General features: G+C 54.0%; 213 protein-coding genes, 3 tRNA genes, 2 rRNA genes and 7 pseudogenes (1 of these 225 cut by a window edge). 100 read left to right on the top strand and 125 right to left on the bottom strand.

Going from position 1 to position 229,693, the window contains the following annotated elements; all coding sequences use genetic code 11:
* Both AC22LX_RS14305 and AC22LX_RS14300 read right to left on the bottom strand, forming a co-directional pair.
* Positions 1–1,387, bottom strand: the 5' portion of a protein-coding gene (locus AC22LX_RS14305; protein ID WP_047050757.1) for a SmdA family multidrug ABC transporter permease/ATP-binding protein. It extends 383 nt beyond the left edge of the window; 1,387 of the gene's 1,770 nt are visible here — the first part of the coding sequence; it begins with the start codon at positions 1,385–1,387; its stop codon lies beyond the left edge, outside the window.
* A gap of 43 nt (positions 1,388–1,430) precedes the next feature.
* Positions 1,431–1,889 carry an Lrp/AsnC family transcriptional regulator gene (locus AC22LX_RS14300; RefSeq protein ID WP_487334038.1) on the bottom strand — a complete coding sequence of 153 codons (459 nt, stop codon included), beginning with the start codon at positions 1,887–1,889 and terminating at the stop codon, positions 1,431–1,433.
* A gap of 115 nt (positions 1,890–2,004) precedes the next feature.
* On the opposite strand from AC22LX_RS14300, the gene AC22LX_RS14295 reads away from it, so the two are divergent.
* Positions 2,005–3,057, top strand: coding sequence for a PLP-dependent cysteine synthase family protein (locus AC22LX_RS14295; RefSeq protein ID WP_045393582.1), 1,053 nt, complete (start codon positions 2,005–2,007; stop codon positions 3,055–3,057).
* A 44-nt stretch (positions 3,058–3,101) separates the two neighbouring features.
* On the opposite strand, the gene cof is transcribed toward AC22LX_RS14295, so the two are convergent.
* A complete protein-coding gene (gene cof, locus AC22LX_RS14290; RefSeq protein ID WP_047047021.1) occupies positions 3,102–3,920 on the bottom strand; it encodes an HMP-PP phosphatase in 819 nt (272 codons plus the stop codon).
* Positions 3,921–4,027: 107 nt separating this feature from the next.
* Here cof and AC22LX_RS14285 point away from each other — a divergent pair, with 107 nt between their 5' ends.
* Entirely contained in the window at positions 4,028–5,728 is a 1,701-nt protein-coding gene (locus AC22LX_RS14285) for an SgrR family transcriptional regulator (RefSeq protein ID WP_487334037.1), read from the top strand.
* 66 nt (positions 5,729–5,794) lie between these two features.
* Entirely contained in the window at positions 5,795–6,505 is a 711-nt protein-coding gene (gene queC, locus AC22LX_RS14280; RefSeq protein ID WP_045393589.1) for a 7-cyano-7-deazaguanine synthase QueC, read from the top strand.
* An 896-nt stretch (positions 6,506–7,401) separates the two neighbouring features.
* On the opposite strand, the gene AC22LX_RS14275 is transcribed toward queC, so the two are convergent.
* From AC22LX_RS14275 to bolA, 9 genes are all read right to left on the bottom strand, one after another.
* Complete coding sequence (locus AC22LX_RS14275; RefSeq protein WP_020079469.1) at positions 7,402–7,803, bottom strand: YbgC/FadM family acyl-CoA thioesterase; 402 nt, start codon at positions 7,801–7,803, stop codon at positions 7,402–7,404.
* Between the two features lie 110 nt (positions 7,804–7,913).
* Positions 7,914–8,279: a helix-hairpin-helix domain-containing protein gene (locus AC22LX_RS14270; protein WP_487334036.1), complete on the bottom strand. Its 366-nt coding sequence runs from the start codon at positions 8,277–8,279 to the stop codon at positions 7,914–7,916.
* Between the two features lie 148 nt (positions 8,280–8,427).
* Positions 8,428–10,302: a peptidylprolyl isomerase gene (gene ppiD / locus AC22LX_RS14265; protein WP_045390838.1), complete on the bottom strand. Its 1,875-nt coding sequence runs from the start codon at positions 10,300–10,302 to the stop codon at positions 8,428–8,430.
* A gap of 214 nt (positions 10,303–10,516) precedes the next feature.
* Positions 10,517–10,789 carry a nucleoid-associated protein HU-beta gene (gene hupB / locus AC22LX_RS14260; RefSeq protein ID WP_002444653.1) on the bottom strand — a complete coding sequence of 91 codons (273 nt, stop codon included), beginning with the start codon at positions 10,787–10,789 and terminating at the stop codon, positions 10,517–10,519.
* Positions 10,790–10,995: 206 nt separating this feature from the next.
* Positions 10,996–13,350, bottom strand: a complete 2,355-nt coding sequence (gene lon / locus AC22LX_RS14255) for an endopeptidase La (RefSeq protein ID WP_015367948.1) — start codon at positions 13,348–13,350, stop codon at positions 10,996–10,998.
* A 183-nt stretch (positions 13,351–13,533) separates the two neighbouring features.
* A complete protein-coding gene (clpX, locus tag AC22LX_RS14250) occupies positions 13,534–14,808 on the bottom strand; it encodes an ATP-dependent protease ATP-binding subunit ClpX (RefSeq protein WP_015704591.1) in 1,275 nt (424 codons plus the stop codon).
* Between the two features lie 134 nt (positions 14,809–14,942).
* A complete protein-coding gene (gene clpP / locus AC22LX_RS14245) occupies positions 14,943–15,566 on the bottom strand; it encodes an ATP-dependent Clp endopeptidase proteolytic subunit ClpP (RefSeq protein ID WP_003021624.1) in 624 nt (207 codons plus the stop codon).
* 312 nt (positions 15,567–15,878) lie between these two features.
* Positions 15,879–17,177: a trigger factor gene (gene tig, locus AC22LX_RS14240; protein WP_487334035.1), complete on the bottom strand. Its 1,299-nt coding sequence runs from the start codon at positions 17,175–17,177 to the stop codon at positions 15,879–15,881.
* 345 nt (positions 17,178–17,522) lie between these two features.
* On the bottom strand, positions 17,523–17,840 hold the full coding sequence (gene bolA, locus AC22LX_RS14235) for a transcriptional regulator BolA (RefSeq protein WP_015367954.1): 318 nt from the start codon (positions 17,838–17,840) through the stop codon (positions 17,523–17,525).
* Positions 17,841–18,221: 381 nt separating this feature from the next.
* Here bolA and AC22LX_RS14230 point away from each other — a divergent pair, with 381 nt between their 5' ends.
* The 10 genes from AC22LX_RS14230 (at position 18,222) to AC22LX_RS14185 (ending at position 28,321) form a co-directional block, all read left to right on the top strand.
* Entirely contained in the window at positions 18,222–18,800 is a 579-nt protein-coding gene (locus AC22LX_RS14230) for a lipoprotein (protein WP_045390841.1), read from the top strand.
* A gap of 44 nt (positions 18,801–18,844) precedes the next feature.
* Entirely contained in the window at positions 18,845–20,320 is a 1,476-nt protein-coding gene (gene ampG / locus AC22LX_RS14225; protein ID WP_045390843.1) for a muropeptide MFS transporter AmpG, read from the top strand.
* A 480-nt stretch (positions 20,321–20,800) separates the two neighbouring features.
* On the top strand, positions 20,801–21,745 hold the full coding sequence (gene cyoA / locus AC22LX_RS14220) for a cytochrome o ubiquinol oxidase subunit II (protein WP_015704588.1): 945 nt from the start codon (positions 20,801–20,803) through the stop codon (positions 21,743–21,745).
* A 19-nt stretch (positions 21,746–21,764) separates the two neighbouring features.
* Complete coding sequence (gene cyoB / locus AC22LX_RS14215; RefSeq protein WP_015704587.1) at positions 21,765–23,756, top strand: cytochrome o ubiquinol oxidase subunit I; 1,992 nt, start codon at positions 21,765–21,767, stop codon at positions 23,754–23,756.
* Positions 23,746–24,357 carry a cytochrome o ubiquinol oxidase subunit III gene (locus AC22LX_RS14210; protein WP_015704586.1) on the top strand — a complete coding sequence of 204 codons (612 nt, stop codon included), beginning with the start codon at positions 23,746–23,748 and terminating at the stop codon, positions 24,355–24,357. The genes cyoB and AC22LX_RS14210 overlap by 11 nt, the downstream gene beginning before the upstream one ends.
* Positions 24,357–24,686, top strand: coding sequence for a cytochrome o ubiquinol oxidase subunit IV (locus tag AC22LX_RS14205; RefSeq protein ID WP_015704585.1), 330 nt, complete (start codon positions 24,357–24,359; stop codon positions 24,684–24,686). The genes AC22LX_RS14210 and AC22LX_RS14205 overlap by 1 nt, the downstream gene beginning before the upstream one ends.
* Before the next feature lie 11 nt (positions 24,687–24,697).
* Complete coding sequence (gene cyoE / locus AC22LX_RS14200; protein ID WP_045390845.1) at positions 24,698–25,585, top strand: heme o synthase; 888 nt, start codon at positions 24,698–24,700, stop codon at positions 25,583–25,585.
* Between the two features lie 239 nt (positions 25,586–25,824).
* Positions 25,825–26,157, top strand: coding sequence for a hypothetical protein (locus tag AC22LX_RS14195; protein WP_045390848.1), 333 nt, complete (start codon positions 25,825–25,827; stop codon positions 26,155–26,157).
* Between the two features lie 201 nt (positions 26,158–26,358).
* A complete protein-coding gene (locus AC22LX_RS14190) occupies positions 26,359–27,726 on the top strand; it encodes an MFS transporter (protein ID WP_487334034.1) in 1,368 nt (455 codons plus the stop codon).
* 268 nt (positions 27,727–27,994) lie between these two features.
* On the top strand, positions 27,995–28,321 hold the full coding sequence (locus AC22LX_RS14185; protein ID WP_047044462.1) for a hypothetical protein: 327 nt from the start codon (positions 27,995–27,997) through the stop codon (positions 28,319–28,321).
* 46 nt (positions 28,322–28,367) lie between these two features.
* On the opposite strand, the gene AC22LX_RS14180 is transcribed toward AC22LX_RS14185, so the two are convergent.
* From AC22LX_RS14180 to AC22LX_RS14095, 18 genes are all read right to left on the bottom strand, one after another.
* Complete coding sequence (locus tag AC22LX_RS14180) at positions 28,368–29,354, bottom strand: hypothetical protein (protein ID WP_487334033.1); 987 nt, start codon at positions 29,352–29,354, stop codon at positions 28,368–28,370.
* Positions 29,355–29,364: 10 nt separating this feature from the next.
* Positions 29,365–30,294, bottom strand: coding sequence for an ACP S-malonyltransferase (locus AC22LX_RS14175; protein ID WP_487334032.1), 930 nt, complete (start codon positions 30,292–30,294; stop codon positions 29,365–29,367).
* A gap of 13 nt (positions 30,295–30,307) precedes the next feature.
* Complete coding sequence (locus tag AC22LX_RS14170) at positions 30,308–31,639, bottom strand: hypothetical protein (protein ID WP_487334095.1); 1,332 nt, start codon at positions 31,637–31,639, stop codon at positions 30,308–30,310.
* A gap of 53 nt (positions 31,640–31,692) precedes the next feature.
* A complete protein-coding gene (locus tag AC22LX_RS14165; RefSeq protein ID WP_047078654.1) occupies positions 31,693–32,481 on the bottom strand; it encodes an outer membrane lipoprotein-sorting protein in 789 nt (262 codons plus the stop codon).
* 8 nt (positions 32,482–32,489) lie between these two features.
* Positions 32,490–33,800 carry an ABC transporter permease gene (locus tag AC22LX_RS14160; protein WP_045390866.1) on the bottom strand — a complete coding sequence of 437 codons (1,311 nt, stop codon included), beginning with the start codon at positions 33,798–33,800 and terminating at the stop codon, positions 32,490–32,492.
* A complete protein-coding gene (locus tag AC22LX_RS14155; protein WP_045390869.1) occupies positions 33,801–34,451 on the bottom strand; it encodes a hypothetical protein in 651 nt (216 codons plus the stop codon).
* Complete coding sequence (locus AC22LX_RS14150) at positions 34,426–35,142, bottom strand: ABC transporter ATP-binding protein (protein WP_063416609.1); 717 nt, start codon at positions 35,140–35,142, stop codon at positions 34,426–34,428. Before AC22LX_RS14150 ends, AC22LX_RS14155 begins: the two co-directional genes overlap by 26 nt.
* Positions 35,143–35,150: 8 nt before the next feature.
* The gene (locus AC22LX_RS14145) at positions 35,151–36,116 is read right to left on the bottom strand and encodes an ATP-binding protein (protein ID WP_074165883.1); all 966 of its coding nucleotides are present in this window, start codon (positions 36,114–36,116) and stop codon (positions 35,151–35,153) included.
* 1 nt (position 36,117) lies between these two features.
* Positions 36,118–37,338 (bottom strand): beta-ketoacyl synthase N-terminal-like domain-containing protein, encoded by a 1,221-nt coding sequence (locus AC22LX_RS14140; RefSeq protein ID WP_487334031.1) that lies wholly within the window; start codon positions 37,336–37,338, stop codon positions 36,118–36,120.
* Positions 37,339–37,342: 4 nt separating this feature from the next.
* A complete protein-coding gene (locus AC22LX_RS14135; protein ID WP_487334030.1) occupies positions 37,343–39,901 on the bottom strand; it encodes a beta-ketoacyl synthase N-terminal-like domain-containing protein in 2,559 nt (852 codons plus the stop codon).
* Between the two features lie 71 nt (positions 39,902–39,972).
* Positions 39,973–41,142: an aminomethyl transferase family protein gene (locus AC22LX_RS14130; protein WP_045390878.1), complete on the bottom strand. Its 1,170-nt coding sequence runs from the start codon at positions 41,140–41,142 to the stop codon at positions 39,973–39,975.
* Positions 41,143–41,171: 29 nt separating this feature from the next.
* The gene (locus AC22LX_RS14125; protein ID WP_045390881.1) at positions 41,172–41,453 is read right to left on the bottom strand and encodes a phosphopantetheine-binding protein; all 282 of its coding nucleotides are present in this window, start codon (positions 41,451–41,453) and stop codon (positions 41,172–41,174) included.
* A gap of 18 nt (positions 41,454–41,471) precedes the next feature.
* Positions 41,472–42,020, bottom strand: a complete 549-nt coding sequence (locus AC22LX_RS14120) for a hotdog family protein (protein WP_045390884.1) — start codon at positions 42,018–42,020, stop codon at positions 41,472–41,474.
* A gap of 3 nt (positions 42,021–42,023) precedes the next feature.
* Positions 42,024–42,779, bottom strand: coding sequence for an SDR family oxidoreductase (locus tag AC22LX_RS14115; protein ID WP_487334029.1), 756 nt, complete (start codon positions 42,777–42,779; stop codon positions 42,024–42,026).
* Positions 42,780–42,796: 17 nt separating this feature from the next.
* Positions 42,797–43,165 (bottom strand): holo-ACP synthase, encoded by a 369-nt coding sequence (acpS, locus tag AC22LX_RS14110; RefSeq protein WP_045390890.1) that lies wholly within the window; start codon positions 43,163–43,165, stop codon positions 42,797–42,799.
* An 18-nt stretch (positions 43,166–43,183) separates the two neighbouring features.
* Positions 43,184–44,830 carry a ShlB/FhaC/HecB family hemolysin secretion/activation protein gene (locus tag AC22LX_RS14105; RefSeq protein ID WP_045390892.1) on the bottom strand — a complete coding sequence of 549 codons (1,647 nt, stop codon included), beginning with the start codon at positions 44,828–44,830 and terminating at the stop codon, positions 43,184–43,186.
* Positions 44,831–44,888: 58 nt separating this feature from the next.
* A complete protein-coding gene (locus AC22LX_RS14100) occupies positions 44,889–47,549 on the bottom strand; it encodes a two-partner secretion domain-containing protein (protein WP_045390895.1) in 2,661 nt (886 codons plus the stop codon).
* 775 nt (positions 47,550–48,324) lie between these two features.
* Positions 48,325–48,816: a YajQ family cyclic di-GMP-binding protein gene (locus tag AC22LX_RS14095; protein WP_045390897.1), complete on the bottom strand. Its 492-nt coding sequence runs from the start codon at positions 48,814–48,816 to the stop codon at positions 48,325–48,327.
* Between the two features lie 137 nt (positions 48,817–48,953).
* On the opposite strand from AC22LX_RS14095, the gene panE reads away from it, so the two are divergent.
* From panE to AC22LX_RS14080, 3 genes are read left to right on the top strand one after another with little or no spacing between them, the layout of a single operon-like run.
* A complete protein-coding gene (gene panE, locus AC22LX_RS14090) occupies positions 48,954–49,865 on the top strand; it encodes a 2-dehydropantoate 2-reductase (RefSeq protein ID WP_049059416.1) in 912 nt (303 codons plus the stop codon).
* Entirely contained in the window at positions 49,828–50,421 is a 594-nt protein-coding gene (gene yajL / locus AC22LX_RS14085) for a protein deglycase YajL (protein ID WP_045390902.1), read from the top strand. Before panE ends, yajL begins: the two co-directional genes overlap by 38 nt.
* A 51-nt stretch (positions 50,422–50,472) precedes the next feature.
* Positions 50,473–50,949 carry an SRPBCC family protein gene (locus AC22LX_RS14080; RefSeq protein ID WP_020079493.1) on the top strand — a complete coding sequence of 159 codons (477 nt, stop codon included), beginning with the start codon at positions 50,473–50,475 and terminating at the stop codon, positions 50,947–50,949.
* A gap of 67 nt (positions 50,950–51,016) precedes the next feature.
* Here the strand turns inward: AC22LX_RS14080 and thiI are convergent, their stop codons facing one another.
* Positions 51,017–52,465 (bottom strand): tRNA uracil 4-sulfurtransferase ThiI, encoded by a 1,449-nt coding sequence (gene thiI / locus AC22LX_RS14075; protein ID WP_045390904.1) that lies wholly within the window; start codon positions 52,463–52,465, stop codon positions 51,017–51,019.
* A gap of 234 nt (positions 52,466–52,699) precedes the next feature.
* Between thiI and xseB the strand changes: the two genes are divergently transcribed.
* The 4 genes from xseB to AC22LX_RS14055 are packed head-to-tail and all read left to right on the top strand — an operon-like array spanning position 52,700 to position 56,757.
* On the top strand, positions 52,700–52,942 hold the full coding sequence (gene xseB / locus AC22LX_RS14070) for an exodeoxyribonuclease VII small subunit (protein ID WP_045390907.1): 243 nt from the start codon (positions 52,700–52,702) through the stop codon (positions 52,940–52,942).
* The gene (ispA, locus tag AC22LX_RS14065; RefSeq protein ID WP_045390909.1) at positions 52,943–53,842 is read left to right on the top strand and encodes a (2E,6E)-farnesyl diphosphate synthase; all 900 of its coding nucleotides are present in this window, start codon (positions 52,943–52,945) and stop codon (positions 53,840–53,842) included.
* Between the two features lie 18 nt (positions 53,843–53,860).
* Positions 53,861–55,723: a 1-deoxy-D-xylulose-5-phosphate synthase gene (dxs, locus tag AC22LX_RS14060; RefSeq protein ID WP_045390912.1), complete on the top strand. Its 1,863-nt coding sequence runs from the start codon at positions 53,861–53,863 to the stop codon at positions 55,721–55,723.
* A 59-nt stretch (positions 55,724–55,782) separates the two neighbouring features.
* A complete protein-coding gene (locus AC22LX_RS14055) occupies positions 55,783–56,757 on the top strand; it encodes an aldo/keto reductase (protein ID WP_045381017.1) in 975 nt (324 codons plus the stop codon).
* A gap of 38 nt (positions 56,758–56,795) precedes the next feature.
* Here the strand turns inward: AC22LX_RS14055 and pgpA are convergent, their stop codons facing one another.
* The 6 genes from pgpA to nrdR form a co-directional block, all read right to left on the bottom strand.
* The gene (gene pgpA, locus AC22LX_RS14050) at positions 56,796–57,308 is read right to left on the bottom strand and encodes a phosphatidylglycerophosphatase A (RefSeq protein ID WP_264673708.1); all 513 of its coding nucleotides are present in this window, start codon (positions 57,306–57,308) and stop codon (positions 56,796–56,798) included.
* On the bottom strand, positions 57,289–58,266 hold the full coding sequence (gene thiL / locus AC22LX_RS14045; protein WP_045390918.1) for a thiamine-phosphate kinase: 978 nt from the start codon (positions 58,264–58,266) through the stop codon (positions 57,289–57,291). Before thiL ends, pgpA begins: the two co-directional genes overlap by 20 nt.
* 73 nt (positions 58,267–58,339) lie before the next feature.
* Positions 58,340–58,759, bottom strand: coding sequence for a transcription antitermination factor NusB (gene nusB / locus AC22LX_RS14040; RefSeq protein ID WP_015367993.1), 420 nt, complete (start codon positions 58,757–58,759; stop codon positions 58,340–58,342).
* 20 nt (positions 58,760–58,779) lie between these two features.
* Positions 58,780–59,250, bottom strand: a complete 471-nt coding sequence (gene ribH, locus AC22LX_RS14035; RefSeq protein WP_001021161.1) for a 6,7-dimethyl-8-ribityllumazine synthase — start codon at positions 59,248–59,250, stop codon at positions 58,780–58,782.
* Between the two features lie 86 nt (positions 59,251–59,336).
* Complete coding sequence (ribD, locus tag AC22LX_RS14030) at positions 59,337–60,440, bottom strand: bifunctional diaminohydroxyphosphoribosylaminopyrimidine deaminase/5-amino-6-(5-phosphoribosylamino)uracil reductase RibD (protein ID WP_045390921.1); 1,104 nt, start codon at positions 60,438–60,440, stop codon at positions 59,337–59,339.
* Between the two features lie 3 nt (positions 60,441–60,443).
* On the bottom strand, positions 60,444–60,893 hold the full coding sequence (gene nrdR / locus AC22LX_RS14025) for a transcriptional regulator NrdR (RefSeq protein WP_002890417.1): 450 nt from the start codon (positions 60,891–60,893) through the stop codon (positions 60,444–60,446).
* 147 nt (positions 60,894–61,040) lie between these two features.
* Here nrdR and AC22LX_RS14020 point away from each other — a divergent pair, with 147 nt between their 5' ends.
* Complete coding sequence (locus AC22LX_RS14020) at positions 61,041–61,580, top strand: SadB/YajI family lipoprotein (protein WP_045390924.1); 540 nt, start codon at positions 61,041–61,043, stop codon at positions 61,578–61,580.
* Positions 61,581–61,880: 300 nt separating this feature from the next.
* On the top strand, positions 61,881–62,765 hold the full coding sequence (locus AC22LX_RS14015; RefSeq protein WP_015367996.1) for a nucleoside-specific channel-forming protein Tsx: 885 nt from the start codon (positions 61,881–61,883) through the stop codon (positions 62,763–62,765).
* 56 nt (positions 62,766–62,821) lie between these two features.
* On the opposite strand, the gene AC22LX_RS14010 is transcribed toward AC22LX_RS14015, so the two are convergent.
* The 7 genes from AC22LX_RS14010 to queA form a co-directional block, all read right to left on the bottom strand.
* Positions 62,822–63,511 carry a helix-turn-helix transcriptional regulator gene (locus tag AC22LX_RS14010; RefSeq protein ID WP_047078662.1) on the bottom strand — a complete coding sequence of 230 codons (690 nt, stop codon included), beginning with the start codon at positions 63,509–63,511 and terminating at the stop codon, positions 62,822–62,824.
* A gap of 24 nt (positions 63,512–63,535) precedes the next feature.
* Entirely contained in the window at positions 63,536–63,901 is a 366-nt protein-coding gene (locus AC22LX_RS14005) for a VOC family protein (RefSeq protein ID WP_047044525.1), read from the bottom strand.
* A gap of 495 nt (positions 63,902–64,396) precedes the next feature.
* Positions 64,397–65,368 carry a protein translocase subunit SecF gene (secF, locus tag AC22LX_RS14000; RefSeq protein ID WP_015367999.1) on the bottom strand — a complete coding sequence of 324 codons (972 nt, stop codon included), beginning with the start codon at positions 65,366–65,368 and terminating at the stop codon, positions 64,397–64,399.
* 10 nt (positions 65,369–65,378) lie between these two features.
* The gene (gene secD, locus AC22LX_RS13995; protein ID WP_015704558.1) at positions 65,379–67,226 is read right to left on the bottom strand and encodes a protein translocase subunit SecD; all 1,848 of its coding nucleotides are present in this window, start codon (positions 67,224–67,226) and stop codon (positions 65,379–65,381) included.
* A gap of 26 nt (positions 67,227–67,252) precedes the next feature.
* Positions 67,253–67,585, bottom strand: a complete 333-nt coding sequence (yajC, locus tag AC22LX_RS13990) for a preprotein translocase subunit YajC (RefSeq protein WP_003859109.1) — start codon at positions 67,583–67,585, stop codon at positions 67,253–67,255.
* Between the two features lie 22 nt (positions 67,586–67,607).
* Positions 67,608–68,735 (bottom strand): tRNA guanosine(34) transglycosylase Tgt, encoded by a 1,128-nt coding sequence (gene tgt, locus AC22LX_RS13985; RefSeq protein WP_015368001.1) that lies wholly within the window; start codon positions 68,733–68,735, stop codon positions 67,608–67,610.
* Between the two features lie 108 nt (positions 68,736–68,843).
* On the bottom strand, positions 68,844–69,908 hold the full coding sequence (queA, locus tag AC22LX_RS13980) for a tRNA preQ1(34) S-adenosylmethionine ribosyltransferase-isomerase QueA (protein WP_487334028.1): 1,065 nt from the start codon (positions 69,906–69,908) through the stop codon (positions 68,844–68,846).
* Between the two features lie 150 nt (positions 69,909–70,058).
* On the opposite strand from queA, the gene acpH reads away from it, so the two are divergent.
* Together acpH and AC22LX_RS13970 are read left to right on the top strand one after the other, a co-directional pair.
* Complete coding sequence (acpH, locus tag AC22LX_RS13975) at positions 70,059–70,640, top strand: ACP phosphodiesterase (protein ID WP_045390931.1); 582 nt, start codon at positions 70,059–70,061, stop codon at positions 70,638–70,640.
* Between the two features lie 169 nt (positions 70,641–70,809).
* Entirely contained in the window at positions 70,810–71,412 is a 603-nt protein-coding gene (locus AC22LX_RS13970) for a peroxiredoxin (protein WP_015368004.1), read from the top strand.
* A 102-nt stretch (positions 71,413–71,514) separates the two neighbouring features.
* Here AC22LX_RS13970 and AC22LX_RS13965 read toward each other — a convergent pair whose 3' ends face one another.
* The 3 genes from AC22LX_RS13965 to AC22LX_RS13955 all read right to left on the bottom strand — a co-directional run bounded on the left by AC22LX_RS13965 (position 71,515) and on the right by AC22LX_RS13955 (position 74,779).
* Complete coding sequence (locus tag AC22LX_RS13965) at positions 71,515–73,383, bottom strand: amidohydrolase (RefSeq protein ID WP_047044530.1); 1,869 nt, start codon at positions 73,381–73,383, stop codon at positions 71,515–71,517.
* Between the two features lie 25 nt (positions 73,384–73,408).
* On the bottom strand, positions 73,409–73,954 hold the full coding sequence (locus AC22LX_RS13960; protein ID WP_045390938.1) for an antibiotic biosynthesis monooxygenase: 546 nt from the start codon (positions 73,952–73,954) through the stop codon (positions 73,409–73,411).
* 183 nt (positions 73,955–74,137) lie between these two features.
* Positions 74,138–74,779 (bottom strand): hydrolase, encoded by a 642-nt coding sequence (locus tag AC22LX_RS13955; RefSeq protein ID WP_045390940.1) that lies wholly within the window; start codon positions 74,777–74,779, stop codon positions 74,138–74,140.
* A 277-nt stretch (positions 74,780–75,056) separates the two neighbouring features.
* On the opposite strand from AC22LX_RS13955, the gene AC22LX_RS13950 reads away from it, so the two are divergent.
* Positions 75,057–75,959, top strand: a complete 903-nt coding sequence (locus AC22LX_RS13950; protein WP_045390943.1) for a LysR family transcriptional regulator — start codon at positions 75,057–75,059, stop codon at positions 75,957–75,959.
* On the opposite strand, the gene malZ is transcribed toward AC22LX_RS13950, so the two are convergent.
* The 5 genes from malZ to phoB all read right to left on the bottom strand — a co-directional run bounded on the left by malZ (position 75,956) and on the right by phoB (position 83,156).
* Positions 75,956–77,773 (bottom strand): maltodextrin glucosidase, encoded by a 1,818-nt coding sequence (malZ, locus tag AC22LX_RS13945; RefSeq protein ID WP_047044533.1) that lies wholly within the window; start codon positions 77,771–77,773, stop codon positions 75,956–75,958. The two genes, AC22LX_RS13950 and malZ, sit on opposite strands and share 4 nt — an antisense overlap.
* Positions 77,774–77,920: 147 nt before the next feature.
* Complete coding sequence (gene proY / locus AC22LX_RS13940) at positions 77,921–79,294, bottom strand: proline-specific permease ProY (protein WP_045390949.1); 1,374 nt, start codon at positions 79,292–79,294, stop codon at positions 77,921–77,923.
* Between the two features lie 123 nt (positions 79,295–79,417).
* Positions 79,418–80,737, bottom strand: coding sequence for a branched-chain amino acid transporter carrier protein BrnQ (gene brnQ / locus AC22LX_RS13935; RefSeq protein WP_015368011.1), 1,320 nt, complete (start codon positions 80,735–80,737; stop codon positions 79,418–79,420).
* 412 nt (positions 80,738–81,149) lie between these two features.
* Entirely contained in the window at positions 81,150–82,445 is a 1,296-nt protein-coding gene (gene phoR, locus AC22LX_RS13930; RefSeq protein ID WP_045390952.1) for a phosphate regulon sensor histidine kinase PhoR, read from the bottom strand.
* Positions 82,446–82,466: 21 nt separating this feature from the next.
* Positions 82,467–83,156, bottom strand: a complete 690-nt coding sequence (gene phoB / locus AC22LX_RS13925) for a phosphate response regulator transcription factor PhoB (protein WP_004099401.1) — start codon at positions 83,154–83,156, stop codon at positions 82,467–82,469.
* A 219-nt stretch (positions 83,157–83,375) separates the two neighbouring features.
* On the opposite strand from phoB, the gene sbcD reads away from it, so the two are divergent.
* Together sbcD and sbcC are read left to right on the top strand one after the other, a co-directional pair.
* A complete protein-coding gene (sbcD, locus tag AC22LX_RS13920; protein WP_047050741.1) occupies positions 83,376–84,578 on the top strand; it encodes an exonuclease subunit SbcD in 1,203 nt (400 codons plus the stop codon).
* A complete protein-coding gene (sbcC, locus tag AC22LX_RS13915; protein ID WP_213292738.1) occupies positions 84,575–87,709 on the top strand; it encodes an exonuclease subunit SbcC in 3,135 nt (1,044 codons plus the stop codon). Before sbcD ends, sbcC begins: the two co-directional genes overlap by 4 nt.
* 51 nt (positions 87,710–87,760) lie before the next feature.
* On the opposite strand, the gene mak is transcribed toward sbcC, so the two are convergent.
* The gene (gene mak, locus AC22LX_RS13910; RefSeq protein WP_213292739.1) at positions 87,761–88,666 is read right to left on the bottom strand and encodes a fructokinase; all 906 of its coding nucleotides are present in this window, start codon (positions 88,664–88,666) and stop codon (positions 87,761–87,763) included.
* Between the two features lie 91 nt (positions 88,667–88,757).
* Here mak and rdgC point away from each other — a divergent pair, with 91 nt between their 5' ends.
* The gene (gene rdgC / locus AC22LX_RS13905) at positions 88,758–89,669 is read left to right on the top strand and encodes a recombination-associated protein RdgC (protein ID WP_049061870.1); all 912 of its coding nucleotides are present in this window, start codon (positions 88,758–88,760) and stop codon (positions 89,667–89,669) included.
* Between the two features lie 54 nt (positions 89,670–89,723).
* Here the strand turns inward: rdgC and ppnP are convergent, their stop codons facing one another.
* The 4 genes from ppnP to aroL all read right to left on the bottom strand — a co-directional run bounded on the left by ppnP (position 89,724) and on the right by aroL (position 91,812).
* Positions 89,724–90,008, bottom strand: a complete 285-nt coding sequence (gene ppnP, locus AC22LX_RS13900; RefSeq protein ID WP_015368017.1) for a pyrimidine/purine nucleoside phosphorylase — start codon at positions 90,006–90,008, stop codon at positions 89,724–89,726.
* An 87-nt stretch (positions 90,009–90,095) separates the two neighbouring features.
* Positions 90,096–90,773 carry an AroM family protein gene (locus AC22LX_RS13895; RefSeq protein ID WP_015704547.1) on the bottom strand — a complete coding sequence of 226 codons (678 nt, stop codon included), beginning with the start codon at positions 90,771–90,773 and terminating at the stop codon, positions 90,096–90,098.
* Between the two features lie 251 nt (positions 90,774–91,024).
* Positions 91,025–91,216 (bottom strand): YaiA family protein, encoded by a 192-nt coding sequence (locus tag AC22LX_RS13890; protein ID WP_015368019.1) that lies wholly within the window; start codon positions 91,214–91,216, stop codon positions 91,025–91,027.
* A 71-nt stretch (positions 91,217–91,287) separates the two neighbouring features.
* Positions 91,288–91,812 (bottom strand): shikimate kinase AroL, encoded by a 525-nt coding sequence (gene aroL / locus AC22LX_RS13885; RefSeq protein WP_032707531.1) that lies wholly within the window; start codon positions 91,810–91,812, stop codon positions 91,288–91,290.
* A gap of 334 nt (positions 91,813–92,146) precedes the next feature.
* Between aroL and AC22LX_RS13880 the strand changes: the two genes are divergently transcribed.
* Positions 92,147–92,854 carry a DUF2076 domain-containing protein gene (locus AC22LX_RS13880; RefSeq protein WP_063447732.1) on the top strand — a complete coding sequence of 236 codons (708 nt, stop codon included), beginning with the start codon at positions 92,147–92,149 and terminating at the stop codon, positions 92,852–92,854.
* Here AC22LX_RS13880 and AC22LX_RS13875 read toward each other — a convergent pair.
* Positions 92,851–93,309 (bottom strand): YaiI/YqxD family protein, encoded by a 459-nt coding sequence (locus tag AC22LX_RS13875; protein WP_015368022.1) that lies wholly within the window; start codon positions 93,307–93,309, stop codon positions 92,851–92,853. The genes AC22LX_RS13880 and AC22LX_RS13875 overlap by 4 nt on opposite strands.
* Before the next feature lie 115 nt (positions 93,310–93,424).
* On the opposite strand from AC22LX_RS13875, the gene proC reads away from it, so the two are divergent.
* Positions 93,425–94,234 carry a pyrroline-5-carboxylate reductase gene (gene proC / locus AC22LX_RS13870; protein WP_063447731.1) on the top strand — a complete coding sequence of 270 codons (810 nt, stop codon included), beginning with the start codon at positions 93,425–93,427 and terminating at the stop codon, positions 94,232–94,234.
* Positions 94,235–94,283: 49 nt separating this feature from the next.
* Here the strand turns inward: proC and AC22LX_RS13865 are convergent, their stop codons facing one another.
* The 4 genes from AC22LX_RS13865 to AC22LX_RS13850 all read right to left on the bottom strand — a co-directional run bounded on the left by AC22LX_RS13865 (position 94,284) and on the right by AC22LX_RS13850 (position 97,973).
* A complete protein-coding gene (locus AC22LX_RS13865; RefSeq protein WP_047078668.1) occupies positions 94,284–94,595 on the bottom strand; it encodes a PsiF family protein in 312 nt (103 codons plus the stop codon).
* A gap of 91 nt (positions 94,596–94,686) precedes the next feature.
* Positions 94,687–96,102: an alkaline phosphatase gene (gene phoA / locus AC22LX_RS13860; protein ID WP_015368025.1), complete on the bottom strand. Its 1,416-nt coding sequence runs from the start codon at positions 96,100–96,102 to the stop codon at positions 94,687–94,689.
* 100 nt (positions 96,103–96,202) lie between these two features.
* A complete protein-coding gene (gene iraP / locus AC22LX_RS13855; RefSeq protein WP_045390972.1) occupies positions 96,203–96,463 on the bottom strand; it encodes an anti-adapter protein IraP in 261 nt (86 codons plus the stop codon).
* Between the two features lie 310 nt (positions 96,464–96,773).
* Positions 96,774–97,973, bottom strand: a complete 1,200-nt coding sequence (locus AC22LX_RS13850) for a multidrug efflux MFS transporter (protein ID WP_045390975.1) — start codon at positions 97,971–97,973, stop codon at positions 96,774–96,776.
* A gap of 302 nt (positions 97,974–98,275) precedes the next feature.
* Here AC22LX_RS13850 and ddlA point away from each other — a divergent pair, with 302 nt between their 5' ends.
* Positions 98,276–99,373 carry a D-alanine--D-alanine ligase gene (ddlA, locus tag AC22LX_RS13845; RefSeq protein ID WP_045390977.1) on the top strand — a complete coding sequence of 366 codons (1,098 nt, stop codon included), beginning with the start codon at positions 98,276–98,278 and terminating at the stop codon, positions 99,371–99,373.
* A 512-nt stretch (positions 99,374–99,885) separates the two neighbouring features.
* Here ddlA and AC22LX_RS13840 read toward each other — a convergent pair.
* On the bottom strand, positions 99,886–100,089 hold the full coding sequence (locus tag AC22LX_RS13840; RefSeq protein WP_045390980.1) for a DUF2754 family protein: 204 nt from the start codon (positions 100,087–100,089) through the stop codon (positions 99,886–99,888).
* Positions 100,090–100,332: 243 nt separating this feature from the next.
* On the opposite strand from AC22LX_RS13840, the gene AC22LX_RS13835 reads away from it, so the two are divergent.
* Positions 100,333–100,638, top strand: a complete 306-nt coding sequence (locus AC22LX_RS13835) for a DUF2755 family protein (protein ID WP_015704540.1) — start codon at positions 100,333–100,335, stop codon at positions 100,636–100,638.
* On the opposite strand, the gene AC22LX_RS13830 is transcribed toward AC22LX_RS13835, so the two are convergent.
* The 3 genes from AC22LX_RS13830 to AC22LX_RS13820 all read right to left on the bottom strand — a co-directional run bounded on the left by AC22LX_RS13830 (position 100,635) and on the right by AC22LX_RS13820 (position 103,610).
* The gene (locus tag AC22LX_RS13830; RefSeq protein ID WP_045390983.1) at positions 100,635–101,738 is read right to left on the bottom strand and encodes a DUF1615 domain-containing protein; all 1,104 of its coding nucleotides are present in this window, start codon (positions 101,736–101,738) and stop codon (positions 100,635–100,637) included. The genes AC22LX_RS13835 and AC22LX_RS13830 overlap by 4 nt on opposite strands.
* A gap of 22 nt (positions 101,739–101,760) precedes the next feature.
* Positions 101,761–102,981 carry a peptide antibiotic transporter SbmA gene (sbmA, locus tag AC22LX_RS13825; RefSeq protein ID WP_045390986.1) on the bottom strand — a complete coding sequence of 407 codons (1,221 nt, stop codon included), beginning with the start codon at positions 102,979–102,981 and terminating at the stop codon, positions 101,761–101,763.
* Between the two features lie 116 nt (positions 102,982–103,097).
* A complete protein-coding gene (locus tag AC22LX_RS13820; protein WP_163310962.1) occupies positions 103,098–103,610 on the bottom strand; it encodes an isochorismatase family protein in 513 nt (170 codons plus the stop codon).
* 221 nt (positions 103,611–103,831) lie between these two features.
* Between AC22LX_RS13820 and ampH the strand changes: the two genes are divergently transcribed.
* The 4 genes from ampH to olsF all read left to right on the top strand — a co-directional run bounded on the left by ampH (position 103,832) and on the right by olsF (position 108,754).
* Complete coding sequence (gene ampH / locus AC22LX_RS13815) at positions 103,832–104,992, top strand: D-alanyl-D-alanine-carboxypeptidase/endopeptidase AmpH (RefSeq protein ID WP_020079517.1); 1,161 nt, start codon at positions 103,832–103,834, stop codon at positions 104,990–104,992.
* A gap of 107 nt (positions 104,993–105,099) precedes the next feature.
* On the top strand, positions 105,100–106,074 hold the full coding sequence (gene hemB, locus AC22LX_RS13810; protein ID WP_015368036.1) for a porphobilinogen synthase: 975 nt from the start codon (positions 105,100–105,102) through the stop codon (positions 106,072–106,074).
* A gap of 189 nt (positions 106,075–106,263) precedes the next feature.
* Positions 106,264–106,755, top strand: a complete 492-nt coding sequence (locus AC22LX_RS13805) for an REP-associated tyrosine transposase (RefSeq protein ID WP_074165841.1) — start codon at positions 106,264–106,266, stop codon at positions 106,753–106,755.
* Between the two features lie 298 nt (positions 106,756–107,053).
* Positions 107,054–108,754, top strand: a complete 1,701-nt coding sequence (gene olsF / locus AC22LX_RS13800; protein WP_163310959.1) for a bifunctional ornithine lipid synthase OlsF — start codon at positions 107,054–107,056, stop codon at positions 108,752–108,754.
* A 4-nt stretch (positions 108,755–108,758) separates the two neighbouring features.
* On the opposite strand, the gene tauD is transcribed toward olsF, so the two are convergent.
* From tauD to AC22LX_RS13765, 7 genes are all read right to left on the bottom strand, one after another.
* Positions 108,759–109,610 carry a taurine dioxygenase gene (gene tauD / locus AC22LX_RS13795; protein ID WP_047078672.1) on the bottom strand — a complete coding sequence of 284 codons (852 nt, stop codon included), beginning with the start codon at positions 109,608–109,610 and terminating at the stop codon, positions 108,759–108,761.
* The gene (tauC, locus tag AC22LX_RS13790; protein WP_045390998.1) at positions 109,607–110,434 is read right to left on the bottom strand and encodes a taurine ABC transporter permease TauC; all 828 of its coding nucleotides are present in this window, start codon (positions 110,432–110,434) and stop codon (positions 109,607–109,609) included. Before tauC ends, tauD begins: the two co-directional genes overlap by 4 nt.
* Entirely contained in the window at positions 110,431–111,198 is a 768-nt protein-coding gene (gene tauB, locus AC22LX_RS13785) for a taurine ABC transporter ATP-binding subunit (RefSeq protein ID WP_045380937.1), read from the bottom strand. The genes tauC and tauB overlap by 4 nt, the downstream gene beginning before the upstream one ends.
* A gap of 12 nt (positions 111,199–111,210) precedes the next feature.
* Positions 111,211–112,173 (bottom strand): taurine ABC transporter substrate-binding protein, encoded by a 963-nt coding sequence (gene tauA / locus AC22LX_RS13780; protein ID WP_015368105.1) that lies wholly within the window; start codon positions 112,171–112,173, stop codon positions 111,211–111,213.
* A gap of 256 nt (positions 112,174–112,429) precedes the next feature.
* Complete coding sequence (gene mmuM, locus AC22LX_RS13775; RefSeq protein WP_213292741.1) at positions 112,430–113,362, bottom strand: homocysteine S-methyltransferase; 933 nt, start codon at positions 113,360–113,362, stop codon at positions 112,430–112,432.
* Positions 113,349–114,758, bottom strand: a complete 1,410-nt coding sequence (mmuP, locus tag AC22LX_RS13770) for an S-methylmethionine permease (RefSeq protein WP_045391004.1) — start codon at positions 114,756–114,758, stop codon at positions 113,349–113,351. Before mmuP ends, mmuM begins: the two co-directional genes overlap by 14 nt.
* Before the next feature lie 230 nt (positions 114,759–114,988).
* The gene (locus AC22LX_RS13765; RefSeq protein WP_015368101.1) at positions 114,989–115,165 is read right to left on the bottom strand and encodes a hypothetical protein; all 177 of its coding nucleotides are present in this window, start codon (positions 115,163–115,165) and stop codon (positions 114,989–114,991) included.
* 280 nt (positions 115,166–115,445) lie between these two features.
* Between AC22LX_RS13765 and AC22LX_RS13760 the strand changes: the two genes are divergently transcribed.
* From AC22LX_RS13760 to AC22LX_RS13745, 4 genes are read left to right on the top strand one after another with little or no spacing between them, the layout of a single operon-like run.
* Entirely contained in the window at positions 115,446–116,255 is an 810-nt protein-coding gene (locus AC22LX_RS13760) for an ABC transporter substrate-binding protein (protein ID WP_370429554.1), read from the top strand.
* A gap of 5 nt (positions 116,256–116,260) precedes the next feature.
* Entirely contained in the window at positions 116,261–117,079 is an 819-nt protein-coding gene (locus AC22LX_RS13755; protein ID WP_487334027.1) for an amino acid ABC transporter ATP-binding protein, read from the top strand.
* Complete coding sequence (locus AC22LX_RS13750) at positions 117,076–117,828, top strand: amino acid ABC transporter permease (protein ID WP_487334026.1); 753 nt, start codon at positions 117,076–117,078, stop codon at positions 117,826–117,828. Before AC22LX_RS13755 ends, AC22LX_RS13750 begins: the two co-directional genes overlap by 4 nt.
* Entirely contained in the window at positions 117,818–118,522 is a 705-nt protein-coding gene (locus AC22LX_RS13745) for an amino acid ABC transporter permease (protein WP_045391012.1), read from the top strand. Before AC22LX_RS13750 ends, AC22LX_RS13745 begins: the two co-directional genes overlap by 11 nt.
* Here AC22LX_RS13745 and AC22LX_RS13740 read toward each other — a convergent pair.
* Entirely contained in the window at positions 118,482–119,390 is a 909-nt protein-coding gene (locus AC22LX_RS13740; RefSeq protein ID WP_487334025.1) for a LysR substrate-binding domain-containing protein, read from the bottom strand. The genes AC22LX_RS13745 and AC22LX_RS13740 overlap by 41 nt on opposite strands.
* A gap of 134 nt (positions 119,391–119,524) precedes the next feature.
* Between AC22LX_RS13740 and AC22LX_RS13735 the strand changes: the two genes are divergently transcribed.
* Together AC22LX_RS13735 and AC22LX_RS13730 are read left to right on the top strand one after the other, a co-directional pair.
* On the top strand, positions 119,525–120,718 hold the full coding sequence (locus tag AC22LX_RS13735; RefSeq protein ID WP_045391018.1) for an MFS transporter: 1,194 nt from the start codon (positions 119,525–119,527) through the stop codon (positions 120,716–120,718).
* An 11-nt stretch (positions 120,719–120,729) separates the two neighbouring features.
* Positions 120,730–121,911: an amidohydrolase gene (locus AC22LX_RS13730; protein WP_487334024.1), complete on the top strand. Its 1,182-nt coding sequence runs from the start codon at positions 120,730–120,732 to the stop codon at positions 121,909–121,911.
* Positions 121,912–121,928: 17 nt separating this feature from the next.
* Here the strand turns inward: AC22LX_RS13730 and AC22LX_RS13725 are convergent, their stop codons facing one another.
* The 6 genes from AC22LX_RS13725 to ecpR are packed head-to-tail and all read right to left on the bottom strand — an operon-like array spanning position 121,929 to position 128,696.
* A complete protein-coding gene (locus AC22LX_RS13725) occupies positions 121,929–122,624 on the bottom strand; it encodes a fimbrial biogenesis chaperone (RefSeq protein ID WP_015704522.1) in 696 nt (231 codons plus the stop codon).
* The gene (ecpD, locus tag AC22LX_RS13720) at positions 122,593–124,185 is read right to left on the bottom strand and encodes a fimbrial adhesin EcpD (RefSeq protein WP_223683745.1); all 1,593 of its coding nucleotides are present in this window, start codon (positions 124,183–124,185) and stop codon (positions 122,593–122,595) included. Before ecpD ends, AC22LX_RS13725 begins: the two co-directional genes overlap by 32 nt.
* Before the next feature lie 43 nt (positions 124,186–124,228).
* Positions 124,229–126,754 (bottom strand): fimbrial biogenesis outer membrane usher protein, encoded by a 2,526-nt coding sequence (locus tag AC22LX_RS13715; protein ID WP_045391026.1) that lies wholly within the window; start codon positions 126,752–126,754, stop codon positions 124,229–124,231.
* A 25-nt stretch (positions 126,755–126,779) separates the two neighbouring features.
* Positions 126,780–127,448, bottom strand: a complete 669-nt coding sequence (locus AC22LX_RS13710) for an EcpB family pilus assembly chaperone (RefSeq protein ID WP_015368090.1) — start codon at positions 127,446–127,448, stop codon at positions 126,780–126,782.
* Positions 127,449–127,505: 57 nt separating this feature from the next.
* Positions 127,506–128,093: a common pilus major fimbrillin subunit EcpA gene (gene ecpA / locus AC22LX_RS13705; protein WP_045391030.1), complete on the bottom strand. Its 588-nt coding sequence runs from the start codon at positions 128,091–128,093 to the stop codon at positions 127,506–127,508.
* Between the two features lie 60 nt (positions 128,094–128,153).
* Positions 128,154–128,696 carry an ECP biosynthesis operon DNA-binding transcriptional regulator EcpR gene (ecpR, locus tag AC22LX_RS13700; protein WP_045380896.1) on the bottom strand — a complete coding sequence of 181 codons (543 nt, stop codon included), beginning with the start codon at positions 128,694–128,696 and terminating at the stop codon, positions 128,154–128,156.
* A gap of 804 nt (positions 128,697–129,500) precedes the next feature.
* Between ecpR and phnC the strand changes: the two genes are divergently transcribed.
* The 4 genes from phnC (at position 129,501) to phnE (AC22LX_RS13680) (ending at position 133,140) form a co-directional block, all read left to right on the top strand.
* Complete coding sequence (gene phnC, locus AC22LX_RS13695; protein ID WP_045391032.1) at positions 129,501–130,343, top strand: phosphonate ABC transporter ATP-binding protein; 843 nt, start codon at positions 129,501–129,503, stop codon at positions 130,341–130,343.
* A gap of 32 nt (positions 130,344–130,375) precedes the next feature.
* Positions 130,376–131,317 carry a phosphonate ABC transporter substrate-binding protein gene (gene phnD, locus AC22LX_RS13690; protein WP_015368085.1) on the top strand — a complete coding sequence of 314 codons (942 nt, stop codon included), beginning with the start codon at positions 130,376–130,378 and terminating at the stop codon, positions 131,315–131,317.
* 69 nt (positions 131,318–131,386) lie between these two features.
* Positions 131,387–132,259, top strand: coding sequence for a phosphonate ABC transporter, permease protein PhnE (phnE, locus tag AC22LX_RS13685; protein ID WP_045391034.1), 873 nt, complete (start codon positions 131,387–131,389; stop codon positions 132,257–132,259).
* On the top strand, positions 132,256–133,140 hold the full coding sequence (gene phnE / locus AC22LX_RS13680; protein WP_045391036.1) for a phosphonate ABC transporter, permease protein PhnE: 885 nt from the start codon (positions 132,256–132,258) through the stop codon (positions 133,138–133,140). Before phnE (AC22LX_RS13685) ends, phnE (AC22LX_RS13680) begins: the two co-directional genes overlap by 4 nt.
* Before the next feature lie 58 nt (positions 133,141–133,198).
* Here the strand turns inward: phnE (AC22LX_RS13680) and AC22LX_RS13675 are convergent, their stop codons facing one another.
* On the bottom strand, positions 133,199–133,864 hold the full coding sequence (locus AC22LX_RS13675) for an HAD family hydrolase (RefSeq protein WP_045391038.1): 666 nt from the start codon (positions 133,862–133,864) through the stop codon (positions 133,199–133,201).
* Between the two features lie 81 nt (positions 133,865–133,945).
* A complete protein-coding gene (locus tag AC22LX_RS13670) occupies positions 133,946–134,743 on the bottom strand; it encodes a sulfite exporter TauE/SafE family protein (protein ID WP_045391041.1) in 798 nt (265 codons plus the stop codon).
* 101 nt (positions 134,744–134,844) lie between these two features.
* Between AC22LX_RS13670 and AC22LX_RS13665 the strand changes: the two genes are divergently transcribed.
* A complete protein-coding gene (locus tag AC22LX_RS13665; RefSeq protein ID WP_063447283.1) occupies positions 134,845–135,642 on the top strand; it encodes an AraC family transcriptional regulator in 798 nt (265 codons plus the stop codon).
* Positions 135,643–135,868: 226 nt separating this feature from the next.
* On the top strand, positions 135,869–136,435 hold the full coding sequence (locus AC22LX_RS13660) for a C40 family peptidase (RefSeq protein WP_032707509.1): 567 nt from the start codon (positions 135,869–135,871) through the stop codon (positions 136,433–136,435).
* Between the two features lie 64 nt (positions 136,436–136,499).
* On the opposite strand, the gene phoE is transcribed toward AC22LX_RS13660, so the two are convergent.
* Positions 136,500–137,552 carry a phosphoporin PhoE gene (gene phoE / locus AC22LX_RS13655; RefSeq protein ID WP_487334023.1) on the bottom strand — a complete coding sequence of 351 codons (1,053 nt, stop codon included), beginning with the start codon at positions 137,550–137,552 and terminating at the stop codon, positions 136,500–136,502.
* A gap of 289 nt (positions 137,553–137,841) precedes the next feature.
* Here phoE and proB point away from each other — a divergent pair, with 289 nt between their 5' ends.
* The 8 genes from proB to AC22LX_RS13615 all read left to right on the top strand — a co-directional run bounded on the left by proB (position 137,842) and on the right by AC22LX_RS13615 (position 144,320).
* Positions 137,842–138,945, top strand: coding sequence for a glutamate 5-kinase (gene proB / locus AC22LX_RS13650; protein WP_015368077.1), 1,104 nt, complete (start codon positions 137,842–137,844; stop codon positions 138,943–138,945).
* Between the two features lie 10 nt (positions 138,946–138,955).
* On the top strand, positions 138,956–140,209 hold the full coding sequence (gene proA / locus AC22LX_RS13645; RefSeq protein WP_047046033.1) for a glutamate-5-semialdehyde dehydrogenase: 1,254 nt from the start codon (positions 138,956–138,958) through the stop codon (positions 140,207–140,209).
* Positions 140,210–140,323: 114 nt separating this feature from the next.
* Positions 140,324–140,399, top strand: a tRNA-Thr gene (locus AC22LX_RS13640).
* Positions 140,400–141,158: 759 nt separating this feature from the next.
* Positions 141,159–141,623, top strand: coding sequence for an STM2901 family protein (locus AC22LX_RS13635; protein ID WP_015704509.1), 465 nt, complete (start codon positions 141,159–141,161; stop codon positions 141,621–141,623).
* Entirely contained in the window at positions 141,617–141,943 is a 327-nt protein-coding gene (locus tag AC22LX_RS13630) for a DUF1493 family protein (RefSeq protein ID WP_032712695.1), read from the top strand. The genes AC22LX_RS13635 and AC22LX_RS13630 overlap by 7 nt, the downstream gene beginning before the upstream one ends.
* A 238-nt stretch (positions 141,944–142,181) precedes the next feature.
* A protein-coding gene (locus AC22LX_RS13625; protein ID WP_487334022.1) for an IS3 family transposase occupies positions 142,182–143,281 on the top strand; the annotation gives its coding sequence in 2 pieces (ribosomal slippage) (positions 142,182–142,437 and positions 142,437–143,281; 1,101 coding nt in all).
* Positions 143,282–143,565: 284 nt separating this feature from the next.
* Positions 143,566–144,003: an STM2901 family protein gene (locus AC22LX_RS13620; RefSeq protein WP_032712692.1), complete on the top strand. Its 438-nt coding sequence runs from the start codon at positions 143,566–143,568 to the stop codon at positions 144,001–144,003.
* 2 nt (positions 144,004–144,005) lie between these two features.
* A complete protein-coding gene (locus AC22LX_RS13615; RefSeq protein WP_032712691.1) occupies positions 144,006–144,320 on the top strand; it encodes a DUF1493 family protein in 315 nt (104 codons plus the stop codon).
* A 108-nt stretch (positions 144,321–144,428) separates the two neighbouring features.
* On the opposite strand, the gene AC22LX_RS13610 is transcribed toward AC22LX_RS13615, so the two are convergent.
* Positions 144,429–145,067: an ECs1377 family protein gene (locus AC22LX_RS13610; protein ID WP_047046043.1), complete on the bottom strand. Its 639-nt coding sequence runs from the start codon at positions 145,065–145,067 to the stop codon at positions 144,429–144,431.
* Positions 145,068–145,347: 280 nt separating this feature from the next.
* Between AC22LX_RS13610 and AC22LX_RS13605 the strand changes: the two genes are divergently transcribed.
* Both AC22LX_RS13605 and AC22LX_RS13600 read left to right on the top strand, forming a co-directional pair.
* On the top strand, positions 145,348–145,794 hold the full coding sequence (locus AC22LX_RS13605) for an STM2901 family protein (protein ID WP_045391052.1): 447 nt from the start codon (positions 145,348–145,350) through the stop codon (positions 145,792–145,794).
* Positions 145,788–146,138 carry a DUF1493 family protein gene (locus tag AC22LX_RS13600; RefSeq protein ID WP_045391055.1) on the top strand — a complete coding sequence of 117 codons (351 nt, stop codon included), beginning with the start codon at positions 145,788–145,790 and terminating at the stop codon, positions 146,136–146,138. Before AC22LX_RS13605 ends, AC22LX_RS13600 begins: the two co-directional genes overlap by 7 nt.
* Before the next feature lie 160 nt (positions 146,139–146,298).
* Here the strand turns inward: AC22LX_RS13600 and ampC-Kaer are convergent, their stop codons facing one another.
* Positions 146,299–147,444 carry an AmpC-Kaer family extended-spectrum class C beta-lactamase gene (ampC-Kaer, locus tag AC22LX_RS13595; protein WP_213292744.1) on the bottom strand — a complete coding sequence of 382 codons (1,146 nt, stop codon included), beginning with the start codon at positions 147,442–147,444 and terminating at the stop codon, positions 146,299–146,301.
* Between the two features lie 142 nt (positions 147,445–147,586).
* Here ampC-Kaer and ampR point away from each other — a divergent pair, with 142 nt between their 5' ends.
* The 12 genes from ampR (at position 147,587) to csiR (ending at position 162,150) form a co-directional block, all read left to right on the top strand.
* Positions 147,587–148,477 carry a LysR family transcriptional regulator AmpR gene (gene ampR / locus AC22LX_RS13590; protein WP_045391061.1) on the top strand — a complete coding sequence of 297 codons (891 nt, stop codon included), beginning with the start codon at positions 147,587–147,589 and terminating at the stop codon, positions 148,475–148,477.
* 446 nt (positions 148,478–148,923) lie between these two features.
* Positions 148,924–149,451, top strand: a complete 528-nt coding sequence (locus AC22LX_RS13585; RefSeq protein WP_045391064.1) for a fimbrial protein — start codon at positions 148,924–148,926, stop codon at positions 149,449–149,451.
* A 69-nt stretch (positions 149,452–149,520) separates the two neighbouring features.
* Positions 149,521–150,204: a fimbrial biogenesis chaperone gene (locus AC22LX_RS13580; protein ID WP_045391067.1), complete on the top strand. Its 684-nt coding sequence runs from the start codon at positions 149,521–149,523 to the stop codon at positions 150,202–150,204.
* 90 nt (positions 150,205–150,294) lie between these two features.
* Positions 150,295–152,820: a fimbria/pilus outer membrane usher protein gene (locus AC22LX_RS13575; protein ID WP_049059518.1), complete on the top strand. Its 2,526-nt coding sequence runs from the start codon at positions 150,295–150,297 to the stop codon at positions 152,818–152,820.
* Positions 152,821–152,839: 19 nt separating this feature from the next.
* Complete coding sequence (locus AC22LX_RS13570) at positions 152,840–153,880, top strand: fimbrial protein (protein WP_015368067.1); 1,041 nt, start codon at positions 152,840–152,842, stop codon at positions 153,878–153,880.
* Positions 153,881–153,889: 9 nt separating this feature from the next.
* Positions 153,890–154,594 carry an EAL domain-containing protein gene (locus tag AC22LX_RS13565; protein WP_045391073.1) on the top strand — a complete coding sequence of 235 codons (705 nt, stop codon included), beginning with the start codon at positions 153,890–153,892 and terminating at the stop codon, positions 154,592–154,594.
* A gap of 261 nt (positions 154,595–154,855) precedes the next feature.
* Positions 154,856–155,833 (top strand): glutarate dioxygenase GlaH, encoded by a 978-nt coding sequence (gene glaH / locus AC22LX_RS13560; RefSeq protein ID WP_487334021.1) that lies wholly within the window; start codon positions 154,856–154,858, stop codon positions 155,831–155,833.
* 27 nt (positions 155,834–155,860) lie between these two features.
* Positions 155,861–157,129, top strand: a complete 1,269-nt coding sequence (gene lhgO / locus AC22LX_RS13555; protein WP_047078695.1) for an L-2-hydroxyglutarate oxidase — start codon at positions 155,861–155,863, stop codon at positions 157,127–157,129.
* A 22-nt stretch (positions 157,130–157,151) separates the two neighbouring features.
* On the top strand, positions 157,152–158,600 hold the full coding sequence (gene gabD / locus AC22LX_RS13550; protein ID WP_015368063.1) for an NADP-dependent succinate-semialdehyde dehydrogenase: 1,449 nt from the start codon (positions 157,152–157,154) through the stop codon (positions 158,598–158,600).
* Between the two features lie 14 nt (positions 158,601–158,614).
* Positions 158,615–159,898: a 4-aminobutyrate--2-oxoglutarate transaminase gene (gene gabT, locus AC22LX_RS13545; protein ID WP_045391082.1), complete on the top strand. Its 1,284-nt coding sequence runs from the start codon at positions 158,615–158,617 to the stop codon at positions 159,896–159,898.
* Between the two features lie 113 nt (positions 159,899–160,011).
* Entirely contained in the window at positions 160,012–161,412 is a 1,401-nt protein-coding gene (gabP, locus tag AC22LX_RS13540; protein ID WP_045391085.1) for a GABA permease, read from the top strand.
* 45 nt (positions 161,413–161,457) lie between these two features.
* Positions 161,458–162,150 carry a DNA-binding transcriptional regulator CsiR gene (gene csiR / locus AC22LX_RS13535; protein ID WP_396279892.1) on the top strand — a complete coding sequence of 231 codons (693 nt, stop codon included), beginning with the start codon at positions 161,458–161,460 and terminating at the stop codon, positions 162,148–162,150.
* 1 nt (position 162,151) lies between these two features.
* On the opposite strand, the gene AC22LX_RS13530 is transcribed toward csiR, so the two are convergent.
* On the bottom strand, positions 162,152–162,520 hold the full coding sequence (locus tag AC22LX_RS13530) for a hypothetical protein (RefSeq protein ID WP_047046065.1): 369 nt from the start codon (positions 162,518–162,520) through the stop codon (positions 162,152–162,154).
* 109 nt (positions 162,521–162,629) lie between these two features.
* Positions 162,630–163,523 (bottom strand): LysR substrate-binding domain-containing protein, encoded by an 894-nt coding sequence (locus AC22LX_RS13525; protein WP_047046068.1) that lies wholly within the window; start codon positions 163,521–163,523, stop codon positions 162,630–162,632.
* A 150-nt stretch (positions 163,524–163,673) separates the two neighbouring features.
* Here AC22LX_RS13525 and AC22LX_RS13520 point away from each other — a divergent pair, with 150 nt between their 5' ends.
* The 16 genes from AC22LX_RS13520 (at position 163,674) to AC22LX_RS13445 (ending at position 180,323) form a co-directional block, all read left to right on the top strand.
* Positions 163,674–164,684, top strand: a complete 1,011-nt coding sequence (locus tag AC22LX_RS13520; RefSeq protein ID WP_045391096.1) for an aldo/keto reductase — start codon at positions 163,674–163,676, stop codon at positions 164,682–164,684.
* Between the two features lie 44 nt (positions 164,685–164,728).
* Positions 164,729–165,526 carry an SDR family NAD(P)-dependent oxidoreductase gene (locus AC22LX_RS13515; RefSeq protein ID WP_047046073.1) on the top strand — a complete coding sequence of 266 codons (798 nt, stop codon included), beginning with the start codon at positions 164,729–164,731 and terminating at the stop codon, positions 165,524–165,526.
* Positions 165,527–165,558: 32 nt separating this feature from the next.
* Positions 165,559–165,975, top strand: coding sequence for an SRPBCC family protein (locus tag AC22LX_RS13510; protein WP_045391102.1), 417 nt, complete (start codon positions 165,559–165,561; stop codon positions 165,973–165,975).
* A gap of 157 nt (positions 165,976–166,132) precedes the next feature.
* Positions 166,133–166,345: a YdgH/BhsA/McbA family protein gene (locus AC22LX_RS13505; protein ID WP_045391105.1), complete on the top strand. Its 213-nt coding sequence runs from the start codon at positions 166,133–166,135 to the stop codon at positions 166,343–166,345.
* 371 nt (positions 166,346–166,716) lie between these two features.
* Entirely contained in the window at positions 166,717–168,120 is a 1,404-nt protein-coding gene (locus AC22LX_RS13500; protein ID WP_487334020.1) for an undecaprenyl-phosphate glucose phosphotransferase, read from the top strand.
* Entirely contained in the window at positions 168,110–169,396 is a 1,287-nt protein-coding gene (locus tag AC22LX_RS13495; protein ID WP_045391110.1) for an outer membrane beta-barrel protein, read from the top strand. The genes AC22LX_RS13500 and AC22LX_RS13495 overlap by 11 nt, the downstream gene beginning before the upstream one ends.
* Positions 169,393–169,947 carry a polysaccharide biosynthesis/export family protein gene (locus AC22LX_RS13490; RefSeq protein ID WP_020079549.1) on the top strand — a complete coding sequence of 185 codons (555 nt, stop codon included), beginning with the start codon at positions 169,393–169,395 and terminating at the stop codon, positions 169,945–169,947. Before AC22LX_RS13495 ends, AC22LX_RS13490 begins: the two co-directional genes overlap by 4 nt.
* Before the next feature lies 1 nt (position 169,948).
* The gene (locus AC22LX_RS13485; RefSeq protein WP_063447303.1) at positions 169,949–172,036 is read left to right on the top strand and encodes a GumC family protein; all 2,088 of its coding nucleotides are present in this window, start codon (positions 169,949–169,951) and stop codon (positions 172,034–172,036) included.
* A gap of 5 nt (positions 172,037–172,041) precedes the next feature.
* Positions 172,042–173,259 (top strand): lipopolysaccharide biosynthesis protein, encoded by a 1,218-nt coding sequence (locus AC22LX_RS13480; RefSeq protein ID WP_045391116.1) that lies wholly within the window; start codon positions 172,042–172,044, stop codon positions 173,257–173,259.
* Complete coding sequence (locus tag AC22LX_RS13475) at positions 173,250–174,632, top strand: hypothetical protein (RefSeq protein ID WP_045391119.1); 1,383 nt, start codon at positions 173,250–173,252, stop codon at positions 174,630–174,632. The genes AC22LX_RS13480 and AC22LX_RS13475 overlap by 10 nt, the downstream gene beginning before the upstream one ends.
* Positions 174,625–175,650 carry a glycosyltransferase family 2 protein gene (locus AC22LX_RS13470; protein ID WP_045391122.1) on the top strand — a complete coding sequence of 342 codons (1,026 nt, stop codon included), beginning with the start codon at positions 174,625–174,627 and terminating at the stop codon, positions 175,648–175,650. Before AC22LX_RS13475 ends, AC22LX_RS13470 begins: the two co-directional genes overlap by 8 nt.
* Positions 175,631–176,845, top strand: a complete 1,215-nt coding sequence (locus AC22LX_RS13465) for a glycosyltransferase family 4 protein (RefSeq protein ID WP_045391124.1) — start codon at positions 175,631–175,633, stop codon at positions 176,843–176,845. The genes AC22LX_RS13470 and AC22LX_RS13465 overlap by 20 nt, the downstream gene beginning before the upstream one ends.
* The gene (locus tag AC22LX_RS13460) at positions 176,842–177,942 is read left to right on the top strand and encodes a glycosyltransferase family 4 protein (RefSeq protein WP_045391127.1); all 1,101 of its coding nucleotides are present in this window, start codon (positions 176,842–176,844) and stop codon (positions 177,940–177,942) included. The genes AC22LX_RS13465 and AC22LX_RS13460 overlap by 4 nt, the downstream gene beginning before the upstream one ends.
* 11 nt (positions 177,943–177,953) lie before the next feature.
* Positions 177,954–178,367 (top strand): hypothetical protein, encoded by a 414-nt coding sequence (locus tag AC22LX_RS13455; RefSeq protein WP_015704480.1) that lies wholly within the window; start codon positions 177,954–177,956, stop codon positions 178,365–178,367.
* A gap of 7 nt (positions 178,368–178,374) precedes the next feature.
* Positions 178,375–179,790 carry a DUF4832 domain-containing protein gene (locus AC22LX_RS13450; RefSeq protein WP_045391129.1) on the top strand — a complete coding sequence of 472 codons (1,416 nt, stop codon included), beginning with the start codon at positions 178,375–178,377 and terminating at the stop codon, positions 179,788–179,790.
* 11 nt (positions 179,791–179,801) lie between these two features.
* Positions 179,802–180,323, top strand: coding sequence for a serine acetyltransferase (locus tag AC22LX_RS13445; protein ID WP_045391132.1), 522 nt, complete (start codon positions 179,802–179,804; stop codon positions 180,321–180,323).
* An 87-nt stretch (positions 180,324–180,410) separates the two neighbouring features.
* Here AC22LX_RS13445 and crl read toward each other — a convergent pair whose 3' ends face one another.
* The 3 genes from crl to gpt form a co-directional block, all read right to left on the bottom strand.
* A complete protein-coding gene (gene crl, locus AC22LX_RS13440; RefSeq protein ID WP_045380819.1) occupies positions 180,411–180,809 on the bottom strand; it encodes a sigma factor-binding protein Crl in 399 nt (132 codons plus the stop codon).
* A 57-nt stretch (positions 180,810–180,866) separates the two neighbouring features.
* A complete protein-coding gene (frsA, locus tag AC22LX_RS13435) occupies positions 180,867–182,111 on the bottom strand; it encodes an esterase FrsA (RefSeq protein ID WP_045391134.1) in 1,245 nt (414 codons plus the stop codon).
* Between the two features lie 107 nt (positions 182,112–182,218).
* A complete protein-coding gene (gene gpt / locus AC22LX_RS13430) occupies positions 182,219–182,677 on the bottom strand; it encodes a xanthine phosphoribosyltransferase (RefSeq protein WP_002889733.1) in 459 nt (152 codons plus the stop codon).
* 257 nt (positions 182,678–182,934) lie between these two features.
* Here gpt and pepD point away from each other — a divergent pair, with 257 nt between their 5' ends.
* On the top strand, positions 182,935–184,392 hold the full coding sequence (gene pepD, locus AC22LX_RS13425; protein WP_015368040.1) for a cytosol nonspecific dipeptidase: 1,458 nt from the start codon (positions 182,935–182,937) through the stop codon (positions 184,390–184,392).
* 303 nt (positions 184,393–184,695) lie between these two features.
* On the opposite strand, the gene AC22LX_RS13420 is transcribed toward pepD, so the two are convergent.
* Together AC22LX_RS13420 and dinB are read right to left on the bottom strand one after the other, a co-directional pair.
* The gene (locus tag AC22LX_RS13420; RefSeq protein WP_045391137.1) at positions 184,696–185,157 is read right to left on the bottom strand and encodes a GNAT family N-acetyltransferase; all 462 of its coding nucleotides are present in this window, start codon (positions 185,155–185,157) and stop codon (positions 184,696–184,698) included.
* 2 nt (positions 185,158–185,159) lie between these two features.
* Positions 185,160–186,215 (bottom strand): DNA polymerase IV, encoded by a 1,056-nt coding sequence (gene dinB / locus AC22LX_RS13415; protein ID WP_015704475.1) that lies wholly within the window; start codon positions 186,213–186,215, stop codon positions 185,160–185,162.
* Positions 186,216–186,373: 158 nt separating this feature from the next.
* On the opposite strand from dinB, the gene AC22LX_RS13410 reads away from it, so the two are divergent.
* The gene (locus AC22LX_RS13410) at positions 186,374–187,234 is read left to right on the top strand and encodes a glycerophosphodiester phosphodiesterase family protein (RefSeq protein WP_487334019.1); all 861 of its coding nucleotides are present in this window, start codon (positions 186,374–186,376) and stop codon (positions 187,232–187,234) included.
* 55 nt (positions 187,235–187,289) lie between these two features.
* On the opposite strand, the gene nqrM is transcribed toward AC22LX_RS13410, so the two are convergent.
* Genes nqrM through AC22LX_RS13375 form a run of 7 tightly spaced genes read right to left on the bottom strand, consistent with a single transcriptional unit; the run spans position 187,290 to position 193,353 of the window.
* A complete protein-coding gene (nqrM, locus tag AC22LX_RS13405) occupies positions 187,290–187,505 on the bottom strand; it encodes a (Na+)-NQR maturation NqrM (protein ID WP_015368113.1) in 216 nt (71 codons plus the stop codon).
* Positions 187,506–187,507: 2 nt separating this feature from the next.
* The gene (gene nqrF, locus AC22LX_RS13400) at positions 187,508–188,731 is read right to left on the bottom strand and encodes an NADH:ubiquinone reductase (Na(+)-transporting) subunit F (RefSeq protein WP_015368114.1); all 1,224 of its coding nucleotides are present in this window, start codon (positions 188,729–188,731) and stop codon (positions 187,508–187,510) included.
* Between the two features lie 12 nt (positions 188,732–188,743).
* The gene (gene nqrE / locus AC22LX_RS13395) at positions 188,744–189,340 is read right to left on the bottom strand and encodes an NADH:ubiquinone reductase (Na(+)-transporting) subunit E (RefSeq protein ID WP_015368115.1); all 597 of its coding nucleotides are present in this window, start codon (positions 189,338–189,340) and stop codon (positions 188,744–188,746) included.
* A gap of 6 nt (positions 189,341–189,346) precedes the next feature.
* The gene (locus AC22LX_RS13390) at positions 189,347–189,985 is read right to left on the bottom strand and encodes an NADH:ubiquinone reductase (Na(+)-transporting) subunit D (protein ID WP_002889716.1); all 639 of its coding nucleotides are present in this window, start codon (positions 189,983–189,985) and stop codon (positions 189,347–189,349) included.
* Entirely contained in the window at positions 189,978–190,772 is a 795-nt protein-coding gene (locus tag AC22LX_RS13385) for a Na(+)-translocating NADH-quinone reductase subunit C (RefSeq protein ID WP_015704472.1), read from the bottom strand. Before AC22LX_RS13385 ends, AC22LX_RS13390 begins: the two co-directional genes overlap by 8 nt.
* Complete coding sequence (locus tag AC22LX_RS13380) at positions 190,765–192,003, bottom strand: NADH:ubiquinone reductase (Na(+)-transporting) subunit B (RefSeq protein ID WP_487334018.1); 1,239 nt, start codon at positions 192,001–192,003, stop codon at positions 190,765–190,767. The genes AC22LX_RS13385 and AC22LX_RS13380 overlap by 8 nt, the downstream gene beginning before the upstream one ends.
* 3 nt (positions 192,004–192,006) lie before the next feature.
* Positions 192,007–193,353, bottom strand: a complete 1,347-nt coding sequence (locus AC22LX_RS13375; RefSeq protein ID WP_487334017.1) for a Na(+)-translocating NADH-quinone reductase subunit A — start codon at positions 193,351–193,353, stop codon at positions 192,007–192,009.
* Between the two features lie 409 nt (positions 193,354–193,762).
* Here AC22LX_RS13375 and dpaA point away from each other — a divergent pair, with 409 nt between their 5' ends.
* On the top strand, positions 193,763–194,503 hold the full coding sequence (gene dpaA / locus AC22LX_RS13370) for a peptidoglycan meso-diaminopimelic acid protein amidase (RefSeq protein WP_015704469.1): 741 nt from the start codon (positions 193,763–193,765) through the stop codon (positions 194,501–194,503).
* Here dpaA and AC22LX_RS13365 read toward each other — a convergent pair.
* Together AC22LX_RS13365 and lpcA are read right to left on the bottom strand one after the other, a co-directional pair.
* On the bottom strand, positions 194,474–195,241 hold the full coding sequence (locus AC22LX_RS13365) for a class II glutamine amidotransferase (protein WP_015368120.1): 768 nt from the start codon (positions 195,239–195,241) through the stop codon (positions 194,474–194,476). The two genes, dpaA and AC22LX_RS13365, sit on opposite strands and share 30 nt — an antisense overlap.
* A 209-nt stretch (positions 195,242–195,450) precedes the next feature.
* On the bottom strand, positions 195,451–196,032 hold the full coding sequence (gene lpcA, locus AC22LX_RS13360; protein WP_004099149.1) for a D-sedoheptulose 7-phosphate isomerase: 582 nt from the start codon (positions 196,030–196,032) through the stop codon (positions 195,451–195,453).
* Between the two features lie 240 nt (positions 196,033–196,272).
* On the opposite strand from lpcA, the gene fadE reads away from it, so the two are divergent.
* Together fadE and AC22LX_RS13350 are read left to right on the top strand one after the other, a co-directional pair.
* Positions 196,273–198,717: an acyl-CoA dehydrogenase FadE gene (gene fadE / locus AC22LX_RS13355; RefSeq protein WP_045391151.1), complete on the top strand. Its 2,445-nt coding sequence runs from the start codon at positions 196,273–196,275 to the stop codon at positions 198,715–198,717.
* 169 nt (positions 198,718–198,886) lie between these two features.
* The gene (locus AC22LX_RS13350) at positions 198,887–199,657 is read left to right on the top strand and encodes an amidohydrolase (RefSeq protein ID WP_045391172.1); all 771 of its coding nucleotides are present in this window, start codon (positions 198,887–198,889) and stop codon (positions 199,655–199,657) included.
* A 30-nt stretch (positions 199,658–199,687) separates the two neighbouring features.
* Here AC22LX_RS13350 and eamB read toward each other — a convergent pair whose 3' ends face one another.
* Positions 199,688–200,278 (bottom strand): cysteine/O-acetylserine transporter, encoded by a 591-nt coding sequence (eamB, locus tag AC22LX_RS13345; RefSeq protein ID WP_045391154.1) that lies wholly within the window; start codon positions 200,276–200,278, stop codon positions 199,688–199,690.
* Between the two features lie 103 nt (positions 200,279–200,381).
* Between eamB and AC22LX_RS13340 the strand changes: the two genes are divergently transcribed.
* Both AC22LX_RS13340 and AC22LX_RS13335 read left to right on the top strand, forming a co-directional pair.
* Positions 200,382–201,308 (top strand): LysR family transcriptional regulator, encoded by a 927-nt coding sequence (locus tag AC22LX_RS13340; RefSeq protein WP_045391175.1) that lies wholly within the window; start codon positions 200,382–200,384, stop codon positions 201,306–201,308.
* Positions 201,309–201,531: 223 nt separating this feature from the next.
* Positions 201,532–202,038 (top strand): SymE family type I addiction module toxin, encoded by a 507-nt coding sequence (locus AC22LX_RS13335; protein ID WP_487334016.1) that lies wholly within the window; start codon positions 201,532–201,534, stop codon positions 202,036–202,038.
* Here AC22LX_RS13335 and AC22LX_RS13330 read toward each other — a convergent pair.
* From AC22LX_RS13330 to AC22LX_RS13320, 3 genes and pseudogenes are all read right to left on the bottom strand, one after another.
* The gene (locus AC22LX_RS13330) at positions 202,019–202,246 is read right to left on the bottom strand and encodes a hypothetical protein (RefSeq protein ID WP_045391157.1); all 228 of its coding nucleotides are present in this window, start codon (positions 202,244–202,246) and stop codon (positions 202,019–202,021) included. The genes AC22LX_RS13335 and AC22LX_RS13330 overlap by 20 nt on opposite strands.
* Positions 202,243–202,896 (bottom strand): TNT domain-containing protein, encoded by a 654-nt coding sequence (locus AC22LX_RS13325; protein WP_369075378.1) that lies wholly within the window; start codon positions 202,894–202,896, stop codon positions 202,243–202,245. The genes AC22LX_RS13330 and AC22LX_RS13325 overlap by 4 nt, the downstream gene beginning before the upstream one ends.
* A gap of 120 nt (positions 202,897–203,016) precedes the next feature.
* Positions 203,017–204,015 (bottom strand): annotated as a pseudogene (locus tag AC22LX_RS13320) (VENN motif pre-toxin domain-containing protein); the annotation flags it as partial.
* Between the two features lie 216 nt (positions 204,016–204,231).
* Here AC22LX_RS13320 and AC22LX_RS13315 point away from each other — a divergent pair.
* Positions 204,232–204,318, top strand: a complete 87-nt coding sequence (locus tag AC22LX_RS13315) for a SymE family type I addiction module toxin (RefSeq protein ID WP_072048054.1) — start codon at positions 204,232–204,234, stop codon at positions 204,316–204,318.
* Between the two features lie 53 nt (positions 204,319–204,371).
* On the opposite strand, the gene AC22LX_RS13310 is transcribed toward AC22LX_RS13315, so the two are convergent.
* Together AC22LX_RS13310 and AC22LX_RS13305 are read right to left on the bottom strand one after the other, a co-directional pair.
* The gene (locus AC22LX_RS13310; protein ID WP_045398312.1) at positions 204,372–204,623 is read right to left on the bottom strand and encodes a MafI family immunity protein; all 252 of its coding nucleotides are present in this window, start codon (positions 204,621–204,623) and stop codon (positions 204,372–204,374) included.
* A 16-nt stretch (positions 204,624–204,639) separates the two neighbouring features.
* A complete protein-coding gene (locus AC22LX_RS13305) occupies positions 204,640–204,942 on the bottom strand; it encodes an EndoU domain-containing protein (RefSeq protein ID WP_289578295.1) in 303 nt (100 codons plus the stop codon).
* On the opposite strand from AC22LX_RS13305, the pseudogene AC22LX_RS13300 reads away from it, so the two are divergent.
* A pseudogene (locus tag AC22LX_RS13300) lies at positions 204,939–205,196 on the top strand (SymE family type I addiction module toxin); the annotation flags it as partial. The gene AC22LX_RS13305 and the pseudogene AC22LX_RS13300 sit on opposite strands and share 4 nt — an antisense overlap.
* Positions 205,197–205,261: 65 nt before the next feature.
* On the opposite strand, the gene AC22LX_RS13295 reads toward AC22LX_RS13300, so the two are convergent.
* Entirely contained in the window at positions 205,262–205,657 is a 396-nt protein-coding gene (locus AC22LX_RS13295) for a hypothetical protein (protein ID WP_072251447.1), read from the bottom strand.
* 839 nt (positions 205,658–206,496) lie between these two features.
* A pseudogene (locus AC22LX_RS13290) lies at positions 206,497–206,667 on the bottom strand (VENN motif pre-toxin domain-containing protein); the annotation flags it as partial.
* A 256-nt stretch (positions 206,668–206,923) separates the two neighbouring features.
* Here AC22LX_RS13290 and AC22LX_RS13285 point away from each other — a divergent pair.
* Positions 206,924–207,052 (top strand): hypothetical protein, encoded by a 129-nt coding sequence (locus tag AC22LX_RS13285; RefSeq protein ID WP_263303199.1) that lies wholly within the window; start codon positions 206,924–206,926, stop codon positions 207,050–207,052.
* A 101-nt stretch (positions 207,053–207,153) separates the two neighbouring features.
* On the opposite strand, the gene cdiI is transcribed toward AC22LX_RS13285, so the two are convergent.
* The 8 genes and pseudogenes from cdiI to dnaQ all read right to left on the bottom strand — a co-directional run bounded on the left by cdiI (position 207,154) and on the right by dnaQ (position 220,648).
* Positions 207,154–207,504 (bottom strand): ribonuclease toxin immunity protein CdiI, encoded by a 351-nt coding sequence (gene cdiI, locus AC22LX_RS13280; protein WP_045398321.1) that lies wholly within the window; start codon positions 207,502–207,504, stop codon positions 207,154–207,156.
* Positions 207,501–207,872 (bottom strand): annotated as a pseudogene (locus AC22LX_RS13275) (CdiA family toxin C-terminal domain-containing protein); the annotation flags it as partial. The pseudogene AC22LX_RS13275 and the gene cdiI, both read right to left, overlap by 4 nt.
* Positions 207,873–208,274: 402 nt before the next feature.
* Positions 208,275–211,466, bottom strand: a pseudogene (locus tag AC22LX_RS13270) (hemagglutinin repeat-containing protein); the annotation flags it as partial.
* 42 nt (positions 211,467–211,508) lie between these two features.
* A pseudogene (locus tag AC22LX_RS13265) lies at positions 211,509–211,640 on the bottom strand (hemagglutinin repeat-containing protein); the annotation flags it as partial.
* A gap of 1,683 nt (positions 211,641–213,323) precedes the next feature.
* Positions 213,324–217,556 (bottom strand): annotated as a pseudogene (locus tag AC22LX_RS13260) (two-partner secretion domain-containing protein); the annotation flags it as partial.
* 12 nt (positions 217,557–217,568) lie between these two features.
* Positions 217,569–219,230, bottom strand: a complete 1,662-nt coding sequence (locus AC22LX_RS13255; protein WP_045397901.1) for a ShlB/FhaC/HecB family hemolysin secretion/activation protein — start codon at positions 219,228–219,230, stop codon at positions 217,569–217,571.
* Positions 219,231–219,706: 476 nt separating this feature from the next.
* Positions 219,707–219,783, bottom strand: a tRNA-Asp gene (locus AC22LX_RS13250).
* 133 nt (positions 219,784–219,916) lie between these two features.
* A complete protein-coding gene (gene dnaQ / locus AC22LX_RS13245) occupies positions 219,917–220,648 on the bottom strand; it encodes a DNA polymerase III subunit epsilon (protein WP_015368125.1) in 732 nt (243 codons plus the stop codon).
* 64 nt (positions 220,649–220,712) lie between these two features.
* Here dnaQ and rnhA point away from each other — a divergent pair, with 64 nt between their 5' ends.
* Positions 220,713–221,180, top strand: coding sequence for a ribonuclease HI (gene rnhA, locus AC22LX_RS13240; RefSeq protein ID WP_015368126.1), 468 nt, complete (start codon positions 220,713–220,715; stop codon positions 221,178–221,180).
* Here rnhA and AC22LX_RS13235 read toward each other — a convergent pair.
* A complete protein-coding gene (locus AC22LX_RS13235; protein WP_045397913.1) occupies positions 221,177–221,899 on the bottom strand; it encodes a class I SAM-dependent methyltransferase in 723 nt (240 codons plus the stop codon). The two genes, rnhA and AC22LX_RS13235, sit on opposite strands and share 4 nt — an antisense overlap.
* A gap of 33 nt (positions 221,900–221,932) precedes the next feature.
* Between AC22LX_RS13235 and gloB the strand changes: the two genes are divergently transcribed.
* Both gloB and mltD read left to right on the top strand, forming a co-directional pair.
* Positions 221,933–222,688 (top strand): hydroxyacylglutathione hydrolase, encoded by a 756-nt coding sequence (gene gloB, locus AC22LX_RS13230; RefSeq protein ID WP_045397916.1) that lies wholly within the window; start codon positions 221,933–221,935, stop codon positions 222,686–222,688.
* Between the two features lie 71 nt (positions 222,689–222,759).
* The gene (mltD, locus tag AC22LX_RS13225) at positions 222,760–224,127 is read left to right on the top strand and encodes a murein transglycosylase D (protein WP_045397918.1); all 1,368 of its coding nucleotides are present in this window, start codon (positions 222,760–222,762) and stop codon (positions 224,125–224,127) included.
* A 54-nt stretch (positions 224,128–224,181) separates the two neighbouring features.
* Here the strand turns inward: mltD and AC22LX_RS13220 are convergent, their stop codons facing one another.
* From AC22LX_RS13220 to AC22LX_RS13210, 3 genes are all read right to left on the bottom strand, one after another.
* The gene (locus tag AC22LX_RS13220) at positions 224,182–224,952 is read right to left on the bottom strand and encodes a class I SAM-dependent methyltransferase (RefSeq protein WP_045397920.1); all 771 of its coding nucleotides are present in this window, start codon (positions 224,950–224,952) and stop codon (positions 224,182–224,184) included.
* Positions 224,953–225,038: 86 nt separating this feature from the next.
* Positions 225,039–225,836 carry an endonuclease/exonuclease/phosphatase family protein gene (locus tag AC22LX_RS13215; RefSeq protein WP_015704463.1) on the bottom strand — a complete coding sequence of 266 codons (798 nt, stop codon included), beginning with the start codon at positions 225,834–225,836 and terminating at the stop codon, positions 225,039–225,041.
* A 103-nt stretch (positions 225,837–225,939) separates the two neighbouring features.
* Complete coding sequence (locus tag AC22LX_RS13210; protein ID WP_045397923.1) at positions 225,940–227,130, bottom strand: MFS transporter; 1,191 nt, start codon at positions 227,128–227,130, stop codon at positions 225,940–225,942.
* Between the two features lie 104 nt (positions 227,131–227,234).
* Here AC22LX_RS13210 and yafC point away from each other — a divergent pair, with 104 nt between their 5' ends.
* Complete coding sequence (yafC, locus tag AC22LX_RS13205; RefSeq protein ID WP_047047173.1) at positions 227,235–228,137, top strand: DNA-binding transcriptional regulator YafC; 903 nt, start codon at positions 227,235–227,237, stop codon at positions 228,135–228,137.
* Between the two features lie 49 nt (positions 228,138–228,186).
* Here yafC and dkgB read toward each other — a convergent pair whose 3' ends face one another.
* The 4 genes from dkgB to AC22LX_RS13185 all read right to left on the bottom strand — a co-directional run.
* Positions 228,187–228,990: a 2,5-didehydrogluconate reductase DkgB gene (dkgB, locus tag AC22LX_RS13200; protein WP_049061038.1), complete on the bottom strand. Its 804-nt coding sequence runs from the start codon at positions 228,988–228,990 to the stop codon at positions 228,187–228,189.
* A gap of 167 nt (positions 228,991–229,157) precedes the next feature.
* Positions 229,158–229,234, bottom strand: a tRNA-Asp gene (locus AC22LX_RS13195).
* A gap of 56 nt (positions 229,235–229,290) precedes the next feature.
* Positions 229,291–229,406, bottom strand: a 5S ribosomal RNA gene (gene rrf, locus AC22LX_RS13190).
* A 189-nt stretch (positions 229,407–229,595) separates the two neighbouring features.
* Positions 229,596–229,693, bottom strand: a 23S ribosomal RNA gene (locus AC22LX_RS13185); the annotation flags it as partial.

Raw genomic sequence — 229,693 nt, 5'->3', positions numbered from 1 at the left:
CATAGCCCTGCGGCAGGCGCAGAATATCATCATGCACGCTGGCCAGCCGCGCGACGCGCTCGATTTGCTCCCGGCTCGCGTCCGGTTTACCCAACGCAATGTTATTCGCTACGGTATCGGAGAACAGGAATGGGGTTTGATTGACCACCGCCAGTCGCCCTCGCCAGCTATCAAGCTGCAGGCGGGTCAGCGGAATATCATGGAAACGGATATCCCCCTCGGTGACATCAAAATGGCGCTGGATAAGGGAAAGAATGGTGCTTTTCCCGGCTCCCGTCGGACCGCAGATACCGAGCATCTGCCCCGGCCGCAGAGTGAAGTTAACCTTCTCCAGCGACGGTTTCGCCGCCTGCGGATAGATAAATTCACGCACCGCCACGTTAAGCGAACCGCGCCCCTCCGGCACCGTTTCGGTGCCATCGTTGACTACCGGCGCTTCTTCCAGCATCGAACGAATACGTCCGTAGGCGGCGCTACCGCGCTCAACGATATTAAACATCCACGCCAGCGCCAGCATTGGCCAAATCATCAGGCCAAGGTACATGACAAAACTGGTTAACTGGCCAAGGGTCAGCTCGCCCTGCAACACCAGCCAACTGCCGCCGCCGATTGCCAGCAGGTTGGCCGCGCCAATGGCAATATAAATTGTCGGGTCGAAGCGGGCATCAATACGCGCGACCCGCATGTTCTTCGCCCCGGTATCCGCCGCATCGGCGGCAAACTGCGCCGACTGACGATCCTCAAGGCCGAACGCTTTAATCATACGTATGCTGGTCAGGCTTTCCTGCGTGCGATCGTTAAGGCTGGAAAAAGCCGCCTGCGCCACACGAAAGCGCTCATGCAGGGCATCGCCATTACGCTTGATAGCCAGCGCCATAAACGGCATCGGCACCAGCGCCAGTAGCGTTAGCTGCCAGCTGATTTGCGTCGACATCACAATCAGCACCGCGCAACCCATCACCAGTGAGTCCACCAGCGTCAGAACCCCCTCGCCGGCGGCGAAGACGACGCGGTCAACATCGTTGGTCGCGCGGGCAATAAGATCGCCGGTACGGTGACGCAGATAGAAGGCCGGATGCTGGCGGCTGAGCTGACGATAGAAGTCTTCACGCAGTTCAACGGCCAGTTGATAAGAGGCGCCGAATAGCAGCACGCGCCAGACATATCGCAGCAGATAAATCATCACCGCGATAACGACCAGCGCGCCGATCCACATCCACACCTGCTCTGCGGTGTAATGTTCTTTAGTCACGCCGTCGACCACAATCCCCACTACTTTCGGCGGGATTAGCTGGAGTATGGCAATAACGGCAAGCAGAGCGACGGCGCCGAGATAGCGGCGCCACTCCCGGCGAAAGTACCAGCTAAGTTGAGCAAATAATCGCAAACGGTAAAATCCTGAATGTATAATTCGTGGCGGCAAAAAGCCGTTAATCAATAGGCAAGGCCGTGGTGTATTTTATCTGTTCCATGGCAAAACTCGAAGTGACATCCGACAGCCCCGGCACGCTGTTCACCAGACGTTTATAAAAGTCGTCATAGCGCTTCATATCCGCGACCTGCACCCGTAGCAGGTAATCGTACTCGCCAGCCATACGCCAGAAACCCAGCACTTCCGCCATTTGCGACACTTCGCTAACAAAGCGGCAGTACCAGTCACTGCTGTGATACTGGGTTTTTATCAAAACGAAGGCGGTTAGTCCGAGCCCCAGCTTTTCCGCATCCAGAATGGCCACGCGCTCGCGCAAGATACCTTCGTCCTCAAGGCGCTTGAGCCGTTTCCAGCAGGGCGTGGTGGTCAGATTAACGGCATCCGCCAGCGCCTGCAAAGAGAGGGTGCAGTCAGTTTGCAGTAACGACAGCAGCTTACGGTCAATTTTATCTAGCATAAGGCCACCAGAGAGAATAATTTACTCCCGTAATTGTAATTGAAAGGCCAAATAGCAACAATTTTTCCCGCACAATCCGCTAAGCTGGGCACAAAATGACAAACAGGAATCCGAGATGAACAGCGCCTGGGTAAAACATGCCATTAGTGAAATTAACGCCGACTACCAGCGTTCCGCCGATACACACCTGATCCGCCTGACGCTGCCTGGTTTTCCGGGTATCCCTATTTATCTGAAAGATGAAAGTACGCATCCAACCGGTAGCCTCAAGCATCGTCTGGCGCGTTCGCTGTTTCTCTACGGACTGTGCAACGGATGGATCAAAGAAGGCACTACGATTATCGAATCGTCTTCGGGTTCGACGGCGGTCTCAGAAGCCTATTTCGCTCGCCTGCTGGGCCTGCCGTTTATTGCCGTGATGCCCTCCTGCACCGCGAAACGTAAAATCGAACAGATTGAATTTTATGGCGGACGCTGTCATTTCGTCGACAACGCCTGCGAAATTTACGCCGCTTCTGAAATGCTGGCGCGCGAGTTGAATGGCCACTATATGGATCAGTTCACTTTCGCCGAGCGCGCCACCGACTGGCGCGGCAATAACAATATTGCCGACAGCATTTTCCGCCAGATGACCCACGAGCCGCACCCGCAGCCGTCGTGGATCGTCATGAGCGCCGGTACCGGCGGGACTTCTGCGACCATTGGCCGCTATATTCGCTGTCAGGGCTACGAGACGCAACTGATGGTGGTCGACCCGCAGAATTCGGTGTTCCTCGATTACTGGCAGAGCCGCGACGCCAGCCTGCGTAGCCCGGTCGGTAGCAAAATTGAAGGTATTGGCCGCCCGCGCGTCGAACCCTCGTTTATTCCCGACGTCGTCGATGAAATGTTGCGCGTGCCGGATGCCGCCAGCGTCGCCACCGCCCTGTGGCTGGAAACCCAGCTTGGAAGAAAAGTCGGCGCCTCCACCGGCACCAATATGTGGGGCGTACTGCAGCTGGCCGCACGGATGCGCGATGAAGGACGTACGGGCTCTATCGTCACCCTGTTGTGCGACAGCGGCGAACGTTACCTCGAAAGCTATTACAACCCGCAGTGGGTCGCGGCGAATATCGGCGATATTACCCCGTGGCAGACGCAGATTATGCAACTGAGCGGCGCGCAATAAAAAAAGCCGGATAGAACGCTATCCGGCTTGCTGGTAGGGTCTCTCTATTCGGGGGAATAAGGAAGATCAGGATTATCCAGCCAATGTGTTAAAAAGTGGGAAACCGCCTGATGACGGCAGTCGCCGATGATCGGTAGATGCGGCAGTTCAGCTTTGAGCTGCGGCATCGCGTTACCCATAATGAATCCTCGCCCTACGCTACCAAGCATCTCGCGATCGTTCATGGCATCGCCAAATGCCATGCAGTCCTGCAACGAGAAACCTAAGTGCTGGCTCAGCACCGCCAGCGCCGTGCCTTTATTACAGCCGACCGGCAGTACCTCCAGACAATCCATCGCCGAAAAGCAAATAAACGCGCGAGCGCCTAACGCTTCATTTAGCTGGATCCGCAGACGGCGCAGATCGTCATGATCGCCGCAGAAACAGATCTTGGTGACGTGGTGCGCCGGCATCCGTTTCGGATCGCGCAGTTGATAATGAAAGCCGCTGAAGGCGTGAGCTCGGAGCAGTTCCGGCCTTGCCTGGCCGGTAAACCAGCCGCCGTCGTTAAAAACGTGCATGCTGGCCTGAGTATCCCACACGCTATGCAGCACCTCTTCCGCCACTTCAGGGTTCAAATCCTGACGGTACAGCTCGTCGCCTTCCAGTGAATGGATGCGCGTACCGTTGCCGGTAATCAGAAAAGCATCAAGGGAAAACTCGCCGATCAGATGGCGCATTTCCAGAGCATGGCGACCGGTGGCGAAAGTCAGGGCGATATCGCGTTCACGCAACCGTCTCAGCGCCGTGAGGGTCAGTTCTCCGAGACGATGGTCCGGCATCAGCAGGGTGCCGTCCATATCAAATGCCGCCAGTTTTGCCATGGTATTTTCCCCGATGTGTGATGGGTTTCGCTTGTGTTGCAGTATCGCCTGAGATATACGGAAGTAATAGTGAATAGATATTTTTTATTGTTCCGGGTTTTCCGCAAATGAGATTATTAAACCGTTTAAATCAGTACCAGCGGCTATGGCAGCCGTCGTCCGGCGCGCCGCAGCAGGTGACCGTCGGCGAACTGGCGGAGCGCTGTTTTTGTAGCGAGCGCCATATCCGTACGCTGTTACGCCAGGCCCAGGAGGCCGGTTGGTTAAGCTGGCAGGCCAGCTCCGGGCGCGGCAAGCGCGGAATGCTCTGTTTTCACAAAACTCCGGAAAGCCTGCGTAACGAGATGATGGAACAGGCGCTGAATAAGGGTCAGCAGCAAAACGCGCTGGAGCTGGCGCAGCTGGCGCCGGTTGAGCTGAAAGCGTTGTTGCACCCCTTCCTCGGCGGCCTGTGGCAAAACAATACCCCGACGCTGCGTATCCCTTATTATCGGCCGCTGGAACCGCTGCGCCCCGGTTTTCTTCCCGGTCGTGCGGAACAACATTTGGCCGGGCAGATCTATTCCGGCCTGACGCGTTTCGACGATAGCGATAATACGCCGGTGGGCGATCTGGCGCACCACTGGCAGGTATCACCCGATGGATTACGGTGGCACTTTTATATCCGCTCGACCCTGTGCTGGCATAACGGCGATACCGTGGAAACCTCACAGCTGCGGCAAAGACTACTGTTGCTACTGGAACTGCCGGCTCTCCGCACCCTTTTTGCCAGCATTAGCCGCATCGATGTCACCCACGCCCAGTGTTTGACGATTACGCTGCATCGCCCGGACTACTGGCTACCGTTCCGTTTAGCCAGCTATTGCAGCGTGCTGGCGCATCCTGACGATCCGGCAATCGGCAGCGGCCCGTTCCGATTGAAACTTTTTGGCCCGGATCTGGTTCGTCTGGAAAACCATCCCCGCTACCATTTACAGCATCCGCTGATCCAGGCGGTAGAATACTGGATCACGCCGCAGCTATTCGAAAGCGATCTCGGCACCAGCTGTCGCCATCCGGTACAGATCACCATCGGCGATCCTGAGGAGCTCAATAATCTGCGCCAGGTGAGCAATAGCATCAGCCTCGGTTTCTGCTATTTGACCCTGCGTCAGAGTCCACGTCTCAGTAAAGCGCAGGCCCAGCGGCTGATTTCGATTATCCACCGCTCGTCGTTGCTGGAAACGCTACCGCTGGACGAAGATCTGATCACGCCGAGCCATGAGGTACTGCCCGGCTGGTCCATTCCTCAGGGCCCGGAAAACCATGAGGTGCCGCTGCCTCGCCAGCTTACCCTGCTCTATCATTTGCCGGTCGAATTACACACTATGGCTGAGCAGCTGAAACGGCGCCTCGCCTCTCTCGGCTGCGAACTGACGCTCATTTTTCACGACGCCAAAAATTGGGACGGCTGCCGATATCTGGCACAGGCCGATATGATGATGGGCGATCGCCTGATTGGCGAAGCGCCGGAATATACCCTTGAACAGTGGCTACGCTGCGACACGCTATGGCCTAATTTGCTGACCGGGGCGCAATATGCGCATCTGCAGGCAACATTAGATGCCGTGCAGGCGCAGCCCGAAGCGCGTAGCCGCAACGATGCCCTGCGCAACGTCTTCAATACGCTGATGGATGACGCCATCATGACGCCGTTATTCAAATACAATTACCGCATCAGCGCACCGCCGGGTGTTAACGGCCTGCGCCTCAATGCCCGAGGCTGGTTCGACTTCGCCAGCGCCTGGCTACCGGCATCATCGGCGTGAGAGAGCTGGTCGCCGCGAGCGTCTGACGGTACCATATCGCTCTCACTTATTTAGTCAGGAATTGCTATGAAACGCGCCGTAGTGGTCTTCAGCGGAGGACAAGACTCAACAACCTGCCTGGTGCAGGCACTGGAACAGTATGACGAAGTGCATTGCGTCACTTTTGATTATGGCCAACGCCACCGCGCCGAGATTGACGTGGCTCGCGAGCTGGCGCTAAAACTGGGCGCGGTGGCGCATAAAGTGTTGGACGTTACGCTGCTTAACGAACTGGCGGTGAGCAGCCTGACGCGCGATAGCATTCCGGTACCGGATTACGAGCCGGATGCCGATGGTATTCCGAATACCTTCGTTCCAGGTCGCAATATTCTGTTTTTAACCCTGACGGCGATCTACGCCTATCAGGTTAAGGCTGAAGCAATTATTACCGGCGTTTGCGAGACCGACTTCTCCGGTTACCCGGACTGCCGCGACGAATTTGTTAAAGCGCTGCACCACGCGGTTAGCCTTGGCATGGCAAAAGATATACGTTTTGAGACGCCGCTGATGTGGCTCAACAAAGCCGAAACCTGGGCGCTGGCCGATTATTGGGGCCAGTTGGATCTGGTTCGCCGCGAAACGCTCACCTGCTATAACGGCATCAAGGGCGACGGCTGCGGCCAGTGTGCGGCCTGCAACCTGCGCGCCAACGGCCTGAATCAGTATCTGGGCAATAAGGCCGGCGTGATGGCGATCATGAAGCAAAAAACCGGTCTGGGCCAGGGGCACGAAGCTTAAATTGACCTCCCCGGTGGCGCTTCGCTTACCTGGGCTACGGATTCACCGCATTCCACCAGCCGGTAGCCGGACAAGGCGCGTCAGGCGCCGCCTCCGGGAATCGATTGGCACGAAGCCTGAGTTCAACCTCCCCGGTGGCGCTTCGCTTACCGGGGCTACGGATTCACAACATCCCACCAGCCGGTAGCCCGGAAAAGGCGCGTCAGGCGCCGCCTCCCGGAATCGATTGGCACGAAGCTTAAGTTCAACCTCCCCGGTGGCGCTTCGCTTACCGGGGCTACGAATTCACAACATCCCACCAGCCGGTAGCCGGACAAGGCGCGTCAGGCGCCGCCTCCGGGAAACAATTGGCACGAAGCCTGAGTTCAACCTCCCCGGAGGCGCTTCGCTTACCGGGGCTACGGATTCACCGCATTCCACCAGCCGGTAGCCCGGAAAAGACGCATCAGGCGCCGCCTCCGGGAATCGATTAGCACGAAGCCTGAGTTCAACCTCCCCGGTGACGCTTCGCTTACCGGGGCTACGGATTCACAATATCCCACCAGCCGGTAGCCCGGAAAAGGCGCGTCAGGCGCCGCCTCCCGGAATCGATTGGCACGAAGCCTGAGTTCAACCTCCCCGGTGGCGCTTCGCTTACCGGGGCTACGGGTTCACCGCGTCCCACCAGCCGGTAGCCGGACAAGGCGCGTCAGGCGCCGCCTCCGGGAATCGATTGGCACGAAGCCTGAGTTCAACCTCCCCGGTGGCGCTTCGCTTACCGGGGCTACGGATTCACCGCATTCCACCAGCCGGTAGCCGGACAAGGCGCGTCAGGCGCCGCCTCCGGGAATCGATTAGCACGAAGCCTGAGTTCAACCTCACCTACAGGTTCACCGCTCTCCGCGGTCCGGCTGTTGTTAGCGTAAATTCATCTGGTCGAGCTTTTCGCGCAACTCCCCTTCCAGCGGCTGCGCCTTCTGCGTTTTCAGATCAATGCAAACAAAGGTAATCAGCGCATCGGCCACCACTTCACCGTTAGGATTAAGGGTCACCACCTGACTTAAGGTGCCGCTTTTACCGTTCAACTGCTCCAGCTTACTGGTCACGGTAAGTACATCCCCGAGTACCGCCGGGCGGCGATAATTGATATTGATATTGACCACGACAAAAGCGATGTTATGGCTGGTCATCCAGTGAAACGCCGGGCTACTCTCCAGCCCATCCCAGCGCGCCTCTTCGAGAAACTCCAGATAACGAGCATTGTTAACGTGCTGGTAAACGTCCAGATGATAACCGCGAACTTTAATTTGAGTCTGCATAGCGCACATGCCTTACTATTATTGTTGTTAATCAGGTAAGAGGTCACACCAGATGGCGTAACCTCTTTAGCATGGCAAAGATTTACCACTGTGCAAACCAGCGGGTGAAATTAGAGCGTCAGATGTGACAGATTTCTCTCTACCAGCGAACTGCCCATCCCCGGAACCTGTTTAAGATCGTCGAGAGTCTTAAACGGCCCATACTCTTCGCGGTAGCTGACGATTGCCTGCGCTTTCTTGAGCCCAACGCCGTTCATGGCCTGTGCTAGCTCCTCCGCGCTGGCATTATTGATGCTGACCCGCGCGCCGACGTTATCAGTCGTTTTTCCTTCCTCCGGCATTTTCGTCTGCGGCGCCTGAATAGTCTCTTTTGCCGATACCGCCTTGCCGCTCGCCGATGCCGCCAGCGCCCCCTGAGAACCCGCCGTACAAGCCAGCAACACGGCGACAATAACCATTTTCATTCCTCTGTTCATGCTGTTATCTCCTTGTTTGTAGACAGCAAGGTCACGATAGCGGCTGCGAAAACGGAGTACAAAAGGCAGATTGCGGAAATGGAAAAGGCCGCGAAAGCGGCCTTTGAATATTGCATCGCGTTACCTCGTTTTGCGAGGCGGCGCGAAATTATTGCTGCTGGTCGACGAGGTCGCCAAGCTTGATTTTGGCGTCTTTACGCAGGTTGCTCATCAGCGCTTCGAATGCGATTTGCGCATTATTCTGGGTAATACCCTGCACCATCGCTTTCTTCTGCTCTTCCGGCATAGAACCCGCTTTCACTTCATCAAGCGCCAACAATACTACGTTGCCTTTGGCATCGTTGCCCACGCCGTAGCTCGCTTTATCTTTCTGCGGCAGCGGCAGGGAGAAGGCTGCCTGGCTCAGCGGATCCTGGCCGGTACGGGACAGCGTCTGCGCCGCGCCGAAGCTCAGGCCGGCGGCTTTCATCGCTTCATCGCCTTTGCCCGCTTTCAGGTCGGCCAACAGTTTATCGGCATCCAGTTTCGCCTGCTGTTCCGCTTTGTTGCGCTTCACGATATCCGTCACCTGCGCTTTCACTTCCGCCAGCGGTTTAACGCTTTCCGCTTTGTGCTCGCTAATACGCAGGACAAAGGCGCGATCGCCGTCAACGGTAATGATGTCGGAGTTATTACCCGGCGCGCCGTTTTCACCCACCAGACCGCCATTAAAGATAGCATCGGCAACCGGCTTGAAGTTCAGCTCTTCCGGTAAGTTGTTACGACCGAACCAGCCGGTCTCAACCACTTTCAGGCCGGCGACCTGCGCGGCCCCCGCCAGGGATTCGTTATCATTGCTGGCCGCGTCGCTGACCTTCTGCTGTAGCGCGTAGTAAGCATCCAGCGCTTTTTCCTGTTTCACTTTTGCCGCGATGTCGTTACGCACGTCGGCCAGCGGTTTGACCTGCGCCGGCTGAACATCGTCCAGGCGCGCCACCAGGAAGCCTACGGAAGATTTGATCACCCCGGAAAGCTGGCCTTTGTCTTTCAGGCCGGCATCTTTCAGCTCAGGCACGGTGGAAGCCTCTTCCATCCAGCCCATATCGCCGCCGTTACGCGCGGAGATGATGTCGGTGGATTTCTCTTTTGCCAGCGTGGCGAAGTCGGCGCCTTTTTGCAGTTCGGCCAGTACCGCTTTCGCATCAGCTTCAGTTTTAGTCTGAATCACGCTGTAGCGATTACGCTGCGGCTGAGTGAACTGATCTTTATGCTGGTCGTACCATGACTGAATTTCTTCGTCAGAGGCGTTTTCCTGCATGCTGGCGGCATCCATCTTGATGTAGCTCACGCGGAACTGCTCCGGCGCCATAAAACGGGCCTGGTTCTGCTGCCAGAAGGCGTTAATCTCTTCATCGCTAACGGTCTGTTTCGCCGCCAGAGCGTTAACATCGATAGTTGCTTCACGAACCACGCGCTGCTGGGAGACCAGCGCCGCCAGTTGATCGGACTCGCCCGGCAACATGAAATCGGTACCGGCTACCGCGTTGATCAGCTGCTGAGTGGTCAGCTGGTTACGCAGCGCTTGCGCGTATTGATCGGTGGTCATGCCCATTTGATTCACGATACCGGTGAAACGTTCGTTATCAAACTTGCCGTTCGACTGGAAGGCCTGGGTCTGGAAGATGGCCTGTTTCACCTGGTCGTCGCTGATGCTAAGGCCCAGTTGACGAGCATACTGGTCCAGCAGCGATTCGTCGATCAGGCGGTTCAACACCTGCTGACGCATGGTCTTCATGTAGTTTTCGTTGGCCGCCAGTTCGGAGAACTGATCGCCTAGCTGCTGCTGCATGCGGTTACGCTCGCTGGCAACGGCATTTTCAAACTGCGCGCGGCCAATCTCCTGACCATTCACTTTTGCGGCATAGTTGTTGCCGCCGCCAATCAGGTAACCACTCACCCCGGTCAAAATGAACGAGACGATAATGATACCGAAAATAATCTTGAGCACGACGCTGTTGGCGGCCGTGCGTAGGTTGTCCATCATGGTGTAACAACGCTCCGCTGTAGATGACTTTTGCTCGCGCAGCATAGCACGTGATGGCTGCCGCGCGTGAGGACGTATTTTGACAAGAAAACGGGGCAATTGTCAGCCCACAAGTGCGCATAAACACACATAAAGTCGCGTTCTGGACAAATAAAAAAGGCACATCTCGCGATGCGCCCTTGTACTTCGTCACATTCCCTGACGGGAGAGCCGATTAGTTTACCGCGTCTTTCAGCGCTTTACCTGCACGGAAGCCCGGTACTTTAGCGGCAGCAATGGTAATTTCTTTACCTGTTTGTGGGTTGCGACCAGTACGGGCAGCACGCTCTTTAACAGCAAAAGTACCGAACCCTACCAGCGCAACATCATCCCCAGCTTGCAGAGATTCAGTAACAGAAGCGATCAAAGCATCTAACGCACGTCCAGCTGCAGCTTTAGAAATGTCCGCACCCGCAGCAATTTTGTCAATCAGTTGAGATTTATTCACTGTTCTCTTCCTCTCTTTATAATTTATATCGCACCAGAATCCTTCATGGCGCGACCGCGCAGCAGTTATATCAGGACTGTCATGCCCTTACAACAGAGTTGTCGATGACCCCTGCCAGCGATCTAAGTTAGCTACACAAAAAAAGGCTGGCAAGTACGAATTTACTTACCAGCCCCACTTTTCTTAACGCTATTTGCGCGATATCACTATTTTGCGCTTACAACCTGCATGCCAAATGGTTCATTTTGCAGAGCAAGTGTCAGAACTTCCTCGATTCGCTGTACCGGATGGATATCCAAATCGGCGATAACGTTTTCCGGAATTTCTTCAAGGTCACGCTTGTTTTCGTAAGGAATCAGAACAGTCTTAATGCCCCCACGATGCGCCGCCAGCAGTTTTTCCTTCAGACCGCCGATCGGCAGCACCTGGCCGCGCAGGGTGATTTCCCCTGTCATCGCCACATCGGCGCGTACCGGGTTACCGGTTAGACAGGAAACCAACGCGGTGCACATCGCCGTACCGGCGCTCGGACCATCTTTTGGCGTTGCCCCTTCCGGCACGTGCACGTGAATATCGCGTTTTTCGTAGAAGTCCGGATTGATACCGAGCTTCTCAGCACGCGCGCGCACCACGGTCAGCGCAGCCTGAATCGACTCCTGCATGACTTCGCCAAGTGAACCGGTATAGGTTAACTTACCTTTGCCCGGAACGCAGGCGGTTTCGATGGTCAGCAGATCGCCGCCCACTTCCGTCCACGCCAGACCGGTCACCTGACCTACGCGGTTTTCACTATCCGCACGGCCATAGTCAAAGCGCTGCACGCCAAGATAATCATGCAGATTTTCACCGTTAATCTCGATGTGTTTCAGCGATTTATCCAGCAACAGCTGTTTAACGGCCTTACGACACAGTTTGGAGATTTCACGCTCCAGGCTACGAACGCCCGCTTCACGGGTGTAGTAACGAATAATGCCGATAATGGCGCTATCGTCGACCGTCAGCTCGCCTTTTTTCAGCGCGTTGCGTTCGATCTGCTTCGGCAGCAGGTGGCGCTTAGCAATGTTCAGTTTTTCATCTTCGGTATAACCGGAGAGACGAATGACTTCCATACGGTCCAACAGCGGAGCCGGAATATTCATGGAGTTGGAGGTCGCCACGAACATGACGTCGCTGAGATCGTAGTCCACTTCCAGATAGTGGTCGTTAAAGGCCACGTTCTGTTCCGGGTCCAGTACTTCCAGCAACGCTGAGGCCGGATCGCCGCGCATGTCGGAGGACATTTTGTCGATCTCATCCAGCAGGAACAGCGGGTTTTTCACCCCGACTTTCGCCATTTTCTGGATCAGCTTACCCGGCATGGAGCCAATATAGGTACGGCGGTGACCACGAATTTCCGCTTCATCACGCACGCCGCCCAACGCCATGCGCACGTACTTACGCCCGGTGGCTTTGGCAATAGATTGACCCAGCGAGGTTTTACCTACCCCCGGCGGTCCAACCAGGCACAGGATCGGCCCTTTCAGCTTGTTAACGCGACTCTGCACCGCAAGATACTCAAGGATGCGGTCCTTGACTCGTTCCAGACCATAGTGGTCGGTATCGAGGATCTCCTGCGCCTGACGCAGATCTTTTTTGACCTTGCTGCGAGCATTCCACGGCACCTGCACCATCCAGTCGATGTAGCCGCGCACGACGGTGGCTTCCGCCGACATCGGGGACATCATCTTCAGCTTTTGCAGTTCCGCTTCGGTTTTTTCTTTCGCCTCTTTCGGCATCTTCGCCGCGTCGATCTTACGCTTCAGCGCTTCGTTTTCGTCCGGGGCGTCATCCATCTCGCCGAGCTCTTTCTGGATGGCTTTCATTTGCTCATTCAGATAATACTCACGCTGAGATTTTTCCATCTGCTTTTTCACGCGGTTGCGAATGCGTTTCTCAACCTGCAGCAGATCGATTTCAGATTCCATCATCGCCATCAGATATTCCAGACGTTCGTTCACGTCGGACATCTCCAGCACGGACTGTTTGTCCGCCAGCTTAAGCGGCATATGCGCAGCGATGGTATCCGCCAGACGTGCGGGATCGTCGATGCTATTCAGCGACGTCAGCACTTCCGGTGGGATTTTTTTGTTCAGCTTGATGTAGCCTTCAAACTGGCTGATAGCCGTACGCACCAGCACTTCCTGCTCACGCTCTTCAATGACCGGAGAAGCAAGGTACTCTGCTTTGGCGGAGAAGTGTTCGCCGTTATCGGACAGCGCAGTAATACGCGCACGCTGCAAGCCTTCCACCAGCACTTTCACGGTGCCATCAGGCAGCTTCAGCATTTGCAAAATTGACGCCACGGTCCCGACGGTGAAAAGATCGTTTACACCCGGCTCATCCGTCGACGCTTCTTTCTGTGCGACCAGCATGATTTTTTTATCATGGTCCATGGCCGCTTCCAGACAACGGATAGATTTTTCCCGCCCTACAAACAGGGGTATGACCATGTGCGGATAAACCACCACATCGCGCAACGGCAATACGGGGATTTCAATGCGTTCAGAACGCTCAGGATTCATAGAGCTCTCTCTTAGTTTAAAGTCCGCCAGGTAGCCGACGACACCTTCATTAACGCGTCGCCGTTAATATGTAATCCAGTATATGGGGATGTATTCCATACATTCAACGGCGGGAACACAGGAAAAATAAAAGGGGGGATAAAATCCCCCCTTTTTGCTTAACTGCTTGTGTCGATTGGCGAATTATTCGCCAGATGCCTGCTGCGCTTCCGGCTTGCCGTAGATCAGCAGCGGTTTGCTCTGACCTTCGATTACCGACTCGTCAATCACCACTTTTTCGACATCTTCCATGGACGGCAGATCGTACATGGTGTCGAGCAGCGCGGCTTCAACGATTGAACGCAGGCCACGGGCGCCGGTTTTACGCGCCATCGCTTTCTTCGCGATCGCATCCAACGCTTCATCACGGAACTCCAGCTCCGCGCCTTCGAGGCCAAACAGCGCCTGATACTGCTTAGTCAGGGCGTTTTTCGGCTCTTTCAGGATCTGAATCAGCGCTTCTTCACTCAGTTCATTCAGCGTCGCAACAACCGGCAGACGGCCGATAAATTCCGGGATCAGACCAAACTTGATCAGATCTTCCGGCTCGACCTGCGCCAGCAGTTCACCTTCGCTGGCTTTGTCAGATTTCGCTTTAACCGTCGCGCCAAAACCAATGCCGGAGCCGGTTTCTACGCGGTGGGAAATCACTTTGTCCAGGCCGGCGAACGCGCCACCGCAGATAAACAGAATCTTGGAGGTATCAACCTGCAGGAACTCCTGCTGCGGATGTTTACGTCCGCCCTGCGGCGGAACAGCGGCTACGGTGCCTTCGATAAGCTTCAACAGCGCCTGCTGAACGCCTTCGCCGGACACGTCGCGGGTAATCGACGGGTTATCCGATTTACGGGAAATTTTGTCGATTTCATCGATGTACACGATGCCGCGCTGCGCTTTCTGCACATCGTAATCGCATTTCTGCAGCAGCTTCTGAATGATGTTTTCTACGTCTTCACCCACGTAACCCGCTTCGGTCAGGGTGGTGGCATCGGCCATGGTAAACGGAACATCCAACAGACGCGCCAGCGTTTCCGCCAACAGCGTTTTACCGGAACCGGTCGGCCCGATCAGCAGAATGTTGCTTTTACCCAGTTCTACGCCGTTGCTGGTATCGCCGTTACGCAGACGTTTGTAGTGGTTGTATACCGCCACTGCCAGCACTTTTTTCGCCTGTTCCTGGCCGATAACATAATCGTCCAGATGATGGCGAATTTCGTGCGGCGTCGGCAGCGCGCTGCGCTCACGATGCGGAGCGACTTCTTTAATCTCTTCGCGAATGATGTCGTTACATAAATCAACGCATTCGTCGCAGATATACACGGACGGCCCGGCGATCAGCTTACGCACTTCATGCTGGCTTTTGCCGCAAAAAGAGCAGTACAACAGTTTGCCCGAACCATCTTTGCGTTTATCTGTCATGAGTCCAAACCTCTTCTTAAGTTCTTTGTGCCGCAGATGACGACGCAAATGCCATTCTCAGGCGCAAGTCGCGGTGACGCGTTGTGCCGCCCAGTTGTTAAAACAAGTATAGCGGCACCCTTACGCCACGGGCATCAATTACGATGGGTCAAGATGGAATCTACCAGTCCGTATTCCACCGCTTCCGACGCCGACAGGAAGCGATCGCGCTCGGTATCACGCTCGATCTGCTCAAGGGATTGACCCGTGTGATGCGCCATCAGTTCATTCATGCGCCCTTTCACTTTCAGAATTTCACGGGCGTGGATTTCGATGTCCGTCGCCTGACCCTGATAGCCGCCCAGCGGCTGGTGAATCATCACGCGGGAGTTCGGCAGGCAGAAACGCTTGCCTTTCGCCCCAGCGGTCAGCAGGAAGGCCCCCATCGAAGCCGCCTGCCCCATACAGATAGTGCTGACATCCGGCTTGATGAACTGCATGGTGTCGTAAATTGACATCCCGGCGGTGATCACGCCGCCCGGAGAGTTAATGTACAGGTAAATATCTTTTTCTGGATTTTCCGCTTCCAGAAACAGCATCTGCGCCACGATCAGATTAGCCATGTGGTCTTCCACCTGGCCGGTCAGGAAGATAACGCGTTCCTTGAGCAGACGGGAATAGATATCAAAAGAACGTTCACCGCGTGAGGTCTGTTCAATGACCATCGGCACCAGGGCCATATGGGGTGCAAAGTTATCTCGTTCGCCACTGTATGACATTTCCGTCTCCTGGATTAATTTTGAAAAAACCTGCTGCACTGATTGTAACCTTATGGACGGATTATCAGCCAGAGTTTCTATCCGCAGGGCACTGATACGTTGAGCTGGTCATTATTTCTGACGCTGCGGATGCAGATACGTCACCCGGTTATGGGGATGGCGCAGCCATAATTCAAGCATAACAACCTTTTGGAGTAACGCTATCACTGAAAATGTGTTTTAGCACTCATCCTAAGCCTATCATTGCAATAAAAAAAACCCGCCGCCTTTCGGCAACGGGCTTTTGCGCGAACTTTAAACAGCCGGACGAAATTACGCCTGCTGGTTCATCAGTTCGTTGAAGGAAGTGGCTTTTTCAGACACTTTAGCTTTCGCCAGCACGGCTTCAACAGCCTGCTCTTCCAGCGCCACGTTGCGCATGTTGTCCATCAGCTCTTTGTTCTTGCTGTAGAACTCAACCACTTCTGACGGATCTTCGTACGCGGAAGCCATCTCTTCGATCAGGCCTTTCACGCGCTCTTCGTCAGCTTTCAGCTCGTTGGTGCGAATCACTTCGCCCAGCAGCAGGCCAACAACTACGCGGCGTTTAGCCTGCTCTTCGAACAGTTCGCGAGGCAGTTCCAGAGCCTGTTTCTCGTTACCGCCGAAACGCTGAGCGGCCTGACGACGCAGTACGTCGATTTCGCTGTCGATCAGGGCAGCAGGAACGTCGATGTCGTTCGCTTTCACCAGGCCTTCGATAGCCTGAGATTTCACGCGGTTACGCACGGCGCCTTTCAGCTCGCGTTCCATGTTTTTACGCACTTCCGCGCGCAGACCTTCTACGGAACCATCTTCAACGCCGAAACGTTTGATGAATTCTGCAGTCAGTTCAGGCAGTTCGCGTTCTTCAACTTTTTTCAGGTTGATAACGAACTTAGCGGCTTTACCTTTCAGGTTTTCAGCGTGGTACTCTTCCGGGAAGGTCACGTCGATGGTGAATTCTTCGCCAGCTTTGTGGCCTTTGATACCGTCTTCGAAGCCCGGGATCATACGGCCCTGGCCCATCGCCAGTACGAAGTCAGACGCTTTACCGCCTTCGAACTCTTCGCCGTCTACGGAACCGGTGAAGTCGATGGTAACGCGATCTTCAGCGTCAACGGTGCCTTCTTTTTCTTTCCAGTTCGCCTGCTGCTTACGCAGGGTGTCGAGCATGCCGTCAACGTCAGCGTCGGTAACTTCAACAACCGGTTTTTCAACTTCGATTGCGTCCAGACCTTTCAGCTCAACTTCCGGATACACTTCGAACTCTACCGCGTAGGTGAAGTCTTCGCCCAGCTTGTATTCGCCCGGAACGTAGTTCGGCGCGCCAGCCGGATTAATTTTCTCTTTGATGATCGCGTCAACGAAATGACGGCTCATCAGGTCGCCCAGCACGTCCTGGCGAACGGAAGCGCCATAACGCTGAGCAACAACATTCATCGGCACTTTGCCTTTACGGAAGCCGTCAATGCGAACTTTTTTCGCTACGTTGACCAGCTCGCTTTTGACAGCATTCTCGATGCTGTCAGCGGCGATAGTAATCGTTACACGGCGCCCAAGGCCCTGAGTGGTTTCAACTGAAACTTGCATCTTGTTACCTCAAAAAAATCACAGTGCTCGGTCAACTCTGGAAGCGCGTGTAGGTGGCTTCGCAGAACCGGGATGCCCTCTTCAAATCAGAAACACATTCCCTGTCGTCAGAATCATCCCGAAGACATTCATATATAAGACGCGGCATTATAGCGGCATCACTTTTGTGAGTCGAGAACGGTTGTCGCCTACTGCTGCGGCGTTTTTCACATTTCCCGCTCAAATTTGTCTGCAAAAGCGCGAACTTTGCGCATTTTCCAGGCAAAAGAAAACGGCCCGCAGGCCGTTTTTGCTAAATCTTCACGCAACATACTGGAAAAGCGCCAGCGGTTGCAAATGTGATTTTTACGCGATGCTCCCCGCTCCGCGGCATGGCGGAGAGGCAAAGACGGTATCCTGTAGCCCTTCCCACTCTTTAATCGTGTAAGTATGCAGCGCCAGGGCGTGCACGGTGCTTGACAGCTCCTCGGTCAACGTACCGTAAATCATACGATGACGATTAAGGAAACGTTCGCCGGTGAAGCGGTCGCTCACCAACACCACTTTAAAATGACTTTCAGAGCCCGCAGGGACGTTGTGCCGATAGCTTTCATCCACGACTTCCAGATACATCGGGTCGAACGCTGCTCTTAGTTTTGCTTCGATCTGCTCACGTATCATCATGAATTTTCTCCTCCGACAACGCTGAGATGCCGCCTTTCCCTTTAAATGTTAGCCGCTTTTACCGCTTCCATTGGCAGAAAACAACAAAAAATTAGCATTCCTCTGATATTTTCACGCAAAAGTATCAGGTTTACTAATGATGAATGCTAAATCTCCCGGCCAAATCGCCACCGGAAATGGGACGAGGTCATAAAACGCACAACACGATGATTTTCCACTCGTAGCCACTTCCCCTCACCGTTGGCGATGTTATGATGGCGGGAATTTTCCTTAAACACCCTAACTACTTCGAGTTGCAGAAAAAAGCGCCCGCGATTCCCCGTAGCGCCTGAAACCTGAATTATGACGGGTATAACAACACCGTGCGTTGAGACCCTGAACATGCTGAAGAAAATTCTATTCCCGTTGGTCGCGATGTTTGTACTCGCAGGATGCGCCACCCCGCCGACGACCATTGAAGTATCGCCGAAAATCACCCTGCCGCAGCAGGATCCGAGCCTGATGGGAGTTACCGTCAGCATCAATGGCGCAGACCAGCGTACCGATCAGGCGCTGGCGAAAGTCACCCGCAACAACCAGTTGGTCACCCTGACCGCCTCTCGCGATCTGCGCTTCCTGCTGCAGGAAGTGCTTGAGAAGCAGATGACCGCGCGTGGCTACATGATTGGTCCGAATGGCGCCGTCGATCTGCAGATCATTGTTAACAAACTGTATGCTGACGTCTCGCAAGGCAACGTGCGTTACAACATCGCCACTAAAGCGGATATCGCCATCATCGCCACCGCCGCTAATGGCAACAAGATGACCAAAAACTACCGCTCCAGCTACTCCGTTGAGGGCGCTTTCCAGGCTTCCAACGAGAACATTGCAAACGCGGTTAATAGCGTGCTGACCGATACCATCGCCGATATGGCGCAGGACACCAGCATTCACGACTTCATCAAGCAAAACGCTCGTTAATAAAATAGCAGGCCCGGTATCAGGCCGGGTCTGCTCTATATGCCATGTCCAATCACTATTTGCGTATTTTTCAGCAGCCCAAATCAGCTATTTTGCTGATCCTTGGCTTTGCTTCTGGTTTACCTCTCGCGCTGACCTCCGGCACGCTGCAAGCGTGGATGACCGTCGAAAATATCGATTTAAAAACTATCGGCTTCTTCTCTCTCGTCGGACAGGCATACGTATTTAAATTTTTGTGGTCGCCATTAATGGACCGCTACACGCCGCCGTTTTTAGGCCGTCGCCGTGGCTGGCTGCTGACGACGCAGATAGCGCTACTCGTCGCCATCGCCGCGATGGGCTTTCTTGAACCCGCAACGCAGTTGCGCTGGATGGCGGCGTTGGCTGTGGTTATCGCTTTTTGCTCCGCCTCGCAGGATATCGTCTTTGATGCCTGGAAAACCGACGTCCTCCCGGCGGAAGAGCGCGGCGCCGGTGCGGCCATCAGCGTGCTCGGCTATCGCCTGGGGATGCTGGTATCCGGAGGGTTAGCGCTCTGGCTGGCCGACCGTTGGCTGGGCTGGCAAGGTATGTACTGGCTGATGGCCGCGTTACTTATTCCATGCATTATCGCCACGCTGTTGGCGCCGGAGCCCAGCGACGTCATTCCGGTGCCCAAATCTCTTGAGCAGGCCGTCGCCGCGCCGCTGCGCGATTTCTTCGGTCGCAACAACGCCTGGCTTATCCTGCTGTTAATTGTCCTTTATAAGCTCGGTGATGCCTTCGCCATGAGCCTGACCACCACTTTCCTTATACGCGGCGTCGGTTTTGATGCCGGCGAAGTCGGAATGGTGAATAAAACGTTGGGTCTGTTCGCCACCATCGTCGGCGCACTCTACGGCGGCGTACTGATGCAGCGCCTGACGCTGTTCCGCGCCCTGCTGATCTTTGGCCTGCTGCAGGGGGCCTCCAACGCCGGATACTGGATCCTCTCGGTAACCGATAAACATCTTTATTCGATGGCGGCGGCGGTATTTTTTGAAAACCTGTGCGGCGGGATGGGCACCGCGGCATTTGTCGCGCTGTTAATGACGCTATGCAACAAGTCGTTTTCCGCCACTCAGTTCGCGCTGCTGTCGGCACTGTCGGCGGTGGGTCGCGTTTACGTTGGCCCGATTGCCGGCTGGTTTGTTGAAGCGAACGGCTGGCCGACGTTTTATCTTTTCTCCGTCGTAGCCGCCGTGCCGGGGATTTTGCTCCTGCTCTTGTGTCGGCGTACGCTGGAATATACGCAGCGAACGGAAAGCTTCTTGCCGCGCACGCAGTACCCGCAGACTTATGCTCTGGCGCTGGTTATCCTGGCGGTAGGTTGTTTGATGCTGGCGATATGGCTGCTGCTGTTGGCGATGAACGCGCTGGATTACACCTCTTTTTCCTTCCTGCCAGGCCTGCTGGAAGTCGCCGCATTGACCGCTATCGGTGGTATTTTGCTCGGCGCGATTCTGGACTATATGGCGCTACGCAAAACGCAGCTGATTTAATTTTCGCCAAACCGTTAATAGCCGTTTTAATTACCTGAGGTAATTATAACGGCTTATTAGCGATTTTATTTTTCCTGAGAACTGATTTGTTGTTTTGTGCGTTTTAGATTTCTGGAAATTATTGACAATTTTTACGCGATTCTTTAATTAATTTAACCGATTCAGCAGCGTTACTTTATTTTAACGTTTTCTTTATGTCTTTTATTTGATAATTAATTGTTAATTATTTGTGTTATTTTTACGATGTTTATATCCGTATCCCCATAAGCATTCCCTTTCTTATCCCTTTCGTTATAGATCCAGCGTAAATCAGGCTTTGCAAGCAATTACGTCACATTCCGTAACATATGTGACAATCCAAGCAGAACCCGCTAACACAGAACTGACACAGATCCAATCGTGTTTACAGTAATGCAACCTTACCGTAAAATGCCCGTACACTTTAAACGCCACCAGATCCCGTGGAATTGAGGTCGTTCAATGAGACTCAGGAAATACAATAAAAGTTTGGGATGGATGTCATTAATCGCAGGTACTGTATTACTCAGTGGTTGTGATTCTGCGCTCCTCGACCCAAAAGGACAGATTGGACTGGAGCAACGCTCTTTGATTCTGACGGCATTCGGCCTGATGATGATTGTCGTTATTCCCGCCGTCTTAATGGCAGTAGGATTTGCCTGGAAGTATCGCGCGAGCAATAAAGATGCGAAGTATAGCCCGAACTGGTCACACTCCAACAAAGTTGAAGCTGTGGTCTGGACGGTTCCTATTCTGATCATCCTGTTCCTGGCCGTTCTGACCTGGAAAACCACTCACGCTCTGGAGCCAAGCAAACCGCTTGTCCACGACGAGAAAGCAATCACCATCGAAGTTGTATCGATGGACTGGAAATGGTTCTTTATTTACCCGGAACAGGGTATCGCTACCGTCAACGAAATCGCCTTCCCGGCGAACGTACCGGTACACTTTAAAGTCACTTCCAACTCCGTGATGAACTCGTTCTTTATTCCGCGCTTAGGTAGCCAGATTTATGCAATGGCCGGTATGCAGACTCAACTGCACCTCATTGCTGATGAAGCAGGCACTTATGACGGTATCTCCGCAAGCTATAGTGGCCCGGGCTTCTCTGGTATGAAGTTCAAGGCTATCGCCACCCCGGATCGTGCAACCTTCGATCAGTGGGTAGCAAAAGCGAAACAGTCCCCGAACTCCATGGACTCCATGGCTGCATTCGACAAAGTGGCTGTGCCTAGCGAAAACAACAAAGTGGAATACTTCTCTAATGTGAAACCGGATTTGTTCAAAGATGTTGTTAACAAATTCATGTCTCACGAGAGCATGAACATGTCTAAACCTGAAGGCGAGCACGCTGCGCACGAAGGGATGGAAGGTATGGACATGAGCCACGCGGAAACCGCTCACTAAGGGGCCGAGGAAGAAAACGATGTTCGGAAAACTTACACTGGATGCAGTGCCCTACCACGAACCAATTATCGTGGTAACGGTTGCTGCAATCATCGTCGGGGGACTGGCGATACTGGCAGCGATCACTTACTTCGGTAAGTGGTCCTACCTATGGAATGAGTGGCTGACGTCCGTCGACCACAAACGTCTCGGTATCATGTACGTTATCGTGGCAATCGTCATGCTGCTGCGTGGCTTTGCTGACGCCGTTATGATGCGTAGCCAGCAGGTGCTGGCCTCTGCCGGGGAAGCAGGATTCCTGCCGCCTCATCACTACGATCAGATCTTTACCGCCCACGGCGTTATCATGATCTTCTTCGTGGCAATGCCGTTTGTTATCGGCCTGATGAACCTGGTGGTTCCGCTTCAGCTCGGCGCACGCGACGTTGCGTTCCCGTTCCTCAACAACCTGAGCTTCTGGTTCACCGTTGTGGGCGTAATTCTGGTTAACCTGTCTCTGGGCGTCGGTGAGTTCGCACAGACCGGTTGGCTGGCGTATCCGCCGCTTTCGGGAATTGAATACAGTCCTGGCGTAGGGGTCGATTACTGGATTTGGGCGCTGCAGCTCTCCGGTATCGGTACTACCCTGACCGGTATCAACTTCTTTGTGACCATTATCAAGATGCGTGCCCCTGGCATGACCATGTTCAAGATGCCGGTATTCTCCTGGGCATCTCTGTGCGCCAACATCCTGATTATCGCCTCCTTCCCAATTCTGACCGTCACCGTCGCGCTGCTGACCCTGGACCGCTACCTGGGCACCCATTTCTTTACCAACGATATGGGTGGCAACATGATGATGTACATCAACCTGATTTGGGCCTGGGGTCACCCGGAAGTGTACATTCTGGTTCTGCCGGTATTCGGGGTCTTCTCCGAAGTGGCAGCGACCTTCTCGCGTAAACGTCTGTTTGGTTACACCTCGCTGGTGTGGGCAACCGTCTGTATTACCGTTCTGTCGTTCATCGTTTGGCTGCACCACTTCTTCACCATGGGTGCCGGCGCGAACGTAAACGCCTTCTTCGGTATTACCACCATGATTATCGCAATCCCGACCGGGGTTAAGATCTTCAACTGGCTGTTCACCATGTACCAGGGCCGCATCGTCTTCAACTCGGCGATGATGTGGACTATCGGCTTCATCGTTACCTTCTCCGTTGGTGGGATGACCGGTGTTCTGCTGGCGGTACCGGGCGCGGACTTCGTACTGCACAACAGTCTGTTCCTGATTGCGCACTTCCATAACGTCATCATCGGCGGTGTGGTATTCGGTTGCTTCGCAGGTCTGACCTACTGGTGGCCGAAAGCCTTTGGTTTCACCCTGAACGAAACCTGGGGTAAACGCGCATTCTGGTTCTGGATCATCGGCTTCTTCGTGGCATTTATGCCGCTGTACGTGCTGGGCTTCATGGGTATGACCCGTCGTCTGAGCCAGGACATCGACCCGCAGTTCCACTCCATGCTGGTTGTTGCAGCATGCGGCGCGGCGCTGATCGCTTGCGGTATCCTGTGCCAGCTGATTCAGTTCTACGTTTCTATCCGCGATCGCGATCAGAACCGTGACCTGACCGGCGACCCATGGGGCGGCCGTACTCTGGAGTGGGCAACCTCTTCTCCACCGCCGTTCTATAACTTCGCAGTCGTTCCTAACGTTCACGAACGTGACGCGTTCTGGGAAATGAAAGAAAAAGGCGAAGCGTACAAGCAACCTGCGCATTATGAAGAAATTCATATGCCGAAAAACAGCGGCGCGGGCATCATCATTGCTGCATTCGCAACGGTGTTTGGCTTCGCGATGATCTGGCATATCTGGTGGATGGCGATTGTTGGTTTCGCCGGCATCGTTGTGACCTGGATTATCAAGAGCTTTGACGAGGACGTGGATTACTACGTACCGGTTGCGGAAGTCGAAAAACTGGAAAATCAGCATTTCGATGAGATTAACAAAGCAGGGCTGAAAAATGGCAACTGATACTCTTGCGCATAATGCCCACGCGCATGAACACGGGCACCATGATACAGGACCGATGAAAGTCTTCGGTTTCTGGATCTACCTGATGAGCGACTGCATTATCTTCGCTACGCTGTTCGCAACCTATGCCGTTCTGGTGAACGGCACGGCTGGCGGCCCGGCGGGTAAAGATATTTTTGAACTGCCGTTCGTTCTGGTTGAAACCGCACTGCTGTTATTCAGCTCCATCACCTATGGCATGGCGGCTATCGCCATGTACAAAAACAACAAGAGCCAGGTCGTTTCCTGGCTTGCCCTCACCTTCCTCTTCGGTGCAGGGTTCGTTGGGATGGAAATCTATGAATTCCATCACCTGATTGTTGAAGGGATGGGTCCGGACCGTAGCGGCTTCCTGTCAGCGTTCTTCGCGCTGGTCGGTACCCACGGTCTGCACGTCACCTCCGGTCTGCTGTGGATGGCGGTGCTGATGGTTCAGGTATCCCGTCGCGGCCTGACCAGCACTAACCGTACCCGTATTATGTGCCTGAGTCTGTTCTGGCACTTCCTGGACGTGGTGTGGATCTGCGTGTTCTCTGTTGTTTATCTGATGGGGGCGATGTAATGAGTCATTCTACCGATCATAGCGGCGCTTCTCACGGCAGCGTGAAGAGCTACATGACAGGATTCATCCTGTCGATCATTCTGACGGCAATCCCGTTTGCAATGGTTATGAGTGGCTCCGCCTCGCATGCAGCGATTCTGGGAACCATCCTGGTCACGGCTGTGGTGCAGATTCTGGTACACCTGGTGTACTTCCTGCACATGAACAGTAAATCTGACGAAGGTTGGAACCTGACCGCGTTTATCTTCACCGTAATCATCATTGCTATCGTAGTTGTCGGCTCCATCTGGATTATGTGGAACCTCAACTACAACATGATGATGCACTAAGAGCGGCGAGTATGTTTAAGCAATACCTGCAAGTAACGAAACCAGGCATCATTTTTGGCAACCTGATCTCCGTGATCGGCGGTTTCCTGCTGGCCTCCAAAGGCCACATCGACTATCCGCTGTTCGTCTGGACGCTCCTCGGAGTATCCCTGGTGGTCGCCTCGGGTTGTGTTTTCAACAACTACATCGACCGTGATATCGATCGTAAGATGGAACGGACGAAAAACCGGGTGCTGGTCAAAGGGCTGATCTCGCCAGAATCATCGCTGGTATACGCCACCTTGCTGGGTATTGCTGGCTTCATGCTGCTGTGGTTCGGCGCCAACCCGTTGGCTTGCTGGCTGGGCGTGATGGGGTTCGTGGTTTATGTCGGCGTCTACAGCCTGTACATGAAACGCCACTCCGTCTACGGCACGCTGATTGGCTCTCTCTCCGGCGCTGCGCCGCCGGTGATTGGCTACTGCGCGGTTACCGGTGATTTTGACAGCGGCGCGGCGATTCTACTGGCGATCTTTAGCCTGTGGCAGATGCCTCACTCCTACGCCATCGCGATCTTCCGTTTTAAGGATTATCAGGCGGCGAATATTCCGGTTCTGCCGGTGGTGAAAGGTATCTCCGTCGCAAAAAATCATATCACGCTGTACATCGTGGCCTTTGCCGTGGCAACGCTGATGCTTTCTCTGGGGGGCTATGCCGGATACAAATATCTGGTCGTAGCTGCCGCAGTCAGCGTCTGGTGGCTTGGCATGGCATTACGTGGGTATAAAGTGGCGGATGATAAAGTCTGGGCACGTAAGCTGTTCGTCTTTTCCATCGTCGCCATCACTGCCCTGTCGGTGATGATGTCTGTCGATTTCATGGTCCCGGATTCACATAATCTGCTGGCTTACGTCAGATAAGATTACGCTTTATATGAAATGATAAAAGCCTCCGCAAGCGGGGGCTTTTTTATCTAGAGAAATTGCCCTCTCCCCTCCCCTTTTGCTTCATTTTCTTCACCTATTACGCTGTTAAAAATTGAGAAAAAAATGAGCATCGCTAACCGCCGCCTATCTCGCTCCATCACTGAAGTTAGTGCTAGCCTTATCTCGTAGGCAAACGCCTACATAAAACATGGATTTAACTGCAAGGAATAACAATGAAAGAATTAACATTCAACGAAATGGAATCTGTCTCAGGTGGTTTCAACCTGGTAAGCGCCGCAACTGGTTTCGCCAGCTTTGTCGCTAATTCCGCGGCAGGGTTTACCTCATTTGCGCTGACCTCCGGTCTGGCGTTTGCCTCTTTCGTCGGCGATAGCGCGATTGAATTTGGCAAGTTCCTTCTTGGGCAGACAAACTGGGAAAGCGTAGTCAGCACCGGTCAGGAAAACTGGGCAAACTTCGTTTCCACTGCTGGAAGCAGCTGGAACACTTTCGTGAATAACGCCGCAACCGACTGGAATAGCTTCCTGGATCAGGCTGCATCCTAATCGGTATAATGATCAGGGCAGATTTCATTTCTGCCCTTTCCTTTGTTTTTAATCTTTTATTTCGCTCTGCCCCCTTTTAGCCTCTGGTTCTCATCCCTTCTTCTATTACGCAACACAGTCGTAATATCTGCTAAACAAACATTTATTTACGCGTCCTTATCCCCCCACTACACTAGTCACAGTTTTTATATTGAGGTGGTAATGAACGATAACAAAATGACGCCAGGAGAACTGCGCGCAACCTGGGGTTTAGGGACCGTATTCTCACTGCGCATGCTCGGCATGTTTATGGTCCTGCCTGTTTTGACCACATATGGCATGGCGCTGCAGGGGGCTAGTGAAGCGCTGATTGGTTTAGCTATTGGCATTTACGGGCTCGCCCAGGCCGTCTTCCAGATCCCGTTTGGCCTCCTGTCTGACCGCATTGGCCGTAAACCGTTAATTATTGGTGGTTTGCTGATATTTGTTATCGGCAGCATCATCGCCGCGCTGACCAATTCCATCTGGGGCATTATTCTTGGCCGCGCGCTGCAGGGCTCTGGCGCTATCGCCGCCGCCGTCATGGCACTACTTTCTGATTTAACCCGCGAACAGAACCGTACCAAAGCCATGGCCTTCATTGGCGTCAGTTTTGGCGTGACCTTTGCTATCGCTATGGTGCTCGGCCCTATTGTCACTCACCAGTTAGGGTTGCATGCGCTATTCTGGATGATCGCTATTCTGGCCAGCCTCGGTATTTTGCTGACTCTATGGGTAGTACCAAATAGCCACAATCATGTACTGAACCGTGAATCTGGCATGGTAAAGGGCTGCTTCAGCAAAGTGCTTGCTGAACCTAAACTCCTCAAGCTGAACTTCGGCATTATGTGTCTGCACATCATGCTAATGTCGACTTTTGTTGCGCTGCCAGGACAACTGGAGGCCGCGGGTTTCCCGGCCGCCGAGCACTGGAAAATTTACCTGGTGACCATGGTCATTTCCTTTGTCGCCGTGGTGCCATTCATCATCTATGCGGAAGTGAAGCGCAAGATGAAACGTGTGTTTCTGTTCTGCGTCGCTCTTCTACTGATAGCTGAAATCGTGCTCTGGGGAGCAGGTGGCTATTTCTGGGAACTGGTCGTGGGTGTGCAGCTGTTCTTCCTCGCCTTTAACCTGCTGGAGGCATTGTTGCCTTCATTAATTAGCAAGGAATCACCAGCAGGTTATAAAGGCACGGCAATGGGTATTTACTCTACCAGCCAGTTTATCGGCGTGGCCATCGGTGGCGCCCTCGGCGGCTGGGTCGATGGTTTCTTTGATTCACAAACGGTGTTCCTGCTTGGGGCCCTGCTAGCAATGTTATGGCTGCTGGTTGCCAGTACGATGAGCGAACCACCTTACGTGAGCAGTCTCCGAGTTGAGATCCCGGACGAAGTCATCATTAATGATGAACTACAGCGCCGTCTGTTGTCGAAACCTGGCGTTGAACAGGTCATGATTGTCGCTGAAGAACGTTCAGCCTACATAAAAATTGACAGCAAAGTGACCAACCGCTTCGAGGTTGAACAGGCTATTATCGCAACTTCGTAATCGCCCCCCCCCCCATTTCTATGCTCTAAACAATGAGTTGAACGCGCGGCAACACAGAAGATACCTTCGGGTATCTTCTCTTATCAAACATGAATTGACGTAATAAGCCCCCGTACTTTTCTAATTCTGTTTTGTGAAGTTTAATTCACATTAAAACTAATAGATCATTTAAATATTCACTATTATATAAAAAACCCTCTGATTAGTATATTGCCCGGTGTGCATAGGCACATCATTAACAATTCATTAATCTAGGATGGAATTAAAAATGAAAGAATTAACCGCAAACGAAATGGAATATGTCTCTGGTGCAGGCATTATCGACCTACCTTGCGCTTTGGTTGATTTCACCGTTCAATCAGCGCTGGGCCTGGTAGCAGCAGGTATTAACGCAGGTATGATTCTGGCCTCCTCCGCTCTGGAAACCACTATTGATCTGGTTTCTAATATTCTTGGCGGTTCGCCATCTAGCCTGGGAAGCATTATAACTGACCATATCAACTCCCTGCTGTATGCTGAATCAGGGGTTTGGTCAAACTTTGTTTATAATGCTGCTACTGACTGGGGTGGTGTTGTTGAGGCCCTGCAGAGCTAAATAGCATATGGCCAGTCAGTTTTCTGACTGGCCATATTTTCTGATGTTATTTATTATTTTCGCCACATCTGAGATACATATCACATGCCGTCATGTAATCATCATGCCAGCGCCAGTAAACATGTAAATAAAAGTATCCCATCGCCGGTATCATGCATAAAATAAAATAGACATAAAAATATATTTCCCACCCTAATAATTTCAGCAACAGGCTAAAAATTACGATCCATAACAGTTGAAGAATAAATAAAATAACTAACCGCAACCACAGCGATTTCCTATACATTACGGTAAATGGGATAGTTTTAGCCAGGTTCACATCAAACTCTTTCTGAAAAAGCCGTCCTAAAAAAGTATAACGCCTGGATGGGTGAGCAAAAATCAAATTAACTGCCAGTATCGCTGAACAAAGAATCAGCATAGCAACTATCAACTTTGCAGAAAAAAAACCATTGGATAAGGAAAAATCTTCATCCGCGACTAAGGGGCTGATAACCAGAAAACTGGTCATAAAAGTTACGGTAACATTTAAGCAAGCATAATGATGGAGATTACGGTATCTAAGCGTATACGCAGTTGCCCGCTGTAACTGTTTGACGTAACAATTCCTGGCGAACCAGCACATCATATAGACCATTATCGGCACAAAGATGACAATACAGACCATCGCGAGAATGCTTGAAAAGAAGAGTAGAAATCCCTTCACAACCAGATAGCACCCCAGTAAACAGCAAGCTGTAGCAACAAGCGGATGCCATAGTATGGCCTCACATTGCGAATACTTTTTTCCCTGAAACCAAGAAAAGTTGATATTTTTTATCGCATATTTGTAAGCCCAATACGCTTTAAGTTCATAAACAAAGCTAAACATAGTTAACGAAAAAATGGCGCTGACAGGGAATGCATCTTCCACGGTCAAAAGATACCCTCTGTTTTTCACGTAGAATGCAATCAGCATCGTACAAATAAAGTACAAATAGGGTAAAAGCGAACGATCCTGTCGACGAATAAAAGTTAAATAATCCGGAATCATGCTAGCCTCGTTACGCCACCAATATTTTTCGACAATGAATGAAATACTCTGCCGAGAAATCATCGAAATCATTTAGTAATTGTCCAAGATACGCTTTATTGCTGATTTCAACGAACCTGACGACGGGAGTGTGTTGTAAAAAAGCAGTCATAGATGCTGTCCATTGTACGGTATGGGTCAAATGCAACGATAAGTTGTTTTTAATTATCTCAGGGTCACCTTCTTCGCGCCCGGTAACATTCATTAGTACAGGATAATTTGGCCGTACCATTTCCACCACCTCCAGGGCATCTCGCATAAGCTGAACTCCATCAGCCATTAGTGGCGTGTGCCAGGCACCGCTAACGCCCAACTTTACCGTTTCCAGGCCAGCTCCCATAAGTACCCCGGCGAATTCGCTTAAATCTGGCAGCGTTCCGCCAACCACCTGCTGATAGGGACTATTATCACAACTCACCACAACCGGACTTCCGGAATCGTTAATCAACTGGCTTATCGTTTGATAATCGGCACCTCTCACCGCTAGCATTGCGCCTTTACGAATATGACTTAAATCATCCATGATAGTTGAGCGCGCTGATATTAGTTTGAACACATTCTCCAGCGTTAAAGCACCGGCCGCGTAGAGTGCGCTATATTCACCAACACTATGCCCACATGAACCCACGATGTGAGCGTCAGAGAATTGCTCAGCATAAAGACTATAGAGCGTAACGTTGATAGCCGTCACCGCTGCCTGCTGTGTCGTCGTTTTCACCAGACGATTCATTGGCCCTTTCAAACATAACCGACGAAGATCCAACCCTGTTACATCACTAGCGCAATCCCAGATTTGTCTGGTGGTTGCGTTAAGATCCCATAAATCTGCTCCCATTCCAATTACAGGATTTCCCTGACCGGCGAAAATAAGCACCAATGGTTGCTCTGATAACTTAGTCATAGACAATATATCCTTATAAATAGTATTTAAATCCAACATAAATTCCGAGGGTCTCGCCAAAAAGTGCAAACTCAGAATCACGATGACCTAATGCACTATAAAACCCCGAATAAATCTCTACCCGTTCGCCCAACCCTTTTACCGGCTTGATATAATGAGTGCCAATTAATGCACTACCATCAACTAAGTTCATCACCAGATAGGGCTGAAAAGTTGAATGATCTGTATTCTGTAAACTTAGCCACGAATTAATATAATGTCGTCCTTGTAACATCCCTTTATTTCCTGTATTACTTATTTCTGACCCCATCAGATACTTATAATCATCAAATATTTTATCTAAACTGGATAAGCCAGTTTTATTACTTAATAGTTTAATAAAGTCGGTCTGCTCTCGCCATGCCGCTTTTGAGTATCCTTCACTCTGATAATAGTATTCGATACCTAATACACTAAAAAGGTCAGTGGTATACTGGCCGCCAACGGCTAATTCATAATTTTTTTTATCATCCTGAGCATAAAGCAATGAAGGATAGTTCCCAGATAATACTGCATCTCGTTTTTCACGGGAAAAATGCCGCCACTGTTGATTTTTGTGTAAAGCCGCCTCTACGTTGACAACAAACTGAGGAGTTATATTGTAGCTATCCGCGAGGGCCAACGATGGAGAATCGCCAAGCATCACATCTGCTGCCAGTCGATGATTAGCAAGTCGATAATCGGAGTAACTTAATAAATAATACTCACTGCTGTTGCCCCGTTGATTGGCCGTCCAGTTGCTGGATGACTCATAATATTCATCAATACTCGCCAATTTGGGTATGATGGTAAACGAGAATGCATAATCGCGGAACTCTTCTGAGATCCGCCCTCCCCAAAACGGCTCATTATAGGTGGAGTTAAATCCAGGGTCGAATATTCTGGTAGGTTTAAATCCGGCATAATAAGTCGTCAACAATGCTGCAGGCGATCTTAAATGAAAAGCGCCGGAATGCGGTCTAAGTTTTCCTCCTTCGAGACTGACGTTTTCAGATAATGTTGCGTTCAGCTTTAGCCTATCGATTAATATTTTAGAGCGACTATCATCTTCTTCGAAAAGCCCCACCTCGTTCATCGGATGATATCCAAAGCCATATAATGAAAAATCCACAGCCAACACATCATCAATAATATCGCAAGAGCTAGAGACGTTAAGTGAAATATTATTATAGGCGTTATCAGTGGTATACGGGTTAGATCCACTGATACGCCATAGAGACTCATTTTTATGTGTAAAGGATGTTTGCCCCATCAAAATCAATTGACCATTTTGTTGTATTTCATCCGCGGTAAGACAATCTGCCATCCCCAACAACGGTATTAATGTTAGAATTGATAGTAATACAGCCCGAAGCAATTTCACTTTGCTTCCCTCTGAATGAACTCCTTCGTGAAGTGAAATTCTGGTAAGGACTCAAGGCGAACATTACTATACTTCATGACAGAATAGCCCTTTTCATACCGAGTATTCTGCACAATAATTTCTGTTGGCCGGTACATTCCCAATACCATTTGATAGTTTTTATACAAAACACTCTTGAGTAATTGATTATCAAGTGAGTAATATGATGCCTTAAATGGTCGATACTCGGCGTTTTTTTCTACCAGGTAAATCACTTTTGGATAAGTAACGGCCTCAGATTTACGAATAAGAGACAACCGATAGCAGATTTTATCACCACAAGGCTCCTCACCCTCCAGCGTCGAATCATAGGCATATTCGAAGTTCGTTACGATAACATCACCATTAGAGATCTGGCCTATTAAGCGTTGTGAACGCGAAATGGGAACTGGCCTTCGAAGCTCAGGCGTATAAAACCATAAATCATACCAATCAGATAACATGACTTTACCTTTATCTCGCGGAGGATAAGTAAAGCGTATCAATGAACGAGCGTCAGCTTTAATACCGTTTTTCGGCTTAATAAATCGCATTGAAATATCAAGAGATTGTTTATTTTCAGGTTCATCCACTCCCTCTTTAAACTCCAACACGGTCACTTCATAGCGGAAAGGTTCATTTGGTGAACGAACTTCATCCGCCCTGCGAATAATCTCCAGAGCCTGCTGATCAATTTTTGTCGCTTGCACTGCAGCTGAATGCAGTAATACTGCCAAATATAATAAATACCACATGCCAATTCTCATACTGCCCTCTATGAAGATTTAAATGCATCTGTAATATTAAGCCGCGATGCACGATATGCAGGAATGATAGAAGCCAGGGCTGACGTTAAAATTGGCAACATCAAGGTAAACCAAATTAACTCTGCGTCATTGCTTTTAATAAATGCAGTATATCCAACTGACTGCCCTGGAGAAGGAGGCATTGCAATGCCGGAAATATTAATAATCGCAGCAATGGTATAACCAAAAGCAAGGCTACCGATTGCCCCCAAAATGCCTATATATATACCTTCCAACCAGAATAAAAGCGTAACACGACTGGACTGTAAACCGATGGCTCGTAGTGTCGTGATCTCTTTAGTCCGCTCAACGATATTCATGGTCATTGAATTACCGATCATAAATATCACAATAAGTGCTACTATGACTTTAATAAAAAAATAGATACCCGAAAGCATGCCTTCAACTTGCTGGTAAAAAATAGAGCTTTCCTTCCAGTCCTTAACGATAAGGGGTAAATTCTGTTGAGCGATAAACTCTCTCATTTTAATAACAAATGGCGCTACATCATCATGTTTTAATAAGATAACTATTTTACTGACGCCATTCGTACCCATGATTCGCTGAGCGGTATCAAGAGGTATCTTTAGTGCAACATCATCATAATCCTTAATTCCCGACTCAAAGATGCCACGGAGTTTGACTGATATAGCGCCCTGTCCTCCTGCCACATTTACCGCCAGGATATCGAGCCAGTCACCATAGTGGCTATCAAGTGTTTTGGCCAAACCGCTTCCGATGGTAATTTCATTATGTTTTACGCGAGATAAATCGCTTCCAAAGACTATCTTATCAAATGCTCCTAGCTTCAGAGATGGTAATGGTTCAATGCCTTGCGCCGAAAAATAATTTGACGTTTCGCTTTCGTAGTGAGATATAATCCCACTAAACTCTAGCTGACCTGAAATTGTCGAAATTGCATTAGAAAAATAGGCATTTTGTAATATATTATGTTTTAGTGAAATGTAGTCAGAAATAAGGCTTTTATTCTTATTAGCCGTTTCAAAGTAGGATTTATTATAAATTTGCACATGGCCAACATTAGTTCGTATCGTCTGCTCCTTGAGTATCCAAAAAGAGTATTTGATAAAACCGCCATATAGAAATATAGCGCCACCACCTAAAACAATTGCAAAAATAGTAGAAAGGGTTCTACGCTGATGCCGTAGCAAATTAAGGAATGAAAATTTAGCATCACCATAGTTGAAGATGATATTATAAACTACAAATAGCAATAACAACGCCACAATACCATTAATGAATATCACATCCCTTGACATTTAATCACCTTTAATAACCGGAACAACAACCTGCACGACTTCAGCCATTTCCCACGCTGGCGGATTGTTATTTGCATAATCGATTTTAAGGTTTTGCCCTACGCTTCTCAGATACTGAAGGAATTGTTCTTCTTGTGGTTTGCTATGGCACTGATGGAGAGCTCGTAAACGCATCTCGTTAATCTTCCGAACAATCTCGACGCTGAATTTATCTCTATTCCTCATCAGCAAGTCGGTATCTTCAATCGTAATCACGCACCGCCCCAAATTACCCGGAAGCCAGGCATCAACACGCGCACGCAAATATCTGATTAGCAAATTATCTTCATTGACATCTACCGACTCATCCATATAGAAGAATCCTGTCTTTGCATATTCAGAGGCGTGAATCAGATCATTAACACTCAGGTAATAAGCTGCTTGCCGCAGCATCCCCCATGAATAAAAGATCAGCACGCCAACGTTATTAGTGCGTTCATATTCTTTAAGTAAATTTGCTGTGACCGATGCTAATGCTTTTGGCTCACCTGGTAACCCATCCTGTAAAACACGATCCGAAACAGGTGTGGGTATCGATTCAGCGAATGCTGAAAATATAACCGTGGTTAAACACAGAAGCAAAACTCTACAAAGATTGCTTCGCTGAATCATATATTATTGCTCCATCTTTAATTTCCACTCTCCGACGAGCTCGCTCTTGTAGTTGAGTCGAATGAGTGGAGATAATAAACGTCGTCTCTGTGCGCCGATTAATGTCAAGCAGCAGGTCAAGAATCGCTTCTCCAGTGGCCAGATCCAAATTTCCGGTCGGTTCGTCGGCAACAACGACTTCAGGACTATGCGCTAACGCCCTTGCTATCGCGACCCGCTGTTGTTGTCCGCCTGATAATTGGCCTGGCTTTCGCCCAACTAAGTGGGCTAAGCCCACACTATCGAGGAAATGTAGACTCCGTGCTTTCGCCTCTTTTGCATTGAAATGCCCATTTAGCATCAGGGGATAAAAAACATTATCAAAAACACTTAGTACCGGGACTAAATTGAAAAACTGAAAAATAAACCCTAAATGATGACTACGAAGTCGCGCCAAATTCTTTTCAGACAGCGCATTTAGATTTTTGCCAAGAAAAAAAACATTACCTGCCGTTGGTTTATCAATACCTGAAAGTATATTAAGCAAGGTACTCTTACCGCTTCCCGAAGGGCCACATAATGCTACGAACTCACCTCTTACAATATCCAGATTAATATCATTCAGTGCAATAGTAATGTTATCCTGAGGACCATAAGATTTATGTATACCGTACAGAGATATATCAGGTAATTCTGTTATATTGCTGCGCATAGGGCCTTCTATTCGTACCAGGTATCAAAATAAGCATAGCCACCGACTGCCCCAGGGATAACGGTTCGAAGACAGCCATTATGCAAAGCGTGGTGTGCAATGTATTGCCAGCTCAAAGCAGGGGTCATGCAGCCGCTACAACCATAACGAGTAATGAGATCGACTCCTTTGTTAGAAGGTGGTATTAATTTATTGATACCACCGGCATAGGCAACCAAGTCAATATCATTATTTTTTTCTGATTGTGATACAAACAAGCGGTCTACACCATTAGATATATATGGACCACAGTTCACTCTCATATGACTTTCTCTTCTACTGAATATAAAGCAGCCCACTCTTTCAATTGACACATTCACGCCAGGAACATGCTTATGATGTTTTTTCCTTTCGCCTTGGCTAAGGCTTTCTGCGGTAAAAGCCAACAACGGCACCGCACGGTAACCTCCGCAGATAACGACAAAATCAAATACATCCCAAGCAAGATAATCCTGTGTCAATGCCATTGCCTGAAATAGAGCATAGTTTTCACCTCGTATTTTACAGGTCACGTTGTTGATAGAAAATTTCTTAATCAAATTCTTAGGTAAAGTATCAATAGTGGATAAGTTAAGGCTACTTATATTGTATTCAAAAACGCCTGACTCCCCCCATGAATCAATATAGATAAAGGCGGTTCGTGATTTCAGGAGTAGCATCCGTTCTTTTGCTGATAAGCTATGTAGAGCATCGTCCGACACTCTTTCCATGGCATTAATATAGGGTATATGATCTGGTCGCCTTGTGATTTCACGATTATATATTTCGGCACGTGTGCCAAAGCGTTTAAATCGCCAACCATTCGCTCCCGTTGCCTTGAGCGCGGTATTGAATGAATGCGACTCCCATACATTTAACCAGTTTGGATAATATAAATTAAACGGTTCTTCAGGTTCAAGAAATGAATATGAAGACAAATACATCTTACTATTCATATCAACCACAACTCTTATTCAAATTTGTCATTAATAACGCAACAACTGAACCATCGACGCCTAACCCGGTCTTCAGAAGATGGTTTTTTTCATGTTTCCTCACACCTCCTTCTACGGAGATATGGCAAGCGACATCATCTATGATTTCGTCATTGATAACAGGAAAAATCAATTCATTCGTGAGCAGTAAATGATAGCCAATAATTAGGTCTATCACCCCAGATCCCGTTGCGGTATAACCAACTTGTCCTTTATAGGCCAATACGGGAAGCGGGGTTTCACCAGCAAACATAGCGATCGCTTTTGCTTCAACTTTATCACTGGATGAGGTTCCATTACCGTGAGGGATGAATCCACAAAGGTCCTCTTTTCTCACCCCAGCATCATTTAATAATGAATGAATCAACTTCAAAATGCTGGTGCTTTGCCAGGATGCATCATTACTTCGACTAGCATTAATTTGCTTATATGCCGAAGTAATACATACTCCCGGACTTTTTCCGCGCATCATTCGGTGTTGTTGACTTTCCAGTAACATAACGCTATAGCCTTCGGCAAAATGCACACCATTGCTGTTTACCCCGAAGGGCTGGACAATTTTACTGTCCAACATTCCCTGGCTTGCAAGGAATACAAGATCCTGATATTTAATTTTTGAAATATTAATAACAAGCCCGAGGTCAATACCTCCACTCTCTATTGCCCTGGTAACCAAATGAATAGCCGTCAATGATGAGTTACTTGTACAGTTCATATTTGGCGGCAAATATTGCAACTCATACTTTAGCCCCAGCGTATAAGAAAAATTATCCTGCGACATATTTTTTACAGAAAGATTTTTAATTGAAGATGTTACCGAAACATCTTCCATATCATTGTAATTATAAAAATTCCTGTAATCCATAACATCAACACGAGGGCCTATTCCGGTAATATATACTCTAACTCTGTTGCCTTTCAGGCTGTCATTACTAAGACCAGCCTGTAGTAAGGCGTCATCAATGAGTTTGTACACCAGTTCAAAAGCGCTATCGTTTTCTCGTTGTAGTTTCGCAATGAATATATTCTCTGCAAATCCACATTCTCTAGCCTGGTTATCTGATATAAACCATGGCGACAAATGTACCCGTTTTCCTTGCTGCAGATTTCGAATTAACAGCGAACTATTCTCAGCATATGGCAAGGATACACTGAAGCCAGAAATAATAGCTCTCCCGCTCACCTTGTTATCCTTTAATCACGATAGCGTAATAATTCCCGCCTTCTGTAGCGCCAATTAAAAGAGCGTATTTGATAGCTATTTCTCGTGTTTTCTTTACAAAGTTAATTCTTGCGTCGGCAAAGTTTTGTGTATATGGAATAGCAGGAACCGATTGTCTTTGAATACAATCAAGAATCACCGCCAGGTTTAAAAGCCCTGCAGACGAAGCAACAAAGCCAAAAAATGCGTTATAATTCACCACTGGAACATGTGGATTATGGCTATGGAATGAATCATAGATTGCATTAATTTCTATGATTGAGCTAACTTCGCTGCCACTACTAGTTCCACACACTAAATCAATCTCTTTTGCGGTAATACCCGCATCGGCAAGCGCGCGAGCGATCGCCAGCGACATTGCGGTAGATTTTTCCTCAATCTGCGTCGCATCAAAGTAGGAATTACTGCATGACTTACCATAACCTGCAATTTCTCCCAATATTTCAGCGCCACGGGTAGCTGCTGCACGCGCGTCTTCCAATAACAGCATACAGGCCCCTTCACCAGGAACATATCCATGTTCCTCTTTGGCATATATCTGATAATCAGCGACATTTGACGTCATATGAATCTTGTTGGTCACCGCATCCATATACAGGGACATCGATGGAAAATATTCATCAGCCCCACCAACAATGACCTGTGGCTGTAGTTGCTGGCGAACAATTTCATAGCCATAAGTCAATGCGCCAAGCGCGGCGTTTTCACCGGTCGCTAACGTAGTCGTATATCCCTTTATACCTTCCGAAATCCCACAAAATGTCGTCATCGAGTTCATCAGCGAACCAGGAAACTCTGAAGTACGTACTTTGCGCGGATCGGGCTTTAAACTTTGTAAATACTTGTAGGTAGTTTCTTGCGGTCCACGGGCCATCCCCAGAACCATGCCCAGCTCCTCTCCATCACGTTTAATCTTGCGTTTCGCCCTATTCAGGGCTTCTGAAAGTGCAATCAGCGCAAACGTACCGCCGCGCGTTGCTTTGCGTGGGTCATAGCGGCGTAAATGTTTACGTGGTTCGAGGCCTTTCATCTGGTAAGTTTTAAAGTGCTTTTCTGACTCCGGCTGTCGGTAGGCCGCTTCTCGATATTCTTCGCCAAATATTTCCGCAAACTGATTAGTTTTTTCTACAACATCCAACAGCGCTTTAGCCTCTTCAAGCGTATCATCAGGAAATACTACGCCGCTCAACTCCAGCGACCTGGCATCTTCATGGATATAGCGAAGAATTTCATTAAGCGTATGTCCAATAGCCGATACGGCACCTATCCCAGTTATAACAACACGTTTGGCATCATAGGCGGTAAGAGGAACTGAACATGGTTTGGTACTGACAATCATGCAGCAATTATTACCGCCGAATGCGTAGTTATTCTTCATAAAGATATTGATATCTTTGTTTCGAAACTCATTCGCCACGTAGTCCAGATCGCAGTTAGGGCGCGGCTGCGAAAAATTCAACGTTGGCAGAACATGCTTCTGCGGAAGGGTAACTAAACAAGCGATGAGCTCGACAATACCGGCGGCGCCAATATTGTGGCCAAAATACGATTTAGTAGAACTGATCAATATATTTTCGGCGCCAGAGAAAACTTTCTTCATCGCCAGAGTTTCTATTTGGTCATTAGCCTGCGTTCCCGTACCATGCGCATTAACGTAATCAATTTGCTCAGGTTTGATACCTGCATTCGCCATGGCTTTCTGCATGACCTGCACTGCGCCGCTAGCGCGCGGGTCGGGCCCCGTTTCATGGTATGCATCACACGAGGTGGCGTACGAGAGAATTTCGCCGAGAATCGTCGCACCACGCGCGACCGCATGCTCATACTCTTCCAGGACTATTGCCCCTGCGCCTTCGCCAATAGACATACCTGAATGCCCCGAAAATGGCGAACACGATTGCGGGTGCATAACGTTCAGGGCATAAAAACCGGCAAAGGTGGGTAAATAAATAGGTTCTGTTCCAATAGCCAGCATAGCCTTGCTTTTGCCGTTTTGGATGTAATCAAAAGCCATGCCGACGGCGTTCGGGCTTGCCGTACAAGCCGTTGCAACGAGTTCCACGCCTCCTTTCAGGCCTAATAACGTAGATGCGCTGGAACAACACGATGAAAAGCTGCCTGAAAAAAGAGCCTTCCGTAACGAAAAGTCCTGAATATGCTGCTCAAATAACGGAAGGAATGCTTCAGTGCCTGCAGAAGAAACGCCTACAATCAGCCCCATCTGTTCCAGGCACTCCCGATGGGTCGCCAATTCTGCCTGCTCTAGTGCTTCCTTACCAACTTTGTAGGCCCAAAGTGCAGCATTATCTAGCGATGAGACAACCTCTTTCGATAATTCGGGACAATGAATTTGATGCAGCATTTCAGCCGCACGGGCGTTTGCAAACCATTTAGAGAAACGCGCACTATCAGCGATGCCATTTTTTTTCTCCAGCAGCGCTTGCCTGAAGTCTGCGATGTTGTCAGCCAGAGACGACAAAATCCCCATACCGGTAATAACCACTCTTTTTCTACTAGTTTTCATAATATTATGCTTTATCCCGATTGTTATTTTCTACCGACCGATGCTGGATATAATATTGTCATCGCTAAACGTTATACCGTGGCAAACGCGCTCTTTGCTTTCGAAGCATCAACAAAGCTATGCGTTGTGGGATTAACCAACAAACTCAAGTTATAAATAAAGGGTAAGTTCTGTGTTTTCGCAGCGATTTCACCATTTGCGGTTTTAAGGCTAAAACCTGAAATATCGGCTAACGCATAACATTCATCAATAAGGGCCAACGCAATCCATGCTTGCCTGGCCGGCGAATATGTTGCATTAATAATAACCCCTACCTGTTGTCCATTAACCATCACAAGATCATCTGAATCGATCTGACAACACTCATCGCATGGAGAGATCCCAATAAGCTTACGTTGTGCGCCATTTCGCGATAACTCCACGACTGCACTCTTACCAATAAAGTCCTCTTTATCATACTGGATAGCCCACTGCATTTGCAGTTCCACCGGGTTTGTAGAATAGCGAGGGTAAATACTTTCATCCCATCCTGTATTTTCAATTCTCACCAGACGTTGATATTCTAAGCCACCGGTTTTCAGCGAATACCTGGCGCCTATTTCTTGTAACTTCATCCACATGGTGACAAGCGTTGCTTGTGCACCAATCAATTGATATGCGAATTCGCCATGTTTCCCACAACGAAAAACCATAAGTCCATCATTGGTATTCATATATTCATAGTAAGGTAGGCCAATGATATCAAAACCATAAACCTCTGCCATTACTTCCCAGGCATAAGGCCCTTCCAGCATAATGACGCCCCAGTCATCCTCTCCCATCGATTTTATTTCTGGAATCTCCTGAATATCTAAATCATCCGCCTTAACAAGGATTTCATTCAGGACATTTATCACTTCTTGTGCAGTCAGATTCTCGGATAGAATATAATAGCCTTCAGCGGCGCACAGAACATAAGCATCACCGCGAATAGTTCCATCAGCGTTAAGCAGCAAAGAGTAAATACCCTGCTCATCACGGATGATCGATACATCAGCAGAGACCAAATAGTTTACAAGCGCCCATGCATCCTCCCCCATCACACTGGTAATGGACATATGAGAATAATCTATCAGCAAGACATTTTCACGCACAGCTTTATACTCTTCATAAATATCATGATATGAAGAAGGTACGCATTGGTGATTATAGATACCCATAACCGCATTGTTGTTAAAATGGAGATCAGAAAGTAACTTCATAAAATACCCTTCAATATAACCTTATCAATTCAGGATGTTTTTTTCTTTAGAATGAAAGATGCCAGATTATTTATGCTGCGCATATAGGCTGGATCATCGCCTTCTGAGACCTGGATGTTGAAGGTTTTATCAAGCATAACGATAATCTCCGTTGCATCGACAGAGTCAAGTTTCAAGCCATTGCCAAACAAGGGCGTATCATCATCTATTTGATGAGCCTCACGCTGGACATTCAGGCGTTGAATAATTTCGTTTTTAATCGTAATGATTATTTTTTTTCTTTCATCAATTTCATCATGGATGTTTGTCACACCGGACTCCTTGGATAATTAAATGATTTCTCTAAAGTTAATAATGACGCCCTGGCTAATAATTTTCTTGCCAACATTAGCTGTAACTAAATAATGTTTAAACCCACTATCGTCAGAAAATGAGAGCTTGCTTACCACTTCAATCGTATCTCCCGGGTAAGCCGTTTCTTTAAATTTCAAATTCTGTGATGCTAACACTCCACGCACCGCAGCACGCCTTGTATGTATTATGCTCAACATATCCGGATGCTTGATATAAGCATGGATATCACGCAATGACCTAAGTTCTTTACCCGAGTGTTGTTGATAAATATCACAGATATCAGTGAGAAAAGAATAATACTCGCTTGCCTGGCCAAATATCTCAGAAATGATCGCTCCTGGCATAATGGGATCTTCCGGAAAATGTCCAAGCAGATAAGGATCATTATAAGTTACATGTTTTATAACTTTGATGAAGCCATTCTCTCCGTATTTAAAATCGACTATTTTATCTACCATGAGTAAAGGTTGACGCCAGCCGCCCATAGCAAGAAAAATTTTTGGTGGTATTGAATACTTAGACATATATCACCGCATTACCATGCCACCATCGACGACGATGGTTTGCCCTATGATATAGCTAGATGCTGAAGAACTTAAATAAACAATAACGTTGGCCACCTCGTCACATTTTCCGAGTCGTTTTAATGGAATTGAGTTAGTCACTTCACGAACAACTGTACGTGGAACCTTCTTCGCCATTTTAGATTCAATCATCCCCGGCGCGACCGCATTAACGCGTACTCCCCGCGGCGCCAGCTCAGCGGCAAGTGTCCTGGTAAAACTTAATATTGCACCTTTTGATGCGCTATAGTTTGCCTGACCAACGCTTGGTACAAGAGCAGCCACCGATGCGACATTAATAACAACTGGATTTTCCGCTGAACGTAATAGCATTAATGCTTCCTTCGTTAACCGGAACAGGCTAAGTAAATTAATGCTAATGACAGAATAAAAATCATCAAAGGTCATTGATGCAAAGAGGCTATCCTTAACAATACCCGTATTATTCACCAGCACGTCCAGTCTTCCGGCTTCGACAGTCAAGCGCTCACACAACGCAGTCACTTCTTTCTGGCTTGTGAGATCACATGGCAAAATATTAAGTAAGTTGCCATTAGCATTGTTTCCTTTCAGAGCAATCAAAGGCTCGACATTTGATTTATACAACGCATATACCGTGCATTTTTGCTCAAGAAATTTCTCGCAAATTGCAAGACCTATGTCGCCGCTGGCACCAGTAATCAGCACCTTTTTATTTACAAGATCGCTATACTTATACATTTTACATGATGCCTTTATTAATAGATTATGGTTGCGGCTATCGCATATGTCCGGCAGTGTGAAATACTCAATGATATATTCATAATTTGTTGATTATTTAGAATCTCCTTAACACTCCCTGACAATATGAATTCAGGTTTTCCATGTTCATCATGAACGACCTCAATGTCATGGAAACGGATCCCGTGACTAAATCCATACCCTATGGCTTTTACCAGGGACTCCTTAGCAGCCCAAAATCCTGATGCCCTCTCATAATTAGGGAAAGGAAAATCAATATCTTTGATCTCATTATCCGTAAATACTCGATGAAGAAACCCTGACTTATCATTGGCAATGGCTTTTTCTATTCTTGCCACTTCAACAATATCTGTACCAATACGCATTGCACATCCCCCAATGAATTAAATCTGGTACGCAAAGTTGAAATTTAATTTATATTCATCGACATCCAAATTATTAGGATAGATAAAAGGGGCTGATACCGAAGCATCATATTCCAGAGCTCTGACAGCCCCTTTGACACCTAAAATACCACCCATTATTTTTTTGCCACTAAGGTTCTGTGAAGGTAACTTACCAATTATTTGACCGTAATCTGCACCGATATAGGGTATGAGACCTTTATAACCCGTCACTGCATTTAGCGTGTTCTGTAAAAAGAAACCTTTATTGCCATAGATCCCATCACTATTTTGAAAACCACGCACACTCCAACGATCGCCTATCGTGAACTGATCCTGTAACGTCAAATTATCCGGTGAATACTGGGCGCCAAAATTAAGTTCATAATAGGCGTTAACTGGCAACATTGTTAACCATTTCACGTAATTCACATTAAGGTTCACAATTTGACTTTCTTTACTAACAGTGCCAGTGCGCATATCAGGTGTATCGGTACCGCCAAACGCCTTGGTAAACCGCTGCCAGGTTACCGTGGAGTCCAGTGCTGCCCCGGTAAAGTTTCTCTTATAATTTACGCCTAACCGTACATTACCCATATCACGCTTTTGCAATACCAGTTCTGTCCCACCCAATGTGTAGTCATACTTACGTCTGATCAGTTCAGCGCTTGCAGACAATTTTGAGTTCACATTGCGGTATAGCATTCTATTGCCTTTAAGACTGAAGTATTCTGTCTTGCCAATATAGTCAAAAGTATATGCACCAATATCGATGCCTTGATGGGATTTACTTTTACTATAATAGAGACTAAGATCATAATAACCGAATGGCACACTATAATAAGTACTCACGTTCTTATAGCCACCCGTTTGGCTACCTGTCCCTGCAAGATAAAAAAAGTCACTCAAGCCTGTGACATTATATAAATAACTTGTTCCACCGATAAGTTCACTACCAGTACTCTGATCGCCGAAGTTATTATAGGAAGCCCTTAAGCTCCATTTTTTTTTGCGCTGCGTATTTATTACTACTTTGCTCGAACCATTTTCGGAACCTGGCAGAATGTTGATCTTTACATCCACCTCAGGGGTTCTCTGTATGTTTTCCAGGCCTTGTTCTAGATCTCGGATGTTCAGAATATCGCCATCTGAAAAAGGTAAAATCCACTTGCTTATATCATTTCCAGCAACAACGATCTCTGAAATTCTTCCAGGCACTACTGTCAGTTTTAATTTTTTCGTTGATAAATCCTGAGTTGGAATTTCAACTCTGGTAGTAATATACCCTGCGTTTATATAATAATCCTGGAACAGCACCGCAGCCTTTTTGAGCCCATTCATTCCGAGACATTGACCAACTACCTGATTTTTTATTTTCTTTAATTCATTATTATCTAAAAAATCATCACTAAGAATCAATTCATTGATCTGAAAACAAGGTGTTTCTTGCGGGAATGTGCTATCAGTATGTTTCTTTGTTGTGGCATCAGAATATACATCTTTCTGCTCTATTTTTCTGTCTTGTAAGGACGCATTATCGTTACTTTGCTGTTCTTTTATAAGACGACCTAACTGAACATCAGCAGCAGCCACAGGAAGCGCAACCAAAAAAAGAGAAGTAATAATTAATGTATGTCGAATATCCATTTCATATCCTGATAATGTGAAAGCAGTAATCCCTTACTGCTTTCACCTGCTACCTGATTTATTTACCGACCACGGTACCAAAAATGTTTACAATATTAGCAGTAGTCTGAAATCCTTGCGCACCACCTAATACAGCCCAAAAACCAGTATTGACTATTTTCTTGGCATTAATAACAGCTTTACCATTGGTATATAGATTACCGTAATTGTAAATGTTATTACTTGCCGTGACGTTCAATTCGCTGTCAGCAACTAAATTAGCCCAGTTAGAGATATTTTTGGCGGTGACGTTAGTTGTTTTGGCCGAAATGTTCGCGCCAAGATTATTGGTCAGGTCATTTGCTGTAGAAATATTAAGCGTATTTCCAGCAGCAATATCACTGTTATTAGTAATGGTTTTCCCCGTCAGGTTCAAATCACCATCAGCACTAAATGCATGGTTATTAGTCAGATAACCAGAAGCATTTACCGTCATATTACCTTTGGCGTTCACCCAGCCGGTATTATTATAATCTCCATTAATATTAATCAATACATCACTATCAGAAGAGATGATACCGGTAGCCGTGTTTTTTGCGATAGAGCCACTTGCTTTGGACGATAATCCACTGGCATCAATCTTCATGTTGCCTGAACTGTAGATTGTTGCATAATCAGCGGCAATTCTCTTCGCTGCAATCGTCATTTTCCCGGAATTCGCAACAATCTGCCCTTTGTTACTGGCAAGATCGCCAGTCAGGTTAATATTTACATCACCGGTTTGCGCAATGATACGACCGGATTCGTTATTCAGGCTTTTCGCCGTAATATCAACACCCTCACCACCAATTAAACCACCTTGTTGGTTTCCATAACCGAAATATTGACCAACATAGAAACCGAACTTGTCGCTATCGGTGCTGGTGATTTTGCCTGCCGCATTAAGCGCTAGTTTTTGATCAGCAACCATCATAGTATATTTAGCATCGATATCAGCTCCGGAATCGATACTGATATTTTTAGCTTTAATGACTGAACTGTCTGTGCTCACGGTGTTGGCTTTGATAGTAACATCACCGTTTACTGAAGTTATCACCCCCAAGCGGCTGTAGTAATTATCGAGATCGATATTTACACCATCTCCTCCGTTAATACCGGATTGGCTGGTATTGATGTCGCGACCAGTAATTGAAACAGTCTTACTGCTTTCAATTTTACCCATATAGTTATCAATATCACTGGTGGTTTGGATGCTCACATCACCATCTGAGGCAATTTCGCCAGCCCAGTTGAATAAGTAGTCAGCAGCAATCTCGATGCCATTACCTGAGACGATACCCAAGGATTCACCGCCCGTGGTATCGGCCGATTTGTTGTCGTTGTTTTTAACTGCTTTCGTTGTCGTTAATTTTACAGCACCAGCGCTGGAACGGATCAAACCAGTTACGTTTTCAATGTTTCCAGTACTTTCAACTTCGACATTGCCCGTTGAATCAATAGTGCCACCATTATTGGTTAACGATGTATTTTTCAGGCCAACATAGCCAGCATGAATCTGACCGTTGTTATTATTAAAATCACCTGATTCTATTGCAACGACACCCGCCTCAATACCCGCCGTTTTAGCTTTTCCGGTATTGGTAAAAGTATTACCACTGGTATTGACAGCCAGCGTTTGTCCGGCAGCCAGTTTACCATTACTATTATCGAATTTACCGCTGGTAATATAGTTATTCGTGGTTGCTAAAATATTGCCACCGTTGATATTACTAACATTATTACCCGAAGTATCAATAGCGATCATTTTATCGCTATTGATTTTCCCTGCGCTATTTTCTAAAACACCGTTGGTGTTCAGGGTGATATCGCCACTAGACTGGATAGCTGCATTTTTATTAACTAACTTCCCATTGCTGGTAAGCTTTATACCGCTATCGCCGCCTGCAATCGTTCCCTGGTTTCGCACACCAACCCCAGTTTCAGTACTGACGAGGTTAATCTTATTCGCGTACATTCCGCCTAACTTAGATACATCCACGCCATAGCTGCTAGCATTGCCAGTAGCAGTCACGGTACCCGTCACCACCCCCTCAGTATTAAGGGCATTATTGCCAGCGACGACATTAAGTTCACTCGCAGAAAGAGCGCCATTCACCACGATACTGCGCGCGAGGATTTCGGTCGGCGAGTCGCTCTGAAATCCACTTACCGTAATCGTTCCGCCATTAACCGAATAGCCATTTAGCAGCCCATCATCACCGATCTTTGGCGTGCCAGTCGTCAATGTCCCTTTTTCAGCGTTGATGAACCCGCCTCCCTGAGTCGTAATGCCATTAGGGTTGGCAATGATTAAGTGAGCGGAATCACCAGCAACTTCCATCATGCCATTAATGGTACTGGCATTTGTTGAAGTTACTTCGTTAAGAATAACCATTGCGCTGCCATCCGTAAGGTTCGGGTTGGCCGCAATCTGCCCTGCCAGCACGGACTGTGCTGCGCTTGTCGCGTTATTAAAAATAACGCCCTCGGCACCAACATTCAGCGTGTCATATACGTTATGCGAAAGGCCATTGCTGTTCGCTTTGGCGATATTAACAACCGGCACGCCATTGGAAGCTTCAGTAACGCTGCCATTTTTAATAGAAATTTCCGCCTGCGCCATTACGGGCATCAGTAGTAATAATGACGCTGCAATCGGGTTTAATTTCACTGACCTTTTTTTGTTTTCGTGGTATTTCATATGAACCTTTCTAAGATAGTATTGATTGAGTGCAGCCAGAAGGAATAATCTGCGCTAATGCAGCAATATTCACCCTGACTATTTTAAGTACGCATCATGCATACAAAATCCCTGTGAAAAGCACGTAAACTCATCAAATGTTATATGCAGTTCTATTCAATAAATTATTTTTAAATATATTAAAAATGTATTTTTGCGCTCGCCTACGCCGAATGCATATACCTACATGGAACAAAGAAAATTGATTCAATTCATACAAAATATGAGACATCCCCTGTCCACGCATCGAGCGTAACGACTCGTTTCAACGCTGTTAGTTCATCAGTTCTCATCTCGCCTGCTAAACCAATTCAAAATTTTTTTAGCGATGCGTAATAAATAATGGCACACACAACGCCGTATCCTTACTCCGTTACAGTTTCACCGATTAAAATAATGAACAAAAAGTGAATTCGTTCCGTGCATAATCAACTTTCCTTATTTCATGATTGAGATCAACGCTGTATGCCCCTCTTCTTCTGGGGTTTATTCACTCTCATGTTTTATCATGTAAGTATGAATTCATCGTTTTGAGGTTCAATTTGAGAAATTAATTAGCAAAACTAACCTGGCGTTGGTCATGAAAAAATATGCTGAATACTTTGTTGAAGGATTACAAAGCAGGACGGAAGGGATCAGTAATGAAATCTAGATTTGCCGGAGAGCGGCTTAAGCCTTCTCCGGCATCGACATCAGCGCAATGCCCGAATGGCGTTGCGCCATCGGGCTTTGCGTGTTAATCGCGGAAGTTTTTGAACTGGAATGGCTGGCCAAGATCGCCACTACGCACCAACGCCATTACCGACTGCAAATCGTCACGGGATTTACCTGTGACACGAATTTCTTCGCCCTGAATCTGCGTTTGTACTTTTAGCTTGCTGTCTTTAATCAATTTAACGATTTTCTTCTGTATTGCGCTCTCAATACCCTGTTTCAGCTTAGCTTCGACAAACCAGGTTTTTCCGCTATGTACAAAGGTTTCTGGTACGTCGAGCGAACTTCCCTCAATGCCGCGCTTGAGCAGCTTCGCGCGTAAAATATCTAATAATTGATTGACCTGGAAATCAGACTCACTCAGCACCTTGATGGTTTTACTGGTTTCATTCAGCTCAAAGGTGGCTTCAACATTACGAAAATCAAATCGTGACTCGACTTCGCGGCTTGCGTTTTCGACCGCATTACGCGCTTCCTGAAGATCGACTTCAGAGACAATATCGAAAGATGGCATCTTTTCCTCTCCTTCCGTTTCTTTTGCGTTGCATAATACCCACAACGCGGCATAACTCAACTTGTTATCCCGGAAGCTTAGCTGATAACGCTATACTTTAGCTACAAGCGCCTGGGAGTCGCAGGTGAGGAGGAATAATGAAAGTAACCGTACTGGGATGCGGTGCACTGGGACAACTGTGGTTAACCGCGCTGTGTAAAAACGGACATGAGGTCCAGGGCTGGTTACGCGTCCCGCAACCATTTTGTAGCGTTAATCTCATTGAGACTGACGGTAGCACCTTTAACGAATCAATGACTGCTAACGATCCTGATTTTCTCGCCTCCAGCGATTTGCTACTGGTGACGTTAAAAGCATGGCAGGTTTCGCAGGCGGTGAAAAATCTGGCCGCTATATTACCGGCTTCGGCGCCTATTTTGCTTATTCATAACGGCATGGGCACCCTGAATGAATTAAAAAACATTAAGCAACCACTGCTGCTGGCGTCCACCACCCACGCCGCCCGACGCGATGGCAATGTCATCATTCACGTCGCACAGGGAACCACTCATATCGGCCCTGCTAAAAGCTATAGCGAAGATTACAGCGGCCTCGCCGACATCCTACAAAACGTACTGCCGGATGTCGCCTGGCACGACAATATCCACCCGGCGTTGTGGAGTAAGCTGGCCGTCAACTGCGTGATTAACCCCCTGACCGCGCTGAAAGATTGCAGAAATGGCGATCTGCGTGATTTTCCGCATGAAATCAATGTTATCTGTCAGGAAGTCGCCGCAGTAATGCAACGTGAAGGCATTCATACATCGGCAGAAAACCTGTTATTGTATGTGAATCAGGTCATTGAAAGTACTGCAGATAATATTTCATCGATGTTGCAGGACATCCGCGCGCAGCGGCATACGGAAATCGACTATATCACCGGTTTTCTGCTTAATCGCGCCCGGGCCCACGGTCTGTCAGTGCCGGAAAATGCCCGTTTATTTGAACAGGTAAAGCGAAAGGAGAATATTTATGAGCGCGTCGGCACTGATTTGCCTCGCCCCTGGTAGCGAAGAGACCGAAGCGGTCACCACTATCGATTTATTAGCGCGCGGCGGTGTGAAAGTGACCACCGCCAGCGTCGCCAGTGATGGCAATCTAACGATTGTCTGCTCAAGAGGCGTGAAGCTCCTCGCGGATGCGCCGCTGGTCGAAGTCGCCGATGGCGATTTTGATATCATCGTTTTGCCTGGCGGAATTAAAGGCGCCGAGTGCTTCCGCGACAGCCCTTTGCTGGTAGAAACCGTAAGACAATTTCATTTATCCGGGCGCATCGTGGCGGCAATCTGTGCCGCGCCAGCGACCGTTCTGGTGCCACATAATCTGTTCCCTATCGGCAACATGACCGGTTTCCCGGCGTTAAAAGAGCATATCCCCGCCGAACAGTGGCAGGATAAACGCGTCGTCTGGGATCCCAGGGTTAATTTGTTGACCAGCCAGGGGCCTGGAACATCTATTGATTTCGCCCTCAAAATGATTGACCTGCTGGTCGGGCGCGAAAAAGCGTATGAAGTGGCTTCGCAGTTGGTCATGGCTGCTGGCATCTATAATTACTACGAATCCTGATAGCCGGTCCGCGCAGCGGACTGGCCCCCCTGTATCTTGAGGAGCCGTAGCATGTCCCGTAGCGCAACCGATTCTCGTGACCTCGTCATTAGCCGCTGGCTCAGCGCGCCCACTTCAGCTCTCTGGCGCGCGTGGTCCGATCCGGCATTACTCAAAACCTGGTGGTGCCCTAAGCCGTGGTATACCGACGTTCTGGCCTTTGATTTGCGTCCAGGTGGGGCTTTTCACACCGTGATGCACGGCCCTGACGGTGAACGTAGCGATAACCCCGGCTGCTTTCTTGAAGTCATTCCGCAGCAAAAATTAGTCATGACCTCAATGCTAACCGAGAACTTTCGGCCGGCCGTTACCCCTTTTGCTATGACGGCTATTATTACCTTTGCGGATGAAAACGACGGCTGTCGCTATACGGCTACGGTACTGCATGCAGATGATGAAACCCGCGAGCAGCATGAAAAAATGGGATTTTTTGAGGGATGGAATATCGTTATCGATCAGTTGAATGCGCTGGCGATGACGCTACGCTGATACGCCAGCCAATAGATGTAAAAAAGCCTTCCCTAAGGGAAGGCTTTTCATAAGTAGTACAGGCGAATTACGGACGATACACTTTCACGTTAGTAAAGCCCTGCTCGCGCAGGTATAGCGCCTGCAGACGGCTCATCACGCCGCGCTCACACCACAACAGCCAGGTTTTGCTTTGATCGAGGTTGCCAAATTGGGTGCTCAGTTTATAGAACGGCAGCGAAACAACATCGACGCCTTCCACTTTTAATGGCTTGTCATCCTGCTCATCGATAGAACGAATATCGAGAATCACGTCATTGGCGCTGAAGCCGCTGACGGTTTCCACTTCCACCACGTCCTGCTGCGTTTGCTGGGCGATATCGCGAATATCGATGTTATTCGCTTGCTCAACCACTTTATCCAGAATGCTGAAGTCGAAGTTCTCTTCTTCCGCTTCGATCTTCGCTTTCACCGCTTTTACGGTTGGGCTCTTCGAGATAACGCCGCAGTATTCCGGCATGGTGCGGGCAAAATCTTCCGTGCCGATTTCACGCGCAAGATTGATGATGTGTTCTTTATCATGCGAAATCAGCGGACGCAGGATCAGCGTGTCGGAGACATTATCGATAAGACGCAGGTTGGTCAGCGTCTGGCTGGAGACCTGGCCCAGTGCTTCGCCGGTCACCAGCGCCTGCACGCCATAACGCTCAGCGACTTTCGATGCCGCACGCACCATCATACGTTTGAGCACCACCCCCATCTGACCATCATCGACTTTTTCAAGAATTTCGCCAACGACCGGCTCAAAATTGATTGCCACGAAGCGAACGCGATGGGAGCTGCCGAAGCGGTTCCACAGATAGTGCGCCACCTGACGAACGCCAATTTCATGCGCGGCGCCGCCGAGGTTGAAGAAGCAGTAGTGTACGCGGCAGCCGCGGCGCATCAGCATATAGCTTGAAACCCCGGAGTCGAAACCGCCGGAGATGAGCGACAGCACATCTTCCTGAGTACCAATGGGGAAGCCGCCAATACCTTCATAGCGCCCTTTCACCAGCAACAGGCGATCGTTTTCGATCTCGAGGTTAACCGTCACGTCCGGGTCGGTGAGCTTCACGCGCGCCGATTCGATATGCTGGTTCAGGCCGCCGCCAACGTAGCGCTCAACCTCAATTGAGGTGAATTCATGTTTACCACGGCGCTTCACACGCACGCAGAAGCTTTTGCCTTCGAGCTGCTCGCGCCACAGCGGTAATGTCTGCTCAAAAATATTGTGCAGCGAGGTGAAAGGTACATCTTCCACTTCCAGAATATGGTGAATGCCCGGGATACGGGTCAGCGCGTCGCGAATAGCCGGACGCTGATTTTCGTCTTTCGCGCGAACTTCGATATGATCCCAATGACGAACGACGGCGAGCGTCTCATCATAGTTTTTGAGAACGTTACGAATGTTCCCGGTTAAAATTTTAATAAAGCGCAACCGCACAGATTGGCTTTTGATGGTGATTTCCGGGAACAATTTAATGATAAACTTCATGGCGACAATAGTTCGTTGGCAAGCCCGACGGGGCTTTAAGCAAAAAAGTTGTACAGGCGCAATACAGCGTCTGCATCCAGGGCGCGGAGTATACCATCATTGTTCGCTTTTCGCCTGGCATTGCGCATTTTCGCAAAAATGTATCCGTAGGGTGAATGCCGCGAGTTTGCTTAACCGCCCGACTCCGTTACCATACTGATAGCCATCGAGACATAACAAGAGTCTATATTCACTATGCCAAAGAAAAATGAGGCCCCGGCCAGCTTTGAGAGCGCTTTAGGCGAACTCGAGCAGATCGTTAATCGTCTGGAAAGCGGCGCACTACCGCTGGAAGAAGCGCTCAGCGAATTTGAACGCGGGGTGCAGCTCGCACGCCAGGGCCAGACGAAACTGCAACAGGCCGAGCAGCGTGTCCAAATCCTGCTGGCCGATAGCGAAGATGCGCCGTTGACTCCCTTTACGCCGGACGCTGAATAAATGGACTTCCCGCAACAATTACAGGCCTGTGTCACCCAGGCCAATGACGCGCTGCGCCGTTTTATCTCCCCGCAGCCGTTTCAGAACACTCCGCTGGTTGAAGCCATGCACTATGGCGCATTATTAGGCGGTAAACGGCTGCGCCCTTTCCTGGTTTACGCCACCGGCGAGATGTTCGGCGTTAGCCGTTCCACGCTGGATGCCCCAGCCGCCGCCGTCGAATGCATTCATGCCTACTCGCTGATGCATGACGATCTGCCGGCGATGGACGACGACGATCTGCGCCGCGGTCAACCCACGTGCCACATCAAGTTTGGCGAAGCGAACGCTATTCTTGCCGGTGACGCCCTGCAAACGCTGGCATTTTCTATACTGAGTGATACGCCGATGCCGGAAGTGCCGGATCGCGACCGTCTGGCGATGGTTTCCGAACTGGCCCAGGCCAGCGGCGTCGCCGGAATGTGCGGCGGTCAGGCGCTGGATCTCGAGGCGGAAGGCAAACAGGTCGATCTGCAGACGCTGGAGCGAATTCACCGTCACAAGACCGGAGCGCTTATCCGCGCGGCGGTTCGTCTTGGCGCGCTGAGCGCCGGCGAGCGTGGCCGTCAGGCGCTGCCGGCGCTCGATCGCTTTGCGGAGAATATCGGTCTCGCCTTCCAGGTGCAGGATGACATTCTTGATGTGGTAGGTGATACTGCGACTCTTGGCAAACGTCAGGGTGCCGACCAACAGTTAGGCAAAAGTACCTATCCGGCGCTTTTGGGTCTTGAGCAAGCCCAGCAGAAAGCACGCGATCTGGTTGCCGATGCCCGCCAGGCGCTAGATGAACTGGCTGTGCAATCGCTGGATACCACGGCACTGGAAGCGCTCGCGAATTACATTATTCAGCGCGATAAATAAACAATAAATGAGTCTCTGATGAGTTTTGATATTGCCAAATACCCAACCCTGGCGCTGGTAGATTCCACCCAGGAGTTGCGCCTGCTGCCAAAAGATAGCCTGCCTAAGCTCTGCGATGAGCTGCGCCGCTATCTTCTGGACAGCGTGAGCCGCTCAAGCGGCCATTTTGCCTCTGGCCTTGGCACGGTTGAACTGACCGTGGCGCTGCACTATGTCTACAATACGCCGTTCGACCGCTTAATCTGGGACGTCGGTCATCAGGCCTACCCGCACAAAATTCTCACCGGTCGTCGCGACAAAATCGGCACTATCCGGCAGAAAGGCGGGCTGCATCCGTTCCCATGGCGCGGCGAAAGCGAATATGACGTACTGAGCGTCGGTCACTCCTCCACCTCTATCTCCGCCGGGATCGGCGTCGCTATTGCCGCCGAAAAAGAAGGCAAACAGCGACGTACCGTTTGCGTCATTGGCGATGGCGCTATCACCGCCGGGATGGCATTTGAGGCGATGAACCACGCGGGCGATATCAAACCAGACATGCTGGTCGTGCTGAACGACAATGAAATGTCGATCTCAGAGAATGTCGGCGCGTTGAACAACCATCTGGCGCAGTTGCTCTCCGGCAAGCTGTATTCCTCGCTGCGTGAAGGTGGCAAAAAAGTCTTCTCCGGCGTACCGCCGATTAAAGAACTGCTTAAACGTACCGAAGAGCATATTAAAGGTATGGTGGTGCCCGGCACGCTGTTCGAAGAGATGGGCTTTAACTACATCGGCCCGGTAGATGGCCACGATGTGCTGGGTCTGGTTAATACGCTGAAGAATATGCGCGACCTGAAAGGACCGCAGTTCCTGCACATCATGACCAAAAAAGGCCGCGGATATGAACCGGCCGAAAAAGACCCCATCACCTTCCATGCGGTACCAAAATTCGATCACACCAGCGGCGTGCTGCCAAAAAGCAGCGGCGGCCTGCCAACATATTCTAAAGTCTTTGGCGACTGGCTGTGCGAAACCGCGGCGAAGGATGACAAACTGATGGCCGTCACTCCGGCGATGCGTGAAGGTTCGGGCATGGTCGAGTTCTCGAAGAAATTCCCCGATCAATATTTTGATGTCGCCATTGCCGAACAGCACGCAGTCACCTTTGCCGCCGGGATGGCGATTGGCGGCTATAAGCCGATCGTGGCGATCTACTCAACCTTCCTGCAGCGCGCTTACGATCAGGTGATCCATGACGTCGCCATTCAAAAGCTGCCGGTGCTGTTTGCAATCGATCGTGCGGGCATCGTCGGCGCCGACGGTCAGACACACCAGGGAGCGTTCGATCTCTCCTTCCTGCGCTGCATTCCGGAAATGGTGATCATGACCCCGAGCGACGAAAATGAATGTCGCCAGATGCTCTACACCGGTTATCACTATAACGACGGTCCTAGCGCGGTACGCTATCCGCGCGGTACCGGAACCGGCGCCGCGCTTGAGCCGCTGGCGTCGCTGCCGATCGGAAAAGGTGTGGTGAAACGTAACGGCCAGAAGCTGGCAATCCTTAACTTCGGGACATTATTGCCGGAAGCCGCGCAGGTTGCGGAAAAACTCAATGCGACGCTGGTCGATATGCGTTTTGTGAAACCGCTTGATGACGCGCTAATCCTGCAGCTTGCCGCCGAGCACGATGTGCTGGTCACCCTTGAAGAGAACGCCATCATGGGCGGTGCAGGCAGCGGCGTAAACGAGCTTTTGATGGCCCACCGTCGCCCGGTACCGGTGCTGAACATCGGCCTGCCGGACTTCTTTATCCCACAGGGGACTCAGGAAGAAGTTCGCGCCGATCTCGGCCTTGATGCCGCCGGTATCGAAGCCAAAATCCGCGACTGGTTGGCATAATTGCCCATACCGCTCCTGCTATGCTTAAAGGATACCTTTTAAAGTAGCAGGAGCGTCTTATGCACTACATCCCTCTTGGCGATACCCATCTTCGCGTTTCCCGACTCTGTCTCGGCTGTATGACCTTTGGCGAACCTGACCGCGGCAATCACGCCTGGACGCTCCCTGAAGAGAGCAGCCGTCCGCTGATTAAACGTGCGCTGGAAGGCGGAATTAACTTCTTTGATACCTCGAACAACTATTCCGATGGCAGCAGCGAAGAGATACTTGGCCGCGCGCTGCGGGAGTACGCTCGTCGCGATTCGGTGATCGTCGCCACCAAAGTTTATCACCAGGTCGGCGATCTGCCGCAGGGACTATCACGCGCGCAAATCATGCGCTCCATTGACGATAGCCTGCGCCGTCTGGGAATGGACTATGTCGACCTGTTGCAGATCCACCGCTGGGATTACGCCACGCCCATCGAAGAGACGCTGGAGGCGCTCAGCGATGTCGTACGCGCCGGGAAAGCGCGCTATATCGGCGCATCATCAATGCATGCCCGCCAGTTCGCCCAGGCGCTCGCCCTGCAGGAACAGAACAATTGGGCGCGCTTCGTCACCATGCAGGATCACTACAACCTGATTTATCGCGAAGAAGAAAACGAGATGCTGCCGCTATGCCAGCGCAAAGGTATTGCGGTCATGCCGTGGAGCCCGTTGGCGCGCGGCCGACTAACACGACCATGGGGAGAAACGACCGCACGCCTCGTCTCCGATGAGTTCGGTAAATCGCTGTATAGCGCCACCGACGCCAATGATGAGCAGATAGCACAGAAGCTGGAGGAAGTGGCTGAGGAGTTAGACGCCAACCGCGCACAGGTGGCGCTGGCCTGGCTATTAAGCAAGCCCGGCGTGGCAGCGCCGATTATTGGCGCCTCGCGGCAGGAACAGTTGGATGAGCTCCTTCATGCCGTCGATTTAACCCTGACGCCAGAACAGATCGACAAGCTGGAGGCGCCCTATCGGCCCCATCCAATCGTCGGCTTCAAATAACGCCGCAATTTAGACCCCGGCCGCGCCGGGGTGCAGATTTAGAATAGACCTATCGGCCAGTGGTGGCCAATCAGATACAGTACGCCGGCGGAGATCACCCCGGCGACAATATCGTCGACCATAATCCCCATTCCGCCATGAATATTGCGATCGAACCAGCGGATTGGCCATGGCTTCCACATATCGAAGATACGGAAAATAACGAAGCCGGCGGCCACCCACTGCCAGTCCATCGTCGGTAGCGCCATCAGGGTGATCCACATCCCGACAAACTCATCCCAAACGATGCTGCCGTGATCATGGGTGCCCATATCTTTAGCCGTACGGTGGCAAAGATAGACGCCAATACAGATGCTCATCATCACCACCAGCGAATAGAGCTGCCAGGGAAGAAAGGTCATCAGATACCAGAACGGAATCGCCGCCAGCGACCCCATGGTTCCCGGAACCACCGGGCTCAGCCCGCTACCGAACCCGGTCGCCAGCAGGTGCCAGGGATTGCGCATATTGAGGCGGCTTTTCGCCTCGTCTCTACTGCGTGCCAAAATGATCGTACCCCTTTAAATCCAATTTAATCGGCTTACCCTCACGGATAAACTGCAGTCCATCTGCTTCCGCCACGATCTGGCCGATACAGGTAAAACGCGCGCCTAGCTGACCAATCGCGACATCGAGCGCCCCGCGGTTCAGCTCAGGTACGGTAAAGCACAGCTCATAATCTTCGCCGCCGGCGAGCGCCCAGCGCAGCGCCTGCTCAGGATCGACCTGGCGCAGCATAGCATCGGAGTACGGCATCGCATCGAGATCGATACGCGCGCCGCAGGCGCTGGCCTTCAGGATATGACCAAGGTCTGAGATCAGACCGTCGGAAAGATCGATCGCTGAATTGGCCAGGTCGCGCAGCGCCTGCCCCTGCAGCACGCGGGGCATCGGACGCAAATGGCGCGCCAGCAGGTAATCGGCATCCGCTGGCGAATCAACCGTTAACCGGTCCTGTAAAAGCGCCAGCCCGGCGGCGCTGTCGCCCGGCGTGCCGGTGACATAAATCCAGTCGCCAGGCTTGGCTCCGGAACGCTTCATCGCGCGCCCCGGCGGCACAAAGCCGTGGATACCCAGCGTCATCGACAGCGGCCCTCGGGTGGTGTCGCCGCCGATTAGCTGCATATCATAATAGTTAAGCTGGACAAACAGACTGTCGCTAAAGGCTTCAAGCCACGCTTCGTCTGCTTCCGGCAAGGTGAGCGCCAGCGTTAACCACGCCGGTTCCGCGCCCATCGCCGCCAAATCGCTCAGGTTCACCGCCAGCGCTTTATACGCCAGGTCGGCAGGGTCGATGTCGGCTAAAAAGTGGTTGCCCGCCACCAGGGTGTCGGTGCTGATTGCCAGCGTTTTTTTCTCGGGGATATTCAGGAGCGCGCAGTCATCGCCGATGCCGGTTTCAACATCAAGGCGGGCGCTTTTAACGCGATCAAAATAACGGGCAATCAGGGAAAATTCGCCGCATGCCATACGTTATGCCTCAGCAAAGAAAAGAATAAGGCCGGGTTCGCAGGATCAGATCCTGCAAAGCCCGGCCTGCAGTTTACTTTTTGCGGGGACGGATTACCGGGGCCGCTTTATCCAGCACGCCGTTGACAAACTTGTGGCTATCTTCAGCGCCGAAGGTTTTCGCCAGCTCGATAGCTTCGTTGATAGCCACTTTGTACGGCACGTCATCACGCTTCGACAGCTCAAACAGCGCGATACGCAGTACCGCTTTTTCTACCTGACCCAGCTCTTCCAGCTGGCGCGACAGGTATGGCTTCATCAGACCGTCGAGATACGCGCTGTTAGTCGCCACTCCGGACAGCAGTTCGCGGAAATACAGAACGTCGACATCTTTTACATCCTGTTCCGCCAGGAACTGGTATTCAACATCAGCGATGTCGTTCTGGGACAACTGCCAGGAGTAGAGCGCCTGGACGGCACACTCACGGGCGCGGCGACGAGCAGCAGGTTTCACGGAATTCCCCTTACAAAAAATCAGGCCTTGATGGCTTTCAATACGTTAATCATTTCCAGCGCGGTCAGCGCGGCTTCTGCGCCTTTGTTACCGGCTTTGGTGCCAGCGCGTTCGATGGCTTGTTCAATACTTTCAGTAGTCAGAACACCGAAGGCTACCGGGATTTCACTGTCCTGAGCGACGTGCGCCAGGCCATTGCTTGCACCGCCAGCCACATATTCAAAGTGGGCGGTACCGCCGCGAATCACCGTACCCAGCGCGATCACCGCGTCATATTTACCGGTTTTTGCCAGTGCGCCAGCCGCCAGCGGCAGCTCATACGCGCCTGGAACCCAAACAACGGTGATGTTTTCATCTTTTACCTGACCAATGCGCTTGAGGGCGTCAATCGCGCCTTCCAGCAGGCTGTCATTGATAAAGTTGTTGAAACGCGCAATGGTGATGGCGACGCGAGCGTCCGGGGTAGCAACGTTAGCTTCAATAATGTTCATACTCTTCCTTCGGGTTCATGTGCCCCGCAAGGGGGGCGGATTTTATCATAATATTCTGGGCGCTGCTTCCTAATATTAGGAATACATCACGCAGTCGTTAAATGCAGGCAGACATCGGGGCCGACCTGACGTATCTCGTTGAATTTGAAATGGGGGGCCTGGCTCAGTTTCTCAAGCCCCGGCAGCGCGCATAAACCGCGCGCGTCACTGCCTAACAGTTTAGGCGCAATATAGACGATAAGCTCATCCACCAGCCCGGCCTGTAGCAAAGCGCCGGCCAGCGTCGGCCCCGCTTCCACCCAAATACTGTTCACCTGCTGTTTACCGAGCTGCATCATTAGCAGCACGAGGTCGAGATGGCCGTTATGCTCCGGCACCAGTAGGGTACGCACGTTGTCAGGCCAGGCACGTTCATCGGCATGGGTGCGGGCGAAGAGAGTTTCACCTTGCTGCTGAACAATTCGATGCTCCGGCGTGACGCGGTTTTGGCTATCGATGACGATACGCAGCGGCTGTCGCAGGTTCTCCTGCGGATAGAGCGCCTGCGTATCGGCGCTCAGCTCCTGCCAGCGCACGGTCAGCGCCGGATCGTCCGCCAGCACCGTCGCGCTGCTGGTGAGAATAGCGTGGCTCTGCGCGCGCAGGCGCTGTACGTCGCGTCGCGCCTGCGGCGAGGTGATCCACTGGCTTTCGCCGCTGGCCATCGCCGTACGGCCATCGAGCGAAGCGCCCATCTTCAGCTGGATCCACGGAAAACCGGTACGCATGCGCTTCAGAAAACCTTTATTCAGCGCTTCCGCTTCATTCATCATCAGCCCATGGCTGACGTCAATGCCTGCCTGCTGCAGGCGATACAGGCCGCGACCGGCCACCTGTGGATTCGGGTCCTGCATTGCCGCTACCACGCGCGCCACGCCCGCGGCGATCAGCGCGTCGCAGCACGGCGGCGTGCGGCCATGGTGGCTGCAGGGCTCCAGGGTGACGTAGGCGGTCGCGCCTTTGGCTTTCTCGCCGGCCATGCGCAGCGCGTGCACTTCCGCGTGCGGCTCGCCGGCCCGATAATGGAAGCCCTCGCCGACGATCTCGCCGTCTTTTACAATCACGCAGCCGACGTTGGGATTAGGATGGGTAGTAAAGCGTCCGCGCGCGGCAAGCTTCAGCGCTCGCGCCATGTACATTTCGTCCTGCATGGCTTAGTCCTGTAAACGGGCGATTTCTTCGCCGAACTCTTTAATATCTTCGAAACTGCGATAGACGGAAGCGAAGCGAATATAGGCGACCTTGTCGAGCTTCTTCAGCTGTTCCATCACCAGATTACCGATCATTTTACTCGCGACTTCACGCTCGCCGGTGCCGCGCAGATGGGTTTTAATATGATTTACCGCCATTTCGACGTCATCGGCGCTGACCGGGCGCTTTTCCAGCGCTTTCAACATCCCGCTACGCAGCTTGTCTTCGTTAAAAGGTTCGCGCACGTCGTTGCTTTTTACCACCCGCGGCATCACCAGTTCCGCCACTTCAAAAGTGGTAAAGCGTTCATTGCAGACCAGGCACTGCCGACGACGACGCACGGAGGAGCCTTCGCCGACCAGGCGAGAATCGATGACTTTGGTATCCACGGCGAAACAGAAAGGGCAATGCATGGCGCGTCCTGACAGGTAGTTAATCTGAAGGGTAGTTTACCCTGAAGTCAGCGGACTACAAAGAAAGAGCTTTTGAGACAAAGGATCTATGGTAGGCCAATTCAGTTTAGCTACCATTAATCATCCTCTGTAAACGGAATCCTGACCATGACAAGACGTTACCTACAACTGGCTATCATCGGCAGCCTGTTCACCCTTACCGCCTGCGCCCAGCAAAGCGAAGTTCGTCAGATGAACGAGAGCGTCAGTACGCTGAGCAAAGAAATGACCCAGCTGAATCAGCAAACAATAAAAATCACCCAGCAAAACGCACTGAATGCTAAATCAACCCGCGGCGTTTATCTGCTGCCGGAGGCCAAAACCCCGGCGCGGCTGGAGAGCCAGATCGGCACCCTGCGTATGTCAGTGGGTAGCATTACGCCAGATGGCGACGGTTCGCGCCTGACCTTACGCATCCAGGGCGAGTCTAACGATCCGCTCCCGGCCTTTACCGCAACCGTCGCTTCCGGACAGATTACCGGCACTACCCACAGCTATCAGGAAGTCAACGTCCGGGATCAATTGATTAGCGCCCCGGCCAGCATCCTGGCGCCCAGCGATGTCGATATCCCGCTGCGCCTGAATGTGACGCCTGATAAAGTCGGCTTTATTCGTATCCACGATATCCAACCCGCCAGCGCGCAGTAAGCGCTCACGCCGGGCAAAACGGCCCGGCGACCCGCTTTCATCACTCGATATTATCCATTTACAACTTTTCATAAGAGTTCATTAGAAATCGTTCCTGATGGCGATTTTCAGTAGCATTTTGTCAAGAAATGCATAGAATCGTGAACGCAATCGATTACGCATGTTCTGGTTATGTGAAACAACACGTATTTTTGTGAGCAATGATTTCTATAATAGACCCCCACAGAAAGACGAAATATTTAGCAACGCTTCGGCAATTTTCTTAACGCCTTTTGGCTTAATTTAAACAGTGGCATCAACATGAAAAAAACATTACTGGCAGCGAGCGCTGTTGTGGCGCTTTCCGCTTCTTTCACCGCTGGCGCGGCAGAAACTGAAAAACCGCAGTACCTGTCTGATTGGTGGCACCAGAGTGTGAACGTGGTCGGCAGCTACCACACCCGTTTTGGACCGCAGATCCGTAACGATACCTATCTGGAATACGAAGCGTTTGCTAAAAAAGATTGGTTTGATTTCTACGGCTATATTGATGCCCCGGTCTTCTTCGGCGGCAACAGCACGGCGAAAGGTATCTGGAACAAAGGCTCCCCGCTGTTTATGGAGATCGAACCGCGTTTCTCTATCGACAAGCTGACTAACACCGATCTGAGCTTCGGGCCGTTCAAAGAGTGGTACTTCGCGAACAACTATATCTACGATATGGGCCGTAACGACTCCCAGGAGCAGAGCACCTGGTACATGGGTCTGGGTACCGACATCGATACCGGTCTGCCGATGAGCCTGTCGCTGAACATCTATGCCAAATACCAGTGGCAGAACTACGGCGCCTCCAACGAAAACGAGTGGGACGGCTACCGCTTCAAGGTGAAATACTTCGTTCCGCTGACCGACCTGTGGGGCGGTTCGCTGAGCTATATCGGCTTCACCAACTTCGACTGGGGTTCTGACCTCGGCGACGATAACTTCTACGATATGAACGGTAAGCACGCGCGTACCAGCAACTCTATTGCGTCCAGCCATATTCTGGCGCTGAACTACGCGCACTGGCACTACTCTATCGTCGCGCGTTACTTCCATAACGGCGGCCAGTGGGCTGATGATGCCAAGCTGAACTTCGGCGATGGCGACTTCAGCGTTCGCTCTACCGGCTGGGGTGGTTACTTCGTTGTCGGTTACAACTTCTAATTGCTAATACAGCAAGACAGCGCCCGGGACGCGTTTTACGCCAACCGGGCGTTTTTTTATCGCTCCTCACATCTCACCTTACGTAAGAAATCGCTTAATGAACGGTCGGCGCACTCGCTGAAACGACGCTCGGTCGCCCTTACCTCCAGACAACGATCGAGACGAAAGTTACGATAATCACTGCGCAGTTCGCACCAGGCCACCAGCAGCCAGCGCTCCCCCCAGAAAAACAGCCCCAGCGGCAACACTTCACGTCGCGTCACCTGACCGGATTCATCCTGATAGTGAAGCTGTAATACCTGCTGATTGGATACGGCCTGATGGATAACGTCAAAGTGGGTTTTAGCATAGCGATGCGCGCCAAGATCAGGGGCAAACAGCCGGGTCTGCTCCGCTTTGCGCCGCCTCTCCTCCGGCAAAATCGCCAGCATTTTTTCCTGGGCTGACTCCAGCGACTGCGAAAGCGCATCGCCGCCCCAGGTTTTTAACAGTCGAATCGCCGCAATGAGCGCTTCGGATTCTTTAGCGGTCAACATGAGTGGCGGCAGGTCGTAGCCCGCCAGCAGACGATAACCGCTCCCTGCCTCCCCCTCAACCGGGACACCGGAGAGCGAAAGGTCGCGAATATCGCGATAGACGGTACGCTCCGACACGCCCAACCGTTCAGCCAGCAACGCCGCGGTAGTTAGCCGCCTGCCGCGCAGGATCTGTACTATCTGAAATAAACGGTCGGCGCGTCGGGTCATTTCTCGTTTCGCTAAATAGTGAGGTTAAGCCGGTTGATGCAAGCCTACGCGGTTGCCTTCGCTGTCGGTAAACAGGGCGATGGCGCCAATATCATTCGGCAGCGTCAACGGGCCAAATACACACGCCCCACCCGCCGAGGCGACGCGATCCAGCGTGGCGGCAAGGTTGTCGGTGTGCAGATAAATAATAGCGCCCTGCGGCGATGGCGCGATCCCGTCAAATTTAGCCAACGCGCCGCCGGGGGCCGGGTCCTGATGCGGGAAGACGGCCAGGTCCGCGCAATCCATGGTTTCACGCCGTAGCGTCACCTGCATTACCGGCTCATAAAACGCGACGGCGCGATCCATGTCAGCGACCGGAATTTCAAACCAGTTAATCACGTTGTTCATACTTCCTCCAGCTCGTTAGTGAGTTCAGAAGCAGTGTACGAGAGGGCTCCTGACAGCATACTGTCAGCAGTGTGCTAAGCGGTTTTCAGAATTTGGCATATCAGGTTGTGGGTATACTCAACCTGCGCAGATATCCCTGTTTGAAAGGTTATTGCAAGCGCAGCGCCGCCGGGCAATATCCGCGGATAAGGAGCCGCTTTTGCGCCGGATGGCGGCTGCGCCTTATCCGGCCTACGGCCTGTGCGGCCTGCCGTTAATTTATTCACCATGCGGGCTGAGGGCCGTGATTTGCAGAGATAAATGTTGCAGGTAGCGAGCTGCCTGGCGAAGGTTTACTAAGTTTGTTTTATGCTGAAGATGAAGGTAGAGGCGAGGTTTTCTGGAGAAATGAGGGCTAAAGAGGCGATTTTTCCGCACTTGTAGCCGAGGCCGGATAATTTTGGCAAAAAAATCCCGGCCACAAGGCCGGGATTGCTTTATATCAACTGAACCGGATTACGGCAGAATAGACGGCTGATCCGCCCCTTCTTTTTCGACCTTCTGCTGGATCAGATGCTCGCGCTTCATGCCCAGCTTCAACGCCAGCGCGGACGCGACGTAGATAGAAGAAGCCGTACCGATGGATACACCAATCAGCATGGTCAGCGAGAAGCCTTCCAGAATCGGGCCGCCGAAGAGGAACAGCATCAGGATCACCATCAGGGTGGTACCGGAGGTGATCAAGGTACGGTGCAGCGTCTGGGTTAACGACACGTTAAAGATTTCGTACGGCGTACCGCGACGGATCTTACGGAAGTTTTCACGGATACGGTCCGAAACCACGATACTATCGTTCAACGAGTAACCGATGACCGACATCAACGATGCGACGATGGTCAGGTCAATCTCGATGTGGAACAACGACAGCACGCCCATGGTAATCACCACGTCGTGCGCCAGTGCGATAACCACCCCTGCCGCCAGTCGCCATTCAAAGCGGAAGCCGACATAGATAAGGATACACACCAGCGCCGCAATCAGCGCCAGAGCGCCGGTTTGCGCAAGGTCCGCGCCCACGCTCGGGCCAACGAACTCAATTCGTTTCACCGTCGCGCTTTGGCTGGTCGATTCGTTAATCACGTTAACGACTTTACTGCCCAGCTCCTGGCTGCCGTTGGCATCGTGTACCGGCGGCATACGCACCATGATGTCGCGGCTGCTGCCGAAGTTCTGCAGCTGCGGCTCTTCAAAGCCCGCTTTCTGCAGCGAATCGCGCAGCTGGTCCATATCAACCGGTTTTTCGAGGGTAATTTCAATCACCGTACCGCCGGTGAAATCGAGACCCCAGTTAAACCCGCGGACGCCGATGATGGCGATCGACACAATCAGCAGAAAACCTGAAATGCCGAAGGCCCAGTAGTCCCAGCGCATAAAGTCCCAGACTTTACGGCCGTGGTTCAATTGTTCAACAGTATATTCCTGTGCCACAACGCACTCCTCAGATAGACAGCTTTTTCACGCGCTTGCCGCCGTACAGCAGGTTCACGATGGCACGGGTGCCGACGATAGCGGTAAACATTGAGGTCGCGATACCGATACCGGTAGTAATCGCAAACCCTTTAATGGCACCGGTACCGACCGCGTACAGGATGATAACCTTAATCAGCGTCGTCACGTTGGCGTCAAAGATGGAGCTAAATGCGCCCTTATAACCTTCGTCAATCGCCTGCTGAACGGTACGTCCGTTGCTCAGCTCTTCTTTGATACGCTCGTTAATCAGTACGTTAGCATCGACCGCCACCGCAAGGGTTAAGACGATACCCGCGATCCCCGGCATGGTCAGCGTCGCCCCAGGAATCAGGGACATAATGCCGACAATCAGCACCAGGTTAGCAATCAGCGCAGAGGTCGCAATCAGACCGAACTTCTTATAGAAGAAGATCATGAACAGGATAGAGACCACCAGACCGGCCAGACATGCTTCCAGGCCCTGCTTGATGTTCTGCATACCCAGAGTTGGGCCGATAGTACGCTCTTCAACGATCTGAATCGGCGCAATCAGGGCGCCCGCACGCAGCAGCAGAGAAAGCTGACGCGCTTCGGTCGGGTTGCTGATACCGGTGATACGGAAGCTATTGCCAAGGCGAGACTGGATGTTGGCGATGTTAATCACCTCTTCCTCTTTCGCAAGGATAGCGCGACCGTTGGCATCTTTCTTACCGCTGTCTTTGTACTCCACGAACAGGGTCGCCATCGGTTTACCGATGTTGTCCTTGGTGAAGTTAGACATAATGTTGCCACCTGCGCTATCGAGCGAGATGTTAACCTGCGGCTGGTTGTACTCGTCCATGCTGGAAGTGGAGTCGGTGATATGGTCGCCGGTCAGGATCACGCGCTTATACAGCACCACCGGACGGCCTTCACGGGTGTCTTTCACTTCCGAATCGCCCGGTACGCGGCCAGAAGCGGCTGCGGACTGATCGACGTTGGTGTTCACCAGACGGAATTCCAGCGTCGCGGTCGCGCCAAGGATTTCCTTCGCACGCGCGGTATCCTGGATACCCGGCAGTTCAACCACGATACGGTCGGAACCCTGACGCTGAACCAGCGGTTCGGCCACGCCGAGCTGGTTTACGCGGTTACGCAGAATGTTGATGTTCTGCTGAACGGCGTATTCACGGGCTTCTTTCAGACGTTCGTCGGTCATCACCGCTTTCAGCGCATTGTTACCCTGGCTTGAAATAACCAGATCGCGATGGCGCGGGCTGAGATAAGAGATAGCCTGATCGCGCGCCGCGCTGTCGCGGAAGACGATGCTCAGACCGTAGTTGTCTTCCTTACGCACGGTAGAGTAAGGAATGCCTTTGTCACGCAGCTCGCTGCGCAGGCTATCGATGTTTTGTTCCTGCAGTTTGCCTAATGCGGTGTCCATGTCCACTTCCATCAGGAAGTGCACGCCGCCGCGCAGGTCAAGACCCAGCTTCATCGGCTCGGCATACATCGCCGCCAGCCAGCGCGGGGTCGCCGGAGCAAGGTTTAGCGCCACGACGTATTTGTCACCCAGCAGATTTACCAGCGCTTCGCGCGCTCGCAGCTGAGTATCGGTGGTGTCGAAGCGCGCAAGAATTGCGCCCTCTTCCAGTGCCACAGACTTCGCGGTGATTTTTTCTTCTTGTAAAGTTTTCTGGACCTGGATCAGCGTTTGCTCACTGGCGGCGACGCCGCGCGCGCCAGTGATTTGAACAGCCGGATCCTCACCATACAGGTTGGGAAGCGCGTAAATCAGGCCGACGATAATCACGACGACCAGCATAACGTACTTCCACAAAGGATAACGGTTTAACACGGCAGTTCCCTTAGGGAAAATGGTAATTACAGCGCCTTCATGGTGCCTTTCGGCAGAACGGCAGCTACGAAGTCACGTTTGATAACCACTTCGGTGGTATCGTTCAGCGCGATAGCGATGTAGCCGTTTTCCGCGACTTTAGTCACGCGACCAACCAGACCGCCGTTAGTCAGGACTTCATCACCTTTGGCGATGGAGTTCATCAGATTCTTGTGCTCTTTAGTACGTTTCTGCTGTGGGCGCAGGATCATGAAGTAAAAAATCAGACCGAACACCACCAGCATCAGAATCAGAGACATTGGGCTGCCCTGCGCCGGCGCGCCGGTTGCTGCTACCGCATCAGAAATAAAAAAGCTCATTGAAATTCCCTCATTATTAAAATTAATCAACGTTCAAAGGAGGAACGGAACGCCCCTGACGTTGGTAAAAATCGGTCACGAAGCTCTCTAATTTACCCTCTTCGATAGCCTTGCGTAAACCAGCCATTAAACGCTGATAGTAGCGCAGGTTATGAATGGTATTGAGGCGCGCACCCAATATTTCGTTGCAACGATCAAGATGATGCAAGTAAGCACGTGAATAATTGCGACACGTATAGCAATCGCACTCGGCATCCAGCGGCGATGTATCGCTTTTATGCTTCGCGTTGCGGATTTTCACTACGCCATCGGTCACGAACAGATGGCCGTTACGCGCGTTGCGCGTCGGCATAACGCAGTCAAACATATCGATGCCGCGACGTACCCCTTCCACCAGGTCTTCCGGTTTCCCGACGCCCATCAGGTATCGCGGTTTATCTGCCGGGATCTGCGGGCAAACGTGCTCCAGGATACGGTGCATGTCTTCCTTCGGCTCGCCGACAGCCAAACCGCCGACAGCGTAGCCATCAAAGCCAATCTCTACCAGACCTTTCACCGAGATATCTCGTAAATCTTCGTAAACGCTGCCCTGAATGATGCCAAAGAGCGCGTTTTTGTTGCCGAGGCCATCGAAACGGTCGCGGCTGCGCTTGGCCCAGCGCAGAGACATTTCCATCGAACGCTTAGCGTAATCCCAGTCCGCCGGGTACGGCGTACATTCGTCGAAGATCATCACGATATCGGAACCGAGATCGTACTGAATCTCCATCGATTTTTCCGGATCGAGGAAAATCGGATCGCCGTTGATCGGATTGCGGAAATGCACGCCCTGTTCGGTGATCTTACGGATATCGCCAAGGCTGAAGACCTGGAAGCCGCCGGAATCGGTGAGGATCGGCCCTTTCCACTGCATGAAATCATGCAGGTCGCCGTGCAGCTTCATGATTTCCTGGCCCGGGCGCAGCCACAGGTGGAAGGTGTTGCCGAGGATGATTTGCGCGCCGGTGGCTTCAACTTCTTCCGGCGTCATCCCTTTGACGGTGCCGTAGGTGCCAACGGGCATGAAGGCTGGCGTTTCAACCACACCGCGATCAAACACCAAACGGCCGCGACGCGCGCGGCCATCGGTGGTATCAAGTTCAAATTTCATCATTGCTCCTGCGTCAGAAAAACAGTCCGACGTTTAAATACTCGCCACGGAATGATTCCGTGGCTAAAAAATGCGTCAAGGCGTCAGAAAGCCGGCGTGCCGGCCTTTTTAGGGACGCTCAGAAATAGCCTGCGGATTGTACGTGATAAACATCGCGTCCCCGTAGCTAAAAAAGCGATATTTTTGTTCTACCGCAGCCTTATAGGCGTTCATGGTGTGCTGATAGCCAGCGAAAGCGGAGACCAGCATAATCAGTGTGGATTCAGGGAGATGGAAGTTAGTCACCAGCGCATCGATGACTTTGTACTGATATCCCGGATAGATAAAGATCTGCGTATCGGCAAAGAACGGCTCAATCAGGCCATTTTTAGCCGCCTGCGCCGCGCTTTCCAGCGAACGCACGGAAGTGGTGCCGACGGCGATGACGCGGTTGCCGCGCGCTTTCGCCGCCAGAACCGCATCGACCACATCCTGCGGCACTTCCGCATACTCAGAGTGCATGATGTGCTCTTCGATGCTGTCAACGCGCACCGGCTGGAAGGTCCCCGCGCCAACGTGCAGTGTCACAAACGCCATCTCGATGCCTTTCGCGCGCAGTTTTTCCAGCAGCGGATCGTCAAAATGCAGGCCGGCGGTCGGCGCGGCGACCGCGCCCGGCTTGGTGCCGTATACCGTCTGGTACAGCTCGCGATCGGCGTCTTCGTCCGGGCGGTCGATATACGGCGGCAGCGGCATATGACCGATGCTGTTCAGGATATCGAGCACCGGGCGCTCATCGTTGAATTCAACTTCAAACAGCGCGCCGTGGCGCGCCAGCATCGTGGCGTTAATGCTCTCGTCATCGCCTAACAGCAGCTCCGCCCCCGGCTTCGGCGCTTTAGAGGCGCGAATATGTGCCAGAATACGTTTATCGTCCAGCATGCGCTCGACCAGCACTTCAATCTTGCCGCCGCTGGCTTTACGGCCAAACAGACGCGCCGGGATCACCCGGGTATTGTTAAAGACCAGCAAATCGCCAGGGTTGAGCTTATCGAGCAGATCGGTGAAAGTACCGTGCGTCAGCGCGCCCGTCGGCCCGTCCAGCGACAGCAAGCGGCAGCCACTGCGCTCCGGCTGCGGATAGTGAGCAATCAGGGATTCAGGTAATTCAAAGGAAAAATCGGTAACGCGCATGACGATGACTCAGACTAAATAAAGAGGCGGGTAGTCTAGTGCCGGGCGGGTCTTCCTGCAACCGTTACCCTATTCAACGCTGGATATAATAGCGGAATACCATGATTAACCAGCAAGAACGCCATGACCCTGTGAAGGATTGAAGTTGATATGAATTTTCTCGCGCATTTACACCTCGCCCATCTTGCGGATAGCTCGCTGCCGGGCAACCTGCTGGCCGATTTTGTCCGCGGTAACCCGCAGGGCGAGTATCCTGAGGATGTGGTTGACGGCATTTATATGCATCGGCGTATAGATGTAATGACCGACAATCTGGCGGAAGTTAAAACGGCGCGCGAATGGTTTCGCCCCGAGACCCGCCGGGTCGCGCCGATTTCCCTCGACGTGATGTGGGACCATTTCCTGTCGCATCACTGGGCGCAGCTGTCGCCGGATCTGCCGCTAAACGAGTTCGTGCGCTACGCCCACGCGCAGGTGGCGCAAATTCTGCCGGATTCGCCGCCGCGCTTTGTTAATCTCAACGAATATATGTGGTCCGAACGCTGGCTGGAACGTTATCAGGATATGGAATTCATTCAGCGCGTCCTGAACGGTATGGCCAGCCGCCGCCCGCGCCTCGATGCGCTGCGTGATTCATGGTACGACCTTGATAACCACTATGGGCAACTGGAACAGCAATTCTGGCGTTTTTATCCGCGAATGATGGACCAGGCGAAAAAGAGAACGCTGTAAAACCTTGCGCTTTCTCACAAAACGATTATTCTGAAAGCGCTATTGAATAATTATCAATAGGTAAAATCTATCTCATCGATTGTCAGCGCCGCATTGAGTTCCTGCCCGCCTCTGCCTATACTGGCCCGCGTTGCGTTCCAATTAACCTTAGTAATAACAGGAGAATCATATGGTTCTGGTTACTCGTCAGGCTCCGGACTTTACCGCTGCAGCAGTATTAGGTAACGGCGAAATCGTTGAGAAATTCAACTTCAAACAGCACACCAACGGTAAAGCTACCGTCCTGTTCTTCTGGCCAATGGACTTCACTTTCGTTTGCCCGTCTGAACTGATCGCTTTCGACAAGCGCTATGAAGAATTCCAGAAACGCGGCGTAGAAGTGGTTGGCGTTTCCTTTGACTCCGAGTTCGTTCACAACGCATGGCGTAACACTCCGGTAGACCAGGGCGGTATCGGCCCGGTTAAATACGCGATGGTTGCCGACATCAAACGTGAAATTCAGAAAGCATACGGCATCGAGCATCCGGACGAAGGCGTTGCGCTGCGCGGTTCCTTCCTGATCGACGCTAACGGCATCGTTCGCCACCAGGTTGTTAACGACCTGCCGCTGGGCCGTAACATCGACGAAATGCTGCGTATGGTTGACGCGCTGCAGTTCCACGAAGAGCACGGTGAAGTTTGCCCGGCTCAGTGGGAAAAAGGAAAAGAAGGTATGGCCGCTTCTCCGGAAGGCGTAGCTAAATACCTGACCGAGAACGTATCCAGCCTGTAATCGGCTAGACGTTTCCATAAAAAGGCTCGCAAATGCGAGCCTTTTTTGTGCCTGTTATATTCGCTGTACGCCCGGTAAGCGCAGTGCCACCGGGCAAAAGTATCAGAACGCGAAGCAAGAACAGCCTAATACGCCCCAGAAAGCCTGCTCATCCGCCACCGGAATCGACGACTTGCGCGCAATATCATGCTGATGTCCATGCACGCCGCAGCTGCCGCAGCACTGGTGCATCTGCACCACCGCGCCAATCTTCGCGGCCGCAGGCGGCGCCGAGCGATAATGCCCTGGCACTTTTACCACCGGCGACCACTCCGGCAATACCGGAATTGGCGGCGGCGCCAGCGGCGAGAAATGGCCGGCCGCGTACACCACCTTGCCATCAACGATGGTCAATACCGACTCAATACCTTTGATTTCCTCTTCCGCAACGCTGAAGTAGTCTTTTGACAGCACCACCAGGTCAGCCAGTTGCCCTTTCTCAATGCGTCCTTTTTTACCCTGCTCGCTGGAGAACCACGCGCTACCGGCGGTCCATAGCTCAAGGGCGACGTCGCGCGGCAGACGGTTGTTATCATCGTACATCGCCATGCCGCCGACGGTACGCCCGGAAACCAGCCAGTACAGCGCGGTCCATGGGTTATAACTGGCGACGCGGGTCGCATCGGTACCCAGCCCTACCGGTACGTCCAGTTCCAGCATTTTCGCCACCGGCGGCGTATGTTTCACCGCCTCTTTGCCGTAGCGGTCGACAAAATACTCGCCCTGGAAGGCCATCCGGTGCTGCACCGCGATACCGCCGCCTAACGCCTTCACGCGTTCAATATTACGTTCGGTGATGGTCTCGGCGTGGTCGAAGAACCAGTGCAGTCCGTTAAATGGAATATCGCGGTTCACCTTCTCGAACACATCCAGCATTCGGCTAATCGACTCATCGTAGGTGGCATGCAGACGGAACGGCCAGCGATGTTCCACCAGATGACGAACCACCCGCTCCAGCTCATCCTCCATGCCTTGCGGCAGATCCGGCCGCGGCTGCAGGAAATCTTCAAAATCCGCCGCCGAGAAGACCAGCATTTCACCAGCGCCGTTGGCACGATAGAAATCGGTGCCCTGCCCCGGCTTCAGCATATCGGTCCAGCGCTCGAAATCGTCCAGCTCCTGCTTCGGCCGCTGGGTAAAGAGGTTGTAGGCGATACGAACGGTCATCTGCTCTTTGGCGTGCAGTTGCTCGATAATTTCGTAATCTTCCGGGTAGTTCTGGAAACCACCGCCGGCATCGATGGCGCTGGTTAATCCTAAACGGTTCAGTTCGCGCATAAACTGGCGCGTTGAGTTGACCTGCAGATCCAGCGGCAGCTTCGGTCCTTTGGCCAGCGTGGCATACAGGATCATGGCATTAGGTTTGGCGATCAGCATCCCGGTCGGGTTGCCGTTGTTATCGCGAACGATCTCGCCGCCCGCCGGGTCCGGCGTCTCTTTGGTATAGCCAACGGCTTTCAGCGCCGCGCGGTTAAGCAGCGCGCGATCGTACAGATGCAGCACGAATACCGGGGTATCAGGCGCCGCTTCATTCAGCTCTTCCAGCGTCGGCATGCGGCGTTCGGCAAACTGGAATTCGCTCCAGCCGCCGACTACCCTCACCCACTGCGGCGACGGCGTGCGATCGGCCTGATCTTTTAGCATACGCAGCGCATCCGCCAGCGATGGCACGCCTTCCCAGCGCAGCTCGAGGTTATAGTTCAGGCCGCCGCGAATCAGATGCAGGTGGGAGTCGTTAAGACCCGGGATCACCGTATGGCCTTTAAGATCGACAATTTGCGTCCCCTCGGCGGCGAACGTCATTATTCGATCGTGGCTTCCGGTCGCGAGAATTTTTCCCTCGGCGATGGCCACGGCTTCCGCCAGTGGGTTCGCGCGATCGAGCGTATGAATCTGACCGTGGGTCAGAATCAGTGTGGCAGTTTGCGACATAACACACTCCTTTAAGCTGGTTGAGCTAGTTTTTTTTCAACCAGCCGGCAAAAAGACGGGTCACGATTGGCATCCACAGCCAGACCACCAACGCGACCACCAGGGCATCGTTAATCAGATGCAGTAACAAGCTTCCCCGTAACTCCGGTAGCGCCATGCCGGTCAACCACGGCACCAGGTTGGTACTCGGGAAGATGACCAGCAGGGTTATCAGAAACTGTTTCCAGCGCAGCGGCTGGCGAATGTTGGCAGCAGGCGGGGTAAACCAGAACGCCGGTTCGGTGCGGATTTCGGTACGATCGCCATCGTTGAGATACGGCGCGATTTCCGCGACTAATTCACGACGGGTTTCCGACTGCGTCCAGGCGTAGAGATGTTCAATGGTGTCGAAGCGAATAATCACGCTCCAGAGATTTTGCCCGGCTGCCGGACGGATCACGTTGGCGCCGAGATGGCCGGGAAACTCCGCCGCAACCGGCATGATTTTCCCCAACCATGCTTCATACCGCTGGCCGTTTTGCGGATCGAGATGATGGCTGATGACCAGCGTCACTGATTTCTGTTGCGCCATTAAGTATTCCTTGCTTCAGGGAATGGCGGGATTTCCCCCGCCATCAGCCATAAATGACAATACACAAAATCATTCATGCCGCATTGAGGCGGCAAGATTGCCCTTCCCCGGGAGCTGACATCAGTCAGTGACCGGGGCGGGCAAACGAAGCCAACAAAGAGGCAGCTTGCAGGGTGAAGTGTTTTAGGCTTTACGTTCCGGCGCGCCGTGCACCATGGTATAAGCATAATCCACGCCCATACCGTAGGCGCCGCTATGTTCGCGAACCAGATCCATCACCGCGTCGTAAGTCTCTTTACGTGACCAGTCGCGCTGGTACTCCAGCAGAACCTGCTGCCAGGTCACCGGCACGGCGCCGGCCTGCACCATACGGTCGATGGCGCGCTCGTGAGCGTCAACGGAGGTACCACCGGAGGTATCGGTTACCACGTACACTTCATAACCTGCTTCCAGCGCCATCAGCGCCGGGAAAGTCAGGCACACTTCGGTCCACAGCGCGGAAATAATCAGTTTTTTACGTCCAGTGGCTTTTACCGCATTAACAAAACCGGCGTCTTCCCAGGAGTTCATAGAAGTACGTTCAATCGGTTTCACTTCAGGATGAACCGCCAGCAGTTCTGGCCAGATATAGCCGCTGAAGCTTTTGGTTTCGACAGAGGTATAAATAACCGGAACGTTAAAAATCTTACCCGCTTTGGCCAACGCGACGGTGTTATTTTTCAGCGTCTGGCGATCGATATTGGCCACACCAAAAGCCATTTGCGGCTGGTGGTCAATAAAAATAAGGGTGGAATTAGACGGATCAATCAGTTCACGAATAGACATAACACATCCTATTAATCAATTAGTTAGGAAGATAATACACTGCCGTTGTGCTGTGCTGATTGTGGCCAATAACGCATGATGAGTATAGTCAGTAATTTCTAACGAGTTATTAAAGAATTCTTTCCGTTTTAATTCACTTGAGTAAAAATAATGGCCGTTTGAATATTTAAATAAAGCTAATCAAAAAATTACGGGAAACTGTTCTAATTTATTCACTGGAATTGAACATGGCCCTTCGGTAAAACAACGTTATTATTAGACTGACGGATCGAAACTAATGCGTTTAAACCTTGATGTACTTTTGATTCTTGATGCTCTGGATAGACATGGCTCGTTCGCGCTGGCGGCCGAGTCGCTATTTAAAACCCCCGCCGCGCTGAGCTACATGATCCAAAAACTGGAAAGCGATCTAAACATCAGTCTGCTGGATCGTTCCGGACACCGGGCGAAATTTACCGATACCGGTAAAATGATGCTGGAAAAGGGGCGCCTGCTGCTCAATGCCGCCAACGATCTGGAAAAACAGGCGCAGCTGCTGAGTTCCGGCTGGGAGCGGGATCTGGCGATTGCGCTGGACGACTCTTTTCCTTTCCAGGCCCTATTGCCGCTGATTGAAAAGTTTTACGCGCAATATCCGCAAACCCGCCTCAACTTTACCCACCATACCCTGGCAGGCTCGTGGGAAGAGCTGACTCACAACGGCGCGGATATTATTCTTGGGGCGATTAACGAACCGCCGACTTCAGCGGAATGGTCGTGGAAAATGCTCGGCGCGATGGACAACGTGTTCGTTGTCGCGCCCGGCCACCCGCTGGCGGAAACGACCCAACCGCTGACCAACAAACAGCTTAGCCTGCATCGCGCGGTGGTTATTAGCGATAGCGCCCGCTACTGTCATCCATTGAACAGCAACCTGCTCGATGAGCAGGAGCAAATCCGGGTCGATGATTTCGCCACCAAAGTCGCGCTCCTGCGCGCCGGTTTGGGGTGCGGATTCCTGCCCCGCCACATCGCCCGCCCGTGGCTGGAGAGCGGTGAGTTGCTGGAGAAACCGGTGATTTCGAGCCGTGAGAAAGATATTACCTATATGGCCTGGCGTAGCGGCAATAACGGTCTGGCTCAGCGCTGGTGGCGAGAAGCTATTCTCGAAGACAGCTGTCTGAGCCAGCTCTACCGTTAACGGCTACACCAGACGCTAGCGGAAATCGCGGGCAGACTCAGCACATCATCGTGCATGTCGCCCGCGCCTTCTTTACGCTGCCACGTTTTCCCCTCCAGCAACGGCGATGCGTCGATTACCACCTCGCAGGCGTGACCGCGGTTTATCGCCACCAGCACCCGCTGCTGTTTATAAACGCGAACAAAGACCACCACGTTATCTTCCGCATAGATGACCTGGCAGCCGCCGTAGCGCAGCGCCTGATGCCCCTTACGCAAGGTGGTCATACGTTTATATAACGCCAACAAGGTTTCATCCTGCAGTGCCGGATCCCATGGGAAGGGTTTACGGCAGAAGGGATCGTTGTTGCCATCGACGCCGACTTCATCACCATAGTAAATACACGGAACGCCCGGCCAGCAGAACAGCCAGACCACCGCCAGCGGCAGTCGCGCCACATCTTTACCCAGCAAGGATTTGAAACGCGCGGTATCGTGGCTATCCAGTTGGTTAAACATCCGCAATTGCTGCTGATGCGACAGTCCGGCGCGATAGTTGTCCATCCACGCCATACAGGTCTGCGCATCGATGTGCTGCGGATCGTAGGAGATATCGGTATTAGCGAGGAACCCCCACAGCGGGAAGGTAAAACCGCGATAGTTCATCGCCGCATCTTCGGCATCAGCCTGCAGCCACTGGCGCGCATCGCCGAAATGTTCGCCGAATACAAAAGCCTCCGCCTGCTCCCGCTTCGCCGCCTGGGTGATACCGGCAATATGGCGCAGGTTGTTGCGCGCGCCGCCATCTTCGCCCAGCATATGCACCACGTCCAGCCGCCAGCCGTCCATACTCCACGGCGCTTTTAACCAGTGGCGCACCACGCTGTCTTCGCCAGCATAGATTTCATTAACCAGGCTCGATGAACGGTAGTCAAGTTTTGGCAGACTGGCGTAACCCAGCCAGTTATGCGCTACCCCGTCCGGGGAAAAATTAAACCACTCACGCCACGGTGAATCCGGCCGATGGCAGGCGCCGTTACTCGTCTGCTGGTGGCGATCGAACCACGGGTGCGAGTCACCGGTATGGTTAAACACGCCGTCGAGGATCAGCCGCATCCCTTCACGCTGCGTATTGTGGCGCAGGCGCAGCAGCGCGGCATCGCCACCGAACTGCGGATCGACACGGCGGTAATCAGCGGTATCGTATTTATGTACGCTGGGCGCGACGAATACTGGGTTGAGATACAGCGCGGTCACGCCAAGCTGCTTCAGATAAGGAAGCTTCTCGCTAATACCGTCGAGATCGCCGCCATAAAAGGTCGAACCGCCCGCCTCGCCGGTTAACGGCTCATCCCACGCTTTTAGCACAATATCCTGGCCGGCCGCATGGTGGTAATAAACCTGGTCCTGCCCGGCTTCTCGCGCCTCGCTACGGGCGAAACGGTCGGGGAAAATTTGATAAAAGACCTGATCGGCGACCCACTGCGGGCCGCTATCCGGCACATCAACCGCAAACTGCTCCAGCCGTGCGGGCGGAAAACGCTGAAAACCCTGCGGCGTAAACCACAGCTGACGGTCCGCCCACAGCAGCTTAAAGCTATAGCGGCGGCGCGGCTGGCCGTTCGTCAGGTTGATCTCCCCACGCCAGGCGACGACATCGGCGTGTGGGGATTGGCGCAGGCGCTGCATGGGCAACGACAGCTCTTCATTGTCTTCTTCCGCGCGCAGCGTAATGCGCTGCGGCATTGTTTCGCCGCTTAGCCACAATGTGATAACGAGTCGTTCCTGCTGCTCTTTAATAAAAGGAGCAACCGGCAGGTGCCAGGCCTTCAACATCATCATTCCTCTTTTTGCGTAATGGCCACACCTTGCCACAGAGAACCGGCGTATAACTCATCATCAATAGAATAATTGGGGGAGGAGAAAGGAGGAGGATGTGATTTTTCCGGGCCGCGGCAAAGCCGGACCCGGAAGAGCGGAGAATTACTGCGCCTGGGCTAACTGACGGTCGCGGCGGGTCTTAATTTTCCAGCCAACGAGCAGCAGCGCGATCCACGCAAAGCCGACGTACAGCGATATGCGGGTATCCGGATGGTAGCCGATAAGCGCGATGATAAAGACCAGGAACAGCAGGCCGACCACGGTGGTGGCCACGCCGCCCGGCACTTTAAACTTCAGCGCCTTAACCTCTTCCGGCGACAGGCGACGACGGAAAGCGATTTGCGACAGCAGGATCATAATCCACACCCACACCGTGGCGAAGGTCGCCAGCGAGGCAATCACCAGGAAGACGTTTTCCGGCATGATGTAGTTGAGATAGACCGCAAACAGCAGCGCCACGGTCATCACCAGCACCGTCACCCATGGCGTACCGCGACGCGACGTTTTGGCGAATACCTTCGGCGCGCTCCCCTGTTCGGCCATTCCGTGCAGCATACGACCAACGCCGAATACGTCGCTGTTAATCGCCGACAACGAGGCGGTTAACACCACGAAGTTCAGGATGCCGGCGGCAAAGGTAATTCCCATATGCTGGAAGGTCAACACGAACGGGCTGCCGTTAGTCCCCACCAGGTTCCAGGGATAGATAGACATAATGACGAACAGCGTCCCCACGTAGAACACCAGGATACGCATCGGCACCGAATTAATCGCCCGCGGAATGGATTTTTCCGGATCCTTCGCTTCACCGGCGGTGATACCGATAATCTCAATTCCTCCGTAGGCGAACATCACCATCTGCAGCGACATCACCATCCCCAGCCAGCCGTTACTGAAGAAGCCGCCGTTACTCCATAAGTTATGAATCCCGGTGGGCTGACCGCCGTTGCCAATACCCCAGATGATGATGCCGAAACCGGCGAGGATCATGATGATAATCGTGGCGACTTTAAAGAATGAGAACCAGAACTCCAGTTCGCCGAACACCTTCACGCTCATCAGATTGACGGCGCAGATAATCAGCACCACGCTCAGTACCCATATCCAGTGCGGCACCGTCGGGAACCAGACGCCCATATAGATACCGAAGGCGGTCACGTCGGCAATCGCGACGATCAGGATTTCAAAACAATAGGTCCAGCCGGTGATATAGCCGGCCAGCCCGCCGAGGTTCTCCTGCGCATAACGCGAGAAAGAGCTGGCGGAAGGGTTATGCACCGACATTTCGCCCAGCGCGCGCATGATGATATACGCCGCCACGCCGCCGATAATGTATGCCAACAATACGCTCGGCCCCGCCATTTTAATGGCGTCAGCCGAACCATAGAACAGGCCGGTACCAATAGCGGAACCAAGGGCCATAAAGCGAATGTGCCGGGTACTTAGCCCGCGCTTAAGCTTGTTACTACTTTCCATCGTGTTCCATGCCGTTTTTCTCGTTTGTGCTTTGCGGGGGCAAAACGCAAAAGGGAATGACCAAAAAAACAAAAAACCACGGGACCTTAAGTCCCGTGGTTAAACACCTGCGTAAAGCGTCGGTTAGTGGGCTTTTGAGACCACCGGGCTACCCGCTGCGCGATCGATGATCGCGGCCAGCACAGCCATCACCGCGGTTGGCAGCAACCATGCCAGACCTTGCGCTGCCAGCGGCAGGCTCGCGGTCCATTGCGGCAGGATATCTGCGAACGCCGATGCTTTAACACCGTCAATGATACCAAACATCAGGCTGATAAACATTGCCGGCGCGATAACGCGGGAGGAATTATGCCACCAACCGCGGGTAAAGCTTAATACCACCAGTGCGATACACGGCGGATAAATAGCGGTTAACACCGGAATCGAGATCTGAATCAGATGGCTGAGCCCCAGGTTAGAAACCGCCATGGAGAACAGGCCGAGAATAAACACCAGCGAACGATACGACAGCGGCAGATACTGCGCGAAGAACTCAGCGCAGGCGCAGGTCAGGCCAACCGCGGTGACCAGACAGGCGATAAATATCAATGCCGCCAGCAGGAAGCTGCCCGCGCCGCCGAAGGTATGCTGCACGTAGGAGTGCAGAATAGCCGCGCCGTTTGCCGACTGATCGACCAGCGTCGCGCTATCGGAACCCAGGCGGAACAGCGCCAGGTACAGCAGCGTCAGGCCCACGCCGGCCATCAGACCAGCCCAGACGGTGTAGCGAGTCAGCAATCGGGCTTCGCTAACGCCGCGGGAACGCGCGGCATTGACGATAACGATACCGAAGACCATCGCCCCCAGCGTGTCCATGGTCAGATAGCCATTGACGAAACCATTAGAGAACGGCGCGGTACGATAGGCTTCCATCGCGTCGCTAATCGGGCCAGCCGGCCAGATAACCGCGGCCACCGCGAGCACGACCAGGGCGATAATTTTCAGCGGCGCCAGGAAATTGCCGACGGTATCCAGCAGTTTGCCCGGATAGAGGGAAACCAGAATCACCAGCGCGAAATAGATAACGCTATAGATAAGCAGCGGCAGCGCGCCGTCGCCGGTCAGCGGAGCAATCCCCACTTCAAATGAAACGGTGGCGGTACGCGGGGTCGCGAACAGCGGCCCAACCGCCAGGTAGCACACCACGGCCAGCAGAATGCCCGCAACTTTGCCGATTGGCGAGCTCAGACGCTCAACGCCGCCGCCGACTTTCGCCAGCGCGACTACCGTTAGCACCGGCAAACCCACGGCGGTAATCAGGAAGCCAATGGCTGCGGTCCAGACGTGTTCGCCGGCCTGTAAGCCAACCATCGGAGGGAAGATAATGTTGCCTGCGCCAACGAACAGCGCGAAGGTCATAAAGCCCAGCGCGATGATGTCGCGAGATTTTAACTGATGGGTCATAAATTCATTACTGCCTGTGGATGTGGTGTTGTAAAAACGGAAAAATACCGTGCCTTCCTTTCGGGATGATACAGCGGCCATTGCCTGTAAACTCAGCGAGATATGCTCTCGAAGCGGCGTGGAAAAGAATTGTTTTTTGAATTACCACGCAAAAGCAGTCTTACCGGGACTGCATAGGGGGCAATTTAAACGCTTATAACGTTTTAAAGCAAGGTGGGATCGTAAAACCAGATGATTATGCTAACTATGATTTTGAACCTGGATTAATTGACCATAACGACGCAAAACGCGTGGCTAATCATGCGAACAATAAATAACCAGGCGTTCGTTTAATACGCAACGTAAAGTTGACTGCAAATGAAAATGACCAGCCGAAGCTGGTCATTGGCAAGGAAAGCTGACAAACGCCGCGTCAGGCGACATTTTTGGCAATTAAACGTTCCGGCAGCAGGAAGCTAAAGCGCGTTCCCTTCCCGACCGTACTTTCGATTTCCAGGCGGCTTTCGTGATGGCTGACCGCGTGTTTCACGATAGCCAGCCCTAAACCGCTGCCGCCGGTTTGCCGGGAGCGCGCCTTGTCGACGCGGTAGAACCGCTCGGTTAGCCGGGGTAGATGCTCAGGCGCAATGCCCGGGCCGTTATCCTCAACGCTAAACAGCGCGCCGTGCGGCGCCCGCTGCCAGACGACGCGGATCTCGGTTCCCGCTGGCGTATGGTTTACGGCGTTGTACACCAGATTGGAAATCGCGCTGCGCAACTGCTCTTCGTTACCCATCACCTGGAGCGTTTCGTCGACGCTAAAGTGCAACTGATGCTTACCCTGGCTTAGCGTTTGCGCCTCGCGCTCAACCACCCGCAGCATCATCGGGACGTCGATTTTATCGTTCATCGCCAGCACCGGCGCGGCTTCAATACGCGAGAGCGTCAGCAACTGCTTCACCAACCCTTCCATCCGCTGCGTTTGCTCACGCATGGTATGCAGGGCTTTTTCCCGCGTCGGCCCTTCCAGCACCTGCTCCTGCATCATCTCGAGATAACCCTGCAGTACGGTGAGCGGCGTGCGCAGCTCGTGGCTGACGTTGGCGAAAAAGTTACGCCGCGCGCCTTCCAACTGGTGCATTTGCGTGACATCGCGCGCCACCATCAACCACTGTTTATCGCTATAAGGCATCACGCGAATTTCCAGATGACGGGCGTTATTGAGCACCAGATTAAGGGGCTTGGTGAAATCACGGTTTTTCAGATAGTTAGCAAACTCTGGGTAGCGCAGCAGGTTGAGGATATTCTGCCCGCTATCGTCCGGCCAGCGTAGATTAAGGATTTGTTGCGCCAGGCCATTACACCAGAAGATGGCGCCCTCTTCGGTGGTCAGCACCACCGCATCGGGTAAGGATTCCGCCCCGCTGCGAAAGCGCTTGATAAGGCTTCCCAGCTCGCGGCGACGTTTTTTATTACGCATCTGCATTTGATGCAGACCATACAGCAGCGGTTCCCAACTGCCGCTTCCCGGCGGCGGCGTCATACTGCGATCGACCCACAACCACCATGACAGACGTAACAAATTCCAGAAATGCCAAATAAGCAACCCGGTCACCGCCGCCAGTAAAAACCACGGCAGATGACCGAAAAACGCCCCGAGGATCAGGGCCGGGATACAACATAAGAAAAGCTCAAGCGCCAGCCTTTTCCATGACAGCCGTTCCAGCACGGGTCACACTCCTGTCAAAATTCAGAAACGGGCGGAGAAACGATATCCCGTGCCGCGAACCGTCTGTACCATTCGGTCATGGCCGCTATGTTCCAGCGCTTTGCGCAGGCGGCGAATATGCACATCCACCGTCCGGTCTTCAACGTAAACGTTGGTTCCCCAAACGTGATTCAGCAGCTGTTCACGGCTGTATACGCGTTCCGGGTGGGTCATAAAGAAGTGTAATAATTTAAACTCGGTCGGCCCCATATCCAGCGGATTTTCACCGGTCATGACGCGATGCGAGGAAGGATCCAGGCTCAGCCCCTGCATCTCAATCACCTCTTCAACCGCCATTGGCGAAATACGCCGCATCACCGCCTTAATTCGCGCCACCAGCTCCTTCGGCGAAAACGGCTTGGTAATATAATCATCCGCGCCGGTTTCCAGACCGCGAACGCGATCTTCTTCTTCGCCGCGCGCCGTCAGCATCACCACCGGAATATCGCGGGTCATCGCTTCGCGCTTAAGCTGTTTAATAAACTGTAGCCCCGATCCGCCCGGCAACATCCAGTCGAGGAGAATCAAATCGGGCCAGGGTTCATTGAGTTGATTCACCGCACTGTCAAAATCTTCCGCCTCAACGGGCTGAAAGCCGTTTTGCTCCAGAACAAAGCAGACCATTTCGCGGATTGGAGCTTCATCTTCAACGACCAGAATTCTTCTCGCCATTATTTACCCTGTGTTTTTTAGCCATCAGTATAGAAGTGCGCGGCCATTATGCGTCAGATTTGTGACAGATTTATGAAAAAATGACCGTCTGATGAATGCGGATTTTGAATGATGACACGCACTTAACGCATCCTGTCTCGCCGTAATAGGGCAAAAGGAATACGGGCGGCAGGATCAACGTTATAATGGCCGCCTGGCTTTTATCGCAACGGAATTTTTATGCGCATCCTTCATACCTCCGACTGGCACCTCGGCCAGAACTTCTACAGCAAAAGCCGCGCGGACGAACACGCCGCCTTTCTCGACTGGCTGCTGGAACGCGCGCAGGAATACGAGGTGGATGCCATTATCGTCGCCGGCGATATTTTTGATACCGGCTCTCCGCCGAGCTACGCCCGCGAACTGTATAACCGTTTTGTCGTTCAGCTGCAGCAAACCGGCTGCCAGTTGGTGGTGCTGGCGGGCAACCACGATTCGGTGGCGACGTTAAACGAGTCGCGCGAAATACTCGCCTTCCTGAAAACCACCGTGGTCGCCAACGCCGGCCACGCGCCCTTTATCTTGCCGCGGCGCGACGGCGCGCCCGGCGCGGTCTTCTGCCCGGTGCCGTTTTTGCGCCCGCGCGAACTGGTGGTCAGCCAGGCTGGCCACTCCAGCGGCGAAAAACAGCAGCAGTTGCTCACCGCCATCAGCGACTACTATCAGCAGCAATATCAGCAGGCCTGCGATCTGCGCGGCGAACGGGCACTACCGATTATTGCCAGCGGCCACCTCACCACCGTCGGCGCCAGCAAAAGCGACGCGGTCCGTGAAATCTATATCGGTACCCTCGACGCCTTCCCGGCCAACCGCTTTCCGCCCGCCGATTACATCGCGCTCGGCCATATTCATCGCGCCCAGTTGGTTGGCGGCTGCGAGCATATTCGCTACAGCGGTTCGCCGCTGCCGCTGAGTTTTGATGAAACCGGAAAAAACAAAAGCGTTAATCTGGTCTCATTCAGGGAGGGCAAGCTCAGCGAGGTGACGCCGCTGCCGGTGCCGATCACCCAGCCGCTGGCGGTACTGAAAGGCGATTTCGCCAGCATCACCGAACAGCTTCAGCAGTGGCAGGATAGCGCGCAGCAGCCGCCGGTCTGGCTGGATATCGAAATCACCAGCGATGAATATCTGCACGATATCCAAAGAAAAATTCAGCAGCAGACCGAATCGCTGCCGGTGGAAGTGCTGCTGGTGCGCCGCAGTCGCGCCCAGCGTGAACGCATTCTGGCCGGCGTTCAGCGAGAAACGCTGAGCGAACTGCAGGTGGAAGAGGTGTTTGCCCGCCGCCTGGCGCTGGAAACTCTTGATGCTCCACAGCAACTGCGGCTGGAGCAACTGTTTACGGAAACGCTGCATAGCCTGAACGGTGAGGAACACCTGTGAGAATCCTGAGCCTACGTCTGAAAAACCTTAACTCGCTGAAAGGCGAATGGAAAATCGACTTTACCGCTGAACCATTCGCCAGCAATGGGTTATTCGCGATTACCGGGCCGACCGGCGCCGGGAAAACCACCCTGTTAGATGCCATCTGTCTCGCGCTGTACCACGAAACGCCGCGCCTGAGCAGCGTATCGCAATCGCAAAACGATCTGATGACCCGCGACACCGCCGAGTGCCTGGCGGAAGTTGAATTTGAGGTCCGGGGCACCGCCTATCGCGCCTTCTGGAGCCAGAACCGCGCCCGCAACCAGCCGGATGGCAATCTACAGGCGCCGCGCGTTGAGCTGGCGCGCTGCGACGACGGTAAAATTCTTGCCGACAAGGTCAAAGACAAACTGGAGCTGACGGCATCAATTACCGGCCTCGACTATGGGCGCTTTACCCGTTCAATGCTGCTTTCGCAGGGACAATTCGCCGCTTTCCTCAATGCCAAACCGAAAGAGCGCGCCGAGCTGCTGGAAGAGCTGACCGGGACTGAAATTTACGGGCAAATTTCCGCGCAGGTCTTTGAAAAACATAAACTCGCCCGCATTGAGCTGGAAAAGCTGCAGGCGCAGGCCTCCGGCGTCGTACTGTTAAATGATGAGCAGCAGCAGGCGTTACAGCAAAGTTTGCAAGTACTTACTGCTGAAGAACAGCAGCAGCTTGCCGAACAGACCCGCCAGCAAAATGCCCTACAGTGGCTACGCCGCCGTCAGGAGCTAAACGCGGAAGCCACCCAGGCGCAGGCCGCTTTACAGCAGGCGTTACTGGCGCAGGAAGCCGCCGCGCCGCAGCTGGCGGCGCTACAAACCGCGCAGCCGGCAGAGCAACTGCGACCATTATGGTCGCGGCTGCAGGAACACAGTACCGCGCTGGCGCAAACCCGCCGTCAGGTTGAGGAAGTAAATACTCGCTTACAGGACAGCCTGCGCCGTCGCGCCGGGATCCGCCTGGCAGCCCAACAACGTCTGGCTCAACTAGAATCCAGCCAGCAATCGTTGCATGAGTGGCTTAAAGCGCACGAGCGATTCCTGCAGTGGAGTACGGCGCTGGCAGGCTGGAAAGCCACCTTCCAGCAGCTTAACCGCGACGCTCAGCAAGAGTTGACGCTACAGCAGCGCCTGCAGGATGCCAGCCGTAAGCTCGGCGAATTGCCGGCCACCGCGCTAACCCTCGACGCGCAGCAGGTCAGCCGCGAGCTGGCACAGCATGCCGCCGCCCGCCCGCTGCGCCAGCAGCTCTCAACCCTCCATCGCCAGCTGCAGCCGCTGTTCCTGCGTCTGCAGCAGCTACAGAGCGCGGAAAACGCCTCACAGCAGGAAAAAGAGAAGCTTGAAGCCGCGCTACAACAGCGCCGCCAGGCGTGGAAGGAAAAAAATCAACAGCTCAGCGATGTAAAAGCCATCTGCGAACTGGAAGCGCGTATCGCCGGGCTGGAAGCCGAGCGCGCCCGCCTGCAGCCAGGCGCGCCTTGTCCACTGTGCGGTTCCGAACATCATCCGGCGGTGGCGGAATACCAGGCGCTGGTGCCCGGCATCAACCAAACCCGCCGCGACGCGCTGGATCGGGAAGTGCGACAGCTGGCGGAAGAAGGCGCGCAGCTGCGCGGCCAGCTTGAAGCGTTGCTTAAACAACAGCAAAAAGACGCTGACGAGAAAACATCGCTTCTGCAGCAGGAGCAAGCGCTCACCTCTCAATGGCAAGCCACCCTCGCGGAATTAGCGATCGCGCTAACGCCGCAGGATGATATTGCCGGCTGGCTTGATAGCCAACAGCAGCATGAACAGCAGCTGTATCAGCATCAACAACGACTGGCCTGGCAGGCGCAACAGCAGGAGAGCCAGCAGCAGCTCCAGCAGTTACAGCAGGATCTCGAACAGCGCCGTCGCGCGCTGCAGGCGGAACTGGAGGTTTATTCCCTGGCGCTTCCGCCTGCCGCGGAGGCTAACGACTGGCTGGCCCAGCGCGAAGCCGAGACCCACAGCTGGCAGGCGAAACAAAATGAAGCCGCCGCGCTGCAGGAGCAACGCCAGCAGCTAACGCCGCTGCTTGAGACGCTGCCCGAGTCAACGGAAACCGTCGTTCCCGCGCCGCTGGAGGGCTGGCGGCAGGTGCATGATGATTGCCTGGCGCTACAGAGCCAGTGGCAAACGCTGGGCCAGCAGGAAAGCCAGCAGCAGGCGCAGGTGAAGGAAAGCGAAAAGCAGTTTACCGCCGCGCTGGCCGCCAGCCCGTTTGCCGACCAAACGGCCTTTCTTGCCGCTTTGCTTGACGAGGCTAGCCGCCAGCGGCTGGAACAACTCAAGCAGACGCTGGAAAAAGAAGTTCAGCAGAACCAAACGCTGGCCCTGCGGGCGCAGGCGTCGCTTGAACGCCATCAGCAACAGCCGCCCGGCGATATTGATATCAACCAGCCGCTGGAGCAGCGAGAGAATAGGCTGGAGCAACTGGCGCGCCAGTTGCGGGAAAACAGCGCCCGTCAGGGTGAGATCCGCCAGCAGTTGAAGCAAAACAGCGATAACCAACAGCGCCAGCAATCATTACGCCAGCAGATGGAACAAGCAGCGCAGCAGGTCGAAGACTGGGCCTGGCTGAATGCGCTCATTGGTTCAAAAGAGGGCGATAAGTTCCGTAAATTCGCCCAGGGGCTGACGCTGGATAATCTGGTGTGGCTGGCTAACCAGCAGCTCAACCGCCTGCATGGTCGCTACTTGCTGCAACGCAAAGCCAGCGAGGCGCTGGAGCTGGAAGTGGTGGACACCTGGCAGGCCGACGCGGTGCGCGATACCCGCACGCTTTCCGGCGGCGAAAGCTTCCTTGTGAGCCTCGCGCTGGCGCTGGCGCTATCTGACCTGGTGAGCCATAAGACGCGAATTGATTCGCTCTTCCTTGATGAAGGATTCGGCACCCTGGATAGCGAAACGCTGGATACCGCGCTGGATGCGCTCGACGCGCTTAACGCCAGCGGCAAAGTTATTGGCGTGATTAGCCACGTCGAGGCGATGAAAGAACGCATCCCGGTGCAGATTAAAGTGAAAAAGATAAACGGTCTGGGATACAGCCGGTTGGAGAAAGCGTTTGCGGTGGAGTGAAGTCTTCTCCTCACCCTAACCCTCTCCCCACAGGGGGGAGAGGGAATGAGATTATAGCGGCCACAGCCATGCCGCGCCGCGTACGCCGCTGGAATCGCCATGCATCGCCTGGCGAATCGGCGTCTCGCATTCTCCGCCGAATACCCACTGTTTCATCAGCCCCGGAACCGTTTGATACAGACGTTCGACGTTGCTCATCCCGCCGCCTAACACAATGACATCCGGATCGAGGATATTCACCACGTGCGCCAGCGATTTCGCCAGCCGCTGCTCGTAGCGGCGCAGCGCCAGTTCGGCCTTTTCGTCACCTTCCCCCACCAGGCGCATAATCTCGCTGCCGGTTAACGGTTTTCCGCTTAGCCGCTGAAAGTCGGTGGCGAAACCGGTGCCGGAAATAAAGGTTTCAATACACCCCTGCTTGCCGCAATAACAAGGCACTTGCTGACGATAGCGCAGCTCATCTTCATCCATCCACGGCAGCGGGTTGTGTCCCCATTCGCCGGCTGTACCATTGCCGCCGATATGCGCGCGCCCGTTCAACGCCACTCCCGCGCCGCAGCCGGTACCGATAATGACCGCAAACACGGTTTGCGCCCCCGCGGCCGCGCCATCGACCGCTTCCGAAACCGCCAGGCAGTTAGCATCGTTGGCAAGCCGGACCTCACGATTGAGGCGCAGGCTGAGGTCTTTATCGAAGGGCTGGCCGTTCAGCCAGGTCGAGTTGGCGTTTTTCACCACCCCACTATATGGCGAAATCGAGCCGGGGATGCCCATACCGACGGTGCCGCGCTGCCCGGTCGCCTGCTCGGCCATCTCCACCAGCGAGGCAATGGTCTCGATGGTCTGGCGATAATCCTCCCGCGGGGTTGGCAAGCGGTGGCGAAATAACTGCTGGCCCTGCTCACTCAGGGCGATGACTTCTGTTTTTGTTCCACCTAAATCAATACCAATACGCACAGTCTGCTCCTCACCCCGATTAACAATGCAAGCATAGCGACAATTCGCTATCATGCCCGCCTGATTTAACGACAAAGCCGTGGAAATTATCATGCTGTGGTTCAAAAATTTAATGGTTTACCGTCTGAGCCGCGATATCGAATTGCGCGCCGAAGAGATGGAAAAACAGCTGGCCGAGCTGACATTTACCCCTTGTGGCAGCCAGGATATGGCGAAAACCGGTTGGGTATCGCCGATGGGATCGCACAGCGACGCGCTGACGCATACGGCAAACGGCCAGATCGTTATCTGCGCCCGTAAAGAAGAAAAGATCCTGCCGTCGCCGGTGATCAAACAGGCGCTGGAAGCGAAGATCCTCAAGCTCGAAGCCGATCAGGGCCGCAAGCTGAAGAAAACGGAAAAAGATTCGCTGAAAGATGAAGTGCTGCACTCGCTGCTGCCGCGCGCCTTTAGCCGCTTCAGCCAGACGATGATGTGGATCGATACCGTCAATGGCCTGATCATGGTGGACTGCGCCAGCGCGAAGAAAGCGGAAGATACGCTGGCGCTGCTGCGTAAAACGCTGGGCTCGCTGCCGGTGGTGCCGCTGACGCTGGAAAATCCGATCGAGCTGACGCTGACCGAATGGGTGCGCTCCGGTAGCGTGGCTCAGGGCTTCCAGCTGCTTGACGAAGCTGAATTGAAAGCGATGCTGGAAGATGGCGGCGTGATCCGCGCGAAGAAACAGGATCTGGTGAGCGATGAGATCGCCGTACATATCGAAGCGGGTAAAGTGGTCACCAAACTGGCGCTCGACTGGCAGCAGCGTATCCAGTTTATGATCTGCGACGACGCATCGATCAAACGTCTGAAGTTCTGCGACGAATTACGTGACCAGAATGAAGATATTGACCGCGAAGATTTTGCGCAGCGTTTTGACGCCGACTTTATCTTAATGACCGGCGAGCTGGCGGCATTGATCCAAAACCTGGTAGAAGGCCTCGGCGGCGAAGCTCAGCGCTAAGGCATCACCTTCCTGCCGGGCCCGGAAAGTGGACGCGGCAGGAAGGCGCTTAAATTACAGATAACGGCACAGGTAGGAAGTCGGTTCTGCCACCTGCAGGTGGAATTCGCTATTACCCGGCACGTTAAACACTTCACCTGCCGCGTACACCTTCCATTCCGTTTCCCCCGGTAACAGCACGTTCAACGCGCCGCTGACCACGGTCATCTCTTCCGGCTGGGCGGTGCCAAAGGCGTATTCACCCTCTGCCATCACCCCAACGCTGGCGCGGCCGGTACTGCTGCTGGTGAAGCCGATAGATTTCACTTTCCCTGAAAAATACTCATTGCTTTGAAGCATAAACAAGACCTTATCATCGTTGGTTGAAGCTTCAATATAGGGGGCGCTCCTTGCCCCTGTCACGCAAAATTAATCGATAACGTCAGGTTAAACTAATAGTTCTGCCGCCAGTCGCGAAACCAGCACATTTGACAATAATACCGGGACATCCAGCGCCTTTTGTAATACGTCGCGGTGATGCTGATGATAGCCAAGACAGTCGAGCACCAGTACATCCGCCCCCTGTTCGACTAAACCTCTTCCTGCATCCAGCAGATCGCTGTCGCTGCCGCCCATCGGGTTCGCCAGCGCATAGTAAGGCGTATTTTCTAAAGTGAGCCACTTTTGCCGCTGCAGGGGCAGGACTTCTTCAACGGGTACAATCACACCCACCTGATGGCCATCGACGATCGATGCCACCAGCGGCGGAATAATCCGTTCAGGCTCAAGAAGGATAGCGTTGTGCGTCGCAAGGCCGCTCAACTGTTCGGAACTGAGAAGAAGAATGACATCATATTCCTGCCGATCCAGCATCTCGATAACGCAGCGCAGATCGCGCTCCACCTTTTGGCGGGAGACTTCCACCAGTTGGTTGTCATTGAGTAAGGTCAGCAGCCCCTGGTCACCGGATTCCACGGCATAATCTTCCATAACGTCTTCACGCGTCATTTTACCTAACAGGCTAATATGGGTGATCTGCTCTTCCCTGATATGTTCGGTTAACAGCGGCAAAACTTCCGCCACCGGCGCCACGCCAATGGTCAAAATTGCCATCGTTGCACTCATATCATGTACCTTTTCACTACCACTGCTTCAATACAGGCTTTTCACACACGACATCCGCCCCCCTGGTGAGTAAAAATCAACCGTCGAGAAGCGTAGCAGCTCAGCGGCGCTGCGGAATGTAAAGATTCCAGAAGCTTCAGAGTCGCTCCTGAAAAATCCGTGTGTTAGGTATTCATTAGTACCATTGATGAATTAAAAATGTGAGCTGGGCCCGGTATTGCCATCTTCATGGCACAAACCGGGCCGGGGGATTATGTTTTTTCGGGATCTTCGTAGCGCCGTTTAGCGTCTAACGCTTCCTGCTCGGAGGGATGTTCGCTGATCAGCGAATCGGGTGTAGGGTAATCCGCACGCAGCTGATACCAGGTGACCGTCTGACCCGCGGCGCCTTTTTCGACGGCGACAACGCGTGCTTGTCTCGGATAAGGGGGTCTGTTTGGCATTGTTCTTCCTTTTTCGGCTGTCAGAACAATTAAGTATAGGCTCCGCTTTCCCCCCTGACCCAGGTAAAATCCTAACTTACCGTCACATCGCACAGCATGGTCATAATCTGTTCAACCACCGCGTCCGGCGTCGCGGTGGCGTCTACGGTATGATGGGCGGTTTCGCGGTACAGGGCTTCCCGCTGCGCCAACACTTCGCCGACTTCCTCGCGGACGGGCTTACCGGTCAGCGTTGGACGCTGTTCCGCCTGCGGGTATGCTTCCAGACGCTCAATTAAGGCGTTAACAGAAGCCTGCAGATAAATCACGATGCCGTTTTCACGCATAAACAGACGATTGCGTTCAGCGAGAATAATTCCTCCGCCGGTCGCAATAACCGTATCCGGCAGCGTAACGGCCTTCAGCGACAGCGTCTCCAGTTCACGAAAGCGTTCCCAGCCCTCTTTCTGCACGATTTCCGCTACCGTGCGTTTCTCATGCGCCTGCAAACGATGATCGGTATCGGAAAACTGGAAATGCAGCGCGCGCGCCAGGGCATGGCCGATCGTCGTTTTACCGCAGCCTCGCGGCCCGATGAGAAAAATTGGTTGTGTCATTACCGAAGACCCCCTGGTTCCGCGTGTCGCGGAGAAATAAAGGCGAAAAGTACGCCATGATACCTGCAAATGCCTGCCACGATAACCGTAAAATAATCGTTACATTTTTTAGGGAACCCTATTTACCACAGAGTTTGAATGGATTCCGCATGTAAACTTATCATTGCATTTAGTGTTATGCCAGCTTTACTTAAAGGCGAAGGATTATTTTTTATCCATTCTTTGCCGTAAACGGTAACACATTTCTGCACAGCTTTACGCTGCAACATATTTACAACACCGCCCGACCGTCGCACTCTGACGGTAAATGACCCGTGTGACAGAGGAATGTATCATGCAATCTGAAGAACAACGCCTTATTGATGGCCTGTTTTCCCGTTTAAAAGAGGCCGAGACGCACAGCGCATCGCGCGACGCCAGCGCCGAGGAGCGGATTGCCCAGCACGTAACCCAGCAGCCGGCGGCCCCGTACTATATGGCGCAAACTATCCTGATTCAGGAAGCGGCTATCAAACAACTTAACGACCGCATTCAGGCGCTGGAGGCTCAGGTTAGCCAGCTGCAGGCGGCAAAACCGAGCAGCGGCGGGTTCCTGTCGGGCCTGTTCGGCGGCGGCCAGTCCCGCGGCTCCGATCCGATTCCTGGGGCCGAGCAATATGGCCGCCCGCAGGCCAATAACGCGCAACCGCAGTATGCGCCGCAGCAAAACTATGCCCCGCAGGCGGCAGGCCGCAGCGGCGGCGGCTTTATGGCGGGCGCGCTACAAACCGCGGCCGGGGTGGCAGGCGGCGTAGTGTTGGGCAATATGCTGACCAATATGTTTAGTGGTTCACACCCGCAGGAGATTGTGAACATCATCGATGAACAGCAGCCGCAGCAGCAACAAGACGTCAGCCCGGCGCTGGATAATAACGCCCCCGAGGATCCGTTCCGCCAGCAGGACGATCCTTTCCTGGCGGACAACAACACCCTTGACTCCGATTTCGACGCCGGCTTCGGCAATGACGATGATTTCGGTAGCGATGACGACAGCTGGGTTTAATCCTGCTGACGTTTAACCGCAAGCAGCCACTTCTCCAGCTCGGCGGCGAATAACTGCCGATCGCGCTGCGATAAACTATCCGGGCCGCCGGTCTGTACGCCGCTGGCCCGCATCGTCTCCATAAAATCACGCATCGTCAGGCGCTCGCGAATGGTCGCCTCACTGTAGCGCTCGCCGCGCGGATTCAGCGCCGCCCCTCCTTTCGCCAGCACTTCCGCCGCCAGCGGGATGTCAGCGGTGATCACCAAATCGCCCGGTTCACAGAGACGGACAATCTCGTTATCGGCAACATCAAAACCCTGCGCCACCCTTAGCGCGCGGACGTAGCGCGACGGTGGAACCCGCAGCGACTGGTTGGCGACCAGCGTCAGCGGCGTCTGCGTGCGTTCGGCGGCGCGGAACAAAATTTCTTTAATGACATTCGGACACGCGTCCGCATCTACCCAAATCGCCATTTCGGCTCCTGTCGTCGGCAAAGGTTGCGACATTGTCGCCTGCTTTTCTCCCCCAGAAAAGCGCCAGGATGATAAGCTAGTGGGATCGTAACGAAAAATGCAGAGGGGAAAGGTAATGGATAAGAAAATTGGCTTTATCGGCTGCGGTAACATGGGTAAAGCCATTCTCGGCGGCCTGATCGCCAGCGGACAAGTGCAACCGGCGCAAATCTGGGTCTATACCCCATCGCCGGACAAAGTTGCCGCCCTGCATGACCAGTACGGTATTAATGCGGCGGAAAGCGCGCAGGAAGTCGCTCAGGTCGCCGATATCGTCTTCGGCGCGGTGAAGCCGGGGATCATGACCAAGGTATTAAGCGATATCGCTTCCAGTCTGAACAAAGATTCGCTGGTGGTCTCGATAGCCGCAGGCGTCACGCTGGATCAGCTGGCGCGCGCGCTGGGCCACGATCGCAAAATTATTCGCGCCATGCCGAACACGCCGTCGCTGGTGAACGCCGGGATGACCTCCGTGACGCCAAACGCGCTGGTCAGCGCGGAAGAGATCGCCGAGGTATTAACCATTTTCCGCTGCTTCGGCCTGGCGGAAACCATCGCCGAACCGATGATTCACCCGGTGGTTGGCGTCAGCGGTTCCGCGCCGGCTTACGTCTTTATGTTTATCGAAGCCATGGCCGATGCCGCCGTTCTCGGCGGTATGCCGCGCGCGCAGGCCTACAAATTCGCCGCGCAGGCGGTCATGGGGTCAGCGAAGATGGTACTGGAAAGCGGCGAACATCCGGGCGCGCTGAAAGATATGGTCTGCTCGCCGGGCGGCACCACCATTGAAGCGGTTCGCGTACTGGAAGAAAAAGGTTTCCGTTCAGCCGTTATCGAAGCAATGGCGAAGTGTATGGAAAAATCAGAGCAACTGAGCCGTTCCTGATAATCCTCAAAGAGACTACGGGTGAGGCGCCACCGCCCCACCCGTCATCTTATTTCTTCAGGCAGGTACTCATAAACTTATTACGATCGTCACCCTTCAGCGATTTCGACGACGCTTCTTTGCTACAAGCGCTCATCTTCTGCTGTTGAGGCGTCAGCGTCTTGCCGGCCGCTGGCGCATCTTTCTTCAGGCAATTGCTCATAAAGGCTTTACGTTCATCCCCCTTCAGCGACTTTGACGCCGCTTCGGTATTACATACGCTCATTTTCTGCTGCTGAGGCGTTAACGTTTTATCTGCGGCACTTACCGCGGCAACAAAGACCAAACCAAAAAGTAGGGTTACCAGAAATGTTATTTTCATCACACCATCCCTCTGTTAGTGGATCTCTGTAAGTCTGGTCGCTATCAGCAAAAAAACCAGCCGGTAACGTAAATTCGTTACCGGCCGCGGGTTATTTCAGACCCAGCGCGTCTTTCATGGTGTAAAACAGATCGGTCTGGTCGGTAAGACCCACGACGTTGCCCGCATGCGGGCCGTAGGCGGCAATACGCAGTTGGGTGCCGGTGTGTTCCATCGACTCTTCTTCAGAGTTGCCATAGCTCATCACCATTACCGCCCCATCTTTGGTCGTCAGCGCCTGGGTCAGGCCCGGCGCTTTCGTGTCGGCCGGGATAATCTGGCTGGAGTGGGCGTGATCGGCGGTGACGATCACCAGGGTATTACCCTCTTTTTTGGCAAATTCCAGCGCTTTCTGTACCGCTTCATCGAGGTCGACGGTTTCGCCAATCTGGCCGCAAGGGTTTGCCGCGTGGTCCTGTTTATCGATAGACGCCCCCTCAACCTGCAGGAAGAAACCTTTCTCGTTGCGGCTCAGGAGATCAATCGCTTTTTCGGTCATCTGCGCCAGCGTCGGTACGGAAGCATCGCGTTTCGGGTTTGGGGTACAGGTTACCGGCGGTTTGTCGATATTGCCGTGATAAGAGGCTTTCGGGCCTTCCCACCGCACCGGCATATTGCCGTCGGAGAACAGACCGAGCAACGGTTTACCCTGATTTGCTTCGCTGATAGCGGCGAGAGAAGCGGCGTCGGTCACAATCTGATAGCCGCGAGCGACCGCCTGCTCATGCAGGGTTTTCCCCTGCCACTCCCCTGCGGTCGCCGTTTCAGCAAAGGTCTTCGCCCCGCCGCCTAAAGAGACATCCGGACGGGCATTCAGCAGTTGTTCGGTGATAGAGCCCTTGCCGCCTTTTTCCAGCGCGTTGCTGGCGCATTTTTCGCTGGTCACGCTGGGACCATAGCATTTACGCGAGGTCACATGGGCCACCTGCGCCGCCGGCGTCGCATCCTGCAGCTCAGCCGTCGAGACATTGCCGGTGGCAAGACCCGCGGCTTTCGCCAGCTCAAGGATGGTCTGATGATCTTTTTCGTGGATATCAACGCCCAGCGCGCCGTTATAGCTTTTCACGCCGGTGGTCCACGCGGTTGCCGAAGCGGCGGAATCCGTCACGTAATCCGGTTTGCCGGTTTTTTTATCCAGAGAATAATGAGTGTACTGGCCCGTCAGCGGCAGGGCATCAATACCTTTAAAGAAACCGCCGGCGCCTTCGGCATAATTTCGAGCGGCGGTAATTTCTGAATCGCCCATGCCATCGCCAATGAGCAAAATAATATTTTTCGCCGGCTTATTGATTAAAGAAGCGCGCAGCGCTTCGGTCTGATCGCCCGTTAAACGGCGCGCGCCGCCTGGGGTCGTGATATCGCCCTGGGCCGCGCGATTTTCCAGCACCGGCGAAGAAGTTGTTTGTGCATGAATAACCGGGGGAGCCAGCAGCGGTAACAGGGCAATAAAGAGGGCAGATAATTTCACTTTGTCGTCTCCATGTAAAAAATACTTAAAAAACAAAACGAGGGAGACTTTATAAAAGTGGTGTGACAGAAAAATGACAGCATCCTTACTGGTCACATGATTAGTTACGAGGATGCCGGAGCAGCTTTTTTATATATTGCTGCAGAAGGTGGGTGTCACGGTCGTCCACCAGCGGTCCGGGCTTTACCTGCTCCATGGCGGTTTCGATATCCTGAATCAAACGTTGCTGCGCATCCTCAGCCATATGGCGCAGCAGCGCGGTGACGACAATTTCCAGCGCCTCAACCTGTACCGTCAGCTCTTTCGCCTCTTCTTCTTTTTGCGCCAGATTGACCAACAGCTCAGCAATGAGATTTTTCATTACGCATTATCCTTAAGCAACATCCATAATGGCCTAGTTATGTCATACATTGGCATATCGATACCAGAATTATTTTGAAATAATAGGGTTATTCCTGCAATAATATTCAGCGAAACGTTTTTATTACCGCCAGGCAACAAAGGGAAAGCCCCTATCATTAATAGCAAAAAGATAATTCTATAACCAAATTTAATAGTAAATAATAAAATGGAATATGTGTCGCACTATTTAAGGATAACTAAAGGTAATGGTTAATAGCTATATCAGCTGATTAATATAAGGCGCCCTTATGAGCGCCCAATATTTTTATTTAAACGGCCGCGCGGCGGCTACGGCGTAACATAATCGCCAGTTGCCAGATATTAATCAGGACAATCAACGCAGTGGCAATAAACACCCAGCGGAACCCCGCCATTGCCGAGACCGAAGCGCCAATGAGCGGCCCGGCGACATTACCCAGATACATAAATGACTGGTTATAACCGAAAATACGCCCGGTGACGTTATCGCTGCAGTATTTCAAGAGCAGCGTCTGAACCGCCGGTAACATCGCGCCGTCGGCAAAGCCCAGCAGGAAGCGCAATACCCCGAGCTGGAGCGGCGAGGTCACGAACGACATCGCAAAGAACATCACCACCGCGCAGCATAACGTCGCCAGCAAAATGCGCGACGTCCCGATGCGATCGCCGAGTTTTCCCAGGCGAGGCGCGGAAATCAATGCCGAAATCCCCGGTACGGCGGCAATCATCCCCGCCAGAAACGCGATATTGTTGCTGTCCGGCGCCATCGACTTGATAAATAATGCCAGAATCGGCCCGATAGAGCCGTTACACAACTGGATAACCAGGGTGGTGAAAAACAGGCTAATCACCAGCCCCGGATGGGTCAATGAAGCAAAGACCGCTTTGCCGCTCAGGCGTTCAGCTTTGCTCACTTGCGGCCGGGCGCCCTCTTTAATCAGAAACAACGTCACGAGGAAACTGACCGTCAGTAAAATCGCGGTAATGAAAAACACCGCCCGCAGGCCGACGTGGTCAGCAAGAAAACCGCCGAGCAGCGGGCCGCCGATCACGCCGCTTATCTGCGCCGTCGACAGCGTACTGAGCGCCCAACCGCTGCGTTCACGCGGCACCTGCGAGGCCACCAGCGCCATGGCGTTGGGAATATAACCGGAGGTCAGCCCCATTACCGCACGCAAAATAAATAGCTGCCAGACGTTGTTCGCAAAAGCCTGCAGCAAAATCGCAATCGCCATACCAAGGGAGGCGCGCAGCAGCATGAGTTTGCGCCCTTTGCGGTCTGCCAGGCTCCCCCACATCGGCGAGACAATCGCCGACACCAGGAAGGTGACGCTAAAGGTCAAGCCCGACCACATCGACAGCGCTTCGTGTGAGGTAACGCCCAACTGAGAGACATACAGCGGTAAGAAGGGCAGAATTTGACTGATGGCGAGTCCGGTGAAAAAACAGCCGAACCAGACAGAAATGAGATTAACCTTCCAGGATTCCATAACTACGCGTATTCATTAGTGTTTCGTTAATTATTACCTAGCTTAGCAATTTCCGTCTCCGCACGTAGCACCAGAGATGCGCATGCCGCGAGTTTGGTGTTTTATCGCCCTGACCGCGGAGTAGACAAACATAATCGAAGATAACCGCATTGTCGTCAGTGGGATGTGCTGAGGCACATCGTCGGATAGTGGCGAATGCGCAGCATTTAACCCTCTGCTGTAAAGGGTAAAGATTCAGGCAGCCATCTCGCTAAAACACATGCTATGTTATGTGTTTTGATGTAATCAGGATGGAAGTTGAAATGGCTAAAATGAGGGTTGGGATCGTTTTTGGCGGTAAGTCGGCAGAACATGAAGTGTCGCTGCAGTCAGCCAAAAATATCGTCGAAGCAATTGATAAGACACGCTTTGATGTTGTGCTGCTGGGAATCGATAAACAGGGGCTTTGGCATATCAACGATGCCAGCAACTATCTGCTGAACCCGCAGGATCCCGCTCATATCGCGCTGCGCCCGTCCGACGTGACGCTGGCGCAAATTCCTGGTCGCGATGCCCATCAGTTGATCAACGCCGATAGCGGCCAGCCGCTGGCGGCCATCGACGTCATCTTCCCGATTGTTCACGGCACCCTTGGCGAAGATGGTTCGCTGCAGGGGATGCTGCGGATGGCGAATTTGCCGTTCGTCGGCTCCGATGTGCTGGGCTCCGCCGCCTGCATGGATAAAGACGTCACTAAACGCCTGCTACGCGATGCCGGTCTGTCGATTGCGCCGTTCATCACCCTGACTCGCGCCAACCGCCAGCAGTTCAGCTTTGCCGATGTCAAAGCGAAGCTGGGACTACCGCTGTTCGTGAAGCCCGCGAACCAGGGTTCTTCCGTCGGCGTCAGCAAAGTGAAGAGCGAAGAAGAGTATCGGCAGGCCGTCGCGTTAGCCTTTGAGTTCGACCATAAAGTGGTGGTTGAACAAGGGATTAAGGGCCGTGAAATCGAGTGCGCGGTGCTGGGCAATGATTATCCCCAGGCCAGCACCTGCGGGGAGATCGTACTCAATAGCGAATTCTATGCCTACGATACCAAGTACATCGATGATAAAGGCGCGCAGGTGGTGGTTCCGGCAGCCATCGCCCCGGAGATCAACGACAAAATCCGCGATATCGCCGTCCGCGCTTATCAAACGCTCGGCTGCAGCGGAATGGCCCGCGTTGACGTCTTCCTGACGGAAGATAACGAGGTGGTGATCAACGAAATCAACACGCTGCCGGGCTTCACCAACATCAGTATGTATCCGAAGCTGTGGCAGGCCAGCGGCCTGGATTACACCAGCCTGATAAGCCGCCTGATCGAGTTGGCGCTGGAGCGCCACGCAGCCGACCGCGCGCTGAAAACCTCAATGAACTAAGCATTTTTCCCGGGTAGCGGCGTACCGCCTTACCCGGGCTACCGCGGTGCCGTTATTTTGTCGGATGGCGGCTAACGCCTTATCCGACCTACGGTCCGTGCGGCCTGCTGTTAATTTCTTCACCACGCTGGCTGACACTACTGGTGCTCTCCCCCCCCGGTGGCGCTGCTACAGCGCTTTGCGATTTGGTAGCCCGGAGAAGGCGCAACGCGCCGCGTCCGGGAAAAACCCTTAAAAAGTCGCAAACCGATAACAGTATCTACGCCGGCATGTGATCTGTAGGCCCGCGCAAGCGTAGCGCCGCCGGGCAATAACCGCGGGTAAAAAGCCACTTTCGCGCCGGATGGCGGCGGCGACTGGCCGCCCTCTGTGCGCTCCCTGCGCCATGAGAGACATAACGCAGAAGAATTATCGGGAGCGCAATGTGCCTGGAAACACCACAGAACAACCGTTTTTCCAGGGCGAAACGATCGCAAACCGATAATAATAACTACCATGTCTTGCCGGGGATATTACGCCTCTTCTGCCGGACGGCGGCGAATAACAAATCCCGCCAGCCAGAAGCTCACTACCCACGTCACCAAACCGACGGCATAAGATTGCCAGCCCTGCGCGTCAAACCCCAACAGCCCCACCACGCCATTGAGAATAAAAATTAACCCCAGCGCAAACGCGTAGTAGTGCCAGTCACGGCGGATTTTGTCGGTCAGCTTCATAACGACTCCTGCGGAAAAAAAACATCATCGCATAGCCGCCCGCCGCGCCAACAAGATTGTTCGCACAATGCGAAGCCGCTCTCCCTTTTGTGCAATGCGGGCTCGCCGGCAGTTTTGTCAAAACAGGATTATTCCTGGCAGAAATTACCAGCAATCTGATACAGGGAAACGCCCGGCGCTGCCAGAATTCCTGTCTATAGAGCTGGAGGAAAAACCAGCGGAACAGATGTTGCGGAGGTTTATATGGCTGAATTTACGTTTTCAAAAACGCTGATGGGGAGCAACAAAAAGAAGGTATCGATCACCAGCGGTAACATTGCCTACGCGCTTTTTGTTCTGCTGTGCATCTGGGCCGGCGCGCAAATGTTGAGCATGCTGGTACACGCGCCAGGCGTATTCGAACATCTCATTCAGATTCAGGATACCAACCGCCCGCGCATTGAGATTGGGCTCGGCGTCGGTACCCTGTTCGGTTTAATTCCGTTCCTGTTTGGTAGCCTGCTGGTCGGCGCGCTGGGGCTTATCCTGCGCTGGTACCATAACCGTTAACGACGCGCCATACAGCTGGCGCGGCGATCGTCGACCCGCTTAGCAAACCACGCGGTAGTAAGATTGCGGGTGATTTTCGGGCTTTCCAGCTGGATCCCCGGCAACATCTCGCGCGGAAGCGTTTTCCCGGCCTTTTTCTCGGCGATTTTGAATATTTTCTTATACAAATCACTCTCTTCAAACGCCAGGCTATCGCCCTTTTTCAGTTGGCGATGGATATCGCCATCGCTCATCCCCAACTGCCCGGCTAAACGGCGCACCGCCAGCTCAGTCGTTCCGGGTTCATCGCTGTCATAACGAATAAGATCGCCATCCAGCGCCAGCTTAACGCCGGTGGCTTTAACCACCGCATTCTGGAAGGCGGCGTTACGGCTGGCATACCAACCGGCATTGAAATCAGCAAAGCGGTACAGCGGCACGCTATAGTTAGCCGGGTAGTTGAGCAGATGATAGGTGCCGAACCACAACCCGCCGCGCAGGCTGAAGACTTCCTGGCGCACGGTGCCGTCCATTTTCCACGGATAGCCATCGGTGTGCTGCTGGGCAAAGGCGATGCTTACCTGCATTGGTCCGCCGGTATGCACCGGGTTGAGAGAGCCGAACAGCTTCTGGCCCATCGGCACCATGCCGATGAAGTCATCAAAAATCGCGCTTAGCTGTTTTTCCGTTTTGACGTTATCGAGGCGCTCGCTGTAACTTTTACCGTTCGGCGAGGTGATTTTCAGCGCGGTATGCACCAGAAATACCGGGATATGCATTTTTTCCGCCCGACGGTCAATTTCCTGCCAGGCGATTTTATTCAGGCCCGGTACCGCCGGATCGGCCTGATAGTTTGATTCCTGCTGGGCGACCGCCAGCACCGAACAGACGTTTTCTTCCGTCGGCGCCAGCTTCTGGCTGTCAAAGGTTTTGGCAATCGCCTGCGCCCAGGCCTCGCGGTCTTTGACGCTGGCAGGCATTTTTTGCCGCACCACGGCGGCGACATCCACCGGCTTCTCGCCTTCTTTCAACTTAGGCGCCTGCTGGCTGGTACAGGCGCTCAGCACCAACCCGGCCAGCAGCGTAAAAGAGAGTGAAACACCGCGAGAAACCTGCGCCATAAACCTTCCTTGCATTCATTAATTAATTAACGGTTGAAGAGACTTCCTGCAGCCCTTTGTTATCCAGTTCGCGCTCAAAGCTGCGCAGACGTTTATAGATGGACATCAGTTCCACCAGCGTGGTCCACGAACTAATCAGATACTGGAACGAGCCGCGAACCTGACCGAACACGTTGGTGATCTGGGTCATCAGGCCGAGCGTAATCGTACCGGCGACAATCGACGGAAACAGCAGGAACAAGCCGAAAACGTTATCCACCTGCAGGTAAAGAATACGGGCAATATTGAAATACATATAGTGGAAATAGAGGCGGAAGTAGTTGCGGCGCACCGCGCTGAACAGCTCGCGCACGGTCGGCGGCGTGGCGCGGTTGGCGTCATCCTCGCCATACACCAGCTCTTTACGATAGGCGGCTTCTACCCGCTGGTTTTTAAATTGCAGGCCCGGCAGCTTGATCCCGACCACCGCCAGCAGCCCGGTTCCCATCAGCGACCACACGATAGCGGCAATCACCAGCCCATACGGTAAATGGCCAACGATCGGCAGGTCCGGCACATGCGCCGACAGCGAAACCAGCACCGGCAGGAAGGCAATCAGCGTCATTACCGCATTAATAAAGCTTACGCCCATATCTTCAAGCGTCGCGGCGAAGCGCATGGTGTCTTCCTGCACACGCTGAGCGGCACCTTCGATATGGCGCAGATGCTGCCAGTGTTCCATATAGTGTTCGTTCATCGCGGTACGCCAGCGGAACACATAGTGGCTTACGAAGAAGTTATTCAGCACGCCAATCACCACCGCAATCAGCGCGATGCCAAGAAAAATGCCAATCTCGTGGTAGAACTGATTGATGCTGACCTTGTGCGGCGTGGCCAGCGCGCTCTGAATCAAGTCATAGAACGGCGCATACCAGGCGTTGATCGCCACCCCAACTTCCACCAAAAACCAGGTGACAAAAATAATCAACGAGGTGCCGAGAATAGACCAGTATTGCCAGCGATGCGGGCTATAGATAAACCAGAACAGCGCGAAGGCGCCGACGCAGAACAGGTAATACGCGTAAAACACCAAATAGTTGAGCGACCAGAACCGCGCCGCGCTGATGGCGACATCCTGCGATGCGCCGGTTATCCGCAGCAGCCAGTCGCCGCCGCCCGCCTGCCAAAAGATCACCGCCAGCAGCGACCAGATAAAGGCAGAAATAAAAAACGGCCCCGGTTTGGGGAAAAAAGCTTTAAACATCGTACTCTCCTGCTAACTTCTTATCGTTCTGTTTTTGCTGTGTACCACACGTACGCCCGCCGCAACGCGCGGCGGCGAAGTAAAGCGGACCCATGATGAGACCGGATATCAGCGACTTAGTTCGTCTGCCATTCGGCAAGAATTGTTTCTACGGGTTTCACGCGTAAAGGATTATCGGGAAGGGTGAAAGTCCGCCACACCTCGTTATAGTGAGCGATCAGCGTTTTAGCCTCGGCGGCGGCGCGATTGGCGGTGGTATGGGCATCTTCGGCAATGGTGATGGCGTAGCCGCGGCTGGCGCCGTTTTTGATGGTGGTATCGACGCAATAATCGGTCGCGCAGCCGCAGATAACAAAAGCGTGAGTTCCGTTCTCGCGCAGCACCTGTTCAAGATCGGTTTTATAAAACGCATCACAGGCCGTTTTGGTGACGTAGCGCGCCCCGGCGGGTTGCACCAGTTCAGGCAGCAGCGCGAATCCTTCGCTTCCTTCTTCCAGCCCGCCTGCTTCAGCGTGCTGAATGAAAATAACGCTATCGGCGGCGTGAATCAGGCGATTGATTTGCGCTACGCAGCGTTCGCGATCGACACGCGGCGTCTCGAATACGCCGTTTTGCATATCCACTACCATCAGAACCCGTTGAGATGCCATCACCACTCTCTTTTATAAGATGAATAAGAGCTTAATCATACGCGTCAGGCGGAAAAGCAGATATCTGAAAGCGGAAAAAAGTCATTTTTACGCACCGTTACGCTTTTCTGTGAAATATTGTCGTTATTCCCACTTTGCTCGCCGCGACTTCGTAGTATAAATACGGTGTATATTCCCCTAATAAACGATGGATGCCTCCGTTGAAACGTAGTTTGCTCATTTTTGCTGCGCTGTGCGCGGCGTCGTGGACCTCAGCCCAGGCGGTTCAGCCGAGCGTTGATCCGGTATTTACTTCTGATGTGGTCGACCGCTTCGCCGAACATATTTATTACGGCAGCGGCGCCACCGGCATGGCGATGGTGGTTATCGACGGCAACCAGCGCGTATTCCGCAGCTTCGGCGAAACCCGTCCGGGTAATAATCAGCATCCACAATTGGATTCCGTTATCCGCATCGCCTCTCTGAGTAAGCTGATGACCAGTGAAATGCTGGTGAAACTGCTCGATCAGGGGGTGGTTAAGCTTGACGATCCGCTGAGTAAATACGCGCCGCCTGGCGCGCGGGTGCCAACCTACCAGGGCGTACCGATTACGCTGGTCAATCTCGCGACCCACACCAGCGCCCTGCCGCGCGAGCAGCCCGGCGGCGCGGCGCATCGCCCGGTATTCGTCTGGCCGACTCGCCAGCAGCGCTGGAATTGGCTGTCGACGGCTACGCTTAAAACCACGCCGGGTTCGCAGGCGGCCTATTCCAACCTGGCCTTCGACCTGCTGGCCGATGCGCTATCGACCGCCGCCGGTAAGCCCTACCCGCAGCTGTTTGAAGAACAAATCACCCGCCCGCTCGGCATGAAGGACACCACCTTCACCCCATCGCCGGATCAGTGTCAGCGCTTGATGGTGGCGGAGAAAGGCGCCAGCCCGTGTAATAACACCCTCGCGGCCATCGGCAGCGGCGGCGTGTATTCGACCCCGGGCGATATGATGCGCTGGATGCAGCAGTTCCTCTCTTCGGATTTCTATACTCGCGGCCAGCAGGCCGATCGCATGCAGACGCTGATTTATCAACGTACCCAGCTCACCCGAGTGATCGGCATGGATGTTCCGGGTAAAGCCGATGCGCTGGGTCTTGGCTGGGTGTACATGAAGCCGAAAAACGGCCATCCGGGCATTATCCAGAAAACCGGCGGCGGCGGCGGATTTATTACCTATATGGCGATGAACCCGCAGGCTAACGTCGGGGTCTTCGTGGTGGTGACCCGTTCCGCGTTGACCCGTTTCAGCGCCATGAGCGACGGCGTCAACGACCTCGTCAGCGCCTTAAGCGGCGTGCAGCCGAATATGGAAACCGCCAGCCAGTAATCGTTGCGGGATGTTTTGCCACTGATTGTTAAGGATCGTTTTGGCGAAACATCCCGCTGTCGTTTGCGGTACACTACCTTCTTTCATTTCACAAAATCAGGCAAACCATGACAGATTTAATCACTCGCCCACGCCGCCTGCGTCAATCCGCCTCGCTGCGCGCCATGTTTGAAGAGACAACACTGAGTTTGAACGACCTGGTGTTGCCGATCTTTGTTGAAGAAGAAATTGACGATTACAAAGCCATCGAAGCGATGCCTGGCGTCATGCGTATTCCGGAAAAACATCTGGCGCGCGAAATTGAGCGCATCGCCAACGCCGGGATTCGTTCAGTGATGACCTTTGGTATTTCCCACCATACCGACGCGACCGGTAGCGACACCTGGAATGAAAACGGTCTGGTGGCGCGCATGACCCGTATCGCCAAACAGGCGGTGCCGGAAATGATCGTCATGTCCGATACCTGCTTCTGCGAATACACCTCGCACGGCCACTGCGGCGTGTTGTGCGAGCACGGCGTCGATAACGATGCGACTCTGGAAAACCTCGGTAAGCAGGCGGTAGTCGCCGCGGCCGCCGGCGCTGATTTCATCGCGCCATCCGCCGCGATGGATGGACAGGTACAGGCGATCCGCCGTTCGCTGGATGCCGCAGGCTTTACCAATACCGCGATTATGTCTTACTCAACCAAATTCGCGTCATCGTTCTACGGCCCGTTCCGCGAAGCCGCCGGTACCGCGCTGAAGGGCGATCGTAAAACTTACCAGATGAGCCCGATGAACCGTCGCGAGGCAATTCGTGAGTCATTGCTCGATGAAGCCCAGGGCGCGGACTGCCTGATGGTGAAACCGGCCGGCGCCTATCTGGATATCCTGCGTGATATCCGCGAGCGCAGCAACCTGCCGCTCGGCGCTTATCAGGTCAGCGGCGAGTACGCGATGATCAAATTTGCCGCGCAGGCTGGCGCTATCGACGAAGAGAAAGTGGTGCTGGAAAGCCTTGGCGCAATTAAACGCGCGGGCGCGGACCTGATCTTCAGCTATTTCGCCCTCGATCTGGCCGAGAAAAAAATCCTGCGTTAAACCTGCCCTCTTCCCGGTAGCGCTGACGCTTACCGGGGCTACCTTGTAGCCCGGATGAGGCGTGAGCCGCTATCCGGGAATCAGATTTTGCGTGCTGCTTTCCATCTTCCGTGACGGCTCCTTGGCGAACCTTCTCTTCTCCTTTAACGACTTAAATCACATTATAAACGCTGGCTACCAGGAGAAGCTGTGGTTGCTTATCGACGCTATTACATCAAGGGGGGAACCTGGTTCTTTACCGTTAATTTGAAGGACCGTAGAAGCATGCTTCTGACTGAAAGAATTGCATTATTTCGCTACTCCGTTTCCGTTGTAAAACAACGTCGCCCTTTTATCATTAATGCTTGGGTGGTATTGCCTGAACATCTCCACTGTATCTGGACACTTCCCAACAATGATGACGATTTTTCTTCCCGCTGGCGCGATATCAAAGGCTGCTTTAGTAGAACATTAAAACGACAACATATCTGGCAACCTCGCTTCTGGGAGCATGCCATACGTGATGAAGAAGATTATCGCCGCCATGTTGATTACATACATATCAATCCATTAAAACATGGCTGGGTTACGCAGGTTATAGATTGGCCATTTTCAACCTTTCATCGAGATGTCCAACGCGGGCTATATCCTGCAAACTGGGCTGGCGAAAGCTTGGATCTTAGCTGCGGCGAACGCCGATAGCCCCTCCCCGGTGGCGCTGACGCTTACCGGGGCTACCAACCAAATGCCAAACCGTAGCCCGGATAAGGCGTAAACCGCTATCCGGGGATCCTCCCCGGTGGCGCTGACGCTTACCGGGGCTACCAACCAAATGCCAAACCGTAGCCCGGATAAGGCGTAAGCCGCTATCCGGGAATTCTCCCGGTGGCGCTGACGCTATCCGGGAAACCTCGCCTGCTGAGACCGAATCTTCACCGAATTGTAATCTGAACGACATCTGCGCCTTCTACTGTCTGGGCAGGACAGAGGAGGAGTCACTATGTTTAGTCTCGACAACGTTCTCGATGACCTGTGGCCTCAGGCGAGGCCCGCCCCCTGGCAGAAAAAGGTGTTGAAAAAGCTTCTGCATGAAGAAGAGTTCCAGCAATTTGCCGCCCGCCATCGTCACCTGAAAGGACTGGATACGGTCGAACAGGTCCTAGAACATCTCAATATCCGCTGCGCTATCCCGGCGCATGACCTTGAACAAATCCCCGAACATGGCCCGCTGGTGATTATCGCCAACCATCCGACCGGGACGCTCGATGGGCTCGCCCTGCTTTATGCGGTCTCCCGCGTGCGGCGCGATGTCAAAGTCGTCACTAACCGCATGCTGACCCATCTTGAACCGCTAAGCTCGCTGTTTATTCCGGTCGATAATATCAACGGCCGTACCGCCAAAGCGGCGCTGCAGCAGATGGACCAGCAGCTTCAGCAGGGCGGCGTGCTGATCTTCTTCCCTGCGGGGGAAGTCTCGCGCCTGACCCGCCGCGGCATCCGTGATAAAAAATGGCATCCCGGCTTCATCAAGCTGGCGGCGAAATACCGCGCGCCGCTGCTGCCGGCCTGGATCCGCGCCCACAACAGCCCGCTGTTCTACGCCAGCGCCCTGCTCTCCGAGAATCTGCCGCTGCTGCTGTTAATGCAGCAGATGTTTCGCCGCCGCGATAGCAGCTTGCCCTTACGCATTGGCCAGCAAATCGCGTGGTCATCGTGGCATCAGCCGCAGCTTTCCACCCGCGAACTGGCGGACCGGTGCTACCGCCACGTCGAGCGCCTCGGTAAAGGACACCCCGGCCTGTTTAAAAGCGAAAGCGCGATCGCCCGCCCGGAAGACCGCGCGCTGCTCAAACGCGAGCTGGCAAAAACCGAATGTCTGGGCAAAACCGCCGACGGTAAACTGATTTATCTGTGGCAGCGCAACGGCCAGGAAGAGGCGCCGCTGCTGCGCGAACTGGGCCGTCTGCGGGAGATAGCCTTCCGGGCGGTCGGAGAAGGCAGCGGCAAACGCCGCGATATTGATAGCTACGATGATGACTACCTGCACCTGATTTTATGGGATGAAGAGGATCTGGAGATCGTCGGCGCCTATCGTTTTATGCCTACCGCCATGCAACTTGAGAAACGGGGAGTGGAGGGCATCTACAGCTACAGCCTGTTCCACTACGACGCGCGGATGGACGATATTCTGCAGCACGGGATTGAACTGGGGCGCAGCTTTATTCAGCCGCGCTATTGGGGGCGCCGCGGGCTGGATTATCTCTGGTCAGGCATCGGCGCCTGGCTGGCGCGAAACCCGCACTATCGCTATCTTTTTGGCCCGGTCTCGATTTCCGGCGGCTTGCCGCCCGATGCCCGCGATTTGCTGGTCGCCTTCTACCGCTTATGGTTTCCGGCGACGCATCCGCTGGCCAAATCGCGCCGCCCCTACCCAGCTTCGCTACCCGACGTGCTGGCGCAGTTTGGCGGCGAGGATTACACCGAAGACCTGACGCGGCTGAAGTCGCTGCTCGGTAATCTCGGCTGCGCCATTCCGCCGCTGTATAAACAGTACTCGGAAGTGTGCGAGCCGGGCGGCGTGCAGTTTATCGATTTCGGCAGCGACCCGGACTTTAATCACTGCGTCGATGGGCTAGTACTGGTGGATTTAACCTACCTCAAAGCCAACCGCTACCAGCGCTACATCGGCGCGCATCTCTAGCCGTTTATCCCGCCCGGTAGAACGGCTTATCGCCAAGAATTGTCGCGCGGTGCATGATGCGCCGCTGCGGCAGATAGTCGGCGTTAGCGTAATGCTGCGTCACCCGGTTATCCCAAATCGCCACGTCGTTCGGCTGCCAGCGCCAGCGCACCTGGAATTCCGGTTTAGTGACGTGAGCAAACAGGAAATTCAGCAGCGCCTCGCTCTCTTTCTCGCTGACATCCACAATGCGGGTGGTAAATCCTTCATTGACGAACAGCGCCTGCTTACCGGTTACCGGATGGGTACGTACCACCGGGTGCAACAGCGGCGGGTTCTTCGCCACCGCCTCGCGCCAGCGCTGATGCTCCACTTCCGTCTTGTTGTACTTATACTCCTGGAACGATTTGCGGAAATCGTGCTCCGCGCGTAAACCGCTCAACAGCTGGCGGAACGGTTCGGAGAGCGCTTCCCACGCGGCAATACCGCTGGTCCATAGGGTATCGCCGCCGGTAGAAGGTAACTCCTTCGCCGCCAGAATCGCCCCCGCCGGCGGCGTGTCGATAAAGGTCACGTCGGTATGCCAGTTATCGTTGTCCGGCGGATTATCGTTATGGGTATCCAGTACGATAATTTCATCCACGCCCGGCGCATGCGGATAGACCGGATGAATATGCAAATCGCCGAACCGTAACGCCAGATCGCGCTGCTGTTGCGGGGTGATATTTTGCTCGCGCAGGAACACCACCTGATGACGCAGTACCGCGTGATATAGCTGCTCGAACTGATTGTCGCTTAACGGACGGGTCAAATCGGCTCCGGCCACCTGCGCGCCAATATACGGCCCCAACGGGGTAATGCTAAGACGTTCACTCATTGTACTTCTCCATGCCAGGGCGTCAGGCGGCGCTGCAACGCGCGCAGTCCCAGTTCCAGAACAAATGCGATTATCGCAATCACCGCGATCCCGGCTAACACCACATCGGTCGCCAGGAATTCACCGGCGGATTGCACCATAAAACCTAAGCCGCGAGTGGCGGCAATCAGCTCCGCCGCCACCAGCGTCGACCAACCGACGCCAAGGCCAATGCGCAGGCCGGTAAGAATTTCCGGCAGCGCGCCCGGCAGGATCACCAGCCACAGCACCTGAGCGCGACTGGCCCCTAAAGACTGCGCGGCGCGAATACGGACCTGCTGCGCGCTTTTAACCCCCGCCAGCGTCGACATCACTACCGGGGCGAAAATAGCCAGATAGATCAGTAAGATTTTCGGCGTTTCGCCAATGCCGAACCAGATGATCACCAGCGGCAGCCACGCCAGCGGCGGTACCGGACGATACAGTTCGATCAGCGGGTCGAGGATCCCGCGTACCGTTGGGCTCAATCCCATGGCGATCCCCACCGGCACGCCAACGATCGCCGCCAGTACCAGCGCGATGGCGATACGCGTCAGGCTCGCCGCCAGATGCTGCCACAGGGTCGCGTCCATAAAGCCTTGCGGCCCGGCAATGGTCAGTAGCTTCTGCAATACCTGCCACGGCGAGGGTAAAAACAGCGGGCTAATCAACTGCAGCGCGGTCACCGCCCACCAGATAGCCAGCAACACCGCCAGCGTCGCTACGCTAAGGGTCAACTGCCGTGAGAGCGGCCAGCGCCACTTCAGCGCGCGCTGGCGCGGTTTATCATTGAGGACCACGCTCATGAGAAAGCCTCCCGTTGTTCGAACACCCGGCTAAGCACATATTCGCGCTGGGCGATAAATTGCGGATCCGATTTAATGCTGCGGCAGGATTCACCGGCGACAAAACGGCGGCCAAACTCCAGCGGCAGGCGTTCCTGCACCCGCCCCGGCCCCGGCGACAGCAGCACCAGCTCGCTGGCCATAAATACCGCTTCTTCTATATCGTGGGTAATCAACAGCACCTGCTTGCCGGTTTCATGCCACAGTCGCAGCAGCAGAGTTTGCATCTGCTCGCGAGTAAAGGCGTCGAGCGCGCCGAAGGGCTCATCCAGCAGCAAAAGCTGCGGATCCGCCGCCAGCGCGCGCGCAATACCGACACGCTGACGCTGGCCGCCGGAAAGCTGCCAGATAAAGCGTTTTTCCGCCCCCTGCAGGCCGACTTTTTTTAACATCTGCGCGGCGATTTCCCGGCGTTGGGTCTTTTCAACCCCCGCCAGCTGTAATCCCAGCGCGACGTTATCCAGCACGTTGCGCCACGGCAACAGGCCTTCATTTTGAAACACCACGCCGCGATCGGCGCCCGGCCCGTCGATGCGACGGCCTTCGAGAGTGATGCTGCCGTGCTGGTAAGGCACGAATCCGGCAATCAGGTTCAGCAGCGTGGTTTTGCCGCAGCCGGAAGGGCCCAGCACCACCAGCAGTTCGCCGCTGTCCAACGTCAGGTTGATATCCGCCAGCGCCGGTTTACCGCCATAATCAGCGGAGAGATGCGAGATTTGCAGCATCGGAGCCTCCTTTTATTTCACGAAACGGTCGGTAACGAACTGGCTATAATCGGTTCCGGCCGCCGGCACTTTGCCCTGCTCTTTGAGGAATTTCGCGGTATCGATAATCGCCTGGTTCACCGGGCCGTTAAGCTCCTGCGCCTGCTGGGCGGCGGTAAGATAGGTATTGCCTTTGACTAACACCGGCACATCCGCCTCCGGCACGCCGCTCAGTCGCGACAGCTTGCTGAGATTTTCCGGCTGCTTCAGCCACGCCTCCGGGTTGGCGATATAGGGCTGCTGCGCGTCGATGGCGCTTTTAGCGAAAGCTTTCACGATTTCCGGATGCTGCTCGGCAAAGTCTTTACGCACAACCCAGACATCCAGCGTCGGCGCGCCCCATTGCCCCACCTGCGCGGAGTCGGTCAGCACCTTGCCCTCTTTTTCCAGTTCGTTAACGGCTGGCGCCCACACGTAAGCGCCATCGATATCGCCGCGCTGCCAGGCAGCGATAATCGCCGGCGGCTGCAGGTTGATAATCTGCACCTGGCCCGGTTTGATTCCCCAATGTTTCAGCGCGGAAAGCAGGCTGTAGTGGGTGGTCGAAATAAACGGTACCGCAATGCGTTTGCCAATCAGATCTTCCGGCTTAGTGATATCTTTCTTCACCACCAGCGCTTCGGAATTACCGAGCTTTGAGGCCAGCAGGAACACTTCAATCGGTACCTGCTGAGTGGCGGCCACCGCCAGCGGGCTGGAACCGAGGTTGCCGATTTGTACATCACCTGAGGCCAGCGCGCGTACGATGCTGGAGCCGCTGTCGAATTTACGCCAGTCAACGGTGGCGCCGCTGGCTTTGGCGAAGGTGTTGTCCGCCTGGGCGACTTTCGCCGGTTCAGCGGAGGTTTGATAGGCGACGGTGACGTTAACCGCCTGCGCCTGGAAGGCAGCGAAAGCCAGCGCCGCCAGAAGAGTAATTCGCGATGTGAATGCCATAATGTCTGCTTCCCCTTAGTTGTTATGGGTGCAGTATTTCCGGCATCAGCGTGGAGATGAAGTAATTAAAAATTCTGCCTAATAGCGAATCGTTTTTAGAAGAAAAGCGGGATTAGATAGTTAAAAACAGGGATTAAAGAAATGGGTTCCCCCGGCTCGCGCTGCGCTGAGCCGGGCTACCAAAAGTTGCGGATGTTGTCGTTGTAGCCCGGATCAGGCGCGGAGCGCCGCCATCCGGGGGAAAGAAATACAGGTGTTAGCGGCCCGCCGCCAGCGCGGCGATATCCTGCGGCGTGGTGCGACAGCAGCCGCCAATCAGCCTGGCGCCAGCCGCCAGCCACTGCGGCAAATAGGCCGCGAGCGTCGCGCAGGCTTCGCCGTGATGATGCCAGGTCTTGGTCAGCGCATCATAGTGCTCGCCGGAGTTAGGATAGACCACCAGCGGCAGCGACGTCAGGCTGTGCAGATGCTGCAGCGCGGCGGTGGTATTTTCCAGCGCGATACAGTTAATCCCCAGCGCCAGCACCTGCGGATTATCGGCCAATACCGCAACAACCTCGCGCAGCGGCGTACCGTCGCTGAGATGTTCAGCGTCGCGCAGGGTCAACGAGAACCAGGCGCGGGCGCGCGGGTAGTCACGCAGCAGCGCCACCAGCGCCGTGATTTCGGCAAACGACGGCAATGTTTCACAGGCCAGCAGATCCGCCCCGGCATCCAGCAGCGCTTCGACGCGCGGACGGTGGAATGCCTGAAACGCCTCCGCGCTGCGCTGATAATCGCCGCGATACTCAGAGCCATCCGCCAGATACGCGCCATACGGCCCGACCGACCCGGCCACCAGCAGCGTTCCCGCCTGCGGGTTTTCCGCCAGATACGCCTCGCGGGCTTTACGCGCCAGCTCGACGCTTTTACCTATCAACGCCTTCGACTGCGCCTCATCCAGTCCGCGGGCGGCAAAGCCTGCCGGTGTTGCCTGATAGCTGGCGGTGATCGCCACCTGTGCGCCAGCGCGGAAATAGTCGAGATGCACATCGCGGATCAGCTGCGGGTTCTCCAGCAGTACCTTCGCCGACCATAAACTATCGGCCAGATTGCAGCCGCGCGCTTCCAGTTCCGTCGCCATCGCGCCATCCAGCAGCACGAACGGTTGCGTTTCAAGGATGGCGGTTAGCGGATTATTCTGCGACATGTTGCGGCTCCTGAGTTAATTTCCGTGTACGAGTCAGATAGTAAGCACCATAACATAGCGCGACGAACGGGATCCCGCACCACAGCGCAATACGCTGGCTTGGGTCAAAGGCCAGCCCCACGCAGGCCACCAGGCAAAGTACAAAACCCAGCGCCGGCACCAGCGGATACCACGGCGCGCGATAGTGCAACTCGCTTAACGCTTTGCCCTGTTGCAGATGGCGGCGGCGGAAAACAAAATGCGACGCGCAGATGCTCAGCCATACCGCGACCACCGCAAAACCGGAAATCGCCGACAGCGCAACAAACACCGTATCCGGCGCGACTACGCTGGAAAACAGCGCCAGCACGCCGCCCAGCATGCTTACCGTCAGCGCGGTTAGCGGCACGCCGCGTTTATTCACTTTGGCAAAGCAGGCTGGCAACGTCTTCTCATTTGATAGCGACCACAGCATCCGTCCGGAGGCATACAGGCCCGAGTTGGCCGCCGACAAAATCGCGGTCAGGATCACGAAGTTAAAAATATCCGCCGCGTAAGGAATACCGACCTTTTCAAACACCAGTACGAACGGGCTTTTTTCCACCCCCGCCTGCTGCATCGGGATTAGCGCGGCGAGCACGAAAACGGTACCGATAAAGAAAATAATCAGCCGGGCAATAGTGGTGCGGATCGCGACCGGTATCACCTGATGCGGGTTTTGCGTCTCACCGGCGGCAATACCGATAAGTTCGGTGCCCGAGAAAGCGAAGTTCACCGCCACCATGGTCATCAGGATCGGCAAGCCGCCATGGGGGAACCAGCCTTCGGCGGTGATGTTATGCAGCCCCGGCGCCGGTGAACCGTCGGTCAGCGGAATAAAGCCGAAGATGGCCGCGCCGCCGAGAATAATAAAAGCAATGATGGTGATCACTTTGACCAGCGAGAACCAAAATTCGCCTTCGGCAAAGAAGCGAGTAGAGATAACATTCAGGGCGAAAATCACCGCGCAGAAAATCACGCACCAGACCCACACCGGCACCTGCGGGAACCAGTACTGCATACAGAACCCGGCGGCGGTAAAGCTCGAGCCGAGCGCCACGGTCCAGGTCAGCCAGTAGAGCCACGCCACGGTATAGCCGGTCGCCGGGCCGAGATAACGCGCGGCATACACGTGAAAGGCACCGGTTTCCGGCATCGCCACCGACAGTTCGCCAAGACACTGCATCACCAGCCAGACCACCAGCGCGCCGATCAGATACGCCAGCAGCGTGCCCGCCGCGCCGGTGGTCGAGATAATATAGCCGGTATTGAAGAATAACCCTGTGCCAATGACGCCGCCCAGCGAGAGCATAATCAGGTGGCGCGTTTTCATGGTGCGCTTAAGTTGCCCACCTTGTTGTTGTGATGTTGTTTGCATATTGCCTTCTTTATGTATGGACGTCTAAACATCCAAATGAAGGTCATTTATACCGTGACGGCGGGGAAATTGCAAAACGGAGAAGGGAAAAAAACAGGGAGAACAGGAGTAGGAGCCAGGGTTTAAAGCTGCTTGGGCTGCGGAGCCTCTCCTTTTTACCGCAACCGCAAGCAGCCTTCTGCTACACAGAGCACACCTCGTTCCAGTAGGCTTCGCGCGTCCAGCGCCGCTCAGTATGTTTTGTCATGGCGAAACCACCGGGTTTCCACGTTGCCGAGATCCACGCCATACAGGCTGGCGACCGGCAAGATCGCCTCCATCATCCGTTGACCATCTTGCTGCCCGGCTTCTCCGTTAGATAAAAAAGCCAGCCAGCCGGTAATCCGTTGCCACAGCGCTACTTTCATTTCTCCTCCATCGGTCGGGTTTGCGTTGTTGTTATTTCAACCACAATCGCCGACGGGCGGGAAATATCAATTCCGAATTTGTAATCCTGGAAGATGCATATTCGCCGCTGCGCTTCGGTGACTAACCCCTTCCTGTAAAAGCGATTTGGTTAACAGCAATATCCCCATTTTTATTAAGAGATTTTGGTTATAGATAAGAATTTTTTCTTCTTTGCCGGACGAGGCGCTTTTGTGGGAGCGTGATAAACACAAAACAAAACAGGGATTCAGGGGAATGATGATGCATAAAACTTATACCAAAATCGCTTTTGCGCTGGGCGCGCTGCTGCTGACCGCCCAGGTTCAGGCCGACCAGTTAGCCGATATCAAAGCCGCCGGGGTGGTGAAGGTCGCCACCTTCGACGCTAACCCGCCGTTTGGTTCCGTGGATGCCAAAACCCATCAACTGGTGGGTTACGACGTCGATTTCGCGCAGGCGCTGGCGAAATCTCTTGGCGTCAAGCTTGAGCTGGTGGCCACTAACCCGGCTAACCGTATTCCGCTGCTGCAGTCCGGTAAGGCCGACCTGATCGTCGCCGATATCACCATTACCCCGGAGCGCGCGCAGGTAATTGATTTCTCAACGCCCTACTTTGTAACCGGCCAGCAGTTCCTGGTTCCGGCTAAGTCGCCGGATAAACTGGATGACTACAGTAAAGCGCGCATCGGCGCGGTAAAAGGCACCACCGGCGAACAGGCGCTGCACCAGCGTTTCCCGCAGTCGCGGGTGCTCTCCTATGACGATATTCCATTGGCGCTGACCGCCCTGCGAAACGGCAACGTGCAGGCGATTACCCAGGACAGCACCATTCTCGCCGGGCTGCTGGCGGGCGCGCCGGATAAAGCCAACTTTAAAATTCTGCCGGATTTGCTGAGCAAAGAAGAGATTGGCGTCGGCGTGAAAAAAGGCGAGCCGGCGCTGCTGAAAGCGGTAAACGACGAGCTGGTTAAGCTGGAAAAATCCGGCCAGGCGGCGAAAATCTACGACACCTGGTTTGGCCCTGGCACCGCCTCTCCGCAACCGCGCGCCTTTACCATAGAAGCGAAATAACCCAGATGTTTTCCGCCTTATTTTCACGATCCGCGGCTTCGGCCGTGGATTTCTCGCATCTGCAGCAGGCCAGTATTACCTTTCGCGACGTGGTTAAACGCTACGGCGATCATCAGGTACTTAACGGCGTTAATTTAACGGTCAATCCCGGCGAAGTGGTGGCGATCCTCGGGCCATCAGGATCGGGTAAATCAACGCTGATCCGCCTGATCAACCAGCTTGAATCGTTAAGCGGCGGCGAGATCCTCATCGATGGCAAACCGACCCGCCGCCTGACCGGCAGCGCGCTGCGCCAATTGCGCAGCCGGATCGGCTTCGTTTTTCAACAGTTCAATCTCTACGCTCACCTGACGGCGCAGGAGAATATTACCCTCGCGCTGGAGCGCGTGCACGGCTGGCAACACGATGCCGCCCAAAAGCGGGCGCTGGAATTACTCACCCAGGTCGGTCTCACGGATAAAGCGCGGCAGATGCCCGCTCAGCTCTCCGGCGGCCAGCAGCAACGCGTCGCCATCGCCCGCGCCCTTGCCTCCTCGCCGCAAATCATCCTGTTCGATGAACCGACCTCGGCGCTGGATCCGGAGATGATCGGCGAAGTGCTGCAGGTGATGAAAGCCCTGGCCCACAGCGGTATCACCATGGTGGTGGTCACTCACGAGATGCAGTTTGCCCGCGAAATCGCCGATCGGGTGGTGTTTATCGACGGTGGCGAAATCCTCGAAACCGCGCCGCCGGCGGAATTTTTCGCCCGCCCGCAGCATGCGCGTACTCGCCGTTTTCTGCAGAAGGTGCTCGACCCGCTGCATCAGGAGAGCATTGAGTGATGGCGATTCTCGACTGGCATGGCGTGCTCAGCGGGCAGCCGCTACAGTGGATAATCTCCGGTTTCCTGACCACCGTCTGGGTCAGCTTCGCCGGGATACTGCTGGCCACCGCGCTGGCGGTGCTGCTGCTGGCCCTGCGTCTCGGCGGCGGACGCCCCGGCCGCTGGCTGGTGGCGGCGTGGGTATCGCTGTTTCGCAATACACCGCTGCTGGTTCAACTGCTGTTCTGGTACTTCGCCGCCTGGAACCTGCTGCCGCTGGCGGCGCGCGATTTTATCAACGACTCCCATAGCTGGTCGATTCTACCGGGCGACGTCTGGTGGCTGACGCCGGAATTTCTCTGCTCAATGTGGGGGCTCGGCGTATTTACCTCGGCATTTCTGGTGGAAGAGATTGCCGCCGGACTGCGCGCCGTCAACCACGGCCAGCGCGAAGCGGCGCTGTCGCAGGGATTTAGCCCGTGGGGTGAATTACGTTTTATTCTGCTGCCGCAGGGGCTGGCCAACGCCTGGCAGCCGATTGTCGGCCAGTACCTGAACCTGATGAAACTCTCTTCGCTGGCCAGCGGTATTGGTTTTGCCGAGCTCACCTACCAGGTACGGCAAATCGAGAGCTATAACGCCCACGCGCTGGAGGCCTTTGCTATCGGCACAGTGCTGTATCTGGCGCTGGGTATTGTTATGGGACTGGCGCTGACGCGCTTCGGTCCGGGATATCGTCAGCCACGGAGCGCACAACATGAACGCTAACCTCGCGGTGATCGCCGACAACCTTGATTATCTGCTGTGGGGACGACTGGCGGAAGGCCAGCCCGGCGGCGTGGCGCTCACCTTGTTGATGGCCATCGGCGCGACCGCGCTGGCGCTACCGGGTGGTATTCTGCTGGCCTGCGCCGCCTGGCGCTATGGCGGAGCGGTCCGTCGTCTGCTGTTCCTGTGGGCGGAAATTATTCGCGGTATCCCGCTGATCTTCGTTATTTTCTGGCTGTGGTATCTGCTGCCGATGCTGACCGGCGGCGATCTGCCGGGCGCGGTGACGGTCACGCTGGCGCTGGCGTGGTTCACCGCCGCCTCGGTGATGCACTCGGTGCTGGCGGGGCTGCGCGCCCTGCCCGGCGGCCAGCATGAAGCGGCGCTGACGCAGGGATTCGCCCCCGGCCAGACGCTACGCTTAATCCTGCTGCCGCAGGCGCTGCGCAACGTCCAGCCGTCGCTGGTGGGCATTTTTATCGGCCTGCTGAAAGACACCTCGCTGGCGTTTATCGTCAACGTGCCTGAACTCACCACCGTCGCCGGGCAGGTCAATAACCGGGTGCAAATCTACCCGCTGGCGATATTCGTCTTTACCGGCGCGGTTTACTATTTACTGTGCTGCGCCCTCAGCCAGCTGGCGAGCCGCCGTTTTACCAGGCGTAGCGCTGACAGGCGCTTCGCAGCCGATTGAGAAACAGCCGGGCATTGGCGGTGAGCGCCGATTTTTGCGACCATACCGCGCAATACTGCGCCGCCGGGAGCGTGGATACCGGCAGCGTGACCAGCTTATCGCCAAGCTGCAGCGGCTGGCTCATGGCGCGCGCGACGATGGTCAGATAATCGGATTCCAGTACCATCTGCAAGCCGACTATCACCGAGTCGGTGCGTAGCGGGGTAATCGACACCTGGCGATAAAAATGAATCAGCTCGTTTTGTAGCTGCTGATAGTAGCCCATCGGTGACTCCGGCAGCAGCCAGCGGGCTTTACGCAGCGCCAGCAGATCGCTTTCGTGCGCCAGCGGATGCCCCTTGCGCGCGATAACGCAGAACGGCGCGGTAAACAGCGGTTCCAGCATCACCCCTTCCGGCGGATGCATCGGGTCGACCGATCCGATAGCCAGGTCAATCTCTCCGCTGCGGACGCCCGGCAGCAGCGACGAAAGCTGCCCCTCTTTCACCGTCATCTGTACCTGCGGCAGCACCTGCTTAAATCCTTCGGCCACCTGCGGAAACACCGTCAGGGCAATCAGCGACGAAAAGCCGACCGTCAGCCGACCGTGGGTGACATGGTTTATCTGTTCCACCTCGTCCGCCGCGCGCCGCAGCTCCTCCAGCACCCACTCCGCGCGCTGTAAGAAAGCGATTCCCGCTTCGGTCAGGGCGACGCCTTCTTTGCTGCGTAGAAAAAGTTGCGTGCCGAGGATTTGCTCCAGCTCACGTAATGTCCGGCTCAGTGCCGGCTGCGATTGCCCCAGTTCACGCGCCGCTGAGCGGATGCTGCCGCTACGCGCCACCTGCCGTAGCGCCTGCAGTTGGTTCAATTTGGGAAGATATTTCACCGCTCACCCCTATCAGAAAAAAGCATCACCTATAGAAAAATTATATCTTCCCGCCGCGCGGGTAAAGCCTGAGGATGCAGTGGGGGGATTCCCCACGACAACACATGCAACCATGAGACACCGGGCGGAAAAAAATGAAAAGTCAGTCTCAGATGATCTTCTTACTGTTTATCGGCTACGTGGTCGTTTATATCGACAAAACCGTCACCGGCTTCGCGCTGCTGCCTATCGAAAAGGAGTTCGGGCTTAACGCCGAGCAGTTGGGCTACATTACCGGCATCTTTTTTCTCGCCTATTCGCTGTTTCAGGTTCCGGCGGGCTGGCTTAACGATCGCATTGGCTACAAAACCATGCTGGTGCTGTCGCTGGCGGCGCTGGGGATCTTCGCGCTGTGCTTCGGCCTGCTGGGAGCGAGCTTCGGCCTGCTGCTGCTGTTCCGCTTTCTGTCGGGCGTCGGCCACTCCGGCTATCCCTGCTCCTGCGCCAAAGCGGTGGTAAGCAACTTCACTCTTGAACAACGTACCTTCGCCCAATCAATATTGCTGTCGTCAGCGGGACTGGCGATGACCATTGGGCCGATTATCGCTGTTAACGCGCTGGCGCTGCTCGGCTGGCATCTGTCGTTCACCGTACTGGGGATCGTTGCCTGCGCTATCGCCCTACTGATCGCCCTGCGCGTGCCGCGCCGACAGCCGACGGCGGTGGTCGCGAAACAGAGCGCCGCTGGCGCCGCCCTGTGGCGTAACCCCACGGTTATCCTGCTCTTTCTGGCTATCTTTTGCGTCAATATTCCCAGCTATGGCCTGATGGCCTGGCTGCCGAAGTTTTTTGTTCAGAGTATGGGAATGTCGCTTTCTGCATCCGGCTACGTGGTGGCCGCGGGGGGGCTGGGGATCTGGATCTCATCGCTCGGTACCGGCTGGCTGGTGGGCAAATATTTTCTTAATCGCGAACCGCTGGTGATTGCCATCAGCGCGCTAATCAGCGCCGTGGCGATCTTCGCCATCTTCCACGCCCGGACGCCGCTTATCGCCAGCCTGCTGCTGTTTATCGGCGAAATTTTCCTGATGTCGACCTTCGTCACCGCCTTTACCCTGCCGATGAAGCGCCTGCCGGAAAATATGATGGGCTCGGCCATCGGTCTGATTAATACCGGTGGTACCCTCGGCGGCTTTGTCTCGCCGATCGTCATTGGCTATCTGGTGGAGAAAACCCACGGTTACGCCAGCGCTTTCCTGTTTCTTTCACTGGCGATGGTTTGCTCCGCGCTGGCGGTGCTGCCGCTCATGAAACGTAAAACCGTCGTCAGTCAGCCCGTTATTGATTGAAGGAGTCACTGATGCAACACGCCACTGAACAATTCATTTCCGCCGCGGCCGAGGAAGCGCTGCGCTGGCGTCGCCATATCCACGCCCATCCGGATCTGTCGTTTAACGAGAAGCCGACCGCCGATTACATCGCCCGCGAGCTGGCGCCGTTTGCCGATCTCGAGATAAGCCGCCCGCTGGAAAATAGCGTGATTGCCGTACTGCGCGGCGCGCATCCTGGGCCAATGTGGGCGCTGCGGGCCGATATCGATGCCCTACCGCTACAGGAAGAGAGTGGTGAAGCATTCTGCTCAACGAAGCCCGGCGTAATGCACGCCTGCGGTCACGACGCGCATACCGCGATGCTGATGGGGGCGGCGAAAGTCTTGTGCCAGCTTCGCGAACAGCTGCACGGCAGCATTAAATTCATCTTCCAGCCAGCGGAAGAGGTGCCGCCGGGCGGCGCGCGTGAGCTGGTTAAATTGGGTGTGGTTGACGACGTTGAACATATTTTCGGCCTGCATGTTTTCCCCACCAGCCCGGTTGGCGTGATTACCCTGAAAGAGGGAGTGTACGTCGCTTCCAGCGATAACTTTGATATCACCATTCGCGGCAAAGGCGGCCACGGCTCGATGCCGCAGCACTGTATCGATCCGGTGACCATCGGCGCGGAAGTGGTCGGCGCGCTGCAGCAGATCGTCGCCCGCCATATCGACCCGTCCAACGCGCCGGTGCTGACTATCGCCACTTTTCAGGCCGGCGATAGCTATAACGTGATCCCCGACAGCGCGCGCCTGGCCGGGACGCTGCGTACCCATAGCCAGCAGGTGCGCGAGGCGGTACCGCCGCTGATGGCGCGGATTATCGACGGCATCACCGCCGCCCACGGCGCCAGCTACGAAATCAAATGGCAGCAGGGCTATGCGGTGGGAAACAACCACGACGCCACCAATCATATCGCCCGTGAAGCCATAGCCCGCCACTTCCCGGCAGGCACGCTACAGCTGCAGGATAAGGCGCTATTCGGCAGCGAGGATTTCTCCTCCTATCAGGAGAAAATCCCCGGAACCTTCCTGTTTATCGGCTGCGGCAATGCGCAAAAAGGGGCGACGTGGAACGTGCACAACCCGCATTTTCGCATCGACGAAGATGCGCTGGCGGTCGGCATTAAGACCCATATCGCGCTGGTGAGTCAGTTGCTGAACGAGGAATAATTCAGGCGATTGCCCGGCTATTTCACCGGGCAATCATTGCTGATTTTAATAAATTTCTCGTTATAGATAATGTAGTGGTTGCCGGGCTTACGCAGCGACGGCTGGCGAACGACATCGCCGGGGCGCAGATACCAGGCGTCACCCTCCTCTTCCGTGGTGTCGCATCCCGGTTTTATCAGCAGCTTAAACCAGGTATTGCCGGTATTACTGACGCTTCCCGCCGCTTTATCGAACGCCCATTTAAACTGAACCTGCCGCGGACGCACCACCAGAATGGTATCCATCACCACCACCGGCTCCATGCTGATCTGCCCGCCCGCCGGGGCGCGCATCACCAGGTTGCGGGTGGGAATTTCACGAAACGAGACCCGATAGTAGCGTTCGCGGTTATCCTTCGGCCCATGGTAATAGAACTTAAAATATTCACTTTCGCCCGCCTGCAGCGTCAGCTGGCGCGGGGCGAACAGCAGTTCGCCGTCCGCCGGGCGGGCACGAACCTCATGGCCGCCGGGCCGGTCGATCCCCACCACCGACACCCGATACAGCCGCGCGCTTTTATTGTTGTTGATAACCCTCTTCGCCGCAAACTCAGCGTCAGAGGCCAGCGAAAAGGTCAGATTACCGACGGAAATCGCCTGCGCCAGCGGCGCGGCCAGCAGCCACAGGCTCGCCAGCGTCAGCTTAATTAATGTTACGCCACGTCGCCTGGACATGAATCTCTCCTGAAGCGCTGACCTCGCCAAACCAGCCGTTGTCGGTGATCGTACGCAACGAGATAGGATCGTCCATGGCGATCGAGAAGCGCACCGTTGTTTTATCCATTTGCCCCACATCGCCGGAAATATCATTCCACGGCGTAGTCAGCCACAGCGCATCGGTCATGTCGTGCCAGCTATCGTCGCAGCCGGCGTCATAGCTTTTCGTTGATCCGCTTTGGGTAATGAAGGAAAGCGATGCCGGGAATGGTACCTTCGCGGTGCCGTCCGCCGAGCTGAACAGGCAATACGAACGTCCGCCAATCGCCTGCGCCGGTCCGCTCACTTTAATCAACACCTCATCGGCGGCGGTTTTTCCACTGGTGGTAACGATGTAGCCGAAATCCAGCGCCGGTTCGCCGCTGCCAACATACCCCTCACGCGTGGGCGCCGAGGTGTACTCATCGGAGATAATGCTGATGCTGAAATCACGAGGTTTGATAATCAGGCTATTGGATGTCGAGAATTCATACCAGCCGGATTCCGGCGAAGTGGTGTTATAGAAACGGAAGTTAAACAAGTCCTTGGTATTGATGTCGCTAATCCCCAGGGCCACCATCTGCTTGAAAAAGTTACTCGAGAAAAAGACGTAGATAGAATCAGAACTTTTCATCTCGTTGAAAGTGTAATACTGGGAAATACCGCTTACCGGTTTCCACGAATTACCATTCAGACTGAACTGCATATCATAGCTGCCTACCGCCGAAGCTAACGCAGAGTTGCTGATTGCCGGGAAGATGTGAATCGAACTGTTGCTCAACCCGTTAGTCTGCAGAGCATAGTTAACCATTTTGCAGCTTAAACCAGAGCGAGAACCAATTGTTTGCGTACGGCAATCGGCATTGCCTTCGCCCAGCGTGGGCACGCCGTCGCTGTTGATAAACACTTCAGCCAGTGAGTGGGTGTTTATCAGGCGTAAGTGCCCCGCTTTGGTATGGGTTACGTCGCGGATATACCAGGTACCTGACGCCTGATCTTTACAACGCTCTCCTTTGCTCGCATCGTAAGCGACCGATGTCTGGCAGGAATTAATCGTCATCGTAAAACTACCGCCGATCGGCATCTGCTGCAGGTATTGATAAAAGGCATCGGACATCATCCCGTGACGCCATTTCGTCCCGCTCCCCGTTGAGACGCCGTAAAATCCATTAGCATCGGTTGACTGGGGTAAAATCAGGCTGGTTGCCAGATCGCATCCCGAGTACCAGTTAATACACCGTAAACCCAGTAAAGGGTGAGAGACCGGCGCATTATCCAGCCACATATCAAACCGGTAATTAGCGGAGATCCCATGGTTGTGACCATCATCGATATAACCCAGACTGACCTGACGGTACGCGGTATCGCCAGAACCGGTTGATTTTAACCCGGTCCAGCGGTTTGAGCCGGTCAGGCGGGGATCCAGCGCGCCGCCAGGGGTGACAAAGAAGTTGTCATCAGAGTTGTTCTCGACAAAGACAAATTCGCGCGCCGGAGCAGCGGCTTCAGAATATTTTGTCACCGCCGCCTTAGCGTTCATCGCCAGCGGCGCAATCGTCAGCGTCGCCAAAGCGAGTAGCCACTTAGCTTTCATTACCTTCTCCTGTCTGCTGCACCGCCGCCCATGAAGAGAGACCGCTGCATACCACGTCCCCTACCCACACCGCGCCGCGCGCCTGGCTGAGCTCCAGCGCCACTTCACAGGTTTTATTTCCGCCGTAGCTAAAATCGATGGTGGGATATTTTTTATCGACATCCATGACAAATTCACCGTTCTCATCGGTACGGGTGCGCCCGATATGGTTATTAATGCGCGCGTTCGCCAGCAGCGTGCCGTCTTCGGCGCGGATGCGCCCGGAGACGGTGACCATCTGCTTCACTTCCGGCTCGATCACCGCCACGTTACCGGGATAAAGCGTCAGGTGGCTCTTACGGCCGCTGACAATGTCGTAGCTGTCGATCGAGTTTTTACTGTTCTGCAGTTCGACTTCATAGCGGCTGTACGGCGACAGCGGCAGGTAGTTGCGTTTACCGCTGAGCTGCACGATGCGCCCGTTAACCTTAGCGCTGAGCTTGCCGTCGTCTTCCAGCCCGGTATTGAAGATCACTCCGGCGTTGCCATCGGTTCTCCCGCTGGCGGCGATGTTTTTCCCCTGCCAGCCGACGCTGCCGCTGGCGGTCAGGTTGGTGTTCACGTAGCCGTCGGCGCCGCTGTTGACGTTCAGCGTGCCGTTGGTGTAGCGCGTTTCGAACTGCGTATAAGCGCCGCCGCTTAAGGTTTTGTCGTCGCCGGTATCGCCGGAAATCGCCCGCGAAATATTGGCGCCGACGGTTCGAATCGCCCCTTCATCAAACTGCTTACGCGCCGAAATGTTGGCCATGGTATAGCCGTTCTGATGGGTCATGCCGGCGCTGAACCAGTTGCCCAGCGGCAGTGATAAATCGAGGGCGATATATTTCCCGGTGTTGGCGTTGCTATCGCCGTTGTTATAGCGCTGTAAGCCCGCGCGCAGGCCTAGCGAGCCAAAAGAGCCGCTATAAATCGTTTGGTAATAATCCGCCGTGTAGTAATGGCTGTTGTAGCGGCGGTCATCGTTGTAGCTGATGCTGAAAGTGCCTAGTTTTGACCACAGGGCGTTCAGGTTCAGCGTGCCGCCGATCGCCCGGTTATCGGCATCGCTGCGGCGCAGCTTATCGCCGATAACGGTCTTTTCCTGGTTAATCCACAGCGAGCTAAAGCCGCCGGGCAAGGTGGCGCTAACGCTGCCGATACTGCTCCAGGAACTGTCGCTGGCCAGCATGTTTTGCAGGTTGATATTCACCGCCTCGGTTAGCGGCAGCGTAATGCGCGTTTCGCCGACGGCGTTGCTATCGTAGCCGTAGCCGGTGGCCGCCCAACTGAGCGTACTCAACGATCCGGAAGCCGACGCCCCCGCCAGCCAGCTCTCTTTCGCCGGCTGCGTCTTTTTACCGCTTTCCGACCAGCGGTCCATATGGAAACTGCCGCCCCAAATTTGCCAGGCCAGCGGCGCGCCCGCGCCGCGTCCGCGAGTAAACAGCTTGTTGACGCGTTGGGTGCGTTTGCTGACCACTCTTCCGTTGACGATAACTTCGACGTCAACGTCGTAAATACCGTACGGCAGGCCTCGGGTATCAACTTCATGATTCCCCATGACGAAGTTCTGCACGCTTAACAGGCGCCCGTCGCGCATCAGGTGGACCTCGCCTGCCGCCGGTAAGAATGCCACCACCGGCGTCGCCGACTGGCTGTTGTCAAATACCGTAGAGCTGGCCTGGTTTCCCCACGACGCGCCGTAGATTTTACCGGCCGAAATCGCGGTCATCGGCCCCAGCGATTGTAAGTTCCAGGTATCCAGCATCCCGCCGGCAAAACGGTGCCCGGCGAAGTCGCGCTCGTACATCGCTTTATACAGTTCATTGTCCTGGTGGCTGGTGCCGATACCGTACAGCGAGCCGTCGAGCACCACGTGATGCTCGCGCAGCGCGCTAACGCTATTGAGTGACAGATAGCTGGAGGTATTGCTGCCGCCGCTACGCATCTGGTTGTTGTAGACCCCGAGGTTATAGGTGAGGTTATTACTGAAAGTTTTAACGCTCGACTGGCCAATATCCTCGCTGCGCGACCGCAGCACGGTTCCCAGCGCCTCACGTTTCACCACCAGTTGCAGCAGCAGCTGGCGCAGACTAAGTTGCAGCTGCGCGGCATCGGTTAAGGGGATCTTCAGCGCGTCGTTGAAAGCCTCATTGGATAAACGACTGAGCTGTTGACGTGTCTCGTCGCTGACGCGAGCGTTGTCATCGCCCTCTTCGAGGGTGATTTGCCGAACCCGCAGCACATCGCCATCAAGCCAGATATACGCGGCGCCGATACGCTGATCGTTCTGATTATCGCGGCTGCCTTCAAGATGAATAAACAGAGGAATGCTCATGCCGTCCTGCAAAGCCTGGCTGAAAGCCTGCGGGATAATCACGCCGCCGATTTGCTGCACACGCTCGGCGGCCATGCTGTCGCTATAAGGCGCCAGCAAAAGAACCATGCCGGAGGCAAGCAGCGCGTTCAGTCCAGGGGTGATCCGTCGTAAAGGCATAGTCTTAATCCATCAGCACACATGTCTATTTCACGGGAACAAACTGCTCGCCCTGCCAGAGCGCGACCCGTCCTTTTTTGTCAGCAATATTGACGCGCGTGAAGCGACGCGATTTCCCCGGCATCAGGTAGTAATTTTCTTTGCACTCTTTGCCATCAGCGATTTTCAGACACGGGCCGTAGGCGATGATGCGCAGGGTGGCGTTACCGGTATTGGTCAGCGTGTCGCCGGCAAACTGGTAGCGAAAATTAGCCTGACGCGGCGCCACCACCAGAATGGTGCCGATGCGGGCTGAAGCGGTGGCCACCGCGCTGCGCTGGGAGCCATTGCGCTGGGCATCGCTTAAGGCCTGATCGAACCAGACAATGCGGTAGTAGCGCTCTTTATCATCCGCCGGGCCTTTGTAGAAAAAGCGCACCACTTCACTGGCCTTTGCGGGCAATAACAAGCTGGCGGGGGTCAACAGGACTTCATCCTGTTTATCCATCGGGATCACCTTGCCGCCATCCAGCGGTGAAGAGAGCCGTTCCAGATGAATGTTGATTAAGCGGCCGCTGTCGGTGGTATTTTTAATCTCTTTACTCAGCGTGCTGCTGCCGCTGTTCATAAAGGAAGAGATATCGCCGACATCCAGCGCCAGCGCGGGATTCGCCAATCCCAGCAGCAGGCCAATAGCCAGAAGGTGTTTTTTCATAAGCGTTCAGTCCATGAAGAGGCAGGGGTATTCCCCCTGCCCGGTGCTACGAGAAAATCAGCTGGTCCAGGTCGCGTCGAACTGCACGCTCACGTCGCCGCTCCAGATCCCTTCCGGCAGCGTGCTGTAATCGTTTACTGCGTTGGTGCCGTCGGTAGTGCCGCTGATGATGGAGAAGTTAAAGCCGTCCTGCGCGGTGGTGCGGCCTGCAGTGTTGTAGCCATTAGACAGCGCGCTGAGGTTGCCGCCCAGCACGCCGTTAGCCGTGTCGATCATAATGGTGTCAGCAGTCTTCTCTACCGCGACGCCGTTATAATCCACGCCCACGCTCAGCGTTGAGCCGGAGGTATCCAGCTGGGTCAGCGTGTTAGTGATAAGACGTGAAGTCAGTTTGAAGGCAGTCGCCGTGGTATCGCCTTCAACCGCAACATCAAACAGACCTTTTTGTGAGTTAAAGCCTTTAATCCCTTCGGCATACTGGAAAGCCAGGCTGCCAAGCGGGGTAACAACCAGTTTGCTGGTTGTGTCTTTTTTCGCGGTTGCAGACCAGGTCGCCACAGCCTGAGCAGTGACATCAGCAGCTTGTGCAACACCCATTCCAGCAAACGCCGTTACCAGAGCAATAGCAATAACCTTTTTTTTCATAGCTTTTTCATCCTGAGTTTAATTAAGGACAAGTCGTCCCGGTGTACCACTAAATAAACGTTACATAACTAATTTATAAATTTTCGAATACAGCTTGGCCTCAGCATTTCGCCGATGGGTGTAAATAGTTTTCACACTGCAATTTTCAATTCTGGCGATAGATTTCGGATGCATTCCCTGGGCCGTCATTCTGATCACCGTCATTTCCCGGTCAGTGATTTTTTCTTTCTTAATATCTTTGCGCAGAAACCGTCCATTAATTACATAGGCCAGTTCTTTTCTTATATCGCGCGCGAGGTCGACATACACCACGCCGCGAATATCACCGTTGTAATACCAATAATTGGCTAACGCTTCTGACTTTCTCGCGGCAATCAAAATGATTTGTTTGCCCTTGGCCTTAGCTAACCAGTCGTTGTCATAGCGAATAAAGTAATTTAATGCATTAGTACTCAGATTGATAAACAAAAAGTCCTTACATATTTTATCCAATGACAAATAAATAAGCTCTTCAATGTCTAAAATGAGTTCCGATAAGCCTTTTAAAAAATAAGTATCATGTGCTGGCCAAATACACTTATCAAGGGAGCATTGATCGTCCATATACTGTTTATCCTCTTCATCCTGGAAATACTACCTTTCACCCCATCGCCGATAGCCAGGCCTGCAGAGTCTAAACCTGCAATTAACCCCTGTTGAAATTATTTATAATAAAATACCAGCGCCATTATTTAATCATTAATAATGCCGAAATTATTTATCGATTTATATTTTTTGTTGGATTCAAATTTAGGTTTTTTCTGATTAAGTGTCAACAAGCAGGATGTGAAGCTAATTCTCATTTATGTCAATTTTTTGCTTTTCCCAGAAATCCTATTTTTTGCTCAAAAACAAAAAACATTTAATTTCATGTGGTTATTGATCGAAAATTCCTACAATCCTAATCGGTTATTATATCGTCCAGGATCATAACCCTATTTCATTAGGAATATTCTTAATAGATAAGATAAATGACTTTGCGAAAAATCTTAATAACACACAAAAGTAAGAATATAATACCATAAAATAGCAAATTATAAGACGATCAACTCAATCATAAGCTGCATGAATGGTTTTAAGCACCGCACAAAATGCCTAAACATAAACAAAAAAACCGCTTGCAGAGGACTATTAATCCCATGAAAGAATGATATCTAAGAGAATGAGATTAGTTCTCATATTTCTTTCTTATTTGCTCTCATTTTCATTAGTGTAGCCCATCACGCTATGTTTGCCGCTGGCATGTTTCTTTTACCTTGCAGATAAGCGTTTCATCACGCTTTCATTATTTTTTCGCCTTACCGTCATCGAAAGTTCACACAAAACGCGATTAATAGTGACCAGTTTATGACGAACCAGGACACTCTTATGAACAGCTCTCTTGCCGCGGTGGCGGAAACCGAATTTTCGCTAATTACGCCCATCGCCCCAACCCGGCAGCGGAAAGTCTTAAGCGTGCGCAACCTGAGTAAATCTTATAATGCGCAGCAAACCGTTCTCGATAACATCAGCTTTGACCTCCATGCCGGCGAGCTGGTGGGAGTGATTGGCCGCTCGGGAGCCGGGAAATCCACCCTGCTGCATGTCCTGAACGGCACTCACAGCGCCACCGGCGGTGAAATTCTCAGCTTTCCGGAAGTCGGTATGCCGCATGATGTTTCACGCCTGAAAGGACGCGCGCTCAATGCCTGGCGCAGCGAGTGCGGGATGATTTTCCAGGATTTCTGCCTCGTACCGCGTCTTGATGTGCTGACTAACGTACTGCTCGGTCGCCTGAGTCAGACCTCAACCCTGAAGTCGCTGTTTAAGGTTTTCCCCGACGCCGACCGGGCACGCGCCATCTCTCTTCTCGAGTGGATGAATATGTTGCCGCACGCCCTACAGCGGGCGGAAAACCTCTCCGGCGGCCAGATGCAGCGCGTAGCGATTTGCCGTGCGCTGATGCAAAACCCCGGGATCCTGCTGGCGGATGAACCCGTCGCCTCGCTCGATCCCAAAAACACCCAGCGAATTATGAACGTACTGCGGGAAATCAGCGGCCAGGGGATTAGCGTGATGGTCAACCTGCATTCGGTCGAACTGGTCAAAGAGTACTGCACGCGGGTGATTGGCGTCGCCAAAGGCCGCATCATTTTCGACGATCATCCCGCACGGCTGACTCAGGATGTTCTGCATCAGCTGTATGGCGATGAAATTAGCCAGTTGCATTAATTTCCTTTAGTTAAAAACACACGGGCAAAATAATGAACAAACATATTAATGGCGCAGTTCGTTTATCCGCAGCAATCGCAGCTCTGTTACTGACGTGGCAAGCGAGCGCCGCTGAACAGCCAAAGGAATTAAATCTGGGGATCCTCGGCGGTCAAAATGCCACGCAGCAAATTGGCGATAACCAATGCGTTAAACAGTTTCTTGATAAAGAGCTGAAGGTCGATACCAAATTACGTAACTCATCCGATTATTCCGGCGTCATTCAGGGACTGCTGGGCGGTAAAGTCGATGTCGTATTAAGTATGTCGCCTTCTTCTTATGCCTCGGTCTATATCAATAACCCGAAAGCCGTCGATATTGTCGGTATCGCCGTTGATGATAAAGATCAGTCCCGCGGCTACCACTCGGTGGTCATCGTCAAAGCTGACAGCCCGTATAAAACGCTGGACGATTTAAAAGGCAAAGCTTTTGGCTTCGCCGACCCGGATTCCACATCCGGTTATTTAATTCCGAACCACGCCTTTAAACAGAAATTCGGCGGCGACGCGGACAATAAATACAATAACTTCTTCTCCAGCGTCACCTTCTCCGGCGGCCACGAGCAGGACATTCTCGGCGTACTGAACGGCCAGTTTGCCGGCGCGGTCACCTGGACCTCAATGGTCGGCGACTACAACAGCGGCTACAGCGTGGGCGCTTTCAATCGCCTGATTCGCATGGATCATCCGGATCTGATGAAGCAAATCCGGATTATCTGGCAATCGCCGCTGATCCCGAACGGCCCGATCCTCGTGAGCAATGCGCTGCCGGCGGACTTCAAAGCCAAAGTCGTCACCGCGCTTAAAAAACTGGATACCGACGATCACGCCTGTTTTGTGAAAGCGATGGGCGGAACCCAGCACATCGGCCCGGGCAGCGTGGCCGATTTCCAGCAGATCATTGATATGAAACGCGAGCTGGTTAGCGCGCGTTAATCCCGCACCGATGCCGCCGCCCGCAAGTCAATGCGGACGGCGACGCTACGTTAAAGACCTTTTCGCCGCATGAATAATACCTATACCGAATTCGAACGTTACTACCAGCAGGTCAGGACGCGGCAAAAGCGCGATACCTTCGGCTGGTCGCTGGTGCTGCTGGCGCTCTACTTTGCCGCCGGGCACGCCGCCGAGTTTAATCTGTTCACCATCTGGCGTTCTCTGCCAAACTTTCTCGACTATATGTTCGAGACGCTGCCGACGCTGCATCCGGGCGTTCTGTTAGCCGATTCACATACCAAAGGCTCGCTGGCGTACTGGGGCTATCGCCTGCCGATTCAGCTACCGCTGATTTGGGAGACGCTGCAGCTGGCGCTGGCTTCCACGCTGGTGGCGGTCGCGGTAGCGACCATACTGGCTTTCCTCGCCGCCAATAATGCCTGGTCACCCGCGCCGCTACGCTTCGCCGTTCGCGTGCTGGTAGCCTTTTTACGCACCATGCCAGAGCTTGCCTGGGCGGTCATTTTCGTCATGGCGTTCGGTATCGGGGCGATCCCCGGTTTTCTGGCGCTGATGCTGCATACGGTTGGCAGCCTGACCAAACTGTTCTATGAAGCGGTGGAAAGCGCGCAGGATAAACCGGTGCGCGGGCTGGCGGCCTGCGGAGCATCGGCGCTGCAGAAGGTGCGCTTTGCCCTGTGGCCGCAGGTGAAACCGATTTTTCTCTCCTACGGCTTCATGCGCCTTGAGATTAATTTCCGCTCATCCACCATTCTTGGTCTGGTGGGCGCCGGCGGGATCGGCCAGGAGCTGATGACCAACATTAAGCTCGATCGTTACGATCAGGTCAGCATGACGCTGCTGCTGATCATTATTGTGGTGTCGCTGCTGGATATGCTTTCCGGCCGCCTGCGCCAGTGGGTTCTGGAGGGGAAAAAATGAGTCAATGGCAACATCAACCGGATATCGCCGCCAGCCGCCGCCAGCATCAGGCGCTGTATAAGACCCAAGGGCGATACCTGCGCTATGTCGGTCTGCTGGCGCTGGCGAGCGTACTTTATTACACCTGGTTCTTTATGCAGTTCGGTATCAGCAGCGAACAACTGGCGACCGGTTTACAGCAGATGGGGCGCTATCTGCTGCGGATGTTCGTCTGGCACGACTTCTGGAACTGGCCGTTTGCCTATTACTTCACGCAAATCGCCATTACGCTTGCCATCGTCTTCGCCGGGACGATTACCGCGACGGTCATCGCGCTGTTACTGTCATTCCTGGCCGCGCGCAATATTATGCGCGGCGTGATTCCCGGCATTATCGCCATGTTGATGCGCCGCTTGTTCGACATGCTGCGCGGTATCGATATGGCTATCTGGGGTCTCATTTTTGTGCGCGCCGTAGGGCTTGGGCCGCTGGCCGGGGTACTGGCGATTATTATGCAGGATACCGGCCTGCTGGGCCGCCTGTATGCCGAAGGCCACGAGGCGGTAGACCGTTCGCCTGGCCGCGGCCTCACCGCCGTCGGCGCTAATGGTCTGCAGAAACACCGCTTCGGCATTTTCACCCAGTCGTTCCCGACTTTCCTGGCGCTGAGTTTATATCAGATTGAATCCAATACCCGTTCCGCCGCGGTGTTAGGTTTTGTCGGCGCGGGCGGGATTGGCCTTATCTACGCGGAAAATATGCGTTTGTGGAACTGGGACGTGGTGATGTTTATTACTTTGTTGCTGGTGGCGGTGGTCATGGTGATGGATACCCTCTCCGCCTGGCTACGCCGCCGTTATATCGGCGGCAGCGTAGTGCCGTTGTATCAAAGCCAGCAATAACCCCCTCTCCCCGGTGGCGCTACGCTTACCGGGGCTACCAATCAGGGAAAACGTCTCGTTATTCGATCCGCCACGCCAGCACCGGCCAGCCGTGCCTGGCGTTGGCTGCCAGCAGCTGCGGACACGGGTTGACCAACCGCACGCGATCCGCATGCAGGCACAGGGGCAGGTCGTTTATCGAATCGGTATAAAAAGTGACTTCGCCAGTATAGTCAGGATGCGCCTCGCGCCACTGCGCCAGGCGCGTCACTTTACCCTGCTGATAACTCGGGGTACCGGCAATCACACCGCTGTAGCCGCCATCCGCCATTTCAACATCAATACCCAACGCCTGTTCAATCCCCAGCTCGGCGGCTATCGCCTGCACCAGCAGCGTTACCGAGGCGGAGATCACCAACATTTTCTCCCCTCGCGCCTGTAGGGTCCGAATAACGTCCCATGCCTGCGGGTAGACCCGCGGCAACACCTTTTCGCGCACGAATCGCGCCACCAGCGTATCCACCTGCGCCTGGGGGATGCCAATCAGCGGCGCCTGAATCAGCGCGACATAATCGGCGATATTCATTTCCCCGCGGTCGTAATCCGCCATCAGCAGCGCTTCGCGCGCCAGATATTCCGGGTCGCTCACCCAGCCTTCGCGCACCATAAACTGGCTCCACAGCGTACTACTGTCCCCTTTAATCAGGGTGTTATCCAGATCGAAAATCGTCACAGCATTAGACATTAGTCATTTTCCATAATCAGTAATATAAGCCTGCGAGAGCATGTATAAAGAAGATGACAGGAGCATGATCCGCCAGCGCTTTCAGCCCACCCCGCCAAAGCCCATCGCCAGCAGCACCAGTAGCAATAGTAGCGGGTAGATCCGCACGTGCCAGCGATCGGGGAGTTTTGCCAACCAGCGCGATGCGCACCGCAATCCCAACCAGCTCCCGGCCACCAGCAGCCCGGCCGCCAGCCACCAGATATTACCGATGAAACCGGAGGGCAGCGCCGCCATCGGCGCCATCAGCAGCCACGTCAGGCTGGCGGTCGCCGCCAGCGGCAGGGTCAGCAGGTTGGCCATCGCCGCGGCCTGCGCCATCGTCGCGCCACGCCGGCGCATCAGCGGCACGGTCATCACGCTGCCGCCGACGCCAAGGAAGGCGGCAATCAGGCCAATTCCGCCGCCAAGAATAGTCTCGCGCCCCGCGCTCGACGGTGCGCAAGCCGCCGACGGCGCCATAAAGCCGGGGCGAACGTAGCAATCCACGATGGTCACCGCCAGGTACAAAATGAACAGCCAGCGGATCCACTCGCCGTTGACCCTCAGCGCCAGCGCCGCGCCGGCAATACCGCCGATGGCGATGCCGCCAAGTATCGGCAGCAGGGAGCGCCAGTGAACCGTTCCGGCGCGCAGGTGGCGGCCGCTTGCCAACAGCGACGTGCACAGCATCACCAGCGCCGACGTCGCTACCGCTATTTGCATCGCCTGACCGCCTACTGCGCCCTGATGGCTCAGCAACAGGTAAAGCAGCGGCACGGTAACAAAGCCGCCGCCGAAGCCAAACAGCCAGGTAGTTACCCCGGACAACAGTCCGCAAACAAAAAGCCCAAATATCATCTACCGTTCCTCCATTCAGGGAGGTAACGATATAGAATAGCGAAATGGCTGACTTACGATTAAAGGCCAATATATTACGATTTTCAGCCAGGAGAGTACGCATGCGCAATATCGCGATTAACGAAGTCGATCATCTGCCGCGCCGGGTATTGGGTCTGGGGAGCGATTATCCGCCTGACACCCTTTTACCGCGCCATCATCATCGACGAGCGCAGTTTCTCTATGCCGTGAATGGCTTGATGAAAGTCGAAACCGATGACGGCCAGTGGCTGGTGCCACCGTTCAGCGGCGTATGGATACCCGCTAACAAACCGCATCGCGTCTGGATGCCGGGCGTGAGCACCCATAGCCTGTATATCGAACCGCAGGACGCGCCGCGCGCCGGGGTACGCTGCGAAGTATTGCAGGTTTCGCCGCTGCTACATCAACTGCTATTGGCCGCCTGCCAGCTGCCGCTGTTATATGAAGAGAGCGGACATGATGCGGCGCTTATCGCCCTATTACTGTTTGAACTGCAGGCCGCCCCGCCGCTGCCGATGTTTACGCCGCTACCGCAACATCCGCGGCTGGCTGAACTATGCAGCGCGTTTCTCCGCCAGCCGGAGATTCACAGTACGCCGGAGCTGTGGGCCCAAAAGATGAATAAAAGCCTGCGCACCTTCAACCGCCGCTTTTTGCAGGAGACCGGGATGGCGTTTCGCGACTGGCGTCATAAAGCCTGCCTGATGTACGCTCTCACCGCCCTGCGAGAAGGACGAAGCATTACCGACGTGGCGTTAAGCCTTGGCTATGAGCATCCGGCGGCATTTACCGCCATGTTCCGCAAAGCGATGGGCTATGCGCCAGCCTCTTTTATCCGCCATCTTAAAGGAGGCACGCCTGTCTCTCACGCCAGATAAATAAGAACATCCTGATTCTGGCCTGTTATATTTTGATTTAGATAGTAAACATTTATTAATAAATAAAATCACCGCGTTTACTATCTGAAAAATGTGCTTATTACGGTACCGGCGAATTTATGCCTGCAGTACGTAAGTTTTCGTAAATTTTGCGTTTCATCATTCTGACGTTTCCCTGAATACGCTATAAATGGCGACGGTCGATCCCTAACATGAAAATAACGACATGAAGCCCAAACTCACCCACGCTTTATTACTTGTTCCTTTATTGATTTTGGCAGGATGTTCATCTTCCCCAAAAAAACCGCCCAAGGCGGTGGCGCAGCATCATTACGAGCCAATCGACAGCGGCTCCGACGATCTGATACCGGTGCTGGCCGCCCTGCACGATCAGATGCACACCTGGGACGGCACCCCTTACGAATGGGGCGGCACCGACCAGAGCGGCGTCGACTGTTCCGGCTTTGTCTGGCGTACGCTGAAGGACCGCTTTAATCTGCCAATGGACCGCGTGACCACCGGCGATCTTCTGCATATGGGCGTGCGCGTTAGCAAGCAGCAGCTGCGGCCTGGCGATTTAGTCTTCTTCCGCATTCACGGCGGCATGCACGTCGGTTTCTACGATACCGACCATAACTTCCTGCACGCCTCCGCAAGCCAGGGCGTCATGCGTTCGTCGCTGGATAATCCGTACTGGAACCGCGTATTTTATCAGGCGCGGCGCTTGCCGAAGGAATATAACGCGCAGATCACCATGAATAACGACAATCTGCATCTGGCGAAAAACCGCTAATCCTGACAAATAAAAACCGCGGCGCTCAGGGCCGCGGTTTTTATTTTTCTTGCGCTCAGTTTTATCAGAACTGATAGGTCATCCCCAGCGCGACGATGTCGTCATCGTTAATACCGAGCTTATTATCGCTCTTCAGCTGGTTAATTTTGTAATCCACAAAGGCGTTCATGTTTTTGTTGAAGTAGTAGGTCAGGCCGACGTCAATATAATTGACCAGATCTTCGCTGCCGACACCTTCAATATCTTTGCCTTTCGACAGTACATAGCCCAGAGACGGACGCAGACCGAAGTCGAACTGATACTGGGCGACCGCTTCAAAGTTCTGCGCTTTATTAGCAAAACCACCGCTGATCGGGGTCATTTTACGGGTCTCAGAGTACATTATCGCCAGGTAGATATTGTTGGCGTCGTACTTCAGGCCGGTAGCCCAGGCTTCCGCTTTGGAGCCCTGGCCGCGCGCCAGCAGGTTCTGATCGTTGGTACGGTCAGAACTTGTATAAGCCGCACTGACGGCGAAATCACTGCCGCCGAAATCATAGCTTAAAGAGGTGCCGAAGCCGTCGCCATTCTGTTTTTTCGCTTCACGGCCTTCGTTTTTGCCCTGGTATTGCAGGGTCATATTCAGACCATCGACCAGGCCGAAGAAATCGGTGTTGCGGTAGGTCGCCAGGCCGCTGGCGCGTTTGGTCATGAAGTTATCGGTCTGTGCGGAAGAGTCGCCGCCGAACTCCGGGAACATATCGGTCCAGGCTTCAACGTCGTACAGCGCGCCGAGGTTACGACCATAGTCAAATGATCCAAACTCTTTTAACTTCACGCCGGCAAACGCCAGACGGGTTTTCTGCGAAGAATCGCTTTCGGTTTTATTGCCGGAGAATTCGGATTCCCAACGGCCATAACCGGTCAGTTGATCGTTGATCTGCGTTTCGCCTTTGATACCGAAGCGAACGTAGGTCTGGTCGCCATCCTTGCTGTCATAATCGCTGAAGTAGTGCATGGCTTTCACTTTGCCGTACACGTCCAGTTTATTGCCGTCTTTATTGTATACTTCCGCTGCCTGTGAAGCCGAAGAAGCAACAAAACCCATCATCATTAATGCCAGTGAACGCTTTTTCATTATGTGGTCCTGGTGATTTATCTACACGCGCTAATCAATTCCGGGCGAAAGCCCCGTCAAAAACTGGAGGTTTTTTAACGCTGTAGTGTTAAATATTTATGACGAAATGGAACTTTTTATAAAAAAGAATGTTTAAATATTTCCGTCATAAATATGTCACCTTGCCTGCGCAGAATGCCCGATCCGCGCAATAAAATGGCTTGACCAATACGCCAGCAGTTGGCAAGCGGCCTGACTCCTGTTACAACATCAGCTCGATCTCGATATTCCTTTTGAACGGCAGAAAATCATGAGTGATAGCCAGACGCTGGTGGTAAAACTGGGCACCAGTGTTTTAACGGGCGGATCCCGACGCCTGAACCGCGCCCATATCGTTGAGTTAGTGCGCCAGTGCGCGCAACTGCATGCCATGGGGCACCGCATTGTGATTGTAACTTCCGGGGCCATCGCCGCCGGACGTGAACACCTCGGCTACCCTGAACTGCCCGCCACCATTGCCTCAAAACAGCTGTTGGCGGCAGTCGGCCAAAGCCGTCTTATCCAACTGTGGGAGCAGCTTTTCTCTATTTACGGCATTCATGTCGGCCAGATGCTGCTGACCCGTGCCGATATGGAAGATCGCGAGCGGTTCCTCAACGCCCGCGATACCCTGCGCGCGCTGCTGGATAACAATATTGTGCCGGTCATTAATGAGAATGACGCCGTCGCCACCGCTGAAATCAAAGTCGGCGACAACGATAATCTTTCCGCCCTGGCGGCCATTCTCGCCGGCGCCGATAAACTGCTGCTGTTAACCGATCAGCCGGGACTCTTTACCGCCGACCCGCGCAGCAATCCGCAGGCTGAGCTTATTAAAGATGTCTACGGCATCGATGACGCGCTGCGCGCCATCGCAGGCGATAGCGTTTCCGGCCTCGGCACCGGCGGCATGGGCACCAAACTGCAGGCTGCGGACGTCGCCTGTCGCGCGGGCATCGATACCATTATCGCCGCCGGCAACCGCCCGGACGTTATCGGCCACGCGATGGAAGGCCTGCCGGTGGGCACCTGTTTCCACGCTCAGGAATCACCGCTGGAGAACCGCAAACGCTGGATCTTCGGCGCGCCGCCGGCCGGTGAAATCACCGTCGATGCCGGGGCGACTCAGGCTATTCTGGAAAGAGGAAGCTCATTGCTGCCAAAAGGCATCAAAACCGTCAGCGGGAATTTCTCCCGCGGCGAAGTTATCCGAATCCGCAGTAGCGAAGGCCGCGATATCGCTCACGGCGTAAGTCGCTATAACAGCGACGCCCTGCGCCTGATCGCCGGGCAGCACTCGCAGCAAATCGATGCCATCCTCGGCTATGAATACGGCCCGGTGGCCGTCCATCGCGACGATATGATTACCCGTTAAGGAGCTGAAAATGCTGGAACAAATGGGCATTGCGGCCAAAGCGGCCTCTTACCAACTCGCGCTGCTTTCCAGCCGCGAGAAAAATCAGGTTCTCAACAAGATTGCTGATTATCTGGAAGCGCAGACCGAAGAGATCCTGCGCGCCAACGCCGAAGACCTCAGCGACGCCCGCGCCAACGGCCTGAGCGACGCCATGCTCGATCGCCTGGCGCTGACGCCGGCGCGCCTGCGCGGCATCGCCGATGACGTGCGTCAGGTGTGTAGCCTGGCGGATCCGGTCGGCCAGGTGATTGACGGCGGTCTGCTGGATAGCGGCCTGCGTATCGAACGTCGTCGCGTGCCGCTGGGAGTGATCGGCGTGATTTATGAAGCGCGGCCGAACGTGACCGTCGATGTCGCCTCTCTGTGCCTGAAGACCGGCAACGCGGCTATTCTGCGCGGCGGTAAAGAGACCTGGCGTACCAACGCCGCGACGGTGAAAGTGATTCAACAGGCGCTGCAGGAGTGCGGCCTGCCGGCTGCCGCGGTGCAGGCAATCGAGAGCCCGGATCGCGCGCTGGTCGGCGAAATGCTGAAGATGGATAAATACATCGATATGCTGATCCCGCGCGGCGGCGCAGGCCTGCATAAGCTGTGCCGCGAGCAATCCACCATCCCGGTAATCACCGGCGGTATCGGCGTGTGTCATATTTTCGTCGACGATTCGGCAGAGATCGCACCGGCGCTGAAGATCATCGTTAACGCCAAGACCCAACGTCCGAGCACCTGCAATACCGCCGAGACGCTGCTGGTACACCGTAATATCGCCGATACCTTCCTGCCTGCGCTGAGCAAACAGATGGCGGAGAGCGGCGTGACGCTGCATGCCGATCCGGCCGCCCTGCCCCTTCTGCAGCACGGTCCGGCGAAGGTGGAGCCGGTGAAAGCGGAGCAGTACGACGATGAGTATTTATCGCTGGATCTGAACGTGAAAGTTGTTGCCGATCTCGATGAGGCGATTGCCCATATTCGTGAGCACGGCACCCAGCATTCCGATGCTATTCTGACGCGTACCCTGCGCCATGCGAATCGCTTTATTAATGAAGTGGATTCGTCGGCGGTATACGTTAACGCTTCTACCCGCTTCACCGACGGCGGCCAGTTCGGCCTCGGCGCGGAAGTGGCGGTCAGCACCCAGAAGCTGCACGCCCGCGGGCCGATGGGTCTTGAAGCGCTGACCACCTATAAGTGGATTGGCTTCGGCGACGATACCATTCGTGCTTAACGCTAAGCGGGTGATGCAAAAGTAGCCGTTTGATTCGAAAGGGCATTGACGCATCACCCACTTAGTTTTAACCTTCTACCCCGTGCTTCACGCAGGTGAACGCGTCCTTTCAGGGCCGATATAGCTCAGTTGGTAGAGCAGCGCATTCGTAATGCGAAGGTCGTAGGTTCGACTCCTATTATCGGCACCATCTAAGAAAATCAATAGCTTAGGTTAAAATCCCCAAGAGATCGTATCTTCTAAAATCACACCCAAACGCCTGTGTTGTACTGGCTTTGGTATCGTACAACCTATGGGCAGGTAGTTACCGTGCTCAACCCTGTACAGTTATCTATTTGAAGCCGGAAGACGCCCAGCGACTCTAATCCTCATACCAAAACCCTTAGCAAAGTTCCACGCTTCGTGCGGCGCTCAATGATGCAACACGTCGAGATGACGTTGCAGAGAATAAACAGGCGTAATGTTGGGAAGACTAACCGGATCAGGAAAGAATCCGGCTCTGCCACGGTTTCGATCACCGGAGTATAACGATCACCTGATAAGAGAACATGCTAAGGCTTTATCCTCCCTGCGAAGGGATTCAACCTGCGGAAGCGCTACGCGCCGCCTTTTCTTATGTGCCCAACACGGCACGTAATGGTCATCTATTATCTGCACCATTGTAACTTTCGTTGTACTGTCTCTCTGCTGTACGTTGCGCGCTGGCAGATTCAGCGGAGGAGATATCATGTCAAAAGCTAACCAAAAAGCAGCTACGAAGCGCAACAACCGTAAGATTCACGCTCGTAAATTCCGGGCAGCACCAGAGGGGAAAGCCTGACTTGCTAAGGAGCAGGAAGAGCTAGAGGAAATCAAGCTGGCACGAGCGGCTAACAACATGTTTTAGAGGTGACTGTATGAAAAGCAGCCGTTATGATTGCAATACATTCAGAGTCATAAGGATTGGGACGTGGATACAGTCGAGGAACTTAACGGAACATACTTCTATGCGGGGCGTTCAAACCTCACCGCCTCCGAGCTATTTTTCATGGTCTTCTGTGAAAATGTTGTTGATCAACTTGGTTTAGGTCTTGTTGATTTCGGTGCTGTAGTTGCCATTGTATCTGGGCGTAATACTCTCCCTACAAGGGCAAAACCAAACGGTGCTGAAAAGGGAACATCCTATGCGTCTAAAGCCTCGCGAAAAGTGTTCAAAAAAGCGCAGTTCCCTTTCGGTATCAAACTACCTTCCGTTATTGGTGGTTATCCACCTTCTACAATCAGAATCAGGGCGGTAGCTAACATTGGAACATTTACGGGCAGGGCTATTCCTGTCGTGGGGTGGGTTATCTTAGCTTCTGATATCTCTCAAATCACCTATCGCACTATCCGAGACTACAACGCTATAGCGCGGGGTAACGATAAGTTATGGTAAACAATGTTGAGCAGCGCGTTTATGAGCTTGTACGGCCTTACGCTGGCACGTACCTATTCAAGTTCAAGAAAGTAGAGCTAACACCTGAAACGGATCTTGATACTGATTTGAGTCTTGATGAGCTTGAAGCTGGTGAGTTAATGGATAAGTTTTTCGATGCGTTCAAGGTTGAACGGGGAAAATTTAAAATAGAAACTTACTATCCCGATCAGCCTGTTTCATGGAATCCATTTAAGAAAACAGAGCCTGTTCCTGTACCAGATTTCAATGTTGGTATGCTGATCGAATCAGCTAAAGCCGGAAGATGGTTGTACGAATAAGGGGCGCACCGCCCCCAGTAAATGCTAACTTATTTATCCGTAATAAAATTAAGAATTCTTTACATGGATTAAAAGGAGATTAAGAAATGATTGAGTTGACATCAGGGGTTGTTAACTTCATTTTAAATAAAATTGGGTTGATTTTTTCCTTAGCTGCATTGATCTCCTCCCTGAAAACAGTACCAGTCTAAACTGAAGTATCCGGTCTTTCTTCCATCTCACAGAGAGGCACATCGCCATGAAAAAGACCGGTTATACCGAAGAACAGATCGCGTTTGCGCTGAAACAGGCCGAAACCGGCACCCGCGTCAGGGAAGTCTGCAGAAAGATGGGCATTTCTGAGGCCACGTTTTACAACTGGAAGAAGAAATTCGCCGGTCTGGGCGTAACGGAACTGCGCCGTCTGCGGCAACTGGAGGATGAAAATCAGCGGCTGAAGAAACTGATGGCAGACCTGAGTCTGGACAAGGAGATGCTGCAGGAGGTACTGAAACAAAAGTTCTGAGGCCGGCTCAGAAGCGCCAGGCGGTGCATTTTCTGCTGGAGGCCTATCATATCAGTGTCCGCCGGGGATGCGGGTTGCTGATGCAGAGCAGAACTGTCTACCACTGGCAGAGCCGGCGTGACGATCGGGCGATAACCCTGCGTATCCGGGAAATAGCGGAAACCCGGATACGGTACGGTTGCCCGCGTATTCATATCCAGTTGCGGCGGGAAGGCTGGCAGATTGACCACAAGAAAACACACCGGATTTATTGTCTGGAAGGCCTGAATTTGCGCAGAAAGCGCCCCCGCAGGCATGTCAGTGCCGCACGCCGCCAGCAGCGCCCGGCCCTGACGCATATCGATCAGTGCTGGAGTATGGATTTCGTGTCGGATAGTCTGTTTAACGGGCGGCGTTTTCGGGCGCTGACCGTAGTGGATAATTTTAGTCGGGAGTGTCTGGCGATCCATGCCGGAAAATCGCTGAAAGGCGAGGATGTGGTCAGCATAGTGGAAGCATTACGGGTGCTGGATAAACGCCTGCCGGTGCGTATCCAGACGGATAACGGCAGCGAGTTCATCTCGAAAAGTCTGGATAAATGGGCGTATGAGCACGGTGTCACGATGGACTTCTCCCGTCCCGGGAAACCGACCGATAACCCGTTTATTGAGTCATTTAACGGCAGCCTGCGGGACGAATGTCTGAACATTCACTGGTTCCTGTCACTGGAAGATGCGCAGGACAAACTCGACAAGTGGCGCAGGGAATATAATCATGAGAGGACGCATTTATCACTAAATGACATGACTCCGGCTGAATTTATCCGGAGTCTGCAAAAAGACGAAGATCTCTGATTTAGCACTGCACTGAATTTGGGCCAAGGTCAAAAAAACGGAACTCTCAAAAAGTGCGTGGAACTAAAACAGGTGTGCTTACAAGATGACGTTGCAAAGCATGGTTAGAACTGAAGAAGGTTGAAGAGGCTGTATTAAAACTTGTCTCTGATGCAAGGAAGTTTATCTAACGGGGCTTGATGGCTGGTATTGTCCAAAACCAGCCATGATTTAGGATTAATCACGCGAGCATCTATTAACTGTTTCTAATATCATCGAATGGCTAATGTTTATGGGGGGGTAGGATGGATACTACAGAACAGGTAAACGGATATTATTTTGATGGGAAGTCAAATTTAAGCGAAAGCGAACTGTTATTTTGGTTACTCATGGATGAGAGTTATAAACAGTTTGGTGATTTGCTGGATTACTTTGCGTGGGGCTCAATGATTCTTAGTCTGCCTTTAGTCCCTGTACGAGGTAAGATTGATTACCGCCGTGCAACCAAAGGCACAAGTCCTCTATCTCTTGTTTTCCGTAAGGTGTTCACAGGCTCTTTTGAAACACGTAAAAAGACACTTACCATTAAGTCGATACTCCGCAAGGATTGGGCATACACTACCAGTATTGGCGGCTACATTGGACGTTGGGTACCGTGGATTGGTGTTGTGGTCACTGTTTATGATATTGGTGTCATTACTACTAATGTTGTTCACCGTTATCGATTAATTACGGGGAAATAGGCATGGATATTGATGCTACTGTTCACGGACTGATCGAAAAGCACTTTTGGAAGATGGACAATGATACATCACTGAGTGATGGTGATCATGTAGTACTTCCAGAGGATATGGACTCATTTCTAAATGACTACTCTGAATCATTGAATGTAGATATCCAAAGTTTTAACTTTCGTCGCTATTTTCCCAATACTGGTATTTGGTTTCTTCCAAACGCCATTCTTCCTGAATACCTCAAAACAGACCACCACAAACCAGAACCATTGACGGTACAAATGTTTATTGAAAGTGCTAAAGCCGGGCGCTGGCTCTATGACTGATCGTCCGTGTTAAAGGTTTTGGCATAAAGGCAAGAGCCTTTATTAGTTTTTTCATGGGGATATCCTCATGGAGCTTATGAAGACATTACTAACATCGGTGTGTATTAATCAACGGGAGCAGGTCCCCACCTGATACGCCGCTATCATTCGCGTCGTTCTGGTCAGGCTATCCGCCACCTCCACTTCCGCAGTCGTAATCGCCATTCCCGCAGAACGCAGCGCCGAAATATCCGCGGCGATACGCTGGATACCAAACCAGAACAGCCCATCCAGCGCATTGACCTGCAGGCCACTTTCCAGCGCCAAACGTAACCGCTCGCGCGGCGCCTTTATCTCTTTTGCCAGCTGCTGATAGGGCGCGGCGGAAACCGCATCCGGCCCGCTGCGAATAATCCGGCTCACAAAGCGATAACGAAACTCATCCGGAACGGCGCTGAGATCGGCTTTCAGGCTGTAAACGCAGCCGCGCTTCTTACCATTAATCACCACGTTCTTTTGATTCAGCGCCAGCGCATGGCGTAAGCGATCCACCAGCTGCGGGGCGCGAATAAGCAATAAACGAAACGGCAGTTCGAAGCTGGTGGCGTAGTCGACATTCAGCAATGCAGTACGCAAACGCGTTTCACTGTTCGCCTTTTCCTGCTGACATTCAGCAATAACTTCCGCCCACTGGCGGGTAATACGTGGGGATTCGTTGCGCTCGATGAACTGAAATTTTTCAATCTGATAGTCAATACGTCCAGCCATTGCCGTTCCCTGTGGTTCACCATCTCGCTGATAGTTTTCAGCAGATTGCGTCTATTCGCAAGTAGCAGTTCGCTTTAAATCATCATGTGCTAACTTCACCAGGGAATATTAGCTGAACAAATAAAAATAGATGAGAAAAGAAATTTTTATTAATTGATTAAATGATTTAACAGAACATTTAATAAGAGCTATCTTTCAGAAAACGTTTATATCAACAGTTATTGTTTCCAATAAACCAGGCAGCTACATTGCGTAAAAATAGCATTACTGGGATATAAAAATGGACACAACAGAACAAATTAATGGAACATATTATTACAATGGCAAGTCAAACCTCTCGTCCCATGAACTTCTTTTTTGGGTTTTTCTCGATACTGCAGCCATTCATTTTGGAGTAGATGACATCATGACCATTGCGTTAATCATGCTTGGTCAACCTATAAAAAATACCCGGACAAAACCAGGCGGAGCGACTAAAGGGACGAGCATTTTGAGCCATGAGTTACGGAAGGTTTTACACAATGACTTAAAAGTCAGGCTCCCGACGTTAACCAACCAATCCATCCGTAATCTTAGATGGAGCTATGTCACCAATCTGGGAGCATTCGTTGGACGCTGGATACCCATCCTCGGGATTATTTACCTGACAGGGGATGTAATTTATGTATCAATAAAAGCAACCACTAGATACAACGCCATTGCCAGAGGTGACGATAAATTATGGTAGATCAAGACAATATCGCAGCAGCCGTTCTGGCATGGTATGAAACGCAATGGAACAAGCCGACACTTACCGGCAAAAAGCAGCAGGTGAATGCGGATTTATCACTCAATATGGGCGATTATCCCTGGGCCAGAGAAAGTGGCGATGACATCATGCAATCGTATTTCCGTCAGTTTAATGTAAAGCAAGATGCATTTGATTTATTTAATTATTGGCCTCCCGAACAGGGTTTCCTCCCTAATTTCCTATTACCGAAATCCAAACGCATTTCTCCGCGCACACCGGAGCCGTTAACACTCGCGATGCTCATTGCGTCAGCACAGGCTGGGAGATGGCTGTATCGTTAGTTGTTTGAAAATAAAGAGCCCCTCCCCCGGATAGCGGCGCGCTACGCCTTATCCGGGCTACCGGTTAGTGCCAACTTGTAGCCCCGGTAAGCGTAAGCGCGACCGGGGTTTTTCTCAGTTAGCGCCAACCTTGGCCCCGCTAAGCGCAGCGCAACCGTTCTTACTGCAGCGCCTCAAGAATATGATACGCCGCCTTCACCCGCTCCGGGTTGGGGTAGCTTTTATTCGCCAACATCACGATGCCGAGATCCTGTTGCGGGATAAAGGCCACATAGCTGCCGAATCCGCCGGTGGAGCCGGTTTTATGTACCCACGAGGCTTTCACCGGCGGCGCGGGTGGATTGACCGCCGTTACCGGCATCGCGGCGAGCGCTACCTTATTATCGCTGCCGTTAATTACTACCTCGGCCGACACCGGCCAGTTCAGCATCTCCCAGCCGAGTCCCTGATACATCCCCCCGGCACGCCAGTAGCGCGACTGTGCCAGCTGGATCCCCTGCCGCAGGTTTTTATCCTGTACCGTCTCGCGGTTCATATTCGCCAGCACCCAGTGCGCCATATCCTCAATGCTCGACTTCACGCCGTAAGCCTCAGCGTCCAGCTGCCCCGGCGAAACGTGTACCGCGTTACCGTCGCGATAACCCCAGGCGTAATCCTTGCTCTGGGCGGACGGTACGTTAATCCAGGTGTGGCTCAGTTTTAACGGCTGCAATACCCGCTGGCTCATCGCCTGTTCAAAGCTCATGCCGGAAGGTTTCACCGCCAGCGCGCCGAACAGGCCAATGCTGGTATTGGCGTACTGCCGCTTACTCCCTGGCGCCCACTGCGGTTGCCAGTTCTGATAGTAACGCAGTAATGCCGCTTCATCCGTCACCTCGTCCGGAACCTGCAGCGGCAGACCGCCTGCGGTATAGGTGGCGAGATGCAACAGCGAAATCCCCTGCCACTGCTGGCCGGTGAGTTGCGGCCAGTACTTCTGCGCCGGATCGCTGAGCTTAATTTCACCGCGCGCCACCGCATCGCCGCCAAGCACGCCGGTGAAAGTCTTACTAACAGAGCCCAGCTCAAACAACGTCTGTCGCGTCACCGGACGCTGCCCGGCGACATCGGCCTGGCCCCAGGTGAAATAGTAGGGTTTGCCGTGATAGATCACCGCCACCGCCATCCCCGGTATCGCCTGTTCTTTCATTAACGGGGTGATGGTCTGATTGACCAGTTCGCGCAGCTGCTCCGCCGTTTGCGGCGCGGCAAACGTCGAAAATGAGGCGCCCAGCAGCAGTACGCCTGTAAGGGATTTTTTCATCATGAAGTATTTTTCCATTATCGGTTCTCGCTCAATATCCACTCTCGTCCGGGCCCTTCAGACGCGCTCAGTGTCGGTGTTTTGCACAGCGCTGACAAACTGTTAAATTTAGCAGCAGGCTTTAGTTTTTCTAACGGATAATGTTATGACACGCAGCTATCTTCCTCTCAATTCACTGCGGGCGTTTGAAGCGGCCGCCCGGCATCTCAGTTTTACCCGCGCGGCGATTGAGCTCAACGTCACCCACTCCGCCATCAGCCAGCACGTGAAGACGCTGGAGGAACACCTTAACTGCCAGCTGTTCGTTCGCGTGTCGCGCGGCCTCAAGCTCACCACCGAAGGCGAAGGCCTGTTACCGGTACTCAATGAGTCGTTTGAAAGGATAGCCGGGATGCTCGACCGCTTTACCGGTCACCAGGCGCAGGAGAAGCTCAAGATCGGCGTAGTCGGCACTTTCGCTACGGGCCTGCTGTTCCCGTTGCTGCCAGCCTTCTGGCGCGAGTGTCCGCATATCGATTTGCAGATCTCCACCCATAATAATCGCGTCGATCCCGCCGCCGAGGGGTTGGATTATGTGATTCGCTTCGGCGGCGGCGCCTGGCACGATACCGCCGCGCAGTATCTGTGCGCCGCCCCGCTCTCCGCGCTGTGCGCTCCGTCGTTAGCTGCCCGGCTAAATACACCGAAGGATATTTTGCAGTTCACGCTGCTCCGCTCTTATCGCCGCGACGAATGGTCGGCGTGGATGCAGGCAGCGGGAGAACTTCCGCCTTCGCCAACCCATCGGGTTATTGTCTTCGACTCATCAGTGACCATGCTGGAGGCGGCGCAGGCAGGCTTAGGCGTAGCTATCGCCCCGGTAAAAATGTTCAGCCATCTGCTGGAAGAAAAACGCATTGTGCAGCCGTTTAAGATTCATATCGATCTCGGCAACTACTGGCTGACACGTTTGCAATCACGCACGGAAACGCCCGCGATGCTGCATTTTTCCCGCTGGCTGGCGGAGGCCTTAAAAGGGGTTAATTCGGCGGAGTAATCCGCCATCAGAAGGCGCTCCCGAAGGAAACAGGAAATATTTGGAAATAACGCTTACACATTATGCATAGCGCTGGATAAATCAGCGTTTTTAATTTGCCCTGGCTTGCGCAGAAACGTTTACCCCCCTGAGAAACAAAAACAATAAAACAGTTTAAAAACAACACCTTAATTAATTACCTTTCCCCATAGCATCCTCCCCAGCGCCCCGCTGGCTATAAAATTATTATCGTTGCCGTTATCAGATAAGTCCGATCAAGTGCATCGTTTATGTCTATTAATTTCCTGTAATTAAGTCACCGAAGCAATCAAACCGCGAAAACTGTTGCTGTATATTTCATCGCGATCAACACGCCAACATAGGTTATCTGGATACCCATCTGCACGGTATTCGCTTGCCGTGTTTGATTACCACAATGGTTATCCCCTTAAGTACATGGAGTTAAAATGAATAAGAAATTACTGCCTGTTGTAGCACTGATCCTGTCCGCGTCCGCCACCAGTGCTTACGCAGTTAACGGCAAGGTCAACTTTACCGGTGAAATCATCCAGTCAACCTGTACTGTGACTTCTTCCGACCAGAACAAAGACGTTTTCATCGGTAAATACCCGACTACCGCGTTCAACGCTGTTGGCGATGTTACCGCTTCTAAAGCGTTCACCATCAACCTGGAAAAATGTGAAGCCGGTGATTACTCCCTGCGCTTCGACGGTGCGACCGTTGCCGGTAACCCGAACCTGCTGTCCGTTGATAACGCTGGCGGCGTAGGTATCGAAATCCTGACCAACGACGAAAAAATCGTCCCAATCAACCAGAGCGCAGACGACAACTCCCCGTGGGTTAACGTTGCAGCGTCTGACGACAACAGCGGCACCGCGGTATTCAACCTGAAAGCTCGCTACAAATCCTTCCTGAAGGATGTGACTGCTGGTTCTGCTAACGCAAACGCCACCTTCACCATCGAATACAAATAATACGGATAATCCCGTTTTAGGGTAGACGTTTTGGCCATGGATGGCTGGTAACATTATTTGGAACGTGAAATGAAAAAGTTATTAACCGCTTTATTGTTATTTGTCTCGCTGGATACTTTTGCGGGTATTCAGGTCGATCAGACTCGGGTTATTTATAACGGCGGGGAAAAATCTGCGGCGTTATCCATTCACAATGATACCGATGAAACATGGATGGTTCAGACCTGGCTTGATACCGGTGACGCCACCGCAACGCCAACCAATTTACCGATGCAGGCTATTCCGCCAATTTTAAAACTGGCGGGAAATAAAGACGCTATTTTGCGCTTTGTTTATTCCGGCAGCGGACTACCAACCGACCGCGAATCCGTGTACTGGATCAACGTGCAGGAAATTCCGCCTTCGGCGAAACAAGAAAACGTGCTGCAAATTGCGATCCGCACCCGCGTGAAGTTGTTCTATCGCCCTACCACGCTGAAAACCACCTTGCAAAAGGAAGCGCAGGCCCTGACCTGGCGCAAGCAAGGTAATGAGCTGGTCGTGACTAACAAAGGTCCGCTGCACGTGACTTTCGGCGTACTGACGCTAAAGAGCGGCGCGAAGACCTGGAAAGTGAATGCTGACATGGTTAATCCCATGGACTCTCTGAACATCAAATTGCCAGCCGGCGCGGCGGCAGCGGATCAGATGTCATTCACTTTTATCAATGATTTTGGCGGACATACGGAAATTAAAGATATCCGCATTCAGTAAGAGAGCAATACAATGGCTAGCCATAACAAAATAAGGACGATCCCTGGATGTCTGGCGCAGCATGTTCGCTTTGCTGTTTACGCCTCGACAATGTCATTACTGGCGACACCATTTGTCAATGCCGAAGAGCAATTCAATACCTCTTTCATCCGCGGGGCGAATAACGCCTCGCTGGTGCAAAACCTCTCTACCGGCGACGATATTTTACCAGGTAAATATGCCTTCGATATTTACCTGAATAAAAATCGCGTCGATCACCGGGAAATAGAATTTAAAAAAGATTCGCCTAACACCCCGGGCTATTTCTGTTTAGATGCCGACAGCTATCGTTCATACGGCGTTCTGGTGCCGGACACTGCCGGTAGCAGCGCCTGTTACGATCTGGTAAAAAATATTCCGGGCAGTAGCGTGAGCTGGAACGCCGCGCTGCAGGAGCTGAATATCTCCGTACCGCAAACCGATCTCGAAGCGCGACCGCAGGGCGAGATTTCGCCGCTGGTCTATGACGACGGTATCAACGCCGGTTTCGTTAACTATGCCTTCAGCGGCAGTCATTCCCGTTTTGCCAGCGGTAGCGGCAAACAGGACAGCGACTACTACTTCCTGAGCCTCAATAACGGCCTAAACGTCGGCGCGTGGCGTTTTCGCAATACCTCTTCCCTGTCAAAACAGACCGGGCAAAAAGAGCAATGGAATCCGATTTCCACCTGGGCGGAAACCGACATCGCCTCCTGGCGCAGCCGTATTCAAATTGGCCAGAGCAACACCAATAATAACGTTTTCGACAGCTTCCAGTTCCGCGGCGCGCAGATTTCCAGCGTCCCGGAAATGCTGCCGGACAGCCGCCGCGGCTACGCGCCGGTCGTACGTGGCGTCGCCAACACCAACGCCCGCGTCGAAGTGCGCCAGAACGGCTACACCGTATACAGCACCGTGGTGCCGCCGGGGCCGTTCGCGCTGACCGATATTTCGCCAAGCACCCTCAGCGGCGACTTAGCCGTAACGGTTATCGAGGCGGATGGCTCACGCCATAGCTTCACTCTCCCTTACTCCTCCGTGCCGAATATGCTGCGCGACGGGATCTGGGAGTATCAGGTGACCGCGGGTAAATACCACGACGGCACCAATAATTATCAGCCGCAATTTATCCAGGGCACCGTCGCGCATGGCGCCGGCTCCGACTATACGCCATATGGCGGGATTATCATGGCCGAGCACTATCGCTCCGGCGTGGTCGGGCTGGGTAAAAACATGGGCGAATACGGGGCGGCTTCCGTTGACGCTTCATGGTCTGATACCGATCTGGCTTCCGGCGAGAACAAGCGCGGCGCCAGCGTGCGCTTCCTCTATTCCAAATCGCTCAATACCCTCGGTACCGATGTGCAGATCGCCGGCTACCGTTATTCGACCTCGGGCTTCTATGACTTCTCCGATGCGGTAGCTGAACGTAACAACTGGCAGAACGGTTTCTACCACACCCAGTATTACGATCAGAGCGACGATAAAACCGGCGCGCCGGATTGGGCGACGCAAAACCAGCGCCGTCGTTACTACGACTCGCAGCAATACAACAACAAACGCCAGCGCGTCGAAATGACGGTCAACCAGCACATCGCCGGCGCTTCGTTGTACGCGACCTTTATTCGCCAGAACTACTGGAACACTTCCGCTTACGACCGCACCATCCAGACCGGTTTCAACACCACCTGGAATCGCGTCAGCGTCGGCGTGTTTTACCAGAACAGCCGCAGTAACTACGGCTATAGCGACAACAGCGTTAACCTGAACGTCTCGGTACCAATCAACATCTTTGGCCCGGACCACGAAAGCACGGTTAACTTTAACGCCTCTAACAGCAAGCAGAGCGGTAGCGGCTACAGCGCCGGGATGAGCGGTACGTTGCTTGATGACAACCGCATGAATTACTTCGTGCAGAGCGGCCACACCCAGCACGGCGGCGATACCAGCCTGGTCAACCTGGGTTATCTGGGCAGCATGGGTAACGTCGATCTGGGCTACAGCTACAACAACAACTATCAGCAGACTTCGCTGAACGTCTCCGGCGGCGTGGTCGCGCACTCCGGCGGCGTCACCCTGTCGCAGCCGCTGCAGAACACCTTCGTGGTGGTGAAAGCGAAAGGGGCGCAGGGCGTGCGTCTGGAAAACCAGCCTGGGGTAGCGATTGACCGCTTCGGCTACGCGGTGCTCACTTCTGCGATGCCGTATCGTCACAACCGCGTCGCGCTGCGTACTTCGGATATCGGCAACGGCCTGGAAATCCCGCTGGCGGCGAAAGATATCGTGCCGACCGAGCGCGCCATCGGCCGCGTGACCTTTGAAACGCATCTCGGCCAGAGCCTGCTTATCCACGCCAAACTGGCGGACGGCAGCGTGCCGGTGATTGGCGCCAACATCTTCGGCCAGAACGGCGAACATGTCGGCGTGGTCGGTACCCGCGGCGAAGCCTACGTTTCCGGCGTTCAGAGCGGCGACCGTCTGCAGATGAAATGGGGCGACGATGCCGACGCCTCCTGCAGCCTGACGGTGCCAGAACTACCTGCTATTCAAGCCGATCAACCCGGTGGTTATCAGGTCGTCTCCCTGACCTGTAAATAACATGAAAGGACAATTAGTTATGTCGAAGTTTAACCTCTTATCCCGCACCGGGCTGACGCTGCTGGTACTCTCGAGCGCGCTGTTCTCCACCAGCAGCTTCGCGCTGAGCTGTAAGAAGAACGGTACCGAAGTATCGCAGACCATCGCGCTCACCGATCAGATTAACGTTTCGACCGCTAATTTGAAGCCGGGTACCCTGCTGTGGCGTTCGCCGACGTTTACCTCTACCTTTACCTGTACCGATACAGATCACATGCCCAATGGTGAAGATGCATATCTGTACTGGGATCCGGAAACCCGGATGCAGAATATCCACAACTCGCTGGAAGTCGGCGTCACCTATCTCAGCACCGATATTAAACCGGTAAAAGGTCAGAAAACGGATATCGGGCCAGGTACGCTCTGCCGCCGCAACCGTCCCGGCGGTGCATGCCAGTCTCCGGCAACCCCGCAGACCGTCACGGTGACCTACTCGGTTTATATTAAAGCCACCGGCAATCCGCCGCCGTCAAACGGCGTGATTAACGACACCAACCGCTACGCTATCTTCCAGGTTGACGGCGTCGGCGGCCTCAACAGCCGCCCGAATAGTAACTTCCGCGCGTGGGTCACCGGGCTTGGCAACATCCGCTTTATCGCCTGCAACCCGAAAATCACCGTCTCGGCGAACAATGGTTCAACGGTAAACTTCGGCAGCATCCCGGCGCGCAACGCGGTCGTCGGCGCCATTGAGAAACAGGTTCCGTTCAGCGTCCGCGCCGACCTGACCGGCGCCGGCCAGGATTGCCAGGGGCAGACCTTAATGGCCAGCTTCAGCACCCAGCAGCCGACCCAGGACACCAATACCATTCTGCCATCCAACGATAGCGGTTTTGGCATCCTGCTCTCGCGTGCCGATGCGCCGACGACCTGGCTTTCCATGAATACCCCGACGCAGTTGGGCATGATTAACGGCAGCGTGGTAGAAAGCAACTTCCTGGCCAGCCTGAAATGGCTAAGCGTTAAGCCAAAAATCGGCACCTTTAATGCGACGGCCAATATCGACGTTACCTTTAAATAGTGAAGCAAAATGCCGCTGACCAACACCGAACCGACCGGGTTACGCTATGTATTTCAGCCGATGTTCAACCGCGAAGGCAAAATGATCGCGGTAGAATGTTTGACCCGGTTTGCTCATCACGAGCCTGCTAGTCCGCAAGAAATAGAACGGTTTTTCAGTGAGGCATCGGAATCACTGCGCGCCCGCATCCTGCTCGAACAGATTGAGCTGGTCAGGCAGCATCAGCAGTGGTTCCGCCACAACGAAGTCATGGTTACCCTCAACGTCGACGAGTCGACGCTGCATATGCTGCATGATGATTTTATCGCCGAGTGTGTGAAAACCATCGGCTGCCTGCATTTTGAGGTTAATGAATTTTCCAACACGCTGGTGAAACGCACCCCGACCATCGACGCCCTGACGGACAAATACTCCTTCTGGCTGGATGATTTTGGCGCCGGTTACGCCGGGTTCGCCGCCCTGACGGCGCAACCCTTTCGTTTTATCAAGACCGACAAGAACCTGTTATGGAGCCTGCTGGAAAAGAAAAACGGCCAGCAGTTGATGGACTCGCTGCTGCACTATTTTCAGGCGAACCAGTATCAGGTGATCGTCGAAGGTATTGAAACCGAAGCCCATCTTCAGTGGCTGGAAAACATGCCGTGGTTTGCCCTGCAGGGACTCCTCTGGCGGGAACAAACCATTGAAGCCTTAGTGGCCAGCGTCGAAAAATAACCCCTCTTTTCCCCGGATATCCACTCCCCCGCTATCCGGGCTGTCCGTCCTCTCTTCAACTTATTCATTTTCTGGCGTTTTTCTTTTTCCACCTCGCCTGTCCTCGCTTTTCATATTGTTAACTTATTGTTGCTAGCGATCACAAAAATTAAACAATATGGTTATTTCATACGCATTTTTCAAAAATGTAGATATTTTTAATTTATGGCTACGAAATGAGCATCACCCCGACTCTCTGACTCTACCCGAGGAATGATTCTGATGAATGCACTGACCGCCGTAAAACCCCATGCTGATGATATGGCCCACAGCTACACCGGTTTTTCCTTCGCTCCGTCCGCGCAATCGCCGCGTCTGCTGGAGCTAACGTTCACCGCCGAAACGACCGCGCAATTTCTTCTACAAGTCGCACAGTGGCCGGTACAGGCGCTGGAATACAAATCTTTCTTGCGCTTTCAGGTCGGTAAGATCCTCGACGATCTGTGCGGCAACCAGTTGCAGCCGCTGCTGATCAACACGCTGCTCAATCGCGCGGAGGGCGCGCTGCTGATCAACGGTATCGGCATTGACAACGTCGCCCAGGCCGATGAGATGGTCAAGCTGGCTACCGCCGTGGCGCATTTGATCGGACGTTCCAACTTTGATGCCATGAGCGGCCAGTATTACGCCCGCTTCGTAGTGAAAAACGTCGATAACTCAGACAGCTATCTGCGTCAGCCGCACCGCGTGATGGAGCTGCACAATGACGGTACCTATGTCGAAGAAATTACCGACTACGTGCTGATGATGAAGATCGATGAGCAAAATATGCAGGGCGGCAATTCACTGCTGCTGCATCTCGATGACTGGGAACATCTCGACGAATTCTTCCGCGACCCGCTCGCCCGCCGTCCGATGCGCTGGGCCGCGCCGCCGAGCAAAAACGTCAGCAAAGATGTCTATCATCCGGTTTTCGATGTCGACCAGCAGGGCCGCCCGGTAATGCGCTATATCGACCAGTTTGTGCAGCCGAAAGATTTCGAAGAAGGCACCTGGCTGAGCCGCCTCTCCGATGCGCTGGAAACCAGTAAAAACATTCTTTCCGTGCCGGTGCCGGTGGGGAAATTCCTGTTGATAAACAATCTCTTCTGGCTGCACGGTCGCGACCGCTTTACGCCGCACCCCGATCTGCGTCGCGAACTGATGCGCCAGCGCGGCTACTTTGCGTATTCCACGAATCATTACCAGACTCATCAATAAGGGTTCTCAGGCGAAGGAATTGAGCGGATGTATGATTTCGTGATTATCGGCGGCGGCATTATCGGCATGTCGACCGCCATGCAGTTAATTGAGATTTACCCGGACGCCCGCATTGCCCTACTGGAAAAAGAGTCCGGTCCGGCCTGCCATCAAACTGGCCACAACAGCGGGGTGATCCACGCCGGCGTTTACTATACTCCCGGCAGCCTCAAGGCGCAGTTTTGCCTCGCCGGCAACCGCGCCACCAAAGCCTTTTGCGAGCAGAATGCGATTCGCTACGACGTCTGCGGCAAGATGCTGGTTGCCACCTCGCCGCTGGAAATGGAGCGGATGCGCGCGCTGTGGGATCGCACCGCCGCTAACGGCCTGCAGCGCGAGTGGCTTAGCGCCGGCGAGCTGCGCGAACGCGAGCCGAACATCAGCGGACTGGGCGGGATCTTCGTTCCTTCGAGCGGCATTGTCAGCTATCGCGACGTGGCGGCGGCAATGGCGAAGATCTTCGAATCTAAAGGCGGAACGATCGTCTACGACGCCGAAGTCAGCGCCCTGAAAGAACACGCCAGCGGTGTGGTCGTCCACACCCGTCAGGGCGGCGAATATGAGGCATCGACGCTGATTACCTGCTCCGGACTGATGGCCGATCGGCTGGTGAAAATGATCGGCGTCGATCCCGGCTTTATCATCTGCCCGTTCCGCGGCGAATATTTCCAACTGGCGCCGCAGCACAACCAGATCGTTAATCATCTGATCTATCCGATCCCCGATCCGGCGATGCCGTTCCTCGGCGTCCACCTGACCCGCATGATCGACGGTAGCGTCACCGTCGGCCCTAACGCGGTGCTGGCGCTGAAGCGCGAAGGCTACCGTAAGCGCGATATCTCGCTGACCGATACCCTCGAGATCCTGACCTCGCCCGGCATTCGCCGGGTATTACAAAACAACCTGCGTTCCGGGCTTGGCGAAATGAAGAATTCGTTGTGCAGAAGCGGCTATCTGCGGCTGGTGCAGAAATACTGCCCCAGCCTGACATTGAGCGATTTACGCCCGTGGCCTGCCGGCGTGCGGGCACAGGCGGTATCGCCGCAGGGCAAGCTGATCGACGATTTCCTTTTTGTCACTACCGCGCGTTCCATCCACACCTGTAACGCGCCGTCGCCGGCGGCCACATCGGCTATCCCGATCGGCGCGCACATCGTCAGCAAGGTGCAAACCCTGCTGGCAAGCCAGAGCAATCCCGGACGCACGCTGCGTGCGGCACGTAGCGTGGAGACACTACACGCCGCTTTTACTCGTTAACCCCTTTAGACAGGAAGCGATTATGCAACTTAAAGATGCAACTCTGTTTCGCCAGCAGGCGCTAATTGATGGCCAGTGGCGCGATGCGCAAAACGGCGACGTGATTGCGGTGACCAACCCCGCCAACGGCCAGCAACTGGGTAGCGTGCCGAAAATGGGCGCCGACGAAACCCGCGAAGCTATTGAAGCCGCCAACCGCGCCCTGCCAGCCTGGCGTGCCCTGACCGCCAAAGAGCGCGCCACCCTTCTGCGCCGCTGGTTCGATCTCATGATGGAGAACCAGGACGATCTTGCCCGCCTGATGACCCTCGAACAGGGGAAACCGCTGGCGGAAGCCAAAGGCGAAATCAGCTACGCCGCCTCCTTTATCGAATGGTTTGCCGAAGAAGGTAAGCGTATTTACGGCGATACCATTCCCGGTCATCAGGCCGACAAGCGCCTGATCGTCATTAAGCAGCCCATCGGCGTTACCGCCGCCATCACCCCGTGGAACTTCCCGGCGGCGATGATCACCCGTAAAGCGGGCCCGGCGCTGGCCGCCGGCTGCACTATGGTCCTGAAACCGGCGAGCCAGACGCCGTTTTCCGCGCTGGCGCTGGCCGAACTGGCGAATCGCGCCGGTATTCCCGCCGGGGTATTTAACGTGGTCACCGGTTCCGCCGGGGCCGTCGGCAACGAACTGACCAGCAACCCGCTGGTACGCAAGCTCTCCTTCACCGGCTCGACCGAAATTGGCCGCCAGCTGATGGAACAGTGTGCGAAAGACATCAAAAAAGTGTCGTTAGAACTCGGCGGCAACGCGCCGTTTATCGTCTTTGACGATGCCGACCTCGATAAAGCCGTCGAAGGGGCGCTGGCGTCGAAGTTCCGCAACGCCGGGCAGACCTGCGTCTGCGCCAACCGTCTGTATGTACAGGACGGCGTCTATGACCGTTTCGCCGAGAAACTGCAGCAGGCGGTGGAAAAGCTGCGCATCGGCGACGGCCTGCAGGACGGGGTCACCACCGGCCCGCTGATCGATGATAAAGCGGTAGCTAAAGTCGAAGAACATATTGCCGACGCCCTTGCGAAAGGCGCGCGCATCGTCACCGGCGGTAAACCGCACGCGCTGGGCGGCAACTTCTTCCAGCCCACCATCCTGGTCAACGTCCCGAGCAGCGCCAAAGTGGCGAAAGAAGAGACCTTCGGCCCGCTGGCGCCGCTGTTCCGCTTTAAAGATGAAGCCGATGTGATTGCCCAGGCCAACGATACCGAATTCGGCCTCGCCGCCTATTTCTATGCCCGCGACCTGAGCCGCGTCTTCCGCGTCGGCGAAGCGCTGGAGTACGGCATCGTTGGCATCAATACCGGCATTATCTCCAACGAAGTCGCGCCGTTCGGCGGTATTAAAGCCTCCGGTCTGGGCCGCGAAGGTTCGAAGTACGGCATCGAAGATTATTTAGAAATCAAATATATGTGTATCGGCCTTTAACAGGAGAGCAGGACATGACCAGCAATAAAGCGTTAATGCAGCGCCGTAGCGACGCGGTGCCGCGCGGCGTCGGACAAATTCACCCTATCTTTGCCGACCGTGCGGAGAACTGCCGGGTATGGGACGTTGAAGGCCGTGAATATCTTGATTTCGCCGGCGGTATCGCGGTGCTGAACACCGGCCACCTGCACCCTGAGGTGATCGCCGCGGTGGAAGGCCAGCTGAAGAAGCTGACCCATACCTGCTTCCAGGTGCTGGCCTACGAGCCCTACCTGCAGCTGTGCGAAATGATGAACCAGAAAGTGCCCGGCGATTTCGCCAAGAAAACCCTGCTGGTGACCACCGGTTCGGAAGCGGTGGAAAACGCGGTCAAAATCGCCCGCGCGGCGACCGGACGTAGCGGCACTATCGCCTTTACCGGCGCCTATCATGGCCGTACCCATTACACCCTGTCGTTAACCGGGAAAGTGAACCCTTACTCCGCGGGCATGGGGTTAATGCCGGGCCACGTTTATCGCGCGCTCTACCCGTGCGCGCTGCACGGCATCAGCGATGATGACGCGATCGCCAGCATCCATCGCATCTTCAAAAATGACGCCGCGCCGGAAGATATCGCCGCTATCGTCATTGAACCTGTCCAGGGCGAAGGCGGTTTCTACGCCGCCTCCCCGGCCTTTATGCAGCGCCTGCGCGCGCTGTGTGACGAGCACGGTATCATGCTGATCGCCGATGAAGTCCAGAGCGGCGCGGGCCGTACCGGCACGCTGTTCGCGATGGAGCAGATGGGCGTGGCGCCGGATATCACCACTTTTGCCAAATCCATCGCCGGCGGTTTCCCGCTGGCGGGCGTCACCGGACGGGCGGAAGTCATGGACGCCATTGCGCCGGGCGGATTGGGCGGCACCTATGCCGGTAACCCGATTGCCTGCGCCGCCGCGCTGGCGGTACTCAAGGTTTTCGAACAGGAAAACCTGTTGGAAAAAGCCAACCAGCTCGGCGACAAGCTGCGTAAGGGCCTGCTCAATATCGCCGAAACGCATCCTGAAATCGGCGACGTCCGCGGTCTGGGAGCGATGATCGCCATTGAACTCTTTGAAGAGGGCGATCACCGCAAACCCAACGCCAAACTGACGGCGGATATCGTCGCCCGCGCGCGGGATAAAGGCCTGATCCTGCTCTCCTGCGGGCCGTACTACAACGTGCTGCGTATTCTGGTGCCGCTGACTATCGAAGATGCGCAGATCGCGCAGGGGCTGCAGATTATCGCCGACTGTTTTAACGAAGCTAAACAACGCTAACACTCCTGCACCGGATGGCGACGCTCGCGCGTCCCGTCCGGTTGCCTGTCGGCCGGATGGGGCGCAACCGCCATCCGGCAAACGGCGCCAAAAAACAATAAAAGGGGTTAATGATGGGGCAACTGTCGCAATCACATGATTTAGGGGGCGGGCTGAAATCACGCCACGTCACCATGTTATCTATTGCCGGCGTGATCGGCGCAAGTTTGTTTGTCGGTTCCAGCGTCGCCATTGCCGAAGCGGGCCCGGCGGTGCTGCTCTCCTACCTGTTCGCCGGGTTATTGGTGGTGATGATTATGCGTATGCTGGCCGAAATGGCCGTCGCCACCCCGGATACGGGCTCCTTTTCGACCTACGCCGACAAAGCGATCGGCCGCTGGGCGGGTTATACCATCGGCTGGCTGTACTGGTGGTTCTGGGTACTGGTTATCCCCCTGGAAGCCAATATCGCGGCCATTATTCTCAACTCATGGATCCCCGGCGTACCGGTATGGCTATTCTCGCTGGTCATCACCCTCGCCCTCACCGGCAGTAATCTGCTGAGCGTCAAGAACTACGGTGAATTCGAGTTCTGGCTGGCTATCTGTAAAGTTATCGCCATTCTGGCCTTTATCGTACTGGGCGCGGTGGCCATCACCGGCTTCTATCCGTATGCCGAAGTGAGCGGGATTTCGCGCCTGTGGGATCACGGCGGCTTTATGCCTAACGGCTTCGGCGCGGTGCTCAGCGCAATGCTCATTACCATGTTCTCATTTATGGGCGCCGAGATTGTCACCATTGCCGCCGCCGAATCGGATACCCCGGATAAACATATTGTTCGCGCCACGAATTCCGTAATCTGGCGTATCTCTATCTTCTACCTGTGCTCCATTTTCGTGGTCGTCTCGCTGATCCCGTGGAACATGCCGGGGCTGAAGAACGTCGGTTCATACCGTTCGGTACTGGAGTTACTGCATATCCCCTACGCCAAACTGATTATGGACGGCGTGATCCTGCTGTCGGTGACCAGCTGCCTGAACTCGGCGCTGTATACCGCTTCGCGAATGCTCTATTCCCTGAGCCGCCGCGGCGATGCGCCAGCCATAATGGGCAAAACCAACCGCAGTAAAACGCCGTATGTGGCGGTGCTGCTCTCCACCGGCGCGGCCTTCTTAACCGTGGTGGTGAACTACTATGCCCCGGCGAAGGTCTTTAAATTCCTCATCGATAGCTCCGGCGCCATCGCCCTGCTGGTCTATCTGGTTATCGCCGTATCTCAGTTGCGGATGCGCAAAATCCTGCTGGCGAAAGGCGGAGAAATTCGCCTTAAGATGTGGCTCTATCCGTGGCTCACCTGGCTGGTTATCGCCTTTATCACCTTCGTACTGGTGGTGATGCTGTTCCGCCCGGCGCAGCAGCTGGAGGTGATTTCCACCGGCGTGCTGGCGATCGCTATCATCTGCACGGTGCCGATTATGTCACGCTGGAAAAAGCTGCTATTGTGGCAAAAACTGCCGCTACAAAATACGCGTTAACCCTGTTCCCGGCGCAAGCCGGGAAATGTATTCAGGAGCAAGACTATGACCGCCATTCCCCAAGCGACGGCCATTGATGGATACCGCTGGTTGAAAAACGACATCATCCGCGGCGTTTATCAGCCTGATGAAAAACTGCGTATGAGCCTGCTGACGTCGCGCTATGAGCTTGGCGTCGGCCCGCTGCGGGAAGCGCTCTCGCAGCTGGTGGCCGAGCGGCTGGTGACGGTGGTCAACCAAAAAGGCTATCGTGTCGCCTCGATGTCCGAGGCGGAACTCCTCGATATCTTCGATGCCCGCGCCAACATGGAAGCCATGCTGGTGCGCCTCGCCATTGAGCGCGGCGGCGATGAGTGGGAAGCCGAACTGCTGGCTCGCGCCCATCTGCTTAATAAGCTGGAATCCAGCGAAGCAAGTGAGCGCTTACTCGATGAATGGGATCAGCGCCATCAGGCGTTTCATACCGCCATCGTCGCTGGCTGTGGTTCGCAGTATTTACTGCAGATGCGCGAACGGCTGTTCGATCTGGCGGCGCGCTACCGCTTCATCTGGCTGCGCACCACCGTGCTGTCGGTAGAAATGCTGGAAGATAAACATGTCCAGCACCAGACGCTGCTGGAAGCCATTCTGGCGCGCGACGCCGAGCAAGCCAGCGCGCTCATGCGCGAGCACTTACTGACTCCCATCCCGATTATCCAGCAGGCGATGGCCGGCAAACTGCAGGCGCAGCAATCCTGATTCAGGCGGCGGGCTTTTTATAATACGGCAGCTGCTTGACCGGATACTCATAATGCTCCTCCACCACGCAGCGGTCCGGCGTCGCCATTCCCGAATAGAAGAAAAAGTACTCCTGACTGTCCGGGAAAAAGACCAGATCGTCGCCGTTACGAAAGCTGGTCACCCGATAGGGAATATTATTTTTAGTGTGCGCCTGACGCATGCCGGAAGCCACCTGGAAATGGTCGTCCCACTTCATGGTTGATAGCTGGTAATGGAAACGCGAGATAGTCACGTTTTTACGTAAAGAGCAGGACAATTTTACCGCTGTGCCGGCGAAAGCCGGAGAAAGGAAGAAGCTTAATAAACTGATAGATAATACAAATTTCATGAAGGTCTTATAATTTTAGGGTCAATTATTTAACGGTAACATGAATTGACCGTTCAAACAGGGATCGCGGCGGATTTTCTTCCCGCCGCGCCCGACTCCAGGAATATTCCTAATTATTCTCGCCGCGTAACACCTCGCGAAAGTGCATCACCAGCGGGCGCTGGTTAGCTTTGTGCCATACCGCCCACAGCTGGGTCGAATAGCTCATCCACGGAATTTCCCGCAGCACGACCCCCTCAGGGGCGTTATGCCGCAGGCTGTGCTGGATCAGCGCCACGCCCAGCCCCGCCGCCACCAGCCCCAGAGCCGTTAATGGCTCTCCGGCTTCCAGACGAATATCCGGATTAAAGCCCGCACGTACGCAGGCGGCGACGAACTCATCGCGTGAATGGGCATCGTCGTTATGGATAACCGCGATCCACTGCTGATCGGCCAGCTGCGCCGGCTGCAAGTTTTCCGCAGCGGCCAGCGGGTGATTCTGCGGTAATGCCAGCAGCATCCGGTCATCAAGCACCTGGGTGTACTCCAGATCCTGTTCGCCCGCCGAAGGCGGCATGTCCACCAGCGAGAAATCCAGGCTGCGCTGGCGCAGGCCCTCAATCTGCGTAGCGGGCGGCTGGCTATACAGCGCGATATGCACGTCCGGGCGCGACGTTCGCAGGGTGCGCAGCGCGGTAGAAAGCACGCCCGAGTGCATGGCGTTTTCGATATAACCGATACACAACCCGCCATCTTCGCCGCGCCCCAGTCGTTTACCTAACGATTCGAGACGGTTGGCGTGGGTCAGCAACGAGCGCGTTTCCGCCAGAAACGTCTGCCCGTCCGCCGTCAGGCGAATACGCTGCTGGTTACGTTCAAATAGCATCAGCCCAAGGCGCTCCTCCAGCTGGGCTATCTGGCGGCTGAGCGGCGACTGCGAAATATGTAAGCGTTCGGCGGCACGGCCAACGTGCTCCTCTTCCGCCACCACCACAAAGTATTTCAACTGGCGTAAATCAATCATATGAGACCTCAAAGGACTTAAGTCAGACGAATTATGTCCTATCAAGTCATAACACCGCAAGGTATTGTGATCTCCGTCACAGGGCGACAGCACAAGTCGCTCGCAAAGAACCCTTCCCAAAACGGGAACCCTATATCGAGGACATCTTAGATGAGCATCAAACATATTCTGCCAGGCAACATCGGTTTAGGCGGCGCGCCGCTGGGCAACATGTTCCGCAACATCCCGGAAGACGAGGCGCACGCCACCGTCGCCGCCGCCTGGGATCTGGGCGTTCGTTACTTCGATACCGCGCCGCTGTACGGGTCCGGTCTTTCTGAAATCCGGATGGGCGAAGCGCTCTCACAGTACCCTCGCGATCAGTTCGTTCTGAGCAGCAAAGTCGGCCGCATCATGCTTGATGAAATGGAAGACCCGGCCGCGCGTGATTTCGGTGAGAAAGGCGGTCTTTTCGAATACGGCCTGAAAAACAAAATCCTCAACGATTACTCGGCAGACGCCACCCTGCGTTCTATTGAAGACAGTTTAAAACGGCTGAAAACCGACCATCTCGACATCGTATGGATCCACGATCCAGCGCAGGATTTCTACGGCGACAGCTGGCTGGAGCAGTTCAACATCGCCCGTACCGGCGCCTTCCGCGCGCTGACCCGCCTGCGTGAAGAAGGCGTCATTAAAGCATGGGGTCTGGGCGTGAACCGCGTCGAACCTTGCGAACTGACCTTAGCGCTCGACGAGCCGAAGCCGGATGCGTTCCTGCTGGCTGGCCGCTACTCGCTGCTGGACCACAAACGCGCCCTGCAGCGCCTGATGCCGGAAGCGCTGGAACAGAATGTCGATATCGTTGTCGGCGGTCCTTACAGCTCGGGCGTTCTCGCCGGCGGTGAACACTTCGAATACCAGAAAGCCTCTGCGGCGATCCACCAGCAGGTGGCGCAGATCAAGGCCGTTGCCGCTCGTCATCAGGTGGATGTGAAAGCCGCGGCGCTGCAGTTTGCCCTGGCTCACCCGGCGGTGGCCGCCGTGATCCCAGGCTCCAGCCGTCCGGGCCGTATGGCGGAAGATCTGGCCGCGCTGAAAGCAACCATCCCAGCCGCTTTCTGGGAAGAGATGCGCAGCCAGAATCTGGTGGCGGATAACGCGCCGCTGCCGATTCGTTAATTTTAGCGGGGCCACAGGGCCCCTCTTAAAACAAGAGAGACACCATGAAACTGGATCTAACTCATAAAGTCGCCGTGGTGAGCGGCTCCACTTCCGGCATCGGGCTTGGCATCGCTAAAGGCCTTGCTCAGGCGGGCGCGACCGTGGTCATCGTCGGCCGTCAACGGCGCGGTGTTGATACCGCCATGGCGGCGATTAATGCCGAACTCCCGGATGCGCAGCTGCGCGGGGTGGTCGCCGACCTCAGCACCGAGGAGGGCGTCAGCGCGCTGCTCGCCGCCGAGCCGCATGCTGATGTGGTGGTTAACAACCTCGGCATCTTTAACGATAAAGATTTCTTTAGCGTACCGGATAGCGAGTGGATGCACTTTTATAACGTCAACGTGCTTTCCGGCGTGCGGCTGTCGCGCCACTACGCCCGGGGGATGATCGACAACGGCTGGGGACGCATTATTTTCGTCTCCTCGGAATCCGGCGTCGCGATTCCTGCCGACATGATCAACTACGGCGTGACCAAAAGCGCCAACCTTGCGGTCTCCCACGGGCTGGCGAAACGTCTGGCCGGTACCGGCGTCACCGTTAACGCCATTCTGCCCGGCCCCACCTTCACCGAAGGTTTGCAGGAGATGCTGGCGGAGGCCGCCGCGCAGTCTGGCCGCAGCCCGCGTGAACAGGCTGATGAATTTGTGAAGATCGCGCGTCCAAGCTCGATTATCCAGCGGGCGGCGGACGTCGACGAAGTGGCGAACCTGGCGGTGTATCTCGCCTCGCCGCTCTCGTCGGCCACCACCGGCGCTGCGCTGCGCGTCGATGGCGGCGTCGTCGACACCCTGGCAATGTAATTCTAATCATCTGCAATAAAGAGAGAAATAAAATGGCTAATACCACTGTATCTATCGAAATCCCGGCTTCTGTCGACCAGGTCTGGCAACTGATGGGCGGCTTTGACTCGCTGCCCGACTGGCTGCCGTTCATCCCGAAAAGCGTAGTGAGCGAAGGAGGACGCGTGCGTACGCTGACCACTTCCGATGGCGGCACGGTCATTGAACGTCTGGAGGCGTTTGATAACCGCCAGCGCAGCTATAGCTACTCGATAATCCAGGCGCCGTTCCCGGTAGTGGATTACCTCTCCACGATCGCGGTCGTGGCAACTGCCGATAGCAATATCACCCGCGTTGAGTGGTCCGGCAGCTTCACGCCGGTTAACGTCAGCGACGCGGATGCCGAAGCGCTGTTCAGCGGTATTTATCGCGACGGCCTGCAGGCGTTGAAAAATAACTTTAGCGCCTGATTGTTGCCAGGAATGGCCAGGCCATTCCTTTTATGAACAAAAGAAGAAAAGTCTATTGCCCGTTGCCGTCTTTTTCAGACAACGGGCGGGGCCTATCCTTTACGCCATCACGTTGCAACGGGCAACGTTAACGAAACAACTTACCAGGATTATGAACATGAAAACCGTATCGACTCTTTTTTCCGCAGCCGCACTTTCACTTTTTGCCTTTACTGCTTCCGCGCATAGCGTCACTGCGACCGGTAATACGCTTGACTCCGCTGAAGCGGTGATTGCCAAAAAAGCGAAAGAGCTAAATGCGACTGATTATAAAATCACCAGTGCCCATATGGGGAATAAGGTGACGATGAGCGCGGAACTGTACAAGTAAAATCGGTCACTCTTCAGAGCCCCGGCGACTCAACATCTTGAGTTGGCCGGGGGCTAAGAATTCTCACTCTCCAGCCGCCGATTGTTTCACTTGCAATTAACCCTACACCCTGCATTTCTCTCTGCTTTTACGCTCAACAACACATAATACTTCGGTAGTAATACTTTTCTCTGCCACTTAAATAAGTCTCATAAAGAACATTAAAAAGCAGTTTTATTTTTAAACTGAGATTTGTCGACACTACTCAACTCATAGTCTACAATGATGATTGATAACCATTTATTGCAAATGTGAATGATTATCAGGCTTTCCAGTTAGTTAAAAACAATAGCATAACGATGTTTAAATAACTCATTTTAAACGAGCAAAAAATGGCAGATAACAATATAAAAATTTATCATTCCCGTTATAGCAAGTTGATAAAACTACTGGACTTCCTTACCGTCAACATTTTGATTTTCATCTATTTAAAGTATTTTTACACCGAACCCTCTACCGCTTCCGCGCTCGTTGGAATTATCTATTCATTAGTATTCATAAGAATTAATGAGTATTTTCAATTGTACTCCGGGCAATTTAAAGGCCACTATTTCGCAAAATCAGCCGCGCTCATATTAAGCGTATGCCTAAGCAGTATTGTTTCATTTTTATTTTTCGTCGTTGCCGAGTGGTTAATTAACACGCAACCAGTGGTTAATTTTATCCCGCTGGCCATCAGTCTGGCGAAATGCTCAATATTTATATTTCTGATTGTCTTCGTGGTGCGGGCAATCACTGCCCATTATCTGTTTAACTCGGTGTTACGGGTGGCGATTCTTGGTATTACGCCCGCGGGCCTGGCCATCGAGCAGGCTTTACAAAAAGAGTACTCACAGCGCGGTATCATCATCAGCTATTTTGAAGACCGCAACAACCATCGCGATAGCCGGTTGATGAGTATTGAAAGAAAAGGTAACTCGCGCGATCTGCTGGCCCTAGCGAAGACAGGCGGCGTTGATGAAATTTATATCGCGCTCCCCATGGTTGCACAGCAGCGTATTAAGCAGTTTCTAAATGAATTCTCTGATACGACAGTCGATGTATTCCTGGTACCGGATCTATTCTCTTACAGCTCGCATATTTCCCAGCTGCGCATGTTCGGCAATCTGCAGACTATCAGTATCTTCACTTCGCCTTTTGATGGCGAAGGAGCGATCATCAAGCGTATCGAAGATATCATTCTCGGCTCTTTCTTTAGCTTAATTAGCCTGCCGGCGATGCTGTTCGTGGCGATTGGTATCAAGCTCACCTCGCCGGGGCCAATTTTATTTAAACAGAATCGTTATGGCCTCAACGGCAAGCAAATAGAAGTGTGGAAATTCAGGACCATGCGGGTCATGGAAAATAGCGCCGTGGTCACTCAGGCGACCCGAAACGATCCGCGCATCACCAAATTCGGCGCTTTTTTGCGTAAAACCTCACTGGATGAACTGCCGCAGTTTTTCAACGTGCTTCAGGGGCGGATGTCGATCGTCGGCCCGCGCCCGCACGCGGTGGCGCATAACGAGCAGTATCGCGTGCTGGTGGAGAACTACATGATTCGCCATAAGGTTAAACCAGGGATCACGGGGCTTGCGCAGATTAACGGCTTCCGCGGCGAGACCGACACGCTGGACAAAATGGAGAAGCGAATTCAGTACGATCTGGCCTACATCCAGTCGTGGTCGCTGTTCCTCGATCTCAAAATCGTCTTTTTGACTTTCTTCCGGGGCTTTGTTGGCAAAAATGCGTTCTAGGTTCGCCGTTCTGGCCGGTTTGCTGTCTGTGCCTTACGCACACGCCGACCTGCAGGCAAAACCGCATACCGGGGTTGCCGGCATCGATTTCGAGAGCCAGTTGGGTTATGACATCGGTTACGATGACAACGTGACCTGGCAGCGCTACGACCAAAATAAAATCGGTTCCAGCTACCAGAATATTAAACCTATCGTCAAAGCCATCGGCGAACGTTATGAAGACCGCTACCTGTTGATGTATTCCGGCGATTACCGCAACTATGGCAACGATAGCGCGGATAATCGCAACAACCATTTTTTTATGTTTAACGGCAAATGGCGATTTGGCAGCATGCACGGGCTGTCGCTGGACCTCGATGAGACGCTGGGCCATGAAGAGCGCGGCCGCGACACCACCGAAGGCTTTTTGCCCGAGCAGTTTAAAGAGTTTGGCATCAACAAGCCGATCGGCACCCGCTTCTTTAACAGCGAGCTGCGTTACAGCTACGGCGCGCCGGAAGGCCGCGGTAAAGTTGAAGTCGCGCTACTGCATAAACAATTGCGCTTTCGCAACCTCGACAGCATCAAAGACGCCAGCGATGACTTTAACTATTACATGCACGATCAGGAGTGGCATGAAAACAGCCTGGTAGCCGAACTGTTCGACCAGAAAGCCAAAACGCTGCGCTATCGCTATAGCTTTATCACCAACCAGCGCCGCTACGAGCTGAACCCGTTAAAAGACAGCAATGAGTATTATCTGCTAGTCGGCATGAAGAATCGCCTGTCGGGTAAAACGGAGATTAACGGTAACGTCGCCTGGCTCTACAAAGACTTTATCCATAACCCGGACTCGCAGGGTTTTAACGGCCTGAACTGGGATATCAACGCCGACTGGAAACCGCTGGAGCAAATGAAAGTTAACCTACACAGCTCCCAGCGCATCAAAGACCCCACCGACTCCGGCGGCTATATCCTGGTGTCGAATTTCGGCGTCGGCTATGAGCATCACTGGCTGGTGGATCGTTTCTCAACTCTGGTCGATTATTCATATATCACCGAAGACTATAAGCATCAGAGTAATAAGCGCAAAGATAAGTCCAATCTGCTGTCGCTGACCTTTAACTATGATTTCCGACCATCGGTTAACTTTAAGCTGAAACTGCAATGGAACACCATGCACTCAAATAAAGATACGGACACTTTTTATATTGGCCCGGACTACTCGCATGCGGTTGACCGCACCCTGGGCTACGACGATTCGGCCATTATTTTTATGACGCAGGTACAACTATGACCTTTTTAAACAGGACCCTGGCGATGCTTCCACTGCTGGCGCTACTGCTGGCGGGCTGTTCGACGCCGCCGCAGACCATTAAAACGCCGCCGGACGCCGTCTACCTTTTGGACCAGGGCGATGAAGTGAATATTGCGGTCTCCGGGGAGCAGGATCTGACGATGCGGGTAAAAATCGATAATAGCGGCAGCATTGATTACCCCTATATCGGATCGCTGCTGTTAAAAGGCAAAACGCCAGAACAGGTGAGTAATGAAATCGCCGATAAACTGCGCGGTAACTACCTACAGGCGCCGATGGTCACGGTGAGCATCGCCGAATACCGCAAAGTTTATCTGCTCGGCGAAGTGAAAAAACCGGATGGATATGCCTGGGAGCCGGGTTTAACGGCGGAAAAAGCCATCGCCCTGGCCGGCGGTTTTACCGACCGTGCCGACCGTCATGATATTCAAATTCGACAGGCCCGCGGCGGAAGGCTGCTGGAAAATGTCGCCGCCGACTCCTCCGTGCAGGCAGGAGATACCATCATTATTGGCATGAGTTTCTTCTGATATGGCAATTTCACTGGTCGAAAACGCGAAAAAGAAAGAAGGCTTTATCGACTTCACGCCTTATTTCAACAAAATTAAGCACAAGCTTATCTGGTGCCTGGCGGTAGTGATTGTCGCCGCCGTGGCGTCATTTATTCTGACGCGCTTTATGTCTTCCAGCTACACGGCGACCGCTACCGTGCTGTTCAAAGCGCAGTCGCAGGACGTCTCTCCTCTGCCGCGGCTGGAAAACTACGATTCCACGCGCAGCGATTACTACGAGACCAAGTACGCGTTAATGGGGTCACGAGTAGTGCTCGATGCCGCGGTGCGTAAATTAAAGCTGGAGCAGGATAGCGAATTTAACGGCGGCGATAATCTGGATGAAGCCGCGCGCATCAATAATGCCATTCAGGCGCTGCAAAAAAGCCTGACCATTTCCGGCGTGCGCACCACCCAGCTGGTTGCCGTATCGATGGAAGCGAAATCACCGCAGAAAGCCGCCGATATCGCCAACGGCGTCGCCCAGGCCTTCATCGATTACAGCCTGCAGCAGAAGCAAAATACCTTGCTTCAGGCGCAGGGCTGGAACGAAAAAATGATGGACGACCTGAAAACCAAAATGGATCAGCAGAAGGCGGACATCGATAACTTCCTCAAGCAGAACGGATTACTAACCTTCCGCAGCATGGATGGTTATGAGACCGAGCGGCTGGGGATTGTGATTAACCATCTGGCCGACGCCACCCAGCGTCGTCTGAAAGCGCAGACGGTATGGGACAAGGTCCGTCGTCAGCAGGGTAAACCGGTAGAACAGATTATCTCGCTGCCGGAAATCTCTGGCCATCCGCAGGTGCAGGATTTACGCATTGCGCTCATCCAGACGCGGCGCAATCTTTCCGAAGCGGCCAAACACTACGGCCCGCAGCATCCGAAATATCTGCAGGCTCAGGCGCAGCTGCAGGCGGTCAATGCCCAGCTTGGCCAGGTGCTGGGCGAGCTGTTTAACGGCCTGCGCCAGCAGTATCAAATTGCCCTCGACGATGAGCAGCACTACCAAAAAATGCTCAACGATCAGAAGGCTGATTTCCAGGCGCTCGGCGCCAAGCGCGACCAGTACAACACCATGACCACCGCGCTGAATAAAACCGAAGAGCTTTATAAGTCGCTGTACCAGCGCGCTAACGAGCAGAAATTATCGGAGACCTTCTCGGTAGCGGATGAAGTCATTTACGACACCGCCGTGCCGCCGGACCGCCCGTCTAAACCCCAGCGCGGCCTGTTGATCGTGATGATTACCCTGATGGCGCTGGCGCTGTATATCATGTACCTGATCGTCAGTACCGCGCTGGATAAAACGGTGAATAGCCTCAGCGAGCTCAAAGCGAAAACCGCCCTCGATGCCAGTGGCGAATTTCCGCTCCTGGCGCATCCGGAAAACGCGCAGCAGATTTTCCATAACGTGCTCTACGCCGATATGATCCACAGCCTACGGCTGGCGTTGCTCAATCAGCGCGATAAACCCGCCACCATCCTGGTGACTTCGGTGCAATCCCGTTCCGGCAGTTCGTTTATTGCCGAACTGCTGGCCTGCTCAGCCAGCAAATCGCGTAAAACGCTGCTGATTGACCTCGACTACCTGGCCACTCAGGGATTATCGGCGAAATTTCCGCAACATAAACAGGGCTTCAGCCAACTGTTGAACGGCGAGTGCTTGCCGGAGCAGTCCGTCGTCAAACTGGATGATCGGCTGGACTTTATGCCCCGCGGCAAACTCAGCGACTCTTCGCTGCTGTTGCTCACCTCTGAACGCCTGCCGGCGCTGCTGGCAACGTTGCATCAGACTTACGATACGCTAATCATCGACGCTCCGGCGCTCAATCAGGCGCAGGATAGTCTGCTGCTGGCGGCACAAAGCGATATGACTCTGCTGGTGGTGAAGGCCGGCGAGCTGGCTCCGCGGATCCGCAAAGCGGAACAACGTCTGCAGAGCGCGGGCAATAGCCGGGTGGCAAACGTGCTCAACCAGGTGCGCGAAGAACATCTGGAAACGCAGGAAGGTAAACGCCTGCTTGAGCGCCAGATGCGCGAACTCATTGCTCCGAAATAGCGCCTATGAATCTGATTAAGAGTATTTCATCCATCGCCAGTTCATCGGTGCTTTCGCAGCTGATCGGCGCCTTTTCGGTCTGGCTTATCTCTCATCGCTACGGTATGGCCGAGGTCGGCCATTACGCGATGATCTACAGCAATGTGCTGATCGGCGCGCAGGTTTGTACCTTTGCCTCGCAGTTGCTAATCCCCCGTCAGGAGGATCACGAGCTTGGGCAAAACGTGGTGTTCTGCCTGCTGCAGAGCCTGGTGATGGCCCTCCCCTGGGCGGTCATTACCGGGCTTATCTTCGAACTTAACATTGCGTTTCTCTATTTGCTGACTTTTGGCTATGCGCTGGTGCTGGTGGCGGAAAACCTTTCCCTGCGCGGCGGCAACTATCCTTTCCTGACTTTCCAGCGCATTGCGGTGTCGCTGGTAGTAGCCATTGCGCTGCTGGTAATGCCCAACCCAACGCTGTTTTATCTGGCGTGGATGGTCGGGATCCTGCTGCTATTGATCGCCTGCCTGATTCGCCTGTTTAACTTCAAAAGCTTAACGCTGCGCCACTTTTCGATTGCCACGAATCTGCGTTTTTTACGCGAGCACTGGCAGCATATTAGCCGCGTCGGCAGCGCCGAGGTGCTGGCGATGGCCAGTAATAACCTGCCGACGATGCTGATTAACATCTGGTTCTCGCCGCTGGTCGCCGGCTACTTTTCGGTGGTCAGCCGTTTCTGCCTGTCGCCGGTGATGATTATCGGTAACGCCGTGCGCAACTCCATCTTTTCTAAATGGTCGATGGATTTTCGCAACCACACCTTTAACTATCCGGAATATAAAAAGGTTCGCCTGCTGCTACTGGGCGCCGCCGCGGTGTGCATCCTTGGTATCTGGATTTTCTATCCGCTGGTGATGCGCCTGGGCTTTAGCGAGGAGTGGCTGAATTCGATCCCCACCTCGCGCTACATGCTGCCTTATCTGTTCGCCGCGCTGGCGGTCAGCCCGCTGACGGTGATCGAACTGATCTTCGGCTCCCGACGCTACTTCCTGCGTATTCAGATTGAGCAGTTGCTGATTATCGTCATCGCCTTCATCGCCTTACCGTACTTTGGCGTCAGTTATGAAATCGCCCTGCTGGCCTTCTCGTTCCTGACCTTCGCGCGTTACTTATTCATTTTGCTCAAAATGAATCAGCGGGCGAAAACGCTTTCGCTGCAGGAGCAGAAAATATGCAGCTAAACACCGGCCGCTATCTCGAAGCCTATGCCCTGATGACGCTGGTGTTCTGCGGTACGGTCCAGTATTTCACCGGTATCGCGGCCGTGCTGTGGCTGCCTTTCTTTCTGGTGCTGGTGATGGCGGTGCTGCTCCTGATGCAGAGCCGCCCGCAACCGCTGGCGCTCACCGGGCGGGAAAAGCTAATACTGGCGCTGTATCTGACCTTTATCGTACTCGGGCTGGTTTCAACGGTACTGCAGTCAGGGGTCGTCACCGCCATCGTCGGCTTTAAAAACGAGCTGGCGCTGTCGCTGCTGATGTTTTGCATGCTGCTGGGGATGTTTAGTGAATCACAACTGTACCGTCTGACGCGGCTTTTCTACTGGATCTACTATGTGCAGATCCCGGTCGCTATCTATCAGGTGATTTTCGTGGTGCCTAAACGGGTGGCGTTTCGCGGCGAAGATGAGAAATGGGACTCGGTGGTCGGCACTTTCGGCGGCGACCCGATGGGCGGCGGCAACACCGCGGCGATGGGGATGTTCTGTCTGCTGATCATGCTCATGAAAGTATCGGAGTTTAAGCACGGCATCTGCTCATTTAAATCGCTGGTGATCCACATCGCGCTGGGTTTCTTCCTCTGCGTGGTGGGGGAAGTAAAATTCGTCATTCTGCTGTCGCCGTTCCTGCTGGCCCTGCTGTGGATCCTGCCAGGCTACGTGAGCGGCGTGAGTAAAGTTAGCCTGCGATCGCTGCTGATCATCGCCGCCGGCATGGCGCTATTAATTTTTGTCGCCATTACCGTACTGGCCTCCAACTATTCCTCGGCCTTCGGCGGCGACCCGACCAAAAGCGCGCTATCGGTATTTATCGATTCGCTGGGCTATATTTTTGATACTAACTACATTATGCCAAGCGGCGAACTGGGGCGTTTTACCACCCTCTTCTTCTGGCTGCAGCATAACGAACTGTTCGGCCCGGGCGGCATGCTGTTTGGTTACGGCCTTAACGCCACCAACAGCGGCAGTACCGTCTCGCCGGGCTATATCGGCGCCTGGTATCACCTGATCCTCGACTCCACCGCTTTAAGCATGCTGCTGTGGGAAGTGGGGATTATCGGCATCATTCTGTTCATTGGCACCATCGCCTCCATCCTGGTCGCCATGCGGCCGAAAGAGACCTTTTCGCGCCACGATCTCAAGCTTGAGGATCTGCAACTCCTTAGCTCGGCGCCGGCGTTCTACGTTTTTGTCATCGGCTGTCTGCTCAGCCTGCCGTACAGCCAGATCCTGATGATCATTCCCATGCTACAGTTTTTATTATGGTTAGCCCTCGGGGCGCTGATTGTCATCCACCGCGCTGTCCGTCTTAACTCCGGTACCCACTATGAATAAAACGCCATCAATTACCGTCAGCATCAAGACTCTGAATGAAGCGCAGGGCATCGAAAAAACCATCGATAGCGTGCGCAAACAGCTGCAACCGTACCCGCATCAAATCATCGTCGCCGACAGCTTATCAACGGATAACACCCGCGAACTGGCTATCGCTAAAGGCGCGATGGTGGTGTGCCTGGATAACGCCGCCGACCGCTGCTGCGGTATCGGCCACCAGCTGGGCTGGCTCTATAGCGAAGGCGATTATCTGCTGCTGCTGGATGGCGATATGGAGCTGGAGCCGGGTTTTCTCGATACCGCGGTCGAATTCCTGGAGACGCATCCGGAGTACGCCGGAGTCGCCGGCAGCGTCGAGATGGATGATGCCTCGAACTACGAGTTCAAATCGCGCAAGCAGCGCCTGCATCTGATCTATCCGCAGGGCGACACCGATCATCTGGGCGGCGGCGGCCTGTATCGTCGTGAAGCGATCGAGAAAATCGGCTATTTGACCAACCTCAACCTGCACGGCTACGAAGAAGCGGAGCTGGGCATTCGTTTACAGGCCGCAGGTTACAAGCTGCATCGCCTGGCGGCGCCCTACTTTAGCCACGCCTCTTACACCATGCCGACCTTTAAAATGCTGGCCTACCGTTGGAAAAACGGTTTCCTGTGGGCGCCGGGCGAGTTGCTCCGAAACTGCTGGGGTAAAGCCCATTTCCCGGCGGCGCTGCGGATTGTACGTAATGAGCTGATCTTCACCCTCTATCTTCTGGTCTTACTGATCTGCCTGCTGACCTTCAATGGCAAGGTTATCGCCATTGCCCTGCTGCCGCTGCTGGCGTTTATCGCTCTGAAGGCCATCAAAAATAAATCGCTGCGCGATGGCGTGCAGAGCGCCATTAACTTATCGCTATTTTCAGCGGGGCTGCTGCGCGGGGTGATTAATTCCGTGCGCGATCCGATGAAACGCCCGGCGGTGACCGTCTCGAATCCACAGCATATTGATACTGAAAATGAAAATTCTCTTCGTTAACAAATTCTTCTTTATCAAAGGCGGCGCGGAAACCGTTTATTTTCAGGAGCGCGACGCGATGCTGCAAGCCGGCTACCAGGTGGTCGACTTCAGCATGCAGCACGCGGAAAATAAACCGTCGCCGTGGGAGGAATTTTTCGTCCATAACGTCGATTATCACGACAGTCACGGCCTGATGAGCAAAATCAAAGCCGGGGTGGACTTTATTTATAATGCCGAGGCCTGCGCGAAGCTCAACACGCTTTTGTTGCGCGAGCGGCCGGATATTGTTCATTTTCATAATATCTATCATCAGCTTACGCCTGCCGTTATCGGCGTGGCGAAACGCTTTGGCTGCAAAACGGTACTCACCGCCCACGATTACAAAATCGTCTGTCCTTCCTACACCATGCTTCGAGATGGTCATGTCTGCGAAGAGTGTCTCACCGGGTCGGTGATCAACGCCTTTCGTCACCGCTGCCAGCAGGGCGATACTTTTAAAAGCCTGCTGCTATCGCTGGAAGCCTACTGGCAGAAGTTCGCCAGGAATTACGCCATGCTCGACTGTATCATCGCCCCGAGCGAGTTTATGCGCCAGACCCTGCTGCGTAAGCTGCCCGACGCCCGCATTGAAGTGATCGTCAACGGTATCGATGCCGACAGCACCGTGCCCGGCGACACCGCAGGCGACTATTTTCTCTATATAGGCCGCCTGAGCCGGGAAAAAGGCGTACCGACGCTGGCGCAGGCGCAGCAAAAAATGCGGGAGGCGATGCCGCTTAAGATTGTCGGCGACGGCCCATTGGGCGCAGACCTGCGCGCGCGTTTCAGCGGCCCGCAGTTCCTTGGCTATATGAAACACGGCGAGGAGCTGAATAACCTTATTCGCGGGGCCCGCGCGGTAGTCGTCCCCTCTGAATATTATGAAAACTGCTCCATGTCGGTGCTCGAAGCCATGGCTTTTGGCCGCCCGGTGATCGGCGGCAATATTGGCGGTATCCCGGAACAGATCCGTGACGGCGTCGACGGCTATCTGGTTGAACCCGGCAATAGCGACGCGCTGGCGCAACTGATGGACAAACTGGCTGCAGACCCTGAGCTGGCCCGCAATATGGGAATTAACGCCCGCCGGCGGCTGGAAGAAAAATACGATCTCGCCCGCCACATGCAGGTGCTGCAGGCGCTTTATCAGCAACTTGTCGGGGAGAAAAAATGACCATCAACGTCACGGTTCTAGGCACTCGCGGGATCCCCGATGTGCAGGGCGGCGTCGAAACGCACTGCCAGAATTTATACCCGGAAATCTATCGCCAGGGCAGTGCGGAAGTCTGCGTGATCGCCCGCTCGCCGTATGTGAACTACCGCCGCAGCGAATATCAGGGCGTTAAACTCAAGAGCCTGTGGGCGCCGAAAAGCCGTAAATTCGAGGCTATTATTCACTCGACGCTGGCGGCGTTCAGTACCTTATTCGACGGCTCCAACGTGGTTCACGTTCACGCCGTTGGCCCCGGCCTGGTGGTGCCGTTGCTGCGTCTGCTGGGAAAACGCGTCGTCTTTACCCATCATGGCCCGGATTACGATCGGCAGAAATGGGGCCGGATGGCCAAAGAGATGCTGCGCCTTGGCGAAAAATGGGCGGTGAAATACGCCAATGAAGTGATCGTCATTTCCGAGGTCATCAATAATCTGATTAAGCACAAGCATGGACGATATAACGCCCACGTTATCTACAACGGCGTACGCCAGGTCGAACTGCCGCCCGCGGATCGGCAGGCGGCGATCCTCGATAAATACGGTTTAAAACCGGGCCAGTATATCGTTGCCGTGGCCCGTTTTGTCGAAGAGAAAGGACTGCACGATCTCGTTGCCGCCTATGCCGCCGCCGGGTGTTCGGTACCGCTGGTGCTCATTGGCGATGCCGACCACGCCGATGAATATAGCGAGCGCCTGAAGCAACAGGCGGCCGCCACGCCAAACGTCATCCTCACCGGCTTTATCAGCGGCGCGCCGCTGCATACGCTGTTCTCGCAGGCCGGGCTATTCGTGCTGCCCTCTTATCATGAAGGATTACCAATCGCGCTGCTGGAAGCCATGTCGTGGTCGCTGCCGGTGGTGGTCAGCGACATTCCGGCCAACCTTGAAATTGGTCTGCCGCCAGCGGACTACTTTCCCGTCGGCAACGTTCCGGCCCTGACGCAGAAACTGCAGCAGTGGGTCGCAGGAGAAAAAGCGGATTACGGTGAGTTTATGCCGAAGTACCGCTGGCCGGAAATTGCCGCGCAAACTGCGCAAGTCTATCAGCGCTTAACGTAAGCAGGTTACTCGTGCCGAAATCTACAGCTGAACTGGTGGTCGAGCGCTTTTATGCCGCGCTTGACCAGGAGGTGGAAACCTCATTAACCGCGGAGCAGAAACGGGGAATCGAGCAGGCGCTGGTGCGCGCCAACCTGGCGTCACGCCATCGCATCGATTTTCGCCACAGCTTTCCGTTCCTGCATCGCCGCTATTTTGTGGTGTTTCTTTTTGGTCGCGATCTACGCAAAGTTTCGCGTGAAAGCACCCTATTCGGACGCATCTTCGCGACTCTGCTGATTACGCTTGGCGTGGTATTCGCCCTGCTGTCGATCCTGCTGGCGCTCTATATGCTGAAATCAGCATTAGGCATTGATGTATTTAAAAATTTCCACGTCGGTATCTGGACGTGGTTTGTTAATCTTCATGACCACATGACAAAGTGAATTGAGTATGGCGATATCATCTTTGCGTAGAGCTCCTCTGTTTCGCGCCCTGCTGCTGGCCAGCACGCTGGCGTCAGCGTCCGTTGGCGCGCAAACCACGGTCATCACCCCGCCTCCTTTCGACGGCCTGCTCACCAATCCGGGCATCGGCGTCGCCAGCTTTCATGATGGCTATGGTGAAAAACCAACCCGCGCCGAGTATCCCGATACTGGTTTTGAGTACGATCGCTTCTACTGGAGCGAGCTGGAACCACAGGAAGGGGTCTACAATTTCGCCCCGATCGATAACGCCTTTAGCGTCGCCGCCAACCATCAGCCAGCCATGAACGTCGGCCTGAGGGTGATGGCGCTTGACGATCCGCAAACGGGATCGAAAATTCCCGACTGGCTGATCGCCAAAGGGATCAAAGGACAGTGGGTCGCCGACGGCAAAACCTTCGTGCCGGATCTCAGCGATCCAACTTTTATCGCCTATGCGCAGAAACTGCTGAATGCCCTCGGTCAGCGCTATGACGGCAATCCGGAACTGGCCTTTATCGATATCGGCATGGTCGGCTCCTGGGGCGAATGGCACAACTCCAACTTTAGCGAGATTCCACCGTTAATGGAGAAGTACACGCCGGAGCAGCTCAATCGCTATGTTGATATGCATTTCGATAGCTTCCCGAAAACGCCGAAAGTCATGCTGATTAGCGGCGGCGATTCGCTGGCCTGGGCCAGCCGCCGCGGCGCGGGCTGGCGGGCGGACTGCTGGGGCGACTGGCATAACTTCTCCAGCGAGTGGAGCCATATGCGCGATGATTATCCACAGCGTCTGGCCGCCGCTCAGGCCGCGGCGCCGGGGTTTGTCGATAGCTGGAAACGGGCGCCCGTCAGCCTTGAGATCTGCGGCTATATGAGCGAATGGCAGAGCGTACAGCACTACACGCGTGAAGAGGTGCAGGCCACCTTCGACTGGGCGCTGCAGCAACACGCCAGCAGCCTGAATCTGAAATCGCGACCAATTCCGCCGGAATACCGCGATATTGTCGATAAAGCCTTACTGCGAATCGGCTACCGTTTCCGGGTCAACAAACTCGCCTTCGAAACGCCGGTTAAGGCTGGTAAGCCGTTAGCGGTCAGTGTTACCTGGCGTAATGATGGCGTCGCCCCGGCCTACCTGTTCTACCCGGTACAATGGCGGGTGGTCAACGCTGCCGGCGCCACGGTTACCCAGGTAAAAACCCAGGATGACGTGCGCCGCTGGCTGCCGGGGGAAATGCAAAGCACTGTCACTCTGACGCTACCCGCCTCGCTGCCCGCCGGCGATTACGCGCTGCAGACCACCATCACCGATGCCCAGGGCAAGCCGCGGCTGCTGCTGGCCAACCAGGGCAAAACCGCCGACGGCTGGTATCAACTGACCACCTTTTCCCTTAAGTAAACGGAGAATTCATGCCTAATGCCATCAGTCAGGTCCGCCGAGAGATCAAACATACCGGCAGTATGAAGGCGAAAATCGCGATTCTGCTCTATCGCCTCGCGACGCTGTATCGCAGCCGCAACCCGTTTTACAAGCTGCTCGGCATTCCATTCGTTATTCTCAATAAACTGATTAACGAGTGTCTGTTTTGCGTCGAACTCCCCTGGCAGACGCGGATCGGCTACGGGTTGAAGCTATATCATCCGCACTGCATTGTTCTCAACCGCGGCACCGTCATTGGTGAAAACTGTATTCTGCGTCAGGGGGCCACCATCGGCAGCCTGACGGATAGCGAAGGCCGCGAAGGGGCAAGCCCGGTAATTGGCAATAACGTCGAGTTCGGCGCCCACGTGGTGGTTATCGGCCCGGTGACGTTGGGTGATAATGTTAAAATTGGCGCGGGGACCGTGGTGACGAAAGATCTGGCCGCCGGTCAGGTAGTGGTCGGCCAGCCGTTCCGGGTGTTGTCAACTCATCGCGAAGCGCAGGAATAACGGCTGAAGCGCCGTGACCTGATGACCAGAATGATCGTTGGCGGTCATCCGCTTCCCACAGCAGGAAGCGGATGCCAAAAGCAGAGCTTACGCGCGCAGGCGAACCGGTTCGCTGAAATCGTCAGCCGGTTCGAGTTTTAGATTGAATGTCGTCAGCAGCGCCGCGGCGCGCTCGTGGAATTCACGCAGCGTTTTTTCGAGTCTTTCGCGAACTTCAGGATCGTCGATGGCGACCGCTTGCCAGTTGCCCTCTTTATCAAACAGGCCGAACTGGTAGCTATAAGTGAAACGAGATTCCTGTGCTTCCATTTCCATCCACCAGCCCCAGAATTCCCGCTTCTCCGGCGCTGGTTTAACGTTGACGCAAACTGCCAGGCAGTCGAAAAAAAAGCGGTTCTCTTCACACTGCCCTTCACGGATATAGGGGCCTAGCGCCGTGAATTTTTTAATCAGCTTACTTTTCAGGTGTCCACTCGGTAACGTCATTGCGATCTCCTTTAGTGATGCAACTGTTTTACCAAACCAATAAAATTTAGCAATATATTAACTAAATCTATGATTGATCCAGCGGGCGATCTGACGCAATGCGTGATCGAAATTACGGTAAACCGGCTTAAACGGTACCTCAAGCAGCTTCCCGTCCGACGAAGACGAGGTGATTAACCGCGACTCCTCTTCGGGGCTAAAGGGATCGTCTTTCCAGTAGCCGGAGAGCATCGGCGTAGGGCAACGGCGGCCCAGCAAGCCCTGAGTTTTTAATGAATAACGGTTAAGTTCGACACGCAGCGCTTCGTCGGAAGCATCGTGCATACCAAGACGCGATGCCAGCACGTCGAGGAACATCTCCGGCACCCGCGCCATCAGCTGCGGATCCACCAGCAGGTTATGCACCACCGGCCCCAGACAGGCCACCGCCTTCAGTCTCTGCGATTCCAGATACCCCAGACGAACCGCAATATTGGCGCCGAAGCGGAAACCAAATGCCGCCACCCGGGTATGGTCAACCCAGGGGACATTCTGCAGATGCTGCAGCACGTACTGATGCAGCATGCTGGTGTCCTGGCTCAGCGTCCACTTGGTTGAGAAACCGATGGACGGCATGTCCAGCGTCAGCATGGCGATACCCAGCGGGGCAAAATACTTCTCATACAGGCTGTAATAATCGGTTTGCAGCGAATCCAGACCGCCGCACATCAGCACCGTCGGGAACGGGCCTTCGCCTTTCGGCATATGCAGGAAGCCCGTCACCGGGGCGCCGCCGGGGATAGCGAACTCCAGTTCACGCAGCTCGCCCGGCAGGCGTTGCGCCGCCTCTTCATAGGCGCGATTGGCCAGCGTCTGCGCCTGATCGGCTAATCCATCGCCCTTGATATGCGGGTAGGCGGCGATGCTATAGAGGTTGGAGGCGTGCAGCCAGTGGCGACCGCTCACCAGAGGATCGGTTTCCTGGGTCGCCTTTTGCTGCCACATCATCGCTTGTTTAGTCCACTCATACACCCAGTTGCCGCCGCGATAGCCGATCACCGTATCGTAGAGCTCCGGGTCGGAGCGCTCGGCATCGCTCATCACGATGCGCGCCTGGACATCCCATATCTCCTGCGGCGAGACGCCGCGCCAGATCCACATCAGGCGATTGATTAAGCGATACCAGTGATCGACGTGATTACCGCTCAGCGCGGTCTGCATGCCCTGATGCTGGCCGGAGGAAAACCGACGGACCAGCGTTGAGGTTTCCGGGTATTTGAATCGGGGTTTAAACAACGTTTCGCTAAGGTTAGCCTGTGACATGTGCCGCCTCCATCATGTTGCTGCTTTCGCTATTGTAACCTGCGTCAGGGTAAAAAAAACCACGCCCGGCATAACCGGGCGTGGTAATTATTCACTATTGGCGGGAATTAACGGCCAGCGATTGGCGGGACGAAGACGACGCCCATATCCCACGGCTGTTCAATCCAGGTATCCTGCGGGATATCAACCACATAATCATCAACCAGCGGACGGCCAGCCGGCTTGGCGAAAATGGTGACAAAGTGCGCTTTAGGATACATTTCGCGAATAGCGACGGCGGTGCCGCCGGTATCGACCAGGTCATCAATAACGATGAAACCTTCGCCATCGCCTTCAGCGCGCTTCAGTACTTTCAGCTCGCGCTGGTTGTCGTGATCGTAGCTAGAGATACATACGGTATCAACATGACGAATACCCAGTTCACGCGCCAGTAAAGCTCCCGGTACCAGACCGCCACGGCTAACGGCAATGATGCCTTTCCATTGTTCAACCGGCAGCAGACGGCTTGCCAGTTTGCGGGCGTGAATCTGCAACATGTCCCAGGTGACGACGTATTTTTCGCTCATGTGAATTGTCCCAGCCTGTGTATAACGGCTTAAATATTGTTCGAGGGGGAAAATGGTTGCGCGAGATTATAGAGACCTGACGCACTAAAAACCAGTATTAAGCGCCTCCGGCAACGCTTTTTGCGTGCTTTACACTAGCAGAGCGCGCGGAAAGTGGTATTCTCAACCACATCGCGCAAGCCCGAGCTTGTAGTGAATCTTATTGCTAACCCTCGACCTGTAAACGACTTTTGCAGGTGACTGTAAGGAGACTCATCGTGTCTGAATTGTCTCAATTATCCCCGCAACCGCTTTGGGATATTTTTGCCAAAATTTGCTCCATCCCGCACCCGTCCTATCACGAAGAACAGCTCGCCGAGCACATCATGGGTTGGGCAAAAGAAAAAGGCTTACACGCGGAACGCGACCAGGTTGGCAACATTCTGATTCGTAAAGGCGCGACCGCCGGTATGGAAAACCGCAAGCCGGTGGTTCTGCAGGCGCACCTCGATATGGTGCCGCAGAAAAATAACGATACCGTCCACGATTTCACCAAAGACCCGATCCAGCCGTACATCGACGGCGAGTGGGTCAAAGCGCGCGGCACCACCCTGGGCGCGGATAACGGCATCGGTATGGCCTCCGCGCTGGCGGTGCTGGCCGACGATAGCGTTGCCCACGGCCCGCTGGAAGTGCTGCTGACCATGACCGAAGAAGCCGGCATGGATGGCGCGTTCGGTCTGCAGGCCAACTGGCTGCAGGCGGATATCCTGATCAATACCGATTCGGAAGAAGAAGGCGAAATCTACATGGGTTGCGCCGGCGGTATCGATTTCACCTCTAACCTGGCGCTGACTCGCGAAGCGATTCCTGCCGGTTTCCAGAGCTTTAAACTGACCCTGAAAGGCTTAAAAGGCGGCCACTCCGGCGGTGAAATCCACGTCGGCCTGGGCAACGCTAACAAGCTGCTGGCGCGCTTCCTGGCGGGCCATGCCGATGAACTGGATCTGCGTCTGGTCGATTTCAACGGCGGTACGCTGCGTAACGCTATCCCGCGTGAAGCCTTCGCGACCGTCGCCGTCGCCGCGGACAAAGCGGATGCGCTGAAAGCGCTGGTGAATACTTACCAGGATATCCTGAAAAACGAACTGGCGGCCAAAGAGAAGAATCTGGTCGTCCTGCTGGAAGCGGTCGCGAACGATAAAGCGGCGCTGACTCAGGCTTCCCGCGACGGTTTCGTGCGCCTGCTGAACGCGACGCCGAACGGCGTGATCCGCAACTCCGACGTCGCCAAAGGCGTGGTTGAAACCTCGCTGAACGTCGGCGTCGTCACCATGACCGACGACAACGTACAGATCCACTGCCTGATTCGCTCGCTGATCGACAGCGGTAAAGACTATGTCGTCAGCATGCTGGATTCACTGGGCAAACTGGCCGGGGCGAAAACCGAAGCCAAAGGCGCTTACCCAGGCTGGCAGCCGGATGCCAACTCTCCGGTTATGCACCTGGTGCGCGAGACCTATCAGCGTCTGTTCAACAAGACGCCGAACATCCAGATTATCCACGCTGGTCTGGAATGCGGTCTGTTCAAAAAACCGTATCCGGACATGGACATGGTCTCCATCGGCCCAACCATTACCGGCCCGCACTCCCCGGATGAGCAGGTTCATATCGAGAGCGTCGGCCAGTACTGGACGCTGCTGACCGAACTGCTGAAAGCGATTCCGGCGAAGTAAGCCATGCACCGGCGGCGTGATGCCGCCGGTTGTTCCTCCGGGCCCCGGTTATGACCTGTATTGTCTGGTGGTGGCTAACGCCTTATCCGGCCTACCGTTAATTTGTTCACCACGCAGCCTCAAAATCCCCGGTGGCGCTACCGCTTACCGGGGCTACAGTAATGTGCAGTTTGGTAGCCCGGACAAGGCGCAATGCGCCGCCTCCGGGAAAATCCCTGCCGGCGACTGGACCACAACAGACTCTCAGCGTTATGAGATAAAAGCTTTTCTCAAGCTAAAACAGCCGCAAACCGATAACAGTATCTATTCAGCCTTCCCCGAACCGCGTTTTTCCATTCGATAGTTGGTGAACCACTCTCCACGCGATTCCACTCGCTGCTCAGCGACGACACGAAATCCCTGACGAAGAAAACTGGATCGTGCCGTTATGCTCGCATCGACCGACAGTACCTTTCCCGGATGGCTGGCGCAGACCGCGCCGATGAGCGCATGACCGATTCCACGACGGGCATAATCCGGCGAGACGAATAAAAGGTCGATATAATCATTAACGGCGGTGATAAATCCAACCGGCTGATTATCAATAACCGCCACCAGCACTTGCGAATCGGCAAGTTTCTGCCGCCAGCGGGATTCATCAACCTGCGCCCAGGCGGCAATTTGCGCGGGAGAATAATCCCGGCTGGCGGTCTCTCTCACCGCGCGCAAAAAAATGGCGCACAGCGCCGGAAAATCATCTTCTGAATACGCCCTGATCGTTAACATCGTTATAGTCCAAGCACCAGTTGTCGTTCGAGCTGTGGGTCGAGCAGCGTCACGTGTAACCCCACTAGCCGCACGCCGCGGCTGCCCCGACGTTCGAGCCAGGCGTTGCGCGCGGTCGCGATTAAATCCTCTTTGTTTAACCGCGGCCAGACGTGCTCCTGAGTAGTGAGCTGAAAATCGTTAAACTTCAGTTTAATGCCCTGACGCGCGATCAGTAGATCCGGTTTTACCTTCGCCAGACGACGTTCCAGCTCGGGATAGAGATTTTCGATAATCGCTTCGCAGTCCGACCACTCGTGAATATCTTCCGCCAGAGTGCGCTCGACGCCGACCGATTTGCGCTGACGATCGTTATGGATTTCGCGCTCGTCAATGCCGTGGCTGCGCTCCCACAGGATACGGCCAAACTTACCAAAGCGTTTAAGCAGCATCGCCAGATCGCTGTTCTGCACGTCGCCACAGGTACGCAGCCCCATATTTTCCAGCTTCGCCGCCGACACCTTCCCGACGCCGGGGATTTTCGCCAGCGGCAGAGACCGCACAAATTCCGCCACCTGGTGCGGGGCAATGACGAACTGGCCATTCGGCTTGTTCATATCTGAGGCAATTTTAGCGAGGAATTTTACCGGCGCCACGCCCGCCGAAGCGGTGAGATTCAGTTCACGCTCGATGGTCTGGCGGATCTCCTGGGCCATCAGCGTGGCAGAGCCGTGGCAGTGTACGCTGTCGCTCACGTCAAGGTAGGCTTCATCCAGCGACAGCGGCTCGATTAACGAGGTATAGCGGGAGAAAATTTCGCGGATGTGGTTCGAGGCTTCTTTGTAGGCATCAAAGCGCCCCGGCAGCAGCGTGAGGTGCGGACACAGTTTAAGCGCCGTCGCCGTCGGCATCGCGCTGCGCACGCCAAACTTACGCGCAGGATAGTTCGCGGTACTAATCACGCCACGCTGTACCCGACTGCCGCCAATGGCAATGGGGATATCGCGCAACGCCGGGTTGTCACGCATTTCCACCGCTGCGAAGAAGCAGTCCATATCGACATGGATAATTTTACGCATCGCCTTGCCCAACACTGTATACCCATACAGCATAGCAAAACTACGCGCAAATTTTATCTTTTTTTAATTCAACCGCCAAAAAAGCTGTTACAACATAAAAGTGAAACAAATCACCTTTATTTTCATACATTTAAATAATGAATCAGGAAGATACAATCATGAAGAAAATACTCACGGTACTCTGCCTGCTGGCGACCGGCAGCGCTTTTGCCAACCCGCAGTTGATTGCCCACCGCGGCGGTACCGGCGATGCGCCGGAAAATACCCTACCGGCCATCAAACTGGCGCTGGAAAACCACGCGCAGGCCATCTGGGTCACGGTACAGCTAAGCCGCGACGGCGTACCGGTGCTCTATCGCTCAAGCGATCTCTCCGCCCTGACCAACGCCGGGGGCAAGGTCTCAAGCTTAACCGCCGCCGAGCTGGCGAAAGTCGATGCTGGCTGGAAATGGGGCGATGACAGCCATCCGTGGCGCGGCAAGCAGGCCACGATCCCGACCTTACAAAGCGTGCTGCAGCAGTGGCCGCAGACCTTCTTCTACATCGATATAAAATCACCGGATGCCGATCCGGTGGTGATGGGCGAACGCCTGCTGGAGGTGTTAAAAAACACCCATAGCCTCGAGCGGGTGCGCGTTTATTCCACCGAAGACCGCTATATCGCCGCTCTGCCGCAACCAATCCCACGCTTTGTTAGCCGCAGCGAAACCCGAACCAGGCTTGCAAACGTTTCGCTCAGCCACCAGTGTCAGAAAGACAGCCAGCGCGATGGCGATAAGTGGTACGGGCTGGAACTGAAGCGCAAGGTGGAGGTAGTCGAGAAGTTTACCCTTGGTGAAGGCGTTTCTCCGGCGACGCTCACCTGGGATAAAGAGGCGATGGATTGCTTCCGCTCGCAGGGTCCGGCCCACATCATTTTCTTCGGTATCAATAGCGCGGAAGATTATCGTACGGCGAAAGAGCTGGGCGCCGACGGCGTGATGGTGGACTCTCCGGCGCAGGCGAAAAACTGGCAGTAAGATAAAAAAGGCCGCGAAAGCGGCCTGAAAACGCAAGCGTAGCGCCGTCGGCGCATTAGAGAATGCGCTGCTGCTGGCGCTGCGCCTCGCGGGCGAGACGTTTCTTACGCGCGTCGCACGGTTCCGGACAGTCGCAGACTTTCTCCAGCCCCAGCGAGGAGATCCCGCCGCAGCTGCCTTGAATACTCTTACGCTTCACCAGGTAGCCCAGGGACATGCCGAGGATCACCAGCGCAAAAATCACAAAGGTCGCGACAAATACCGTCCACATCATCAGCCTCCAAAGTCGTCGAGCATGATGTTCTCATCTTCGACGCCCAGGTCTTTGAGCATTTTAATCACCGCGGCGTTCATCACCGGCGGCCCGCACATATAGAACTCGCAATCTTCCGGCGCCGGATGGTCGCGCAGATAGTTTTCATACAGAACATTATGGATAAAGCCCGTATGCCCGGTCCAGTTATCTTCCGGCAGCGGATCGGAGAGCGCGACGTGGAAGGTAAAATTGGGGTTTTCACGCGCCAGCTGTTCAAACTCATCGTCATAGAACATTTCACGCAGCGAACGCGCGCCGTACCAGAAGCTGATTTTACGCGTGCTGTGCAGGCGCTTAAGCTGGTCAAAGATGTGCGAACGCATCGGCGCCATGCCCGCGCCGCCGCCGATAAACACCATCTCGGCGTCGGTCTCTTTGGCAAAGAACTCGCCAAACGGCCCGGAAATCGTCACCTTATCGCCAGGCTTCAGCGACCAGATATAGGACGACATTATCCCCGGCGGCGCATCCGGAACCTTCGGCGGCGGCGTGGCGATACGCACGTTGAGCATAATGATGCCCTCCTCTTCCGGATAGTTAGCCATCGAGTAGGCGCGCAGGGTCGGCTCTTTCACCTCAGAGACATAGCGGAACAGGTTGAACTTGTCCCAGTCTGAGCGATATTCATCGGGAATATCAAAGTCGGCATAGGCCACTTTATGCGACGGGCATTCGATCTGAATATAACCGCCGGCGCGGAACGGCACCGCTTCACCATCCGGCACCCGTAATTTGAGCTCTTTAATGAAGGTCGCTTTGTTATCATTAGAGATAACCTCGCACTCCCATTTTTTCACGCCGAAAATCTCTTCCGGCAGCTCAATTTTCATATTCTGCTTCACCGCCACCTGGCAGGCCAGGCGGCACCCTTCTTTGGCTTCGCGTTTGGTGATATGCGAAAGCTCGGTCGGCAAAATATCGCCGCCGCCTTCTTTGATGGTCACCCGGCACTGGCCGCAGGAGCCGCCGCCGCCGCAGGCGGAAGAGACGAAGATACCGTTGCTGGAGAGCGTGTTCAGCAGTTTGTCGCCCGCCGGCGTGCGGATCTGTTTATCCGCTTCGTTATTGATTTCAATAACCACGTCGCCCGCGTTCACCAGCTTCGAGCGCGCCACCAGGATGAGCCCCGACAGGACCAGCACGATCAGCGTGAACATCACCACGCCAAGAATAATTTCCATACTTTTCCGCCCTTATAGCTGCACACCGGAGAATGACATAAAGCCGAGCGCCATCAGTCCGGTGGTGATAAAGGTGATCCCTAACCCGCGCAGACCGGCGGGCACGTTGGCGTACTTCATTTTTTCGCGGATCCCCGCCATCGCGACAATCGCCAGCATCCAGCCGATGCCGGAACCAAAGCCGTAAACAATCGATTCCGGGAAGTTGTAATCGCGCTGCACCATAAACGACACGCCGCCGAAAATGGCGCAGTTAACGGCGATAAGCGGCAGGAAGATCCCTAACGCGTTATAGAGTGCCGGGAAGTACTTATCGAGGATCATCTCAAGTATTTGCACCAGCGCCGCAATTACCCCGATAAAGGTGATGAAGTTAAGGAAGCTGAGGTCTACGCCTTCCATCAATGCGCCGTCGCGCAGCACCAGGTTATAGACCAGGTTGTTGATCGGTACGGCAAGACCCAGCACCACCGTGACCGCAACGCCGAGGCCAAACGCGGTGGAGACCTTTTTCGACACCGCGAGGAAGGTACACATCCCGAGGAAGAAGGCCAGCGCCATGTTCTCAACGAACACCGCGCGGACAAACAGGCTAATGTAATGAGCCATAATCGGTTACTCCTTTTCCTGCTGTTCAGGCTTCCAGCTACGCAGGGCCCAAATCAGCAAACCGATAATGAAGAACGCGCTCGGCGCCAGCAGGAACAGGCCGTTCGGCTGATACCAGCCGCCGTTCTGCACCGTTTCCAGTACGGTGATACCGAACAGCTTGCCGCTGCCGATAAGCTCGCGCAGGAAGCCGACGATAATCAGGATCGCGCCGTAACCGAGACCGTTACCGATACCATCCATAAAGCTGGCCAGCGGCGGCGATTTCATGGCATAAGCTTCGGCACGCCCCATCACGATACAGTTCGTGATAATAAGCCCGACGAACACCGACAGCTGCTTAGAGGTCTCATAGGCGAAAGCCCGCAGCAGCTGATCCACCACGATTACCAACGAGGCGATGATCGCCATCTGCACGATGATACGTACGCTATTGGGAATATGGTGGCGAATCATAGAGATAAACATGCTGGAAAACGCCGTCACCAGCGTCACCGCAATGGTCATCACGAAGGCGGTTTCCAGTTTGGTAGTCACCGCCAGCGCGGAGCAGACGCCGAGCACCTGCAGGGCGATGGGGTTATTGGCGATAAGCGGCCCCACCAGCACGCGCTTCACCTCTTTCATATCGCTCTGTTCAGCCATTATTCAGCTCTCCCTCACGAACCTTTTTCAGGAACGGACCAAAGCCCAGTTCGCCCATCCAGAAATCAAAGCTATGCTGCACGCCGTTTGACGTCAGCGTGGCGCCGGATAAACCGTCTACCGCGTGGAGATCGCCTGCGCGCGCGCCGCCTTTTACCACCTTCAGCGACGGCATACCGTTGTCATCCAGCACCTGTTTACCGACAAACTGCTGACGCCAGTTCGGATTTTCCACCTCACCGCCCAGCCCCGGCGTTTCGCCCTGGTCGTAGTAAGTAATGCCTTTCACCGTACGCCCATCAACGTCCAGCGCCACGAAGGCGTACATCATGGACCACAGACCGTTGCCATAGATAGGCAGCACAACTTCCTGAATCTGCTGCTGCGCGTCGCGCACCAGGTAAATCTCCGCCAGGTTGCTGCGGCGTTTAATCCCGGCCGGATCCTGGCTGGCGTCGAGCGCGATGCTCTGCTGCGGATCTTTCAGCGCCTGGGCCTGATTAAATTTACCCGGATCTTTATCCAGCAGTTCGCCGGTCGCCAGATTGACCAGCCGAGGGGTAATGCGCGCGGCGAAGGTTTCCGCCACCGCGTCAGCATCCATCCCCTGCTGCATCAGGCCGGCGACCGCCAGGATATTGCGCTGTTTATCCAGCGCGCGTTGTTCCTGCTGACGCGACTTGAGGCCCACGGCGGAACCGGCGACCACAATGGAGCACACCAGACAAAGCACCAGCACCACCAGCAGCGTTTTGCCGATGCTATCGTTACTTTTCTTCTCAGCCACGCGACTTCCTCCGCTTGATATTGGCCTGCACCACCAGGTAATCGAACAGCGGCGCAAACAGGTTGGCGAACAGAATCGCCAGCATCATCCCTTCCGGATAGGCCGGGTTGACGACGCGAATCAGCACGCACATCACGCCAATCAGCAGGCCGTAGCTCCATTTACCTTTATCGGTAAAGGAAGCCGAGACCGGGTCAGTCGCCATAAACATCATGCCAAAGGCGAACCCGCCGAGCACCAGATGCCAGTACCACGGCATCGAGAACATTGGGTTGGTATCAGAACCGATGAAATTAAACAGCGTAGCGGTGGCGATCATACCGACCATCACCCCGGCGACGATGCGCCAGGAAGCGATACGGGCAAAGATAATGAACGCGCCGCCGATGAGGATCATCAGCGTCGACACTTCGCCAATCGAGCCAGGAATGTTGCCGAGGAAGGCGTCCATCCAGCTCACCGGGATGCCGGTGGCGACGTTAACCAGCGCTTCACCGCCGCCGCTGGCCCACTGGGAGAGCGGCGTCGCGCCGGAGAAACCATCTGCCGCCGTCCATACCAGGTCGCCGGAAATCTGCGCCGGGTAGGCGAAGAACAGGAACGCGCGCCCCGCCAGCGCCGGGTTGAGGAAGTTGCGCCCGGTGCCGCCGAAAATCTCTTTGGCAATCACCACGCCAAAGGAGATCCCCAGCGCCGCCTGCCATAGCGGCATCGTTGGCGGCACAATCAGCGCGAAGAGAATCGAGGTAACGAAAAAGCCTTCGTTGATCTCATGTTTGCGCACAATCGCGAACAGTACTTCCCAAAAACCGCCGACGATGAATACGGTGAGGTAGATAGGCAGGAAAAACACCGCCCCCAGCGTCATCATGCTAAGCCACCCGGCATCGGCGCTGAAGGTCACCCCTAACCACTGGGCAACGCTATAGTGCCAGTTGTTGGCAATGACCTGCTGCAGCTGTTCGGCGCCGTATAGCTTGTGCAGCGCCGGAATTGTCTGCAAGCCGACGTTGTACATGCCCCAGAACATCGCCGGGAACACCGCAAACCAGACGAGGATCATCATCCGCTTGAGGTCAATGGCGTCACGTACGTGCGCGGCGCCGCGGGTGACTAAACCCGGGGTGTAGAAGATCGTCGCCGCCGCTTCATACAGCGGGTAATATTTTGCTAACTTGCCGCCGTGGGTGAAATGCGGCTCAAGTTTCTCAATCAGGTGCTTTAAGCCCATCTCTTATCCTTCCTGCTCAATCTGGGTTAACACGCTGCGCAGCGCCGGGCCGTATTCATATTTGCCCGGACAAACGTAGGTGCAGAGCGCCAGATCTTCTTCATCCAGCTCCAGACAGCCCAGCGCCTGGGCGCTATCGCTATCGCCGGCAAGCAGATCGCGCAGCAATATGGTGGGCAGAATATCCAGCGGCATTACCCGCTCATAGTTGCCGATCGGCACCATCGCCCGCTCGCCGCCGTTAGTATCAGTGGAAAAATTAAAGCGCTTGCGCTTAAAGAAATGACCAAGGGTGGTGCGGGTAATCGAGAACTTCTCTTTGCCCGGCATCACCCAGCCAAACAGCTCTTTTTCACGGCCTTCTCGTACCACGCTGACCTGCAAATGGTAGCGCCCGAGGAAGGCGTGAGGGCCGCAGGCGTGGGTGCCGCTCAAGACAGAACCGGAAATTACCCGGTTTTCATCATCTACCAGCTCGCCCGCCAGCAGTTCATCGAGGCTGGCGCCGAGACAGGTTTGCAGCAATCGCGGCTGTTTTACCTGCGGGCCGCCAAGGGCAATGACGCGTTCGCTGTACAGCTCGCCGTCGAGGAACAGTTTGCCAATGGCGATGACCTCCTGATAGTTGAGATGCCAGACCTGTTTGGTCAGGCTGACCGGCTCAAGGAAGTGAATGTGCGTACCGGCAAGCCCTGCCGGATGCGGGCCGCTAAACTGGTTGAATGTCACCTGCCCGGCGGGATGGCCGCCCAGCTTGCCGCCGCTGGCCTGACAGACGTGGACTTTACCGTCCGTCAGGCGCGTCAGCACCGTCAGACCGGCGTCAAAGGCTTCACGCTGGGCCAGGATAATCGGCTGCGGTTCAGCCGCCAGCGGGTTGGTATCGATAGCGGTGACGAAGATAGCCGCCGGATCGCTGCCCGGCGCGGGAATTTTACTGAAAGGACGGGTACGAAACGCCGTCCACTGCCCGGAGTCCAGCAACTGTTGCCGCACCGCTTCCCGTGGCAAATCGTTAAGATCGTCTAATGCATAGCGGGGAAACGACACCGCCTCATTGCTGCCGTCGACATCAATCACCACCGATTGCAGCACCCGGCGCTCGCCGCGATGAATGGCGCTGACCACCCCGCTGGCTGGCGCGGTAAAACGCACCCCGGCGTTCTTTTTATCTTCGAACAGCACCTGGCCTTTTTGCACCCGATCGCCTTCGCTCACCGCCATCGAGGGGCGCATGCCGACGTACTCCTCGCCGAGCAGCGCGACGCGTTTTACCGCAGGCCGGGACGAGATCTGCTGTAATGGCATGCCAGCTATGGGCAAATCCAGCCCTTTCGTGATTTTAATCATATCGTTAGCAGGTATCCGTAACCTAAACCCCGGCTCAAGCCGAGGCCAGCATTATTGATGGAATATCAGAATAAGAAAGGGATAGCGGTGCCACGGGGGCACAAGACGGGAGAGAAGCATCCTTTCTTACCCTGGTCATAAACGGCGGGAGTGTAACATTTTGTGAGTGTCAGAAGTAGGAAAAGCGCCAATAAGTGCTTCTAAAATGCGAGCTATTGCGCAAAGTTCTCACTGCGCTTTGCGGCAATATTCGCTATAAAGGAACATTAAATTGTAAACGCAGCCACACCGTGCTTGCGAAAAACTGCCGTGATGCTAATGTGAGCGCTCTAAATCCAGAAAACTCTGATTTCGGGTATCTCTTGCCGTCCTGGCATGTGGTTTTTTGTTTTATCAAGGAACAAGCAGTATGCGCAAAATCGCATTCTTTATTGCGATGCTTCTGTTGCCGTGCGTGTCATTTGCTGGGTTACTCAGCAGTAACAGCCCGACAACGCCGGTTAGCAAAGAATATAAACAGCAGTTAATGGGCTCCCCCGTTTATATTGAGATCTTCAAAGAAGAGCGGATGCTCGATCTCTACGTCAAAATGGGCGAAACCTACCAGCTTCTCGATAGCTACCGGATCTGTAACTACTCCGGCGGCCTCGGGCCGAAGCAACGCCAGGGCGATTTCAAAAGTCCGGAAGGATTTTATAACGTCTCGCGCAGTCAGCTAAAACCAGACAGCCGCTTTTATAAAGCGATCAATATCGGCTTCCCGAATGCCTACGATCGCGCGCACGGCTATGAAGGTAAATACCTGATGATCCACGGCGCCTGCGTTTCCGTCGGCTGCTACGCGATGACCGATACCGGCATTGACGAGATCTTCCAGTTTGTCACCGGCGCGCTGGTATTTGGCCAGCCAAGCGTGCAGGTCAGCATCTATCCGTTCCGGATGACCGATGCCAACATGGCGCGACATAAGTTCTCGTACTATGCGGATTTCTGGAAGCAGCTGAAGCCAGGCTATGACTACTTCCAGCAGACCCACAAACCGCCGGTGGTTTCGGTGATGGATGGCCGCTATATCGTCAGCAAGCCGCTCAGCCACGAGGTTATCCAGCCGCAGCTGGCCTCAAACTATACGCTCCCCGAGGCAAAATAACGCCCACTCGCCTGGCATGATTTTATTCCAGGCCTCATTGCCGGTCAGCGGCTGAGTGGCGATAACGGAGACCACATCATTTGGTGTGGTCTCACGTTGAAAATCAATTTCCACATCCTGATCCAGCAGCTTCGCCACGCCAAACGGCGCCCGACGGGTGATCCAGTACAGGTTGGTTGAACAGTACGCCATTACATAGCGCCCGTCCGATAACAGCATATTAAACACGCCCTTCTCGCGCATTTCGCCCGCCAGCGTCGCGATGTACTTAAACACGCCGACCATATTGCCAGGCGTGCGCGGATAGCGCTCGGTTAAACGGTGCAGCAGCCAGCAGAAAGCCGTTTCGCTGTCGGTCTCGCCCACCGGGCGGAAATTTCCGGTCTTCAGCGATTTATAGCCTTTGAGCTGGCCGTTATGGGCGTAGGTCCAGTGACGGCCCCACAGTTCGCGGGTGAACGGATGGGTGTTCTCCAGCGCCACCTCGCCGCGGTTGGCCTGACGGATATGGGCAATGACGGAACAGGATTTGATGGGATAATCCTGTACCAGTTTGGCTATCGGCGACTGAAAGCTCGGCTGCGGATCTTTAAATGTGCGACACCCTTTCCCTTCGTAAAAGGTAATGCCCCAGCCGTCTTTATGCGGCCCGGTGCCGCCCCCGCGCTGAACCAGCCCGGAGAAGCTAAAACAGATATCGGTCGGCACATTGGCGCTCATCCCGAGCAATTCGCACATAGATCACCTCATACAACTTACTGAAACATAAAAGGCGTTATTGGTGCAGTCAGTTTGGACACGGCCAGCGCGCAAAAACCGGAGCGTACTTCATGTACGTGAGGATGATTCGCTACGCTCCCCCTTCGGGCCGCCCTGAAGGGCGTTCAAAACTCGGTGAGTTTTGTCTGAGCACTGGCCGGGTTCAAAATGGCTAACAAAATAGCCTTTTAAGCTTTAACCATCTCTTTTTCGATCAACATAATCAGAATATGAATCACCTTAATGTGAATCTCCTGAATGCGATCGGCGTAACCGAAATGCGGTACGCGGATTTCCACATCGGCGGAACCCGCCATTTTGCCGCCGTCTTTACCGGTCAGGGTGATCACTTTCATTCCCTGCGCGCGAGCGGCTTCAATCGCTTTGATCACGTTGCCGGAGTTGCCGGAGGTGGAGATCCCCAGCAGAACATCGCCTGCGCGGCCAACCGATTCAACGTAACGTGAGAAGACATACTCATAGCCAAAATCATTACTCACGCAGGACAGATGGCTGACGTCAGAGATAGCGATCGCCGGATAACCAGGGCGGTTCTCGCGATAACGCCCGGTCAGCTCTTCCGCAAAATGCATCGCATCGCAATGAGAACCGCCGTTGCCGCAGGAAAGCACTTTACCGCCAGCTTTGAAGCTATCCGCCAGCAGTACCGCCGCGCGCTGGATAGCATGAATGTTGGCCTCGTCCTGCAGAAAGTTGGCCAGCGTTTCCGCGGCTTCGTTCAGTTCGTTACGAATAAGATCCTGGTACATGAGGATAATCCTTCAGTATTGGTTGGAATAACCCTGGCAGTGTACCGGATAGCCGCCGAAGCGAGAAGCAGCAGGCGACGTTATCCCCCGTCCTTTTGATTTTACGTGCCGCTTTTCCAGCCAACAATGTGAGCAAGGTTGTAATTATTTTGTAAACACATTGCTAAAACAAATTACATCCACTACAACCAATACATCACAAGTGGTCAGACCTCCTACAAGATAAGGGAGCATTTCTCTATGATGATTTTGAGTATTGTTGCAACCGTAGTGTTACTCGGCGTGCTCTTCTATCACCGAGTCAGCCTGCTTCTCAGCAGCGTGATTTTGCTCGCCTGGACCGCGGCGCTCAGCGTGGCGGGGCTATGGAATATCTGGCTGCTGCTGCCGCTGGCGATTATCCTGCTGCCGTTCAACTTTGCGCCGATGCGTAAATCGCTTTTCTCCGCCCCGGCGTTCCGCGCTTTCCGTAAAGTCATGCCGCCGATGTCGCGTACGGAGAAAGAAGCCATTGATGCCGGTACCACCTGGTGGGAAGGCGATCTGTTCCGCGGCAATCCGGACTGGCACAAGCTGCATAACTATCCGCAGCCGCGCCTCACCGCCGAAGAGCAGGCTTTCATCGACGGCCCGGTAGAAGAAGCCTGCCGCATGGCGAACGACTTCGAAATTACCCATGAGATGGCGGATCTGCCGCCGGAGCTGTGGGCGTACCTGAAAGAGCATCGCTTCTTCGCGATGATCATTAAGAAAGAGTACGGCGGGCTGGAGTTTTCCGCCTATGCCCAGTCTCGCGTGCTGCAAAAGCTGTCCGGCGTTTCCGGGATCCTGGCGATCACCGTCGGCGTGCCTAACTCGTTAGGGCCGGGCGAACTGCTGCAACATTACGGTACTGAAGAGCAGAAAAATCACTACCTGCCGCGCCTGGCGCGTGGTCAGGAGATCCCATGCTTCGCGTTGACCAGCCCGGAAGCGGGCTCCGACGCCGGCGCGATCCCGGATACCGGCGTAGTCTGTATGGGCGACTGGCAGGGTCAGCAGGTGCTGGGGATGCGCCTGACCTGGAACAAGCGCTATATCACCCTCGCGCCAATCGCCACCGTGCTGGGCCTGGCTTTCAAACTCTCTGACCCGGACCGTCTGCTGGGCGGCGAGGAAGAGCTCGGTATCACCTGCGCGCTGATCCCCACCTCAACGCCGGGCGTGGAAATTGGCCGTCGTCACTTCCCGCTGAACGTACCGTTCCAGAACGGCCCCACTCGCGGTAAAGATATTTTCGTACCGATCGATTACATCATCGGCGGCCCAAGCATGGCCGGCCAGGGCTGGCGCATGCTGGTTGAGTGCCTGTCCGTGGGTCGCGGTATTACTCTGCCGTCCAACGCCACCGGCGGCCTGAAATCCGTCGCTATGGCGACCGGCGCCTACGCCCACATTCGCCGTCAGTTCAAAATCTCGATTGGTAAAATGGAAGGTATCGAAGAGCCGCTGGCGCGTATCGCAGGCAACGCCTACGTAATGGACGCCGCCGCTTCGCTGATTACCTACGGTATTATGCTTGGTGAGAAGCCGGCGGTGCTGTCGGCAATCGTTAAATATCATTGTACCCACCGCGGCCAGCGTTCAATCATTGACGCTATGGATATTACCGGCGGTAAAGGCATCATGCTGGGCGAAGGCAACTTCCTTGCCCGCGCTTATCAGGGTGCGCCGATCGCCATTACCGTTGAAGGGGCGAATATCCTCACCCGCAGCATGATGATCTTTGGTCAGGGGGCGATTCGCTGCCATCCGTATGTCCTGGATGAAATGGCCGCCGCGCAGAACAATGACGTTAACGCCTTCGACAAGCTGCTGTTTAAACATATCGGCCACGTTGGTAGCAACAAAGTACGCAGCTTCTGGCTGGGCCTGACTCGCGGCCGCACCAGCAGCGCGCCGACCCGTGACACCACGCGCCGCTACTATCAGCACATGAACCGCCTGAGCGCCAACCTGGCCCTGCTGTCGGATGTATCAATGGCGGTACTGGGCGGCAGCCTGAAGCGTCGCGAACGTATCTCCGCGCGTCTCGGCGACGTGCTGAGCCAGCTTTACCTGGCATCGGCGGTGCTGAAACGTTATGACGATGAAGGCCGTAATGAAGCGGATCTGCCGCTGGTCCATTGGGGCGTGCAGGATGCGCTGTATCAGGCGGAGCAGGCTATCGATGACCTGCTGAAGAACTTCCCGAACCGCTTTGTCGCCGGCGCGCTGCGTCTCGCCATCTTCCCGACCGGCCGTCACTACAATGCGCCGTCCGATAAGCTGGATCATAAAGTGGCGAAAATCCTGCAGGTTCCGAGCGCGACCCGCTCTCGTATCGGTCGCGGTCAGTACCTGACGCCAAGCGAACATAACCCGGTTGGCCTGCTGGAAGAGGCGCTGCTGGATGTGATGGCGGCGGATCCAATCCACCAGCGCATCTGCAAAGAGCTGGGTAAAAATCTGCCGTTCACCCGCCTGGATGAGCTGGCCACTAATGCGCTGGCGAAAGGGTTAATTAATCAGGAAGAAGCCGCAATCCTGACCCGTGCGGAAACCAGCCGTCTGCGCAGTATTAACGTTGATGATTTCGCGGCGGATGAACTGGCGACCAAACCGGTAAAGCTGCCGGAAAAAATCCGCAAGATTGAAGCGGCATAATAAAAGCAATACTGCACATCACGACAAAGGCGGGGAATTTCCCCGCCTTTTCTTTTGCCGTTACTCGCCGTAGATAGCATTTTTTTAACAAAATATTCCATGCCGCCTCCGGCTGCTGATATGGTATTAAAATTAGCTTAATGCCCTCTTCATAATGGAGTTCACCACTGTGCCTGGCTTGAAAATTACGCTGTTGCAGCAACCGCTGGTGTGGATGGATGGTCCCGCCAACCTGCGCCATTTCGATCGTCAACTGGAAGAAGTGAGCGGGCGCGACATTATTGTGCTGCCTGAGATGTTTACTACCGGATTTGCCATGGAAGCGGCGAAACAATCGATGCCGCAGGGAGAGGTCGTTGAGTGGATGCTGGCGAAAGCGGAGCAGACCAACGCGCTGATTGCCGGTAGCGCGGCCTTGCAGACCGAACGCGGCCCGGTGAACCGTTTTCTGCTGGTAGAGCCCGGCGGTAAAACGCACTTTTACGATAAGCGTCACCTGTTCCGCATGGCGGATGAGCACCACCATTATGAGGCAGGTACTGAACGAGTGGTCTTTGAATGGCGCGGCTGGCGGATTCTGCCACTGGTGTGCTATGACCTGCGCTTCCCGGTATGGTCGCGTAACCACAACGATTACGACCTGGCGCTGTATGTTGCTAACTGGCCTGCCCCGCGTTCGCTGCACTGGCAATCGCTGCTGGTCGCCAGAGCAATTGAAAACCAGGCCTACGTCGCCGGCTGCAACCGCGTCGGCACTGATGGAAACGGCCATCACTATCGGGGCGATAGCCGTATCATCAGCCCGCAGGGAGAGATTATTGCTACCGCCGAACCGCATCAGGCGACGCGGCTCGATGCCGATCTGTCGTTGGCCGCGCTGCAGGAGTATCGCGAGAAATTTCCGGCCTGGCAGGATGCCGATCCTTTCACGATCGGCTAAACACTTTTCGGGAGCCGCTGCGCTCCCTTTTTATTCCACCACGATCCGCAAAGCGCAGTAGACCAATAACGCTGCCAGCCCCCAGTTCAGTTGGCGCCCGTACAGCAAAAACAGGCGCTGAAACAGATGCCCCGCCAGCGCCCAGCACAGGTTTCCCAGCGCGCCAATCGCCGCCAGCAGCAGACTCACGCTGATGAGCCAAACCGGCTCGCGGGTAACGGGCAGGACAAAGGTAGAGAGCGCGGTGATGCCATACAGAATAATTTTTACGTTGACGAACTGCAGCCCCAGGCTCGCCCAGAACCCCACCGGCTCTGTACTCAGCGCGCCTGCCCCCGGTTTGCTTTTGGCTATCTGCCAGGCCAGCCACAGGATATACGCCGCGCCAATCCATCCCAATATCCGGGTAAATCGCGAGTCGAGTTCCACCAGCGAAAAGGTTAACGCCGCGCAAATCAGCATGGTGATAATAAAACCGACGCTCATCCCCGCCAGCACCCGCAGGCTGCGGCGTAAGCCATGGGAGGTGACGCTGCTGAGGGCAAGAATATTATTAGGGCCGGGAGTCAGCGCGGTTATCAGGGTATAAGTCAAAAAAGCACTAATCAAAGCTGGGGTCACTTGTCTTCTCCTTCGTTTTGGCAGACAGTACCCGATGCCATTCATTTAAAAAAATGAATGTTTTTTGATTCTGAATTCGATGTTTTCGATAGTTGGTGGCGATATGGATCTGCGGCGTTTTATTACTCTCAAAACGGTAGTGGAAGAAGGCTCGTTTTTACGCGCGGCGCAAAAGCTATGCTGTACGCAATCCACGGTGACCTTTCATATTCAACAGCTTGAGCAAGAGCTTGCCGTTCAGCTGTTTGAAAAAATTGGCCGCCGCATGTGCCTGACCGAATCCGGTAAAAAGGTGCTGCCGCACGTCCATGAACTGGCGAGGGTGATGGAAACTATTCGTGAGGCGGCTCGTGAAGATGGAGAACCGGCTGGCGAGCTGCGCGTTGCCTGTGGGGAAACCCTGCTGGCCTATAAAATGCCGCAGGTGCTACAGCGCTTTAAACAACGGGCCCCGCAGGTACGCTTATCGCTGCAGTCGCTCAACTGTTATGTCATCCGCGACGCACTACTCAACGATAGCGCCGATTTGGGCGTGTTTTATCGGGTTGGCAACGATGACGCGTTAACCATGAAAAGCTTTGGCCAGCAGTCGCTGACGCTGGTCGCCTCGCCGCAGCATCCGGCGGTCGATTTTACCCACTGCGGGCAACATATTCCGCTGAGCTTTGTTATCAATGAGTCACAGTGCGTATTTCGGCAAATTTTTGAAAGCACGCTGCGCCAGCGCGCTATTACCCTGGAAAATACCATTGAGCTCTGGAGTATCGAAAGTATTAAGCAGTGCGTGGCGAGCAATCTTGGCGTCAGCTATCTGCCACGTTTCACCGTTGAGGAAGAGCTTAAGCGCGGTACGCTGGTTGAACTCCCGTTCAGCGATATTCCACTCACTATTAACGCGATATGCGCCCATCACGCCGGTAAAGTGGTCAGCCCGGCAATGCGGGTATTTATGCAGTGTGTTGAGGAGGTATTATCAAGCGGAACAACAGGCCACAGCGATAGAGCAGTAACTGACGGGTGTATAAAGTAAAATGCTGGCACGATGACCGGGATTTTCTGAAAGTAATATCATGAGTAAAAAAGATATCAGCAAGTTAGCTGCAAGTCAGACCACTGCTGACGCTGTTCTGCGTACTGTCGTAGTGGTCGCTGTCCTGCAGCGCTATCCTATGCCTGAACTGCACCTGGATAGAAGGGTACCGGCTAATAGCTGAAAAATCGGAAACCTAAAAAAGCGCGTGGAAGTTAAACAGATGTGCTTACAATCCCACCACCGACTTTCAGTGGATCGCCATCTGCACCTTCAATCCCGACTTTCAGCATCGGGTTTATGTCAAAGATCTTATCCTTGCTCAGCGAGTTATTCTCAACAACAACTTTGTCCGTTGCGAAGTCTGCCGCCGCAACTGCATTTCCCCTGTACTCTCAGCAGGTTACAACACATTTTTCCGGTGCATTCCGTTGAACCGGACGCAACGCCCCGATACGCGGTTTTGCTCCCCGTAAGCCACTTTTCTCCAAAACTGTTAAAGAGCCTGTCTTACAAGATTACCTACTATTCCCGCGGCCTCAGACAACGACTACGCCTGAACGATAAGTGGCTGGCAGAAGCCGGATTTTGCACCGATTCGTTGGTTAGTGTGCCTGTTGAACACGGGCAACTGGTGATCCGTCCTGCGACTAAATGGCTGATAAAAGTAAAAATTCTGCCCAACTACGGACGAAATTTTTACTATACGCTTATGAAAGCCACTTTTTAAATTGCTCTAACACAAAATCGTAGGCTTTTTCTTCCAATAGAAACGAAGAAATAAGTGATGGCTGATCCCTTTCAACGTAATAAACATTCCATTGTGTATCTTCGTGAATAACACATAAACAATCGCTATTTTTCAACGTTCCCAATGAGTAACTATTAGGATGGACACCAAGAATATCCAATTGGTTTTCAAGTTCTTTTTTAGTCATTTATCTGCCTTTTTCATATAGTCGTTATCCAAATACCATTGAACAGGTTTTGGTAACTCATACTGCGTACCTTGCCCTTTCTGCCCAAACCAAGGCAAGATTTTCCCCTGAGAGACATCATCTATAGGCTTCAGAATCTCATATTGAAAATATGGCTTTGTAGTTTCATATGAAGATGGAAGAGCTCTTTGTTCAAAAGGAACTCCTAATGGAGATACAAAACTACCTCCAGGATATCCATATCGATCAATCATTGTTCCTGTTGGCAACGTTACATTCTCTATTGGACCATAAGCTCCACGATTAGGCGGCCAAATACCCAAGCTTTCCTGAACTGTCCCTTCAGCTTTGCTGTATTGCCCAAAATTCGATGATGCTCTGGCCGCCTGACTGGCTGCAACATTATCCTTAATCGTACTGGCTATTGCCTTCGCCGTTGTCACTTCAGCAACTGTCTTGCCGATACCTATCGCACCGCCTGCCCCCACACCGCCCGGCACTATCGCTTCCGAGGCCATTATCCCGGCATTATTCAGGCACAGGACGGCATTACTTGTGCAGGCCGCTATTACTGCTCTCGCTGCCGCCGCTATTTCCGGCGTTGCTGCTGCCAGTACTCCACCGCCAAGACCCGCCGGAAGCGCCACCATCAGCGCATCATTCATCGCCAGACCTTTCTGGCAGGATGCTGAACCCGGATCCGTTCTACAGGACGCTATATTCTTACTATGTTCCTGCACGAACTTCGTCTGGGTATCTTCGTTACCACCCAGAAGATTATTCTCAACAGCATTCTTCCCGGCAGCCGCTCCGGTAGCCACACCCGCAGTATTCCCACCTGCAATACCACCCGCCATGCCTGCTGAGATACTTGCCAGCGTACTTAGCGTCTGCTTCTGGTCCTCGGTCAGCTTCGACAGGTCTTTCACATCCGGATATAAAACCTTCGCGATTGCACCTGCGATAAGTTCACCGCTCACAGCACCGACGGCACCTGCTGCGGTATTATTCCCCTGAAGAGCCGCAGTCACGCCGCCGAGAATGGCATGAGCAATGGCTTTCGCTGCATCGTTATCATTAATTCCAGCATTGTGCCCTATGAAGTTTGCCAGTTCCGGAGCCGAAGCCCCCGCCAGTGCACCCGCTAAATTACCGCCCGCGAGCCCCTGAAGCGCTGCAGTTGCTGCCTGGATGCCGCGCTGAATGTCGCTGCCGGTGCCATACTTTTCCTGTTCCTTTTTGTATTCCGGCGTATCACGCAGTTTTGCCAGATATGCCTGCCGCTGTTCTTCCGTCGCATCCGCAGGAACAGGCCCGTATTTATCCTGCGCAGCCTTCAGCGCACTCAGCTCCCCCTGCGTCCGCGCGATATCCGCCACCTGACCGCCGATATCGCTGATCATCCCGATTTCCTTCAGACGGTTCTGCTCCTTCTCCTTGTCGAAGATCGGGCTGATGCTGTCGTTGGCATGTTCGGTGTCGCGGCTCAGGTTCGCCACATCCTGCTTCTGATTATCCTTGTCGCGAATGATGATGGTGCCGTCAGCCACAGCGGCCTGAGTCGTGCCTTCGGCATGCCCACTGTTGCCCGCCGCCGCAATCATCCCGCCCGGCATATTGCCCTTGAACTGGTCACCGAAGCTGCCCGCGCCGCTGATACTGATGCCTGAGTGCTGGGTTTTGAAGTCCGCTTCGTTGTGCAGGTCGCTGAAGCCCAGCGTACCGGTATCGAGGCTGTTTTTGTCCGCCGTGGCCGTGGAGGCAATCAGGTCTGCGCCGCCGATGTGCGCCTGGTTTCCGGCAGCGATAACCACGTTACCGCCCGTAGATCCGATGGTGCTGAAGCTCTGGCTCTGCGTGGTGCCCGCCTCGCGTAAATCGTGGGTAGCTTTGCTACTGCCGATACTGATCCCGATACCGCCGGTGCCCATCAGACCGGATTTTTTCTCTTCCTTAGCCCCAGCCGGCGCCTGAACGGCAACTAGCTGGCAGAAGCGGGATTCAGCACCGATACGCCGGTGATGGTCAGCATGGAACAGGGACGACTGGTGATCGAGCCAGTCAGGGGCTGACGGGTAAAAAGATCCCGGCGTGGTGGCCGGGATTATTTATAGATTTAAGGTTATTATTTTTCTGGATTTATATATGTATACCTACTATCTATTTCCAGACCAAGATCATTCGCTATTTTAAGCACCTGTGTGTACTCATCTTTACTGATCACAACATCATGATCAGCGATGTGATCACATAGCGTTTCGAACGCTAATACATTCTCTGAGAACCCAATATAATCAAGAGCAAAGTCAACTAACGAAGGTTCCAGCCGATCCTTTAATCCTTCACCTAATGATCTAATTTTGTCATTAATATCCATTACACCCACACTATTTCTAAATAGGTTTTAAAGTTGGAGGAGTCGGATTACTATCCGGGAACGCCGTTACTATTTTACCACTAGCTGGCTCGTATACCACACGAACTCTAACACCACCTCGTTCTTCCCAAGCAACCCATCTTGCCGGTCTTCCTGCGTTTGTATACGCTCCGCCAGTTCCTGTCTGGGCAAACCATTGAGTATCGGGTGAAGTAGCTATGTCGCCCACAACATGGACAACCTTGTCTGCTGACCAGCTTTGAGGAAAGACGGTTTTTCCTGGATTCCCAGGACAGCCGGGCCGTGCATAACGCGATATTTTTGCGCGGCGAGTGGATACCGCAGGCGGGATTTACTGACGGGATGCCGCTCCGGACCCGGGTGACGCCGGACTGCATCATCATTACCGCCCAGAACACCCGCGAGCTGTACGGCTGCGCCGAAGGCTTAAGCGTCGCGGGCGTCAACCGGGCAAAGATGCTTCAGTGGCTGAAGACCTTCCCCGGCGCGCTTAACGACACCGGCGATCTGCCGGTGATCAAGCGTGGCAAGGGACATTTTTCGGGAGCATAGCCGCTGATAACACGATCCCGGCGCTGGGGCCGGGATCGTCATGTTATATAGCCAGCTTATTCCACTCATGAGATATTTTCAGGTGAGATATAAATAACTCCTTTTATATCATCTGGTAATACACTATATCTCAACGGGTATAGAGGTTTTGATATTAACTTATACTCGCCATTCCTATAGTCATAACTAAATAATCCTTTACGTGACATTTCTATGAATGACTTCAAATAGCGAGAGCGCTGTTCCTCATCTGAAAAATCAGGAAGATTGTATTCAATAACCTCGACGTCAGATAAAGGCTCCAGAGAATAGAAGTAATCATAAATTAATTCATAATTATCAATAGATTCTTTAATTTTATCTGGAACTGGGCCTTTCCCACCAGTTGCAAAGTGAGCTAAAAAGCCATCCTGACCGGATAAAAACCAGTCCAAATCATTTTCTAAAAAATCATCATCCATATACATCATTATTCAGCACCAAAGATGTTTTTACAGTTTTCACAACGAGGAACCACTTCTCCGGTTCTTGGTCGAATCGCAGGAGTGAACTGAATATCTTTAAGTTTTAAACTTGGATTTGACAATAAAAGCTCATTTGCTGCTCTAAACTCCGCACAACGGCCTAATGTTTTTCCACACACAGTTTTTACTCCCAACCCGCCTAACTTATCAGCATAGGCCTGCAACTCTGGAGCAACTACGGTAGGTACAGCGCCATTAGATGTCGTCACTATTTTTCCTGTCAGAGGATCAACGGCACCAATTGCTGTCGCTGGTTTGTACTTGCTACCCGCAAAAGAATTTACATATTTATCTAATTGCTTGCTGGCATCATTAAGAAGTGCAGTTTCGCTTTTAGCAAGATTTTTCCCCGCCTGTTCACCTCCCTTAACAATACTATCAATAGCTGACGTACCAGACTTACCCGTAGCTGCTGTTCCCTGAGAAGCCTTTCCGTTTCCTGATGATGGTTTATCTAGTGTAAACGCCACAATCACCGACGCAAGAACCGCTTTGCTCAGGTTGTTTTTATGCAGTTCTGTATTATTCGCTACTGGCTCCAGTTCAGAGATTGAATAAGCAACCAGTTGCTGGCATTGAGCATTACAGTCAGGTGAAGCTTGCAGTACTTTCAGTTTTTCCAGCTCTGCTTTCTGCTCGTTAACCGGAATAGCTGTAGCAAGGGCTTGTTTTTGCTTATCTGCATCCAGTTTTTTCAGGTCAGACAGAAGCTGCTCTCTCTCAGCATCCGTTTTCGCATTCGCATACTTTTCGGTGAAAGTCGTGATGTCCTTATCACTCAAAAAGTTATTCTCCACCGCATTCTTCCCGGCACCGGCACCCGTCGCTGCTCCAGCTGTATTCCCTGTAGCGATCCCTCCAGCCATACCCGCAGATATGCTCGCCAGCGCACTGACTGTCTGCTTCTGTTCTTCAGAAAGTTTATCTACATTAGGGTACGCGTTTTTGCCCCACGACACGCTACCGCCCCGCCGTGGTGTCTGTACCTGTAACTCCCGCATCATAGCAGCGGCGTCAGCTTCTGCCATTACCTGTTTCCTTACTGGACCGGGTTCGCATGCAAAGGTTTAAGCAGGGAGGCCCTCGGCGGGGCCGCACGGGGCGGAGATGGCGAGCACGGGAACGAGCAAGGAGCACTGCGGCTGCGAGCCGCGCGCAGCCAGTGCAGTAGGGGTGAGGTGGGGGTGAGGTGGGGGTGAGGTTATGCCCGACTGCATCGTTATCACCACCCAGAACACTCGCGAGCTGTACGGCTGCGCCGAGGGCTTAAGCGTTGCCAGCGTCAACCGACCCAAATTAACCCAGTGGTTCAAGGCATCTCCGGGGCGCTGAACGACACCGGAGATGTGCCGCTGATCAAGCGCGGGAACGGGCATTTTGGGTAAGGCTGATGGCTAATAAAACGATCCCGGCGCTGGGGCCGGGATCTTTACTCAGGATGGGATTTTAGCCAGTAACTCGTTTACTTTTTCAGTATCTTCAGGGTGTAACTGAAGATATTTTTCACAGGCCAGACGAACATATTTAAATCCTATTGGCTCAGGAACAATAATTTCTCCTCCCCAGACACCAAATATTATCCCTTTAAAATGACATTCAGGATCTGGATCTTCCCAATCAGGAAAAGTGCAATAAGTTTCGTCGATTACAAAACCAATTTTATTTACAACATATTGAATTCCAAATATAAATTTTCCATAAAGATTTATTGAGTTAAAAAAATCCTTAATAGCCCATTCTGGATCGTTGTCATAGTCTATATGTGTAAAAATATATTCATTCATTTTACTGTCACCGGGAAGAAATTCTCTATTGTTCCTGTTTTAGGGTCAAGATAGACTCTAAAATTCACTCCGCCAGCATTTGCCGTGTATTCTCTTGCCCCTGAGGCCAGAGCTGCTTTGTACCCATTAGCAGCCGCCTGCTGACCTAAATCAAGAATTTTCTGCTCCGAAAATACTTTGGGATCATAGATAGTTTTAGTGAGTGGTTTTTCTTTATAACCAATCACGTTACCAGCACGATCATACGCAGGTATCTGATACTGAATTTCTGTTATTCCCTTCACACCAGTTTGAGATTCACCTACGATTTTTACTCCTTTTTCACTTACAGTTGAATAAAAAGCGTCCGCATTATGTGCACCTGTGATCCCTTTTTTCTGTGAGTAGCCTGCAAGTTGAGACAGATGTTCAGGCTGTTCAATTTTAAAGCTGAGTCCATCGGGATAAGTCACTTCAGTAACTTTCCCTTTCGTTGCCATACTGACTTTTTCACCAGAGGCTACTTCAACGACAACAGTTTTACTTACTGAACCAATCCCTTTGAACCCTGCAATCGCTCCGACAATAGCCTGTGTTTGTAGCGCCGTATCATAACGTTCTGCCGCTGTTTCCCAGCTTACCCCTGACGCTTTCGCTATCTCGGTGATAGCCTGATCGCGGGTGATACTGCCGGCATCCAGTCCCTGAAGCACCGTTTCCAGGTTCTTCGTATCCTGCGGATACAGGTCTTTATACAACAACGAGTAAGTAACGTTTTCGCCATACTCGGCCAGCGCTTTTTGCGCCGGGCCAACTAGTGCGCCACAGGCACCACTGCTCTTGCTTCCCGGCGGACATGCCGCCGCTATCGCTGCATCACGCGCTTTATCTGTTTCATCAAGCTGGCCAAGCCGCGCTTCAGCTTTAGTTTTATCATCGCCGGATAGCAAGCCATTTTTCAGCTTGTATTCCAGCGAAGCCTTCTCGGCGGCCTCATCACGGCTCAGATAGTTATTCTCAACCGCATTCTTCCCGGCACCGGCACCCGTCGCGGCCCCAACTGTATTCCCTGTAGCGATCCCTCCAGCCATACCCGCAGATATGCTTGCCAGCGCACTGACTGTCTGCTTCTGTTCTTCAGAAAGTTTATCTACATTAGGGTAGAGCATATTGGCAATAGCACGTGCCGCCAGCTCTCCGCCCCCTGCACCAATCGCGCCCGCTGCCGCACTATTTCCCTGAAGCGCAGCAACCGCGCCACCAAGGATCGCGTGTGCTATGGCATTGACAGCAGGGTTATCTTCTGTCGATTTCAGCAGATGCGCCAGTTCCGGAGCCGAAGCCCCCGCCAGTGCACCCGCTAAATTACCGCCCGCGAGCCCCTGAAGCGCTGCAGTTGCTGCCTGGATGCCGCGCTGAATGTCGCTGCCGGTGCCATACTTTTCCTGTTCCTTTTTGTATTCCGGCGTATCACGCAGTTTTGCCAGATATGCCTGCCGCTGTTCTTCCGTCGCATCCGCAGGAACAGGCCCGTATTTATCCTGCGCAGCCTTCAGCGCACTCAGCTCACCCTGCGTCCGCGCGATATCCGCCACCTGACCGCCGATATCGCTGATCATCCCGATTTCCTTCAGACGGTTCTGCTCCTTCTCCTTGTCGAAGATCGGGCTGATGCTGTCGTTGGCATGTTTGGTGTCGCGGCTCAGGTTCGCCACATCCTGCTTCTGATTATCCTTGTCGCGAATGATGATGGTGCCGTCAGCCACAGCGGCCTGAGTCGTGCCTTCGGCATGCCCACTGTTGCCCGCCGCCGCAATCATCCCACCCGGCATATTGCCCTTGAACTGGTCGCCGAAGCTGCCCGCGCCGCTGATGCTGATGCCTGAGTGCTGGGTTTTGAAGTCCGCTTCGTTGTGCAGGTCGCTGAAGCCCAGCGTACCGGTATCGAGGCTGTTTTTGTCCGCCGTGGCCGTGGAGGCAATCACTGCGCCATCCAGTTGGGTATGGTTGCCCGCGGTGATATCAAAGCCGCCATCACCGGCGAACATCCCGGTTTGTTCGGCAACAGAGTCAAAGCGGCTCTTCATCTTGTCCTGGGAGGCAGAGATATAGCCGGAGCCCGTCATGCTGCCGAAGGTGAAGCTGCCGCCCGCCGCCACGCTGCTCTGCTTGCTGTCGTATTTGTTGCTGTCCTGCTGGCTGCTCATCAGCAGGTCGTGCCCCACATTGGCGACAATTTTATTGCCGCTAACCTGTGCCCCATTGAGCACGGTGTCATTCTCGCTCTTAATGGTGACGGTCTTGCCGCTGTCGATAGTGGTTTCAGTCCAGTCGGTACCGTTACCTTTATCTTTGCCATTGGCTGCGTTGACATTGGCAAACACGCTGATACCGGCGCCTTTGCCTGCACCAATACTTACGCCGACACCGCCTCCGCTGCTGCTGTTCTTGCCGCTGGACTGTTGAGTGTTAGCAGCCCCACTGAGAATGACGTCATGCCTGGCGTCCAGCAGCGTGTCGCCGCCCGCTTTCACCTGGCTTCCGGCAATAACGATATCGCCGCTGTTCGGGCCCTTACCTTTTCCATTCGCGGTAATGGAGAGATTGTTGCCTGCATTCAGCGTGCTGCCCGTTATCGTATCGCTCTCAGCGTGCTGCTGCGATTTGGATTTCTGCGTGGTCAGCGAGAGGCTGACGCCCATCGCGTTCGGGTCGGCCGTCAGGTCAGCCGCCTCAGCCGCCTGTCCGGCCTGCACACCGGAGAGCACAGTTTTAGTGGCCTGAAGCGCTTTGAGCCGTCCGTCACTTTCCTCTTTGGTATCCTGTGCCGCCGTAACCGCATTATTAATCGCGCTGCCGACAGTGCCCGAAAGCGCCAGCGTCAGCCCACTTTTCTTCTGCTCGAAAGTTTCATCGCGGGTACGTTTGTCGTGGCCCGGGTCGATGATGACGCTACTGCCGCTGAGACTCATGTCCTTCCCGGCAATCAGGTCTGCGCCGCCGATGTGCGCCTGGTTTCCGGCAGCGATAACCACGTTACCGCCCGTAGATCCGACGGTGCTGAAGCTCTGGCTTTGCGTGGTGCCCGCCTCGCGTAAATCGTGGGTAGTCTTGCTACTGCCGATACTGATCCCGATACCCCCGGTGCCCATCAGGCCGGATTTTTTCTCTTCCTTAAAGCGCCAGGAGGTATCCGTGTTGGTCGCGGCCACGATATCGACGTTATTACCTGCATCGAGCGCCACGCTGTTATCGCCCACTACGGAGGAGCCTTTCACCAGCAGGTTGTTGCCCGCCTGCACGGTGACGCTGTCGCCGGAAAGCAAGGTACCTGCTTCACGGGTCGCACTGTCTTCCTCGATGGTGTGAGTCGTTTTCTTGCTAAGGAACCCTTTTTTGGTCTTTGTCTCTTCCCTGTAGTGGTAATCACTTTCCGTCGCCGTGGTCAGGTTCACATCGCGGCCTGCCGCCACGCCGATATCCCCGCTGGCGGTCACCTGCGCCGCTTCGGCGTTGACGTCGCGTCCGGCGACGATGGTGGTGTTGCCGGAGCTGGCGATTTCGGTCCCCTGCTGGCGCACGGATTCATCGATAACGGTTTTCTTTTTCGAGTGTGAGCTGCTACCGGTCACAGACTCTTCCGCCAGCAGATTAACGTCGCGCCCGGCCTGGATCCCGACATTCCCTTCCGCCGCGAGGCCTGCCGCCTGGCTGGTCACGTCCCGTCCGACAACCAGCGTTACGTTGTCGCCCGCTGAAATCGTTGTTCTGTCGGCGCTGCCCTGATGACTTTCACTGCCGCCCGTGCGGCTGGTCTGCCCGCTGTCCGCCGCGTTCAGGTTCAGATCATTTTCCGCCACCAGCTGCGCGGTTTTACCCGCATTGATAGCGCTCGCCGTCACGTTCAGATCGTTGCCCGCCTGCATTACCGCGTTACCGCCCGCCGTAATGCTGCTGCCCTGATTTGAGGTGGAGGATGTACTGGTGTTTTTCTGGCCCCAAACACCTGATCGGCTGCTGCTGTCGGTTATCTGGTTAGCGGCGATATTGATGCTATTGCCGGCATCCATGGCGAGGTCGCCGCCCGCGTTTACTTTCGCGCCGGTGATATTGATGTCGTTCGCCGCTGCCATATAAAGACCATCGCTGGCGCTGATGGAGGCGGTTTGTCCGACATCGGTGCCACTTATGTGGACACTTTCGCGACGGCTGTCACCGCCCACGCTCCACAGCTGCGTACGGGTGATGTTGTTGATGCTGCCATCGGTGCTTTCCAGCTGCACCGTCTTACCGCTGATGACGGAGCCGATATTGTTAATATCGGCCAGCGCGCTCAGGTCCAGCCCGCCGCCAGCCCGGATGAGACCCGCGTTGAGGTTGTTAATGCTGTTGCTGCTGTCGATGGTAAGGCCATTCTGCGCCAGCAGAGCACTGCCGCTGTTGGTAACGTTACCGCCCGCTAACTGCACGTTATTGCCGCTAATCACGCTACCGCTCTGCACCGTCACATCTTTTGGCGACAGATAGACTTTTGGCACCATCACCGTCTGTCCGTTAATCGTGGCGCTTTCATACCAGAGAATACTGTGGTCGAGCGCCGCCACCTGGTCGGCGGTCAACGCCACGCCAAACGTCAGACCGAGCGCGCGTTGCGCGCTGGCGGCGTTGTCCATCAGGTAACGCATCTGGTCGAGGTCTGACCCCAGCCCATTGATGTAGCGCTGCCCGGTCTGGTTCAGTACATAGTTTGACGCATAGCGGGTATCAAACGCCGCGTCGCCAAGGAAGCGGTAATCCTTGTCCGGATTCAGGTTGAGGCGGCCAAGCATGTACGAAGAACCGAGGAACTGACTGACATCGGTATACTGGCTACCCGTCTCACGTGGGGCCGTGCCCGGGTTCATGCCGAGCAGGTTGTACAGGTCGCCAAACAACGACGGATCGAGCTGACCCAGACCGTCGAGTTTTGGGTTAACGGTGATGAGATACGGGCTGTCCGGATCGGTCGACGGCACAAAGTAGCCATTATTACCGGAAGGCAGTGGGTAGTTGCTATCCATGCCGCCGGGGGCGAGTACGGTACCTTCGCCGATAGTTTGGCTGGCGGTACTGTCTTTCCAGTCTGGAGCGGTGATAGCCGGGGTTGCAGCCTCCACAAGCGCCTGCTGGCTCGCGTCGCTACCGATGCTTTGCGCTGAAGGCGTATTCAGGTTTGGGGCAACGATGGTGTTGCTGATCTTGTCGGCATTAGACATCGTATTGGTATTGCTGATGTCACTGTTGAAGTTGGCTGAGACGTTGCCGCCCGCCTGAATAACCGCGCGGTAAATTTCGCCGAGCTCTGTACTTGAATCATGTCCTTTAAGCGTAAACGCAATGGACGTGCTTTCAGGCATAACATCATGATACTTATTTCCGTCCGTCGGATAACGCCCCCCCGGCTCGACTGCGTATCCATATCGGCGTGAATCGTACTGATAGACGAACCAGTCAGTAACTGTACCTGACTGCCAACTCTGATTATTAAGGGTGCCCCCGGTCAGACTGACATTACTATTCGCCAAAATATTACTGGCAAAATTCTCCAGTGAGCCTGCATCGATCGTGAGATTTTTGCCGGAGCCAATTCTGGATGCTCCGCCGTTGCTGGTAACGTCAGTTCGCGTCTGACTACTGATGAACTTTTGCTCTGCCGAACCGGCATACATTGCATAGTAAAACTGATTCCAGTGGACATAGTTACAGGCTCCATGGCCGTTACATGGCCCCACCTGTCTTTCTGCCACCCGGCTGGTCATTCCATAAGTACCGTCGGCAAGCTGGCTGATATCGACGTTAATCATCGAATTCCCCATCCCCGGAATACTCTGTCCACCATCGATATGCGTTGTTTTTGTCGTTAGCCCATCCCGCGTATTCAGCAAATGCCCGGTCTTGATGGTGATATCACCGTTAATAGTCTCAATATTACCGGAGCTATTAATCACTTCGGCATTCGCCGCGCCGCTGGCGTCTTTCTGCATCACCAGGTTATTGCCTGCCAGCATATCGCCATGCAGGTTCTGGATGCTGTTGGCGTAAAGGGCGAGATTATTACCCGCATACAGCAGGGCGGTGTTGACGATCGCACCTGTCGCGTTCAGGAGCAGATTGCCCGCCGTGCCGGTAAAACCGTCGAGGATGATACTGCCCCGGCTGGCCAGGCTGACGTCCCCGCCCGCCTGCAGAGTGCCGCTGGCGTTCATGGCAATCTGGCTGCCGGAAAGCGAAGCGGTACCACCGCCTGCCGTAAGCTGGCCGTTATTCGTCAGCTTACCCGCCGCGTCCAGGGTAATGCCGTCACCCTGCAGGGTGGCATTGTTGGTGATATCCCCCCGGGTACTGACAGAAAGCTGTTTGTTCGAGGCCACAACCCCCTGTGACGTCCAGCTGTTGACCAGCTTCAGCGCCAGGTTACCGAGCGCCACAATCTGGCCCGCGCCGCTGAGGGAGACCGTTTCGGCCAGCAGGTCACCGCCGCTGAATAATTTGCCATTCTCATTATTGATGGTGCTGGCGTTGATGCTCAGCCCCTGATTACCCAGCAGCGTGCCGCCGTTGTTGACGAATTGCGCGTTTACGTTCAGCTGTGCGGCCTGGAAGGTACCGCTGTTGGTCAAACTGTCACCTGTGAGCGTCGCCTGGTTCGCCGCCAGCACGGTACCGCTGCTGGCAAACTTCGCCACGTTCAGCACCAGGTTCGTGGCCTGTAGCCAGCCGCTGCCGCTGTAGTCCGGCGTGGTGAATACCAGGCCACCGCCGGAGAGAATTTTGCCGTCGTTGCGGGCCTGCGTTGCCGCGCTGAGCGTGGTTTTACCGTTGCCCTGAATCGTGCCGTCATTCATGAGCGATGGCGCAGTGATGCTGAGCGCATCCTGGCTGAGGATAACGCCGTTCGTCTGGTTGGTGAGTGCGTTCAGCAGAGTGAGCGTCAGAGCGCTATCGCCCTGAATGCGACCGCTGTTGATCAGTGTACTGGCGCTGAGTTGGATATCAGCCCCCTGAAGCTGCCCGCTGTTGCTGATGTTACCGGCTTTCAGCGCCAGCTTACCGCCAGTCAGCAGTTTGCCCTGCTGCTGCAGGCCGCTATGCAGCGTGACGCTCAGGCCGTTAACACCGCTGATTTCACCGTCGTTGCTGAGCGAATCCCCTTCCACCTCCAGCGTTTTCGCACTGATAAGCCCTTGGTTGCTCAACGCCTTACCGGTCAGGCGAGCATCGCCCAGGGCGGTGATTTTACTGCCGGTAACGGCAGTGATGTCATCGCTCAGGGTCAGAGCTAAATCGATCGCGCTCTGGATGGCCCCGTGGTTAGTCAGCCGGGCGCCATCAAGAAGGATGTTCTGCCCCTGTATTCGTCCGCCGTTGGTGATATCGCCGGCGGAGAGAGTCAGCTCCCCTTGACTCAGTAAATCGCCAGTATTAGCGAATGCGCCAGCGCTGTTCAGCGACAGCGCGTTCAGCCCGATAATGGTCCCCTGGTTACTGATATCGTCCTGGGTCAGGCTCAGGGTTTTCCCCTGAAGCGTACCATTGCTGCTGATCTGGTTACCGCTAAGCGCCATGTCGCCGGATGCAAGCAGGCGACCATGGTTCGTCAGCGCCGGCGCAGTCAGGGCGAAACGCCCCTGACTCATCAGGTCGCCGTTATTGTTCAAGGAAGCGGTGAGCGTGCCTTCAAGTTCGCCCGTTGCCAACGCCGATCCGCTGTGGGTCCAGCGGTCTGCATCAACCGAGACATCCCTGCCCTGGGTTATCCCGCCGGTGACCAGCGTGTTGGCATCAAGGGATAAATGACCCGCCGTCAGCCAGCGTCCGTTTGCCCCCTGCGAAAGGCTGTCGCCGGAAAGGGTCAGTGCGTGACGGCCCTGAAGCAGGCCGTCACTGCTCAGCGTGGTCGCCTGAATGTCCAGCGTGTCAGCGATGATTTTGCCTGAATGACTTAGCACGTCCGCCGTCATTATCAGACCGCTGTCACTGCTAATAAGCCCGCTGTTGCGAATATCCGGCACAGACAGCGCCAGGTTTGCCGCGCTGTACAGCGTGCCGTTCAGCTGGTTGTCCAGCGCTTGCGTGTTAATCAGCAGTGCGCTGGCGCCCTGGATCAGCCCGCTGTTGGTCAGGGTTTGCGACTGCGTGTTCATGCTGGAAGCAACGAGTACGCCGCTATTGGTCAGCGCAGGCGCATTCAGGTTGATTTCGGCCGCGCTGCTTTTGCCGCTGTGGTTGAGCTTTTCGCGGGCATTCACCGTCATGGTTTTTTGTGCCGCCTGCGTGCCCGAAAGCACCATTTCCCGCGCGCTGAGGCTGAGATTATTACCGCTTTGAAGTTGCCCGCCCGCCGCGGTAGCAAGCCTGTCGCCCTGCAGCAGAAGATCGCTTCCGGCGCTGGTTTCACCGTCCAACGTCGCCGTGGCGGTATTCAGCGTCATGGCGGCATCGCTATGGATCAGCGAATTTTTGCCGGAGGTCAGATTCTGCGTAGCGATCGTCAGCCCCTGGGCACCGGACAGCACGCCGTTCTGCGTCACATCCTGCGCCTTCAATGCCAGCACCGCATCGCTCACCAGCGAGCCCGTGTTGATAAGCTTCCCGCTGGCGGTGATGTCCGCTTTTCCCTTCGCGCCGATACTGCCGCTTTGGGTAAAATCGTGAGTATTGACGGTCAGGTCGCTACCGCTCAGCAGCGAACCGGCATTGCTGAGCGTAGAGCTGCCCACGCTTAGGGAAGCGCCCTGAACGGAACCGCTATTATTCAGCGCGCTGGCATTCAGCTGAGCGCTGTTACGCGCCAGCAGCTTGCCCCCTACCGTCAGGGTGTTGCTGCTTACCGTCAGGTTTTGCCCGGCTATCATCTGCCCTTGCGTTTTCAGCGTATCGCTGGCTTTAGCCTCGATATGGCGGGCGGCGTTAATCTGGCTGGAGGTATCCAGGCTAATATTTTTCGCGGTAAGCGTCGTATCGCGTCCGGCAGTCAGCTTTTCATTAGCGTTTGAAATCGCGCCATTGGCATTCAGTACCAGGTCGCCGTCGCTATTGAGTGAACCGTTGCTCAGGGCAATGTCGCCCTGGCTGCTCAGCGATATATTGCCGCTGGCTTTGTGATCGCCCGTCAGGGTCAGGTTTTCACCTTTAGCGGACAGCGCACCGCCGGTGAGGCTTTGGTGTACGCTGAGACTGCCGCTGGCATCCAGGGTGATATCGCCCTGGCGCGCGTTAAGATTGCCGAGGTTAACCCCGACACCTTTCTCACTCGACACCATCCGGATGCGATTGGCGTACATACCGCCGAGTGCGCCGGTATCGACCGCCACCGATGGCGCTTTACCTTCTCCCTGCTGCGCCTGTACGCTGCCGTCTGTACCAACGCGGTTGGCCCCGGCCACCACGTTTAAATCCTTAGCGTGAATGGCGGCATTCACTTCGGTTGCGCGTGAAATGATCGACAACGCATCGCTGCCGCTGGCATCAAGCCCCTGCCCCTCAATGGTAATGCTGCCTTTTTTCACGTCCAGCGCCTGTAAATTGCCGCTGGCGTCAAAAACAGGTTTTCCCGTGGTCAGCGTTGCCTGGGGGGTATTGATAAACCCGCAGCCATTACAGGTGATGCCATACGGGTTAGCGACCATGACATTCGCCGCTTTGCCCGCGACTTCCGTATACCCCTGCAGATGTGAGCGGTTGCCGCCGGTCACTTCGTTGATGATGCCCTTTGCTTCTTTGCCCGCTTGCAGGTTGGCGTTACCGTTAATCAACCCGCCAAGCTGCGTCTGATTGAGCTTACCCGTGGCGTTATTGAGGATCAGTCCCTCTTTGCCGACGTTGTAATCCTTAAACCGGTTGTGCGAAATTCCGGCCCCGTTCGGTGTGGCAATATTCACGACCGGCACGCCATTCGCCGCTTTATCCGTGGAGGTATTGGCCGTTGGCGTCAGCGTGGCGGAAATCGCAGGTAGCAAAGGTTGTCCAGCGAGCAGGACGCTTAATACATAGCTGAGCACGCGGTAGGCAAAGCGGACGGGAGGCTGTTTCATGACGATAATCCCTTAAAACGCGACGGCAACGCGATAGTAAATATTGACGTGATCCGGGCCAAGCCAGTCCGGGTAAACAAGGGGCAGTCCGACGGTAAACGCGGTGGAAACGTGGCCATTGGCGGTATTGAGCCCAACAGCCGTGCCCCACAGAGTGCCAGCTGAATAGCGATCCAGCTTGTCGGAATGCAGCCAGCCGCCATCAACAGCAGCCAGCGCGCTGACCTGGCCTATCACCGGCAGTATGAACAGGGTGTAGTTGAGCTCATTTCGCCAGTACGCGCCGTTATCGCCGGAGATACTTTGTTCTTTAAACCCGCGCACCGAGCTTTCGCCGCCGATGGTCATGCGTTCGCTACCGTAGAGGCGGTCCGGTGACCACTGCCCGTAGGCGCTCGCCAGCCACCACAAGTTTTCAGCTAGCGGGCGCTGGAAGCTGGCGTTCAGGCTCCATTTACGGAACTGCGCTTTCGGTAAATCACCATTTTTACTGCCGTCGCTGTCGGCATCCAGCCATGGCATACCGCGGCTGAAGGTAGGGTTAAACGTGGCTACGCCACCAAATATTTTCTGAGTATGGTTCAGGCCAAACAGCAGGCTGGTCAGTTTGCGACTGCTGCTTTGCAACAGGACATCGTCCAGATAATTATGATTGATGCGATGGCTCAGGCCCAGGGAGATACCCGTCTTGATATTACCGTTGCGGAACAGCACGTGTGACAGATTCACCCGGTGTGTTTCGGTATCGCCGGTCGAACGCCAGCGGTAGCCGTTGTTATCGATGGTGCTGAGATAGTTGTTCCAGCTGTAGCTATAGTCCAGCAGGCTGTAGCCGTAGGGCACGCTGACGCCCGCAGCAAAATTTTGTGCATCTTTTGTATTCGAAAACGCGCTGCTGCGTCCACCGTAAACAAACCAGTTATCGGCCAGACCTAACAGGTTGTTACCGCTCAGCCCTGCGTTAATTTGCCCGACGCCCGTATTCTTCTGGCCGCTATTATCAAAACTGGCTGAGCCGGAAAGAGGAAATTCTGGCGTGGCGGTCAAATGAACAATCGACCATCCCTGCTTATCGCCCGGTAATATTTCAATCTGCACCGGCGTGGTACGGGTGCGGTTAATTTGCTCCATACCCTGTTCAATATCACGCAGATTAAGAATACGCCCTTCCAGCCCTGGAAAGGTCATTTTCAGCTCACGCTCGGGCGCGCCATCCATGTGTATTTTCTCCAGCCGACCTTCCAGAATAGCCAGATGCAGCTCACCAGAACGTAAATTCTGTTCCGTCAGAAAAGCACGGCTGGTTATATATCCGCGGCTGATATACCAGTCCGAAACTGTATTAGTAAGCTGATTAATACGGGCCATATTCAGGCATTGGTTCACCCAGGGCGCAAGGAGTTTTCGCTGCCTGCGATCATCAATAAGGGTGGTCCCTTCCAACACAATGCGATTGATGGTGAAACATGGCCCGGATGCTGGCACAGGCGGTTCAGCCGTAGAGGGGCGAGCCAGCGGCGCTGTGCGCTCCAGCGATTCACGCTGCTGTTGGTTCTGAAGAAGCAATTGCTGCTGCTGCTGTTCGATGCTGTTGCGGTCTGCTGGCGATAACGGGGCTGCGAAAACTGGCTGACTCAGAACCAGCAATATCCCTGCCAGATATAAAACCTTCATCCCTGTTCCTGTATGCCTTTGTTATTTACGTTATGATTGTATTTTGTGACATTAACTTACATTTCTGGTCACATTACACCCAATGGCGGATGAATAAAACAGCAAGAGCGCAAACTTGTACTATTTTCAGAATATTGCAGTCTTTTCTCAGAACTATTCTTAATAAAAATAAAAACGGGTTATTGAAAACGGAATATATTCGGGAGAGAGCCGAAATGAAGGGGCATGAACAGAATGAATATATCGACAGGTCGTCACTTCTGAAGCGACCGGTAAATATCAACCTGGTCACTTCCATAAATCAGGTAAAGCAAGTGCTATGAAAATGGGAACGTTGTGATTAACGGCTTTCAGATGAGGCGGCCTATCTTAAACAGCTAAAGCGGGTCGATACACTGAATGCTCTGCTGGAGGCCATATTAGAAAGCGTTAGAAAGCAAAAAGGCCATGCTAATGAATAGCATGGCCTCGAATAGTGGCGGAACGGACGGGACTCGAACCCGCGACCCCCTGCGTGACAGGCAGGTATTCTAACCGACTGAACTACCGCTCCGCGTTGTTGTTCCGTTGGGAACGAGGCGAATATTACGGTTTCCCTACATCGTCGTCAACGCTTTTTCTTCACTTTTGAATCGTTTGCTGCAAAATTAGCCCACCCGCCTATTTTTAGCGCATATTGGCGGCAATCAGGCGCGCCACAGGCAGCTTCCGCCCTTCTTCTGCACCAGATCGAGACGCGATTCATGGTCCGCCAGCTCGCTGTCAGAAGCATAAACCACGCGTAATTTACTGGCGGCGCGGACAACGCGCTGTATTCCAATATCGCCGGCCTGCTGTTGGCCTTCCCCTTCCATCGAAAACGCCATGCTGGTCTGCCCGCCGGTCATCATCAGATAGACGTCAGCCAGAATCTGGGCATCGAGCAACGCCCCGTGCAGCGTACGCTTGCTGTTGTCTATTTCATAACGTGAACAGAGCGCATCGAGGCTGTTACGCTTGCCGGGGAACATCTTGCGCGCCAGCGCCAGGCTATCGGTGACCTTACAAAAGGTTTCCGTTTTCTCAATGCCGCGGTTCAGCTTTTTGAATTCATAATCCATAAAGCCGATATCGAACGATGCGTTATGGATGACCAGCTCCGCGCCGCGGATATACTCCATGAACTCATCGGCAACGTCGGCAAATGTCGGCTTATCCATGAGGAACTCATCGGCAATACCGTGAACGCCGAAGGCCTCAGGGTCCACCAGCCGATCGGGCTTCAGGTAAACATGGAAGTTATTACCGGTGAGGCGACGGTTGATCACCTCTACGGCGCCGATCTCGATGATCTTATGCCCTTCATAATGGGCGCCGATCTGGTTCATACCGGTGGTTTCGGTATCGAGAACAATCTGTCGTGTAATTGCAGTGCTCATAGCGGTCATTTATGTCAGACTTGTCGTTTACATATCGATTTCAATTACAGGAAGTCTACCAGAGATGCTCAAACAGGTAGAAATTTTCACCGATGGTTCTTGTCTGGGAAATCCAGGTCCTGGCGGCTACGGCGCTATTATGCGCTATCGCCAGCATGAAAAAACCTACAGCGCGGGCTACCGCCTGACGACTAACAACCGCATGGAACTGATGGCTGCCATCGTCGCTCTCGAAGCGCTTAAAGAGCATTGCGAAGTGGTGCTAAGCACCGATAGCCAGTACGTCCGCCAGGGGATAACCCAGTGGATCCATAACTGGAAAAAACGCGGCTGGAAAACCGCGGACAAAAAGCCGGTTAAAAATGTCGATCTGTGGAAACGTCTTGATGCCGCTCTCGGCCAGCATCAAATTAAGTGGGAATGGGTCAAAGGCCATGCCGGGCACCCGGAAAACGAACGCTGTGACGAACTCGCGCGCGCTGCGGCGTCTAACCCCACGCTGGACGACGTCGGCTACCAGCCGGAAAGCTAATTTCCCCCGTCGCGCCACTGCCTGGTGGCGCCAACGGCCGGACGCAGCTGCGTCTTCGCCTTCCCGGACTTCATCGGATTTAGCGTCAGCGGAATGGTTCTTTTCCGCGCGACGATCATCTGCAAACACCCCAAAGCCGGCAGATGTGTACTTAACATTTTTCCCCCCAGCTTCGACCAGGGCAGCACCTGATAGCGACCGTAGTGCAGCACTTCAAAATTGAGCAGCGCCAGCCAGTCAAGCTGTCGCGTCATGGTAAACATGCGGCTGTTATAGGGGATAGTTTTTCGCAGAATCGGCGTCACCTTGCGCAATCCGACGAGGCTCATCGGATTAAAGGCGGTCAAAATCATCCAGCCATCGTCAATCAGCACGCGGTCAGCTTCCCGCAACAGCCGGTGCGGATCGCTGCACCATGGCAAAGTATGCGCCAGTAAACAGGCATCCACAGATTTGGCGGCGAAAGGAAGATACAGCGGGTCGGCTTTGACCTGGATAGGACTTCCCCCCAGCGAAACGTTCACCTGATGGGAGATCGCGCAGGCTTCGGTATTGATTTCCGCGCTCAGATTGCCAATCTTAAGTAGATGAAAGCCATATAATTTAGCCAGCCACGGTTTCATATGCCGTTCCAGCGACTCGCGATAGTATTCACCCCACGGCATACTGGACCAATGCTCTGGAGCTGTAATTGTATGAGGTATCCTTGCCGGCTTCATCGCAACCTTCCGCAACGCTTTGAGAGGTAATTTATGAATCTTATCAGTATTCCTGCATTTCAGGACAACTACATCTGGGTTCTTAGCGACGATAGCCATCGTTGTGTGATAGTCGACCCGGGCGAAGCCGCGCCGGTACTCGCGGCCATTGAAGAAAACAACTGGCAGCCAGAAGCGATTTTGTTAACCCACCACCACCACGATCATGTTGGCGGTGTGAAAGAACTGCGGCAAAAGTTCCCGCAACTTGTGGTTTACGGGCCGGCAGAAACCCAGGATAAGGGAAGCACGGATATTGTATCTGATGGCGATAGCATTACTGTTTTGGGCCGCGAATTTTCTATTTTCTCCACTCCCGGTCACACATTAGGACATATCTGTTTCTACAGCGAACCTTATCTATTTTGTGGCGATACAATGTTTTCCGGAGGCTGTGGCAGACTGTTCGAAGGTACAGCAGACCAAATGTATCAATCATTTATGAAAATAAACGCCCTTCCCGCTGACACACTAATTTGTTGCGCACATGAGTACACTTTAGCAAACATGAAGTTTGCATTGAGTATCCTGCCAGATGATATGGATATAAAGGATTACTACCATAAAGTTAATGAGTTACGCGCAAAAAACCAAAAGACACTACCCGTTACTCTGAAAAATGAACGCCGTATAAATTTATTTTTACGTACGGATGACAATGATTTAATTAAAGAAATAGCCAAAGAAACAAATTTGCAACACTCTGCGCAGAGATTTGCATGGTTAAGGTCAAAGAAAGATGACTTCTGAGATTTAACGCTTGTCATCCTCGGCCTTCACCGTTATCCTTGCTCGTCTTTTAAGCAACTATTGACACACACATGAAGGCACGAGCGATATTACTCGCCTCTGTCCTGCTGGTAGGGTGCCAGGCGTCGAAGCACGACGGCACCGTAGAACAGCGAGCACAGAGCCTTTCTGCAGCTGGTCAAGGGGAAGCAGGCAAGTTCACAAGTCAGGCGCGATGGTTAGATGATGGAACCCTCTACGCGCAAGACCAGGATCTGTGGACTTCCATAAGCGACGAGCTAAAGATGGGAATTCCGGAAAACCCCCGGATTCGCGAACAGAAACAGAAGTACTTACGTAATAAGAGCTATCTCCACGATGTAACTTTACGGGCTGAACCGTATATGTACTGGATAGCCGGGCAAGTTAAGAAACGTAACATGCCAATGGAACTGGTATTACTACCCATAGTGGAGAGCGCTTTTGACCCACACGCGACGTCTGGCGCCAATGCCGCAGGCATTTGGCAGATCATTCCGAGCACAGGGCGCAATTATGGTTTAAAACAGACCCGCAGTTACGATGCGCGTCGTGATGTCGTCGCGTCTACTACCGCGGCGCTGGACATGATGCAACGTCTGAACAAAATGTTCGACGGCGACTGGTTACTGACCGTCGCAGCCTATAACAGCGGCGAAGGCCGGGTGATGAAGGCCGTGAAGGCGAACCGTTCGCGTGGTAAACCCACCGATTTCTGGTCGCTCTCGCTGCCGCATGAAACCAAGGTCTACGTACCAAAAATGCTGGCTTTGAGCGATATTCTCAAAAACAGCAAGCGTTACGGCGTGAAGCTGCCAACGGCTGATGAAAGCCGGGCGCTGGCGCGCGTTCGCCTCGATAGTCCGGTTGATATTTCTCAACTCGCGGACATGGCAGGAATGCCGGTTAGCAAGCTGAAAACCTTCAACGCTGGGGTAAAGGGGTCAACGCTTGGCGCTAGCGGGCCAAAGTACGTCATGGTGCCTCAGAAGCACGCAGCTCAACTGCGTGAATCTCTGGCCTCTGGCGACATTGCCGCCGTACAGCCGACGCTGCTTGCTGACAATACGCCGCTGACCAGCCGTAGTTATAAGGTACGTTCTGGCGATACGATTTCCGGGATTGCTTCGCGTCTCGGCGTCACCACCAGGGATCTACAGCAGTGGAACAACCTGCGCGGTTCTGGGCTTAAAGTCGGGCAAAATCTGGTTGTCGGCGCAGGCAGCAGCGCGCAACGTCTGGCGAACAACAGCGATAGCATCACCTATCGTGTTCGTAAGGGCGACTCGCTGTCGAGCATTGCAAAACGCCACGGCGTCAATATCCGCGACGTTATGCGCTGGAACAGCGATACCGATAACCTGAAGCCAGGGGATCAGCTGACGTTGTTTGTGAAGAACAACGACAGACCTGAATCCTGATTTCAGGATAATGAGAAAGGCACCGATTCCCCGGTGCCTTTTTTATTGCCAGCGTTACACTGCTTTATGCGCTTCAAACATGATGGTATCGCTGGTAAACGATCCGTCCTGCTGTAATTCGAAGTAGGCTTTAACCTCCGCCGATGCGCTCTGCTGATATAAGCGAATCGCCTCCGCCAGCGCCTCGGGCGTGCGCATCCGCGCGACCCAGGAGCTAAACTCCAGCGGCAGACGGTCGGTCAATAAATGATTAATCGCCAGACCTGCGTCGTTGGCCAGCGCCAGCCACTCGCCGCTGGAGTAATTACGCACGTGCGAAGTGTCGCGCAGGGCTTCTACGGTTTGCAGCCAGACATCACGTACCGGATGCCCCGGAGACATCACGTCCATGATGATCATCACCCCGCCCGGCTTCAGCACGCGTCTCACCTCGCGCAGCGCCTGGCCGACATCATGCCAATGGTGAGCGGAGTAGCGGCTAATCACCACATCAAAACTGGCGTCGGCAAACGGCAGCTTTTCAGCATACCCCTGCTGAGTCACAATGTTGGTAAAGCCTTTGTCTTTTGCCGCCTGAGCGACAACCTCCAGCATCTGGCTCGATAAATCATACGCGGTAACTTGCGCTACCTGGCCGGCAGCGGTAAAGCTGGCGTGCCCTGCCCCGCATCCCATATCCAGCAACGTTGCCTGCGGGAAATCCGCCAGCCGTTCCGCCAGACGCTGCAGATCGCGCCCGGAGGCGTGCACAGCGCTGGTCAGATAGGCGCTTGCCTGTGAGCCAAACTGCTTTTCGACGTTGTCATGATGAGAGCGTGTTGTCATTGTGTTGTCCTTCGGTGGTTTGAGTAATAAAGGGCAGCATCGTGCTGAACGCAGACCTGCCCGATGGCAGGCCTGACATACCTTAATTAATCAGGCTTGCCGGGACTGAATTCGACTAGTAGCGGGTTGTGATCGGAGGCGCGGGTCACCAGCACGGAAGCATCGTGCACGCTTAATCCACGGTAGAACACAAAATCGAGCGGGCGACCAAACGCGCGGCGGCGCTGATCGTCAGAGAAACGAACTTCGCGTAACGACATCTCACGCGCAAAGCGGTACAGCGCGTTCATCCGCGGGCGGCTCCAGGCGTTGAAATCACCAGCCATGATTACCGGCCCGCTGTGATGGGCAATCTGATCGCCAATTGGCAGCAGCTGTTTACTGTAAACATCGACGCCGAGACTAAAATTAACCGCGTGAATATTCACCACCATCAACAGCCGCGCATCGGGCAGCGGATAAACGGTCACTAACGCCGATTTAGGCAAACGTAAAATAGGTTCGCGCTCGCGCAACGGACAGCAATAGATGGGGTGAGCGGAGGCCAGCGTCATCACGCCGGAAGGATGCTGCGGCAATACCAGGGCCGGCACCTGATCGGCGGCCAGATAGTTTGAAGTCGCGAACCTGACCAGTTCCGGGGTAGTTTGCGCCTCTTGCAACAGGACCAGATGCGCGTCTTTGCCGAAATTTTTGAGTACCGACTGCCATTCAGCACGCTGCTGCTTAAAAATATTCCACACCAGCACGCGAATTTTCTCATCGCTGCTTAACGGCGCGCCGGCGGGATAAACCGGACTGACGCCCGCAAACGCCCCCGGAGGCAAGATTCTCTCCGCAGGTTGTCCGGCGACATAGCGCATGGCATAGGTATTCTTTCGCAATTTGGGCATTGAACCTCGATAACAGGAAACCAGCCCGACTGCGGCTGGTTCTTCTGTTATAGGGATTTTCCCATACACTTTCAATGCAATTTGCGAGAAAGCCTTATCCTTCGAGAGAAACGGCTGCCGAACGGCGTGGAGATTTATCTAAACGACCGCTCAGTACGACCAGCAGCAATGCGACCAACACAATTACCGCGCCGATCCACGGCGTCTGGGCCAGACCATACCATTCAACCGCCTGTCCACCAATGACCGACCCAAGGGCAATACCGATATTGAAGGCGGCGATATTCAACCCAGAGGCGACATCAACGGCGCCCGGCGTGTACTGTTCTGCCTTTTGCACCACATAGACCTGCAGACCCGGAACGTTGCCGAAGGCGAAAATCCCCATCACCAGCACCGTTGCCAAAGCAGCGTAGTGCAGGCTGGCGGTGAGCTGGAAGATCAGCAGCAGCACGACTAATGCGGCAAAGATGAATTTCAACGCGGCGACAGCGCCATGTTTATCAGCCAGTTTACCGCCCCATACGTTACCGATAGCGACGGAGATACCGTAACCCAGCAGGATCCAACTGACCGCCGACGGGCTAAAACCAGCCAACTCCTGCATCATCGGCGCAAGGAAAGTAAATGCGGTAAACACGCCGCCATAGCCCAGCGCGGTAATCGCGTAGATCATCAACAGGCGTGGATGGGTCAAGACTTTCAGCTGATCGCGAAGGCTGGCGCCGGCGCGGCCCGGAATATTATTTGGCACCAGAATCAAGCTGCTGATAAGCGCAATGACGCCAAGAATCGATACCGCGAGGAACGTTTCCCGCCAGCCAAAATGCTGACCGATGAAAGTCCCGAAAGGCACCCCGGTTACCAGCGCGACCGTCAGGCCGCCGAACATGATAGCAATGGCCGAGGCGGCTTTCTCTTTTGGCACCAGGCTAGTGGCGATCGTCGAGCCGATTGAGAAAAACACGCCGTGCGCCAGGCCGGTCAGCAGGCGGGCCACAATTAAAGTGCCATAACCCGGTGCCTGCCACGCCAACAGGTTGCCGGCGGTAAACAACACCATTAGCGCCAGCAGGAGTTGCTTACGCGGCATACGGCCGGTCAGCGCGGTCAGTACCGGCGCGCCAACGGCCACACCCAGTGCATAGATGGAAACCAGCAGGCCCGCAGACGGCAGCGAGATAGCCAGTTGTTCGGCAATGGTCGGTACCAGACCGACGATCACAAATTCGGTAGTGCCAATAGCAAAGGCACCGATGGTTAATGCAAGTAGCGCCAGTGGCATAATTTACTCCGTAGCATCAGGATTAAGATGACACGTAGTATGCAGGGATGTTTAAATAACAAAAACCATCAAAATCTCAATAGAATTTTGCTATAGGTGCAACAATGAGAGCCACGTCAGAAGAGATCGCTATCTTCGTCGCCGTAGTGGAAAGCGGCAGTTTTAGCCGGGCGGCCGAGCAGCTCGGGCAGGCAAACTCTGCCGTCAGCCGGGCAGTCAAAAAACTAGAATCAAAGCTAGGCGTTAGTTTATTAAACCGGACCACGCGCCAGCTGAGCCTGACAGAAGAAGGCGAGCGTTATTTCCGCCGCATGCAGGTGGTGTTGCAGGAGATGGCGGCTGCTGAAAATGAGCTTTTAGAGACCCGTACCACCCCTCGCGGCTTGCTCCGCGTGGATGCCGCTACGCCGGTGATGCTGCATTTTTTAATGCCGCTGGTAAAACCGTTTCGTGAACGTTATCCGGAAATGACGCTCTCGCTGGTTTCCTCGGAAACCTTCATTAATCTTATAGAGCGTAAAGTCGACGTCGCGATCCGCGCAGGTACCCTAACCGATTCCAGCCTGCGCGCCCGCCCGCTATTCAATAGTTATCGCAAGATCATCGCCTCACCTGATTATATCGCCCGCTACGGCACGCCGGTGAATGTGGAAGATCTTGCGGATCACCTCTGTCTGGGGTTCACCGAACCCGTCTCGTTAAATACCTGGCCTATCGCCGCCAGCGATGGCCAATTACTGGAAGTCGGTTGTGAACTTACCTCTAACAGTGGCGAAACGCTAAAACAGCTCTGTCTTAGCGGCAATGGTATTGCCTGCCTATCGGATTATATGGTGGATAAAGAGATTGCCAGCGGGGAGTTTGTGGAGCTACTTGCCGACAAGCGCTTGCCGGTGGAGATGCCTTTCAGTGCGGTGTATTACAGCGACAGAGCCGTCAGCACGCGCATTCGGGCATTTATTGACTTTCTTAGTGAGCACGTCAAACAGCTCCCGAAGGAGCTGTAAAATAACTATCGTCCGGCAGCGGCATCAACCGCCTGCCGGAATCGGTGGATTAATCCCACTTCGGCGCCAGACCTTCCGGACTTACCAGACGGTCATTGCAATCCAGTGCGGCAATCGCTTTACGATCTTCATCATCCAGCTTCAGATCCAGCGCTTTCAGGTTGCTCGCCAGATTTTCACGCTTGGTGGAAGATGGAATAACCGCATAACCTTCGCCCATCGCCCACGCCAGGATAACCTGTGCCGGGGTCGCATTATGTTTCGCCGCGATACGGGCAATCACTTCATCTTTCAGCGCCTTACCGTAGGCCAGCGTCATATAAGAGGTGATGTGGATACCGTGTTCACGCGCCCAATCTACCACTTTACGGTTCTGCAGGTACGGAGACAGTTCAACCTGATTAGTCGCGATATTTTCAGCGCCAACGGCGGCGATCGCACGCTCCATCAGCGGAATGGTGAAGTTAGAGATACCGATCTGACGGGTCAGACCCAGTTTCTTCGCTTCCATCAGCGCAGCCATAAACTCTTCGACAGCAACCGCATCGTTCGGCGACGGCCAGTGAATCAGCGTCAGATCAACATAATCGGTGCGCAGCTTCTGCAGACTTTCTTTAAGGCTGGCGATCAGCTTGTCTTTGCTCAGGTTTTCGATCCAGATTTTGGTGGTGATGAACAGTTCATCACGCGGCACGCCGCTTTCCGCGATAGCCTGACCAACAGCGGCTTCGTTTTCATAGATCTGTGCGGTATCGATAGTACGATAGCCCAGCTCCAGCGCCATTTTTACAGAGTTGATGACTACGTCGTCTTGCAGACGGAAAGTGCCAAGACCAAATGCAGGGATTGCCATGATAGATGTTCCTCGTTAATTATTCGTTTCGCTTAACTGAGGCCATTATGGTTGAAGGTTGGGTTGGGAAAAAGATCGATAAATGCAGAGGATTTTTGCTGATTTAGCAATAATTGGAGATGAAGAAACAAAAAAGCCCTGAGCAAATGCTCAGGGCTTTTAATAAGTGGCGGAACGGACGGGACTCGAACCCGCGACCCCCTGCGTGACAGGCAGGTATTCTAACCGACTGAACTACCGCTCCACCGAATTTTTTCTACATCTACCGGTTTAATGCCCCGGTTTTACTGCAAATTTGATGCCTGGCAGTTCCCTACTCTCACATGGGGAGACCCCACACTACCATCGGCGCTACGGCGTTTCACTTCTGAGTTCGGCATGGGGTCAGGTGGGACCACCGCGCTAGTGCCGCCAGGCAAATTCTTTGTGCTCGTCCTGTGTCTTTTACGCTCATACTGCGTTGGCTGCTCTCGCGAATGTCAGTCACATACTTCAGTATGCTCCTTCCATCGCTTCGCTTGCCGCCTTGTCTCAGCGTAAAATCCTTCGGACTCTGAATCAGAGCTGAAAATCATCTCAAATCGCCAAAACACCTTCGGCGTTGTAAGGTTAAGCCTCACGGTTCATTAGTATCGGTTAGCTCAACGTATCGCTACGCTTACACACCCGACCTATCAACGTCATCGTCTTTAACGTTCCTTCA

Source organism: Klebsiella sp. PK01 (assembly GCF_057624675.1).
Note: the sequence above shows the minus strand (reverse complement) of the source record. Positions and strands in the feature narration are given on the sequence as shown.

Excerpts from the sequence above, each read along its gene's own strand:
- bolA (WP_015367954.1), bottom strand. The coding sequence starts at position 17,840 with ATGATGATACGTGAGCAGATCGAAGCAAAACTAAGAGCAGCGTTCGAC.
- AC22LX_RS13670 (WP_045391041.1), bottom strand. The coding sequence starts at position 134,743 with ATGATATTTGGGCTTTTTGTTTGCGGACTGTTGTCCGGGGTAACTACC.
- queA (WP_487334028.1), bottom strand. The coding sequence starts at position 69,908 with ATGCGCGTTACCGATTTTTCCTTTGAATTACCTGAATCCCTGATTGCT.
- AC22LX_RS14080 (WP_020079493.1), top strand. The coding sequence starts at position 50,473 with ATGTCCCGTAGCGCAACCGATTCTCGTGACCTCGTCATTAGCCGCTGG.
- queC (WP_045393589.1), top strand. The coding sequence starts at position 5,795 with ATGAAACGCGCCGTAGTGGTCTTCAGCGGAGGACAAGACTCAACAACC.
- AC22LX_RS13820 (WP_163310962.1), bottom strand. The coding sequence starts at position 103,610 with ATGGTAGTGGATATGCAAAACGGCGTATTCGAGACGCCGCGTGTCGAT.
- ppnP (WP_015368017.1), bottom strand. The coding sequence starts at position 90,008 with ATGCTTCAAAGCAATGAGTATTTTTCAGGGAAAGTGAAATCTATCGGC.
- AC22LX_RS14175 (WP_487334032.1), bottom strand. The coding sequence starts at position 30,294 with ATGACTAAGTTATCAGAGCAACCATTGGTGCTTATTTTCGCCGGTCAG.
- AC22LX_RS14195 (WP_045390848.1), top strand. The coding sequence starts at position 25,825 with ATGAAAGAATTAACATTCAACGAAATGGAATCTGTCTCAGGTGGTTTC.
- AC22LX_RS13730 (WP_487334024.1), top strand. The coding sequence starts at position 120,730 with ATGCAACACGCCACTGAACAATTCATTTCCGCCGCGGCCGAGGAAGCG.
- phnC (WP_045391032.1), top strand. The coding sequence starts at position 129,501 with ATGAACAGCTCTCTTGCCGCGGTGGCGGAAACCGAATTTTCGCTAATT.
- AC22LX_RS13445 (WP_045391132.1), top strand. The coding sequence starts at position 179,802 with ATGCCTAATGCCATCAGTCAGGTCCGCCGAGAGATCAAACATACCGGC.
- rnhA (WP_015368126.1), top strand. The coding sequence starts at position 220,713 with ATGCTCAAACAGGTAGAAATTTTCACCGATGGTTCTTGTCTGGGAAAT.
- AC22LX_RS14210 (WP_015704586.1), top strand. The coding sequence starts at position 23,746 with ATGGCAACTGATACTCTTGCGCATAATGCCCACGCGCATGAACACGGG.
- gabP (WP_045391085.1), top strand. The coding sequence starts at position 160,012 with ATGGGGCAACTGTCGCAATCACATGATTTAGGGGGCGGGCTGAAATCA.
- proY (WP_045390949.1), bottom strand. The coding sequence starts at position 79,294 with ATGGAAAGTAGTAACAAGCTTAAGCGCGGGCTAAGTACCCGGCACATT.
- AC22LX_RS13660 (WP_032707509.1), top strand. The coding sequence starts at position 135,869 with ATGAAGCCCAAACTCACCCACGCTTTATTACTTGTTCCTTTATTGATT.
- cdiI (WP_045398321.1), bottom strand. The coding sequence starts at position 207,504 with ATGAATGAATATATTTTTACACATATAGACTATGACAACGATCCAGAA.
- dxs (WP_045390912.1), top strand. The coding sequence starts at position 53,861 with ATGAGTTTTGATATTGCCAAATACCCAACCCTGGCGCTGGTAGATTCC.
- ispA (WP_045390909.1), top strand. The coding sequence starts at position 52,943 with ATGGACTTCCCGCAACAATTACAGGCCTGTGTCACCCAGGCCAATGAC.
- AC22LX_RS14020 (WP_045390924.1), top strand. The coding sequence starts at position 61,041 with ATGACAAGACGTTACCTACAACTGGCTATCATCGGCAGCCTGTTCACC.
- AC22LX_RS13235 (WP_045397913.1), bottom strand. The coding sequence starts at position 221,899 with ATGAAGCCGGCAAGGATACCTCATACAATTACAGCTCCAGAGCATTGG.
- AC22LX_RS13665 (WP_063447283.1), top strand. The coding sequence starts at position 134,845 with ATGCGCAATATCGCGATTAACGAAGTCGATCATCTGCCGCGCCGGGTA.
- AC22LX_RS13505 (WP_045391105.1), top strand. The coding sequence starts at position 166,133 with ATGAAAACCGTATCGACTCTTTTTTCCGCAGCCGCACTTTCACTTTTT.
- AC22LX_RS13765 (WP_015368101.1), bottom strand. The coding sequence starts at position 115,165 with ATGAAAGTAGCGCTGTGGCAACGGATTACCGGCTGGCTGGCTTTTTTA.
- yajC (WP_003859109.1), bottom strand. The coding sequence starts at position 67,585 with ATGAGCTTTTTTATTTCTGATGCGGTAGCAGCAACCGGCGCGCCGGCG.
- tauB (WP_045380937.1), bottom strand. The coding sequence starts at position 111,198 with ATGCTGCAAATCTCGCATCTCTCCGCTGATTATGGCGGTAAACCGGCG.
- AC22LX_RS14295 (WP_045393582.1), top strand. The coding sequence starts at position 2,005 with ATGAACAGCGCCTGGGTAAAACATGCCATTAGTGAAATTAACGCCGAC.
- AC22LX_RS13710 (WP_015368090.1), bottom strand. The coding sequence starts at position 127,448 with ATGAAAAAACACCTTCTGGCTATTGGCCTGCTGCTGGGATTGGCGAAT.
- AC22LX_RS13485 (WP_063447303.1), top strand. The coding sequence starts at position 169,949 with ATGGCAATTTCACTGGTCGAAAACGCGAAAAAGAAAGAAGGCTTTATC.
- clpP (WP_003021624.1), bottom strand. The coding sequence starts at position 15,566 with ATGTCATACAGTGGCGAACGAGATAACTTTGCACCCCATATGGCCCTG.
- ampR (WP_045391061.1), top strand. The coding sequence starts at position 147,587 with ATGACACGCAGCTATCTTCCTCTCAATTCACTGCGGGCGTTTGAAGCG.
- phoB (WP_004099401.1), bottom strand. The coding sequence starts at position 83,156 with ATGGCGAGAAGAATTCTGGTCGTTGAAGATGAAGCTCCAATCCGCGAA.
- AC22LX_RS13490 (WP_020079549.1), top strand. The coding sequence starts at position 169,393 with ATGACCTTTTTAAACAGGACCCTGGCGATGCTTCCACTGCTGGCGCTA.
- ribH (WP_001021161.1), bottom strand. The coding sequence starts at position 59,250 with ATGAACATTATTGAAGCTAACGTTGCTACCCCGGACGCTCGCGTCGCC.
- nrdR (WP_002890417.1), bottom strand. The coding sequence starts at position 60,893 with ATGCATTGCCCTTTCTGTTTCGCCGTGGATACCAAAGTCATCGATTCT.
- gabD (WP_015368063.1), top strand. The coding sequence starts at position 157,152 with ATGCAACTTAAAGATGCAACTCTGTTTCGCCAGCAGGCGCTAATTGAT.
- AC22LX_RS13675 (WP_045391038.1), bottom strand. The coding sequence starts at position 133,864 with ATGTCTAATGCTGTGACGATTTTCGATCTGGATAACACCCTGATTAAA.
- AC22LX_RS14190 (WP_487334034.1), top strand. The coding sequence starts at position 26,359 with ATGAACGATAACAAAATGACGCCAGGAGAACTGCGCGCAACCTGGGGT.
- phnD (WP_015368085.1), top strand. The coding sequence starts at position 130,376 with ATGAACAAACATATTAATGGCGCAGTTCGTTTATCCGCAGCAATCGCA.
- ddlA (WP_045390977.1), top strand. The coding sequence starts at position 98,276 with ATGGCTAAAATGAGGGTTGGGATCGTTTTTGGCGGTAAGTCGGCAGAA.
- dinB (WP_015704475.1), bottom strand. The coding sequence starts at position 186,215 with ATGCGTAAAATTATCCATGTCGATATGGACTGCTTCTTCGCAGCGGTG.
- proC (WP_063447731.1), top strand. The coding sequence starts at position 93,425 with ATGGATAAGAAAATTGGCTTTATCGGCTGCGGTAACATGGGTAAAGCC.
- gabT (WP_045391082.1), top strand. The coding sequence starts at position 158,615 with ATGACCAGCAATAAAGCGTTAATGCAGCGCCGTAGCGACGCGGTGCCG.
- AC22LX_RS13365 (WP_015368120.1), bottom strand. The coding sequence starts at position 195,241 with ATGTGCGAATTGCTCGGGATGAGCGCCAATGTGCCGACCGATATCTGT.
- ecpD (WP_223683745.1), bottom strand. The coding sequence starts at position 124,185 with ATGAACGCTAAGGCGGCGGTGACAAAATATTCTGAAGCCGCTGCTCCG.
- ribD (WP_045390921.1), bottom strand. The coding sequence starts at position 60,440 with ATGCAGGACGAAATGTACATGGCGCGAGCGCTGAAGCTTGCCGCGCGC.
- AC22LX_RS13880 (WP_063447732.1), top strand. The coding sequence starts at position 92,147 with ATGCAATCTGAAGAACAACGCCTTATTGATGGCCTGTTTTCCCGTTTA.
- acpS (WP_045390890.1), bottom strand. The coding sequence starts at position 43,165 with ATGCGTATTGGTACAGATATTGTTGAAGTGGCAAGAATAGAAAAAGCC.
- lon (WP_015367948.1), bottom strand. The coding sequence starts at position 13,350 with ATGAATCCTGAGCGTTCTGAACGCATTGAAATCCCCGTATTGCCGTTG.
- AC22LX_RS13500 (WP_487334020.1), top strand. The coding sequence starts at position 166,717 with ATGGCAGATAACAATATAAAAATTTATCATTCCCGTTATAGCAAGTTG.
- AC22LX_RS13530 (WP_047046065.1), bottom strand. The coding sequence starts at position 162,520 with ATGAAATTTGTATTATCTATCAGTTTATTAAGCTTCTTCCTTTCTCCG.
- AC22LX_RS13495 (WP_045391110.1), top strand. The coding sequence starts at position 168,110 with ATGCGTTCTAGGTTCGCCGTTCTGGCCGGTTTGCTGTCTGTGCCTTAC.
- lpcA (WP_004099149.1), bottom strand. The coding sequence starts at position 196,032 with ATGTACCAGGATCTTATTCGTAACGAACTGAACGAAGCCGCGGAAACG.
- AC22LX_RS14135 (WP_487334030.1), bottom strand. The coding sequence starts at position 39,901 with ATGAAAACTAGTAGAAAAAGAGTGGTTATTACCGGTATGGGGATTTTG.
- AC22LX_RS13895 (WP_015704547.1), bottom strand. The coding sequence starts at position 90,773 with ATGAGTGCAACGATGGCAATTTTGACCATTGGCGTGGCGCCGGTGGCG.
- AC22LX_RS13960 (WP_045390938.1), bottom strand. The coding sequence starts at position 73,954 with ATGGCGCAACAGAAATCAGTGACGCTGGTCATCAGCCATCATCTCGAT.
- acpH (WP_045390931.1), top strand. The coding sequence starts at position 70,059 with ATGAATTTTCTCGCGCATTTACACCTCGCCCATCTTGCGGATAGCTCG.
- glaH (WP_487334021.1), top strand. The coding sequence starts at position 154,856 with ATGAATGCACTGACCGCCGTAAAACCCCATGCTGATGATATGGCCCAC.
- AC22LX_RS13450 (WP_045391129.1), top strand. The coding sequence starts at position 178,375 with ATGGCGATATCATCTTTGCGTAGAGCTCCTCTGTTTCGCGCCCTGCTG.
- csiR (WP_396279892.1), top strand. The coding sequence starts at position 161,458 with ATGACCGCCATTCCCCAAGCGACGGCCATTGATGGATACCGCTGGTTG.
- AC22LX_RS13295 (WP_072251447.1), bottom strand. The coding sequence starts at position 205,657 with ATGGATGATGATTTTTTAGAAAATGATTTGGACTGGTTTTTATCCGGT.
- iraP (WP_045390972.1), bottom strand. The coding sequence starts at position 96,463 with ATGAAAAATCTCATTGCTGAGCTGTTGGTCAATCTGGCGCAAAAAGAA.
- AC22LX_RS14130 (WP_045390878.1), bottom strand. The coding sequence starts at position 41,142 with ATGAAGTTACTTTCTGATCTCCATTTTAACAACAATGCGGTTATGGGT.
- AC22LX_RS14010 (WP_047078662.1), bottom strand. The coding sequence starts at position 63,511 with ATGACCCGACGCGCCGACCGTTTATTTCAGATAGTACAGATCCTGCGC.
- AC22LX_RS14165 (WP_047078654.1), bottom strand. The coding sequence starts at position 32,481 with ATGAGAATTGGCATGTGGTATTTATTATATTTGGCAGTATTACTGCAT.
- AC22LX_RS13725 (WP_015704522.1), bottom strand. The coding sequence starts at position 122,624 with ATGTCCAGGCGACGTGGCGTAACATTAATTAAGCTGACGCTGGCGAGC.
- AC22LX_RS13255 (WP_045397901.1), bottom strand. The coding sequence starts at position 219,230 with ATGAAGGTTTTATATCTGGCAGGGATATTGCTGGTTCTGAGTCAGCCA.
- AC22LX_RS13890 (WP_015368019.1), bottom strand. The coding sequence starts at position 91,216 with ATGCCAAACAGACCCCCTTATCCGAGACAAGCACGCGTTGTCGCCGTC.
- AC22LX_RS14205 (WP_015704585.1), top strand. The coding sequence starts at position 24,357 with ATGAGTCATTCTACCGATCATAGCGGCGCTTCTCACGGCAGCGTGAAG.
- AC22LX_RS13620 (WP_032712692.1), top strand. The coding sequence starts at position 143,566 with ATGGATACTACAGAACAGGTAAACGGATATTATTTTGATGGGAAGTCA.
- AC22LX_RS13515 (WP_047046073.1), top strand. The coding sequence starts at position 164,729 with ATGAAACTGGATCTAACTCATAAAGTCGCCGTGGTGAGCGGCTCCACT.
- dnaQ (WP_015368125.1), bottom strand. The coding sequence starts at position 220,648 with ATGAGCACTGCAATTACACGACAGATTGTTCTCGATACCGAAACCACC.
- tauA (WP_015368105.1), bottom strand. The coding sequence starts at position 112,173 with ATGGCATTCACATCGCGAATTACTCTTCTGGCGGCGCTGGCTTTCGCT.
- lhgO (WP_047078695.1), top strand. The coding sequence starts at position 155,861 with ATGTATGATTTCGTGATTATCGGCGGCGGCATTATCGGCATGTCGACC.
- AC22LX_RS13375 (WP_487334017.1), bottom strand. The coding sequence starts at position 193,353 with ATGATTAAAATCACGAAAGGGCTGGATTTGCCCATAGCTGGCATGCCA.
- AC22LX_RS13520 (WP_045391096.1), top strand. The coding sequence starts at position 163,674 with ATGAGCATCAAACATATTCTGCCAGGCAACATCGGTTTAGGCGGCGCG.
- AC22LX_RS13210 (WP_045397923.1), bottom strand. The coding sequence starts at position 227,130 with ATGCCACTGGCGCTACTTGCATTAACCATCGGTGCCTTTGCTATTGGC.
- AC22LX_RS13735 (WP_045391018.1), top strand. The coding sequence starts at position 119,525 with ATGAAAAGTCAGTCTCAGATGATCTTCTTACTGTTTATCGGCTACGTG.
- nqrE (WP_015368115.1), bottom strand. The coding sequence starts at position 189,340 with ATGGCTCATTACATTAGCCTGTTTGTCCGCGCGGTGTTCGTTGAGAAC.
- AC22LX_RS14105 (WP_045390892.1), bottom strand. The coding sequence starts at position 44,830 with ATGGATATTCGACATACATTAATTATTACTTCTCTTTTTTTGGTTGCG.
- AC22LX_RS13950 (WP_045390943.1), top strand. The coding sequence starts at position 75,057 with ATGCGTTTAAACCTTGATGTACTTTTGATTCTTGATGCTCTGGATAGA.
- AC22LX_RS14300 (WP_487334038.1), bottom strand. The coding sequence starts at position 1,889 with ATGCTAGATAAAATTGACCGTAAGCTGCTGTCGTTACTGCAAACTGAC.
- AC22LX_RS13835 (WP_015704540.1), top strand. The coding sequence starts at position 100,333 with ATGGCTGAATTTACGTTTTCAAAAACGCTGATGGGGAGCAACAAAAAG.
- cyoB (WP_015704587.1), top strand. The coding sequence starts at position 21,765 with ATGTTCGGAAAACTTACACTGGATGCAGTGCCCTACCACGAACCAATT.
- AC22LX_RS13865 (WP_047078668.1), bottom strand. The coding sequence starts at position 94,595 with ATGAAAATAACATTTCTGGTAACCCTACTTTTTGGTTTGGTCTTTGTT.
- phoE (WP_487334023.1), bottom strand. The coding sequence starts at position 137,552 with ATGAAAAAGCGTTCACTGGCATTAATGATGATGGGTTTTGTTGCTTCT.
- AC22LX_RS13460 (WP_045391127.1), top strand. The coding sequence starts at position 176,842 with ATGACCATCAACGTCACGGTTCTAGGCACTCGCGGGATCCCCGATGTG.
- fadE (WP_045391151.1), top strand. The coding sequence starts at position 196,273 with ATGATGATTTTGAGTATTGTTGCAACCGTAGTGTTACTCGGCGTGCTC.
- AC22LX_RS14180 (WP_487334033.1), bottom strand. The coding sequence starts at position 29,354 with ATGATTCCGGATTATTTAACTTTTATTCGTCGACAGGATCGTTCGCTT.
- gpt (WP_002889733.1), bottom strand. The coding sequence starts at position 182,677 with ATGAGCGAAAAATACGTCGTCACCTGGGACATGTTGCAGATTCACGCC.
- AC22LX_RS13340 (WP_045391175.1), top strand. The coding sequence starts at position 200,382 with ATGGATCTGCGGCGTTTTATTACTCTCAAAACGGTAGTGGAAGAAGGC.
- AC22LX_RS13575 (WP_049059518.1), top strand. The coding sequence starts at position 150,295 with ATGTCATTACTGGCGACACCATTTGTCAATGCCGAAGAGCAATTCAAT.
- AC22LX_RS13470 (WP_045391122.1), top strand. The coding sequence starts at position 174,625 with ATGAATAAAACGCCATCAATTACCGTCAGCATCAAGACTCTGAATGAA.
- hemB (WP_015368036.1), top strand. The coding sequence starts at position 105,100 with ATGACAGATTTAATCACTCGCCCACGCCGCCTGCGTCAATCCGCCTCG.
- dkgB (WP_049061038.1), bottom strand. The coding sequence starts at position 228,990 with ATGGCAATCCCTGCATTTGGTCTTGGCACTTTCCGTCTGCAAGACGAC.
- thiL (WP_045390918.1), bottom strand. The coding sequence starts at position 58,266 with ATGGCATGCGGCGAATTTTCCCTGATTGCCCGTTATTTTGATCGCGTT.
- AC22LX_RS14275 (WP_020079469.1), bottom strand. The coding sequence starts at position 7,803 with ATGCAGACTCAAATTAAAGTTCGCGGTTATCATCTGGACGTTTACCAG.
- AC22LX_RS13970 (WP_015368004.1), top strand. The coding sequence starts at position 70,810 with ATGGTTCTGGTTACTCGTCAGGCTCCGGACTTTACCGCTGCAGCAGTA.
- brnQ (WP_015368011.1), bottom strand. The coding sequence starts at position 80,737 with ATGACCCATCAGTTAAAATCTCGCGACATCATCGCGCTGGGCTTTATG.
- AC22LX_RS14230 (WP_045390841.1), top strand. The coding sequence starts at position 18,222 with ATGCTGAAGAAAATTCTATTCCCGTTGGTCGCGATGTTTGTACTCGCA.
- proA (WP_047046033.1), top strand. The coding sequence starts at position 138,956 with ATGCTGGAACAAATGGGCATTGCGGCCAAAGCGGCCTCTTACCAACTC.
- mltD (WP_045397918.1), top strand. The coding sequence starts at position 222,760 with ATGAAGGCACGAGCGATATTACTCGCCTCTGTCCTGCTGGTAGGGTGC.
- AC22LX_RS13715 (WP_045391026.1), bottom strand. The coding sequence starts at position 126,754 with ATGCCTTTACGACGGATCACCCCTGGACTGAACGCGCTGCTTGCCTCC.
- AC22LX_RS14285 (WP_487334037.1), top strand. The coding sequence starts at position 4,028 with ATGAGATTATTAAACCGTTTAAATCAGTACCAGCGGCTATGGCAGCCG.
- aroL (WP_032707531.1), bottom strand. The coding sequence starts at position 91,812 with ATGACACAACCAATTTTTCTCATCGGGCCGCGAGGCTGCGGTAAAACG.
- AC22LX_RS13585 (WP_045391064.1), top strand. The coding sequence starts at position 148,924 with ATGAATAAGAAATTACTGCCTGTTGTAGCACTGATCCTGTCCGCGTCC.
- nqrF (WP_015368114.1), bottom strand. The coding sequence starts at position 188,731 with ATGGAAATTATTCTTGGCGTGGTGATGTTCACGCTGATCGTGCTGGTC.
- proB (WP_015368077.1), top strand. The coding sequence starts at position 137,842 with ATGAGTGATAGCCAGACGCTGGTGGTAAAACTGGGCACCAGTGTTTTA.
- AC22LX_RS13325 (WP_369075378.1), bottom strand. The coding sequence starts at position 202,896 with ATGGTGGCGCTTCCGGCGGGTCTTGGCGGTGGAGTACTGGCAGCAGCA.
- AC22LX_RS13580 (WP_045391067.1), top strand. The coding sequence starts at position 149,521 with ATGAAAAAGTTATTAACCGCTTTATTGTTATTTGTCTCGCTGGATACT.
- AC22LX_RS14100 (WP_045390895.1), bottom strand. The coding sequence starts at position 47,549 with ATGAAATACCACGAAAACAAAAAAAGGTCAGTGAAATTAAACCCGATT.
- AC22LX_RS13875 (WP_015368022.1), bottom strand. The coding sequence starts at position 93,309 with ATGGCGATTTGGGTAGATGCGGACGCGTGTCCGAATGTCATTAAAGAA.
- AC22LX_RS13510 (WP_045391102.1), top strand. The coding sequence starts at position 165,559 with ATGGCTAATACCACTGTATCTATCGAAATCCCGGCTTCTGTCGACCAG.
- AC22LX_RS13310 (WP_045398312.1), bottom strand. The coding sequence starts at position 204,623 with ATGGATATTAATGACAAAATTAGATCATTAGGTGAAGGATTAAAGGAT.
- AC22LX_RS14115 (WP_487334029.1), bottom strand. The coding sequence starts at position 42,779 with ATGTATAAGTATAGCGATCTTGTAAATAAAAAGGTGCTGATTACTGGT.
- cyoE (WP_045390845.1), top strand. The coding sequence starts at position 24,698 with ATGTTTAAGCAATACCTGCAAGTAACGAAACCAGGCATCATTTTTGGC.
- AC22LX_RS13475 (WP_045391119.1), top strand. The coding sequence starts at position 173,250 with ATGCAGCTAAACACCGGCCGCTATCTCGAAGCCTATGCCCTGATGACG.
- AC22LX_RS14185 (WP_047044462.1), top strand. The coding sequence starts at position 27,995 with ATGAAAGAATTAACCGCAAACGAAATGGAATATGTCTCTGGTGCAGGC.
- AC22LX_RS13465 (WP_045391124.1), top strand. The coding sequence starts at position 175,631 with ATGAAAATTCTCTTCGTTAACAAATTCTTCTTTATCAAAGGCGGCGCG.
- AC22LX_RS14145 (WP_074165883.1), bottom strand. The coding sequence starts at position 36,116 with ATGAATAGTAAGATGTATTTGTCTTCATATTCATTTCTTGAACCTGAA.
- yajL (WP_045390902.1), top strand. The coding sequence starts at position 49,828 with ATGAGCGCGTCGGCACTGATTTGCCTCGCCCCTGGTAGCGAAGAGACC.
- gloB (WP_045397916.1), top strand. The coding sequence starts at position 221,933 with ATGAATCTTATCAGTATTCCTGCATTTCAGGACAACTACATCTGGGTT.
- AC22LX_RS13565 (WP_045391073.1), top strand. The coding sequence starts at position 153,890 with ATGCCGCTGACCAACACCGAACCGACCGGGTTACGCTATGTATTTCAG.
- ampC-Kaer (WP_213292744.1), bottom strand. The coding sequence starts at position 147,444 with ATGATGAAAAAATCCCTTACAGGCGTACTGCTGCTGGGCGCCTCATTT.
- panE (WP_049059416.1), top strand. The coding sequence starts at position 48,954 with ATGAAAGTAACCGTACTGGGATGCGGTGCACTGGGACAACTGTGGTTA.
- AC22LX_RS13335 (WP_487334016.1), top strand. The coding sequence starts at position 201,532 with ATGTGCTTACAATCCCACCACCGACTTTCAGTGGATCGCCATCTGCAC.
- mmuP (WP_045391004.1), bottom strand. The coding sequence starts at position 114,758 with ATGCAAACAACATCACAACAACAAGGTGGGCAACTTAAGCGCACCATG.
- olsF (WP_163310959.1), top strand. The coding sequence starts at position 107,054 with ATGTTTAGTCTCGACAACGTTCTCGATGACCTGTGGCCTCAGGCGAGG.
- sbcD (WP_047050741.1), top strand. The coding sequence starts at position 83,376 with ATGCGCATCCTTCATACCTCCGACTGGCACCTCGGCCAGAACTTCTAC.
- AC22LX_RS13330 (WP_045391157.1), bottom strand. The coding sequence starts at position 202,246 with ATGACTAAAAAAGAACTTGAAAACCAATTGGATATTCTTGGTGTCCAT.
- AC22LX_RS13755 (WP_487334027.1), top strand. The coding sequence starts at position 116,261 with ATGTTTTCCGCCTTATTTTCACGATCCGCGGCTTCGGCCGTGGATTTC.
- AC22LX_RS14155 (WP_045390869.1), bottom strand. The coding sequence starts at position 34,451 with ATGATTCAGCGAAGCAATCTTTGTAGAGTTTTGCTTCTGTGTTTAACC.
- AC22LX_RS14160 (WP_045390866.1), bottom strand. The coding sequence starts at position 33,800 with ATGTCAAGGGATGTGATATTCATTAATGGTATTGTGGCGTTGTTATTG.
- tauD (WP_047078672.1), bottom strand. The coding sequence starts at position 109,610 with ATGAGTGAACGTCTTAGCATTACCCCGTTGGGGCCGTATATTGGCGCG.
- AC22LX_RS13285 (WP_263303199.1), top strand. The coding sequence starts at position 206,924 with ATGCCCGACTGCATCGTTATCACCACCCAGAACACTCGCGAGCTGTAC.
- cyoA (WP_015704588.1), top strand. The coding sequence starts at position 20,801 with ATGAGACTCAGGAAATACAATAAAAGTTTGGGATGGATGTCATTAATC.
- AC22LX_RS13745 (WP_045391012.1), top strand. The coding sequence starts at position 117,818 with ATGAACGCTAACCTCGCGGTGATCGCCGACAACCTTGATTATCTGCTG.
- malZ (WP_047044533.1), bottom strand. The coding sequence starts at position 77,773 with ATGTTGAAGGCCTGGCACCTGCCGGTTGCTCCTTTTATTAAAGAGCAG.
- crl (WP_045380819.1), bottom strand. The coding sequence starts at position 180,809 with ATGACGTTACCGAGTGGACACCTGAAAAGTAAGCTGATTAAAAAATTC.
- AC22LX_RS14005 (WP_047044525.1), bottom strand. The coding sequence starts at position 63,901 with ATGAACAACGTGATTAACTGGTTTGAAATTCCGGTCGCTGACATGGAT.
- AC22LX_RS13380 (WP_487334018.1), bottom strand. The coding sequence starts at position 192,003 with ATGGGCTTAAAGCACCTGATTGAGAAACTTGAGCCGCATTTCACCCAC.
- xseB (WP_045390907.1), top strand. The coding sequence starts at position 52,700 with ATGCCAAAGAAAAATGAGGCCCCGGCCAGCTTTGAGAGCGCTTTAGGC.
- AC22LX_RS13615 (WP_032712691.1), top strand. The coding sequence starts at position 144,006 with ATGGATATTGATGCTACTGTTCACGGACTGATCGAAAAGCACTTTTGG.
- frsA (WP_045391134.1), bottom strand. The coding sequence starts at position 182,111 with ATGTCACAGGCTAACCTTAGCGAAACGTTGTTTAAACCCCGATTCAAA.
- AC22LX_RS14120 (WP_045390884.1), bottom strand. The coding sequence starts at position 42,020 with ATGTCTAAGTATTCAATACCACCAAAAATTTTTCTTGCTATGGGCGGC.
- phnE (WP_045391036.1), top strand. The coding sequence starts at position 132,256 with ATGAGTCAATGGCAACATCAACCGGATATCGCCGCCAGCCGCCGCCAG.
- sbmA (WP_045390986.1), bottom strand. The coding sequence starts at position 102,981 with ATGTTTAAAGCTTTTTTCCCCAAACCGGGGCCGTTTTTTATTTCTGCC.
- AC22LX_RS14095 (WP_045390897.1), bottom strand. The coding sequence starts at position 48,816 with ATGCCATCTTTCGATATTGTCTCTGAAGTCGATCTTCAGGAAGCGCGT.
- ppiD (WP_045390838.1), bottom strand. The coding sequence starts at position 10,302 with ATGATGGACAACCTACGCACGGCCGCCAACAGCGTCGTGCTCAAGATT.
- ampG (WP_045390843.1), top strand. The coding sequence starts at position 18,845 with ATGTCCAATCACTATTTGCGTATTTTTCAGCAGCCCAAATCAGCTATT.
- AC22LX_RS14150 (WP_063416609.1), bottom strand. The coding sequence starts at position 35,142 with ATGCGCAGCAATATAACAGAATTACCTGATATATCTCTGTACGGTATA.
- cof (WP_047047021.1), bottom strand. The coding sequence starts at position 3,920 with ATGGCAAAACTGGCGGCATTTGATATGGACGGCACCCTGCTGATGCCG.
- AC22LX_RS13480 (WP_045391116.1), top strand. The coding sequence starts at position 172,042 with ATGAATCTGATTAAGAGTATTTCATCCATCGCCAGTTCATCGGTGCTT.
- AC22LX_RS14170 (WP_487334095.1), bottom strand. The coding sequence starts at position 31,639 with ATGGCAGATTGTCTTACCGCGGATGAAATACAACAAAATGGTCAATTG.
- AC22LX_RS13605 (WP_045391052.1), top strand. The coding sequence starts at position 145,348 with ATGGACACAACAGAACAAATTAATGGAACATATTATTACAATGGCAAG.
- AC22LX_RS13390 (WP_002889716.1), bottom strand. The coding sequence starts at position 189,985 with ATGGCTGAACAGAGCGATATGAAAGAGGTGAAGCGCGTGCTGGTGGGG.
- mmuM (WP_213292741.1), bottom strand. The coding sequence starts at position 113,362 with ATGTCGCAGAATAATCCGCTAACCGCCATCCTTGAAACGCAACCGTTC.
- AC22LX_RS13630 (WP_032712695.1), top strand. The coding sequence starts at position 141,617 with ATGGTAAACAATGTTGAGCAGCGCGTTTATGAGCTTGTACGGCCTTAC.
- tig (WP_487334035.1), bottom strand. The coding sequence starts at position 17,177 with ATGCAAGTTTCAGTTGAAACCACTCAGGGCCTTGGGCGCCGTGTAACG.
- AC22LX_RS13850 (WP_045390975.1), bottom strand. The coding sequence starts at position 97,973 with ATGGAATCCTGGAAGGTTAATCTCATTTCTGTCTGGTTCGGCTGTTTT.
- nqrM (WP_015368113.1), bottom strand. The coding sequence starts at position 187,505 with ATGTGGACGGTATTTGTCGCGACCTTTGTGATTTTTGCGCTGGTGATC.
- AC22LX_RS13760 (WP_370429554.1), top strand. The coding sequence starts at position 115,446 with ATGCATAAAACTTATACCAAAATCGCTTTTGCGCTGGGCGCGCTGCTG.
- AC22LX_RS13840 (WP_045390980.1), bottom strand. The coding sequence starts at position 100,089 with ATGAAGCTGACCGACAAAATCCGCCGTGACTGGCACTACTACGCGTTT.
- AC22LX_RS13600 (WP_045391055.1), top strand. The coding sequence starts at position 145,788 with ATGGTAGATCAAGACAATATCGCAGCAGCCGTTCTGGCATGGTATGAA.
- tgt (WP_015368001.1), bottom strand. The coding sequence starts at position 68,735 with ATGAAATTTGAACTTGATACCACCGATGGCCGCGCGCGTCGCGGCCGT.
- AC22LX_RS13610 (WP_047046043.1), bottom strand. The coding sequence starts at position 145,067 with ATGGCTGGACGTATTGACTATCAGATTGAAAAATTTCAGTTCATCGAG.
- AC22LX_RS13965 (WP_047044530.1), bottom strand. The coding sequence starts at position 73,383 with ATGTCGCAAACTGCCACACTGATTCTGACCCACGGTCAGATTCATACG.
- AC22LX_RS14015 (WP_015367996.1), top strand. The coding sequence starts at position 61,881 with ATGAAAAAAACATTACTGGCAGCGAGCGCTGTTGTGGCGCTTTCCGCT.
- AC22LX_RS13570 (WP_015368067.1), top strand. The coding sequence starts at position 152,840 with ATGTCGAAGTTTAACCTCTTATCCCGCACCGGGCTGACGCTGCTGGTA.
- phnE (WP_045391034.1), top strand. The coding sequence starts at position 131,387 with ATGAATAATACCTATACCGAATTCGAACGTTACTACCAGCAGGTCAGG.
- thiI (WP_045390904.1), bottom strand. The coding sequence starts at position 52,465 with ATGAAGTTTATCATTAAATTGTTCCCGGAAATCACCATCAAAAGCCAA.
- ecpA (WP_045391030.1), bottom strand. The coding sequence starts at position 128,093 with ATGAAAAAAAAGGTTATTGCTATTGCTCTGGTAACGGCGTTTGCTGGA.
- AC22LX_RS14270 (WP_487334036.1), bottom strand. The coding sequence starts at position 8,279 with ATGAACAGAGGAATGAAAATGGTTATTGTCGCCGTGTTGCTGGCTTGT.
- AC22LX_RS13420 (WP_045391137.1), bottom strand. The coding sequence starts at position 185,157 with ATGTTAACGATCAGGGCGTATTCAGAAGATGATTTTCCGGCGCTGTGC.
- clpX (WP_015704591.1), bottom strand. The coding sequence starts at position 14,808 with ATGACAGATAAACGCAAAGATGGTTCGGGCAAACTGTTGTACTGCTCT.
- tauC (WP_045390998.1), bottom strand. The coding sequence starts at position 110,434 with ATGAGCGTGGTCCTCAATGATAAACCGCGCCAGCGCGCGCTGAAGTGG.
- AC22LX_RS13220 (WP_045397920.1), bottom strand. The coding sequence starts at position 224,952 with ATGACAACACGCTCTCATCATGACAACGTCGAAAAGCAGTTTGGCTCA.
- AC22LX_RS14055 (WP_045381017.1), top strand. The coding sequence starts at position 55,783 with ATGCACTACATCCCTCTTGGCGATACCCATCTTCGCGTTTCCCGACTC.
- ecpR (WP_045380896.1), bottom strand. The coding sequence starts at position 128,696 with ATGGACGATCAATGCTCCCTTGATAAGTGTATTTGGCCAGCACATGAT.
- AC22LX_RS13955 (WP_045390940.1), bottom strand. The coding sequence starts at position 74,779 with ATGTCTATTCGTGAACTGATTGATCCGTCTAATTCCACCCTTATTTTT.
- AC22LX_RS13410 (WP_487334019.1), top strand. The coding sequence starts at position 186,374 with ATGAAGAAAATACTCACGGTACTCTGCCTGCTGGCGACCGGCAGCGCT.
- dpaA (WP_015704469.1), top strand. The coding sequence starts at position 193,763 with ATGCGCAAAATCGCATTCTTTATTGCGATGCTTCTGTTGCCGTGCGTG.
- yafC (WP_047047173.1), top strand. The coding sequence starts at position 227,235 with ATGAGAGCCACGTCAGAAGAGATCGCTATCTTCGTCGCCGTAGTGGAA.
- rdgC (WP_049061870.1), top strand. The coding sequence starts at position 88,758 with ATGCTGTGGTTCAAAAATTTAATGGTTTACCGTCTGAGCCGCGATATC.
- AC22LX_RS13830 (WP_045390983.1), bottom strand. The coding sequence starts at position 101,738 with ATGGCGCAGGTTTCTCGCGGTGTTTCACTCTCTTTTACGCTGCTGGCC.
- AC22LX_RS13525 (WP_047046068.1), bottom strand. The coding sequence starts at position 163,523 with ATGATTGATTTACGCCAGTTGAAATACTTTGTGGTGGTGGCGGAAGAG.